The organism is Geobacillus sp. Y412MC52 (genome assembly GCF_000174795.2).
GTDB classification, from domain to species: Bacteria; Bacillota; Bacilli; order Bacillales; family Anoxybacillaceae; genus Geobacillus; species Geobacillus thermoleovorans.
Map to the genome: position 1 here is coordinate 3418010 of NC_014915.1, position 210874 is coordinate 3628883.

Here is a 210874-nt window from a genome sequence, read left to right on the forward strand (position 1 = left end):
ATGTTCCAATTCGCTTCTGACCTCTTCCAACACGGCGCAAACGACAGTTCGATGATTCGTTCCATAACGGCGGTCCAGCCAATCGGCCCACTCAAGCAGCATATCGAGCGCTCGGCTCACCACTTCCCATGGAAACGAACTCCATCTTGACGGGATTTGCTCGACGATGCATTGTTTCCAGTCTTCTTCTCCTACGTCCTCCCACGATGAAAACAGCCGCCCGGTCATATATTCACACACGAGCAAAACCACGGCCCAAAACGCCTCTTTGGCTTCTTTTTCTCCGCTCACGATGACCTCGTTATAAAACGCCAATGCGTCATCGGTGAAATACATCCCTTCCCATTCCGCGCGGATCAACAATGTCTCGGTTCTTTCCGGCCCCATCCATTTTATTTTCCATAAGTCCGAAAGACGATGTGATGAGCTAAACGGAGATGGGGGCAATCCATAACGGGAGCGAATGGGATTCACTCCGATGAGCACCGGCAAATTGGCTCGTTCTTGCATGTTAAACAAATGGAATTCATACTCTTTCAGCCACTCATCCACTTCCTGAACACGCCCCTCGCGCGCCATTTCGTGAGGGGTTTTTCCATTCCATTTCTCAAGCGGGGTGTGAAGGGCTTTTTCCATTTGAACATCCAATCCGGCCAGCGTTGCCACCCAAGGGGGAGAGTCTGGGTCTGAATCAATATGAAGCGAAACGTTTTCGATCCATTTTCGGCGCAAAACGACTTCTGTCCGCCGTTTTCGTTCTTTTGGGGAATACCCGAACGCCTGCAGCAACGACACGAGCTGTTCGGCCGTCCCTTCCTCCTCGGTAGACAACACGAGACGCGACCGATGAGCCGATAATGACCCGCCTAATTCAAATACACGAATCAGCTTGGGGGAAATCATCCCGACATAATGGTACACATTGGTGCACCATGAACCTTCCACCTTCTCCCCATCATCATGATCAATGTGAGCGCGTCCAATCGAAGCAAGCTTCCTCATCGCCTCAGCGGCTTCTTGGCATTCGTATTCATACGTCCAACGCGTGCGCTCCTCTTGCACATCGTCCGCCTTCGGAGGATAGCCTGCATCGACGATATCGAGAAAATGTTCAACGGCTACCTTGTCATACGGCCAATCGGTTTGCGTCAACAAGACGCGAATGTTCTCTTCCGCCCGTTCCACACCCTTCGGATCCACAATCGATGATACACCGCAAACGTAATAGCCGCCGTCAAATGGCTCCAAAAAGGCAAACATGCCGCCCCAAGGGCGCACAACCTCCAATGTCTCGCAATACGGCATGAGAAGTTTCTCGCCCGTCAACCGGTCGACCGCCACTCCTCCTTCATCATGCAAATCGACAAATTGCACAAGGCGCGGCACAAGCCGAACCCAGCGGTCCAACATTTCTTTAAGCTCTGGAGAAAGACGGCGCCCTTTTTCCTGTTGAAACCATTCAACGCCGCGCAATCCATTCGGATAACGATGGAGGAAAAAACGCCAAAGCGTCTCAAACACCTTCAACTCTTCACGATGATCCTTTTGTTCGATCATTTGGCGAAATGTACGGTTGACCGCTTCGCGTTCATCATAAGACAGCGCTTCATCCAAAAACCGCTGCACCATTTGCGACAGCTCATATTTTTGGTCAAAAAAGCGACGCTGCCGCACCCGCTTGATTTCATGCTTTTGCTGTTTGTTCATGCAGCACTTCTTATACTTTTTCCCGCTTCCGCACGGGCATGGGTCATTCCGGCCGATTGCCATGCAAAATCCTCCCTTCTAATCTTTCCTTTCCAAAACGGCGACCAAGATGTTAAAAACTGTCGGAATCGCGCACAAAGCCATTTTTCCCAATCCATCATGGATTCGGTCAAAACCGATCGTTCCCCGCCGCCTTTTTCGGAGTTTCACGAATGGAACGCATTCCATTCCCTGTTTCTGCTTATAGAGGGCTTGGGTTGAGCCCAATGATGTTTGAATGAGAGAGCCCTTGTGGAACCGGCTTTCCTTTCTGACGAAATGCCGCTGACTTGGGCGCAGCGCCCGTTTTTCCGCCAGCCTTTTAGATGAATCCCCGATCGGTGAAGATCTCCCACGCTACATCGCGGAGTTCTTTACGCAATTCTTTTTCATTCACTTCCTCAAGCAGGCCTTCATTCCTCCACGAACGGATGGCGCGGTCAATATGACGGTTGACTCGCTTCTCGTCCCATCCTTCACGCATCAACATAAGATCCATGTCATCGATCCATTCATTGATGCGCGCATCAAGCTCATCCCCTTCCTCTTCGAACCAGTCTTCCTCCCAGTCATCGAGCCATTCCTCGTCGTCTTCATCATCAACAGCCATCAGGAAAAAATCCAACGCCGCCGATCGCACATCTTCTGGCATCACGTCATACCGATCGGCGATGTCTTCCACCTCCGATCCTTCCGCCTTCATCAAATGTCCAGCCACATAGCGGAGCGCCGCCGCGTAGACGGGAACCGAATAAGGGAGACGGGATGTTTTTCCGCAATAGATCGCCCATATGGCGAACGCTTGATTGAGCAGCGCCGCTGGCGCCTCCGGCTCGTTTTCATCGAGCTCGCGAATGACGGCCGCTTGTTTCGGATCATCCCATTTGAACTGTTTGGCGAACTGCCAAAGCCACTCCAAAACCACGTCGGAAAGCACAGCGACGAACCGATCGCGCATCCATGAAGCTGCTGGCTGACCGCTCCACTCCCCTTCTTGTTGAATCGCCCGAAGCAATCGCTCTTTCCCTGACGCGGGGAGCGGAAACACCGCCGTGAAACACGTGAACACGTCCTGGTACGGCACAAGGAAGCCGAACACCACATCTCCTGTTTCGATCACGCTCGGCCATTGATAGGGAGCCAATAAATGGACGATCTTTTCCTCTCCCGTCAACAAATCCCGGACAACGGGGCGATTGTCGTCATCATAGCTGATGAACTCGCCAAGCGACGGAACGGCTCCTTCCCACCTCTCGATGTGAGCCTGAACGGACGGGCGCCACCGCTCCCAATGACGGCTTTTCCGGTAAGCGGAAAAGATCGTTTGTCCTGTTTCATCAAGCGGCCAACAAAACAACATCCAGTTCACCGCCATGATCTGCACGCCAAGCTCGAGTTCCTCCGGCATCTCATCAAGCGGGAACTGGTCTAAAAGCTCCTCCGCCTCCCTCTCATACCGCTGCAAGACAAACTGACGCATATCATTCATGCATTCGATCAACTCGCGGTCAATCAATGACGAAATCGAAACCGCCTCTTTTTTTCCGCAACAATGCTTGTACTTTTTCCCGCTTCCGCACGGGCATAACGCGTTCCGCGGCGTTTCTGCCATATTCGATGCACCTGCTTTCTTTTCCATTTGGACTTTTCTTATTACTATTATACCATCATCGATAGACGTTCAACCATCACCAGCTTTCTTTCTATCAAAACGCGTACACGTTCAAAAGCTCGCAATGTCCTTTCATGCCGGCTCGAGAACAGACGCGTTTTGTCACATTGCCCCTCTTTTTTCGACACGCTATCACATGCTATAATAGGATGATAAGGAATGGATCGGAAAGGACGGACCGACATGTTGCAGACCACGATCTCCAAACCGCTTTTGCGGCAAGCGGCAGAAGAATTGGTGAAAGAATTGCCGTATCCCATTTTCCGCAATCTCATTCAAAAAGGACGCGATTTGTCCAGATACGGGTTCGTCTATAACGTGATGGTCATCAACAGCCATGAAGTGGAAGGGGTCGTGTCCGACAAAACTCCTCATGACGTCATGGTTGATTTGTCCAACGTCACCCGCCGCCATCGCTGCCCGTGCGGGACGGAAGGGCTGTGTCCACACGTTTTGGCGCTGTTCTTTTATATATACGGCAACGTGTTCGACGTTGGCGAGCTGTTCCGCCTTTGGAAAAAAGGGCAAATCGAAGCGTTGTGGAAAGAGACAACCGCTCCCCATGAACGGGAGCCGCTCGCTCAAAAAAGGCTGGGGAAACCGACCGCCCTTTCCATCACTCAAAATGAAACCGTCGAAGATTGGTGGGACCAATTTGAGAAACAGTATCAAGACTTTTTCTCCCGCCATCAAAACGGCCAAAACTGGCCGTATCGTTTAGCCTTCCAACTCCTCCCGAAGCTGGGCAAAAACGAAGGAAAGCAAGCCGGCGCCCGCCCGCTGCGGGAGCTTCATGCCGCTCTATTTTTATTGGAGAAGCTTCGGCAGTACGGGGAGGCGCAAGGGTGGAATGACGTCGTATTCGCCTCTTACGGACAGTTTTCCTGGCAGCAGGACGTCAACTATGTCGCCGACCGCGCCTTTGACGCCTTGGAAAAATTGTCTGATAAATCGCTGCCGCGGTCGCTCAACGCGTTGATTGAACAGACGATTCCGTATGTTCGTGATGTATTGTTTTTGGACGGGGCGCTGTCATCATTCGGCTATGACTTTTACACAACCGCGTGGGAATCGCTGTTCACCAAGCCAACATGGCGGCAAGAGGAACGGGCCGAACTCCTTCGGCTCGCCAAAGACCGAGACGACATCCGCGCCGCTATGGCGGCGGCTCATCTTTCCTTTTTGCTTGGCGAAGACGACGAAGCGATGGCGCTTTACCGCGCTTTCCCCGATCAGGCAGGCTTGTTTTTGGTGGAATGGATCGGGCGATTCATTCAAAACGGCCTCTTGAAACGGTTTGAAGCCGTTTGGGAAAAAGCAAAAGACGATTGGCCGCTTTATCTTTCGCATATACCCTCTCCCATCCGAAGCAGTTTTTTGGACGAAACGGCGCACTGGTTTGAAATGTACGCCCGCCAACGAAACCGCTCGGACGCATGGGAAGATTTTTTGCAGCGAAGCCTCCCGTACAGCGTCAACGAGTACACCAACTTTTTGTATCGACAAGGGCGCTACCGGGAAGTCGTGGATCTATTCTTATGGGCGAACATCACCGCCGATGAATTGCATCCACAGCTGCTTAAAACATTGCAAGCGCGCAATCCAGAACTCGTGATGCCGTTATATCACCGGGCCGTGATGAGGCGGCTGGAAGAAAAAAACAGGGCGAGCTACCAAAGGGCGGTCCGCCATTTGAAAACGCTGCGGACCCACTACCGTTCGATGAAGCGGCTCGACCAATGGGAAGCCTATCTCGAACAACTGCTCGCCAAAACGGCGCGCATGCGCGCGTTTCATGAAGAATTGAAGAAAGGAAAATTGCTCTCATGAACGTGTTGCAGACGATTCGGCTTTCGTGCAAGTGGGACGAAGAAGATCAATGCTTCGAACTCTCAAGCTCCACGCCTGTCTCGTCATGGGCATCGACTTTGTTCGCTTGGCACGAAGAGACGTTTTACGGCACCTTGCTCGATATCGACCATGACGGTGAAAACGGGACCGTGCGGCTGTCGCCGTGGCAGACGCTCACCCTGTTCGCGTTGCGTCCGCACTCGCGCTTTTCCGCCATTGAATGGGCAGACGAGTTCACCGCCCGATTGGAAGAGTGGGCGAAGCACATTTGGAACGGTTTGCGCGAACGCCGCTTCCTTCCAGATGCTTCCTTATGGAAAAACACAGGCGGTGCATGGAGCGAAGCGAAGCGCACCCGCTGGCGCGGCGCGGATGACGATCCCGATCCGTTCGTCGCCACATGGCGGTCGCTGGCGATTGCCGACTGGCTCTCCCGCGATCCGGAGCTTCGCGGCATTTGGGGCGAAATCGTTCGCGCTTATCCATTGATCGCCTCCCCCAGCGGCCAATGGACCGGAACGGAAGACGATTGGCTTGAACAAATCGGCTGGCTCGGCGACCGGCCGCCGTTTACGGTCGGGCTTCGCCTCGTCGAGCCGCCCGAGGAAGGCGACGTATGGACGCTTGAAGCGGTGTTAATCGCCATCGACGACAGTGTCATCACACCTGCGAGCGACATTCCGCGCGCCTGGCGCCCGTATGAATCATCGATCCAGCGCGCCATTCGCCGCATTTGCGCGATCGTGCCATGGCTTGGCAATGGAAGCGAGTCGTTGCTTCATGAACTGTCCGACGAACAAGCGTGGCGCTTTTTGTCCGAAGAAAGCTTAAAGCTGACGGAAGCGGGTGTGCGCCTCTTGCTTCCCGACTGGTGGCACGACATCCGCCAGGCGCAGCTGTCGATCAAAGCGAAACTATCGCCTTTCGTCAACGCGGAATCATTATTCGGCCTTGAGCGCCTCGCTGATTTCGATTGGCGCGTCGCGACCAACGGGATTGAGCTGACGGAAGAGGAGTTTGCCGCTTTGGCGGAACAAAAGCGGCGCCTCATTCGCCTGCGCGGCCAATGGCTCATCCTTGATCCCGCCCTTGTCCGCCGCGCGCAGGCGCTCATGGAAAAGGCGAAAAAGGAAGGAGTGCCGATCCACGACATCGTGGCGCAAACGCTGCTTTCAGAAGCAGAGGAGCGCGAAGAGGCAACGGACGAATCGATCCCGATCCACATTGACGTCCACGACCAATTCCGGGCGTTCATCCGCCAGCTCCAGCAGCTTGATGGATTGCCGAAAGCGAATGTGCCGCCGTCTTTTCACGGCACGCTCCGCCCGTATCAGCAGCGCGGCGTCGACTGGCTCGTCTTTTTGCGCCGATTCGGCTTTGGCGCCTGCTTGGCCGATGACATGGGGCTTGGCAAAACGGTGCAGCTGCTCGCCTATTTGACCTATGTAAAAGAAATGGAACGGCCGGACACGCCGGCCTTGCTCATCTGCCCGACCAGCGTGATCGGCAACTGGCAAAAAGAATGCGCCCGCTTCACCCCAGACTTGCGCGTCTACGTGCACCATGGACCGAACCGGGCGAAAAACGATGCGTTCGTGCAAACGGCAGGCGAGGCCGATCTCGTCATTACGTCTTACAACCTTGCTCATTTGGACCAAGACGATTTAAAACAGATGCACTGGCACGTCATTTGCTTGGATGAAGCGCAAAACATTAAAAACGCGCAAACGAAACAAGCGCGCGCCATCCGCCGCTTGAGCGGAAAACATAAAATCGCCTTATCCGGCACGCCGGTTGAAAACCGTCTCGGCGAACTTTGGAGCATCTTCCACTTCCTCAACCCGGGCTACCTCGGCAGTGCGGCCGAGTTTGAACGCCGATTTGCCGGACCGATCGAAAAAGAAGGAGATGCCCGCAAAAAAGCGGCGCTGCAGGCGCTCATCCGCCCATTTCTCTTGCGGCGGACGAAAACGGATGAAGCGGTTGCGCTCAACTTGCCGGATAAGCTTGAACAAAAAGAATATTGCCCGCTCACGGCCGAACAGGCTGCCTTGTACGAGCAGCTCGTCAACGACACACTCGAACGGGCAAAGGAAGCCAGTCCGTTTGCGCGGCGCGGCTTGATTTTGCAAATGCTAAACGGTGTGAAGCAAATTTGCGACCATCCGGCGCTGTATTTGAAAGAACGCCGCCCCCGCCAGCTCGTTGAACGGTCGCACAAGCTCGAAAAGCTCATCGAACTGATCGAGCAAATTCGCACCAACGACGAATCGTGCCTCATCTTCACGCAATACGTGCGAATGGGCGAGATGATCCAAGAGCTGCTTTCCGACTTGTTTGATGAGCCGGTGTTGTTTTTGCACGGAGGCGTCCCAAAACAAACGCGCGACCGGATGGTGGATGAGTTCCAAGCGAAAAAAGCGCCGATTTTCCTTTTGTCGCTCAAAGCGGGCGGCACCGGGCTCAACTTAACAGCGGCCAACCACGTCATCCATTTCGATCGCTGGTGGAACCCGGCTGTGGAAAACCAAGCGACCGACCGCGCCTACCGCATCGGACAGACGAAATTCGTCCACGTCCATAAATTGATCACCATCGGGACAATCGAAGAAAAAATCGACGAGATGCTCGAACAAAAACAAGCGCTCGCCGACCTCATCACCGAAGGCGAGGCGTGGATCACCGAACTGTCCGATGACGAACTGCGAGACTTGCTCGCCTTATCGGCCGCGGCGAAAGGAGGCGCTTAAGCATGGCGGGAGAAAAACCGAAGCGCAAGAAAAAAACGACAGAAAACCCGTGGGAAAAGCTGCTGAAGCGGATGGAAGAAAAGTTGAAAGAGCGGGAAAAGCGGCAAAAGCAACCGTAAAGGGACATCACGCAGGCGATGAACATCCTGTTGGACACAGAAAAACTCCATAAGCAAGTGTTGCTCTTTGTCCAGCCCTGAAAAGGGCCAATCCAGACGCACGTGTGTTCATCGAAAAATCTCATGGGCAACGTTTTGCCCTTCACCCGGGCATGAAAATGCCCCATCAAGACGCGTGCATTTTCACGGAAACAGCGTGGGATTGATCCCACGCTGTTCGCTTTCAAGCAGTCCTCTCGGCATCTTGTCAACGGAACAATTCGGCCATGTCGATTGCAAGCCCCGAAAAATAAACAGACCATCAAGAGAAGGTCTATCGCACCGATCCTTTCGCTAAACGGAAGCATACATCCGATCGCGCTCTTGCGCTTCGTATTTCGCAAACGGGTCGATGAGCGAAATTTTTTGCGCTTCGGCATCGCCAACGCCGGCGTACAGCTCAGCCGTGCCGTCGCCTTTGCGGATGAGTCCGCCGCTGAAAACGACGTTCGCCAAATCCGGCCGTTTCGCCGGCCCGTCTAAAAAGTGGGAGCGAAGCGCAAGCAATTCCAGCTCCGAACGCTCCATCGTCTCGGGATTCAACACGAACACCATCGGGTAGTAATGGCGGTTGCCTTGCTCATCAAAGCAAGCGATATGGCCGAGCGCCCCAACAAGCCCGTTTGCAAGCAAATGCGCCTCGTTCACGCCGCCCCATTCTTCATCCGTAAATTGGGCATCCAAAATCGGCGCGGCCTCGATCACGTCCGGCGTCAACTCATCGAGCGAGAAAATGCGGGTGAAACCGATTTTCCCGCGGCCTCCTTTTTCCCCTTGCGGTCGGGTAAACACGCCGATCGAGCCATCTTTCAGCTCGACGAGGCGAATGTCTTTCATCCCATCCGGCCCTTCGGCAAACTTTTCTAAGCGGCGAATGTTCGGTCCGCGGTAAAAGACCGTCCGCCAGCTATGCTCGCCAACAAACACCGGATGCGGAAACGTCTCCACGCCGCCAAACACAAGCTGACCGTGAATCCGCGACACGAACGGGTCTTGCAAGGCGAACACCGGCGCCCCTTCACGAGGAACCCAAACACCGTCGCGCTCGACGAAAAAGTACACTTCCGACTGCTCGCTGTCGCGCGCCTCGACGCGCCCAGCGATCACCCATTCTCCTTCATCCACAAACGGTGCGGAAATATTATAAACGTCCCGGTCCCCCACACCCGCAAAGCGGAGCTTTTCCGGCTCAAACGGCTGTGGGGCCAGGCGGAATTCATCGACTAATACTTGACATGTCTTTAATGTTGGCGATTGGAATAACATAATCATCCCTCCGGATGGCGCCCAAAACGCTTGCATAAGCGTTTTGGGCGTTTTTCCTGGTCGCGGTTCGAACAGGAAACCCCACTCCCTTTTCACACCGGCTTCGTCATTCGGACACCAACGATGATGCCACCCCCCGTCGCCGGATCAGGAAGCCAATGAAACTCATTCATTCGTGTGTTCCTATTATAATATGATATGAGAAAGAAGGAAACACGTTATTCATTGCCAAAAAAAGAAGGACCAAGACGAAGTCAAGGCCCTTTTTCTCCCTTTATTGGCGCTGTTGGACAAAATCGATAAACGCTTGATCAATATCCACCACCACAAACTCCACATCCTCGACCGGACCAAGCACCTTGACAAACAACTGCGCCACTTTTTCTTTGTCAAGCCTTCCCACGCCTGTCCCCAACGCCGGCAGCGCCACCTTCTTGATCCCGTGCTCCCGACAGTGCGCGACAAGCCGCTCAAGACACGACCGGACGATGTCATACGACGTCGCCCCTGCAGGTTGCTTCATCGTCACTAAGTGAATCACCCGGCGAAACGGCAGCGAGCCTGCCCCTGTCACGTACAAATCGCCGGGCTTAGGGTCTTGCGCTTGACAGACGCGGATCGCTTCCTCTTCAATTACGCGCCCGCCTGCCCGACGGATCGCCGCTGCCACCCCACCGCCCATCGGTCCGATGCCATTGGCGGCATTGCAAATGTACTCGACCCCTTCAACCTTCGTCAAATCGCCGACGATCGCACGAATCATCCAAACCCCTCCTTAGCGGTTTTGCGCAAAAACTCCCTAAGAACGACGGCATGGTTATGCTGCTCGTCTTTGGCGGCATAAAGCAACGTCACCGTCCCGGAAAGCGAAAGCAGCTCGCCGACAAGCGCCTGCTTCGTCTCGTCCGTCACCAGTTCCCATTCATATTTTCTCGCAAACTCGGCAAACCGCTCCGACCGATGGCCAAACCACTGCCGCAGCGCCGGACTCGGGGCAATCTCTTTCATCCAGCGGTCGATGCGCGACCCGGCCTTTGACACCCCGCGCGGCCAAAGGCGGTCGACGAGAATGCGGATGCCGTCATCCTGTCCGATTGGGGTATGAATCCGTTTTAGCCTGTAATGACCCATACCGGTCGCCTCTTTCCTGCCCTATACGTTTACCTCGTCCCACTTGGCTTTTACCACTAATGTCCCACCCGTTCTCCTCAACATTTTTTCCAGCTTCATCAAATAAGTCGATTTCAAAGCAGGCGTTCTCACACGGGTAGTCACGATTCTCCCTTCGAATCGATATCCAGGCAACCATTTCCCTAACTGTTCGATTGTTCGGGCGATCTGGTGTACAGCTTCCTCAAGGTCAGACCCTTTTAGTTCGATGAAAAATGCCCGCCCCCCTTCGATCACTAAAAATAAAAAGTCGCATTTTACCCCCTCTTTAATCAAACAACCGTCTACACGGTACAAAGCCACCCTCTTTTCCCTCTTATTGACGAAACGAACCCCTCTCCCGTTTTCCTCAACAACTGCTAATTTTCGACGGTCGCAATAGTGTAAACAACTTTCCCAACCTACAACCGCCATGTTTACTCCCCCGCTTCCTCCGCCTCCATGAGTTCATCAAGTACGCGGTTGATGGCAGACGATGCTTCATCGATCGCTTCGGCCTGTATGAACTGTAATTCATTATCAATAATGCTTCGATAGCGGAATCTCCCTCCTTCACTCTCCAGCATGTAGGCCTTTACCCGCTCTGGAGAAAGGCGCAGCTTTCGGTCCACAATTGGATGCGCACGTTGATCCAGTTTGTTTCCGATTTTGGCAGCGTACAAATAAATATTAAAAGCAGACAAAATGTACGGGCTATGAGTCGTAATCACTAGCGTACTATTCGTCACATTTAGCAACAACGCAAATAAGGCAACCATTTCTTTTTGTGCGTTCGGATATAAGTGTGCCTCGGGTTCTTCAATCACCATAAACACTCGCTGCCGTTCCAGAATGATTGTAAAGATCAGCAGCAAAATCCAAACGACTTCCTGTTGTCCAGAAGATGAAAATTTCAGTTTTGTATACTCTCTTTCATTAAAAAAAATCCTTTCCCCATAATCAGAGAACATGTATTTCCCTTTCATCACGCCTTCGATCATCTTGATGGCCAGTCGGATTGCCTCAAAGTCAATTTTTTCTGTCGAGAATTTTTTTCGATCTTCGATGATTTCCTCAAACGAATGCGAAAACATCTTCTTTAGCAGATTAATTCGCTCGATAAACTGTTCTGTCAACACATCGAGTTGCTGCGGGTTAATATCCTGAAGCTGATCCGACAATGTGGCAACTAAACTCCTCCCTGCAGGGATAAAAATGGGTGTTTTGGAATCGCCGAATACCTCAGCGATCGCTGCTTTGACCTTTTCCAACACATTTTGTTGACGCACTTTCCACGAGGAGACATTCCAAAAATCATCCAACTGTTGTTCTTCGTATTGCATTTCCTTTTTCATCTGCACAACATGTTTAAAATTTTCCTGAATCTCCCGTTTTAGCGGATCGCTGAAATGGATTTGTACATAACCGTCCTTTAAATCAAGACGGACAAACTTTTCAACATCATACTCATAACGAATATGAAACGGTTTCATATGTTTGGTTGTGCCAAAGTACCCAACAAATTTTCTCCGAAGACGTTTATTGAACTCAAAAAATGGGTTGTTTTCTTCCGTTTGACGTACTGAAAGCAAATAGTTTACCCATTCATCAGGAATCGATTGAAAGAAAAAAATCAATTTGCTGATCGTACTTTTTCCGCTCGCTTGGGGGCCAATCAAAACGGTAACATCCGTGATCTCCTCATCAAACAGCTTCACAGGACCAAAATGTTCAATCCGTATGCGCGCCACATCCTACCCTCCTTTTTTGTCTCCATCCTCTGAAAAACGACTAACAGTCATTAAGAGCATTTCAACACGAACGACTTATTTTTGATTAGCTGCTCTTCGATCCCTTCGCCTCTGCCACCACCCGCTCCAAAAACGAAAGCAAGTCATCCCGCAGCTCCTCGTTTTGCAGGGCAAACTCAATCGTCGTTTCGATAAAGCCGAGCTTTTCGCCGACATCGTACCGCTTTCCTTCAAATTCATAGGCAAACACGCGCTGAATTTCATTCAACCGCCCGATTGCATCGGTGAGCTGAATCTCCCCGCCTGCGCCGGCTTCCTGTTTCTCTAAAAACAAGAAAATTTCCGGCGTCAACACGTAGCGGCCGACGATCGCCAAGTTCGACGGCGCTGTGCCCGGAGCTGGTTTTTCCACGAAGCGGCGCACTTGGTAGCGCCGGCCTTGCTGCTCGAGCGGGTCGATGATCCCGTAGCGATGCGTTTCTTCCTCCGGCACGCGCTTGACGCCGATCACCGAGCTGAACGTTTGTTCATACTGCTCAATGAGCTGTTTTAAACAAGGCTTTTCCGCCTGGACGATATCATCGCCCAACAACACCGCAAACGGCTCGTCTCCAATGAAATTGCGCGCGCACCAAACCGCATGCCCCAGCCCTTTCGGCTCTTTTTGGCGAATGTAGTGGATGTCAACCTTCGACGGCTCTTTCACTTTCTCAAGCAGATCCAGCTTCCCTTTTTGCTTGAGCATCTGTTCCAGCTCAAACGCGTAGTCAAAATGATCCTCAATCGCCCGCTTCCCTTTCCCGGTGACGATGATGATGTCCTCAATGCCTGAGGCGATGGCTTCTTCGACAATATATTGAATCGTCGGCTTATCAACGATCGGAAGCATCTCCTTCGGCATTGCCTTCGTCGCCGGCAAAAACCGCGTCCCAAGCCCGGCCGCCGGAATGATCGCTTTGCGTACTTTTTTCATCTCCGATGGTTCCTCCTCTATCCGATGATCATCTGTTCTTTCGAGTCATGGCCAGTGTCTTTCATTGCCCAGCCGCAAACCGCTCTGCCGACCTGACCGATGAATCGGCGTTGTTTTTATTATACCAAATCCTGTTGAACGGAAAAGAAACGAAACGACGCAATGAACGTTGAACGCTCTCCCACCTGCGCTCACGGTATGTTCGCGGCAAACCAAAAAAGAAACGCCCGGCCATCCAGGCGTTTCCGTTCTTACACCGCAACGTGCGGGCAACTTCGCTTTCATACTTTCACAAGCGAATCCAAAATCTCGTCCAGCTTCAGCTCGACGCACGCCATCGACGTATCGGCGGCGCCGTAATACATTTTCACAATATCACCGTCAACAAGCGCCCCGCATGAGAACACGACGCGGCCGAAAAAGCCGTTCACCTCATAGTCCGCTTCCGGCTCAACAAGCGGCCGCTCCGAGCGGGCGATGACTTTTGCCGGATCGTTCAAATCGAGCAGCACCGCCCCCATGCAATAGCGGTGGTCATCCGACGCGCCGTGGTACAACTCAAGCCAGCCGTATTCCGTTTTGATCGGCACCGCTCCGCCGCCGATGCGGGCGCTGTCCCACTTCCCTTCGCGCAGACCGAACAAAAAGCGGTGATTCCCCCAATGAAGCAGATTCTCCGACTCCGCGATCCACACCTCGGGGCGGCCGTTGCTTCGCGGCACTGGGCGATGGAGAGCGTAATATTTGCCGTTGATCTTCTCCGGAAAAATGAGCACATCTTTGTTTTCCGGAGCGAAAATCATGCCGTGGTGCGTCACCATCCGGAAATCCGTTGTTGACACCATCGCCTCGCCGACTCCTTTTGGTGAGACGGCGCTGAAATAAATGTAATACGTGCCGTCAATGTACGTAATGCGCGGGTCTTCAATACCGAATGTCTCGAGCTCATTCGATGGATAGACGAACGGGCGGTCGTCGATCACAAACCGCCGCCCGTCTTGACTCCGGGCGAGGCGCAAATACGAAAGCGACGTCAAATAGGCGAATCGCTCCGCCCCCGCCTCTCTGATCACCCGCGGGTCGGAAAAATCATAGCGCGGATCATCTTTGCGAAATTCGTAAACATCGACCTTCCCCGTCTCTGGATTCCATACCGGCGCTTTCACGATGTTCGGGTCATCCGACACGGGCCGCTCCGCCACCCGAAGAAGCAGCAGCACTTCCCCTTGAAACCTCGCCACCCCAGCGTTAAACGCCCCGATGACTTCAAACCCGTCGTGGTGCGGCGGCACATCTTCCGGCGTAATGAGCGGGTTTTCTTCGTAGCGGTAAATGTGCATCGTCACCCCTGCCTTTCGTATTTCGTAAATGGATCAACGATTGTCAGTTTTTGCGCTTCTGCGTCACTTGTTCCAGCGTAAAAATCGGCCGTGCCGTCCCCTTTGCGAATCAGTCCGCCGCTAAACACGACATCCGCCAAATCCGGACGCTTCGCCGGGCCATCGAGGAAATGGGCTCTTGTGGCGATCAACTCCATGTCCGACGCTTCCCCCGTATCCGGATTGAACGCAAACACCATCGGATAATAATGACGGTTCCGTTCCTGATCGAAACAAGCGATATGGCCCAAGACGCCGACGAGCCCATTGCCAAGCAAATGCACTTCGTTGGCGCCGCCCCATTCTTCATCGGCAAATTGGCCGTCAATCAATGGGGCATTCTCAATCGCCTCCACCGTCAACTCATCGAGCGCACCGATGCGGGTGAAGCCGATTTTTCCGCGTCCGCCTTTTTCCCCTTGCGGACGGGTGAAGACCCCAACCGACCCATCCCGCAGCTCAACAAGACGAATGTCTTTCATCCCGTCGGGACCGGTGAAAAAATGCGCCAATTCATTGATCGTTTTTCCGCGGTAAAACACCGTCCGCCAATACAACTTCCCGTGAAGCACGGGATGCGGAAACGTCTCCACGCCGCCAAACACGAGATGCCCGTGCACCCGCGAAACAAACGGATCCTGCAAAGCAAACACCGGCGCCCCTTCCCGCGGCACCCATGTCCCTTCACGCTCGACGAAAAAGTATACTTCTGATTGCTCGCTGTCTCTTGCCTCCACCCGTCCGGCAATGACCCACTCGCCATCGTCTTCAAACGGCGCGGAAATGTTGTACACGTCCCGCCCCCCAACGCCGGCAAACACGAGCTTCTCCACCCGAAGCGGCTGAGGAGCACGCTGAAATTCCTCAAGCAGTGTCTGGCATGTTTTCATCGTCGGCGTCCTTGTCTGCATAACGTCTCTCCCTGCTCCCTCTTCCATCATGATGTTTTTATTATTTTAATATGAACTGCATGCCTTCTTTAAAATTCTTGCTAAACAAAAGGAACAAAATCAAAATCGGCAGCGTGAGAAGCACTGAGGCTGCGTACATCGGCCCCGGATATCCGCCGTACGGTCCAAACATTTGCGCCAACAACACGTTTAACGTCAACATCTTTTCGTTATTCACCACAAGCATATCCCAAAGCAGTTCCACCCATCGTTCCATAAAAAGGAACAAGAAAATGATCGTCGTAATCGAGCGCGACATCGGCCAGACAATGCGGCGAATGATGGTGAAATGGCCCGCTCCATCCATCTTTGCCGCTTCGATCAATTCATCGGGAATGCTGCGGAAAAAGTTCGTGTACATAAAGATGGCCCACAAGTTGACCGCTTTGGGCACGATCATCGCCCAATACGTGTTGTACCAGCCGAAATACCGTACGATCAGAAACAGCGGAATCAACAAAATGATCGATGGATAAAACATTTGAAACAAAATCGCGTTGTTGACCCATTGTCTCCCTTTAAATTTCACTTTCGACAGCGCATATCCAACCATCACGGCCGTCACAAGCATGAGCAGCGTTGACGCCGACGTGACGAGCAAACTGTTGAAAAACGCCCGAAGCCACGGCCGCGGCACGACATCTTCGCCGCCTTGAAACAGCCATTCATACGAGCGAAACGTCAACGACGACGGGATAAGCTTTCGGTCGACCTCATTCCATGGGGCAAGAGAGCCTAACACCATATACAAATACGGAAACACCATGACGAACAAAACGGCAAACGCCAAAACATAAAGCAATCCGACCTTCCACGTTTTACTCCCAGCCATGTTTGCCACCCCATTTTTCTAACAGCTTGCGAAAGACGAAAATCGACGCAAAGGTGACGATCGAATTAATGATCGCGACCGCGGTTCCGTAACCCGCATTCAATTTTTCAAACGCTTGGTTGTAAATCTCGAGCTGCCACGTATGGGTCGCATACTCTGGCCCGCCGCCCGTCAGCACATACGGTTCAGTGAAAATGCCAAACATCAAGCCGACCGCCAAAATCGTCACCGTATAAAACGAAGGGTATAGCATCGGAATCGTCACGTGCCAAATCCGCTTCCAGCCGACCGCCCCGTCAATTTCCGCCGCTTCATACACTTCTTTCGGGATGCTTTCCAAGCCGGACAAAAACAGCAGCGCATAATATCCGACAAACTTCCACGCCATCATGAGCGCAATGACGAGCGGGGCTAAGATGGGCGAGCCGAGCCAATCCACATCCAAGCCAAACGCATCCCGCAAAAATTGATTCAGAGGGCTGTTGTAGGAAATGACCCCTTTGACGACAATCGACGACGCCACTCCCGATGCCAAATACGGCAGAAAATATCCGACGGCAAACAATCCTTTCCACCGAGGCAGATGGTGAAGAATCAGCGCCAAAAACAGCGAGCCGGCGATGACGATCGGCACAAACATCAACATAAACTTGTACGTCACCCAAAACGCTGCCCGCACGCTCGGGCTGAAGAAAGCGTCAAGGAAGTTTTGCATTCCCACCGTCTCATATTCGGGAGAAATTAAATTCCAGTTCGTAAAAGCGAGATATAACGCCCAAAACAGAGGGATCAAAAAGAAAATAGCCGAATAGATAAGGTATGGGCTGGCGAGCAGCCAACCCACTTTTGCCGCATGTTTATTCATGTTATTTTAACACCCCATGGATCGCCTTTTCCATGTCCTCCCACGCTTTTTCTGGGGTTTTCTCGCCTTTGACGACCGGATTCAACGCCTCTTTGCCGATCAGCTCTTGAAGCTCAACCATTTTGGCGTTATCCATAGGCGGTATGGCGTTCGGAATGTTTTCCGCATACAGTTTCAGCTGCGGATTTTGTTCAAAATAGGAGACAAACGCCTCGTTCGTCGACAAGTCGTCCCGCGCCGGCGGCAAGTTCGTTTCTTTCAGCCATTCCAAATCGTTTTGCGGATCGGAATACACCCATTTGACGAAATCGAACGCGGCTTGTTGCTGCTCTTTCGTCGCCGAAGCGTAAATAACCAGCCCTTTTGTATCGGCGAACGTTTTCGCCTGCGACGGATCCATGCCATCAGGCACAGGCGGCATCGACAACACGTATTTCTCGTTAAACTTCATTTCCGGAAACTTTTCAGCCCAATACGGGAACGTCCACGGCCCTAAATCAGACATCACGGATGTACCGCTTTCAAACGGGTCTTTCGTCTCTTTCGTCAACACGAGCTGATTTTTGCTTAAATCAGCGAAGAACTGGAGCGTCTTCACACCCGCGTCACGATCCGCACTCAACTTGTTCCCATCGATGAAATGCGTCCCATTCGACGCCGCATTGTAAATCATGAAGAAGTCAAACCATCTCGCCCACCACGTCGGTTTAACCAAATCGGCTCTCGCCCATAGAAACTTGTTCGGATATTTTTCTTTCAGCTTTTTGCCGACTTCCATGACTTCGCTGTACGTCTTCGGCGGAGCGTTATACCCCAACTCTTTCAGAATATCGATTCGCCAACCGAACAGCATGGCGTTGGAGTAAATCGGCAGCACATATTGATGGCCGTCGGCAAATTTCCATGTTGAAATCGTGCTTTTCATCTGCCGCTTGGCGATTAAGTCGTCAAACCCTTCAAATTGATCCAGCGGCACAATCGCCCGGCTGTCCGCCAGCTGTGCGGCAAACCCGCGGGAGATGTTTTCGGAAATGACCGGCGCATTTCCCGCGGCAATCGCCGACTGAATGCCCGCCTCCGAAGAAGGGCTTTCCGGCATCGGCGATACTTTGATTTTCACGTTTTGATGCTCTTCCATATAGCGATCCGCCATCTTCTTCCAGAATGCCTGCTGCGTCGGATTCGGCGCCGCCCAAAACTCAATTTGTACGGTTGATCCTTCCTTCTTCTGCCCTTGTTCATTCCCGGTCTGTCCTTGACAGCCTGTTCCCGCCACCGCAGCGGCAAGCAACAACGAAGCCAGTTTGAACCACTTGCGCTTTTTCATCGTCCATTCCCCCCTTGTATTGATGAGCAGGTGATTAAAACGCTTACATAAACAACCGCTTCAGATAACCCCTCTCCTTCCCGTGACAAATCATGGAGACGAACAATCTTGTTAGCTAAAAACAAATTTATGTAACGGTATTTTATAACATTACAATGACATTATTTCATGATTCCACGAAATAGTCAACTTCTTTTTGCGGAAAAGACAAGAAAAAACCGTGAGTTTAGACGCAATCCATCAACTTGACAAATAACAATTGTAACGTTACAATATCATTCCGTATATATTTGTTCCGAGGTATTGAATGTCTTTCGTTTTCACAAGGGATATACTTGAACTAGAGAAAGCAAGCAAACGCTGCGAAAGCGGAGCCAACCTTCAAGATTTCGATGTATACTTGAATGATGGAAAGCGAAAAACCACAACGGCCGTCCTTGTCGGCGCCTCAAATCACCGAAAGGCAAAAATAGCGAACAAGTGGAGGTAGCGAATGAAAAAACGCGTCACCATGCAAGACATCGCCGATCGACTGAACATTTCCAAAAACTCGGTCTCTCAAGCGCTGCGCGGCAAAGAAGGGGTCAGCGAAGAAACGAGGGATCTTGTGAAGCGTGTAGCCAAAGAAATGGGGTATGAATATCCCGCCTCTCGCGCAAAGTCGCGCGGCAAACCGCCGAAGCAAATCGCCCTCATCGCCTCCGACCGCACGTTTTCGCTGAAATTTTTTGGCGAAATCTACTTAAGCATCGAGCAGGAAGCGCTGTCACACGGCATGAAGCTGCACATCCAATCGGTGAACAAAGAACAAAAAGAACGGCTTCTTTTGCCTTCGTTCATCGAGGAAAAACAAGTCGACGGCGTGATCGTCCTTTCCCACATCAGCACCGAGTACATCCAACAAATCGTCGCCACCGGCATCCCGACCGTCCTGGTCGACCATCACCATCCGAACATTCCAGCCGATGCGGTGCTGACAAACAATCGGTTCGGGGCGTATGTGGCCGTCCAGCATTTGTTGGAGCTCAACCATACTGACATCGCGTTTGTCGGCGACGTCAACTATTCGCCGAGCTATCAAGAGCGGTATGAAGGGTACTTATTGGCGCTGAAAGACTATGGGGTGAAGCCGAACGAGGAGTGGATGTTCTGCCAGGCGCAAGAGGACGAAACGGTCATCGCCAGCTACATCCGTGAGCTGAAGCGGCAGCCGACCGCCTGGTTTTGCGTCAATGACGGGCTTGGCTTTTTCGTCAGCACCGGCCTGCAGCAGTACGGGCTAAAAGTGCCCGATGACGTTTCCGTCTGCAGCTTTGACAACGGGCAGCTGTCGCAAATCGCGACGCCGAAAATCACGACCGTCGACATCGACCTGAAGCGCTACGGCAAACGAGCAGTGGAATTGTTGCGATGGCGGTGGGACAACCCGAACGAACCTTTTCAGGAAGTGCTATTGTCTACGAAACTGATCAAACGGGAATCCACAGCAGCAAAACCAACGCGCTAGGGCGGGGCTGGCCTTTTGCCCCGCCTGTTTGATTTCCATTCACTTGAAGCCGCTTTGTTTCATTTCCTCAATCTCCGTCACAGGCAATCCGGTCAGTTCGTGAATCGTCTGCGCATCAAACCCTTTCATCAACATCCGTTTCGCAATGTGCCGTTTTTCTTGTTCCGCTCCCTCTTTGCGCCCTTCCTCCCGTCCTTCCTTTCGGCCTTGAATTTTTCCCTTTTGCTCGTACGAAATGATCAATTCCAGCACGCGTTCTTTTTCTTTCGTCTCCATTTGTTCCACCTCGCTTCGAAGCTGTTGTTCTTCTTCATCGGACAGCTTCACATACGTTTCAAAAAAGCCCATCAACAAACGCTGTCTTGCCTCGTCTAGCTCAAGACGCACCAACATGCGCAAAAATTGCTTTTTCAGTTCCACTCGTTCACTTTCAGTATACCCCATTTTGCTAAGCAGCGCAGCCGCCACCGGGTTGTCGGTGCGGATGAATTGGCGCCAGTTTTGCTTGCGCAACTCCACATGGAAAAAGCGAAAGTCAAGCACATCGCCAAACGGAAAGGAGAGCGTGAACGAAGAGGGTTCATCTCGGATGGCATCATAGCTGAAGACGGCAATCGGAATGATCGGAGTGCGGTATTTTTCAAACAAGCGGCTGAAGTAAAGAAACATTCTTTCTGGAAATGACGATTGAACGTACGCTTGGTTTTCTACGTGAACAATGATCAATCCGTCTTTTCCTTTGAACTTCGTCTCGACGAGCAGGTCAACGCGGTACTTCTCCCCAGCCGTTACGTCCGTAAACAGCTCTTCGGACAAAAACGACAAATGGTTGAAATCAATATGCTCGTGCATATCCGGAAAGAAGAGAAGCACAAATTCCTCAAAAAACGTCTGCAACAACTCCTTGAACAACCGGTCGTGATCAATCGCCATACATTCACCTCACACGAATACGTTTCGTAATTCTCTTTTTCGACATCATCAAGCAAAATCCTGCCGATGGCACAAAAATGGCTGTCCCTTTTCGAGAAGAGACAGCCAAGACGCCGACCGCAATGTGAAGCCCCCTCCATTCCTGGATATGAATGTTTCGCCACTTGCACGCAAGGCCTAGAAGTGGGGGATTCCAAGGCTACTACATCCCCGCCTTCCTTCCGCCCTCCACCGCCTTCGCCCGGCGGAAACGGGCGATCACGTCATCCATCCCCCCGCTGCCGAACATCACGCCCGCGACGATGAAGAGAAAACCAGCCAACTGCATCCATGAAATCGGCTCACCAAGCAGCCAGTGCGCCCCAAGCAACGAAAAGAGCGGATTCAAATTAATGAACACCGCTGACTCGGCGGGGCCGAGGTGCTGCACAGCTTGGTTGTAAAACATATGGCCAAGCGCTGTGGCCACGACCGCCGAAGCAAGGAAAATCATCCAAAGCGGAAGCGTGCCCTCTTTCAAACTCGATAGGCCGCTCGGCTCGAGCACGAGGCTTAAGACAAACAGCCAAAGCGACCCGAAGACGAGCATCCACCCGGTCATCACCCGCGCCTCGACCGTCGCCTTTTTGATCATAATGAAGCTGATCCCTTGCGCCAAGACGGCCAAAAAGATGTACACATCCCCGATTGACAAATGGCCGAGGCCGCCGTCGCCGTTCGCGACGACAAACACGACGCCAAAAAACCCGAGCGCGATGCCAAGCAAACGAAACAACGTCGGCCGCTGCCCCAAAAACACGATCGCCAACAGCGCCGTCACAAGCGGCACCATCCCTAAAACAAGGCCCGCGTTCACCGCCGTTGTCCTCGCGAGCCCCAAAGCTAAAAAGAAGTGATGGGCCACCACGCTGAACAATGCGGCCAAGCCAATCTGTTTCGCCTCATTCCAACTGACTTTTTGAAGCTTGCCGATCCCCCATAAAAACAAAAGCACGACCAACCCGGCCGTTAGAATGCGCAGCGCCGTCAACGCGACGGGCGAAAAATGCTCCACAAGAATTTTCAACGCCGTCACGTTCAAGCCCCAAGCAACCATGATGGCGATCAGCAGCGCATAAATAAATGATTTCCGCATCGCTCTCTACCTCTCCTGCATCTCTGTTTTCAGCGGAACGGCAAAGGAAAAACGGAGCCCTAAACGCTCCGCCTTTCCATCCGCCTCCAAATAGGACAAACCGCCGTTTCTCACGCTAGTGCATCATTTCCAACAACCCCTGCCATCCATTTTACTACACTCTGATGAATTTTTTGACTAAAAAATGCAGCCGTATGTCTATCCTGTGACACATGCCACGGCGCTTCCGCCCTTTCCCTGCCCATATCCGCCGCCCATCGTGCATATGGTATAACAGAGAGGAGAGGAGACCCCATGTTCCCACGCTACCGCCAAAAGACGATCCGAGCCAGGACTGGGGTGGCGGTTCTCACTGCCGTCGCCGTGCTGGTGGCGATCTTGTCTCTGTTTCTTTCGAACGAACGGAACGAGGCAAAGGAAATCGTTGACACGTTTTACCGCTACGAGCAGGCAGGGGATTTTGGCAGCTCTTGGGAGCTGTTTCACCCGCTTATGAAAAAGAAATTCCCAAAAGACGTCTACATCCAGCGCCGCGCCCACGTCTTTATGCAAGACTTCGGCGTCGAGACGTTCGACTACCGCATCGATGAGGTGGAAAAACTGTCGTCATGGTCGATGTCTGATGAGGACAAACCGCTTCACGACGTGTATCGCGTCCGCGTCATTCAGACGTTCCATAGCGCTTTTGGCGTGTTCGAAATCCATCAAGACGTCTTCGTCGCCAAAGAAAAAGGGGAAAAGAACATTTTGTTCCCTTACCGCCCGTAACCCCCAACATCGATGCGGCCCCGATATCGACCGGGCGCCGCTTTCACCGCTCCTTCCATTCCTCGATGATCTCAAGCGTTCGATTAATGCCGACATTGTATATCAACAGCTTAAGCAAGTTTTCCCGCTCCTCTTTCGTAAAAAAGAGATCGCCGTCCATGATCTCAAGCGGGACAGGGGAGAGCTCGGCATACAGCTCATAATCAACCTTCTGTCCTTCCGGTTTTAGGACAAACGTTCTCATTCGCGCCATCCTCCTTTTTCACCTACACGTTTTGACCCGTTAGGCAACGCTCCCTGTCAAGTACAGACTAACGCACAGCGCGTTCATGCGACTGGCAGCCGCACCGTATTCACATGCCATGCGCATGAGACTCTCTTCCTATTTGAGCAACCTTATTCGAATCTTCTCATACACTAATGTATCATCAATCGGAGCTGTTTTCTCCATCCAGCGAAAAAAAGGAGCGAAATGCCATGTACAAACATATCGTCAAACGCGGGGAAACGATCGCCTCCATCGCCCGCGACTACCGCACATCTGTTGAGGCGCTCCTTCGCGCCAATGGTTTGACCGCCGCGTCCGTCATCTTTCCCGGGCAGGAGATCGTCATCCCCCACCTTCCGCCGAAAGGATCGATTCCCTACACGATCCACATCTCGATCAGCCGCCGCCAGCTGACGTTAAAACACCGGGGACGAACGATCCGCACGTATCCGATCGGCGTCGGCAAAATGGTCACCGCCACCCCCGTCGGCGACTTTGTCATCGTCAACCGCCAGCCGAACCCAGGCGGGCCGTTCGGCGCGATGTGGCTAAGCTTATCCAAACTCCACTACGGCATCCACGGCACAAACGACCCATCCTCCATCGGCAAATACGTATCCAAAGGCTGCATCCGCATGCATAACAAAGACGTGCTCGAACTCGCCTCCATCGTCCCGAACGGAACAGAGGTGTTCATCCGGCCGTGAGGGCAAAACAGCGCCATTCATCCATCTGTTCCGGGTCGCAACCCGTTTGATTTTTCAGGAAGATGTCATTCACTCCCATCGAACGAACACCGTGTTTCCGCTCACGATGGCAGCTGACAACCGATCGGGCAAGTAGTATAATTGAGATAAAAAGCGAATGGAGTGGAGACGATGCCAGGCGGGATCTCGCATCACGCCAAAGACATTTTGTTCAAGTCGCTGAGCGCATTGTACCAAAACCAAGCCCTCGATGTATACGGACTTCACGGACTCCCGCGGATCAAAGCACTGCTTCCAACCGAATTTCCGTCTGTACGGGCGGATGAACGGCGCGCCGACACTGTGTTTCTTCTCGAAGACGATTCCATTTTGCTTCTGGAGTACGAAAGCAATGAACGATTTCTCGACAACCATTTAAAGTATCTTGATTATGCCTGCCGCATCCTTCACACATACTATCAACAGGAAAAACGAATACGCCCGATTCGCATCGTTGTGATCTACACAAGCGATGTCACGAGCGCCCGCGAACAACTTGACGCCGGCGATGTGTTTCTTTCATCCAAAGCGGTGCTGCTTGGCGAATTCAACGGCGACGCGATTTTCCATGCCATTGAAGAAAAAGTCCACAACGGCGAACCGCTCACTCCGGAAGAAACGATGAAACTCATCCTCGTGCCGCTCATGCACACCCGCTTTGACCGGCAAACGATGATCGAAAAAACGATCGAGCTGGCGAAAGCGATCGGCGACGAACCGAAACAGCTGCACATCATCGCTGGCGTTCTGACCGCCACAGACAAATTCATCGACCGGTCATACGCCGAAAAAGTAAAGGAGTGGATCAAAATGAACAAAGTGTTTCGCCTGTTAGTCGAAGAACTTGAACAAGAAAGAGAAGAAATGTTGAAGAAAGTGATGCAGGAAAAAGAGCAAGCGGTTAAGCAAGCCGAAAAACAGAAAGCCATTGAAATCGCCAAAAACTTCCTTGATGTCTTGCCCATCCACGAAGTGGCGAAACGGACCGGCCTGACCGTCGCCGAAGTCGCCGACCTTGCAAAGGAAATGGACAAATAGGCAGCACAAAAGAGCCGCAACCGCGCGGCTCTTTTCATCTTCCCTTTGCTGCTTGGCAAGATCTCAATTTCTTTTGTTTCCTTTTTTTCTTTTGTTTCTCCAGCCAAAATAGTATAATGGATATAAACATCAAGGAGGGAAAGAAAAATGAGTACTTTGTCCCGCAAAACAGAAACCCGAAAGACAGCCCCCCCACCTCTTCACGAAACTGTACTAAGCGACAACGTTCGACGTTATGTAGAATTGGTCCAACAGTCGCTTGAACTTGAGAAGCGAAAAAAAGAAATCTATTCCAACCTAAGCGACCAGGAAAAACAGAGCGTACGGCATATTCTTACCGAAATGGCGGAACAAACAATTCCAGATGATCTCCATGTCCGCGATGTGGCTCTTCTGCTTGATGTCACGCCGCAAATGGTGCGCCGTTATTGCGCAGAAGGAAAAATCGAGGCTTACCAACGGCTTGGAGACAGTGGAAAATGGATCATCCCGGCCGCACAGTTTTTTCACCACCCAAACTGGCCTTCATTTCTCCAAATGAGAGAACAGCTGAAAAGCCAGTCGATTCGTATCGCGGAAAAAATGGAAAAAGAGTTTGGAGAATAGGAGAAAGTTCTTCATGAGCGGAAACGGCACGGAAACAAAAGCATATTTGCTGGATACAAACGTATTCCGATACAAGTCAAGCCCATCTGCCCACACGAACCACAAAAAAGCCGCCAAGCGTTTTTGGAAAGATGTTTTGCAGGAAGTTCGCCATGAAGAGGCTGTGCTCTATATCCCTAAAGAAGTCATCCGAGAGCTTGAATTGCAATCCTACACACTTGGCGAAAAGGAAAGGCAACGGATCTCGGAATTGTTGGAAAATATAACGATAACGATTCCCGATTGGACAACTCCCGATATGGAACATCAAGTAAGGAAAATGGCGGCTTATATTCGCTCTGAATACCAGAGGAAAATCAATGCCATGAGAGACATGGAATACGGCAGCGTGTCTGATGCCCGTATCCTGCTAACCGCTTGGCAATACGACTGCATTCTCGTCACAGCCAATATAAAAGATTTTGCGCTTTATCCTCTTCTGTTTCCTCAACACGAACATAGACTGCTGAATCTTTTATCAAATGATTATATCACCATTTCCCCGAGCATATATGACACCATTCATCATGACCCAATATTCACGGGCATGCTCCAAGAATTGAATGACTTAATCAACAGATGATTTAGACCGCATCGTCTTCCTAAAAGCACAACAAAGTCATTTCTCTATTTTGCCGGTCGCCAATAACAAACCGCAGAGCCGATCAAAACGAAACAAGCATTCCTTGTTATCACTTCCTCCCAAAATGATGTTCCTGATGCCGGAAACAACAAAGCGAATCGGGCTGACCGTCGCCGAAGTCGCCGACCTCGCGAAGGAAATGGACAACCATCAGCCGCCGTCCTCATAACGCCAAAAAGCCGCGACCGTGCGGCTTTTTGACCGTTCCTTTGCTGCTTGGCAAGGTTCGAACTTCTGTTGTTTCTCCAATCAAAATCGATAAATGACTATCATGCTCTCCCGGAACAATCCCCATCTTCGCGGCCTGATCCGCACAGACGATCGTCCCTGTTGATCCAGTATCAACCAACGCCCTGCGGAACTCTATCGTCTTCCCTTGATGTGTGAGCCGCAATGCCGTGAGCAACAACCCGTCCTCTACTTGGAGCGGCATCATCCCCTCGCCCCCCCGTCCATTTCCGTTCGGAAATATTGATTTCCTTCCGGTTCGTGTGCAGAACGTACAATTCCCGATAAGGAACTTCTTTAAGGATCATCCAACACACAATCATTTTTTACTATTTACCCAACGTATAGTCGTTACTTTTTAAAAAATTTAGAATTTATGGTTGACAAAAGTGAACAAAAAATAATAAAATTTTGTTACAAATTAACAACAATATGAAAAAATCAAACAAACTAACTGAGGGATGAAACATATGTTACCAAAGGAACGACGTGAATGGATTGAAAGGCAGCTAATGACTCAAGGCAAGGTCGATATTGAAAAACTGTCGCAACAATTAAACGTATCCACTATGACAATCAGAAGGGATTTGGCTTTCCTGGAAAGGGAAGGGAAGGTTGTACGCACCCATGGAGGAGCCATTCATCCGCAATCACTGATTCAAGAGACGCCTTACTCCGCGAAAAAAGAGAAAAATATAGGGCAGAAACAGGCCATTGCTCGCAAGGCAGTTGAGTTCATACCTGAAAACGCGAGCATTATCTTGGATTCTGGAACAACTACTTTTGAGGTCGCAAAACTGATCAAACATCGAGAAGATCTAACTGTAGTCACCAATGATATCAAAATTGCGGCCGAGCTAATGGAAAGTTCATTAAAGGTGATCGTCACTGGAGGAGAATTGCAAAACCAAATTGGCACATTGTATGGTTGGCCAACTCAAGAACTACTAAAAAATATTCGCGCCGATCTCTTCTTTTTAGGTGCTCATGCAGTCGATATCGCCTCAGGAGTCACAGCTCCAACATTTGAAAAATCGTTGATTAAAAAGCTGATGATGCAAGCCGCCGAGTCAACTTGGCTGCTTGTTGACTCCAGCAAGTTCAATCAGAAATCATTTTCTCTCGTCTGCCCACTCTCAGAACTGGAAGGAATTATCACTGATACAGGGCTGCACCAAGAAGACCAATGCCAATACAGTGAACATACCTATATCATTGCCGTCAACCCGGAGCCATTTCAATGACCCTTCCTAGAGGGCTGGTGATTTAGTACAAAATACTGCTATTCCCATTTGTTTCTCAACTAGAAAAACCTTGCGAAATCAGCCTTCTTTTTTAGCCAAATACCGCTGATTTGCTCGTGACAACTGTTTTTCACCGGCCTCCTAGACTGAAGCCATTGCTCAACTAGAGAAGCGTGAGGAGGTGATATAACCAATCTTGGCACTACACAGACGGGGGGGGGGGGGAGGGACAATCGTTATGAAAATCGGAGTCATCGCTGATGACCTGACCGGCGCTAACGCGACAGGCGTCCGATTGGCCAAGCAAGGATTCAAAACAGCAACCTTTGTGGGAAATGCCTCGTTAACCGATATCGAAAAGTACGATGCCATCTGCATTGACACGGACAGCCGCTATTCTCCAAAAGAAATAGCGGAGAATCGGGTCCGTCAGGCTGTCAACTATTTTAAACAGCGGAACGTTAAGATCATTTGCAAGCGAATTGATAGCACCGTCCGTGGAAATATTGGGCTCGAAATCGACACGGTTTTGCACGAACTCGGCGATCGTTCTGTCGCTGTCGTCGTTCCTTCATTCCCTGATTCAGGGAGGATGACCACGGGAGGATATTTGCTCGTTGACGGCATCCCTGTTCAAGAGACAGACGTGGCCAAAGATCCGCTGACACCTGTTGATCAGTCATTCGTTCCGGCTCTTATTCAGCAGCAAAGCATCCATCCCGTCGCACTGATCGGACTGGATGTCGTCCTTTCCGGCGCAGAACGCATCTTCTGCCGTCTGAAGGAAGAAATCGAACGGGGAAACCGGATCATTGTCATCGATGCCGTCAACGATGAACATATCGAAACCATTGCCCTGGCGATGGTGAAGATCAGAGATCACATCATCGTTCCGGTTGATCCTGGCCCTTTAACAGCGTATTATGCAAGATTTTACTTCCACCAACAGCTTGAAACTAAAAAAATACTAATGGTTATCGGAAGCGTAACTTCCTTAACAGGCCACCAGCTTCACTACTGTAGATGAGCATTTTTCATTACAATAATTTCCATGTATTAAGAGACAAACAGGGTACCCCTTAGGCGACATGGAGCTGTTTTTTGACAACATCAATGGGAATATCTTGCTTCGCCGCGTCGTAAATGAACTCAATCAGGCTGTGTCCTTTCCGAGTCCGAAGAAGGTTCAGCCCGGCAGAGATGTCTTGTTGGGATTCCGCTATGCTGTACACGCAAGCCAACAAAACGGTCACCCAATACCGTTTGACCGCCCGAATGTGACGAACACGGTACCCATCGAGCTTCAGCTGGTCTTTTACCTGCCGGAAAAAGCATTCGATCGACCAGCGTTGGGCATAGTAACGCAAGATGTCTTCGTCACTCAGCTCCCGATCGGTGCTCAAGACGCCATGAAGATGTTCGGGTGTCATCGGCTGATCAGCCTTCCAAGTAAGCAGCACCACCGCATCATCGAGACCATTGAGCGCGCCTTCGTAGCGATAGACACGATAGCGCTCGTTCCCCACCGTGACGAGGCGGGTGTCTCGCGGTTCGAGATAGCGGGCGAACTGCTTCGCTTGGACGGCGATGCCTTTCGGGTAGAGAATTCGGTTCGTCTTGAGCATCGCGATGACATGGAATCCCTTTTTCAGGCAGGCTTCGATGAGCTCTTTGGACGGATACCATGAATCCATGAGCACATACACCGGATGATCCGGCTTCACCTTGAGCGAAGAAAGCATCTCCATCGCTAGGTCGACTTTGCTTGTTCCCGCCGTCTTATCATAAAGACGAAACGCGAACGGGAATGCCTGAGTCATGGTGTGCACCATCAGCCAAACGAGCGAATGCCCCCAGACCGATTGATGATCTTTGTGAGAGAAATGCCAATCACACCCTTGAATGGCGTGTGCAGCCCGTGACGAAGGCTTCGTTTTTTGGCAAATGGTATCATCAATCGAAACAAAAAGGGGTTGATTCTCCCGTTTGGCGATTCGCTCGATGCGATGAAGGATCCATTGCTGGAGTTTGCGAAGCAACGTCTCTTCATCCCAAGGGCTTTTCGTGAAAAAATGGCTGAGCGTTGTTCGATGGTTGGGATGAAAACTCCAGTGATGGACATCGGTCAACGTTCCCGAAAATCCCTTGGTAGTCAAGGCATCCACCATATGAACGAGATGCTTGATGACCGGTTTCGAGAAATAAAGCGCCAACCCCAACGCCATGAAAAACTTGTGGATTCCTTGATGATGTGCTAATCTATTCATGAGACATGAACCTCCTTGTGAATGGTTGGTTAGCACATCTATTTTAACCAAGGAGTCGGGTTCATGTCTCCTTTTTTGTTTGGATGTAAATTTATGTTAGTGAATTTGCTCATCTACAGTTCAATAGTTGTTTTGATGAATCCGAGCTTCTCGCCGACGTCGTAGCGTTTGCCTTCGAATTCGTAGGCGAAGACGCGCTGGATTTGGTTGAGTTTTTGGATCGCGTCGGTGAGCTGGATTTCCCCGCCAGCACCAGCTTCTTGTTTTTCAAGGAAGAGGAAGATTTCCGGCGTGAGTATGTATCTTCCCATAATCGCTAAGTTCGATGGCGCGGTGCCTGGCGCTGGTTTTTCAACGAATTGGCGCACTTGGTAGCGGCGGCCGTGCTGTTCGAGTGGGTCGATGATGCCGTAGCGGTGTGTTTCGTTGTCGGGCACTTGTTTGACGCCGATGACCGAGCTCAATGTTTGTTCGTATTGATCGATGAGCTGCTTCAAGCACGGCGGGTCAGCTTGGACGATGTCGTCGCCAAGCAGCACGGCGAACGGTTCGTCGCCGATGAAGTTGCGCGCGCACCAGACGGCGTGGCCCAGCCCTTTCGGCTCTTTTTGCCGGATGTAGTGGATGTCGACTTTCGACGGTTCTTTCACTTTTTCGAGCAGGTCGTATTTGCCTTTTTCGATAAGGTTTTGCTCGAGTTCGAAGGCGATGTCGAAATGGTCTTCGATGGCGCGTTTTCCTTTGCCGGTGACGATGATGTCTTCGATCCCTGAGGCGATGGCTTCTTCGACGATGTATTGGATCGTCGGCTTGTCGACAATCGGCAGCATCTCCTTCGGCATCGCCTTCGTCGCCGGGAGGAAGCGCGTCCCTAAGCCCGCCGCCGAGACCATCGCTTTGCGCACTTTTTTCAATTGATGGAACCCCTATGTATTTTGGCTCATATGCCCCCCGCGCATCGGTGCAACCGCAGCTGCGCCGATGCGCCGATGCGCCGATGCATATGGGCATAAAAAACAGCCCCTTTTTGGGACTTAGTTTGGCATTTTTGATTTCAGGTTTAAAATTTCTTTTTCATGATCGATCAGTTTGTCGAACATCACATCGGATCGGCGCTGCAAGTGCGAGACGGTGACATCGACGGATTTTCTGATGCTGGTGACATCGTTTAAAATGAGGGCTTGATTATGTTTGGAAATGCGCAGCTCTTCGAGGATTCGTTCTTGCATCTGCTTCATGCCGGCCATCTCGTTTTCTAATTTTTGTTGGCCTTGTTGCAGCTGGGTGATGTCTTTTTGGATTTGAGAGACCGTCGTTTCCAATGTCCGTTGACCTTCTTGGAGCTGGACGATCTCACGCTGCAATGCATTCTGGCCTTCTTGCAACTGGATAATGTCTTTTTGAATTTCGGAAACCGTCGTTTCCAATGTCCGTTGGCCTTCTTGCAGTTGGGCGACATCACGCTGCAATGCATTCTGGCCTTCTTGGAGCTGAATGACATCACGCTGCAACGCCTTCTGCCCTTCTTGGAGCTGGGCAACATCCTTTTGAATTTGGGAAACCGTGGTTTCTAATGTCCGTTGACCTTCTTGCAGTTGGGTGACTTCCTTCTGAAGCTGGGATACGTCTTGGCGAATGTGTCCGACTGTGCCTTCCAACCGCTCGAGCCTGTCGTGGACTGGTTTCAGTTCTTCTTGCAAGACGGAACGAAGCAATTCTTTCAGCTCTTGGCTCATGGTTTCACCTCCTTGACGCTATTATAGCATGGCGCGGCAGGGAAACGTTACAACGTGTATTCTCCTTGTCCGGAGTCATTCAGTGGAATGCATTGATGAGGAACTTCATGCCCCAAAATGCCAAGGCTTGGATCATCCCAGTCCGCATACGGCGGCTTCTTCACGGGTTTGCCCACCGGCTGCCGAAACAAAGCTGGATCTGGCGAGTTTTTCGATAAATGTTCATCCCGGTAGGCCATGTATACACATATTTTTGAAAAAGGCGGAAGATCCAAAAGCCCTCTTAACATATAGGCATGAAGCATGCCTCCTGCAAACTGCTGTTTCGCCTTTTCCCAACTCTTCACTTTTACTGTTTTTTTACATTCAAAAATGTGCAGTTCCCAACGTTGTTCCTCTCTTTTGACAAAGACGATGCCATCGGGGGTGTTTTTTGTTCGAAGATAAGGGAACCCTCTGTTGGGTTTGATCGAAAACACGACTGCTTCGTTGGAACAGTGGAGCGTTAATTGTGCTTCTCCTGATTTTTCCTGCTCTATCACATATAACGTTCCGCCTGTTTCCCCCGTTTTCTCATAAAAGCTTCGCTCAAGCTGTTCGAGGTTATTCATCCTCTCCATCCTCTTCCCCGATCTGGAATGCATACGTCTCTTCATTCAACTGCAAAATGACTTCATTGAACGTTTCCGCCGGAAAGCCGTTTTCGGTCGGAATGAGCGGCGTAATGATCGTGTCTTGGCCTTGCAGGCGGAACTGGTACGCCCTCACCTTTTTCGGATCCATGGCGTCCTCATCGACATAACCATACGTTTTCATCAACTGTTCTCTCTTTGGATGCTGGTAAAGTTTGATCAAATTGTTCACCTGTTGGAACAAAATGTCGCTATGAGTGGTCAGCCATACCGGCATGCCTCGGTTGACCAACTTGACAAGCGCTGTCGCTAATATGCGCTGGACGCGTGGATGCAGATGCGCTTCTGCCTCTTCAAAAAAGAGCGAACGGTACGTTGCTTTTGATTTTAAAAACAAAATGAGCGGCGACAGTTCGGTCACAAGCGACGATGTGACGTATAACGGCAAGCGCTCTTGTTTGCCTTGCGGGCAATAGTAGAACGATGGAATCGGTCCTTTTTCTTGGTCCATGGTTCCGTTGGCAATCTCGGTTTCAATAAATCGTCCGATGTCCGCATATTTCGACTGTCCGCTTTCCTCCAAACGCAACAACGCTTGCAAGAATCGATAGACAGGCAACGTGAAATCAAGGGATGGTTCCTCATGTTCTTCGTTGATCATCCGTTCCATCATCTCTTGCACCAGCGCCTTGTAAGACAACATGAACCCTGTTCTCGAAGCGGGCAAATACAGCGCTTCGCCAATGGCCCGCCCTTGGATGCCGCCTTGTCTGGATGGCGGGTAAAACGGCGATGTAAGTCCATCCATAAGCAAATTCCACGTAATGTATTGAGCCATGCGATACCGCTCTGTCGCTTGTCCCTTGCTTCGATCCGTATACGGGATGCGAATATAGTGTTTCCCCGTCGAAAAACGAGTGCCTTGGAGCGAATCTTTCTTTTCAAAGATGATTCGCAGCGGTTCAGAACGGCGGTACCGCTCGATGCTTAACGAACCGATCGGGATTTTGCGCCGAAAAATCGTTCTAACCAACTCGCTTTTTTTGTTTCTGAGAACATCATTAAACCATTGGACAAACAGCTGCGTCTCACGGTCTTGGATGAGGCAGTCATCGCCGATAGACGATTCAAGAAAGCGATCGATTTCCTTATACGTGGACGTGTTCGGAGGGTCTTTCGGAAACAGTTTGCGTCCCTCGGACAATACCCCCCAAAGAAGCGACATCATATAGCTTTTGCCGCTGTTGTTGTCGCCGACAAACAACATCAACGGGGCGATATCGATTTCCCCCTGTTTGATCTTTCCAAATCGCTCGACCTTTAACGCCCAAGTTTGTTCCATGCGCGTATCGCCTCTCTTTACAGATTGCAAATCTTCTATCTTTCTACTATTATAAACGATACGCCTGATTCATAATCACTGATTGAGTCAAAACGATTGAAAAATCGGGCATCTAACCCGCCCTCACGCCACACCCTCGACGACGGGCGTCTAAGGTGCCAGGACCGTCATCGTCCCCACCCACGGCATGGCCGAGTGCCTCCATTGATAACGGTAAGGAGACATCACCGAACGAAACGGCATCAACGAAGAAAACGGCCTGTCTTTAAGACAAAGAAGCCGCCGCTATGAATCTCTTGCCGCGCGAGCCAAACTGTCTTAAAGAAAGGGCCGCCGCTATTGGATGCCGTTCGACATCATCCTGAATCGTTCTACAAGAAACAAGCCATGTTTCGACAACGAACGGGCAAAAGAAAAGAAGTATTTCTAAATTATTTTATATCATACTGCCAACTATTTCTAAAAGAGGCCAAGGAACTTTTTCTTTTTCACCCGCTGTGGTTCGTCGCGGAACACGGCTTGGCCGCGAACGAGCAGCTCGGCGTTCTCTTGGAAGTAGTACACCATGTCTGTCCCGTATTCTTTCCGGATCACCTCGTACGCCTCGCGGAGGCGAAACGGCCGCGTTTTCGTGTTGTGGGCGTCCGAGGCGATGAAATGGGCCAAGTTCGCTTCGATCAGCTGAAACGAGAACGTTTTGATTTTCTTGCCGAAATGGCCCGTAATGCTTGATGCCGTCAGCTGGGCCAAGGCACCGCGTTTGACGAGCTGGTAAAGCCGCTCGGGGGTTTCGATGATCTCGGCGTTTCGCTCCGGATGGGCGATGATCGGGATAAACCCTTTTACTTGGGCATCAAAGAGGAGTTGCTCCGCATACTTCGGCACATGATCGGGCGGAAATTCGATCAACATGTATGATGTATCGGCAAGCGTCATCACCTCGCCTCGGGCAAGGCCGTCAAGCAAGTCGCCGTGGATGCGCACTTCTTGACCTGGAAACACGTTCAAGGCGATGCCGCGCCGTTTCAATTCGTCATTTAGTTCCGCCGCCAAGGAAAGGACGGCTGGTCTTGGGTTGTCATACGTTCCATTTTGATGATGGGGAGTGGCGATGATCGTTGTAATCCCCTCCTTGGCTGCGGCTTGCGCCATGGCGATGGCGTTCTCCATCGCAGCCGCTCCGTCGTCAACGCCAGGCAAAATATGGCTGTGAATGTCGATCATCGTCCACTCCTCCTTTTTTCGCTCTATTAAACATCTATTATGGTAACAAACATAGGAAAAACCTATTAAACATCTATTATGGTAACATAGGAAAAACAGGCTATCAATGGATGAGATTTGTCGAACATTGTCGAAATGGAAGACAAATTCCACCGATTAGGGGGCAAGCTGGAACGCCAGCCAATGCGGCTGTCAGTTGTCTTCTTTTCGAAAACGGTCTATAATCGAAATGGTATGCACGAAAATTTCTGAATGGAAAAGGAAGAGTGCCCATGAGAGCAGAACGTCGAAAAAAGAAGAAAACATGGCTCCGCTGGGTGACGGGATTGCTCGTCGTGTTATTCGCTGGAGCAGGAATATTCGCCTATTCCATTTATCATCATGTGAAACAGACGGCGAACCAAATACATGAGAACGTCAACTGGAAGTCGGAGAAGCGGAAAGAAAACGTTTCGTTTGAACGGAAGACGCCGATTTCCATTTTGCTGATCGGCGTTGATGAACGCAAAGGGGATCGCGGGCGCGCGGATACGCTCATTGTGATGACGGTGAATCCGAACAAGCAGTCGATTGACATGGTGAGCGTGCCGCGCGACACGAGGACCGAGATCGTCGGAAAAGGGACGAAAGATAAAATCAACCACTCGTACGCCTTTGGCGGCGTGGAGATGACAATGGCGACGGTCGAGCATTTCTTGGATATTCCGATTGACTATTACATTAAAGTCAACATGGAAAGCTTCCGCGACATTGTCGATGCCGTCGGCGGTGTGACGGTGAACAACCCGTTCGCGTTTACGTATGAAGGAACGCACTTTCCGAAAGGCGAGATTACGTTGAACGGGGACGAAGCGCTGAAATACTCCCGCATGCGGAAAGAGGACCCGCGCGGCGATTTCGGGCGCCAGGACCGGCAAAAGCAGATCATTCAGGCGATTATTGAGAAAGGCGCCAGCTTCTCGTCGCTCACGAATTACAGCGATGTGCTCGCAGCGATCGGGAAAAACGTGAAAACGAACTTGACATTTGAGGAAATGAAAGAAATTCAAGCGAATTACAAAGACGCCCGCAAGCACATTAAGCAGCTGCATATTACGGGACAAGGGACGAAAATCAATGGCATTTATTACTTGATCGTGCCAGAGAGCGAACGGCTGGCGATTTCGAATGAGTTGAAAGAGCATCTGGAGCTGAAAACGACGGCGGCGAAGTAAATGAGACGCGCACCTTAAGAGGTGCGCGTTTTCATTGGGCGATGAAGCGCTTGGCGAGCGCATCGGCCCAAAGCGCGGCTCCTTCCTCGGTCGGCAAGTCGGTTTGCGGGTCGACGTAGCGGTTCAGTTCCTCGCTGTTTGCATCCGGCCAGGCGGGCCAATGGTTGATATAAGGATAACCGTTCTCTTTCGCGAACGCTTCAAGCTGCTCGACTTGCCGCGGATAGTAGGTCGCGTTGTAAATCGGGTTCGGCGGCTGCAAGATCACGACTGCATTCGGGGCCGCCGATTTGAGCTCGTCGACGATCGATTTGATATGGGCAAGAGTGTCGTCGATCGTCACGACGCCGTTGTCGTTTAACAAAAACGGCTCAAGCAGGACAAGATCCGGCTTGTCCTTGACCCAGTCGGCGGCGATGCGCTGTCGGTCGGCGTCGGCGGTGGTCAAGCCGTCGTATTCGTGGACGGTGATATGGAACACGCCTTTCCCGTATGCGTCATCGAGCGCTTGTTTCAACAGCTCAGGCCAGCCACCGTTCTCTGGCGTCGATTCGGAGCCAGCGATGACGAGGCGGATCGGACGGTGTTCCTCCACCGCCCGCTTGATGGCAGCTTGCGCGGCCGCTGGCAGCTGCCTAGCGCGGGCGAGGATCACTTTCGTTTGGCTCGTCTCCGTTTCCTGCTTGGCGGATGTTTCGACTTTCGCCCGCGCCGCTTGCACCGTGGCTTCGATTTTTCGCTCCCAGTACAAGTGGCCAGTGATGAGAAAGGCAAGGCAAGCGGCGGTGACCAAAAGGATGAGGACGAAGTTTCTCAACGGTTCTCCCCCTTTTCTCTATCAGAACGGCTTCCCGCGGTCGGGAAGCCGTTTGTGGTTACTTGTATTGATAGTAGTAATAGTACCCGCCGTCACGGTGCTTCCGCTTGTTCAAGACAACGCCGAGCAGTTTGGCGTTGGCCGCTTCGAGCAGTTCTTTCGCCTTGACCGCCGCTTCGATTTCGGTGCCGCCGCTTTCGATGACCAGCACCGTGCCGTCGCATTGGTTGGCTAAAATTTGTGCGTCCGTCACGGCGAGGACGGGCGGGGTGTCGAAGATGACAAGGTCAAACGTCTCATACAGCTGTTCGAGGCATTGCGCCATCGCGTTCGAGCTGAGGAGCTCGGCCGGGTTCGGCGGAATCGGGCCCGACGTTAAGATGGATAAGTGGTCGATTTCGGTCGCTTGGCACGTCGGCAAAAGCGGCGCCGAACCCGTTAAGACGTTGGTCAGTCCTTTGTAGTTGTTTAAGCGGAACGTGTAATGGACGGTCGGTTTGCGCAAGTCGGCATCAATGAGCAATGTCTTTTCCCTTGCTGGGCGAAGACGACCGCTAAGTTCGCCGCGGTGGTCGATTTCCCTTCGCCAGGTCCGGTTGACGTGACAATTAGGGAGCGGAGCGGCGCATCAATGAATGAAAATTGGATATTCGTTCGGATCGTTCGGTATTGCTCCGCGATGGGCGATTTTGGGTTGTCGACCGTGATCAGTCTCCGCTCCGCTTTGCGGATCGATGCTGCTGGTTTACGAGCCAATGGTTTCACCTCTTGTTTGTGGAATGGCGGATTCGCGTCTCGCTTTTTGGCCGCCTTCAGCCGTGATTAAACTGACCGCGCCGAGCACCGGCAGGCCAAGATGTTTTTCGACATCTTCTTCCGTTTTGATCGTGTTATCCAAATATTCAAGCAGAAAAGCAAGTCCCACACCCGTCATAAGGCCGACGACAAAGGCGATGGCCATGTTGAGAAGCGGCTTCGGCTTGACCGGAGCTTGATGCTCTTTCACTTCCGCTTTCGAGAGAATGGTGACGTTGTCGATGTTCATGATTTTGACGATTTCGTTTTTGAACACTTCCGCCGTTTTGTTGGCGATCTTGGCCGCCATGGCTGGATCTGGGTCTTGGACGGTGACAGAGAACACTTGTGAGTCTTTTTCGCTTGAGACTTGGATTTGTTCGTTCAGTTCGTCAAGCGTCCGGTCGAGGTGGAGCTCGTCTTTCACTTTTTCTAAAATCGTCGGGCTTTTAATGATGACGCTGTACGTGTTGATGAGCTGCACGTTCGTTTGGATTTCATTGAAGTTGTAGAGCTGCTGCTCGGATTTCGCCTGGTTGACGAGAATTTGCGTCGACGCCTCGTAAATCGGCGTCAATATAAAGTAGCTGACCACACCGCTTACAACGGTGGCAAGCGCGGTGATCAGGACGATGAGCCAAAGCCGTTTGCGCAATGTATCGAACAGCTCGCGCAGGCTGATTGTTTCTTCCATCCGTGTTCCCCCTCTCTTGTTTGCCTCCGTCTTGCTTGACGTTCGCTGAATGTACGCCCCTTCTGATGTAGAATGGGTGGGCTGTGCGGGTGTTTTCCCCGCAAGGACATCGCGGTGTTCGACCTCTGTCCCGATCTTTCGAACATGAATCGACATTCCCATTATAGCGAATAGAAAGGGACATAGCTAGCCGAAATGAGTACTAATTTTGGCCAAATGAAAAGGCCGCCCGACAGGCAGCCTTTGTTTGCGCTATTCGTCTTTATTGTCTTTGTCATTCGCATCCCGCGGATCTTCAATCGGGTCTTCGCGGTCCGGAACCGTATCGCGCTCATCGTCGCCCGGTCCGTTGTTCGTGTCGTCTCCTGGCGGGAGTTGATTGTTTTGGTTGTCGTTCAAATCGGTATCGCGGGTGTCCGGGATGCCGTCGTTGTCTTTGTCGTTGTCGACGTTATCGTTTTGGTTGATGTCATCAGCCGGGTTCATGTCTTGGTCGTTGACATCGTTTTGGTTGTTTGGCGGCGGCGGATTGTTGTTGTCGCGGTTCATATTGCATCCAGCCGCTAAAAAGAGGGCGACAAGGGCGCTGAACAGCCGGATCAGCAACGCTTTTTTCTTCATCCTATCTGCTCCTTTCCATTGGTTGTGGTGACCTTATGTAAGGCCGGTCCTTGTTTATCTTTCCCAGAAAGAAACGTTTCATTCGTTCGCTATATAGCGCAGCCGACAAAAAAACGCGCTCCCCGAAGGAACGCGTTTTGTTCAGTCAGCTCGTTTGTCGCCAAGAGCGAACATCAACTCCGTTTCGCAGACAAGCTCGCCGTCGACGGCGGCGATGCCTTTGCCTTTGCCGATGGCGCCGCGGGCGCGGAGAATTTCGACTTCCAAGCGGAGCTGGTCGCCCGGCTTGACTTGCTTTTTAAAACGGCAGTTGTCAATGCCGGCGAAAAAGGCGAGGCGGCCCCGGTTTTCCTCGCTCTGCAGGAGGACGACGGCGCCGACTTGGGCGAGCGCTTCGACGATCAACACGCCAGGCATGACCGGGTATTCAGGGAAGTGGCCGGCGAAAAATGATTCGTTGGCGCTCACGTTTTTGATGCCGACGGCGCGCTTGCCTTCTTCGATTTCAACGATGCGGTCAACAAGCAAAAACGGATAGCGGTGCGGGATGATGGACTGGATTTGCTGGATGTCAAGCATGGGCAAACTCCTTTCTCTCGTTTGGCGGCTTCATCAGCCGCGGTCCGTTCCTTTCTCGACGATATCGATGATGTGCTTCCACGTGGACGGGCGGAATACATCGAGCGGCTTCCCATCGCCGATGGCGCTGTAGCCGACGACCGCGCCGGCGGCGAGGCTTGCGGCCATCAAGACGATCACGATGATCAGCCGAAGCCAGATCGGGATGAGCCGGGTGCGGACGAACCGGCGCGGCGCGGCCGCCTCCCCCTCCGGCGGAAGAGCTTTGGCTTCCGGTTCGGCGGGGGCCGGCGGGCTCTTTCTTACTCGGCCTTTCCGCCTCGCCATCCGGGAAGACGGCGAGCTCATAGGTTCTTGATGCCTCTCGTCACTCATCGCGATCCTCCTTATGAGGAGCGCATGCCGTTAATCAGCCCAAGCATTTGTTCGGAGATGGAAATGGCGCGGGCGTTCAGCTGATACGCTCGGCTTGTCGCCATCAGGCCGACCATTTCCTCGCCAAGGTCGACGTTCGACTGTTCCAAGGCGCCTTGCTTGACGCTGATTTGGCCGCGCAAGTTGCCGTTCAGTTCTTCGGCCGCGCCTGGGACGTTGGGAAGCGCATAGACATTGCCGCCGCGGGCTTCCAGAAGCTGCGGACGGCGGATCACGGTGACGCCCAAATTGACGCGGGCGACGACGCGGCCGTCGGCATTGGTTGCCGTCAACGTCCCAGTCGGGGACACCTGCACGTCATGCGCATCGGCGGGAAGCACAATCGGCGCGTTCCTTTCATCAAGCACAAACAGGCCGTCGCTTGTCGTCAAAGCAAGCTCGCCGTTCATGGGCGCAAGCGAAAAGTTGCCGGCGCGGGTGTAGCCGATCGTTTCCGCGCCGCTTTGATCAGCCAGACGGACGCGGAACCATTGGTTTTCGGCCGTCAAGGCAAAATCCAAGCGGCGGCCGGTTTCCACCAGCGCGCCTTGCTTGGTGATGAGCATCGTCGAAGCGAGACGCGCCCCGTTGCCGTAGCGCACGCCCGCCGGCGTCTCGCGGGGCGCTTCGTCGTTCGGCAGGCGGTCGATTTGTTGGGTCAAGAGCTCGGCAAAGCTCGCTTCGCGCCGTTTAAAGCCGACGGTGTTGCTGTTGGCGATGTTATGGCTGATCGTATCGAGCCGCTCTTGCAAAGCGTTCATCGTGTTGGCGGCGGTGAGCATCGAACGAAGCACGGGCTTGTCCCCCTTTTGTCATCATTTCAGGCGGCCGACTTCGTTGACGGCCTTGTCCAAGCTGCGGTCGTACGCTTGGACGATTTTTTGGTTCGCTTCAAACGTGCGGTAGGCAGCGAGCAAATCGGTCATCGTCCGCTCAATGTCGACGTTCGACCGCTCGAGAAAACGCTGTTTCACCGTATACGTCACATTGCCGGGCGCCTGCGGCAACGGCCCTGTCGTGCTGCGGAATAAGCCGTTTCCTTCCTTGACCAACGTTTGCGGATTGGCGGCGAATGCAACGCCGAGACGGGTGGCCGTCCCATTCTCATCGATGATCGTCCCATCGTCGCGGACCGAGAACCGCTCGCTTGAGAGCGGAATGCGCTCGCCATTGGCATCAAGCACATACCAGCCCTCTTGCGTCGTCAAGTAGCCGTCCGGGCTCAAGGTGAAATGACCGTTTCTTGTGTAGCGGACCTCCCCTTGACCGTTGGCGACGGCAAAAAACAGCGCGCCTCGCTGGCCGCTCGCCCGGTCGACGGGGACTTGTCCGTCCACAAGGGCGATATCGGTCGCCAAGCCGGTTTCTTTCACATCCCCTTGGCGGAAGTTCGGGATGAGTTCTTGCATATAGACGCCCGTGACGAGCGGCCCAATGACGGTTTGCGTCGGGATGGCGCGCCTTGAGGCGGTCGGGATCGGTTGATCCTCGAGGCGGCTCATCAACAGTTCCGGAAACGCTCTCATCGCGGCCGCATCGGCTTTGTATCCCGGCGTTTCGGCGTTCGCCAAATTGTTCGTCAACCAATCCACGCGCCGCTCTTGCGCCAACATGCCGCTCGCGGCGGTGTACAACCCTCTCAACATGACCAGCACCTCGCTTGTCCGATCGATCAGAAAAAGCCGCGGCCGCTCTTTGGGCAGCGGCGGATGGGGTGTTCCCTATGGTCAAGCGGGCGGCGCGTTGCCCTGCCGCTCCGCTCCTTTCCATTCCATACTTTCATTATAAGCGGGCAAGGGCTGCCGCGGCATCCCCCGCCATTCCTTTTTTGCCCGCCTCGCTTGTCTCGGCGGCGGTTGTATCCATTTTGATCACGCCATGAGAAAAACGTCCTTCCAAAGCGGTCTTCGCCTGAATGACGCAAAAGGTTGACTCTATAAGGTTGATCCAGATGAACCATCTCTTGGCCAAAGGGCATGACGGCTTTTTAAATCAATTGCGATTTCGGCGCCCGATCGATGTTTTCCAGCATAATCCCGGTGCCAAGAGCGACGCAGTCCATCGGATTCTCCGCGACGAACACCGGAAGCTTCAGCTCTTCTGACAGCAATAAATCGATGCCATGAAGCAATGCGCCGCCGCCCGTTAAAATGACGCCGCGGTCGATAATATCCGCCGACAATTCCGGCGGGGTGCGCTCGAGCACGCTTTTGGCAGCTTGTACAATCAACGACACCGGCTCGCGAAGCGCCCGTTCGATTTCTTCTGAACGAATGGTGATCGTGCGCGGCAGTCCGGTGACGAGATCGCGGCCGCGGACGTCGATTTCTTCGGACCGTGCGCCTGGGAATACCGTTGCGACTTTAATTTTGATTTCCTCGGCCGTTCGCTCCCCGATGAGCAGCTTATATTCGCGCTTGATGTAGTTTAAAATCTCCATATCAAACTTGTCCCCGGCCATTTTAATGGAAGAGGCGGTGACGATGTCTCCCATCGAGAGAACGGCGACGTCAGTCGTGCCACCGCCAATATCAACGACCATGTTTCCGCACGGCTGAAAAATGTCCATTCCGGCGCCAATGGCTGCGACTTTCGGCTCTTCCTCCAAGTACACTTTTTTGCCGCCGCTTTTTTCCGCTGCCTCTTTGATCGCTTTCCGTTCCACGGATGTTGTGTTCGTCGGGCAACAAATCAAAATGCGCGGTTTGGCGAAAAAGCCTTTTAGGTCGAGCTTGCTTAAGAAATGCTTCAGCATCGCTTCGGTAATGTCAAAATCCGCGATGACGCCGTCTTTGAGCGGCCGAATGGCAACAATATTCCCAGGAGTACGTCCGACCATTCGTCGTGCTTCTTCGCCGACTGCCAGCACTTTGTTCGTGTGTTTATCGATCGCCACGACGGACGGCTCATTGAGCACGATGCCTTTGCCTTTGACGAAAATGAGGACGTTCGCCGTGCCTAGGTCAATGCCGATGTCTCGTGAAAACATATGACTTGCTCCTCCTTGCCTCTGCCCTAAAATCATTCCTAATTGTTTATTCTACCATATTTGCCTCCCGGAATGATACTGCAAACGGCAGATGGCAAGGAAAAAGTCAGTTGTTTTTCACCGTCTGCTTTTTATACTTTTTCTTCGTTGCTTCCCCGCCGCGCAAATGGCGGATCGATTTATGGTAATCGAGAATTTGTTTGACTTCTTGGGCCAGTTCCGGGTTGATTTCCGGCAGCCGCTCGGTCAAGTCTTTATGCACGGTGCTTTTGGATACGCCAAATTCTTTCGCAATGACGCGAACGGTTTTCCTTGTCTCCACGATATACTTGCCAATCTTGATCGTACGCTCTTTGATGTAATCGTGCACACCACTCGCCCTCCCTAAGTTGGATGTGAGAAGTGAGAAGTGTGAAATGAGACTCGTCTTGCCAATGATGGGCGCCGCTTTCGTTGGATGTCTTAGAAGCGTCTTCATCGCGTCGCTTGCCGGTTGTGAACGATCCCCACCTCAACCACTCTCATTGCTGTTCAATTTGTAACATTTTATTAGACAAATCGGGCATATATACCAGAAATATCAAGGCGGACAACGGTTTTTTCACAATTTTTTTTGCGGTTTGTAACGAGAGCGAAATGGGAAACGACTATAATAGAAAAGTCAAAGGAGGAGCGAGAATGGGAAACGGAAAGACGATCGGCATCATTGCGGCGCTCGTGGGAGCAGCAGCGGCGAGTGCGTTGTTCATGTACACAAACGGCAGTGATCAACCGCAGGCGAAAGACGATTTGCTTGGCCCTGCTCCGACCGGCAAACCAGCGCCCGCGGGCGGAAAAGGCATCATCGCCGGGACGCTTGAGCCATCGCTGACATATGAAAAACAAAACGGGGCATACGTGTTTACCTTCACAGTGAAAAACCAAACCGAACGCGTGCAAACGGTGACGTTTACGAGCTCGAAAAAGTATGACTACGTTTTATACCGCGATGGACAAAAGGTGAAGCAGTTCAGCGAAGGGAAGATGTTTGCGCAAATTTATGAGGAACGGCCGTTAAAACAGGGGGAAGAGCTGTCGTTTCAGGAAACGTTCCGCGACCTAGAGCCGGGGACGTATACGCTTGAGTGGTGGCTCGCTGATCCAAACTGGCCGAACGCGCGGGCGAAGGCGACATTTACGGTCGAGTGAAGGCGCTGCCGATTTCGCCTTCGCGGCTGTTGCCGCGCTCGCCATCCGGCGTCTAAATTAGGAAAACGCTCCTGTCCCGAGCGCTTTTTGCGGCCTTTTCCAACAGGAATTTCTGCATTGATGTTCTTTCTTGCCCGCACTGCCACAAAAAGAGGGATGCTCACCCATGGATGAAGCATCCCGTTGCAGCGCCGAAAGGATTTTCCCTGCATTAAGACAAAAAGAAAGCCCCGTACACAAGCGACAAGGCGATGACATACGCCGGGTGCAGGCGCCATTTGCCAAACATCAAAAAGGCGCTGGCGGCGATTTCAGCGAATTCTTCATCCGCCATCCAGCGGTATTTCGCCACCACTTCAGCACGCACAAGCGGGATCGAAGACGGGCCGCCCCCATATCCAAGCATGCCGACGCGGAAAAAAAGCGAGAAACAAATGCCATTGGTTCATCGAAGTCATCCCTTTATCGTGAGTCTCACCAAGCGGCCACCGCACCGTCCGTGCGCGGCTCCGTCCCGGCGGCGAGCACGCCGGTGTCAGGATCGCGCCAAATGATTTGCCCGCGGCCGAACAGTCCGCTGTCCAACACCAAGCGGATGTCATGCCCTTTGCGGGCGAGCGCTTCAGCGATATGGCGCGGGAAGTGCGGCTCCACCAATATCGTTTTCCCTTCCATCCACTGCCAACGTGGCGCATCGAGCGCCGCTTGCGGGTTTAAGTCAAAATCGACCGTGTTCATGATCACTTGCAGATGCCCTTGCGGCTGCATAAATCCGCCCATGACGCCAAACGGGCCGACCGGCGCACCCCCTTTGGTCAAAAAGCCGGGGATGATTGTATGGTACGGCTTTTTCCTTGGCGCCAGCCCGTTCGGATGACTCTCATCAAAAGCGAAGTTATGGCCGCGGTTGTGCAGGGCGATGCCCGTGCCTGGGACGACGAGGCCGGAGCCGAAGCCCATGTAGTTGCTTTGAATGAACGACACCATGTTCCCTTCGCCGTCCGCGGCGGCCAAATAGACCGTTCCCCCTTTTGGCGGCGTCCCCGGCTCCGGCGTCAGCGCCTCCTCGCCGATTTGCGCCCGGCGCATCGCGGCAAACGATTCCGACAACAGCTCGTCTGGGCTGCAGTTCATATAGCGGCGGTCGGCGATGTACGCTTTCCCATCGGCAAAGGCAAGCTTCATCGCCTCGATTTGCCGGTGGTGCGTCTCGACATCCGGCACGCTTGGCACGTCAAACCCGTTCATGATGTTGAGCGCCATCAACGCGACAATCCCTTGGCCGTTCGGCGGAATTTCCCACACCTCATAGCCGCGGTAGGAGACGGAGATCGGCTCGACCCATTCCGGTTCATACTCGGCGAGGTCGTCCGCCGCCAAAAAGCCGCCGTATTGCTTCGAGAAGGCGGCGATTTTTTCCGCCAGCTCGCCGCGGTAAAAGCTTTCCGCTTCCGTTTCGGCAATGGAGCGCAGCGTCGCCGCATGGTCCGGCGAGGCCCACACTTCGCCGATCTTCGGCGCGCGGCCGCCCGGCGCAAACGTCGCAAACCAGGCGGCAAACTCCGGCCCGCGAAGCGCTTCTTTGTATGTACGAAACGCCGCAGCCCAATACTTTCCGAGCACTGGCGAAACCGGATAGCCGTTTTCCGCATAGGCGATCGCCGGTGCGAGCGTTTCCACAAGCGGCAGGCGGCCGAAGCGCTTTGACAGCGCCGCCCACGCCGCCGGCGCCCCCGGAACGGTCACCGGAGCGAAGCCGTACTTCGGCATCTCGGTATAGCCGAGCTCTTTGAGCGCTTCAATCGAGATCGATTTCGGCGCATAGCCGCTCGCGTTTAATCCGTACAGCTTCCCGTCCGTCCAAACAAGGGCGAACGCATCGCCGCCGATGCCGTTCGATGTCGGTTCGACAACCGTCAAGCAGGCGGCCGCGGCGATCGCCGCATCGATGGCATTGCCGCCTTTTTTCAACACATCAAGCCCCGCCTGCGCCGCGAGCGGCTGCGATGTCGCCACAACGCCGTTTTTGGCGAACACCGTCATCCGCTGCGATGGGTAGGGGTGGTATAGGTAGTCCATGGCCATGATCCCCTTTCTTTCGTTAAGTGAAGAATAAAACGTTTCACAAACGAAACTGTTTCCGTTTTCATTTATTTTAAAGGAAAGAGGGGGTTATTTCCATCCTTGTTCCTAAAAAATGAAAGAATATTCAAATCATAATTTTTGGCGGTTCATCACCGAAAGATGTACTTGACTTTTAGACACAAACATAACATCGTCCCTCCCGATCGAACAAAAAATAGCCATGACTTTTTGGGGCACCTATCATGAAAAACGTTTTTTATCTTATGGTGAAGAGCTTTTTTGGCTACCGTTTTTCCCACGTCTGACTTTAGAAGCGGCAAAGCAAAAAGACCCGCCCGCTTGTCTTGGCAAACGGACAGGCCTTTTCGTCGCGTTTTTCGTTTCCTCTTGCTCGACGCCTTGTCGATTACGCTCTTGCCATGCCGATCGAGGCGTCTGGCGTTTTGTAGGATGAAGCATCGTTGTTTTCGTCTTGATGGTTGTCGCTTGGCGTCGTCGAATGGTCGTCAGCCGATGGTTGTTCATTCGCTGGGTTTTCGTCTGTCGGCGCTGTTTCGTCACTTGGAATCAATTCTTTTTCTTTGCTCGTGGCGGCGCGATCGGTTCCCGTTTTGTCTTCCGCTTTGTCAGTCAAAGCCGTCAACGGTTTGTCGACATAGTCGATCGGGTTGACCGCCCGGCCGTCTTTGCGAATTTCAAAATGGACGTGGATGCCGGCTTCTTTGTTGAATTCGCTTTGCCCTGCCTTGCCGATCACTTCACCTTGTTTCACCGTGTCGCCGGCTTCGACTTTCACATCAGCGAGCGATTGATAGACGGTCGTGACCCCTTGTTCATGATTGATTTCGACAACATAGCCCAAAATCGGGTCTTTTTCCGCTTTCGTCACCGTGCCGCTTAAGGAAGCGGTGACATCAAACGTTTTGCCGTCTTGGCGCACAAGATCGATGCCTTGGTTCGGGTGGTACGTATGATCATAAAAGACGAGGGCTGCTTCCTGTTCTGCTTCGGATGCTTTGTCATCGTAGAATGGCGTTTTCACTTGCACCGCATTTGGATCAAGCACCGGCATCGCAATCGTTTCGACCGTTTCATTGACCGGAACAGCCGGATTTTCTTGCTGGGCGGTGCCGTTTTTCGCCACGTTGTCTCTGCCCGTATTCTCCTCTTTGCCCAATTGGAACCAAAGCGCACCAGCGACGATCAATGCGGCAGACGATAAATAGATCGCCGGAAATACCCAACGTTTGCGGAACAGACGCTTCAGCGACGATTGTTTTTGTTCCTCTCTCATGTTCATCACCTCAGCAACCATTTTGAACAGAAAGAGGAAAAGATATACACATAGAAAACAATTTTTTCACTTATTTTTTGACATTCGGCTAGATTTTATACAAAAAAATGAGGGGCGTCTCCCTGCCGTTTGCCCCGAACATTTGACAGAAAAACCGGGGCGCAGAACCCCGGTTCATCCATTTTTCGCGGTCAATTTGTTTAAAAACGCCGTCGCCGATGAAATATGAACGCCGCGGTAATAATATTTAACGATGTCAGCGTACGTTTTCCCTTCTTTGGCCATAAAGTTGGCTCCGTATTGGCTCATGCCGACGCCATGGCCGTAGCCTTTCGTCGTAATGATGATGTCATCTCCGTTGCGCACCCAGGTGAAATCACTTGACGGCAATCCGAGCCGTTCGCGCACATCGCGGCCCGTAAACGTCTTGCCGCCAATCTTCACTTCGCCGACGCGGCGGCCGGGAGTGCGCGATACAATGACGCCGACTGAGCCGTCAGCGGGCAGTTGGACCCCCAGTCTTCTCTCGAATTCCACCACCGACATCGTTTTTCTCTGGTAAAACTTCGGGGATTGTTTGTCCCATGGGCTGGCGACGCTTTTTAAATAGGGAAAATCGCTTTGCCAATAGGCTTCCGAATTTTCCGTATAGCCGTTGCTTGTCGAAAAAAACAGCGCCTCGATCGGCTCGTTGTGGTATGTCAAAATTTGTCCTTGCGTTTCCAACACGGCTTTTGTCACTTTTTTGATTTTCCAATCATAATCGCTGCCCCACAGCTTTCGCAATTCGTCATCACTGTAATAGACTTGATGAGCCACCGTGTCGGTCACATTCGCTCCTTTTGGCAGGCGAAACGGCTGGTTGGCGAGCAATTGCTTCACGATGTACGTTCTTGCCGTCAACGCTTGCGCCTTTAATGCCTCAAGTTCAAATTCGGCCGGCATTTCCGCCGCCACGACGCCGATGACGTATTGCTCGAGGGGAATATGTTCGACGCGTTGTTCTTTGCTTCGGTAGACCGCCACCTCGACAGACGGCCCTTCGGCTGCCTGCGACCGCTGAATTTGTTCTTGCTTGTGCAGTTGTTCGGCCAATTTCGCCACCTTCCCGTCATAAAATGGAAGAACGAGCGCCGTCGGAATGACGAGGATGGCGACAAACAGCAAGAAAGCGAGCACCATTACGGGTTTCAATCGTTTCACCATAGCCGAGCCCCCAATATGCGTTTTCCAAGCACAAGCGGACATCGCGAATGAATGCCTGCGTTGGCTTCGGTTCGTTACTATAGTTATGGGCTCGGACAAGTATGTATGACAGTTTTCTCTCGAGCCAAAACGCCTTGAGCGCGTTTCGCACCCCGTCTAAAGGGCTGGTGATTGAGTACAAAATACTGCTAGTCCCAGCTGTTTCTCAATTAGAAAAACCTTGCGAAATCAGCCTTCTTTTTTGGCGAAATGCCGCTGATTTGCTCGTGACAGCCGTTTTTCACCAGCCTTCTAAACATGAAGCCGTTGAAAAAAGTCGGTGACGGAATAGGGGGCGATGGAACAAGGGGGTTTTCGAAAGCACATGTTTCACCACCGTCGCGACTTGCCGCGCGCGATGCGATCAAGCTTATGGAGAAACTTCATACAGACGGTCTTTCTCTGAGCTTCAAAACAGACCGTTAGGAATGAACGGTTGTTTTTTACCGTCCTTCGACGGTCGCCCGTGTTCCAAGAAAAAACGACCATTCCCTGCTGAAAGGCAGTTCACGGTCGTTTTTCGCTCTTTATCCGTTCCATTGGATCGTTTGAATTTGGTCGAATTGTTCCGTTTCTTGGCGGACACGTTCAATGTCGGCCCCAAGCGCAGCCAACTTTTCGTGGAAGCGGACATACCCGCGGTCGAGATGACGAAGCTCGGTCACGCGCGTGTAGCCGTCCGCCGCGAGTCCAGCCAAAATCAACGCCGCCGCTGCGCGCAAATCGGTGGCCGCCACTTCGGCGCCTTGCAGCTGGCACGGGCCATTGATAATGACGGAACGCCCCTCAATTTTAATATCGGCATTCATGCGCCGGAATTCCTCCACATGCATAAAGCGATTTTCAAACACCGTCTCGGTGATCATGCTCGTGCCTTCCGCTTTCAACAAGAGAGCCATCATTTGCGACTGCATGTCGGTTGGAAAGCCCGGATATGGCATCGTTTTAATGTCGACGGCTTTCAGCTTTTCCGGACCGATGACACGCAAGCCGCTTTCCTCTTCCATGACGGTCACGCCCATTTCTTCGAGTTTGGCGATCAGCGAGCCTAAATGTTCCGGAACGGCTCCTTGCACGAGGACATTGCCGCCGGTGATCGCCGCCGCCACCATAAACGTGCCGGCTTCGATGCGGTCTGGAATGACCGTATGCGTTGTGCCGACGAGCTCGTCAACTCCCTCGATTCGAATCGTTCCGGTGCCGGCGCCGCGCACTTTGGCGCCCATCGCGTTCAAAAAGTTCGCCAAATCGACGATTTCCGGCTCTTTGGCGCAGTTTTCGATCACAGTCGTGCCTTCCGCGAGCACGGCGGCCATCATAATGTTTTCCGTCGCCCCGACGCTTGGAAAGTCCAAATAAATTTTGGCGCCGCGGAGCCGTCCGTTCACTTCCGCATCGATAAAGCCATTGCCGACTTTCACAGACGCGCCCATCGCTTCAAATCCTTTTAAATGTTGATCGATCGGGCGCGAGCCAATGGCACAGCCGCCCGGCAGCGCCACGCGGGCTCGGCCGTTGCGCGCCAACAGCGGCCCCATGACAAGCACCGACGCGCGCATTTTTCGCACATATTCAAACGGCGCTTCCACCGTCAACGGACCGGTGGCATCGACGGTGACCGTCTCGCCGGCAATGTGCACATCGGCGCCTAAATAGCGGAGCACTTCACTGATTGTATATACATCGGAAAGAGCAGGCACATCATGAATCGTACTTGTTCCTTTCGTAGCCAATAAAGTGGCAGCGATGACAGGCAAAACGGCATTTTTTGCGCCTTCCACTTTGACGGTGCCGCTCAACCGGTTTCCGCCACGGACGATGATCTTTTCCAAGGTATTCCCCTCCGCGTCCAATTTCTCTATATTAGTATTCAATGGTAATGATTGGGGTTCCAGCAACGACGCGCGTCTTGCCGCCCAATCTTTCTCTCAAGGCGAGTTGCAGGTTGATCGACTGATGATGGGCGGTTGGGAGAACGTTCTTCCACTGCCCAGTATATGCAGACAGGGAAACGAGTGACTCTTCCCGCAGCCACTCGACAGGCGTCGCTTGAAAATCGCGAAGCAATTGAGAAGCTTGATCGAACAAACCACCTTCCATATTACCACTGAACTCGCCTTCAATACAAGCAAAAAATGTAGAGTGATTCACAAATAGTCCGTTCGTCGTTTTTTGAATGTGCTGTGCTGCTTCTTTCCACCCAGCTTGGCTCCACGTTGGGCCGGTCGCTTCATAGAGGATATACGTTTGCGGCGTTCCATTTGTGACGGTCATCACGAGCTGGATTTGTTCACGAAAAAAGGAATGTTCATTCGTGCCGATCACTTTTTGCCAATGGCTAGTTTGGTGGAACGTCCAGTGAAAGGAGCGGTATGTTTGTTTGAACTCCGCCATTTTTTTGAAAAAGTCCGCATCATTTTGAATATCGTGGGCATACTCTCTTGTGTACACGACCCAGCGGCCGAGCGAGGCACCGTGCTGCGCCAATGTGTGCGCCATCATTTCCAACGGTTCGGACCATTCGTTCCCCCGCGCGCCTTCCGTCCGGTATTGCCCTGCGGCCAACAACAAGACCGCGGCGGCCAGCGCCATCAGCCAACAGATTGGATTTTTTCTCATCTTCGTTCCCTTCCTCTCCTTACTTGTTATTGTTGCCACCGGGCAAGGGAACATACGTCAAAAAAATCGACAACCGGCGATTTTTGAAATCGCTTTCATAAATAAACATCAAAGCGGAGGGCAAACAGCCGAGAATCCATGGAAGAAGGGGACGGGACGGGGAGCAAAGAGGCGGCGGCAAGAACGGATCGGCCGGACAGAGGGCGGGGCAAGCGGGCAGTTGGAGGGGAAGCCGAAGCACCACGGCGCCCCGGGCCTCCCTATTCGCGGAACAAATACGGCAAATCGGTTGACCAAGCCCAATAGTCAAGGAAAAAGTTCGCCACCGTCGAGCCGATGGCAATCGTCAATAAAATGTACAGCAGCCGCCCTTGGACGACGCGGTTCGGCCGAAGCAGCACCTCGAGCCGCACCGCCTGCAGCGTCCACCACGTCACCGCTAGAAACGCCAAATGAACGATAATCGAAATCAACGCTTGTTGGCCGATGACCGGCATCATCAAGTTTCACCTCTTTCTCAAGCATATATGAAACGAAGCATACGAAGCATTTCCTCTTTTTCGGAACGCGGCGAGCAGCCAAAGCACTTCATGCGTTTCGAAAACAGATTAAGCGGCGCATGATAAGCTCTTCTCCCCCGAAACAGAGCCGGCCGCACATCCAAGGTGCTCCTCGTCCCGAAACAAAGCCAGCGGGATGAGCATTCCCCTCTTTCTATGAAAATGCGCAGGCCTTGAAACTTTCATGCTAGGTGGAAAGCAAACATTGCTCGATGGAGCTTTCCTGCGCAAAGCACGCAGCGCATCCCCTCCTTTCCAAACGAAGCCGGCGGCGCAAAAAAAGAGGAGAGGCATTCTCCCTCTCCCTTTATTCTACCGTTACGGCAAAAAATCGCCAAAATGCCCAAACTGGGCGAGCATATCGTAAGCAAGCCCCGGCGCCCAGCCGATCGCCAACGTTCCAAGCGCGCAAAGAACGACGGCGGTCGACAGCCCGGCCGGCAGCCGGCCAAGCGGCGCGGTGAACGTCGGGCGGAAAAAGAGCTGGACGATCAAATTGAAATAATACACGTACGAGATGACGGTCGTGATCGCCATCACGGCGGCGAGCACATAATGGCCCGGCTCTGTGACGACAAGGCCGATGAAAATATGCAGCTTGGCGATAAAGCCAGCTGTTCCTGGGATGCCGGCGAGCGAGAGCAAAAACAGCCCGAGCGCCGCAGCCAGCAGTGGGCGGTGCCGATATAAGCCGGCCAGTCCATCCAAATCATCGGATCCGGTTTCATTGACAATATGGGCAATAATGGCAAACGTCCCGATGTTCATCAACGTATAGACGAGCAAATACATCCAGAGCGAATCGATCATCGCCCATGACATCGCGGCAAACCCCGCGAGCAAGTAGCCGGCGTGGGCGATGCTCGAGTAGGCGAGCAGCCGCTTTAAACTCCTCTGCCGAAGCGCCACGACGCTGCCGATGATCATCGTCAATCCGGCTAACACGGTGATGATCGGCTGCATCGACAAAAGAAGCGATGATGGGTCACGCCCTTCTGCCGGCGCCGCGGCAAAGATCGTCACCAGCAAACGGAGAAGAAGGGCAAAGCCGGCCGTTTTCGACACGACGGCAAAAAACGCGGTCGCTGGAACGGGCGCTCCTTCGTACACGTCCGGCGCCCACATATGAAACGGAACAGTCGCCAGCTTAAACGAAACGCCGATGAGCAAAAGCAGAAACGCCAAAGCAAGCATGTACGGCTCGTTCGTCTCCTGCAAGCGGCGCGCGATGCCGCCGAGATTCGTCGTTCCGGTCAAGCCGAACACATAACTCATGCCAAACAGCATGATGGCGGTGGCGATGCCGCCGTTAATGACATATTTGAGCGCCGCCTCGTTCGATGCCGGCGCCGTTTTGCGCAAACCGGCCAAAATGTAGGACGACACCGAAAGCAGCTCAAGGCTGACAAATAATGTAAGCAAATCGCCGCTAGACGCCATCATCATCGCCCCAAGCAGCGCAAACAACATCATATAGACAAATTCGCCGCGGTGCGGACTGCCTTCTTTCGGCGCCCATTCGGCCACTAAAAGCAGAGCGAGCGCTCCGCCAGCCAGCAAAATGAGCTTGAACGCTTTGGCGAACGCATCGAGCCGGAACGTATCATGCAAAATCGATGCCGACCCGACCGGGATCATCGCCGCTGTCGCGATCATGGCGAGCGCCGCCGCCGCCGCGGCGCCCCAAGCAAGCGGACGGCGGCTTCGATCACTCGGCAGCGCCAAGTCCATCACCAACAGCGCTATGGCGGCCGCGAGGACGATCCATTCGGGCGCCATCATGCTCCAATCGGATTGCCATACATCGTTCATGTGATCAACCCCCTAGCCCGTTCATCATCGTCTTGACGACGGCCGTAAGCGGCGCGGCCAATAGCTGCGGATAGACGCCGACGGCCACGATCAACGCGACGAGGATGAACGCCGGCACAGCTTCTTTTCCTTGCAAGTCAACGACGCCCCCTTGCGGTTCACCTAGGCTTGCCGCAGATGCTTGCGGCTCACGCCAGCCCATGACCGCTTCCCGCTGGTCGCGGGGGCGGCCGAACGTGATATCAAGGACGGCTTTCAGCGAGTAGACAGCGGCGAAGATCAAGCCAAGCGCCCCCACGGCGGCAAGGGCCGGCTTCGTTTGAAACAGCCCGAGAAACGACGTGAATTCACCGACAAATCCCGCCAGCCCCGGCAGACCGAGCAAGGCGAGCGCCGCTGTGAGCAAATACCCGGAAAAGAGCGGCATCGCTTTCGTCAGTCCACCAAACCGGTTGATGTCCGTTGTTCCCATTCGATGAGCGAGCACGCCGACAAGCAAAAACGACAAGGCCGAGATGAGTCCGTGAGCCACCGATTGAAAGACCGCTCCTTGAATGCCGGCCTCATTCAACGCACCGAGTCCGATGAGCACGACCCCCATATGCGACACGCTCGAGTAGGCGAGCACGCGCTTCAATTCGCGCTGGCGAAGCGCCAACAGCGCGCCGTACAGCACGTTGATGACGCCAAATAGAGCGAGAACGCCGGCAAACGAGCGGAACTCATCCGGAAACAAGCCGACCCCGAAGCGAATCATCCCATACGCTGCGATTTTCAGCAACACCCCGGCATGAAGCATCACCACCGGCGGCGGCGCTTCGACGTGGACGCGGATGAGCCAGCGGTGGAACGGAACAGCCGGCAGCTTGACGGCAAATGCCAACAGCAGCCCGCCGAGCAGCCAGCGACGCCCTTCCGCCGTCAGCGGCGCAATCAGTTGCCCTTCCGCCGCTGGATTATGTAACATTTCATGAAGCAAGGCAAAGTTCGCTGTTCCAGTTCGGGCAAGCAGCACCGCGATCACGACAAGCAGCAAAGCCGAGCCGAGCCCGTTGTACAACAAGTAGCTGTACGCCGCCCGCTCGCGCTCAAACCCGCCCCACTTGCCGACAAGCAAAAACATGGCGACCAACGTCACTTCTAAGAAGAGGAAAAACCAAACGAAATTGGCGGCGGAAAATACGCCGAGCATGCCAATCTCAAGCGCCAGCAGCCAGAGAAAATACCCTTTTTTCTCCGTTTTGACAAGCATCGACGCCAAAGCGGCCAACGTCGCCAACACCGCGGTCAGAACGATAAAGACAAGCGACAGCCCATCGATGCCGAGCTCATAGCGGATCACATACGCCGCGTCCGTCAAAAATGGCAGGTCCGTAAGCCGCACCCAGTCCCGCGCTTCGTCGAGCCGCTCGAGGCGAAACCCGCGCCCGGACTGAATGAAAGCAAACAACGCCAAAATGAGCGGCGGTACGGTGGCGGCCGTTCCGAGCCATTGAATCATTCGTTCATCCGTTTTGCGGACAAACATCAGCAACATGATGCCTAACAGCGGCGAAAAGACGAGCAGCGATAAAAACATCATAGCCAGTACCCCCCTGTTAAGGCGAAAATGACGACCAAAATCGCCAATCCGGCCACCGTCACCGCCCCATACGTCTGCGCCTGCCCGTTTTGCCCGCGCGACCCAGCCGAGGCGGCCGCGCCGACAATGCCGGCGGCAAGCCGGGCGAGCCCTTCAACAAGGAAGCGGTCGACATACGCCAACAGGCGGCTGATCCATGACACAAGCGACACGACCGTCAAACGGTAAATGTCATCGATGTAGTAATGACGGCGCAGCAGCTCATCAACATACGGAACACGCGCGGACAGCCAATCGCGCGGCATTTTCTGCGCCCCGTACATCAGCCAAGCGAGAAAAATCCCTGCAAACGACACGATCGTCGCCAAAACAGCGATCCATCCCGGCGCCGCTTCATGACGATACGCTCCATCCGTCAACCATTCGCCAAGGAACGAGCCAAACCACGGCGTTTGCATGTATCCGGATGCAATCGACAGCACGCCGAGCACAAGCATTGGCGCCACCATCGAGGCCGGCACTTCATGAGCATCCTCATGATGCCGCGCTTTGCCGGCAAAGACGAGGAAAAAGAGCCGGAACATATAAAACGACGTCAACAGCGCGGCAGCGACCGCGAGCCAAAAGAGGAGGCGCGGCCCGTTCGTCCAGGCGGCGGCCAAAATTTCGTCCTTGCTGAAAAAGCCGGCGAATAGCGGAACCCCGCTGATCGACAGCGCCCCAATGAGGAATAGCGGCGCGGTCCATGGCAGCCGCCGCCAAAGCCCGCCCATTTCCTCGATGTTTTGCGTACGGACGGCATGAATGACGCTCCCGGCGGCCAAAAAGAGGAGCGCTTTAAAGAACGCATGCGTCGTCAAATGGAAGATGGCCGCGACATAGCTGCCCGCGCCAAGCGCCAATATCATATAGCCGAGCTGGCTGACCGTCGAATAGGCGAGGACGCGCTTGATGTCCGTCTGCACCAAGCCGATCGTCGCGGCGAAAATGGCCGTCACCCCGCCGATCGTCGCCACGGTCATCATGGCTGCATGGCTTGCCTCATACAGCGGAAACAATGCCGCCACAAGGTACACACCGGCCGCCACCATCGTCGCAGCGTGGATGAGCGCCGACACCGGCGTCGGGCCTTCCATCGCGTCTGGAAGCCATGTATGGAGCGGAAATTGCCCCGATTTGCCGATGGCGCCGATAAAAATCAAGATCGCCGCGAGCGTCGTCATCCCCGGCGACAGCGTGCCGTCGCCGACGGCGCGGAAAATGTCATCGTAATCAAAGCTGTGCGTTTGCCAAAAGAGCAACATCATGCCGATAAAAAAGCCAACGTCGCCGATGCGCGTCATGATGAACGCTTTTTTCGCCGCCGCTTTTGCTTCTTCCTTATAGAAGTAAAAACCGATCAGCAAAAACGATCCAAGTCCGACGAGCTCCCAAAAGATGTACGCCTGCAGCAAATTCGGCGACAGCACAAGACCGAGCATCGCAAACGTAAACAGGCCCAAATACGCGTAAAAGGTGGAAAACCGTTCATCGCCAGCCATGTACCCTTGCGAATACACATGGACGAGCCAGCTGACGAGTGCGACGACGACGAGCATCCAAGCGTTTAGGGCGGTGGCGGAAATCCCGACCGTCAACGTCACGCCGCCGATCGTCATCCATGTCCAGTTTGCCTCATACGTCGACCCGCCGAGGCGGTCCACAAGCACCGCGAGCGCCAAAAGCAGCGACAAGAACGTCGCGGCGATGCCGACATAGGCGCTTCGCTGTTTCCATCTCCGTCCGAACAGCAGCAACAGAATGAACGAACCAAGCGGGAACAGCGGCACGACCCAAACTAGGTTCATCATCGTTCCCATCCCCTTCTCTAATGTTTCAACGAATTGGCTTCATCGACTTGAACCGTCTTCCGGCTGCGGTAAAAAGCGATGAGCGCAGCTAAGCCGACGGCTGCTTCCGCCGCCGCCACGGCGATCGCAAACAGCGCGAACACGTGCCCGTGAACGCTGGGATGGGCGCCGTATTTGGCAAAAGCGACGAAATTGATGTTAACCGCATTTAACATCAGCTCAATGCAGATGAGCACAATGACCGTATTCCTCTTCGTGAGCGCCCCGTACAGCCCAATGCAAAACAAGATCAGCGCCAACGCTAAATAGGCCGATAATGTCATTCGTCTTCCGCCCCCTTGCCGTCTTTTTTCGCCAACACGATCGCGCCAATTAAGGCGACAAGCAAAATGACGGACACGATTTCAAACGGAATCGTATAATACGAGTAAAGCGACTTGCCGATCGCCTTAGCGTTGTCGCCCGAAAGCGCGCTGCCGTCAGCGCCGAAGTCGAGCTGGCGGATGCCGAAGTAGACGGCAAGGCCGAAGGCGATGACGGAGAGGGCGGCAACCGCTTTATGCCAGACGCCGCCGGTGGTTTGGCGCTCCCTTTCGTCTGTGTGATGGCGCGTCAGCATGATCGCAAACAGCATGATGATCGTGATGGCTCCGGAATAGATGAGCACTTGCACAACAGCGACAAATTCGGCGGACAACAGCACGTACAGCCCGGCAATGCCTACAAATGTCATGACGAGGGCGATGACCATATGGACGACGTTCGTCAGCTGGAGCATCGTCACTCCCCCGGCAATCGCCGCGAGGGCGAGCAAGAAAAAGGCGATGTCCGTTCCGCTCACGGCTTATTCTCCCTTCTGATGTTCGTATCGTTTTCATCGAGCCAGGCCAAATCTTTATACAGAGCGTCGCGGCTGTATTCCGCGAGCTCAAAGTTGTTCGTCATGACAATCGCTTCCGTTGGGCATACTTCCGTGCACAAATCACATAAAATGCAAATTTCAAAGTTGATGTTGTACGTCTCAATCACTTTCCCTTTTTTCGTCGGATCGGGATGTTTTTTCCCGGTCAGCTGGATGCATTCGGTCGGGCAAATGTTGACACACTGGTTGCACACGATGCATTTTTCGGGATAAAATTTCTGGATGCCGCGAAACCGATCCGGGAGCGGGAGCGGTTCGTGCGGGTAATCGTACGTCACTTTTTCGCGCGTCAACTCTTTTAACGTATACGCCAATCCTTTCATCAACCCTATCATCCGTCTACCCCTCTCATGGGAAAAGTGGCGTTCCGACACGACCTCTGCCCGAAGGAGGAGGCCATGCTCATGGGCGGCTGCCCCCTTCCTGGCAAGACAAGTTGCTTTGTTCCTTTAGAGGACTGGTGAAAAACGACCGATTTCGCCGAATCCGTTGCTTTTGGGTGAAAGAGAGGCGTTGATTTTACAGGACTTCTCAATTTGAGAAGAGTCCGTTTTTCGCGACTTTTCACTAAATCACCGGCCTTTTAGAAAAACCACGCTTTCACGACCGCCGTCAGCACAATGTTGACGAGCGAAAGCGGAAGCAGCACTTTCCAGGCGAACTCCATCAGCTGGTCGGCGCGCACGCGCGGAAATGTGGCGCGAAACCAAATGAGGACGAAAACGATCGCACAAAACTTCAGCGCAAACCAGACCGCGCCAGGAATCCAGCCGAGAAACGCGACCGGATGCCAGCCGCCGAGAAACAAAATTGTCACAAGCGCCGCCATGGCGAACAAATACACATACTCGGCGAGCATAAAGAACGCCCAACGGAATCCGGAATATTCGACATGAAAGCCGGCGACAAGCTCGGACTCCGCCTCCGGCAAGTCAAACGGCGTCCGGTTCAACTCGGCTACCGCGGCAATGAGGAAAATCAAAAACGCCAACGGCTGGGCGAAAATGAACCAGACGTCTTTTTGCGCCGCAACGATGTCGACTAAATTCATGCTTCCCGCCAAAAGCACGACGCCAAGCGCCGACATGACGAGCGGAATCTCATAGGAAATCATTTGCGCGGCTGCCCGCATGCCGCCAAGCAGAGCGTATTTGTTGTTGGACGCCCAGCCGCCGGCGACAACGCCGACGGTCGTCAAGCCGGAGACAGCGATATAATACAGAAGGCCGACGCCAATATCGGCGAACCGGAACGCATCGGTAAACGGCAATACCGCCAACACCATAAACGACGGCACAAAGGCGATGATCGGCGCCAGCACGTAGAGCGGACGGTCGGCCGCTTTCGGGATCGTATCCTCTTTCAAAAGCAGCTTCAACACATCGGCAACGGTTTGCAGCAGTCCGAAGCGGCCGCCGACTTGGTTCGGCCCGATGCGCCCTTGCATAAACCCCATCACTTTCCGCTCAGCCAAAATGCCGTATGTGACAAAGGCGAGCACGACCGCCAAAAGCAGCGCCCCAAGCCCGAAAAACAGGGCGATGTTCGACCAGCTTGGCGTGGATTCAAGCCATTGTTCCATCATCCGTCGACCTCCCCAAGCACAATGTCAATCGACCCAAGAATGGCGATGACATTGGCCAAGTTTTCCCCTTTGAGCAGCTTCGGGAGTATTTGCAAGTTGTAAAACGATGGGCGCCGGAATTTGAGGCGGTACGGCTCCTTTTTGCCGTCGCTCGCAATATAGCAGCCGATCTCGCCGCGCGGCGCCTCGATGCGGACGAACGTCTCGCCGGGCGGCGCTTTAATGATGCGGGGCACTTTTCCCATGATCGGCCCCTCAGGCGGAAATTGCTCGCACGCCTGCTCGATGATGCAAAGCGACTGTTCGATTTCCGCCATCCGGCATTCATAGCGGGCAAGGCAGTCGCCGCTGTCGCGCACCGGCACGTCAAAATCAAAGCGGTCATAGATCGAATACGGTTCATCTTTGCGCAAATCCCATTTGACGCCGGTCGACCGCAAGTTGACGCCGCTGAGCGAATAGCTGATCGCCTCTTCTTTCGTATACCGCCCGACGCCGGTGACGCGCTGGCGGAAAATTTCATTGCCGGTGACAAGCTCATGATAGCCGTGAAGTTTCTCCCGCATGTACGGAACGAACTGCTTCACTTTGTCAATCCAACCGTCCGGCGCATCCCATTTGACGCCGCCGATGCGCATATAGTTGAACGTCAGCCGCGCTCCAGACAGCTCATTTAATAGATTAATAATCATTTCGCGTTCGCGGAACGCGTACAAAAACGGGCTCGTCGCGCCAAGGTCAAGCAAGTACGTCCCCCACCAGACGAGGTGGCTGGCGATCCGCCCAAGCTCCATGGCGAGAACGCGCAAATATTCGGCCCGCTCCGGCACTTCAATGCCCATCATCGTTTCGACCGCATGGCAAAGCACATAGTTGTTCGTCATCGCGGACAAATAGTCCATCCGGTCGGTGTACGGGATGATTTGCGTATATTGCAGCCCTTCGGCGATCTTTTCCGTTCCGCGATGCAAATAGCCGATGACCGGTGTCGCTTCTTGAATGATCTCGCCGTCAATTTTTAAAATGAGGCGGAACACCCCGTGCGTGCTCGGGTGTTGAGGGCCGACGTTTAAAATCATTTCTTCTGTGCGCAGCATCATCTACACCTCCGCATCATACGGCTCGTAATCTTTGCGCAGCGGATGCCCGACCCATTGTTCGCCGAGGAAGATGCGGATTAAGTTCGGGTGGCCGCGGAAACGGATGCCAAGCAAATCGTACGCTTCGCACTCCGGCCAGTTCGCCCCCGGCCAAAGCGGAACGAGCGAATCGACTTCCGGGTTGTCGCGCTCGATTTTGACTTTCAGCGCCACCGGCTGCCGGTTTGGATAGGAATACAAATGGACGTACACTTCCATATGCGTCTGAAAATCGGTGCCGTGCAGCTCGGATAAATAATCAAACCGAAGCTGTTCATGGCCTTTCAACAACTCGGCGACTTTGTAGTACGCCTCTTTTTTCACGACAAGCGTCGGCACATCTTTCGCCAGCCGGTTGATGTATGCATCCTCGAGCACGTCCGAACCGAGATGCTCATGAATGATGCGGACATATTTCTCAAGCAGCGGATCGTTCGGCGACGGAGCGGCAGACCGTCCGGTTCCTCCGTCAGTTTCTTCGGCCTTCGCCCGGGCGGCCGCTGCCGCTTTTTGTTTCGCCCCCTCATCGCCAGCGCCGCCTTGTTGCTTCGCCAAGGCCGCCGCACGCGCTTTTGCCGCGGCCGCGGCTTTCGCTTTCGCCGCGGCGGCCGCTTTTTGCTTGGCCAGCTCGTCATCGTCGCCCGACGCTTCAGCGGCTTTTTGTTTGGCTAATGCAGCAGCTCTCGCCTTCGCGGCCGCAACTGCCTTTTTCTTCGCCAACTCAAGATCATCCTCCGCACCGCTTTCCGCCGCCTCGCGCTGACGCCGCAGTTCGGCGGCCCTCGCACGCGCTTCCTCGGCTGCCTTCCGCTTCGCCGCCTCAAGGTCGTCCCCTGTCGCCGCACCAGGCGCAGCGGCCTCGCGCTGTCTCCGCAGTTGGGCCGCCTTCGCACGCGCTTCCTCGGCTGCTCGTTTTTTCGCCAATGCAAGATCGTCGGCCGATGCCGGTTCCGTTGCCTCTCCCTTCGTTGTTTCGGTCTGGCTGCCATTCGAATTCGGGGGCGTTTTCAAACTGCCCGTTTCGGCGGCTGACCTGGCCTGTTCATCTGCCTGCCTAGCCGCGAGCCGTTCGCGCGCCAGCTGTTTTGCCCGCTCAGCGGCTTCTTTTTTTCTCTGGGCCAAATCTTTTTCTTCATCCATCGGTTACAGCACCTTCTTCCCCGTTTTGGCTTCCAGTCGGATTTTTTCTTTTAATTTATGAATGCCGTAGATGAGCGCTGCCGGGTTCGGCGGACAGCCTGGTATGTACACGTCCACCGGGACAATTTGGTCGACGCCTTTGACGACGCTGTACGATTTGACGTACGGGCCGCCGGCTGTCGCACACGAACCCATGGCGATGACCCATTTCGGTTCGGGCATTTGGTCATACAACCGGCGCAAGAGCGGCGCCATTTTTTTCGTCACCGTGCCCGAGACAATCATGACGTCCGCCTGCCGCGGCGAGGCGCGGAAAAACGAACCGAACCGGTCGAGGTCGTAATGGGCGCCGCCGACCGCCATCATCTCGATGGCGCAACAGGCAAGGCCGAACGTCAACGGCCAAAGCGAACTGCTTCGGGCCCATCCTTTCAACTGTTCCAACGTCGTCAAAAAGACGTTTCGCTTCACTTCTTCCATTTCGACGCCAGAAAAACCCTCCCATTTCACATCCATCGTAACACCTTCTTTTTCCAAGCATAGATAAGGCCAATGGCAAGCAAAACGATGAAAATGATCATTTCCACCAACGCGAACAAGCCGAGTTGGTCATAGACAACAGCCCACGGGTACAAAAACACCGTCTCGATATCGAAAATGACAAACAGCAAGGCAAATAGGTAGTACCGAACTTGGAACTGAACGCGCGAGTCGTGAAAGGGATTGTTACCGCTTTCATAAGTTGTCGCCTTTGCATCACTCGGCACGTGCGGCCGCAGCCACCGCCCGGCCGTGAGCGCCCCGATCGGCAGCAACACACCGAGGCAAAGGAAGACGAAGATGATCAAATAACTGTTTGCATAGATGTTGCTCAACCAGCTCGCCCCCTTCCGGTTTACTACATACGTATGGTGTTAATGATGAAATTTTTCAATAATTCCTTCGATTTCATTATAACATTTATATCCAGCCGTGTCAGCAAAACTTCAAGTTAACACTGTCAACACTGTATCCATTCATGTAAGCGCTTCATCTTTGTTGAAACGACGGAATGCGAGGAACGAAAAAAGAGAGAGCGTTTGCCTCTCTCCTTGACGGACGATTCTTCCGTTTTCATCAAAAAAAGCAGGGGAAAAACTCCCCTGCTTTTTACTTCATTTCCGCAACGCTCAAACGGTTCATGGCGCGTTTTAACGCCAGTTCGGCCCGTTTGAAGTCGATGTCATCCTGCTGGCTTTGCAGGCGGCGCTCCGCCCGCTCTTTCGCCGCTTTGGCGCGGAGGACGTCAATGTCCTCCGCCCGTTCAGCAGCTTGAGCCAAAATCGTCACTTTGTCCGGGCGGACTTCCAAAAAGCCGCCGCTGACGGCAATGTATTGCGTTTTGCCGCCTTTTTTCAGCCGGGCCGCGCTGATCTCGAGCGGTGCGACAAGCGGAATGTGCCCCGGCAAAATGCCGAGCTCGCCGCTTTTCGCTTTGACGCTGACCATCTCAACATCGTCTTCGTACACCGGGCCATCAGGAGTAACGACGCTCACGTGGATCGTTTTCATTGTCCAATCCCCCTATCCCGGGTCACACTTCGACACCCATCGCTTTCGCTTTTTCAACGACTTCTTCAATGCGGCCGACTAAGCGGAACGCATCTTCCGGAAGATGGTCGTATTTGCCTTCCAAAATTTCTTTAAAGCCGCGCACCGTTTCTTTGACCGGCACGTAGGAGCCCGGTTGGCCCGTGAACTGCTCCGCCACGTGGAAGTTTTGCGACAAGAAGAACTGGATGCGGCGGGCGCGGTGAACGACGAGTTTGTCTTCGTCCGACAGTTCGTCCATCCCCAAGATGGCGATGATGTCTTGCAATTCTTTATAACGTTGCAGCGTTTGCTGCACTTTGCGGGCGACTTGATAATGCTCCTCGCCGACGATTTCCGGCGCCAACGCACGCGATGTCGAAGCGAGCGGGTCAACGGCCGGATAAATCCCCATCTCCGCGAGCTTCCGCTCCAGGTTCGTCGTCGCATCCAAGTGCGAGAACGTCGTGGCCGGAGCCGGGTCCGTATAGTCGTCGGCCGGGACGTAAATCGCTTGAATCGAGGTGATCGAGCCTTTCGCCGTCGACGTGATCCGCTCTTGCAATTGACCCATCTCCGTCGCCAATGTCGGTTGGTAACCAACGGCCGACGGCATGCGGCCTAACAGCGCCGACACTTCCGAACCGGCCTGCGTGAAACGGAAGATGTTATCGATAAAGAGCAACACGTCTTGGCCTTGTTCATCACGGAAGTATTCGGCCATCGTCAAGCCGGTCAAGGCGACGCGCATCCGCGCCCCCGGCGGCTCATTCATTTGTCCGAACACCATGGCCGTTTTGCTGATGACGCCGGAATCTTTCATCTCATGGTACAAGTCGTTTCCTTCGCGCGTCCGTTCGCCGACGCCAGCAAAGACGGAAATCCCGCCGTGCTCTTGGGCGATGTTGTGAATCAGCTCTTGGATCAAGACCGTTTTTCCTACGCCAGCGCCGCCGAACAAACCGATTTTTCCGCCTTTAATATACGGGGCAAGCAAGTCAACGACTTTAATCCCCGTTTCCAAAATTTCGACTTCCGTCGCCAATTCCTCGAATTTTGGCGCCGGACGGTGAATCGGGTCGCGGCGGGCGTCAGCCGGAATGTCGCCTTCCAAGTCGATCGGCTCGCCCAAGACGTTGAACACGCGGCCAAGCGTGACTTCGCCGACCGGCACCGAAATCGGTGCACCGGTATCGATGACTTCCATGCCGCGGATGAGGCCGTCTGTGGACGCCATCGCGATCGTCCGTACTGTATCATCGCCAAGGTGCAAGGCGACTTCCAATGTCAAGTCGATGTCGACTTCGTTTTCGTTGCGCGCTTTATGTTGAATTTTCAGGGCGTTGTAGATCGCCGGCAAGTGGCCGTTCTCAAACTTGACGTCTACAACCGGACCCATGACTTGGATAACGCGTCCTCTTGTCATCGTTTTCCCTCCTAACTTGCTAGTCCCCTATTGCAAGGCGTTTGCTCCGGCGACAATTTCCGTAATTTCTTGCGTAATCGCCGCTTGGCGAGCGCGGTTGTAGGAAAGCGTCAATGTGCGAATGAGCTCGTTCGCATTGTCCGTTGCGTTCTTCATCGCCGTCATGCGGGCGGCGTGTTCGCTTGCTTTTGCATCGAGCAATGCGCCGTAAATGAGGCTTTCCGCATACTGCGGCAATAAGACGTCCAAAATTTCTTCTTGCGACGGTTCAAATTCGTACACCGTGCGCTGCTTATTCTCCGCCAAGTCAGTGAGCGGCAGAAGCTTCCGTTCCGTCACCTCTTGCTGGATCGCGCTCACGTAATGGTTGTAATACATATACAGCTCGTCAAACGTACCGTCGGCGAATAACCCAACCGTTTTGCGGGCGATTTCTTTAATATCGGCAAACGACGGCTGGTCCGGCAAGCGGGTGATGTCGAGAATGACCGGCATGTTCCGCTTGCGGAAAAAGCTCAACCCGACGCGGCCGATGACGATGATCGCATATTCGTCCGGAGAAGCATGGCGTTTTTGGATCGTTTGGTACACGAGGCGCAGCACGTTGCTGTTGTACGCGCCAGCCAGACCGCGATCCGACGTGATCACGAGATAACCGGTTTTTTTCACCGGGCGCGAAACGAGCATCGGATGTGAAGCGCCGCCGGCGCCAAGCGCCACATTAGCCACGACTTCTTGAATTTTCTCCATATATGGAACGAACGATTTCGCGTTTTGCTCCGCGCGGTTCAGCTTCGACGTCGAGACCATTTCCATCGCTTTTGTAATTTGGCTTGTCTTCTTCGTCGCATTGATGCGCGTTTTAATATCGCGTAACGATGCCAAAGGTTTCACCACCTTTTTGCTGCACGGGTTCTAACAGGCGTGAGGGGGCGATATGCCCCCGCCGGCCTTATTGTGAAACGACAAACGTTTTCTTGAACGCTTCGATCGCTTTATTGAGATCGTCTTCGTTCGGAAGATCTTTCGTCGTGCGGATGTGCTCAAGCAAGTGTTGGCCGTTTTGGTCGAGCCACAAGTAAAACTCTTTCTCGAAACGGCGCACATCTTCAACCGGAATGTCGTCCAAAAAGCCGCGCGTCAATGCATAGATGATCAACACTTGTTTTTCGACCGGAATCGGCTGATGCAAATCTTGCTTCAGCACTTCGACCGTGCGCGCCCCGCGGGCGAGCTTCGCTTGCGTCGCCTTGTCGAGGTCGGAGCCGAATTGGGCGAATGCCTCCAGCTCACGGTAAGCGGCCAAGTCCAAACGAAGCGTCCCGGCTACTTTTTTCATCGCTTTGATTTGCGCTGCCCCACCCACGCGCGAAACGGACAACCCTGCGTTGATCGCTGGGCGGACGCCGGAGAAGAACAAGTCCGATTGCAAGAAAATTTGCCCGTCCGTAATCGAGATGACGTTCGTCGGAATGTACGCGGAAATATCGCCCGCTTGCGTTTCGACGAACGGAAGCGCGGTCAAGGAACCGCCGCCTTTGGCATCGCTCAATTTCGCTGCGCGCTCAAGCAGGCGGGAGTGCAAGTAGAAAATATCCCCCGGATACGCTTCACGGCCCGGCGGACGGCGAAGCAAGAGCGACAACTCACGGTATGCCGCGGCTTGTTTCGATAAATCGTCATAGACCACTAACACGTGTTGGCCTTTATACATGAAATACTCGCCCATCGCCACACCGGCATACGGCGCCAAGAACAAAAGCGGAGCCGGCTGCGACGCCGAAGCGGTGACGACGATCGTATAGTCGAGCGCGCCGTGTTTGCGGAGCGTTTCGACAACGGTGCGGACCGTCGATTCTTTTTGCCCGATGGCGACATAAATACAAATCATGTTTTGGTCTTTTTGGTTGATGATCGTGTCAATGGCGACGGACGTTTTCCCCGTTTGCCGGTCGCCGATGATGAGCTCGCGCTGGCCGCGGCCGATCGGCACGAGCGCGTCGATCGCTTTAATCCCGGTTTGCAGCGGCTCATGCACCGATCTCCGGTCCATAACGCCCGGCGCCGGGCTCTCGATCGGGCGCGTTTCCGTCGTTTCCACCGGCCCTAATCCGTCAACAGGCTGACCGAGTGGGTTGACGACGCGGCCGATGAGCGCTTCCCCAACGGGCACTTCCATGATCCGGCCCGTACGGCGCACTTCGTCCCCTTCTTTAATGCCGGTGTACGGTCCTAAAATAACGATACCGACGTTGTTTTCTTCCAAGTTCAACGCCATGCCCATCACGCCGTTGGCAAACTCGACGAGCTCGCCGGACATGACGTTATCGAGCCCATGAGCGCGCGCGATCCCGTCGCCGACTTGGATGACGGTGCCGACGTCGCTCACTTGGATTTGCGATTCATAGTTTTCAATCTGCTGCTTAATGAGCGCGCTGATTTCTTCCGCTCGAATGCTCATGCCTTTCACCCCTGTCTTCAAATGTTAGCCGATCAGCTGCCGCCGAATCCGTTCAAGCTGCCCGCTGACGCTGCCGTCGTAAATGCGGTTGCCGATGCGCAGCTTCACGCCGCCGATGAGTTCCGGATCAATGATATTTTCAATCTCAAGCGTCTGTTTGCCGACTTTTTGGGCAAAGACGTCAGAAAGCTCCCGCAGTTCTTCGTCCGTCAACGGCCGCGCCGAATAGGCGACCGCCTTGGCGATGCCGCGCGCATCGTCGACGAGGGCGAGAAACTGTTCCGCCAGCTCGGGCACAAGGCCGAAGCGATGGCGCTCCAGAAGAAGGAGAAGCGTGTTTTGCACCGGAGTGGACACACCGGCGAACGCTTCGCGGATGAGCGCTTTTTTCTGATCCAAGGAAAGTTTCGGATACGAAAGAAGCGATAAAAACTCGCCGTTTTCCGCCAACGCCTGGCGCACGGCGCGAACATCTTCTTCGATTCGATCAAGCTGTCCTTGTTCGAGCGCGATTTGGAACAAAGCGGACGCGTACCGTTTGGCGATCACTTCTTGGTTCATCGCGCTCCTCCTACCTCTTGAACGTCTTTGATGTACGCTTCGATCAGCTTGCGTTGATCTTGCTCGGTCAGCTCTTTTTCAATCACTTTTGAGGCGATCAAGACAGACAACGAGGCCACTTGTTCGCGGAGCGCGGCCATCGCCTGTTCTTTTTCACGCTCGATTTCTTTTTTCGCCGCTTCTTTCACCCGTTCCGCTTCCGCACGGGCCGAGGCGACAATTTGTTCTTTCTGCTCTTCAGCCAGCTTGCGCGCGTTTTCAATGAGCGCTTGCGCTTCTTGGCGCGACTGCTTCATCAGTTCGCGCTGTTCTTCAAGAAGTTTTTCTGCTTCTTGACGGCGTTTTTCCGCCTGGCCGATTTCGTTCGCGATATGTTCTTCACGTTGTTTCATGATATTCATTAACGGCTGCCAAGCGAATTTGCGCAGCAAGGCCAGCAAAATGATGAACATCAGCAATTGGTAAATAATCGTGCCGCCGCTGATGCCATGCGCCGCTTCGCCGAGCACCCATACGTTTGCCTTCCACAACACCGCGTTTCACTCCTTTCGACAGCTATCGCACCGACGCGGTCTCGCAAAACCGCACATAAAGGAATGGCGAAGGTGGTCGTTGACACGAACTTCGCCATCACTTTCCATATCGATTTCTTATCGACCTAAGTAAATGAACGAGAAGACGACACCGATGATCGGAAGCGCCTCAACCAACGCGACCCCGATGAACATCGTCGTTTGCAAAACCGGACGCAATTCTGGTTGACGAGCAATCCCTTCGATGGTACGGCTGACGATCAACCCGTTGCCGATGCCGGCGCCCAACGCCCCCAAACCTACCGCAATCGCAGCTGCAAGTACACCCAAACTCATGTTGATAGATCCTCCTTCGCAATGTTAAAGTAATGTTTCATTCAAGTCTTGCTCTAATGAAAAGGAATGCTCAATGGTCATGACTGACCTTATGAGCCATATAAACCATGGTTAACATCGTAAAAATGAACGCCTGAATCGTTCCAACAAAAATACTGAACGCTTGCCACACCATCATCGGGATGGCTGCGCCAACAGCGCCAAGCACACCGTAATGCGTGCCAAGGCTGGCGAGCAAGCCAAGCAAAATTTCCCCGGCGTAAATGTTCCCGAAAAGACGCAAACCGAGCGTCAGCGTGTTGGCAAACTCTTCGATGATTTTAAGCGGGAACAACCAGGCGACTGGACGGGTGTAATCGCGCAAATAGTCGGACGCCCCTTTCATTTTGACGCCATAGTAGTGGGTGAGGCCGACGACCATCACCGCCAGCGTCAACGTAACGGTCGCATCCGCGGTCGGCGATTTCCACCAAAGTTCACCGTTGACATGGACGGAAAACGGCAGTCCAAGCATATTGGCCACAAACACATACATGATGAGCGTGACGCCCAGCGTCAAAAAGCGGCCGCCCGTTTGCCAATCCATCGTGCTGTTAATGATGCCTCTGACAAAGTCAAAGACCCACTCCATAAAGTTTTGCATCCCCGTCGGGCGCAGCTGAAGCGAGCGAGTAGCCGCAACAGCAATGATGAAAACGATCAAGCTCGTGATCGTAATCATCAACATATCAGATAAATTAAAAGTAAGGCCTAAAAATTCGACAAGCGGCGCTTTATGCTCCATCCTCTCTCACCTCGCTTTCATACCTGCAGCTTGTCGTTTTTCCATTTGTGAAAGAAGAAATCTATTATAATGACAATGTAGGATGTCATTAATCCCAAAACGGTTGGCACGATATGAAAATATTGCGGATACGTCAGAACAATGACAGCAGCCAACGCGGCAAGCGCCAAACGCGATAAGGTGCCTAATGTGCGCACTTTTTTGCGCGCCGCCACCGCTTGTCCGAATTTTTCGATTTTCCAGGTTAAGTTCCAAACCATGAGGAGGCTGATCGATGTGCCGAGAATCAAGCTGAGAAAAACGGTTTTATACGGCGTAAATCCAAAGCCGAGCGTATAGATGGCGAGCAAATACAATATGTATCGAACTTGCCGCCAAAACATCGCTTGAAGACTTCCCATTTTATTACTCCTCAGAGAAATATTGGCGGATCAAGCGCAACATGGCATACACGCCGGCCGCCAGTCCGAGCAAAAGGCCGACGATCAAAAAGATCGGCTCGGTGCCAAATCGATCATCGATCCATCTCCCGCCGAAAACGCCGACCAAAATCGAACCAACAAGTTGGGAGACGATGGCGGACATCAACGCCATGGCTTGAAACGGGTGGCGCTGTTTTGGGGACATGCCAACACACCCTTTAACATAATGAAAACCTTCTCAATCTACCCCTTGTAAAGGATACAATACGGCCTGGTCAATGTCAATGTGTTTCCACGTAAAACCTCATTCACATAGGGCAAATATTAATAATTTGTGACAATTTCTCATTTTCTTCTCACAATGATGATGTATAATGATATATTTTATTTTTAGCCTATTTTCCTTTTCATGATTCTATATAGATGCAATTTGAAGCTTTACCATTTGCAGCTTTTACCGAGTATTTGATCGACTGTCGGGCGACCGAACAACGCCGCTTCCAGACCCATATATGGGTCTGTGAAGCAGGCGGTTGTTCGGTCCTCCGTCACGCCAAGGCGTGACGGAGAAGCCTGTGGCTTTCCTCCGACAGTCGAAAAGGGGCAAACCGCTTTTCCGTCAAGGATATGTTAAACTTCTTCGTTGCATCTATATATATACTTGGCTTTGCAAACGGAGCGGTTTCTCAGCGCCATCTTTCTGCCGCGGCCTATTCGATGCAAGCGCTTAACTGACGCATGGGCAAGGCACCCTCTCCGCCGCTCGATGGAATGCGAACCCCGCGCGGCGCGGGGCGCCTTGCAACTGTTATTTTGTGCCAAACAGCCGGTCGCCGGCGTCGCCGAGACCAGGGACAATATAGCCGTGGTCGTTCAACCGCTCATCAAGGGCAGCGATGTAAATGTCCACATCCGGGTGGGCCGTTTCCACCGCTTTGACTCCTTCCGGCGCCGCGATCAGGCACATAAATTTAATGCTTTTCGCTCCCCGCTTTTTCAGCGCATCGATCGCCGCCACCGCTGATCCGCCGGTTGCGAGCATCGGGTCGACGATGATAAAATCGCGCTCTTCGACATCGCTCGGCAGCTTGACGTAATATTCGACCGGCTTTAATGTTTGGGGATCGCGGTACAAGCCGATATGGCCGACTTTCGCCGCCGGGATGAGCTTCAGGATGCCGTCAACCATGCCGATGCCGGCGCGCAAAATCGGAATGACGCCCAGTTTTTTGCCGGCGATCACTTTCGCTCTGGCTTTACTGACGGGGGTTTCGATCTCGACTTCCTCAAGCGGCAGATCACGTGTAATTTCAAACGCCATCAACGTCGCCACTTCGTCGACAAGCTCGCGAAATTCTTTCGTGCCCGTATTCTTGTCGCGAATGTAGGTCAATTTATGCTGGATGAGCGGGTGATCAAAGACGTACACTTTTCCCATGGGTCAACTCTCCTCTTCCGTATGTATGCGCTGCACTTCTATACATTCTACTGGAAAACGAGCGCCTATTCAACTGCCGAACGAACGGAAAAAGGCGCACCGCCAAATCCGGAGGCGGTGCACCGTACGGTTTCAGACGAAGCGGCGGCGCTTAGTCTTGATAGAGCGGAAACTTTTCCGTCAAAGCGGCGACGCGTTGGCGCGCTTCCTCAAGCGCTTGTTCGCTGCCGACGTTTTTCAGCACAAGGCCGATGATGGCGGCGATTTCGTCCATCTCTTCCAATCCGAAGCCGCGCGTCGTGACGGCGGCCGTGCCGATGCGGATGCCGCTTGTGACAAACGGGCTTTCCGGATCATACGGAATCGTGTTTTTGTTGACCGTAATCCCGACCTCATCGAGCACTTTCTCCGCCGTTTTCCCGGTCAGCTGCTGCGGGCGCAAATCGACAAGCAGCAAATGGTTGTCCGTGCCGCCGGAAATGAGAGTGAATCCTTCGTTTTGCAAGGCGGCTGCGAGCCGTTTGGCATTCTCCACGACGCGCTTCGCGTAGACTTTAAAGTCGTCTTGCAACGCTTCGCCGAGCGCGACGGCTTTGGCGGCAATGACATGCATAAGCGGGCCGCCTTGAATGCCAGGGAAAATGGCTTTGTCGATCTGTTTGGCGAACTGCTCCTGGCATAAAATCATCCCGCCGCGCGGACCGCGCAGCGTTTTGTGCGTCGTCGTCGTAACGAAATGGGCGTACGGCACTGGATTCGGATGAACACCTGCCGCAACAAGACCGGCAATATGGGCCATGTCAACCATTAAATAGGCGCCGACTTCATCGGCAATCTCACGGAACTTGGCGAAGTCGATGATGCGCGGATAGGCGCTCGCGCCGGCGACGATCAACTTCGGCCGATGAAGGCGCGCTTTTTCGCGCACGTCGTCATAGTCAATGACATGCGTTTTTGGATCGACGCCGTATTCGACAAAATTGTACTGAATGCCGCTGAAATTGACCGGGCTGCCGTGCGTCAAATGGCCGCCGTGCGACAAGTTCATGCCAAGCACCGTGTCGCCGTGCTCAAGAACGGTGAAATAAACGGCCATGTTCGCCTGCGCCCCGGAGTGCGGCTGGACGTTCACATGCTCCGCTCCAAACAACTGCTTCGCTCGCTCGCGCGCCAAATCTTCGACGATGTCGACATATTCACAACCGCCGTAGTAGCGGCGTCCCGGATAGCCTTCCGCATATTTGTTCGTCAGCACCGACCCTTGCGCTTCCATGACCGCGCGGCTTACAAAATTTTCCGACGCAATCAACTCAATTTTTGCATGCTGCCGTTTCCGCTCTTGTTCAATGGCGGCGAACACTTGCGGATCTTGTTGTGGCAAGTAATTCATCAATAGCTCCCCCTTATGCGAAATCAGTGAATATTCGTTTTTATTTTATCAGCTTCAGCTAGGCAAATTCAAAGAAAAAAATGAATGAAACCGCTAGAAAGAACAGGAATCATTCGGATTTTCCAACGAGTAGACCGCTCGGGCGCCGCCGATCAGCTTCGGCCGCGTTTTCGCCAGCGTCACGCACGCCGATCCAATGTGCTTCACCGAAACGCGCACGGGAACGGCAACCGGCTTCAAATGCATGCCGATGAGCGTATGGCCGATGTCAATGCCGGCATCGGCGCGAATCGCCTCGACAACGACCGGGTCAGCGAACTTTCGATAGGCGTAGGCGGCCATCGCCCCACCCGCTTTCGGCACCGGAACGACCGAAACGATCTCCAGCCCGTGAGTTTTGGCGGTTTCCCGTTCGACAACAAGCGCCCGGTTTAAATGTTCACAACATTGAAAAGCGAGCGCAATGCCGGTTTCGCGCCGCCACGCGTCAAGCTCGGCAAACAGCATGGCGGCAACGTCCATCGATCCAGCCGTGCCGATCCGCTCGCCAAGCACCTCGCTCGTACTGCAGCCGATCACAACGACATCGCCGCGGCCAAGCGGCGCCTGTTTGCGAAACTCATGCAAGATGGCTTGCCATTGCTGCCGCCATTCGGTCAATCGTGCGTCCATTCCCTTCCCTCCTTCGCACGGTGTGCCCCACACTATCCTTGACGAACACTAGAAGTCTGGTGATGTAACGGAAAATGCGGCTCCATCACGTTGCTTTTCAAATTGAGAAACCTTATACATGCTGCTCTTCCTTCACTTTAGAATCATCCATTTCAAAAAAACGGCTGTTTTTCAATGGCCTTCTAGTATTTTCACCAATGATTCGCTAAAGATGAACGGCGTTTGTTGTGAACATCGCCGGATTCCCAGCCTTTGCGCTACTGCCCTCATGAAGCTAGACGCCCACACCTTTCGCTTATGGCCCACAGGCCGCATCCGCTCCGATGCGGCCCTGGTTCCGCCTACAAATGCTTGTTTTCATAGTCGGCGATTTTGCCGATTCGCCGCGCATGGCGTCCGCCTTCAAATTCGGTCTCAAGCCATGCCTTGGCGATTTCGCGCGCCAGGCCGGGGCCGATGACGCGCTCCCCCATCGCGAGAATGTTGCTGTCATTATGCATGCGCGTCAGCTTGGCGCTGTAGACGTCGTGGCAAAGGGCGCAGCGCACCCCTTTCACTTTGTTGGCGGCAATCGTCATGCCGATGCCGGTGCCGCAGATCAAAATGCCGCGATCAAATTCGCCGCGCGCCACTTTTTCAGCGACGGGAAGCGCGTAATCCGGGTAATCGACCGATGTTTCACAATCGCAGCCAAAATCGGTGTACTCGATTCCCATTTCATCCAACAGTGCTTTAATTTCCTCACGAATGCGAATTCCACCATGGTCAGAAGCAATAGCGACTTTCATCATGTTCGGGCGAGGAGCCCTAGGCTTCGCAGTGATAGCGAAAGCCAGGGAGGAATCGCCCTTCCTCCTTTCGATGAATCATATTTGCATGTGCATCAACGGGTGCGGAACCGGGCGACAGCCGCCTGCAATTGTTCGGCCTGTTCAACCAACTCGCCAGCCAGTTTATGCACATCGTTGATCGATGCGGCCTGCTCCTCGGTCGCCGCCGCAACTTCGAGCGCGCCGGCGGACGTCTGCTCAGCAATCGCCGCCACTTCTTGCGTCTGCGCCGCGGCCCGCTTCATATGCCCCATTTGACGCTTCGCCAATTCAGCGATGTCATGGACGGCGCGGATCACTTCATCAGCTGAGGCCGCCATGGCCGCAATGGCCTCATTCGTGCGCTCCCCTTTGGCCGCCTCAGCGTTTGCGGCGGCCACCTGCTTGTCCATTTGCGCCACCACACGGGCGACTTCATTTTGAATGTTGCCGACCAGTTCGGCGATTTTCTTGACCGCCTTGGCGCTCTCATCAGCCAGCTTGCGCACTTCCTCGGCGACGACGGCAAACCCCCGGCCGTGCTCGCCGGCGCGGGCTGCCTCAATGGAAGCATTGAGCGCAAGCAAGTTCGTCTGTTCAGCGATGTCCGCGACAAGCAACGTAATGTTGCCGATTTGATTGGCGTGTGCTTCGAGCTGCTTGACAGCCGCCCGCGACAGTTCTTGATCGTCAGCCAGCTGATCGATGCCGCTGACAAGCGAATGGGTGATATCGCGGCTTGCCTTCAGCGTTTCGGCCATCCCATATACCGACTGTTCCGCACGCTCGGCTGTTTCTTTTACTTGTACTGCGATAGCGAGCACATCCTCGGCCGCCGCAGCCGCCTCTTGAATCGCCTCGGCCGAAGACGCCGCCCCTTTGGAAATGTCGTCAATGGTCGCTGCAATATCGCGTGCACGGTTTGACGCTGTTTCGGACGCCTGCCTCATTTCCGCCGTCTTTTCAGTCGTGCGCGCTGCGCTCTCTTCCACATTGGCGACGACTGCGCGCAAATGGCCGAGCATCCGGTTGAACGCGACAGCCAGCGAGCGAATTTCGTCATGGGAAGAGGGCAGCGGAACATCCTCATCGATATGCCCTTCCGTCGCCTTTGCCGCCGCTTCCTCGAGCCGTTGCAGCGGCCTTGTAATCCAGCCAGCGGCCAAATAGGCAAGCACTCCGGACCAAAAGATGCCAAGGAGCAACACGATCATCGTGAACACGCTTTTGTTCCATGAGGCGAACCACTGATCATACAAAACGTACAAGAAAAAGGCGCTCGTTGAATACGTGATCAGCGCCAACGCTGTCGTAAAGACGACGAGCTTCAGGCGCAAACCGAACCGATGACTTGTCCCCCCCATTTGTGTTCCCCCTCACTTCTCAACCTCATTGTTCTGTTTGCAACTTTTCCGCCAAGCGGTCAATGAGCTTCTCCAGCTCATCGCGCGCCGCCCGGTACACTTCAATCGGCCCGCCGAACGGATCGGCGATGTCGCCGTCTGTTCCCGAGACGAACTGCTTCAACGTAAACGTTTTGTCCTTCGCTTCTGGGAAACGCTCGACGATCATTTCTTTATGGCCGGATGTCATCGCCAGCACGTGCGTCGCCCAGTCGATATGCTCTTTTTTCAGCTGCGAGGAGCGGTGGGCCGCTTCGATTCCTTTTTCCTTCAACACCGTCTTGGCGTGAACCGACGCCTCGCTCCCTTCCGCCGCAAACACGCCGGCCGATTTCACCTCGACGCCTGGCAGCTGCTTATTCTCCAACAATGCAGCGGCCATCGGGCTTCGGCACGTATTGCCCGTGCAGACGAACAAAATGCGGTATGGCATACAACCACCTCTTCACATCAATGACTTACCATCAATATACCATAGGGAAAAGAGCAAAAAAAGGCTCTTCACCACAACATGTACTTGACAAACAATGCGGTTTCCTGCGTAAGGATAGGCAAAAAGTGCTGATTTTCCCTCACAAGCGTAAATAGGGTATGTTCAGAAAAAATCAAGTACAACTTTTGGTGAAGAGCCGCAAAAAAAGCAGGCAGTCCGCTTTTTTCCACTGAAGGAAAACCGCCTGCCTCCGTTTATAGAAAAAGCAGCTTGAGCCCGAACGCCAGCAAAATGCTGCCGCCGAGCGCTTCGCTGTACGAACCGAGCCATTGCTGAAAATGGCGGCCGACAAAAAGCCCAACCCATGTCAGCACCATGCTGAACAGACCAAACAGCAAAATCGTCACCATCGTCCGCGCTCCGAAAATGCCGAGGCTCAGCCCGACGGAAAAGCTGTCTAGGCTGACGCTGAACGCAAAAAAAAGCAACCCCACCCCACGCGGAAACAGCGGTGAGCCATCGTCCCTCCGGAACGAGGCGATGATCATTTGCCCGCCAAGCCATAACAGCAGCGCCCCGCCCGCGTATGTCGCGACACTTCCGAACTCGCGCGACAGCAGGCGGCCGACCGCCATGCCAGCAAGCGGCATGAGAATATGAAACAAGCCGATCGTCAACCCGATATAAAACATTTGCCGCAGCCGGAGGCGCAACAGCCCCATTCCTAAAGCGACTGAAAACGCGTCCATGCCCAGCGCCAGCGCCATCATTGACAGCGCGATGATTTCGCCGATGAATGCGCCCATGTTTCTTCCCTCCCGGACCGGCCTTATTGCTAAACATATGCACGTCCAGGGCAGTTTAGAAGCAGAGCGGGCAGCCAATGGGCGCCGCCTGATTGACGGGCGGACGGAAAAGAAAAAACCGGTCCACAACAGACCGGTTTAGCGCTTGGAAACGGCATCCCCCAAATCCTCTAGTTGCAATTTGAACCTTACCGTTTGCAGAGCCGTTTTCTCGACTATCGCACGACCGAACAATGCCGCTTCCAACCCCATACAATGGATCTGTGAAGCGCGTTTCCGTTCGGTCTTCCGTCACGCCAAGGCGCGACGAAGAAGCCTGCGGCTTGCCTCCGACCGTCAAAAAATAGACAAGCTGCTTTTTCGACCAGGATATGTGAAACTTGTTCACTGCATCTATACAGACGGCCGTCCTTTCATTTCCGCTGTTCGCTGATGGCGCGTCCGCCGGCTGCTTTGCGGAGCCGGTTCATGATCGCCGCGCCGATTCCTTCTTCCGGAAACGCCTCGCTGTAAATGAGATCGACGTTCGTTTCATCAAATCGGCGCAGCGTGTCGTACAGCCGGCTCGCGACCGTCTCAAGCGCCTGGCGCGTTCCGCACGGCAGCACGACATCGGCCGCATACTGATCCCGGTTCTCCTCGGTCGTCAACACGCCGACCGTTTTCCCTTCCGCCCGGCTTTCATCGACAAGCCGCTGCAAAAACGCGGGCGGGCCGGCGACGATCCAAAGCGGCGCTTTCGGCGCATAATGCGTATATTTCATCCCCGGCGCTTTCGGCGCCGCCTCGTCATCCACAGCAGCGGCCTCTTCAACGCGGCCGATCGCTTCAATAAGCGCCTCTTTCGTCACTCCTCCCGGGCGCAAAATCGTCGGCACGCTCCCACTGCAATCGAGCACCGTCGATTCAACGCCCACGCCGGTCGGCCCGCCGTCGATCACCCCGGCGATCCGCCCGTCTAAATCGGCAAGCACGTGCGCCGCCGTCGTCGGACTCGGCCTTCCTGACCGATTCGCGCTCGGGGCGGCCAACGCCAAGCCGCTCGCCTCGATCAACGCCAGCGCCAGCGGGTGATCCGGCATGCGCACCGCCACCGTCGGCAGCCCGGCCGTCACCCGTTCAGACACCGCTTTGGCCCGTTTTGGCAATACTAACGTGAGCGGCCCCGGCCAAAACCGCTCCATCAACGTTTTCGCCATCGGTGGGATCGAGGCGGCTACCGCCTCCGCTTGGGCCATGCTGGCGACATGAACGATGAGCGGATTGTCGCTCGGCCGCCCTTTGGCGGCGAAAATTTTTTCCACCGCGGCTGTATTGGCCGCATCGGCCCCCAACCCGTACACCGTTTCCGTCGGGAATGCGATAACTTCCCCGGCCCGCAGCCATTCAACCGCCTCTCGTATTTGTGGATAAACTTGCTGTTTATCAACAATATTATCCACAATCCAAACACGCGTTTTCAATCGTTTCACCTTCTCCATCGCCGTGATTCGCCTTGAAAATGGCGGCTTTTTTTACAAGCGTCAGATCGCCGCCCGATGCCTTTCCACAGTTATACACAAATTGTGAATAAACTTGTTATTTTTGTGGATAACTTTGTGGATAGATGCTTATGGAATGAGATGGCTGAGCCACTCTTTGAAGAAAAATTTTACTTCCACCGGCTGTTCCGGCTCGGCCATGACGACGAAGGACGATTCTTGATCATCAGTGTGCCCTTTGTCCTTCTCGCCATCCGCATGGATGGACGAAGCGGCGCGATCTTCGGTTTCCGCCATCGCCCCCCTCTCCTCTTTCGGTTCGTCCCGCTCGATGGCCTGCTCGCCGCTTCGCATCGCCTCAGCTTCCGCTTCGGCCGACTCGCTGTTCTGCTTCGACCCGGCTTCCATTGACCGGACGCTCTCAGCCGACACCGGTTCATTCGTTCCTGCAGGCGATCGGTTCGCCGCCATCATGACGGCATCGCTGTTGGAAAAATCGAGAAAACAAAGCGGCGGGAACAGAACGCACCACCAGTTTGCTCCTTTTCCTTCCCCAAGCGTGATCAGCACGGCATCATAGATGCCAGCCGGATATACGTAGTTGCCGTACACTTTCGTCGGAAAATGAACCGGGCCAAACTCCACTTTGTACGTTTGATCGCTTTGTTCATCGCGCAACACGCGGGCGACCGTCCGCTCGATGTCCGGCAGGTGAGAGCGGATGACGCGCTTTGCTTCCTCAAACGAAGTGAGTTCGGCCACCCAGCCGTTGATTTGCGCATTGACCGCATCACGCACTTTTCGCTTCAATTGTTGGTCTTCATCGGCGTCGCTGTTGGCTAAAATGCGCAGGCGGATTGCCTCATCAGGGATGGCGACCGCCGCGTTCGCCCCGGCGTCCGTCTTGTGGCCGTACAGCTCGACGAGTACGCCTGTCGTTAATAGAATGATATATAAACATATGGCAATGGCATTTCCTTTGATGGTCATCATCGGCACCGTCCTTTCACCTTTCATTGTGGACGGCGCCGCTCGTTTTTAAACCTATCAATCTAACACTTTTTCCCGTTTTTCGGCCGCGTCATGTACACCATCCGGTCTTTGCCGTTGAGGTCAAAATCGACTTCCACTTCGGCTTCTGGAAACGCTGCGTCCAAGAGCGCCGCCACTGCTTCCCCTTGCCCGGCGCCGACTTCAAAAGCGGCAAGCGCCGGCGCGCCGAGCACAAGCGGCAGCTCGCGGGCGAAGCGGCGGTAAAAATCGAGCCCATCGCGGCCGCCAAAGAGCGCCGTGTGCGGCTCATAATTTTTGACGACCGGGGAAAGCATAGCGGCGTCCGTCTCTGGAATGTACGGCGGATTGGAAACGACGACATCGACCGTCCACCCCATGGCCATGATCGGCTGCAGCAAGTCGCCGCACAAAAATGAAACATTCGCCCCGAGCCGCCGGGCGTTTTCACGGGCGACCGCGAGCGCCGCTTCGGAAATATCGGTTGCGGTCACCGACAACGCTTTGTTCTCCAGCGCCAATGTCACGGCGATCGCCCCGCTGCCAGTGCCGACGTCAACGACATCGATCCGCTTCCGACCAGCAAATAGGCGCGGCACCCGTTTTAGGACGCCAAGCACCAGTTCTTCCGTTTCCGGGCGCGGGATCAACACATGGCGGTTGACAAGAAACGGCCGGCCGTAAAACGATTCATAGCCGATCAAATATTGAATCGGCACATGATCCACCGCATGGCGGCGCACATCGGCCGCAAACCGTTCATATACCGCTTCGTCGACCGGCTCGCGCCAACGGGCGAACAGCCCGGCCCGGTCCACGCCTAAATGGTGGCACAATAGCCACTCCGCCGCCCGCTCCTCTTTTCCGTGGGCGCGCAAAAAAGAAGAAGCCCAGGCGAGGACTTCATGTACGTTACGACGCATCGTTCGCTTGCTCCAATTTTTTCGCTTGATCGTCCAAAATGAGCGCCTCGATGATTTCATCCAAATGCCCATCGAGCACTTGATCGAGCTTTTGGATCGTCAGTCCGATGCGGTGGTCGGTGACGCGGTTTTGCGGGAAGTTGTACGTGCGAATGCGTTCAGAACGATCGCCGGTGCCGACAGCTTGCTTGCGCGTTTGGTCGTATTCAGCGCGCGCTTCTTGCTGGTATTTGTCGTAAATGCGGGCGCGCAATACTTTCATCGCTTTTTCTTTGTTTTTGATTTGCGATTTTTCGTCTTGGCACGTGACGACAATGCCGGTCGGAATATGGGTGAGGCGCACGGCCGACATCGTCGTGTTGACGCTTTGCCCACCCGGTCCGCTTGAGGCGAACGTGTCGACGCGAATGTCTTTTTCATTGATTTCGACTTCGATTTCTTCCATCTCCGGCAGGCAGGCGACCGTCGCCGTCGACGTATGGATGCGCCCGCCTGACTCCGTTTCCGGGACGCGCTGGACGCGGTGCGCGCCGTTTTCAAACTTCAGCTTTGAATACGCCCCTTTGCCGTTGATCATAAAAATGATTTCTTTATAGCCGCCGAGGCCGGTCGGGCTCGCTTCGATCACTTCCGTCTTCCACCCTTGCGATTCCGCATAGCGCGTATACATCCGGTACAAGTCGCCGGCAAACAGCGCCGCCTCTTCGCCGCCGGCGGCCGCGCGGATTTCCATAATGACGTTTTTCTCATCGTTCGGATCTTTCGGCAAAAGCAACACTTTCAGCTTTTCAACGAGCGCCTCTTCCCGTTCTTCCAGTTCGCCGATTTCCTCTTTCACCATCTCGCGCAGCTCCGGCTCCAGCTTTTCTTCGAGCATCGCTTTCGCTTCGGCCAGCTGCTCGCGAACCGATTTGTATTCACGGTACGTTTGCACCGTTTCTTCCAAATCCGCCTGCTCTTTGGAATAATCGCGCAGCTTTTTCGGATCGTTGATGACGTCGGGGTCCATCAACAGTTCATTGAGCTTTTCATACCGTTGCTCCACAGCTTCCAACCGATCAAACACATCATTCACCTCTGTTTTTCCCACACAGTCTATTTTTAGATTATAGCATGAAATGAAATGAAGCCAAACAAAAACCCCCGCTTTTGGCAAGCGGGAGCTCTCAGTTGACGCGCACGATGATCTCGTATGTCGGGATCGCTTTTGTCAGCAGCTTGTCAATGCGTTGCGCCTCGCGCTGCCGCTCCTCGTCAGACAGCTCTTCCGGTGCATCAACTGTCACATACATATTGCCGCCGTGAAACCAGATGGAGTCGGCGTGGTAATCGGTGTACCGCTCAATGAGTTGTGCTGCCTTGCGCGTATCGGCGTGCTGGTTTTCGCTTCCTTCGGTCAAGCTGATAAAATTCGGGTTTTGCCGCACGTTTTCTGGATCGTCGAAGTTGTTGTACAAGTCTCTGTCAGCGTCGATCTTCGGCCGCCCGTCCGTCATCAGCCGCGCGCCGTTTTTGTCCTCGCTTTGCTGGCGGTAGGACGGATGATCCGGAGCGAGCGAACAGGCCGAAAGCAGGAAGATCATTCCTAACAGCCAGATGCGTCTCATCCTTTTTCGCCTCCTTAGCTGTTAGGATGTCCATGATCGCACGTCAATGATACACGGCAAGCCATAAATCTTTCTGCCATCATTCGTCTATTTTGCGGCGAACGAACAAAAGGGGCAGCCTAGTCAAGCGAACGACCAATGATGAACGAGCCGCATGCCAAACGCTTTTTCCTCCCATAGCGAATGGACGCACGAGACAGGCGAGGATGATGGCGCCGCTTCCGCCCTTCTCGGTCGGCGAAACATACGAATATGCGCCGTTTCCATCAACTATGGCTGCGCTTCGCCACTTGGCCGATGAAAGCGGCCAAACAACATCCGTGACCGCCTCACCATCACTCACCCGTATGTCCAGCAAGCGGGCGGTTGTATCGCTTTTTCGGTTTGCCAGGCACTTCATGGTGATGGCGGCAGCGAGGCTCGTACGCCTCGCTGGCGCCGACGAGAATCACCGGATCGTCATAAGAGGCGGGCGCACCGTTAATGAGCCGCTGCGTCCGGCTGGCCGGGGAACCGCATACCGTGCAAACCGCCTGCAGCTTCGTCACCGACTCAGCGATCGCCATCAGCGCCGGCACGGGGCCAAACGGTTCGCCGCGAAAATCTTGGTCGAGCCCCGCGGCGATGACGCGGCAGCCTCCATCAGCGAGCGTTTGCACCACATCGATGATGTCGTCGGAAAAAAACTGTACTTCATCGATGGCGACGACGTCGGTGGCGGCGGAAATGTAGCGGAACATTTCCGCCGGCGTCGCGACCGGAATGGCGATCACCGAATTGCCGTTGTGCGACACGACTGCGTCTTCGCTATAACGATTGTCGATCGTCGGTTTGAACACTTTCACTTCCTGCTTGGCAAACTGAGCGCGGCGGACGCGGCGAATCAATTCTTCTGATTTGCCGGAAAACATGCATCCACAAATGACCTCAAGCCAGCCGGACTGCGTCATCACGTACATCGGGGCCTCTCCTTTCACACAACACTGTCCTCAAACCATCGGCCGCTCCTTGCCGTCTGCCATCGCGACGATCAGCGGGATCAGCTTGATAAGCAACCGGCCTTCCATCTGCTCTCACGAAAAAGCAGGCAAGTTTCGCTTGCCTGCTTTCGTCACGTCCTTGTTACTTAAGGCCGTATTTTTTATTGAATTTATCCACGCGGCCCGCTGCCGTAACAAATTTTTGTTTGCCCGTGAAGAACGGATGGCATTCCGAGCAAATCTCCACGCGCAGCTCGTCTTTGACCGAACCGCTTTCGAATTCGTTGCCGCATGCACAACGGACGATGACTTTTTTGTACTCTGGATGGATGCCTTGTTTCATCGTTTTCATCTCCTTCCGCCCTGTATCTTATCGAAACAGAGTGATTCGTAGCATGGAACCCTTCATGCTTATGCGCGCCCGCCCGTTTGGCAAGGCGCAGCGCATGGAACAGCCGGGACTCCACCGAAGCGAACCCGGCCGGTGCAAATCACGGATCGCACAAACCAAAAGGCGATAGCCAAAACACACATGTTAAGATTATAACAGCTTTTCTGTCAGTTTGCAACGGGCGATTCGCGACAAATTCCGCCAACGGCCTACAGACGGAGCGGGCCGCCCTGTTTCCACTCCTGATCGAGCAAGGCGAAAAACTCTTCGTTTGACTTCGTCCGGCGCAATTTGTTCAAAAACCGCTCGATAAAGTCGGGCGAATCGGCCATCGTTTTGCGGATCGCCCACAGCTTTTCCAAATGTTCTTTCGGGATGAGCAGCTCCTCTTTGCGCGTTCCCGAGCGGCGAATGTCAATCGCCGGAAAAATGCGGCGCTCGGCGAGCGAGCGGTCAAGATGGAGCTCCATGTTGCCGGTGCCTTTAAATTCCTCGTAAATGACGTCATCCATGCGCGACCCGGTGTCAATGAGGGCGGTCGCCAAAATCGTCAAGCTGCCGCCTTCTTCGATGTTGCGCGCCGCGCCGAAAAACCGCTTCGGGCGATGAAACGCCGCTGGGTCGATCCCGCCCGAGAGCGTGCGTCCGCTCGGCGGAATGACTAAGTTGTACGCCCGGGCGAGGCGGGTGATGCTGTCCATTAAAATGACGACGTCACGCTTATGCTCAACTAATCGCATCGCCCGTTCTAAGACAAGCTCGGCCACTTTAATATGGTTTTCCGGCACCTCATCAAACGTCGAGCTGACGACATCGCCTTGCACCGACCGCTCGATGTCGGTCACTTCTTCCGGCCGTTCGTCAATGAGCAAGACGATCAACTCGACATCCGGGTGGTTTGTGGTGATGCTGTTGGCAATTTCCTTCAGCAACATCGTCTTGCCAGCTTTCGGCGGCGCGACGATCAACCCGCGCTGGCCAAAGCCGACGGGAGCGATCAAGTCGATGATGCGGGTCGACAGCTTGTCCGGCGTTGTCTCCAGCTTCATTTGCCGATTCGGGTAAAGCGGCGTCAACGCTGGAAAGTGAACGCGCTCCTTGGCGACTTCCGGGTCTTCGCCGTTGACCGCTTCGACATGAAGCAAGCCGAAATAGCGTTCATTTTCTTTCGGCGGCCGCACTTTGCCGGATACTTTATCCCCGTTGCGCAAATCAAAACGGCGGATTTGGGAAGCGGAAATGTAAATGTCTTCCGAGCTCGGGGAATAGTTGATCGGGCGCAAAAAGCCGAATCCTTCCGACGGAATGATTTCGAGGATGCCTTCCATGAAAAAGAGGCCGTCTTGTTCGGCACGCGCTTTCAAAATCGCAAAAATAAGCTCCTTTTTCGTCAACTTGCTGTAGTATGAAATTTTGTATTGCCTGGCGAGCTCATACAGCTCCTTCAATTTCATGTTTTCTAATGCTGCTAACGTTAATTCCATCTTGACACCACACTTTGCAAATTTTCCTATTCTCCCATCGTTCGTGTTCGGACGTATTGGTCATCAATTCGACAGGCGAAGGGATTCATTTCGAAGATGATGAAGGCTGAAATGAAATAAAGAAGTAGAATGGCAGAGCTTATTTTTGCACAAGTAACACGACTATTTTACCCTTTTTTCTTCTTTTTAATCAATATTTTTTTGTTTTTCCGAGCCAGGCGCGGCTCCGGCGCCCGGCCGGATGGTAGGATATCATTTGATGACTAAGTTCGGTTTTTTCTTCAAACTGTGCCGCCCTTCGATGAAGCGGACCGTGCCGGACTTGGCCCGCATGACGACGGAGTGGGTGAGGCCGTACGCCCCTTTCAGCCGCACGCCGCGCAGCAGCTCGCCGTCGGTGACGCCGGTGGCGGCAAAAATCGCGTCGTCTCCTTTCACCAAATCGTCCATGCGCAGCACTTTGTTGACGTCAATGCCCATTTGTTTGCACCGCTCGACTTCATCGTCGTTTTGCGGCAGCAGCTTCCCTTGCAGTTCGCCGCCAAGGCATTTCAACGCGACCGCCGCGAGCACTCCTTCCGGCGCGCCGCCCGAGCCGAACAAAATGTCAACGCCGGTATGGTCGAACGCCGTGTTAATGGCGGCGGCGACATCGCCGTCATTGATGAGCTTAATGCGGGCGCCGGCTTCACGCAGCTCATGAATGAGACGCTCATGGCGCGGACGGTTGAGGACAACCGCGACGACGTCTTCAATATCTTTGTTTTTTGCTCGCGCCACCGCCTTTAAATTGTCGATGATCGGCGCCTCAATGTCAATCATCCCGACCGCTTCCGGCCCGACGGCGATTTTCTCCATGTACATGTCCGGCGCATGAAGCAGATGGCCGTGGTCAGCAACAGCGACGACAGCCAAGGCGTTCCATCCCCCGGAAGCGACGATGTTCGTCCCTTCAAGCGGGTCGACAGCGACATCGACGCGCGGGCCATAACCGTTGCCGAGCTTTTCCCCGATATACAGCATCGGCGCTTCGTCCATTTCCCCTTCGCCGATGACGACGGTGCCTTTCATCGGCACGGTGTCAAACACGTCGCGCATCGCCGACGTCGCGGCGTCATCAGCCTCATTCTTTTTCCCGCGCCCCATCCAGCGGGCGGCGGCAAGCGCCGCCGCTTCGGTGACGCGCACGAGTTCCATCGATAAGCTTCGTTCCATCGTCGTTCTCCCCTTCCCCTTCGTCGACTGGACGTTACGCGTTTTTCACTTGCTCGATTTCTTCATCGGTCATTTTTTCGCGCCAAATGGTGGCGCCGATGTCAGACAGTTTTTCGACGAGGTTGCTGTAGCCGCGGTCGATATGCTCGACGCCGGTGATCTCCGTCACTCCTTCGGCCATCAGCCCGGCAATGACAAGCGCCGCCCCGGCGCGCAAATCGCTTGCCTTCACTTTCGCCCCTTGCAGTTTGACGGGGCCGGTGACGATGGCTGAGCGGCCTTCGACTTTTACATTGGCGTTCATGCGCCGCAATTCATCGACATGCTTGAAGCGGGCGCTGTAAATCGTGTCGGTGACGACGCTTGTGCCGTTGGCTTTTGTCAGCAGCGCGGTAAACGGCTGCTGCAGATCAGTTGGGAAGCCCGGATAGACGAGCGTCTTGACGTCAACCGCTTTCAAAACGTCGGTGCCGCAGACGAGAATTTGATCTTCCCCCGTCTCCACGCGCACCCCCATTTCGCGCAATTTGGCCGTCAGCGATTCAACGTGCTGCGGGATGACGTTGTCGACGACGACTTCGCCATTGGTGGCCGCGGCGGCAATCATGTACGTCCCGGCTTCGATCCGATCCGGGATGATGGCATGGCGGCAACCCGATAATGTTTCGACGCCGTCAATGCGGATCACATCGGTGCCGGCTCCTTTGATTTTCGCGCCCATATTCGAAAGCAATGTCGCTACATCGATGATTTCCGGCTCTTTCGCCGCATTTTCGATAATCGTCCGCCCTTTGGCGCGCACCGCCGCCAGCATGATGTTGATCGTCGCGCCGACGCTGACGACGTCCAAAAAAATGCGGGCTCCGCGCAGTTCTTCCGCGCGCAAATAAATGGCGCCCTGCTCGTTCGTTACGGTGGCGCCCAGCGCCTCAAACCCTTTGATATGCTGGTCAATCGGGCGCGGACCGAGATGACATCCGCCCGGCAAGCCGACAACCGCTTTTTTGAATCGGCCAAGCATCGCCCCCATCAAATAGTAGGAGGCGCGCAGCTTTTTCACCTTCCCATTCGGAAGCGGCATGGACACCATATTCGTTGGGTCGATGACCGCCTCTTTGCCGTCAAACGAAAACGAGCCGCCGATTTCTTCGATCAAGCTTCCTAAAATGTGCACGTCGGAAATGTCCGGCAACCCCTCGATCGTCACCGGCGAATCGGCCAAAATCGCTGCAGGAATCAAAGCGACCGCGCTGTTTTTCGCACCGCTCACTTTGATCGTTCCCCGCAGCCGATCTCCGCCGATAATTTTCATTTTATCCATCGTCGTCTCCCTTCTTTGCTCGGAAGTTGGCTTCACCCCTGGGACGAAAAAGCAAAGCCGGGCGGGCTCATCACTTCCGCCCTGAACGCGGCAGAGCGAGCCCGCTTCACCCAAGAGGCAAACGGCTTACTTTCATTTTTGCCGATTCCAGTCGGCGAGAAACTTCTCAATTCCTTGATCGGTCAGCGGATGGTTAAACAATTGCATAAGCACCTTGTACGGAACCGTGGCAATATGCGCCCCGCGCAACGCCGCTTCCGTCACATGGTGCGGATGGCGGATCGAAGCGGCGATGATTTCCGTTTCAATGCCATGAATGTTGAAAATCTCAGCGATGGTGGAAATGAGCTCTAAACCGTTATGGCCGATGTCATCGAGGCGGCCGAGGAACGGAGAGACGTACGTCGCGCCGGCGCGTGCGGCCAAGAGCGCCTGGTTGGCGGTGAACACAAGCGTCACGTTCGTTTGAATCCCTTTTTCGCTGAACGCCTTGACTGCTTTTAAGCCTTCCGGCGTCATCGGAACTTTGATCGTAATGTTCGGGGCGATTTTCGCCAGCTCTTCTCCTTCCGCGATCATGCCAGCGGCGTCGGTCGAAATGACTTCAGCACTCACCGAACCAGAAACGATCGATGTAATTTCACGCAACCGATCATGGAACGATACGTTTTCCTTCGCCACGAGGCTCGGATTGGTCGTGACGCCGGCCAAAATGCCGAGTTCATGGGCGTGTTTGATTTCTTCCAAGTTGGCAGTGTCGATAAAAAATTTCATGCTGAACCCTCCTTGTTATTCGCTGCACATGCAAAGGCAGCCGCGCGGCGGCCAAACGCCGCCCGCGAAGCCGATTCATCGCGCTGCTTTTCCGGACGAGCCAAACTCGCGCATTTTGCCGATGACCGTCGCTTTGATGGCATCGCGGCCCGGGCCGATGATTTTGCGCGGATCATAGACGTTCGGGTCTTTCGCGAGCAGTTCGCGGACGACTTTGGTAAACGCCATTTGGTTTTCGGTATTGACGTTGATTTTCGATGTGCCAAGGGAGATCGCGCGTTGAATTTGTTCGGTCGGAATGCCGGTGCCGCCGTGGAGCACAAGCGGAACGCCGGTTAAATCGCGGATTTGCTCCATTTCGGCAAATCCGAGCTTCGGCTCTCCTTTGTACGGGCCGTGCACAGAACCGAGCGCCGGGGCGAGACAGTCGACGCCTGTCCGTTTGACAAGCTCTTCGCACTCTTTCGGGTCGGCGTAAATGATCCCTTCTCCGACGACGTCGTCTTCCTGCCCGCCGACGATGCCGAGCTCCGCTTCGACCGAAACGCCGCGCGCATGAGCATATTCAACGACTTGCGAGGTGATGCGGACGTTTTCTTCAAATGGATGGTGGGAGGCGTCAATCATAACCGAGGTGAACCCGGCGTCAATCGCCGCTTTGCATTTTTCAAAGCTCGATCCATGGTCGAGATGGATGGCGACCGGAACGGTGATGTTCATGTCTTCCATTAACCCTTTGACCATATTGACGACCGTTTTGAATCCGCTCATATAGCGGGCCGCCCCTTCGGAGACGCCGAGAATGACCGGCGATTTTTCCTCTTCGGCCGCCGCTAAAATGGCTTGTGTCCATTCCAAGTTGTTAATGTTAAATTGACCGACCGCGTATTTGCCGCGCAGCGCCTCGTTGAGCATCTCTTTCATCGATACTAACGGCATGGTTACATCCTCCTTAGCTGATCGTCGTCTTTGTCGCCCTGGCGGTGACTGGGTCCACAGGCGCAAAATCCATCTACGTTATAAGCATACCAACTTGCCGGCAAAACGGCAACATTTCCACCCTTTATTCTCCTAAAGACGACAGCGTCATCAATGTCCATCGATGCGCTTTCTTTGCCAAAGGAAAGCCGCTCGTCGATGGCGCTGTCTAGGCGGTAATGTATTTTTTGACGGCAACGCGCAAATCGTCAATATCAAACGGCTTGGCAAAATGCATCAGCGCCCCGAGCTCTTTCGTTTCTTGAATCATATCGAGCTCCCCGTAGGCGGTCATGATGATCACCTTAATATCCGGATCAATCTCTTTCAACCGTTTTAAAATTTCAATGCCGTCCATGCCAGGAATTTTCATATCAAGAAGCACAAGATCGGGGTGATGTTTGCGGGCGATTTCGAGCGCCTGCATGCCGTTGGCGGCCTGATACGTTACATACCCCTCCCGCTGAAACACTTCATTGAGCAAAATGCGGATGCCATACTGGTCGTCGACAATCAAAATTTTGTTTCCCACAGTTATGCACCTCTATTCCCTGTTTTCTCCCTATTAATGTTTCGCATTTGGCAAACCCATTTCCTGCTTGCTTTTCTTGTTGTTTGCCGATTTTGTATAATAGCGGCGAAGGGAGGCCGAACCGTGAAAATTTTAACGACGCAAACGATCGGATTGTTGCAAAAAATCGCCGCGGACGAAGAGCTGGCGCTCGAAGACGGGGCGCGTCTGCTCGCTCAGGCCGCCATCGGTGATGGGCGCATTTGGCTGTATGGCATAGGTGAACTCGATGCGGTCGTCACCGCCGCGCTTCTTGGCCCCGATCCGCTGCCGAAAGCCAAACGGCTTGAGCCGACAGCAACCGATGAATGGCAGGAAACGGACCGAGCGCTTCTATTTGCCCGCTTTTCCGCCGATCCTGAGGCCATTCGCCTCGTCGAACAGCTGCAGGCGCACGGCGTCGATGCAGTGGCCGTCGCGGCGCTCGTCAAGGATGAACCCGGACTGGCCGATATGGCCACCGTCTTTATCGACAGCAAACTTTCCCGCCCGCTCGTGCCGACCGAAGACGGCCGCCGCATCGGCATGCCGACGATCATCACCGCTTCATTCATCTACTACGGACTGCGCGTTTTGCTCGATGAAATTTTGGCGGAATATGAATAACAGCCGCCATGAAAGCGAGCGCTCTCCCGCCGGCTGAAGGCAAAGAGGTATAGAAACCGTCCAAAAAACGGCGCCTGATCAATGGGCATCGTGCTTGACAAGATGAAAAATATCCAAAAAAGAAAGGGGGCTGAACCCAAAAGGCCGTTCTACGGCTTTTTTGGGACAGCCCCTTTTTCGTCACTCTTTCAGCGACGCTCTGACAAACTCGCGGAACAGCGGCTGCGGCCGCGTCGGGCGCGAGGTGAATTCCGGATGGAATTGCGCGGCGACGAACCACGGATGATCCTTGAGTTCGATCACTTCAACCAACCGTCCGTCCGGACTCGTGCCGGAAAAGACGAAGCCGTGCTCTTCCATGATCGACCGGTATTGGTTGTTGAATTCGTACCGATGGCGATGGCGCTCGTAAATGACTTCATCGCCGTAGGCGGCGTAGGCAAGCGTCCCTTCTTGCAGCTTGCACGGATACAAGCCGAGGCGGAGCGTGCCGCCTAAATCTTCGACATCCTTCTGCTCCGGAAGCAAGTCGATGATCGGATGCGGCGTGTTCGGGTCAAACTCGGACGAATGGGCGCCGGACAACCCGACAACATGGCGAGCAAATTCAATCGAGGCAAGCTGCATTCCTAAGCAAATGCCCAAAAACGGCACGCGCTGCTCGCGGGCATAGCGGATCGCCTCAATCTTCCCTTCGACCCCGCGGTCGCCGAACCCGCCCGGAACCAAAATGCCGTCCGCATCTTTCAACAGGTCGGCCACATTGTCACGCGTCACATGCTCCGCATTGATCCACTGAATATCAATGTCGGTGTCAAACGCATACCCCGCATGACGGAGCGCCTCAACAACAGAAATATAGGCGTCCGGAAGCTCGACGTATTTGCCAACCAAAGCGATTTTCGTCGTTTTCGATAAGTTGCGCACTTTCTCGACGAGCGCCTTCCATTCGGTCATATCCGCTTCGCGGCAGTTGAGGCGCAAATGTTCGCACACGATTTGGTCCAGTTTTTGTTCTTGAAGCATAAGCGGGACCGCATACAGCGTGTCGGCATCGCGCGCCTCGATGACCGCTTTCGGATCGATGTCGCAAAAGAGGGCGATTTTCTCTTTCATTTCCTGCGGCATCGGCATTTCCGTGCGCACGACGATGACGTTCGGCTGAATGCCGAGGCTGCGCAATTCTTTCACGCTGTGCTGCGTCGGCTTCGTTTTCATTTCCCCAGCCGCCTTGATGTACGGCACGAGCGTGCAGTGGATGTACATGACGTTTTCGCGTCCAACATCGCTTTTGATTTGGCGGATCGCTTCTAAAAACGGAAGCGATTCAATATCGCCGACCGTGCCGCCGATCTCCGTAATGACGACATCGGCGTTCGTCTCTCTTCCGGCCCGGAAGACGCGCTCTTTAATTTCGTTGGTAATGTGCGGAATGACTTGCACCGTGCCGCCTAGGTAATCGCCGCGGCGCTCTTTGCGGATGACGGCGGAATAAATTTTTCCTGTCGTCACGTTGCTGTATTTGTTTAAATTAATATCGATGAACCGTTCATAATGCCCTAAATCCAAATCCGTCTCTGCACCGTCGTCCGTGACGAACACCTCGCCGTGCTGATACGGGCTCATCGTCCCTGGGTCGACGTTAATGTACGGGTCAAACTTTTGGATCGTCACGTTCAACCCGCGGTTTTTCAACAAACGTCCAAGCGAAGCCGCCGTAATCCCTTTCCCGAGCGAGGAAACAACGCCGCCCGTCACAAAAATGTATTTCGTCATTTTGTCTTCCCCCTTGCCGAAATTGCGGTAACAGTTTCAGTGTTTGCGAAAGGCGCAAATAAAAAACGCTCCGCTTACCGTACGTAAGGGAGCGATCCATTTGTTCGTTTTCAAGAGCCCAACACACATTGTACCGGGTTCCCCTGGCAAAGTCAAGCGGTTATTCGTCTTCCTCCGGCTCTTCGAGATCAAGCTCTTCATCAAGCGGCGCATCGCCCAGCTCAAACTCTTCATCGCCGAGAATGTCATCGTCAAACGCGACATCTTCGTCCAGATCGAATTCTTCATCTTCCAAGAGCTCGTCTTCATCAAGCTCGAGCTCTTCCTCATCATATTCATCCAAATCGTCGTAATCGAGATCTTCATCTTCAAGCAACTCATCGTATTCATCGTATTCATCGTCAAGCGCTTTTTTCTTCTTCTTCGGCTTGACGATCGTCACCGTTTCGTCTTCTGTCTGGTCAAACGGATACCATGCGCGCAATCCCCAGACGTTTTCCCCAACGCAAATAAACCGGCCGTCGATGTTTAAATCGGTGTAATATTGGGCCAGCCGCGCCTCCATCTCTTCTTCCGATATGCCGGCCAGCGCTGCTGCTTCACGAACGAGTTGATCAAACGGCAGCGCCTCCCGCTTGTCAAGCAAAATGAGGTTCGCCAGCTCGACGAACGACATCTCCTGCAATTCCTCCGGCGAGTATTGCTGCTGCAGGCTCAAGTTCAGCACTCCCCTTCTATATTAATGAAACAAATGAATGCAAGTGGAATACATACCATTCATTATAAACAAATTGTCGGGGTTTATGCTACCCATTTGCCGAAAAAAGCAAAAGAGGGCAGCCCTGCGGCGAGGGCGGCCCTCCTTCCGATTCCGACATATCCGTTGTCACAATCACCTTTGTTCACACCGCTCCACTTTTTCCTTACGAAGCCCATTCGTCTTGATCTTTTGGCCCAATCCGCGTTCCGTTCGTTTCGCCTCCGGCGGGCCAGTACGCCAACAGCGGCTGCCGATCATTCTACCGATCTGCTAAAGTTCAACGGGCCGTTATCCATTGTGATCGAGGCCGTCCATCGAAAGCTGCGAACAACGGAACGCCCTTGAATTACATATTCCGCCGGTATTGTCCTCCGACTTCGTACAAGGCGCGGGTGATTTGTCCAAGGCTGGCGACTTTCACCGTTTCCATCAATTCTTCGAAAATGTTGCCGCCGCTTGTCGCCACTTGCTTCAGCCGTTCGAGCGCCGGGCCGGCTTTGTCTTTGTTCCGCTCTTGGAATTCGCGCAAGTTGCGGATTTGCGTCTCTTTTTCTTCATACGTCGCCCGGGCGAGCTGGATGTTGTTCAGTTCGTCCTCTGACGGCGGATTCGGGTTCAAGAACGTGTTGACGCCGATGATCGGCAGTTCACCGCTATGTTTCTTCGTTTCATAGTAAAGCGATTCGTCTTGAATTTTGCCGCGCTGGTATTGCATCTCCATCGCCCCGAGCACGCCGCCGCGGTCGTTAAGCCGTTCAAACTCTTGCAACACCGCTTCTTCAACCAAATCGGTCAGCTCTTCAATGATGAACGACCCTTGGAGCGGGTTTTCGTTTTTGGTCAGGCCAAACTCTTTCGTGATAATGAGTTGGATCGCCATCGCCCGACGGACCGACTCTTCGGTCGGTGTCGTGATCGCTTCGTCATAGGCATTCGTATGCAGCGAGTTGCAGTTGTCATAAATCGCCAACAACGCCTGCAGCGTCGTGCGGATGTCGTTGAAATCGATCTCCTGCGCGTGCAATGAACGGCCGGACGTTTGGATATGGTATTTCAGTTTCTGGCTCCGTTCGTTGGCGCCGTATTTTTCGCGCATGACGATCGCCCAAATGCGGCGGGCGACGCGGCCGATGACCGAATACTCCGGATCGAGGCCGTTGCTGAAGAAAAACGACAAGTTCGGCGCAAAATCGTCAATGTGCATGCCGCGGCTCAAGTAATACTCGACATACGTAAAGCCGTTCGCAAGCGTAAATGCCAGCTGCGTGATCGGGTTCGCCCCCGCCTCGGCGATATGGTAGCCGGAGATCGACACCGAGTAGTAGTTGCGGACGCGGTGCTTGATGAAATACTCTTGAATGTCGCCCATCATTTTCAAGGCGAAATCGGTCGAGAAAATGCACGTATTTTGCCCTTGGTCTTCCTTCAAAATATCGGCTTGCACCGTGCCGCGCACCGTTTGCAGCGTCCATTCCTTCACTTGTTCGTACTCTTCCGGCGTGAGCGGGCGGCCAAGCTCGGCTTCCTTTTTCTCGACTTGCTGGTCAATCGCCGTATTCATAAACATCGCCAGCAAAATCGGAGCCGGACCGTTGATCGTCATCGACACGGATGTGAGCGGGTCGCACAAGTCAAACCCTTTGTACAGCTTTTTCATATCATCAAGTGTACAAACGCTGACGCCGCTTTCCCCGACTTTGCCGAAAATGTCCGGCCGGTAGTCCGGGTCTTCGCCATAGAGCGTCACGGAGTCGAACGCGGTGCTGAGCCGCTTCGCCTTGTCTTCTTTGCACAAGTAATGGAAGCGGCGGTTCGTGCGCTCCGGCGTCCCTTCGCCGGCAAACTGCCGTTTCGGGTCTTCGCCTTGGCGCTTGAACGGGAAGACGCCGGCCGTATACGGGAACGAGCCAGGGACATTTTCTTTATACACCCAGCGCAAAATCTCTCCGTAGTCTTTGAATTTCGGCAAGACGACTTTCGGAATGTCCAAACCGGACAACGTTTTCGTCGTCAGTTCGGTAACGATTTCTTTATCGCGCACTTTCGTGACAAATTGTTTTGCCGCATATTTCGCTTTCGTTTCTTCCCATGTCGCCAAAATGCGCTTCGATTCCGGCGTCAATTTCGCCTCATAATCCGCTTTGAGCGTCTCGAGCGCGCGAATCACGTCTTCAGCTTCGCCCCGTTCCTTCGCCGCTTCGATGGCCCCTTTGATTTGGAAGAGGCGTCGGGCCACCTCGACTTGCTGCTCGGCGCGGCGGTGGTACGAACGAACCGTTTCCGCGATTTCGCGCAAATAGTAGCGGCGCTCGTTCGGAATGATGACATTATGCTTTTCGACATTGGCGACCGTTTTCAAGCTTGTTTTCCAATTCGTTCCTGCTTTTTGATTGATCGTATCCACAAGCGCGACAAAGAGCGTATTCGTGCCCGGGTCGTTAAACTGGCTGGCGATCGTGCCGTACACCGGCATTTCCGAAACATCGCGGTCAAACAGCTGATGGCTGCGCTGATATTGTTTTTGCACTTGTCGTTTTGCGTCTTCTGACCCTTTGCGCTCGAATTTATTAATGACAATCAAATCGGCATAATCGATCATGTCGATTTTCTCAAGCTGCGTCGGCGCGCCGAACTCGCTTGTCATGACGTACATCGACACGTCGCACACTTCGGTAATGGCGGCGTCGCCTTGGCCGATCCCGCTCGTTTCAATGATGACAAGATCAAATCCGGCCGCTTTGACAACCGAAATGGCGTCGCGAATCGCCGGCGACAGTTCCGTGCGGGAATGGCGCGTCGCCAAGCTTCTCATGTAAACGCGCGGCGAGTTGATCGAGTTCATCCGGATGCGGTCGCCCAACAGCGCCCCGCCCGTTTTTTGCTTCGTCGGGTCGACGGACAAGATCGCGATTTTGATATCAGGAATTTCGTTTAAAAAGCGGCGGACGAGCTCATCGGTGAGCGAGCTTTTCCCAGCCCCGCCTGTGCCGGTGATGCCGAGCACCGGCACGCGCTTCTCGAGCGCCTTCACTTGTTCAATGGCGGCTTCCGCCGCCGCGGCCGCCTCTTTGTTGTCCGCCTCAGCGCGATATTCGCACAGCGTGATGAGCCGGGCGATCGCCTGCACATCGCCGGACGGAAGCCGCTCCAGTTCATCGGTCACCGTCGTCACGGTCGGAAAATCGCACTCTTCAAGCATGACGTTGATCATCCCTTGCAAGCCGAGGCGTCGGCCGTCTTCCGGCGAGAAAATGCGGGCGATGCCATATTCGTGCAGCTCTTTGATTTCCCGCGGGATGATGACGCCGCCCCCGCCGCCGTAAATGCGGATATGGGACGCCCCCCGCTCTTTTAGAAGATCGTACATATATTTAAAAAATTCCATATGCCCGCCTTGATACGAGGAGACGGCAATGCCTTGCACATCTTCCTGAATGGCGGCATTGACGATTTCCTCCACCGAGCGGTTATGGCCTAAATGGATGACCTCGGCGCCGCTCGCCTGCAAAATGCGGCGCATAATGTTGATTGAGGCGTCATGGCCGTCAAACAAGCTCGATGCAGTCACAAAGCGGACGTGATGCTTCGGACGGTAAATGTGCGCCATCGTTTCTTCTCCCCCTTTTAGACTCGCTGTTTCTCCATAATCCCCTTTAATAAAAACTCGGTTTGCAGTTCGATATATTCATCGAGTGTATACATTTTCCGCAGCACCCAACGGCGGAACGCCCACATTTGCCCAAGAACGACGATGTTGTGGGCAAACAGGCGGATTTCGCTTTCAGAAAGCTGCAGCGCCCCGTTCTCAACGCATGCGCGCAAAATATGTTCGAAAATCGCCGCCATATCGAGTTCTTTATTCAACACATACGGCAGCGATTCTTTGCTTAGCGCTTTCACTTCTTGATACATGACGAGCACTTCATCATCGAGTTCATCAACAACGCGGAAATAGTGGGCAATGGCGCGCCTCAGCCCTTCGATCGTGCCATGGTGGGCACCGAGGTCTTGTTCCGTCCGCTCCCGCACTTCGTCGTAAATGCGGTCGCACACGAGATAGAGGACGTCTTCTTTCTTGCGGATGTACTCGTACAACGTGCCGATGCTGAAGCCGGACGCTTTGGCGATCTCCCTTGTCGTCGTTTGGTGGAAACCTTTTTGTTTAAACAAGGAAATCGCGCCTTTAATCATCTCATTGCGCCGTTTTTTCACGAGCTTTTCGTCTTTGACCGATGCAATCACTTCCCGTTTTTTCATGTTCGTTGTCTCTCCCCCATTCCCATTTGACGGCGGGGCGCCGCCCCGCCCCATGCCTATCCGTGCGCCCTTCCCCAAAGCGCCAAGCCGCCGTTCAGATCCAAAACCATTGAAATGACGCACAATGTTTCAATCGCGCGCTAACACGAATGAGTTGACGCGCAATGTTTAATTGCGTGTCAACACGAATGAGTGGACACGCAATGTTTAATTGCGTGTCAACACGAATGAGTGGACACGCAATGTTTAATTGCGTGTCAACACGAATGAGTGGACACGCAATGTTTAATTGCGTGTCAACATGCGCGAAATGACAAGGCGTTGGATTTCTTGCGTTCCTTCGTAAATTTGCGTAATCTTCGCGTCGCGCATAAACCGCTCGACCGGGTAGTCCTTCGTGTAGCCGTTGCCGCCGAAAATTTGCACCGCCTCGACCGTCACTTTCATCGCCGTGTCGCCGGCAAACAGTTTCGCCATGGCGGATGCTTTGCCGTACGGCAAGCCATTCGACTCCAACCATGCCGCTTGATAGGTCAAGAGCCGCGCCGCTTCAATGGCCGTCGCCATGTCAGCGAGCTTGAAAGCGACCCCTTGCTGCTCGATGATCGGTTTGCCGAACTGGACGCGCTGTTTCGCATAGTCCACCGCCGCATCCAGCGCGCCCTGGGCAATGCCGACCGCTTGGGCGGCGATGCCGTTGCGGCCGCCATCGAGCGTCATCATGGCGATTTTAAACCCTTCTCCTTCTTGACCGAGCAAGTTTTCTTTCGGAATGCGGCAGTCTTCAAAAATGAGCTCCGTCGTCGGCGACGAACGAATGCCGAGTTTCTTTTCCTTTTTGCCGAACGAAAAGCCCGGCGTTCCTTTTTCCACGATAAAGGCGCTGATCCCTTTATGCCGCTTTTCCGGATCGGTGACGGCAAATACGACGTAAATTTCCGCTTCGCCGCCGTTGGTGATCCATACTTTCGAGCCGTTTAAAATGTAGTGGTCCCCGTCTTTTACCGCACGCGTTTTCATCGAGGCGACATCCGACCCCGCCCCCGGCTCGGACAGAGCATATGCCCCTAGTTTTTCCCCAGTCGCTAAGGCGCGCAAATACTTCTGCTTTTGTTCTTCGTTGCCGAACTTGTAAATCGGCCAGCTGGCGAGCGATATATGCGCGGAAAGCGTCACCCCGGTCGAGGCGCAGACGCGCGACAGCTCCTCAACGGCAATGACATAGGCCAAATAATCGCTGCCAATGCCGCCGTATTCTTCCGGCCACGGAATGCCTGTTAAACCGAGTTCCGCCATTTTGTTGAAAATGCCGCGGTCAAACCGCTCTTCTTCGTCGCGCTCAGCGGCAGTCGGCGCTACCTCATTTTCGGCAAATTCGCGCACCATTTTTCGCAGCATTTCATGTTCTTCGCTCAATCGAAAGTTCATCGTTTCATTCCCCCGTTTTCCTATATATCCGAAATCCTCGTCCCCCGTGCCAGCGTGATCACCGTTTTCCAAAAACAGACAACGAATCGTTGTTGGGAAAAGAGAATAGGATCGCTCCGGCTGCACAACAAAACGCAGCAAATGACAGAGCCCCGTGTTTATGCCTCCATCCCTGAAAGCGGCGTTGTTCAGCCTTCCGAAGACCCGACGGCTTGCCGACTACGGCAGAAAAGCTAGGAACAGAGCCTTCTCATCTGGTTTGGATTGGTTCATCAACATGCCTGGCTACAAATGTTTGCTGATGACGATGCGCTGAATTTCGCTCGTTCCTTCGTAAATTTGCGTAATTTTCGCGTCACGGAACAGCCGCTCGACCGGGTAGTCTTTCGTGTAGCCGTTGCCGCCGAAAATTTGCACCGCCTCGATGGCATTGTCCATCGCTGTTTGTGAAGCGAAGAGCTTCGCCATCGACGCCTCTTTTCCGCACGGCAGCCCTTGCGCGCGCAGCCAAGCGGCGCGATAGACGAGCCATTTCGCCGCTTCCGCCGCCGTCGCCATATCGGCAAGCTTGAAAGCGACGCCTTGCTGCTCGATGATCGGTTTGCCAAACTGCACCCGCTCTTTCGCGTAGGCGACGGCATGTTCGACTGCCGCCTCCGCGATGCCGAGCGCTTGGGCGGCGATGCCGATCCGACCGACGTCAAGGTTGGCCATCGCGATTTTAAATCCTTCCCCTTCCTGACCGAGCAAGTTTTCCGCCGGCACTTCGGCGTCTTCAAACGTAATGGTCACCGTCCGCGACCCGTGCAGCCCCATCTTCTTCTCATCTTTGCCAATCGACATCCCTGGCGTCCCTTTTTCCACAATGAACGCGGAAATGCCGCGGCTTCCGGCTTCTTCCGGATTCGTGCGGGCGAAGACGATGTACGTATCTGCCTCCCCGCCGTTGGTGATGAATATTTTTGAGCCGTTTAGCACATAACGATCTCCACGGCGCACCGCTTTCGTCTTCAAGCTTTTCGCATCCGAGCCGGCGCTCGGTTCAGTAAGGCAAAACGCCCCCAAGTACTCACCTCGGGCGAGCTTTGTCACGTATTTTTGTTTCTGCTCTTCGGTGCCGAAATACAAGATCGGATTCGTGCCGACCGAGGTGTGCACTGATAAGATGACACCGACGGTCGGGCTCACTTTAGAAATTTCATGAATGGCGATGATGTACGACACAAAGTCCATACCCGCGCCGCCATATTGCTCCGGGACAGTGATGCCCATTAGGCCGAGTTCGGCCATTTTCGCTAAAATCGGGCGCGGAAACTCCCCTTGTTCCATGCGCTCGACAAATGGGGCGATCTCCGCCGCGGCGAACTCGCGCACCATTTGCCGCATCATTTCCTGCTCTTCGGTGAAGCGAAATTCCATGAAATGGCCTCCTTCCGATGTCGCTGACACAATGGTGTTTTCAGGCGCTCCTCCGCTCCATGGGGCAGCCAGCAGGCAGCTGAACGATTCTATAGATTTGCCTTATAGGCTGTAAAACAGCGTTCCCGCATGCACCTAACGTGCGGCGTTACGGTCGGCGGACAGCATAGCGGGCGCCGCCCCACGCACATTGCGGCGCGCTTCGGCGTTGTCCTGGAGCGACGCCAAGCGGTTTATTCATACGTGTAAAATCCGCGGCCCGTCTTGCGGCCGAGCCAGCCGGCTTTCACATATTTGCGCAAGAGCGGGCATGGGCGGTATTTGTCATCGCCGAACCCCTCATGAAGCGTTTCCATAATGTATAAGCACGTATCGAGCCCGATAAAATCAGCGAGCGTCAGCGGACCCATCGGATGGTTCATGCCGAGCTTCATCACTTCATCGATGGCTTCTTTGGTCGCCACCCCTTCGTACAAGGCGTAAATCGCTTCGTTGATCATCGGCATGAGGACGCGGTTCGAAATAAAGCCCGGAAAGTCGTTCACTTCGACCGGCACTTTGCCGAGCTTGCGGGCAACGGCTTCGATCGTTTCATACACGTCATCAGCCGTCGCCAATCCGCGGATAATTTCGACGAGCTTCATCACCGGCACCGGGTTCATAAAGTGCATGCCGATCACTTTCTCTGGCCGTTTCGTCGCGGCGGCGATTTCCGTAATCGGCAGCGACGACGTGTTCGACGCTAAAATCGTCTCCGGGCGGGCGAGCGCATCGAGCTCGGCGAACAGCTTTGTTTTCACGTCCATGTTTTCGACGACCGCTTCAATGACAAGATCCGCTTTGGCGGCGGCATGCAAGTCGGTCGAGCGGGCAAGCCGCGCGAGCGCTGCGTCTTTGTCCGCCGCTGTCATTTTCCCTTTTTCCACTTGGCGGGCGAGCCCTTTTTCGATGTTGGCGATTCCTTTGTCCAACTGCGCTTCGCTAATGTCGTACAAAAACACTTGATAGCCGGCGACGGCGCACACTTGAGCGATTCCTGACCCCATCTGTCCGGCGCCGACGACCATGATTGTTTTCACATCCATCTTCTGTTCCCCCTATCGTCCGCTTTGCGTTTCCTGTTCCGCGCTCAAACTCATATGCCTCACTGCCGCCAGCAGCCAACGGCAACCGGTCTTTGCATCGTCATCACAACAACCCCTGCTGTCAACCGTTGATGCCGCGGCTGTTGCGGCAATGAGCAACGTGCCGCGCGCTGCGACAGAGACAGCGGCGGCATGCCGCACCATGGCGCGATGCCTCATGACGCAACGCTTGAGGCAGACGGTCACACGCCGCATCCTATGCCTTGGCGCAACACTGGAAGGCGACGGCGGCATGCCGCTTGCCCGCCGCGCCCCGCTCGTTATACCTCGACCAAGATGGCGTCGCCTTGGCCGCCGCCGCTGCAGATGGCGGCGATGCCGAGTCCGCCGCCGCGGCGTTTCAGCTCATAAATGAGCGTGAGGATGATGCGTGCGCCGCTCGCGCCGATCGGGTGGCCGAGGGCGACAGCGCCGCCGTTGACGTTCACTTTTTCCGGGTCAAGGCCGGCGATTTGGATAGCAGCAAGAGCAACAGCGGCAAACGCTTCGTTTATTTCGAACAAGGCAATGTCGTCGACCGTTTTTCCCGTTTTGCGGAGCAGCTCGTTGATGACAAGTCCCGGCGTTTTTGGGAAATCTTTCGCCTCAACGGCGATGGCGGTGTGGGCGACAACAGTCGCGAGCGGCTCAAGCCCCTCGCGGGCGGCGCGCTCCTCGCTCATCAAGACGAGCGCCGCGGCGCCGTCGTTGACGCCCGGGGCGTTGCCGGCAGTGATCGTTCCTTCCGGGTCAAACACCGGCGGCAGTTTCGCCAACGCTTCAAGCGACGTGTCTTTGCGCGGCGCCTCGTCGTGTTCGACGACAAGCGGCTCTCCTTTGCGCTGCGGAATCGTCACCGGAACGATCTCTTCCGCGAGCCGACCGGCTTCGATGGCGGCAATGGCTCGCATATGGCTGCGGTACGCCCACTCATCCTGCGCCTCGCGTGTAATGCCAAGTTCACGCGCTGTATTCCCGCCATAAACGCCCATATGGACGCCGGTAAAACTGCATGTCAAGCCATCATACACCATTAAATCCTTCACCGTGCTGTCGCCCATTCGCAACCCCCAGCGCGCTTTCGGCAGCACGTACGGGGCGTTGCTCATCGATTCCATCCCGCCCGCGACAACGACATCGGCGTCGCCTAAGCGGATGAGCTGATCCGCGAGCGTCACGGCGCGCATGCCCGATGCGCATACTTTATTGACCGTCTCGGTGCGAACATGCCACGGAATGCCGGCATGGCGCATCGCCTGCCGCGATGGGAGCTGTCCTTGTCCGCCTTGCAAGACGGTGCCTAAAATGACATGATCGACTTGTTCCGCGCTCACGTCCGCGCGGGCAAGCGCTTCTTTCACGGCAATGCCGCCGAGTTCTGACGCTGACAGCGCTTGCAAAGAACCGCCGAATTTTCCAAACGGGGTGCGCGCCCCGCTGACAATCACTGTTTTTCCCATATTCCTCTCCCCTTTTCATCGGATAAGAAAGCGATTACAAAACACAGACTGAACGCTCGCTCGATCGCGGTGTGAAAGAGAAGGTGTACAACGGTACACCCCTCTTCTACTATATTCACTATTTTAAAAAATAGAAATTATCTATGCAACTATTTTTATGATGCCGCTTCTTCTTTTTCCTCGCCAAACACCGATTTCGCCAACAATTCAGCGACATCGTACGTAAAGACGCGGTCTTCCACTTCCTTGGCCTTCGTGCCGTCTGACAACATCGTCAAACAGTACGGACAGCCGGAGCTGATGACCGTCGGATTGACAGCGAGCGCTTGCTCAGTGCGGGCGACGTTGATCCGGTTGCCGGTCGTCTCCTCCATCCACATGAGGCCGCCGCCGGCGCCGCAACACATGGCGCGTTCGCGGTTGCGCTCCATTTCGACAAGCTCGACGCCCGGGATAGCGCGCAAAATTTTCCGCGGCGCGTCATAGACGTCATTGTAGCGTCCTAAATAGCACGAGTCATGGAACGTAATGCGTTCATTCACCGGATGTTTCGGCACGAGCCGCCCTTCTTCGATGAGCTTGGCGAGCAGCTCGGTATGATGATACACTTCGGCCTCGAACCCAAAATCCGGGTACTCATTTTTGAACGTATTGTAAGCGTGCGGGTCGATCGTCACGATTTTCTTGACGCCCGCTTTTTCAAATTCCGCGATGTTGTTCGTCGCTAATTCTTGGAACAAAAACTCATTTCCTAACCGGCGCGGCGTATCGCCCGAGTTTTTCTCCTTGTTGCCTAAAATCGCGAACTTGACGCCTGCTTCATTCAACAGCTTGGCAAACGCAAGGGCGATTTTTTGGCTCCGGCTGTCATACGACCCCATCGAGCCGACCCAGAACAAGTACTCGATTTCCTCTCCCGCTTTCGCCGCCTCTTTGACGGTCGGCACATGCACATCATCGCGCAGCTCGCGCCAGTTCTCCCGCTCTTTTCGGTTCAAGCCCCACGGATTGCCTTGGCGTTCGATGTTCGTCATCGCCCGCTGCGCGTCCGGGTTCATCCGTCCTTCCGTCAGGACAAGATAGCGGCGCAAGTCGATGATTTTATCGACATGCTCATTCATGACCGGGCATTGGTCCTCACAGTTGCGGCACGTCGTACAGGCCCAAATCTCTTCTTCGGTGATGACATCGCCGATTAAGCTTGGCATTTCGATCGTCGCCGCCTGCTCCGACGCCGCGGCGAACGCGAGCTGATTGCCCCTTGTATGTTTGAAAGCGAACGCGGGCACCCACGGCGCGCGCGACGTGACGACCGCCCCTTTTTCCGTCAAATGGTCGCGCAATTTTAAAATCAAATCCATCGGCGACAACATTTTCCCCGTGCCGGTCGCCGGACACATGCTTGTGCAGCGGCCGCACTCGACACAGGCGTACAAGTCGATCAACTGCTTTTGCGTGAAATCCTCAATTTTGCCGACGCCAAACGATTCTTGGCTTTCGTCTTCAAAATGGATCGGCGCAAGCTTCGGCCGCGTCAGCCGGCTGAAAAAGACGTTGATCGGCGCAGCGATCAAATGGGCGTGCTTTGATTGCGGCACGTACACGAGGAACGTGAGCAAAATCAACAGATGCACCCACCAGGCGATAAAGAAGAGCACCGCAGCCCCCGTTTCGCCGACCCAGGAAAACGCGGCAGCAATGAGCGAGGCGACCGGCTCGCTCCATGTCGCTTCTTCGCCGTGCCAAATGATGCTCATCCCGTTGCCGAACAACACCGACAGCATGAGCCCGGCGATGAAGATGAGGACAAGCCCAGCTTTCAAGTCGCGCTTTAAACGGACGAGCTTTTCAATGTAACGGCGGTAAAAGGCGGCGAGCACCGCGATCAAAATAAGCAAAGTGACGATTTCTTGGAAAAACGTAAATCCCGCATACAGCGGCCCAAGCGGCAAATGCGCCCCCGGCGCAAGCCCTTTGATGATGAAATCAATCGCGCCAAATTGGACGAGAATAAAGCCATAGAAAAAGACGACGTGGATCAGTCCGCTTTTTTTGTCCTTGAGCAGCTTTTTCTGGCCGAACACGTTGACCCAGATGTTTCGCAGCCGCTCTTTTACTTTGCGGTCAAACTCGACTTTTTTGCCGAGTTTGATGTACATCGCCCGCGTTTTTACGACATATGCAAACAAGTAAATTGCGTAAGCGGTTACAAGCAAAAACGCGAGCCAGTTCACCACCAACAAGGCATTCATCTTCTCTCCCCTTCCCCCGTTTTTCGAGCGAATGTGTTGCCATAACAAAAGAAATTTTCAGAATTCGCTTTATGTCTATTGTACAAATGAATGAGCATTCAGTCAATAGCCTTTTTTCATCCCAGCCGCGAAAACTTTCCCTTTGCAACGGAGCGATCGCGGGGGAATCATCGATTTGTTCAGCCCTCTATAGACTCCCATGACGAAAAAAATTCATCAATATGGAAATTTTATTCATTTGGAGTTTGGGTATGTTCACGGTAGATGCAATTTGAAACGTTTTGCGCGTTCTCGGGCACATTAATAAATACCGAATCGACATAGGAGGAGAAGATATGGTCGTCATTTCCGTCATTGCCATCGTATTGCTGCTCGTTTATCTTGATGACAAGCTTGGACAGTTCATCTTCCGCAATGGGCGCAAAACAGTCGTCTACCCGGAGCGGAGAAGCGATATTTCCCTCTATATCAACGGCAGGCATTTATTTTCTGATTACTTCGCTGAACTAGGCCGCGCCCGCGATCATATTCACGTCTTGTTTTACATTATCAAAAATGACGAAACGAGCGCGCCATTTTTCCAGATTTTAAAGGAAAAAGCAGCTGCCGGCGTGAAAGTGCGAGTGTTGACCGATTGGGTCGGCAGCTTTGGACTGCCGAAAGCGCTCATCCGTTCGCTCGAGGAAAGCGGGGTGGAGTTCGCCTATGCCCGAAAGCCGCGCTTTCCGTTTTTCATTTACCGCCTCAACCGCCGCAACCATCGGAAAATTACGGTCATCGACGGGCGGGTCGGCTACATCGGCGGCTTTAACATCGGCCGCGAATACAACGGAAAAGACGCCAACTTCGGCGAATGGCGCGATTACCACTTAAAAGTGAACGGCGAAGGGGTTCACGACTTGCAAGAACAGTTTTTGCACGACTGGGAAGAAGCAACGGGCCGGACGGTGCCTGACAAACATCGCTACTTCCCGCCGCTTCCGGCCGGCGCCATTCGCCATCAGCTCGTCGCCACCAACGGCGCTGCCCTTGAAGAACAGTTTATCGAGGTCATCCGCCAGGCGAAAAAAGAAATTATGATCGGCAGCCCATACTTCATCCCAAGCCGGCCGCTGTTTAACGAGCTGATGCAAGCGCTTCGGCGCGGGGTGCGTGTGACCGTCCTTGTGCCGCTGAAGGCGGACCATTTATTTGTCAAAGAGGCTGCCTATCCGTACTTTTATCGACTCTTGAAAGCCGGCGCGCGCATTTACCGCTTTTACCAAGGATTTTACCATGCCAAAACGCTCGTCATCGATGAGGAGTGGTGCGACGTCGGCACAGCCAATTTCGATCGGCGCAGCTTGTTTTTGAACGGCGAAATCAACTGCTATGTGTTTGACCGCGGGTTTACCCGCCTCGTCAAACGGGCGATCGAGCGCGATTTGTTGCGCGCCGAGCCGCTGACGGTCGACTTTTGGCAAAAACGTTCGCTTCTTGACCGCGGCAAACAGTCGATTTCCCAGCTCATCTCCGCCTGGCTTTGACCGGTCCGAAGTTCCATTTCCCTCCCAAACAACAGAAGAAGCAAAAAACCCGGCCGGCGCTTCCGGCGGCTTGATGCTGCCAAAATTGCGCCAACCGGGTTTTGTTCCCCGTTTGATCATGCAAGTGCTTACTTCCAAAACACCGTGAACCATTGAAACAACCGCATGCCGAGATACACCCCGACGATGCCGGCGATGCCGGCCAACGCCGGGGGAGCGGGAATCGGCAACCGAAGCAAGGTGAACAAAAAGCCGACAACGATGCCGGTGATGAGCGATAGTACAACTTCTTTCATTTGTTGATCCTCCACCACTGTTTTTCTTTAGAATGCCCAAACAAAAGAGGGAGCAGTCGCTCCCCCTCGTTCGTTTACATTTGTTCCGGCGCTGAAACGCCAATGAGCGCTAACGCATTTTGCAGCGTAATTTGCACCGCCTTGACAAGCGCGAGGCGGGCTTTTGTTTTTTCGATGTTGTCCAGATCAAGCACTTTTTCCGCGTTATAAAAGCTATGGAGCGCGGAAGCCAAATCGAATGCATAGGCGGTGACGCGATGCGGCATCCGCTTGAGCGCCGCCTCGGCGACGACATCGGGGAAATCGCCGAGCACTTTGAGCAGCTCGATTTCCTTTTCCGTTTCCACAAGATGGTGAAGCGCTAAGTCGCCGTCATAGGAAATGTGTTGTTCCTCCGCTTGGCGAAGAATGCTCGAAACGCGGGCGTGCGCGTATTGGACGTAGTAAACCGGGTTTTCATTCGACTGCGACACGGCCAAGTCCATGTCAAAATCCAAATGCGTATCGCCCGAGCGCATCGCAAAGAAATAGCGGACGGCATCGACGCCGACTTCTTCCATGAGCTCGCGCATCGTCACCGCCTTGCCGGTGCGCTTGCTCATTTTGACGCGCTCACCGTTTTGGTATAGGTTCACCATTTGAATGATTTCCACTTCAAGCGCCTCCGGATCATAACCGAGCGCAGCGATCGCCGCCTTCATGCGCGGAATGTAGCCGTGGTGGTCCGCTCCCCAAATGTTGATGAGCTTTTTGAACCCGCGCCGCAGCTTGTCTTGATGGTAGGCGATGTCCGGAAGCAAGTACGTATATGTGCCGTCCTGCTTAATTAAGACGCGGTCTTTGTCGTCCCCAAACGCCGTCGAACGGAACCATGTCGCCCCGTCCTGCTCGTAAATGTAGCCGCGCTCGCGCAAAGTGGAAAGCGCTTCGTCGATTTTTCCGCTTTCATAGAGCGATGTTTCCGAATACCAGACGTCAAACGGCACACGGAAGTCGGCCAAGTCTTTTTTGATTTTTTCAAGCTCATAGCGGAGCCCATAGTCGCGGAAAAAGGCAAGCCTCTCCTCTTCCTCCATTTCGACAAACCGGTCGCCGTACTCTTCGGCAAGCTTTTTGCCGATTTCGACGATATCGTCGCCGTAATAGCCGTCCTCCGGCAACGGCATATCGACACCGAGCGCCTGAAAATAACGGGCTTCGACCGATTTCGCTAAATTGTAAATTTGCTTGCCGGCGTCATTAATATAGTATTCACGCGTCACGTCAAACCCGGCTTTCGCCAAAATGTTGCAAAGCGAATCGCCGACCGCCGCGCCGCGGGCATGGCCTAAATGCAGGTCTCCGGTTGGATTGGCCGAGACGAACTCGACTTGCACTTTTTCCCCGTTGCCGACGTTCGATTCGCCATACGCTTGTCCCGCCTGCAAAATCGCCGGCACGACCGCCGTCAAATAGCGGTTGTCCATGTAAAAGTTAATAAACCCTGGCCCGGCGATCTCGATGCGGGCGACCGACATGCGTTCGCGGTCAAGCTGCCCGACGATGGCTTCGGCGATCGCCCGCGGCGGTTTTTTCGCGATGCGGGCGAGCTGCATGGCGATGTTCGTCGAGTAGTCGCCATGCGCCTTGTCGCGCGGCACCTCAAGCAACACATCCGGCAGCTCGTCGGCCGAAGCCAGCCCTGCTCTTACCGCCGCCTGGCGGATTTCTTCTTTCATCTTTTCCTTGATTTGTCCGACAATGTTCACCGCTTATACCCCCTTAAATGTCAACGTCAACGTATGGCGCCCGCTTCGCTCATCGCCTAGCATCAGTTCATAGGAAAGAAAGAGCCGCCCCTTTTTCCGCCGCTCATCATAGTGAAACTCCATGGAGCTCGTTTTGGCCGCCAGCGCCCATCGTCCAAACACCGTCCCATAATGGCCCGATGTTTCTTGGCGGCGGCGGAACGTTTGCCGCATCTCGACCGCTCCGGAACGAAGGACGGTCACCTCGTCAGGCGCGATTTTCACAATGTTGTTCACCCGCCCGAGTTCGTTTTCTTCGGCAAACTGCAAATAAACGGTTTCCCCTTTTATGTAATACATGCCATCCGCCTCAAGCACAACCGTCTCTTGGCGCGGACCGTCGCGAATGACAGCCACTTGGCGGAGGCGCGCCGGGATGCCGTTTGTTTCCTTCATATCGATGAACACACCTTTGCGAACAAACAGTCATAATTTATAGTATAATGAACTGTTCCGCTCCATTCAAGAGGGGACAAACCCGATGGCAGATTTCCGCTCCAGTGGGCAAAAAAGGGGCTGACCCAAAAGGTTGTTTTTCCTTAAACAAAACACAACATATCGTTATCTTAATGATTGTTTTATGCCTACATACGGTAATAAGAAAAGGTGTCCCGATCCTTTTGGGACACCCTCTTTGTTCCATCGGTATTTTATGATGACGCCCGAACATTTTTTAACACGTTAATAGAAAAAAGAATGACACCTATCACGACGAGCACCCCGCCAATCGCTGTCACCGGCACGAACGCTTCGTTGCCGTAAACGACGAAAACAAGACCGATCATCATGACCGGCAGGCCGATATTGTGCAGCCAGAAATGCACTTTCGCCCATTTCGTCGCCGCCGCTTGTGGAAATAAATGATAGATGATGCCAGCAAGCGTCAAGGCCGTCCAGCCAAGCAAGTTGATATGGACATGGACCGGGGTCAGCGCAAACGAATGGGTCATCGACATGCCAAGCCCAATACAGACGCCAATGACAAAGTACACAACGGAAATTTTGATCAGCTTCACGCCCATCTTCATTCCCCCTCTCCTTTTTCTGTAAATATATTACACATTATTACGCTCCGTACGCTCATATTCCTGCATCTTTTGTCCCACCAAAGAAAAAAGCGCCCTCGCAAACTTGCGATTTAGGCGCTTTTTCTCATTTTTCACTTCGCCACCCAGCCAAGCAGCATTTCTCTCACAAGCTTGCTCGCCGTATTGGCCGTTTGTTCGGAATGGTCGTAAATCGGTGCGACTTCCACCAAATCGGCGCCAACGACTCGCACGTTGGAGCGGGCGATCTCGTGAATGGCCGAAAGCAGCTCTTTTGACGTAATGCCGCCGGCATCGACCGTCCCAGTGCCTGGGGCATGAGCAGGATCAAGCACATCGATGTCAATCGTCACATACACCGGACGGCCAGCGAGCTTCGGCAACACGGAGCGGAGCGGTTCAAGCACCTCAAACTTGGCGATGTACATGCCGTTTTCTTTCGCCCATTCGAACTCTTCCTTCATGCCGGATCGGATGCCGAACGAAAAGACATTCGTCGGGCCGATCAGGTCAGCGACCTTGCGGATTGGCGTCGCGTGCGACAGCGGCTCGCCTTCGTAATGTTCGCGCAAGTCCGTGTGCGCATCCATATGAATGACGGCCAAATCCGGGTAGTATTCATACACCGCTTTCATGACCGGCCAGGAGACAAGATGCTCTCCGCCAAGGCCGAGCGGAAATTTGCCGGCGTCAAGCACCTTTTTCACGAACTGTTCAATCAGCTCCAAACTGCGGGCCGCATTGCCAAATGGCAGCGGAATGTCCCCAGCGTCAAAGTAGCGGATGTCTTTGAGTTCGCGGTCCAAATATGGGCTGTACTCCTCAAGCCCGATTGACACTTCGCGGATGCGGGCCGGGCCAAACCGCGAGCCAGGCCGGTAGCTGACCGTCCAGTCCATCGGCATCCCGTAAATGACGGCTTCGCTTTCTTCAAAATTCGGATGGCTGCCGATAAACACGTTGCCCGAATAGGCTTCATCAAATCGCATCGCCTGCGCCCCCTTACTTCGTTAAATCCGCGACAAATTTCGGCAAGACGAAACACGCTTTGTGCAATTCTTTCGTGTAATATTTCGTCTCAATGTCATGGAACCGGTCGTCGCTCACAGCGAGCGGGTCGTATTTTTTCGAGCCGAGCGTAAACGTCCAGAGCCCGCTCGGATATGTCGGAATGTTCGCCGTATACAAACGGGTGATCGGGAAAATTTCCTTCACGTCGCGATAAACCTTGCGGATCAAATCCGCTTTAAACCACGGATTGTCCGTTTGGGCGACGAAAATGCCGTCTTCCTTCAACGCGTTGGCGATGCCGGCGTAAAACCCTTTTGTGAACAAGTTGACCGCTGGGCCGACCGGTTCGGTTGAGTCAACCATAATGACGTCATACTCGTTTTCGCTTTTGGCGATATGCATAAACCCGTCATCGACTTTCACTTCGACGCGCGGATCATCGAGTTTGCCGGCAATCTCCGGCAAGTAGGTTTTCGAGCACTCGATCACTTTGCCGTCAATTTCGACAAGCGTCGCTTTTTTGACGCTTGGGTGCTTCAGCACTTCACGAATGACGCCGCCGTCGCCGCCGCCGACGACAAGCACGTTTTCCGGATTGGGGTGGGTGAACAACGGCACGTGGGCGACCATTTCATGATAGACGAACTCGTCTTTTTGCGTTGTCATGACCATGCCGTCGAGCAAAAGCATGTTGCCAAACTCCGCCGTTTCGACCATATCAAGTTTTTGGAACGGCGTCTGTTCTGTATGTAAAGTGCGGATGATGCGTGCGGTGATGCCAAAATGCTCCGTTTGCTTTTCGGTAAACCAAAGTTCCATCGGTAACATCCTTTCTCCGAGCGTTGCTTACTATACAAGTTTTCCTTAGCCAACGAAAAACTAAACATGAAAAAGTATAGAGCAATCTAGCAAAAATGCAAGAGGAACAAGTTTAAAATAAAAAATTTTTTTTCATACTGGTAAGAAAAAGCGGAAAACCTCGCTGGCGAAGCCTTGACAAAAGCAAGGCGGCGCATTCAGCCGGGCGTCCGCCCGCATGTCTAAAACAACGCCAAAACCGTTGAGGTGATGCGCAATGGAACCGATCCCGGGCAGCCGTTTTCGCGGCACGTGGAAATATGTGCGCGCCGCCGTCTTTATCGGCTTTTTTCTCGCCATCTTTGCCTTCGCCGCTCTCGGGAGCTTTGTGTTGTTCGCGAAAATCGAAGGCGCCCCGCCGGTCGCCGTGCCGCAGACGACGATTTTTTATGCCGCTGACGGCAGCAAAATCGGGGAAAGCGACCATGGGCAAAAACGCTATTGGGTTCGGCTCAAAGACATGTCCCCGCACGTCATCGAAGCGACGATCGCCGTTGAAGACCGGAAGTTTTACGAACATCACGGGTTTGATTTGAAGCGAATCGCCGCCGCCATCATTGCGAATGTAGAAGCGATGGCAAAAGTCGAAGGGGCGAGCACGATCACTCAGCAATATGCACGCAACTTGTTTTTGACGCATGAAAAAACGTGGTCGCGAAAAATCCAGGAAGCGTTGTACACCATCCGGCTTGAAGCCAACTACAGCAAAGATCAAATTTTGGAAGGCTATTTAAACACGATTTACTACGGCCATGGGGTCTACGGGATTGAGGCGGCAGCCCGCTACTATTTCGGCAAGCACGCGAGCGAGCTGACGCTCAGCGAGGCAGCGATGCTCGCCGGCATTCCGAAAGGGCCGTATTACTACTCGCCGTTTGTCAATGAACAGCGGGCGAAAGCGCGGCAAAAAATCGTGCTTACCTCCATGGTGGAAGCCGGCTACATCAGCCGCCAAGAAGCGGAGCAGGCGTACCGCGACAAGCTCGTCTACGTCCGCCACCACGAACAAGAGCAGCCGATCGCTCCGTATTTTCAAGATGTCGTCAAACAGCAGCTGCGCATCAAACTCGGCCTGGATGAGCGGACGATCGAGCTCGGGGGGCTGCGCGTCTATACGACGCTGGATCGGCGCCTGCAGCGGATTGCCGAAGAGCAAATCCGTCGCATCATCGATCCGCACTCCGCCATTCAAGCAGCGCTTGTGGCGATGGATCCACGCACCGGGGAAGTAAAGGCGCTCGTCGGCGGACGCAACTACGAAGAGAGCCCGTTCAACCGGGCCGTGCAGGCGGAACGCCAGCCAGGGTCGACATTTAAGCCGTTTTTGTATTACGCGGCGATCGAGCAAGGATTCACCCCATCGACCCAACTGCGCAGCGAGCTGACGACATTTACGTTTAACGGCGGCCGATCGTCGTACACCCCCCATAATTACAATGACTACTATGCCAATGGCCCGATCACGCTCGCTCAGGCGCTCGCTGTATCCGACAACGTCTTTGCGGTGAAAACGCTCCAGTTCATCGGCGCCGACAAACTCGTCGAAACAGCGAAAGCGCTTGGCATTACAAGCAGATTGAAAGCAGTGCCGTCATTGGCGCTCGGCACCTCGCCCGTGAAAGTGATCGACATGGTGGCCGCGTACAGCACGCTGGCCAACTACGGCAAACAAACCGAACCGGTGTTTATTCAAAAAGTCGTGGATGCAAACGGAAACGTGCTGTATGAACATAAGCCGGAGAGCCGGCAAGTGCTCGACCGCGACGCGGCGTTTGTGACGACCCATTTAATGACCGGGATGTTCGACCCGAAGTTAAACGGCTATACAACCGTCACCGGGCAGTCAATCATCGATGACATCACGCGTCCGTACGCCGGCAAGTCGGGAACGACGAAAACGGACAGTTGGATGATCGGGTTCGCCCCGCAACTTGTCGCCGGCGTCTGGACCGGCTACGACCGCGAGGAAACGATGGATCGTCCTGCGGAAAGGCAATATGCCAAACAAATATGGGTTCACTTTATGGAACAAAGCCTCGCCGGCGAACCGAAAAAATCGTTCAAACCGACCAAAGGCGTCATCGGCGTCTACATCGACCCGCAAAACGGCAAGCTGGCCACCGACTCCTGTCCGGTGAAACGAAAAACGTACTATCTCATCGGTACAGAACCGACCGACTATTGCACCGACCATTTGGAAAAGAAAAAGAAGAAAAAAGAAGACGGAAAAAGCTGGTTCGAGAAATGGTTCCCATGGTTTTAAACAAGAAAATCCCCTGCGTTTGCCCGCAGGGGATTTTCTTGTCCTAGTTTTCCTGTGTTATACATGTAGATTTAGTTTATCCTTTTTTCCAAACGAGAACAAGCCCTTGAGCAAACATGTTCACAAAACCGTCACAATTCGCCTTCGAGCCCTTTTTTCAGTTCATCGCTCGAACGGTTCCACATCCCGATGTCATGTCCTTTCAAAAAGTCGGCGAGCACCCGTTTTGATTTCGCGTCCATATGATCGACAATAATGTGCCGCTTTAGCGATTTATCGAGCCGGTTCACATGTTCCGGCAATAACTTATAGCCGCGGCGCGCCTCACGGTCGATCGTCATTTCGCACGCCGTCACCCCGGCGTAATACGGGCCGTCTTCACGGCGCTCGATCGTCACCCAGACGATCCAATACGGCTTGCCGTTTGGCACGGCGGAACGGTCCGGCAAAAACTTGATGCCGCGCTCAACGGCGCTGCGGGCATGCATCGCCCCCATATCGACGAACGCTTCGCCCGCTTCGACGTCAATGATGACCGGCGAAACGTTTTCTAGGCTCAACGCCCCGGCGCCAAAGCCGCGGTGCCCGTCGGTCGGATCGTCTTTGATGATATTAAAGCCGATGTTTTTTTTCTTTTTTTGCTCCATTCCGCTTGTTCCTCCTTCCTTACATAAACAAATTGGCGACCAACGACTGCAAATTTTCCAATACAAACGGCAGCGCCACTTGAAACACCGGCTCAATCGTATATCGGTCAAGCGGCGTGAGCACAAGGATAAGAAAAATGAGCGCCCCGTAGTTTTCCCATTGCGTCATTTTCGCCCGCAGCCCATCCGGGGCCAAGTCTTCAATAATACGATACCCATCAAGCGGCGGAAACGGCAATAAATTAAACACAAACAAGACAGCGTTCAAGCTGATAAAAATTTGGAAAAACAGATCAAACCCGGCCGCAAACCAATCCGGCAGCGCCCGCATGATGCCGAAATCGATCATCGCGTACCAAATGACAAATCCAAGCGCGGCAAGCACGAGGTTGCTCAGCGGTCCGGCAACCGACACGAGAATGCCGGCAAGGCGCGGATTTTTGAAATAAAAGCGATTGACTGGCACCGGGCGCGCCCAGCCAAACCCAGCGAGAAAAATAAGCAGGGTGCCAAGCAAATCCAAATGGGCAAACGGTGACAGAGTCAACCGCCCTTGGTTTTTCGCCGTCGGATCGCCGAACTTGTAGGCGACGTAGGCATGAGCGAACTCATGCACGGAAAACGCCAGCGCCAGCGTCAAGAGCACGTACGGAATTTCGCTTAACGAATACGGCAAAATGTGTTCCACTTGATTAACTCCTTTTCCCCTGTATTCACTATCCTTAGTATACATGATTTACCGCCAAAAGTGGACTGAACTTCACGGTTCCATGGTATAATAAGCGCGACAGCACTCGACAAGGAAATGGGGGAATGATGATGCCGTATGTCACGATCAAAATGCTCGCCGGCCGCACGGATGAGCAAAAGAAAGCGCTGGTGGAAAAAGTGACCGACGCCGTCGTCGAGACGACAGGGGCGAAACGGGAGAGCGTTGTCGTATTCATTGAAGAAATGACGAAAGACCATTATGCGATCGCCGGAAAACGGCTGAGCGATGCGGAGTAACAAACGGGGGGCGCCATCGGGCGTCCCCGTTGCTTTTTGGAATAAAAACGAATATTATTATAGTTGTCTTTCATATTGTTCGCCTTTAGGAGGTTGCCTATGATTCGTCTTCCGCACCATGCCAGCAATCGCAAAACAGAGTTTCTCGCTGGCCTGACGACTTTTTTCACCATGGTGTACATCATCATCGTCAATCCGGTCATCTTATCAGATGCCGGCGTCCCGTTCGAGCAGGCGTTTACGGCAACCGTCATCGCAACAGTCGTCGGCACGCTATGGATGGCCATCTTTGCCAACTATCCGATCGCCATTGCCCCCGGCATGGGGCTGAACGCATATTTTGCCTATTCCGTCGTCGGCTCGCACGGCGGCATTTCGTACGAAACCGCGTTTTCCGCTGTGTTTGTCGCGGGATTGCTGTTTTTGTTGCTGTCGCTCACCCCGCTCCGCAGCAAGCTGATCGAAGTGATCCCCGACAGCTTAAAACACGGCATCACCGCCGGCATCGGGCTGTTTATCGCCTTTATCGGCCTGCGGCTGACCGGAATCATCCAAGCCCATCCGCAAAATTTGGTCGCGCTTGGCAACTTGCATGCCCCGTCGGCCGTGTTGACGCTCATCGGCCTGGCGGTGACGCTCGTGCTCATGATGCGCGGCGTCAACGGCGCGCTCTTTTACGGCATGGTCGCGACCGGCGTCATCGCCTACGCGACCGGGCAACTTCACTTTGACAAAGGCATCGTCTCGCTGCCGTCGCTGCCGGAAGGGCTTGTCGCCGCCAATCCGTTGACGGCCGTTGGTGATGTCATCAACCACAGCTTGTACGCGGTCGTCTTCTCCTTTTTGCTTGTCACGCTGTTTGATACGACCGGCACAATGATCGGCGTTGCCCAGCAAGCCGGGCTGATGAAAGGAAACACGCTGCCGCGCGCCCGCGAGGCGCTCTTGGCCGACTCGGTCGCGACGACCATCGGCGCCATGTTTGGCACAAGCCCGACATCGGCGTACATCGAGTCGTCAACCGGTGTCGCCGCTGGCGGACGCACCGGCTGGACGGCGCTCACCGTCGCTGTACTGTTTGTCATCGCGGCCTTTTTCAGCCCGCTCGTCGGCGCCGTTGCTGGGCTTTCTTCCATCACCGCCCCGGCGCTCATTATCGTCGGAAGCTTGATGATCAGCACCATCGCCCATATCAATTGGCGCGAACTGGACGAAGCGTTCCCGGCCTTTTTAATCATCTTAAGCATGCCGCTCACCTCCAGCATCGCGACCGGCATCGCGCTCGGCTTCATCTCGTACCCGCTCTTAAAAATCGCCCGCGGCCGCTGGCGCGATGTGCCGTTGCTGCTGTACGTGCTTGCCGTGCTGTTCTTTTTGCAGCTGGCGTTTTTGCCGCATTAACCAAAAATAAAGAAGGTGTCCCAAAAGGATCGGGACACCCTCTTTCGTCTCTATATATACGCACTAACCGCTTCTTTCGCACTATATTTTGTGTCTATCCTGAAAACAGACGGCCTTTTGGGTCAGCCCCTTTTCGTCTATGGCCAACTGATGATACGTTGAAGCAGCTTTTTCCGCCCGCCTACACGCGGGCTTTGTTGTGGCATCGGCTGCGCAGCGCCTCAATGTACGCGTACGCCTCCTCGATTTCTTCTTCCGTATAGCGCTGCTTGCTTTTTAACACCGCAATTTTCTCTTTCACTTCGTCTTTCGGCAAATGTTCAAAATAAAGCACGGTGGACACAAGTTCCAAAAAACGGGCATTTTGTTCGTTCATCGCTTGCATGCACTCCGCCAAGCCCGGCATGTCCCAGTCGTAATGGCGCAAAAACTGTTCGCCCGCTTCGGTCAATGTATAGCGATATTGCATATAACCGCTCTTTTTCTCTTTCACTTCATGCAAAAAGCCGAGCGCGCACAGCTCTTCGATGCGGCATGTCAGCTCTTCCGAATACGGGCCGTAAAAGTGGAAATCGAATTTCTCGTAAAACGGAAAGTCGAGCTTTTTCGCGATGTAGATCATTTTTTGCAGCTTTTTGCGGCCGGCAATTTCCCCGGCGGCCGCCAACGCCTTCATTACTTTCGCATGCTCTGTGAGCACTCTCCGTCATCTCCTAACCCTTTAAAATTTCCATAATCTTTTTCTTCACTGTCCGCTTCGTCGACAAGTCTTCCAGGAAATCAGCTGGGAAATACAGCTTATGGTCGGTGCGCCGTTTCCCGGAAATGGCGTCAACGAGCACCGATTCGCGCGACAGCTCGCGAAGCTCCCCGTTTGGCATCAACAAATAAATCGGAAGGCGCTCGCCTTCCTCGCCCGGCCGGTAAAAGTCATACGGCAAATCCGAGGACGAATCGACGACCAAGTAGTAGTCCGGGTCGATGCCCGCTTTTTTAAACAAACCGGTCAGCTCAATGAGCTTCTCCATTTGCTCGTTCGTCGGATGGAACTCCGTATATTTGAACAGGCGGCGGCGGACAAACCGCTGGCACAGATCGCTTAAAATCGGATCCCGTTCGTATTGCCATTGCTGGAAGTAAAACAAGATGACTGCCTCATCCAGCGCCAAGTAATCGCCGAGCGACACATTGCCTGCAAAAAACGACAAAAAGTGGACCGGCTTCGTCTGAAAACGATACCCCTCTTCATACAGCTTTTTCGCCCGATGCAAAATTTTCGTCAAAATGACTTCCGCACTGCGCGTCACGGGATGAAAGTACACTTGCCAGTACATTTGGTAGCGGCTCATGATGTAATCCTCGACCGCATGCATGCCGCTTCGTTTGATGACGACTTGGTCTTCGCGCGGGCGCATGACGCGCAAAATGCGCTCCATGTCAAAATAGCCGTAGCTGACGCCGGTGTAGTAGGCATCGCGCAGCAAATAATCCATCCGGTCGGCGTCAATTTGGCTCGAAATGAGGCTCACAACAAGCTTGTTCGGGTACGTTTTGGCGATCACTTCCGCCACTTTTTGCGGAAAATCGTCGCCCACTTCGCGCAAGGCGGCGTTCACTTCTGTATCGCCTAAAATGATTGCCTGTGTAAAATCTTCGTGGTCGAGGCGAAACACCTTTTCAAATGAATGGGAAAACGGGCCGTGCCCTAAATCGTGCAAGAGCGCCGCGCATAGGCAAAGAAGGCGCTCGCTATGATCCCAATGATCGCGGCCGACAAACACGTCGTCAATGATGCGGCGGATGATTTCGTAAACGCCGAGCGAATGGTTAAACCGGCTGTGCTCGGCGCCGTGAAACGTCAAATATGTCGTGCCGAGCTGCTTGATGCGGCGCAGGCGCTGAAATTCTTTTGTGCCGATCAAATCCCAAATCACTTTGTCGCGAACATGTATGTATCGGTGCACCGGATCTTTAAACACTTTTTCTTCGTCAAGCTGCCCGCCGGAATACATCGCATCCTCCTCTTCCGTCTCCAACATACATCTATTATACGCCGTTTCTTTTGGCAAAGAAATAGTTGACTTTTTTCTCCGTCTTTCTCCATTATTGACGGAAAAAACAAAAAATCACCTTCTTTCGGCAAAGAAGGTGATCGGTTATCGCTTTTTCAACCTTTCGGCAATTTTATCAATCAGTTCGTCTTCCGTCAGCGCCGCCACCGGACGGTTGTTGACGAAAGCAAACGTCTTTTTCCGCCCTGGGCCGCAATACGACTGGCAGCCGATTTTGATGACCGCATCCGGATCCAGCTTTTTGAGGCGCGGAATCAATGTTTTTAAATTCGGCGCCTTGCAGTCGTCGCAAACGCGAAACTCATTCGCCATCACTCGTCATCCCTTTCCGCAGCGTTTGCTTTGTGTATTCTACCGCTTTTGCCGGAAAATTGCAAGTTGGCATGCTTTCACCCTTGTAATTTGCCAATCCCATAAACTTGCAACGTATAATTTTTTTCCTTTTGGTCCACCCTTTTACTAGCATGGGAAAAAGGAGTGGAGAACAATGAAACAACGGCAAGACGCTTGGACGGAAGAAGACGATTTATTGTTGGCAGAGACCGTATTGCGCCATGTGCGTGAAGGGAGCACCCAGCTGAACGCGTTTGAAGAAGTCGGCGACAAGCTGAATCGGACATCGGCCGCCTGTGGCTTTCGCTGGAATGCAGTCGTCCGCCATCAGTACGAAGAAGCGCTGCAGCTGGCGAAAAAGCAGCGAAAAGAGCGGCTGCGGCTGCTGGCCAAACAAGGCGGCGCGAAAAAGCGGCGCCTGTATGAACCACCGATGCCGTCATTAGAGGAGTTGGGCGATGTGATGCAGCTGCCAGCCGTCGTCCCATCCTCTCCGCCGCAACAAGTGACGCTGGATCAAGTGATCGCTTTTTTAAAAACGTTCCAATCCCATGAGCGGAAACGGGAGGCGCTGATCAAAGAAAACGAGCGGCTGCGCCGCGAAATTGAAGAATTAAAGCAAAAAAATAAAGAACTTGAAGAAAAGGTTGCGAAATTAGAAGAAAATTCGTCGACCGTCCAAGAAGATTTTGAGACGCTCGTGAAAATCATCAACCGAGCGCGCAAAATGGTGTTAAAAGAGGAAGAAGAGCGGGGGCTGACCTTCCGTATGGACCCGAACGGCAACTTGGAAAAAATCGCGGAGTAAATAAAATAAGGATGCCCTGTCCATGGCTGCGCCTTGATCGCACTCTCTCCGGTGCGGCCGAGACACGGAGCATCCTTTTTGCCTGCCGGCGGCGTCAGGCGATAAACGCGGGCTCTTGCCGCCGGGCGGACCGCCCCCTTATTCTCCTGCTAGGAGCTCGCCCTTGAGCGCCGTTTCATTCCGCTCGACGATGCGCGCCCAATACTGCTCATACCAATTCCATTCGCCGTTCTCGAGGGCAGACGAATATAGCTCGCCGCCAAACGACTGCAGCGTGCGCCAAAGGGCGACAAGCAGCTCATCGATCGACAACTCGCAGCCGAGAAGCTCAGACAGCGACGCCATGACAGCTGGGACAACATCGGGGTAGGCGAATTTCGTTTTCTCTCCTTGGCGGCCGAGCTCATAAAAGCGGCGAATAAGCTCAGCCCGCGCGGCTCCACTCCCGTTGACGCAAAGGTAGATTTGCACGGCAACGCCGCCGCGCACGCGCCGCTGCGAAATGCCGGCAAATTTTTTGCCGCCAATGCTCAAGTCATAGCTCCCCGGGCAATACGAACCGACGATTTCCCCCGCCTCAACGCGGGCGCCGTATGAGGCAAGCATGGCGGCCATGAGCGCGTACATCGCCTCATACCCTTGCTCGATGGCAATCGTGTTTTTCGTTTCCGGAAAAATGAGCGAAATATTCAACACCCCGCTGTCAAGGACAACGGCCAACCCGCCGGAATTGCGGACGACGACGCGATACCCTTCCTGGCGCAAAAACGAAATGGCCTCATCGATGTACGGAAGCTTCGTATCAGCGGCGCCTAAGACGACGGTATTCTCATGCACCCACGTGCGGACGACCGCATCCGACTGTCCCGCACCAACCGCGGTGCATAATGCATCATCGATGGCAAACGATTGTTTCGCATCAAATAGCGGACCGAAATGCGACTGGTCGATGACCCGCCATTTCGGCTGCCGCAGCAATTCATGGCCCATCGCGAGCAACCCCTTGCATAGATCATTCCAACTCTATTCATTATAACATAATCGCCATTAGCAAATGGCGCAAAAAGGACAAGGGGCGCATGCCTCCCTCGTTTTTATCGAGCGGCAGCCCCGTCACTCCCCAAGCGACTGGGCAGCGGTGATGAGCGCGAGCTTGTAGGCGTCTTCGGCGCTGCAGCCGCGCGATAGGTCGTTCACCGGCTTGTTCAGCCCTTGCAAAATCGGGCCGACCGCTTCAAAGCCGCCAAGGCGCTGGGCGATTTTGTAGCCGATGTTGCCCGCCTCAAGGCTCGGGAAAATAAAGACATTTGCGTCCCCTTGAATGACCGAGTCCGGCGCTTTCTTTTTCGCCACCTCTGGCACAAACGCGGCGTCAAATTGAAACTCACCGTCAAGGATCAGATCCGGCGCCATTTCTTTCGCCAACCGCACCGCCTCAACGACTTTTTCCGTCTCCGGCGACGAGGCCGACCCTTTCGTGGAAAAGCTTAACAGCGCCACGCGCGGCTTAAGGCCGAACATTTTTGCCGTCCGGGCGCTCTCGACCGCGATTTCAGCCAAATCTTGGCTGTTAGGAGCAATGTTGATGGCGCAATCGGCAAACACATATTTTTCGTCGCCGCGCACCATGATGAACACGCCGGACGTTTTGCGAACGCCTGGCTTCGTTTTAATGATTTGCAAGGCTGGTCGGACCGTATCCGCCGTCGAATGTGCCGCCCCGCTGACGAGGCCGTCGGCCGCTCCCGTATAAACGAGCATCGTACCGAAATAGTTTTCATCGAAAAGCAACTCGCGCGCCGTTTCTTCTGTCACTTTCCCTTTGCGCCGCTCCACAAACGCCGAAACCAGCTCATCAAACCCGCCATAGCGGCGCGGGTTGACAATCTCCACCCCTTCAAGCGGCAAGCCAAGCGCCGCCGCTTTCACCCGCACAGCTTGCTCATCGCCAAGGACGATCGGCTGAAGCACTTGCTCCGTCGCCAAACGGCTCGCCGCCGTTAAGATGCGGTCATCGGTTCCCTCGGGAAACACGATTTTTCGACCCGTATCGGTTACTTTCGCTTTTAATGCCGTAAATAAATCGGTTGTCACGATCCAATCCTCCTTATGCTAGGCCAGCCCGCCCTGGTTAAGGCACGCCCGGCTCATTTCGGCATCCACAAGCCATTTCCACTATTAAGCATACCGCTTCTCGCCAGAAACGCAACGCAGGTAAGCCTTTACAACAAATAATTCACCTTTTGCCACAATTCAGTCTACTTCCACTTTGATACGCTGATAGCCGCTTTTTTGGGCAAACTGTGATATAGTGATACTGTACAATTTGTTGATAAGGAGTGACGATGATGAGCGAAGCGGCCCAAACGTTGGACGGTTGGTATTGTTTGCACGATTTCCGCACGATCGACTGGAGCGCGTGGAAAACACTGCCGAACGAAGAGCGCGAGGCAGCGATCAGTGAGTTTTTAGCGCTTGTCGATCAATGGGAGACGACTGAAAGCGAGAAGCAAGGAAGCCATGCCGTCTACACGATCGTCGGGCAAAAAGCCGATATTTTGTTCATGATTTTGCGGCCGACGCTGGATGAGCTGCATGAAATCGAAACAGCGCTTAACAAAACGAAACTCGCCGACTATTTATTACCTGCGTATTCGTACGTTTCGGTCGTGGAGTTGAGCAACTACTTGGCGTCCGGCAGCGAAGATCCGTACCAAATTCCAGAGGTGCGCCGCCGTTTGTATCCGATTTTGCCGAAAACGAACTACATTTGCTTCTATCCGATGGACAAGCGGCGCCAAGGCAACGACAACTGGTACATGTTGTCGATGGAACAGCGGCGCGAACTCATGCGCGCCCACGGCATGACCGGCCGAAAATACGCCGGCAAAGTGACGCAAATCATCACCGGCTCCGTCGGCTTGGATGATTTTGAATGGGGCGTCACCTTGTTTTCGGATGATGCACTCCAGTTCAAAAAGCTCGTCTATGAAATGCGCTTTGACGAAGTGAGCGCCCGCTTTGGCGAATTTGGCTCATTTTTCGTCGGCATCCGGCTGCCGATGGAAAATGTTTCTTCGTTCTTCCATGTATAAAAAAGAGGGGCCCAAACGCGGCAGGGCCCCTTTGCTTATTTTCCTATTCTTCAAGCAACCGGCGAACTTCTTCCTCCGAAAGGTCAACCAAATGAGCGATTTCTTCCGCCGTCATTCCTTTGCATGCCATGTTACGGATCAGCCGTTTCATTCCTTGTTTGATCCCTTGTTGAATTCCACGTTCGATCCCTTCTTCCAATCGCTTTTTCCTTCCCTTTCGCTCATAGGAAATGATCAGCTCCAACACTTTCTCTTTTTCTTTTGTTTCCATCTCTTCCACCTCTCTTTGCAGTTGTTGCTCTTCTTCCTCCGATAGCTTCACATACGTTTCAAAAAAGCCCAACAAGAGCCGCTGCCTCGCTTCGTCCAATTCCAGACGCACAAACTCCAAAGGATAAAAAATATTTCGTAATCTGATTCCCCTTTTTGGCCAACCGCCCCTGTTTCTGTCATATACAGCCCAACCGCCCCATACATATAAATCAGAAATTCCGTTTAAACCGTTTGTCCGCCTGTCACCATTTTCTCGCTCCATCAATAGCCTATTACTGTCGACATTGATGACAACCGAGGTGACGATATGGCTGTTGTAGCTCACACAGAAGAGGATGTGAAACTGCTTGCCCGGTTGATGCGGGCGGAAGCAGAGGGAGACGGAAGGCTTGGGATGCTCATGGTCGGCAACGTCGGCGTCAACCGCGTCATCGCCGACTGCCTTGACTTCCGCGGCATCCGCTCTATCCGGCAAATGGTGTTTCAAAGCCCGGGCGGCTTTGAGGCGGTGCAAAAAGGGTACTTTTACCAACGGGCGCGCGAAGTGGACATCGGCCTAGCGCGTCAAGTGCTTCGCGGTTGGCGCTACCACCCAGCGACAAACGCCCTTTGGTTTTTCAAGCCGCCTGAAGGCCAAGAATGTCCGCCGCAATGGTTCAACCAATGGAACGTCGGCCGCTACAAATCACACTGCTTCTTCGCGCCGACTCCATCCGATTGTCCGCGCGTTTACTAACTTTTCATATGAGGAGGTTTTTTTATGTCCAACTATACAGAAAACAACTTTTATCCATTGGATGAAGAACAACGTCAACAACCGTATGCATCGCATCCATACGGCTACCCGTACCCGCAGCCGTACTATCCGGCGGCGTACCCGTATTATTACTATCCGCAAGCGGCTGCCGCCCCGACGATGACGCCGGCAACAACCGCCCCAACGTTCGGTTTGCAGGCGCCGACGTTCACGGCCCCGACACCAACCACCGCCGCCGGACCGGCCACCACCGGCCCATCGATTCCAGGGATGCTGCCGATGGAAGAATCGTACATTGAAAACATTTTGCGGTTAAACAAAGGAAAAATCGCGACGGTCTATGCAACGTTTGAAAACAACCGTGAGTGGAATGCCAAGGTGTTTCGCGGCGTCATTGAAGCGGCCGGACGCGATCATGTTATCCTGAGCGACCCACAAACAGGAACGCGCTATTTAATTCCGATGATTTATGTCGATTATGTCACCTTTGAAGGAGAAATCGCCTACGAATATCCGTTTGCCGGTGCCTCCGCCACGCCGCTCGCCTCCTATTCGCCGCGCTGAGTGCAAGCGCAAAACCGATGTTCGATGAGCAGGCTGCCCTAAGGGTAGCCTGCTTTTTTTCATCCGATGCGACGGCCATCACAAGTTGCTGACGCCCAGTTGTCTATCATGGTGGCAAACGAAACAAAAAAGGCGCCTTCTATGATTGGGACGGCGCGTGATTTCCTGTTCGGGGTACACCTTGCCCGCGCTTCGCTTACAGCCATTTCAACGCCGCATAGCCGATCATCACCCAGGCGACCAAAAAAGCGACGCCGCCAAACGGAGTGATCGCGCCAAGCGGCTTAATCTGCGTTACACTTAATACGTACAAGCTCCCGGAAAACAACACGATGCCGGCGAACATCACCCAGCCCGCCGCACCGATCAGCCCGACATTTGGCGCCTTGCCAGCGAGCAATCCGACAACAAGCAGCCCTAATGCGTGGAACATCTGGTATTGGACCGCCGTTTTCCAAATCTCCAAATAACGATCCGGAATCTTCCCTTCAAGCCCGTGCGCGCCAAACGCTCCCAATGCGACGGCTAAAAACGCATTGAGCGCGCCGAGAATGATAAACGGTTTCATCACTCATCCGCCTTTCTTGTCGAAGTTTCCTTTTTCATTATAAACGAGGAACCCTTTGATCACAATTAACAGCGGAAAGGGGAGTGAGTGAAGGATTTGTGAAGGATTTGTGAATCACTCCTCAAATTTTGTTTTTGATTTCTCTTAATAGCTCAATGATGACATCATTCTGATCTTTTATCACTTTTAGTGTTCTTTCAATCATATTGGTTGAAAAGAAGACAATGATGACAAGTGCGATGCCAACAATCCAATCCATTAAATTCTCTTCTTCCAGTCATTGGTATTGTCAAAAGTTTATCCTCCACACTCACGGTTTTCCCTTGAGTTTCAACCCCGAGTTCGACAGTTTTGAGGCCATTTTAGGCAAATGAAAATGGCCAAAATGCTGTTATATCAAGGATTTCGCCATACGGATCCTAGAAAAAAGAGCTGGATTTCATAGGCACACGACTTGACAATTTATCCTTATAAAAAAAGCCTAATATCGTTTATCATATAGGCATGTCCATACGACGAGTCACACGCAAAAACAAAGACGGAACGACCGTGGCGTATCTCCAACTTGCTCACAACGAATGGGATCCGAAGGCCAAATATGCGAAAGCGAAGGTGATTTATTCGTTTGGGCGCGAAGACGAGGTGGATCGCGCCGTCTTGGAGCGTCTGGCCAAAAGCATTTCGCGATTCCTTTCTCCTAATTCATGAATCGTGGCCGAAAGTCAGAGACGAATGCGAACGTCTCATGCTTGGACATTTTTCTTCCCAAAACGATGACCTTTATCAACGAACCGAACTGACGGCCAAACAAGCCCTATTCCTTGGGGCTCTAGGGCTGGAGCCTCCTCCGAAGATTCTAGGCATCCGCCCTCGCGCCTAGATACACGCCCAAAGTGTGTCCGAATGCCTCCGATCCTTTTTTGGATCAAGAGGCGAGAGGCATTTTGTTGGTCTAGTGACTGTCGAACTCCGGCCTCCCTAACGAACAGTATTCGCTAGAAAGGATACCATAATTTTTCACAATGCACAAAGGTCCAAATTCTTAACTTGATGGCTATGGGGTCCTTCCTGGATTTCACCCACAAATATTTTACTCACACGCGATAAGAGATAAACCATTTGTCGCATCATACAACAAAAACCCATTGACAAACTTGTGCAAATCGTCAATTCTTCTAAATAAGGATAATGGACATGCGTTTCATCCGGCAAGCATCCAAATGTGGAGGGCAGGGGGGCATATGAAAATTGCCAAAGTCATTAACAATAATGTCATCAGTGTCATCGAAAACGGCCGCGAACTCGTCATCATGGGCAGGGGAATCGCCTTTCAAAAGCGGCCTGGCGATGACGTTGATGAAGAAAAGATCGAGAAAATATTCAAATTGGAAAGCAAAGATATGATCAGCAAGTTTAAAGAACTGTTGTATGAAGTGCCACCTGAGTACGTTCATGTGACAGAGGAGATCATTCAATCTGCCAAAGAACAGCTGGACAAAAAGTTGAACGATATTATTTACATCTCACTGACCGACCATATTCATTTTGCCATTGAACGCCACCGCCAAGGCATACAAATTGTCAATCCTTTGCTTTGGGAGATTAAACGCATTTACAAACCAGAGTTTCAAATTGGCCAGCAAGCGCTGCGGATCATCCGCGACCGGCTTGGCATCGAGCTGCCAGAAGATGAAGCCGGGTTTATTACCATGCATATCGTCAACGCCGAGCTGAATGAACAAATGGGCGATATCGTCACCATGACGAAAATCATTCAAGACATTTTGACGATTGTCAAGTACCATTTCAAAATCGAACTTGACGAAGAATCACTCAACTATTTCCGCTTTCTCACCCATTTGAAATTTTTCGCCCAGCGGCTGTTAGGGAACACGCTGCTCAATCATGAAGAACATGACTTGTATCAGCTAGTGAAGCAAAAATACCGTGAAGCATACGAATGCACGAAAAAAATTAACGATTATATTCAAAAGACGCACGCTCGGACGTTGACAGCGGAAGAGGAGCTGTATTTAACGATTCATATCGACCGCGTCATCCGCCGCCATTAATTCTATGTTGACAGCCATGAAAGCGCATGCTAAACTGGAGTCAGAAAATGAATATGAGTCAGACAATTAGGATTGTTACTGGTCATGCAGGCAAAACCTAAATTGTCTCGCCATCTTTTCGCAGGCCTACTGCGCTTTTGGCGGGCAATTTAGGTTTTTTATTTTCATTCAACAAAAACAAAGGAGGAGCCGCTAATGAAGTATACTCAATTAAAACCGTTTCCAACGGGGTTTTTATGGGGCGGTTCGACGTCTGCTTACCAAGTCGAAGGCGCATGGAACGAAGACGGAAAAGGGCCGTCGGTCATCGATATGGCCAAACATCCGGAAGGAACGACCGATTTCAAAGTCGCCAGCGACCATTATCACCGGTATCAAGAAGATATCGCTTTGCTCGCAGAAATGGGGTTTAAAGCGTATCGCTTTTCCATCGCTTGGACGCGCATTTATCCGAACGGCGAAGGGGAAGTGAACCCAAAAGGATTGGAATTTTACAACAACTTGATTAATGAGATTGTCCGCCATGGCATCGAACCGATCGTGACGATCTATCATTTCGATTTGCCGTACGCCTTGCAAACGAAAGGCGGATGGTCGAACCGTGCGACTATCGATGCGTTTGTCAACTACTGCCGGACGCTGTTTGAACATTTTGGCGACCGTGTAAAGTATTGGTTGACCATTAATGAGCAAAATATGATGATCCTTCACGGGGAAGCCATTGGCATTGTCGATCCCGACAGCGAAAACCCGAAAAAAGAGCTATACCAGCAAAACCACCATATGTTTGTCGCCCAAGCCAAAGCGATGGCGCTTTGCCACGAAATGCTTCCTGATGCAAAAATCGGGCCGGCGCCGAATATTGCGACGATTTATCCGGCGAGCTCCAAGCCGGAAGATGTGCTCGCCGCCAACACGTATTCAGCGATTCGCAACTGGTTGTACTTAGATATGGCCGTCTACGGCCGCTACAATCCGACAGCGTGGGCGTATTTAGAAGAAAAAGGCTATACCCCAACGATTGCAGACGGAGATATGGACATCTTGCAAAACGCGAAACCGGATTTCATCGCTTTTAACTACTATACGTCACAAACAGTAGCCGCCAGCGTGGGGAATGAGAGCGATATCGGCCATACGGGAGACCAACATATTACAATTGGCGAACCGGGCGTATACAAAGGCGCATCCAACCCGAACTTGCCGAAAAACGACTTCGGCTGGGAAATTGACCCGATCGGCTTCCGAACAACGCTTCGGGAAATTTATGAGCGCTACCGGTTGCCGCTCATCGTAACCGAAAACGGGTTAGGAGCTTACGATCGATTAGAAGAAGGGGATATCGTGAACGACACATACCGGATCGACTTTTTGCGCAACCATATTGAACAAATGCGCCTCGCCATCACGGACGGCGTCGACGTGTTCGGCTACTGCCCGTGGTCGGCGATCGACTTAGTCAGCACCCACCAAGGCATCAGCAAACGATACGGGTTCATTTACGTCAACCGCGACGAATTTGATTTGAAAGATTTGCGCCGTATCCGCAAACAAAGCTTTTATTGGTACCAACGGGTCATCTCCTCGAACGGCGAACAGCTCGACTAATCCGGATCGGTTAGATTTTGGACAAGCTGGTCAGGGATCGCACAACATCGTCTTGTTGTGCGTCTCCTCTCACGAATTACTACTTTAAGGAGGGAAACGGCATGAAATACGAACAACTGGCAAAAACGATTGTCGATCTTGTCGGCGGGAAAGAAAATGTCATGAGCGTCGTTCATTGTGTTACTCGCCTGCGCTTCAAATTAAAAGATGAAACAAAAGCGGATACAGAAGCGCTGAAAAACTTGGATGGCGTCGTCACCGTCATGAAAAGCGGCGGCCAATACCAAGTCGTAATTGGAAACCATGTTCCAGAAGTATACAAAGCGGTTGTCGCGGTTGGCGGATTCCAGTCATCCGCGCCCATGCCTGCTCAAGAAGAAAAGAAACAAAATCTTTTTAACCGCTTTATCGATATCGTTTCTGGCATTTTTGCCCCAACGCTTGGCGTCTTGGCCGCAACCGGGATGATTAAAGGGCTTATCGCGTTATTCGTCTCGCTCGGTTGGCTCGATCCGTCATCGGGAACGTATCATATTTTATACGCGATTGGTGATGCGCTGTTTTATTTCTTCCCCATTTTTCTTGGTTATACAGCGAGCCAAAAGTTTGGCGGCACACCGTTTATCGGGATGGCGATCGGCGCCGCACTCGTCTATCCGGCATTAAGTGGGTTAACAAGCGGCAAAGCGTTATATACATTGTTTGCTGGAACAATGTTTGAGTCGCCCATTTATATTACATTTTTAGGGATTCCGGTCATTTTAATGACGTACTCATCATCAGTGATTCCCATTATCTTAGCTTCGTATTTTGCGGCCAAAGTTGAAAACGGATTGAAGAAAGTGACTCCGGATGTCGTCAAAACGTTTTTAGTCCCATTTTTCACGTTGTTGATCGTCGTACCATTAACCTTTTTAGTGATCGGGCCGGTGGCGACATGGGCTGGGAAGCTGCTGGGCCAGGCGACGCTCGCGGCCTATCATCTGTCACCTATTGTCGCCGGTTTGTTCCTAGGAGGCCTTTGGCAAGTACTTGTCATCTTCGGGCTTCATTGGGGACTTGTCCCGATTGGCATTAACAATTTGAGCACACTTGGCCAAGACCCAATTTTAGCAGTGGCGTCCGTTCCATCATTTGCCCAAATCGGTGCGGTATTGGCTGTTATGCTAATGACGAAACAACAAAAATTGAAAACGCTTAGCATCCCAGCGTTTATTTCCGGCGTCTTCGGCGTTACCGAACCGGCCATTTACGGTGTGACGCTGCCACTGAAAAAGCCGTTTATCATCAGCTGCATCGCCGCTGCTATCGGCGGAGCAATCGTTGGAGTCTTTAATTCTAAAATATATATGCTCGGTGGACTCGGCATTTTCGTCATCCCGTCCTTTATCGATCCGAAACAAGGCATGACGCTCGGTTTTTGGGGCTTCATCATTGCCATTATAGTCGCATTCGCCCTCGGCTTTATCTTAACGTTATTGTTCGGGAGACAAAAAACAACGGAGCACACGCCTTCCCAACCGTTGGATGGCCGGACAGCAAAATCCGAACGGGTTCAATCCGGCGGGGAAGTGATCGCCAGCCCGCTGACAGGGGAAGTCAAACCATTATCCATCATTGAAGACGCTGCGTTTTCATCCGGCGCGCTCGGCCAAGGAGTCGCCATCGAACCGGCGGAAGGCCGGTTATTCGCACCTGTATCCGGCACGGTCACCGCGCTGTTTCCGACAAACCATGCGATCGGCATCACGTCTGATGAGGGAACTGAAATTTTAATCCACGTCGGCATGAACACTGTTCAACTGGAAGGGAAATGGTTTACCGCCTATGTTGAGAAAGGAACGCGTGTGGAAAAAGGGCAATTGCTCATTGAGTTTAACATGGAAAAAATTCATGAAGCCGGATTGAAAACCGTTACTCCTATTGTCATAACGAACTTGACAGAACATACGGATTGGAGCGCCACCGACAAGACCCGCATCCAAGCCGGAGAACCGCTTCTTGTTCTTTGGCGCAAACAAGGACAAGCGGTTTAAAGGAGTTCTGTTGATCAAGAATCCCCGTGGAGAAGGCCGTTCCGCGGGGATTCGCTGTCCCACTCTCAGAAATCCAGCAACGACTCCCCGTTCGCCTCATCGTCAATGTCAGGGGAGCGTCCCCCGACAGAAACGGCTCCAAGCGAAAGCCCGCCAGCAACCGAAATCGGCCCGCCGACGACAAGCGGCCCGGCTGCGGCAGACGAAGCGGACGGCTGCGGATGGCTTGTTGCTTCCAACATCAAATCGCATAAAACGTGAATGGCGGCGACGTGTTCACGCACCCGCTGCAGGTCGTTCGTGGACCTCGCTTTCCGCAGCTCATCTTCCATCTTGGCGATAACGGCCGCAAACGAGATGGACATCATTCTCCCCTCCTTATTCAGCGCGGACGCCGATGTTTTCGATTTGCCAGTCGATCGGTTCGCGTCCGCATTTCATCAAAAACGCGTTCGTCCGCGAAAACGGGCGATGGCCGAAAAAGCCGCGCGCGGCGGAAAACGGGCTCGGGTGCGGCGCTTCAATAATCAGATGGCGCGGATTCGTAATCCGTTCTTTTTTCTCCTGAGCGTTCCGGCCCCAAAGCAAAAAGACGACCGGATCGTCTTTTTCATTGACGAGTTCAATGACGCGGTCGGTGAATTGTTCCCACCCTTTGCCGCGGTGGGAGTTCGCCTGGCCGCGGCGGACGGTCAGCACCGTGTTTAACAATAACACCCCTTGCTCGGCCCATTTCACGAGATAGCCGTTATCTGGTATATAGCAGCCAAGGTCATCATGCAGCTCTTTAAAAATGTTCACCAAAGACGGCGGCACCGGCACGCCCGGCTTGACGGAAAAACTAAGCCCGTGCGCCTGTCCCGGGCCGTGGTACGGATCTTGCCCGAGCAGCACGACTTTGACGTTTGCATACGGTGTATAATGAAGGGCGTTGAAAATATCGTGCATATCGGGATAGATCGTCCGCGTTCGGTACTCTACTTTCAAAAATTCGCGCAGCTTCAAGTAGTATGGTTTTTGAAACTCCTCTTCAAGCAGCGGAGCCCAGTCGTTTTTGAGAATCGGCATTGCGAGCAACTCCTTTGCCATCGGCTTTTTCCCTTTTATCATTGTAGCCAAAAAGACACCAGCGTCAAAGCGAAGTGAATGTTCAGATTGAGGCAACCATAGCGAAACCTGTTTCCCCAACAGGAAATGCGCCAATCCCCTGCCGCAGCCATCAAAATATTGAAGAGAAAATCAAAATGTCCACGAAATCAACCAGCGGAGCAGCCAAGCGCCAAGCAGCACGTATAAAAAAATGATCAGCACCCCAGCGGCCCAATTCGTCGGTTTGCCGTGCTTGGCAAGCTCTTCCGCCCGCGCCCGATGTTCGGCGACAATGTCCTTAGGCAGCCATTTCAGCGCCAAGTAAATACCGAGTGGCACCAGCAGCAAATCATCGATATACCCAAGAACCGGAACGAAATCGGGAATCAAATCGATCGGACTGAACGCATACGCCACAACGACCAGCATAAACAGCCGCAGCCAGATGGAAACGCGCCGGTCGCGAACCGCAGAATACAAGACGAATATGTCTCGTTTCAGCACCCTTGCCCATTCTTTCCACTTTGTGAACATCGCGTTCCCCTGCCCTTTCCTGTTTCATATAGTATAAAATATGGGTATAGTAGTGTAAACATTGCAAGGTGGACAACCTTCCCGTACCATCATCCAGCTAACTCATTGATTATGTGAGGTGAACGGCTATGGACAGGAAACGATTTCATATCGTGCATGATGAACAGCCGGATCGGCATGTTGTATACATAAAAGGGGAGCTTGATCTAGCGACGGCCGAACAGTTTCAACGCGCCGTCGAACCGCTTGCTCATGACGCATCAAAACCGCTTGTCATCCGCCTTGAAGAATTGTCGTATATCGACAGCACCGGCATCGGGATGTTTGTCGCACTGCTGAAAACACGCAAAAAACAAGAAGCGCCGTTTATGATTGAAAATGTGCCGCCAAAAGTGAAACGTTTGTTCGATTTAACAGGTGTATCTTACTTCTTTTCGGAAATGGATCAGACGACAGAAAGGATCGGGGGCCAATCATGAAAGAGCATGAAACCGTCGTACAGCTGTCGATTCCAGCTCATGCGCAGTTTATCGATGTCGCGCGTTTGACGCTATACGGGCTGGCCGCCAAGATGGGGTTTTCCTATGAAGAGATTGAAGATATGAAAGTGGCCGTCTCAGAAGCGTGCAACAACGCTGTTTTGCATGCGTACAACGGAAGGGGTGGCGTCATTCATCTTCTCTTTGAGATGCGCGCCGATGCGCTTTCGATCATCATTAAAGACGAGGGCAAAGGGTTTGATTACAAACGGGTGGCCAAACAAGCAGCGCCCCTGTCCGCAAAGCCGCTTGAAGACGTCAAAGCTGGCGGCCTCGGCCTGTTTTTGATGGAAGCGCTCATGGACGATGTCACCGTCACCACAAAGGGCGGAACGGAAGTCCGCCTGACGAAATTCCGCCATCGCGGCGAAGGAGAGCATGCCCATGACTGTATATCCCCCTCCTCTGTCCAAGAGCAAGCTTGACGCCCTCATTTCCGCCTATCAACAAACAAAAACGGAAGAAGCGGCGACCGCCTTGCTCGTGCGCTTCGAGCCGCTCATTGCGGCCGCAGCGAAAAAAATGGCGCGCAGCCGCCCTGACTTTTACGAAGACTTGTTTCAAATCGGACGGCTGTCGTTTTTGCGTCTCCTTGACCATTACGACCCTAAACAAGGAACAAGCTTTGAGTCATACGCCATGAAAAGCTTGATCGGCTATATGAAAAACTATTTGCGCGACAAAGCATGGTACATCCAAGTGCCGCGCAAGGTGAAAGAAAAAGGAAGCAAAGTGCAGCAGGCGATCGATGAGCTGACGGTCAAGCTCGAGCGTTCGCCGACGATCGATGAGATCGCCGGCCACTTAGGCTTATCGGTCGAAGAAACGATCGAAATTTTGGCCGGACGGGACCATTACCAAGCCGTTTCGCTCGATGCCCCGGTGCAAGACGGGGAAAAGGATGCGACGACGATCGGTGAATTCGTCGCTGATGAAGCGAACGAAATCGAGTCACTGATCGAGCGAATGGATTTAGAGCAGGCGATTGGCAAACTGAGCGAGCAAGAACAAATCGTCATCGACGCCATCTTCCGGCGCGGGGAAACGCAGCGCTCGTTAGCCGAGAGGCTCGGCGTCTCGCAAATGACAATCAGCCGCATTCAAAAGCGGGCCATCGCGAAATTGAAGCGGCAGCTCGCCGCCTATTCGCCATAACGGTCAAACATCGCGCCGCCGGACGCATCAAGCGGTCGAACTGCCCATGCTAGCGGCGGCGCAGCAGCAACAACGTCTGGTCATCTTTTTGTTCGTATTGATGATACGCTTGAATATGCTCGTACAACTCGCGCACGATCTCCGGCGCCGGCTGATCAAGGTTGACGCGGGCGACCATCGCGGCGAGAACGGAAAAGTCATCGTCCGCCTCTTCAGTACGCTTTTCCGTCACCCCGTCGGTGTACAGCAGCACAAAATCGCCTGGTTCGAGCACAACCGATTTGGTCTCAAATGAAAATTGCGGAAACAAGCCGAGCGCGCAGCCTTTGGCGCCTAGCGGCACGCATTGCTTCGTTTTCGCCCGATACCAAAGCGCCGGTTCGTGTCCAGCGCACGCGTACGAGAACGTATGCGTTTTTTCGTTGTAATTGCCGACAAACATCGTGACAAACATCGACGGCTCGGTGTAGTCGCAGGCGAATCGGTTCAGCAGGTCAAGATACACGTGCGGCTGCGTTCCGTAATGGACGGTCCGGTCCAGAATAAATTTCATCAGCGTCATGAGCATCGCCGCTGGAATGCCTTTTCCCGATACATCAGCAATGCCGACGGACACCGATGTTTGATGGACAGCAAAGTGATAAAAATCGCCGCTCAACACTCGGGCAGGGACGCTGAGGACACCGATGTCGATGTACGAAGGCAAGTTCACTTTCGAAGATGTCTGCAAAAGCGACCGCTGCATATTTGCGGCAAGCGACAGTTCAAAGTCGAGTTGTTCGCGTTCACGCTCAAGCCGCTCTTTCTCTTTTTTCTCCGTCATGTCGCGCAAGACGGCGACAAGCCCCGCCAGCGCACCGTTTTCCAACACCGGCGCCAGCGTATAACCGACTGGCAGGCAGACGCCGTCGCGGCGGCGAAACGGCTCCTCCTCGACGCGAATCACCTCGCCGCTTTTCAGCCGTTTGACGACGCGGCGCAGCTGCTTCCAATCCCACTTGTCGCCGTCTGGCCCCGCGAGCGAGACAAACGAAAACAGCGGCTTGCCTTTCGCTTTCTCCGGATCAAGGCCAAGCAAACGGCCGGCTTCCGGGTTCATCCAAACAATCCGGCCGTCTCGGTTTAACATCATCAATCCCTCGCCAAGGGCGTTCGCCATCATTTCCAGTTGCTGTTCGTGCTGTTTCAGCTCCACGTACGGTTTTTCGACCGTCTCGACGTACATCGCACGCACGATATACAAAAATCCAGCCATTTCATACAGCTGCCCCCACAACACATGGCCGCCGCCAAGCATGAGCAGCCATTGGCCGAGGGCAAACAACCATAACGCCAGGAGCCAGTACAGGAAGGATCGGGAACTCCCTTGCCGCCAACGGCGCCATACAAGCAAAGCGGCGCCCGCATCGAGCAACCCGATCATTCCCTCGCCGGCCTTCCACCAGAACGGCCATCGGCTTGTCCCGTCTCCCGGCCAAAGCGGCGCTACCCAATGGATGAATAGCCCAACGACCGCCGCATAGGCAAAAGCGGCGAAAAACGCTTGCCACCGTTGCCCGCTCCTCCGCTCCATCACCTCATCGCGGCGCGAAAACAGAAAAAGAAGCCCCCAGGCGAGCGTCAATCGGGCCGCGAGCGAAAAGAGCGGCGCCTCCGCGCCGTCAGACGCAAAAGACAGGACAACGTGCAACGAAAACAACAAGCCTGAGGAGAAAAACAGCGCTCCCATCATAAGCCGCTCCAGCGACAACGTATGCGGAAACACGGCCCACCCTTGCACGGCGACGAGCCAGCAAACGACCATCACGGCGAGCCCTAAAGAAAGATGAATAGAATGATAGAATTCGAGCGAAACAGGCAGCCGGCCGGCCGCAAACAGAAGCAAGACAAACATTCCGGCCGCCAGCACGGCCATCGCGCTGTGCAGACGCACTAGGCCATATCGTTCGTATTCATTCACCAACGGGGAACCTCCACTCTTCATTCTATATGGCTTATTATACCATACGGCCCCCCGCCAGCGTATATGAACGTCACGACCGTTTGGTTGTCCAATAAAAAAAGAGCCTCTCCGAATGAAGAGGCTCCCAAACCAAGTTTGCGGCCATTTCCCGCGCAATACTCGGCCTCCTGTTAAAACGTGTGCGCCAAGTCTTTCGCTCGGGCGATGGCGTTCGCTTTTATTTCTTCCGCCTTTTCCGGCATCGCCGCATGCCCTTCGACAAATACCATTCTATTGGTGGTGGGAGATATCCTGCAACGACAAAATAATGGGAATGTATAGCGCAAAAAAATATTGCAGCGTGGCCGAACTTTAAGGACAAGATGTGATACAATCATGAGCGTGGCGGTATAAAACGAAGGGAAAGGGGGGAATAAAATGGAATCAGATGCTATTCAACGCGAACGATTACGTTTAAAAAAAGTGGACAAAAAGGTAAAACTAGATGAATGGCATCCAAAGAAGATTGCTTTAGCAAACGAATGGATTGAGAATGAGCAAACGCAGATGAAGCGCCCGATCATACGAGGAGCTATTTTCACTTGTGAACTCGGGGAAAATATCGGCACAGAACAAAACGGAGAGCGGCCGGTGCTTGTTCTTTCCAACGACTGGATTAACCGCACATCCGGAAACGTTAAGGTAGCTCCTTTATCTACAAAATTAAAAACCAAAACCGTTACAGATCGGAAAGGGAAAACCAAAGTAGTGCCTCGTTTAAAGACACATTACTTTCTTCGAAAGGAAGTTTATCCTTTTTTAGCTCAGACTTCCGCGGTAAAGGTAGAAGAATTAACGACCGTAAACAAAGTACGATTAAAGCAACATATCGGCAATATAAACGAGGATGACTTAAATAAGATTATGAACCGTGTAAAATGGGTATTTGACCTATAACGTATTTACAATGTATTGACGACGTATTTATGACGTATTGACATTTCCCTAGGTTTTTTCTATACTTAGAGTACAAAATAAGTTGTCTGTCTCGTCACAGACCATTTCACACGTGAAAAAACGTGGATCCGTTTGTTTTTACAACGGAGAGGAGCCTAAATGGTTCCTCTCTTTGCATATTATCGCCAAGAGAATCATAACCTAATGATAAGTTGCCTGCCGCGTCGCAGGCCATTTCACCCCGTCAGCGGGGAATTCATGGTTTTTGCCCCAGTACTTCGGTGCTGGGGTTTTATGTATTTATCGAGGAAAATTTCTCACGAAGAAATAGGGACTTTATTGATCAGGCTATACCATACGGCCCCCCGCCAGCGTATATGAACGTCACGACCGTTTGGTTGTCCAACAAAAAAAGAGCCTCTCCGAATGAAGAGGCTCCCAAGCCAAGTTTGCGGCCATTTCCCGCGCAATACTCGGCCTCCTGTTAAAACGTGTGCGCCAAGTCTTTCGCCCGGGCTATGGCGTTCGCTTTGATTTCTTCCGCCTTTTCCGGCATCGCCGCATGCCCTTCGACAAACAGTCCTTCAAACGACGGAACACCGAAAAATTGCATAATGACGCTTAAGTACCGATGCCCCATCTCCATCTCCGCCGCCGGGCCCTCAGAATAAAAACCGCCGCGCGCCTGGATGTGGAGCGCCTTTTTATCGGTCAGCAATCCGACCGGCCCTTGTTCCGTATATTTAAACGTCTTGCCGGCGACCGCCACGGCGTCAATATACGCCTTTAACACCGGCGGGAACGAAAAGTTCCACATCGGCGTGACGAATACATATTTGTCGGCGGAAATAAACTGCTCGCACAGCTCGTTCATCCGCCCGACTTTCGCTTTTTCTTCGTCAGACAGCTCTTCAAACGATTTCCCGGAGCGAAGTTTGCCCCAGCCGCTGAACACGTCGACGTCGATTTCCGGAATGTATTCTTTATATAAATCGAGATGGATCACCTCATGGTCCGGATGCACTTGTTTGTACGTCTCAATGAACGCCTTTCCGACCGCCATGCTGTAAGACTGCGTGTCGTCATGAGGATGGGCGGTGATGTACAATACTTTCGTCATCATGCATACTCCCTTTCGTGATGATCTTAGCAATTAGTGTTTGCGCTTTGTCCAAGCGGCATACAATTGTTTTGAATTCAAATATCTCCAACAAAAGATAATTATATAAAGGTCCGAAACGCTTGGCAAACAATTTGACCGCAAAAAAAATTGCCTTTCTCCAAGGCAATTTTACTCGCTTTGTTCCACGACAAACGGGTTGCCGCTGATTTGTTTTCGTATCTCATCGGTGAGTGTAAACGGTTCGCTTTTGACAGCGTTTTCATCACTGCCAGGCAGATGGCCGCTTCCATCGTAGTAGATCGGTTTTCCTTCCATCATGGTTGACCCCCTTGACCCATGCAGGATGCAGGAACTAGTCTACACTCCTATTTTACCATTATATACAGAGAACATTCAGCTATTTTTTGAAATTTTCCCTAAAAAAGCGATTCCGTTTCCATACATGTTCTTAAAAAACGCCGGAGGTCGTCAATGCCCCGGCGTTCACTTCATCAAAACGTGATCTTTTCCTCTAAAAAGGCTTTAAGCTCCCCTATCGGCAGCCGCACTTGTTCCATCGTGTCGCGGTCGCGCACGGTCACTTGGCCGTCTTGTTCAGACTCGAAATCGTACGTGATGCAAAACGGCGTGCCGATTTCATCTTGGCGGCGATACCGCTTGCCGATCGAGCCGGTTTCGTCATAGTCGACCATGAAATGTTTCGCCAGCTCTTCATAAATGCGGCGCGCTCCGTCAGCGAGCTTTTTCGACAACGGCAAGACAGCCGCTTTGTACGGCGCAAGCGCCGGATGCAAATGCATCACCGTCCGGGTCGTGCCGTCTTCCAGCTCTTCTTCGTCATAGGCGTCGATCATAAACGCAAGCGTGACGCGGTCGGCGCCAAGCGACGGCTCAATGCAATACGGGATGTAGCGTTCGTTCGTTTCTTGGTCGAGATAATGGAAGTCCTCGCCCGAGTATTCCATATGCCGCTTTAAGTCGTAATCAGTGCGCGACGCGATGCCCCACAGCTCGCCCCAGCCGAACGGGAAATGGTACTCGATGTCAGTCGTGGCGTTGCTGTAGTGGGACAATTCTTCCTTCGCATGGTCGCGCAGGCGGATGTTGTCCTCCTTCATGCCAAGCGACAGCAGCCACTCCTTGCAAAACTGCTTCCAATACTCAAGCCATTGCAGCTCTTCGCCCGGTTTGCAGAAAAACTCGAGCTCCATCTGTTCAAATTCGCGCGTGCGGAACGTAAAGTTGCCCGGCGTAATTTCATTGCGAAAACTTTTGCCGATTTGCGCGATGCCAAACGGCAGCTTTTTCCGCATCGTGCGCTGGACGTTTTTGAAGTTGACGAAAATGCCTTGCGCTGTCTCTGGGCGCAAATAAATTTCGTTGGCGCTCGACTCGGTGACGCCTTGGTACGTTTTAAACATTAAGTTGAACTGGCGCACGTTCGTGAAATCGCGGCTGCCGCATTCCGGGCAGGCGATGTCGTATTCCTTGATGAGTTCATCCATTTTGGCAAGCGGCAAACCGTCGACGATCATCTCGATCCCTTTTTCCTCGAGCGCCTTCTCAATCAACTTATCGGCGCGATGACGCGCTTTGCACTGTTTGCAGTCGACCATCGGATCGTTGAAGTTGCCTAAGTGGCCGGACGCTTCCCACGTTCTCGGGTTCATTAAAATGGCGGCGTCGAGCCCGACGTTGTACGGCGACTCTTGGACGAATTTTTTCCACCACGCCCGTTTAATGTTGTTTTTCAGCTCAACGCCAAGCGGGCCGTAATCCCACGTGTTCGCCAGCCCGCCGTAAATTTCCGACCCCGGAAAAACGAAGCCGCGATGCTTGGCATGTGCGACGATTTCTTCCATTGTGACAGCCATCGTGTTCATCCTCCTTCAATGTGATGTCCACCAATCAAAAACGCCCTCGCCCCTAGGCCTGACGCCTAGGGACGAGAGCGTAGCTCCCGCGGTTCCACCCTAGTTGATGCGCAAATCACGCATCCCCTTTTTGCCATTTCCGCTCCGGACTGCCGTTTCATTAACCATCTTCGCCGGGCTTCCACCGTCCCCGGCTCGCTTGGGAAGAGAGGGTTAACTACTATTGATCCGTCATCGCGATCCATATATGATTTTGTCCATTATCATAGCAAACCCCAAAACCTTTTGTCAACGCCATCCTGCCTTTTTTTGCATCCAAAACCGCGACACGATCGGCTGACCGTTCCAAATGACTTCGCTTTTCGCCCGGCGCTTCGCGACTTCCGGCTCGTCAAGCAAGAGCCAAAAGTTTTTCACCGGCAAGTCGCCGAGCCCATGCTTCTCGCAAAGCCGCCGCAAGTAATGCCGCCGCTTGTCGCTCATATGTCGCGACACGTTGTCGCCGTCCGGGCTGAACGCATACAAGACCGTCGCCGCCGCGACACGCGTGACGCGACAAACAGAGGCGGCGCGCAAAAAGAAGTCCCAATCCCAATAATGGTGGACAGTCGGGTCAAAGCAGCCGATCTCGTCATGGAGCGATTTTCGATACACGCTTCCAGACGGGACGTACGTCGAAAACGTCCGCATCGCTTCCAAATCATACTCATAGGCAAATAAAAAACGGGCGGATGGGACGCGCTGATCGTTTTCCACCCGATACTGGACAATTTCCGCATCGGCATAGGCGAAGTCCGCATGCTCGAGCGCCGCGGCCATCCGCTCGAGATGGCACGGCAACACTAAGTCATCGTCGTCGCAAAGCATGATGAGTTCGCCACGCGCCGCCTTGACGCCTACGTTGCGGACCGCGACATGTCCTTCGTTGTCGCGGCGGTCGATGAGACGGATGTCAAGCTCCGGGTACAAGGCGACGACATCATGAACCGGGACGCCGCCATCATTGACGATAATGACCTCAAACGGCTTGTACGTCTGCCGGCTTAACGACTCGAGCAGCTCGGCAAGCGGATACGGGCGATTGTACGTCGGAATAACCACGGACACGGACGGACGCAAGATTGATTCACCGCCTCTCGCACTGGCTTTCCCCTTGGCGTCCGCGGGCGTCGATGCGCACACCCACCAAAAGCTTGGCCAATCAAAAAAGGGGCTTACCCTTAAGGTACCGCCCCTGCCGTTTGTTTGTCAATTTCGTCCTGCCTCCCCTAACGAGCACCACGAACCAAAGTCCGCAACTCTCATTAGAGATCTGCCTTAGAATGTCCCTTACAACGATTTTACTCATGCAAGCTCCTGCTGCTTCGTCTCGCTGCCCAACACCGCGACCGCCAAAACGGCGACAAGGACCGATAGACAAAACAGCGTGAAAATGGCCGTCACCGACACCCCTTGGGCGACAAGCGAGCCGACCAACAGTGGGCCAAAAATGCCGCCGATGCGGCCAAACGCCGCCGCCATGCCGGCGCCGGTCGCACGAATCGACGTCGGATACTGCTCCGGCGTATACGCATACAACGCTCCCCAAGCGCCGAGGTTGAAAAACGACAAGAAAATACCGGATGCCATCAGCCCGACGAGCGACTCGGCCGTGCCGAAAAAGTAAGCGCTCAATGCTGTGCCAAGCAAGTACGTGACCAAGACAAATTTCCGCCCCGCCCGCTCGATCAGCCATGCGGCGCTGAAATAGCCGGGCAATTGCGCCAGCGTCATGATGAGCACATATTCAAAGCTTTTAATTAAACTAAACCCTTTCATCACCATGACGCTCGGCAGCCATAAAAACATGCCGTAATACGAAAAGACGACGCAAAACCAAAGCAACCAAAGCATGACCGTCTCTTTCCGATGGGGAGCGGACCATACTTTGACGATATTGCTCCACACCGTCTCCTCTTTTTGCGCGGCCGCAAACCGCGGCGAATCGGGCAGGCGGAGGCGCAAATAGATCGCATACAGCGCTGGAATCGCCGCCAGCCATAACGCCGTCCGCCAGCCGTAAGCTGGAATGACAAAATAGGAAATGAGCGCCGCCATCAGCCACCCGCCGGCCCAAAAGCTCTCAAGCAGCACGACAACCCGGCCGCGGTCGGCAGCCGGCACCGCCTCCGAAACGAGCGTTGACGCGACCGGCAGCTCGCCGCCAAGCCCCATGCCGATCAAAAAGCGGAGCGCCAAAAACGCCGCCAACGTCGTCGTCAGCGCCGACAGCCCGCTGCCGATCGAGAATAATAACAATGTGACAATGAAAACATTTTTCCGGCCGATCCGGTCGGCGAGCAGCCCGAACACGAGCGCTCCGACCGCCATGCCGATCGAGTTGACGCTGCCGATCCAGCCGACTTGGCTGGCCGTCAAATTCCAGTCTTTTTGCAAGGCCGCCATCAAAAACGACAACATGCCGACATCCATCGCGTCAAACAGCCAACCGAGACCGGCAATGCCTAACAGCTTGCGCTGGGAAATCGTCGGTTCGTTCATGTGTATCCTCCTGTCATTATTAGTGTCAAGACATATTCATTATAAAAGAAAATCATTGGCCTGTGCACTATACGGTTGATAATTTTTGCGAAAAATCAGCTCGAAGCCTTGAGATAATCAGGATCAGACACCAACATCGGGTTCCATCCATCGTTCCATTATTGACGTTAGCAGACATGCTGGAATCGCAAGCCATTAAAAAATTGCTCGACTTTGTTGAGGACTACGGCAGTAAAAAGGTAGCAGATACTATCAGGGAATATGCCGATAATATTGCTGATACCTTGCGGACCATAGCTTCTTGGAAAGACCTTTCTATCCAAATCATTCAAGATCAAGTTATCGGGGCGTTATATGTTATATGATCTGGGAGTACCACTGAGTACAGCGAGACAGGTTGGTGTGTGAGTAAAATATTTGTGGGGGGCATTCCGGAATGATTCCCCGACGAGGGTTGCGAACTTTTGTTCGCGACGCTCGTCGGGGCCACCAAGCGAAGCGCGGTAGAACAAGCAAATGTCATGCAAAAAGGACTCTCTCCCTGCTATGATGGTGATTGGCAAACCAACCGAAAACAGGAGGGAGAGAGTCCATGAAACATCTTACCACAGAATGGCCTTTATTAAAAGAGCTGGAGGAGCAATTAGTCAGAACTCTTCAAAAGGTGTTCGCTGTCTTGTTGGCGGCCCTTTTGGAGGAGATCGATCAACAACTGGCGGAAGCGCGGGACAAGCGCCGGCATCAGCTGAAAGACAAACGGCCGACTACGATCCAAACGCTGTTTGGGGAAGTGACGTTCCGACGGAACTACTACTATGACCGGCAAACGGGGAACTATACCTTCTTGCTGGATGCCGAACTGGGCTTTGATGGAGCCCAATCGATCAGCCCTTGCCTCGAGGAAACGGCGGTCGAGTTGGCCGTCGAGTGCTCTTCCTACCGCAAAGCAGCTCGCACACTCGAGTCAATCGTGGGGTATGCGGTTCTCAGCCACGAGGCGATTCGCCAGTTGGTGCTCGAGGCCCCTGTCTCGCTGCACCGCCCTGTTTCCAAACGGCATGGCCGAGTGCTGTTTGTGGAGGCCGATGGACTGTTCATTTCCCGCCAGGGGAAAGGAAAACGGGCGAAAGAAGAGAAAATCCTGGCGGTTCACGAGGGATGGAGACGAAACGGGTCGCAGCTCAAGCTGGTGAACCGACGCCACTACCTCCATGAAGGGACAGGGGACGTGTGGGAACGGTTCGAGGAGTGGCTGATGAAGGAATATGCCTATGATCCGTGCCGGGACTTGTTGATCATCAACGGCGACGCGGCGTCGTGGATCACGGCCTGCCGGGAGTATTTTGGGAAGCGGGCGTGCTTTCAGCTGGATCGATTTCATGTGGCGCGGGAGCTGCGTCAGTGTCTGTCCGGCCATCCGCGTTGGCGGGAAGTGCGGAAGAAGCTGGCGAAACAAGACGAAGAAGGGCTTCTCGTGGAGCTGAACAGCGCCATCGGCACGTTGGAGGACGAAGCGAAAGAGAAGCAGATGGCTGCCATGATCCGCCGGATCGAGTCGATGCCGGGATGCATCCGGGACTACCGGGAGTGGCTGTCGGAGCAAGGGGTGGAGACGACCGGCATGCGTCCGATGGGCCACGCCGAGAGCGTGATGAGCCGATTTGCGCATCGGGTGAAATCCCGCCGCAGCTGGAAAGACCAAGGGCTTCGAGCGTTTTTAAAAGCGATGGTGGCCCGAATCGACGGGATCCGGTGGAGAAAGGGGCCGTTGGAGGCAGAAGAGCCCCAGTCGGCCGTCTCGGCCTCAACAAAGTCCAAGCGGATCGAACAGGCCAAACGGAAGGCAGGACGGTTGTGGGCGGATGTGGTGCGTCAGAATCTACCGTGTCTGCAACAGTCATCTGGGACGCCGATCCATCAAGCGTTGTCGGCGCTCCGGGATGGTGGTTGGGTGTAAAAAAATGGAATATCGTATCATCGCCTCAAGATGAGGGATGAGAGTCCGAAAGCGCTTACGATATTAATTCCTGAAAATGGTTCGCTAACTAGTGATTGACAACGCCCGTAGTGAACCGAAAAAATGTTCTCCACAAAGTCTTGACTGACTCCAGGTTGGTTGGGTCATTTCAAAATTCGTAGACTGGGTATTACTATAATACAAGGAGGGTGCTATGAACGAGGAAAGAATCAAGGATCTTGAAGCAAAATTGAGTCTAGCCACCGACGCAATTACGTTACTCTTAGATATGGTGAACAAGGAGCACAAAAGCTTTGCGATTCTGGCCTTAACCACTGGCTTTACTGCCGACGAGTTGGAACGCCTGGAAAAGCTGTTTTATCACGCTGGCCAATCACAGTGGGACAAGGACACATTTGTGGCAGAGTTCGAGAAGCAGCTTCCCAAAAGAAGTGCAATGTTGAGAAGCATTTTGGAAGGGCTAAAGTCAGATGGAAAGTTCGTATCGTTATGCGAGAAGTATTTGGATTGACAGAAAAAACCCGCCCATGTCGAGGCGGGTTTATTTTTCTTCAAAACATCCAAATCTTCACCAAACGATTCTGTCAATGTCAAGAGAGTATGGAGATCGCGAAACTCAAAAAGCTGTCGCTACTGGCCAGCATGACCGGCGACGTTGAGTGGCAGCATGAGTTGTGCGCGAGGCTGGAGAAGTTGTCCGGATGAAAAAGGAGCCCTTCTCGCTTGATATTATCCCTCTAGTGTAGACAGTTGGGAAAATGCCCATACTGTCAGTAAAAACACTGGAGGGATTTGTTTATGTTCGAGACCAAGCAAACACCGAAAGGGAAGACCACCTATTCCCTGGAGTTTAAATGGAGGGCTGTCCAGATGTACATCGAAGAAGGATGGGAATATAAGCGGATATGACAAGAGTTATAGGGATTCCCTGCACGAAAACGATCAGACTTTGGGTAAAACGTTACCATGAACATGGTCGAAAAGGGCTCGAAGAACGGCGCGGGACATTCAAGTCTCCATTCAAGGAAAGACCCCGAAAAAAAGAGTGCAGTTTAAGAGGAAGAGAATCGAAGACTGGAAGCAGAGGCGGAGGCGCAAATAAATCGCATACAGCGCTGGAATCGCCGCCAGCCATAACGCCGTCCGCCAGCCGTAAGCCGGGATGACGAAATACGAGATGAGCGCTGCCAACAGCCAGCCGCCAGCCCAAAAGCTTTCAAGCAACACAACAACCCGGCCGCGGTCGGCAAGCAACCCGAACACGAGCGCTCCGACCGCCATGCCGATCGAGTTGACGCTGCCGATCCAGCCGACTTGGCTGGCTGTCAAATTCCAGTCTTTTTGCAAGGCCGCCATCAAAAACGACAACATGCCGACATCCATCGCGTCAAACAGCCAACCGAGACCGGCAATGCCTAACAGCTTGCGCTGGGAAATCGCGGTTTGGTTCATGTGCATCCTCCTATCATTATTAGTGTCAAGACATATTTTATATAAAGAAGATCGGCTGCCTCTGAACCCGTATGCTCTTCTGATTTCTTTCCCAGCACTTTTCGCCAATAGTTCTTTTCTACTATGGATGAACAGGAGAATTTCAAGCGGCTCAAATAGTTTACCCGATCATGCCTTGATCATTATGACTGGCATACGGCAAATAAAAAATTTACTCTTATTATACATAATATTAATATATTTTCAATAAATAAAAACAGTATGTTCATATTTCTCAAATATAATGGGTGATGCTGAAAGAAAAAAATGCTTATGTAGAAAGGGGGACCACTACTATTGCTTACGCCCTTTCCTTTTTCAAAAGGAAATGAAAGGAGGTTCATAATGAAGAAAATCATCGCTGGGGCGGTCATGGCGTCTGCTCTGCTTGCAGGATCGCCTTTGCCGGGGACAAGCCTCGATGGACATGTTTATGCAGCAACTTCAGCCAAAAGCGTCATGTCCCGTTACCCCGTGAATGTCAATGGGAAATTGGCGACAATTCGTTCGCTCCACCATTCGGGAGTTGCCTTGTTTGCGGCGAGTGATCTAGCCAAGCTGTTTTCCGCGAATTGTACGTATGACAAGGTGCATCAAAGATACGAAATCCGTCGGACATCCCCGGCAATACGCATCGTTTTGCAAGCCGGGCAAAACAAAGCGTTTGTCAATGGAAAACATTTCTCGTTATCCATCGCACCCCAACGGTCAGGAAAAGAGTTGTACATTGATGCAAAGCCGATCGCTGAACTTTTAGGCGGCCAATGGCAAGCGGAGAACGGGATCGCCGTCGTCTCGACGTCTGGCAGCTTCCGTTCATTCAGTGAAACGTGGGAGTTTGACGGCTCTCCGTCCATCATTCATGGCGTCGCCTTTCAACACGTATCTTTTTATTCAGTGTACGATATTGCCGCCGCTTTCGGCGCCGCCGTTCACGTCGACAAAAAAACGAGCATGGTCAAAGTGACAAAGGGCAAACGGACGGTTCTCTTCCACCCATTTAGCTATACCTTGAACGCCAACGGCAAAAAAATGACCATGCCTATTGCACCATTCATCCAAAAAGGGGTGCCGTACGCCGATCTGCCATCAATCGTCCGCGCATTAGGAGGAGACATCGATGGACGGTTCATCGCCATCGCCGGGCTGATCAAAGGAATGAGCACCCATCCGCAATGGGTGGATCAAAACACGTTGCTTATCAGCCGACCGGATGATTCCACTTCATTGCTTTTGGACATTCGTTCGAGAGCCGCCATTCGATCCATTAGCCAAATGGATCTCACTCTGTCACCTGACGGAAAACAAGCGGCGTATGTCGATGAAAATGGCCATTTGTTTGTCATCGATTTGGCTTCCAACGCAGTCAAACAAATCGGTGACGACGATGAAGTGAAAACGGATCTCGTTTGGTCCAACGACGGCCGTTCACTGTATTGCATTTACGGAAACAACAATGACGCAGTTGCTGTCGTGTCCCTAGATACAGGTAACATCAACAAATTGGTCGACGACAAAGTCAAATATAAAACCGACCTTCGTCTATCCCCGGATGGAACGAAGCTGTTGTACACGGTTGCCAATGAAGGAAAAACAAACTACACTGACGATCAAAAAACGGATGTTGATTCAATTGATACAAGCGGGACAGATCCGCAGCTGTTTCTCGTGGATCTTTCCTCTCCGAACAAACAGCCGACGCCATTAACATCGTCGCCGGACAATAAAATCGATAGTGCATTTCTTTCTAACAATGAAATCGTGTATGTAAGTGCGATCGACGATGAAGCGACTCGGCCATCATTAAAATTGACTAGAAATGGAGCAGAGCAAACACTGCTTGCCGATCAGAACATCATTGACGCGGTCGTTGTCAAAAACCGGATCTATGTCGCTGTTGAAACGAACGGCATCTACACAATCCGCATCTTCGACCCGTCCACAAAATCGTGGACAACCGCAGGAAATACGAAAAACGAAATCACCTCGATCGCGCCGTCACCATATGACAATCAAATCGCCGTGACGATCGCGACCGAGAACGGGGAAAAAGTATCGATCCTCCGCAACGGACGCTGGATCGATATGACGAAATGATCATGGAAAAACAAGGGTCTCCCAGGCCGCTAAAATTGATCACGGAGGGATATGCCATGAAACGAACCACACTATGGAAACGGATGGCTGCTGCTGTTCTTTCATCAGCTTTGCTGATTGGCGCTGCCTTTACGACTCAACACCGCGCTGACGCCGCAGAAGTATCCGGAAAAATCGTTATCGCCGGCTCCACCGCTTTGCTGCCGTTAACCCAACAGGCGGCAAAAGAATTTAAAAAGAGTCATCCGAAAGTGAAGATCGTCGTTTCCGGATCTTCGTCCATCGCCGGTCCGCAATCCGTCGCCAAAGGCGTCGCGACCATCGGCGCATGCGATTGGGACGCGACCCGAGCAGTCGGAGGATTCCCTGCTTACAAAGGATTAAAAGCATACAAAATCGCAAAAATTCCGTTCGCTGTCATCGTCAACAAAAACAATTCCGTGGACAATCTATCAGTCCAACAAATTCAAGACATTTATGAAGGCAAAATCACCAACTGGAAGCAAGTCGGCGGGAAAGACGAAGAGATCGTCGTCATCAACCGCGCAAAAGGTTCCGGGACGCGTGTCAATTTTGAAGACAAAATCATGGACGGGCATGCCATCAAAACATCCGGAGACAACTACAAAGAAGTGCAAAAATCAGGGGATATGGTCAATGCTGTTTCTTCCAATCCAAACGCCATCGGATTTGTCGACTTGGCCTATGTCAAAGGCGGAATTAAAGCAGTCAGCATTAACGGCGTAAAAGCGACAACCTCCAACGCAGCCAGCGGAAAATACGTGTTCTATGGCTATGGCTACTTGCTTACAAAAGGTGAAGCGAAAGGAGCCAACAAAGCTTTTATCAATTATATCTTAAGCAAAAAGTTTCAAAACGGCTCTTTGAAAAAACTGAAATTTATCCCTGTGAAGTAACGAAACACAAATCAGCCTCTCCTTCCTGGCGGAGAGGCTGATTTTTCCGCCAACAGGGGAAGGAGGATGTGCAAATGGAGAAACTTTCGCCGGATTGGACTGACGCAACAAACTTATTGACAGCCCGCCGTCAAAGCGGATGGAGCGCCAAATACGCCGCCGACCGCTTTTTTCGCTTTCTATGCCTTGGAAGCATCATATTCCTTGTGGGCGTACTAAGCGCTATTGTTTTATTCGTGAGTGAAACCGGTTTTCTCGTATTTCGGGATGTATCACTTTGGGAATTCTTCTTCTCTTCCCGTTGGGACCCGGAACACGGCAAATATGGAGCTGCCGTTTTTATCGCCGGTACATTGTATTTAACCTTGGTGACCCTGCTGATCGCAACGCCGATTTCGATTTGTGTGGCGGTGTTTATCGCGGAAATCGCCCCGCCATGGCTGCGGCAATGGCTTCGCACACTGCTTGATTTATTGGTCGGCATCCCATCGATCGTCTACGGCTATTTAGGGGCCACCTTGCTCATTCCGTGGATCCGCGAACACACGGGGGCCCCGGTCGGCGACGGATTTCTCGCCGCCGCTATCGTTTTATCCATCATGATTTTGCCGACCATCACCCGCATTACTGATGACGCCCTCTGCGCCGTTCCAAACGAATGGCGGGAAGCAAACTATGCTCTAGGGGGAACAACGTTCCAAATGATCGTCCGAGTGGTGCTCCCAGCTGCGAAATCAGGCATTGCCGCCGCCGTCATCCTCGGCATGGCGCGCGCCATCGGTGAAACGATGGCCGTAGTGATGGTAATCGGCAACGTGGCCCAATTCGGCTTTGACTTGGTCACTCCGACCAGCGTGTTGACCAGTCATATCGTGATGCAAATTTTAAACGTCGATTTTCAATCGACCACCAACCACGCTCTTTACATGATGGCGTTTTTGTTGCTTTTGATTTCGATTTCGCTCATTATGGCCATTCGCCGTTTGCGGCTGAAAGGAGGGCAATAAATGAATGAGCTGGTTTCTGTTCCAAGCAAAAAAACGAGGCGTTTCCGCACCCGCCGCACGATCAACAAACTTATGCTTGTGTTGATCAGTGTCATTTCCCTATTCATTTTTTTCCTGATTTTGGCTCTTCTTTATACAATTGTCCGAAAAGGATTGCCCAACATCGATGTTCATTTCCTTGTCGGATTGCCTGAAGAAATCGATGCAGGTGGCGGAGTCGGCCCATTCTTATGGAATTCGCTCTATATTCTCTTTTTGTCCCTTGCCCTATCGCTTCCAATTGGAATAGGCGCCGGCATCTTTTTGGCTGAATACGCACCACGCACTCGATTTATGGAATGGGTCCGCGGCGCCATCGAAAGCTTAGCATCAGTTCCGTCGATTGTGTTTGGGCTATTCGGCTACGCTCTATTCGTAGAATATTTCCAAATTGGCGTCACCATTCTGGGGGCAGCTGTCACGCTGGCTTTATTGAATTTGCCCGTTTTGGCCCGCGTCACGGAGGAAGCCGTTACAGCCGTGCCATCAACATGGCGGGAAGCCTCTTTCGCTTTAGGCGCCACCAAAACGCAGACGATCTTAAAAACCGTTCTCCCTGCCGCTGCCAAAGGTATTATAACCGGCATCAGCCTTGTCGCTTGCCGCGCATTCGGCGAATCCGCGATTATTTTACTGGTCGGCGGAACATCGACATCCGGGGAGATGTGGGATTTTCATCTTCTATCAGAAGGGGCAACACTTCCTGTCCACTTATGGTACATCCAGTCCGAAGCGCTCGTCGCTGACGCGCAGGAAATTGCTCAAAAAACATCTGCCCTCCTGGTGGTGATCGTCTTGTTACTTAGCTTTGCTGTTCGAGTTCCCCTATGGCTGACACGACGCAAAAAGCCGCATTGATTCGTTCTTTATGGCAAAACAACTGTTTAAAGGGATGGGATGATCTATTCTTCGACCCTCTTTCTATAAAAAAGCGGATCTCTAAAGGCTGATTTTCTTGCAACAGCAGGGCATTATCGGGTTTCTGCTATTTTATAAGTATGCACTCTAATCAAAAAAGGGCTGACCCAGAAGGGGGATTTTCTCTCAACAAAACTCGACATATTGTTGTTTGTTCATTGTTTTATGCCTATATACGGTAATAAGAAAGGGTGTCCTGTCCTTTTCGGACACCCTCTCCTATTCTACAAATTCAATTCCCGTATTGCTCATTTTCTCACAAAATGAACCGCAACAGTAATAAAAAAGCCGCCGAAAAGCGATTGCTCTCGGCAGCTTTGCTCGTGCCAACCCGTCTTATAATTCCCATTTCTCGATGTCCATATGAAGATGTCCATGAGTTCCAAATAAAATCGTTCGGTCGTCCAGATGCGGAAAAAACCGCGCAGTGAACGTCTCTTCGCCATTATTGACGAAGAGTTCGATCGATGACGTATCAAGGAAAACATGGAGCGAACGAAGACGTGGCAATCGACATTGCCGCTTCTCCGTCAGCCCGTTCACAAAGCTTTTCCGTTCAAGCGTCAATACCCCTTCGTCACTATTGTAAACAAGGCGAGCCGCATGGCGAAAGTAAATTTCCATCATGCTTCCGAACAGTTCGATATTGTCGAGGCGAAGTTCGATCGCATCTCCCTCGAGTCCCGGCCATGACCTCAGCTCATTCACCACAGTGGCGCTTGGATATGCTACTTTTTGTTTGCGCAACTGTTTCAGCTCTTCCACTGGCGTCTGTCTCAGCTTGCCGCCAGTGAGGCGAAGTTCGCGCGGCAAGGTGAGCGCGTGCACCCAGCGGTGGCTCACTGTCGGCTGACGGTCTTCATCCTGGTCCGGCACGCCCATCCAACCGATTAAAATTCTTCGTCCGCGTCGGTCAAGCATCGTTTGCGGAGCGTAAAATTCAAAGCCGCGGTCAAGCTCCTCAAACGTCCCGTGAAGGAATTCGGCCCGTTCGTAGTCGAAGCGGCCGACAAAATAACCTGACTGGTAGACGTTTTGGTAGCGCATGCCGTCCGGTTTTAATCCTTGCGGGCAGACAATGAGCACGTCTTGTCCATCTAATGGAAACAAGTCTGGGCATTCCCACATATAGCCAAACGGACCAAGCCCGTTCATGTTGCCGCCAGCAATTGGGCCAAGATGCTCCCAATGACAAAGATCAGCGGAACGAAACAGCACCGCTTTTCCATCGCCGCTTTCGCTTTGCGCCCCCAAGATCATATACCAATGGCCCTGATACCGCCATACTTTCGGGTCGCGGAAATGGGCCGTATATCCGTCCGGAAGTGTAATGACGACGCCTTTTTTTGTAAAATGAATGCCATCTTCCGATACGGCCATGCATTGGTACGTTTGGCGGTTTCCTTGTTCATCTTTCACATTGCCAGTGTAAAACAGCACGAGCTTTCCATCGCAATTAATCGCACTGCCGGAATAGCAGCCATCTTTGTCATACCATTCGCTTGGCGCTAACGCAATCGGCGCTGCTTGCCAATGAACCAAGTCTGGGGATGTATAATGCCCCCAGAACTTGGCGCCATGGCCGGTGCGAAACGGCATCCATTGGTAGAAGACGTGATACGTTCCGTTCCAGTCGATCAGCCCGTTTGGGTCGTTCATCAACCCGACAGGAGGCATGAGATGGTAGCGAAGCCGATACCGGTCGCGATTGACAAGAGTCTCATATTTTTCGACTTCAGCGTATGCTTGTTCAATAAGTTTCTGTTCGCGTTCGGATTTCATCCACACGCCCCTCACTCTTCCTCTTCGCGAAACTTCAAGAGCCATGTCGCCACAAACGCCGAAACGACGGCAATGGCAAAACCGATTAAGTAGTGCATTAAGTTCGTGAGCCCTTCCGGCGCAACGATGGCGATCATCGGGATGCCGGTCAACCCGTAGGCATTAGCCACTACATTCGTAAATACGACGTACGCTCCGCCGAGCGCGCCGCCAATGGCCGCAGCGATAAACGGCTTCCGGTATTTTAAGTTCACCCCGAAAATGACTGGCTCGGTAATGCCTAAAAAAGCTGACAAGGCCGCCGGCAACGCAATCTCTTTTGTTTTTGTCCGCTTCGATTTGACAAATACAGCCAAACCGGCGCCGCCTTGGGCGACGTTGGCCATCGACCAAATTGGCAGTAAATAGTTGACCCCAAGTTTCGCCAACAAGTTCGCTTCAATGGCATGAAAGCTATGATGCACACCGGTAATGACGATCATCGAGTACAATCCGCCGAAGATAAGGCCGGCTAACGCACCGCCATAATGGTAAACAAAGTTCAACACCGTCGTAATCCCATCGCCAAGCAAATTGCCGAGCGGACCAATGGCCAAAATCGTAATAAATCCCGTCAAAATGACGGTCACAAAAGGAACAACAAGCAAACTGACCGCATGGGGAACAACTCTGCGCAATCCACGCTCCACTTTGCTCATCACATACGTCGCCAGCAAAATCGGCACGACCGTCCCTTGATACCCGACCATAGCGATATCAAAGCCAAGAAAATGCATATAGTTTGGCTTGGCCTCGGCCAATCCCCACGGGTTTAATAGCGCCGGGTGAGTCATAATACCGCCGATGACCGCCCCTAAAAACGGCGTGCCGCCAAATTCTTTCGCCGCGCTAAAGCCGATTAAAATCGGCAAAATAATAAACGCCGCACTCGAAAACATATCAAGCAAAATATACAGCGGGCTGTCTGCCGCCACCCATTTGAACGCCTTCATCATCCCAAGCAAACCCATTAACAAACCGCTCGCGACAATGGCTGGGATGATTGGGACAAAAATGTTTGACAACGTCTTCGCAAAGCGGGCGAGCGGATTCATTTTTTGCTTGATGGCTTCTTGATGGGCATCAGCATCACCTTGCTGTACCCCTGCTTCCCGGGCAAACGCTTCATACACTTTATTCACCACGCCGGTGCCAAAAATAATTTGAAACTGTCCGGAGCTGGAAAACGCCCCTTTAACCCCTTCAATGTTTTCAATGGCTTTCGCCTCGGCCTTTTTGTCATCTTTTAAGACGAGGCGAAGCCGTGTCGCGCAATGAGTTGCGCTAATGATGTTTTCTTTCCCGCCAAGGAGCGGGATGAGTTGTTTAGCAATGTGTTCATAATTCATCGGTGAACTCCTCTCCTTCTGAATGATGGTGAGATGAAAAACAAAAAAGACCTAAAACATACAAAGGGTGATCTAGCGGCATGACTCACTTGCCGTTCCCTTCATACGTTTTAGGTCTTGCCTGCTCGAAGCAGTTACAATCCCGCAATATTTCGTTGTCTGTTTTGCATTATACGGCAACTTGCTGTTTTTGTCAACGCTTTCGCAACCGTTGGATATGGAGGACGATATAGGCGAGTTCCTCCTCCGGAAAACGGATGCCATATTCCTTCTCTGCATAGGTTGCCGCTTTTTGTGTACACGCCCATTCCCTTGCATATTTTGTCTGAATGAGCGCAAGCATCTCCTCATCCATCGAATGAATCGGCTCCCCGTTTTCGATGCGGCTTAAGGCAAAGCGCAAATGAGTGAGCAGCCGCTGGTACGAAATGCTTTCCTTATCGATCAATATGCCGAGCTCCGTTTGGATAAGGTCAACGAGTTCATGAATGAGCGTCGTCTCACGCATCGTTTTGTTCATGCTGGCAGCATCGAGTTTCGCCGTATGAATATGAAGGGCGATATGAGCCGCCTCGTCATCGGGAATTTCGATGCCAAGCCGCTCTTTGATCAACTGTTTCGCCCATAGCCCAATTTCATACTCCGCCTTATATAGCACTTTAATTTCATTGAGCAATTTGTTTTGAATGCGGTAGCCTTGCTTCAACCGCTCGATGGCAAACGACAAATGGTCGGTCAGCGCAATATGAATATGGTCGCTGAGCGGCGCTTGCAGTTTGCCTTCCGCATAGCTGATAATTTCTTCGGCAATATCGATATGTTCTTCTGGCAGCGTGCGAAGCAATTGCTGGAACTTCTCATTTTCTTCTTCCATGACGAAAATTTTCTCAATGCGGCCCGGGGGGATGAGATCGTTTTTCCGCTTTTGAAACGCAATCCCCGGGCCCATGACAATTTTCTCTTTGCCTTCGTCGAGCACGACAACGGCGTTGTTGTTTAAAATCTTATGGATGCGAAACGCCATATGTCCTCCCTGCCGCCCTTATTTCATTTTGACATGAAATAAGACCGTCTCGCCTTTTTTGGCTGATGCCTCGGCCTCTCTCTCGAGGCTTTCGAGGGCGTCGCCGTTCGTGATGATGATCGGCGTCACCGCGCTTTTCGCTTTCTCGCGCACAAGCGGCAAGTCGACAGAAAGAAGCCGATCGCCCCGTTTCACTCGGTCGCCGGCTTTGACATAGGCGGTGAATCCTTCCCCGTTCATCGACACGGTGTCGATGCCGACATGGATGAGCAGCTCCACACCCGCTTCCGAACGCAAGCCGATGGCGTGTTTCGTCGGAAAGAGCTGGATGATTTCACCATCGACCGGAGCGACGACATCCCCATCCGCCGGATCGATGGCGATGCCATCGCCCATCATTTTTTGCGCAAACACCGGATCCGGCACGTCTTCAAGCCGCATGATCGTCCCGTCAAGCGGCGCGGTGATCGTCTCTTCCTTCGGCTGTTGCTTGCCAAACCATTTTTTGAACAAAGCGTGTCATCCTTTCTTTTGCAGTTCATCTGAAAACAGTATACCGAAACGGAAGAAAACCGCAAGCCGTGCCGCCAAGATTCGGCGTTTTGATGCCATCGGCGGTAACATCTCCAATCGTTTTTAGCAACAAGGCGCCGAGCTCTTCTTCAACGAAATGGTCAGACATCAACTTCGCCGTCTAAATTTGCCCGATCGGATTGGCGATACCTTTGCCGTAAATATCCGGCGCCGAACCGTGCACCGGTTCAAACATCGACGGATATTTGCCGTTGACGTTCGTGTTCGCCACGGGAACGGCTTTCTTGCCAATTCCGTCGCTGGGAATGACGGCAATGTCCCATTTTTTCATTCTTGGGAGAATTCCTTCTTTCCTTCCTTGGACAGAAAGCGCAGCCATTCCTTTCTTTCATCATACAATAACGGTGGTGGATTCACATTTATGATAAAATGAAACTACAAATCATATGGACGATGCGAGGGAGTCAATATGTCTTATGATACCGACCCGTTCCGCGGCGAATTTGACAGCCTTGAAGAGTTTGCCGACCGCGTCAGCGACGTGCTGAAATGCCCGGTGACGATCGAAGACGCGAACCATCGGCTCATCGCCTACAGCGCCCATGATGATTACACCGACCCGGCGCGGACGGCGACGATCATCAGCCGGCGCGTTCCGGAAAAAGTGATCAACAGCTTATGGAAACAAGGCGCCATCCCGGCGCTGCTCAAAAGCCGCGAACCGGTGCGCGTGCCGCCAATTCATGATGTCGGCCTCGGCAGCCGCGTCGCTGTCTCGATCTGGAAAAACGATGAGGTGATCGGCTTCATCTGGGTGCTCGAAACAAACCGGACGCTTTCACCCGAGGAGATGGAATGGCTGAAGCTGGCGGCGAAAGCGGCGAAAAACAAAGTGCTGCAACTGTATATGCGCAAAAACAAAAAAGAAGAGCGGGTGCAAGAGCTGTTTTGGAAGCTGCTCACCGGCCACATCGCTCGTGAAGACGACATCCGCGCTCATCTCGCCGCGATGCAAATCCCGACCGCACCGCAGTTTGCCGTTGTCGTCTTCCGCTTTGCCGCCGATTTGACCGCCGAAATGGAGCGGCAAATTTCCTACTTATTGCAAACAACCCAGCAACTCCCGCTCCTTCTTTATACGACCGACGGCCGCGATGTGATTTTGCTGGCGGCGCCCAAAACCGACCAGCCGCTCAAAGAGCTGAATGCATTCATCGAGTCGTTCGCCGCCAAAATGAAAGAACGATTTCACATCCACGATGTACAATGCGGGTTTGGCGGTGTGTATGGTATTTATCGCCTCATTGAAAAAAGCTACCGCGAAGCGCTCGCCGTCCTGGCGCTGAAAGAAAAGCTCGGCGATGAAATCAAGTCGGTTTACGGCTATGCCCAGCTTGGCATTTACCAATTTTTTGATCTTTTGCTTGAACAAAAGCGGCAAGGGGAATGGACCAACCCAGCGTTAACGAAGCTGCAATCGTACGACCAGAAACACCACAGCGACTTGGTCAAAACGTTTGAAACGTTTTTTGACCATAACGAAAACGCGCAAGAAACCGCCGACGTCCTCAACGTTCACCCGAACACGCTTGCTTATCGGCTCAAGCGGATTGCCGACATTGCCGAGCTTGATCTCAATGACATGAATCAAAAAATCAAATTATACATTGATATTAAATTAGCGAAATACGAAGCGCGCGGTTGAATTTGTGGAAATCCACAAAAACCGGGCGCTTCTTTCTCTTTTTTGAACAATGCCCGGCCCGTTCCGTCTCTTTTATACTATAAGTAAGGCCACTTCTGACGAGGAGGAACGATATCCATGATTATTGGAGTGCCAAAGGAAATCAAAAATAACGAAAACCGTGTCGCCATTACGCCGGCTGGCGTTTTGTCATTCGTTCAGGCTGGACATACGGTTCTGATTGAGAAAGAGGCAGGGGTTGGAAGCGGTTTCAGCGACAGCGATTACGCCCGTGCCGGAGCACAAATCATCGAGCGGGCGGAAGATGTTTGGGCGCAAGCCGATATGGTGATGAAAGTGAAAGAGCCGCTGCCAAGCGAATACGGCTATTTCCGCCCAGGTCTCATTTTGTTCACCTATTTGCATTTGGCCGCCGACCCGGAGTTGACACGCGCCTTAAAAGAAAGCGGCGTCATCGCCATTGCCTATGAGACGGTGCAAGTCGGCCGCACACTGCCGCTGTTGACACCAATGAGCGAAGTCGCCGGACGGATGGCCGCGCAAATTGGAGCGCAATTTTTAGAAAAACCGTACGGCGGCAAAGGCATCTTGCTTGGCGGCGTCCCAGGCGTTGCCCGCGGCAAAGTGACGATCATCGGCGGCGGAGTCGTCGGCACGAACGCAGCGAAAGTCGCGGTCGGCCTCGGGGCAGATGTCACGATTATCGACTTGAACGCGGATCGCCTGCGCGAGCTTGACGACATTTTCGGCAACCAAATTACGACGCTCATGTCCAACCCAATGAACATCGCCGAGGCGGTCGCAGAGGCCGACCTTGTCATCGGCGCCGTCCTCATCCCGGGAGCGCGGGCGCCGAAGCTCGTCACCGAGGACATGGTGAAAGCGATGAAACCGGGTTCGGTCATCGTCGATGTCGCCATCGACCAAGGGGGCATCGTCGAGACGAGCGACCACGTCACGACACATGACGACCCGACGTACGTCAAACACGGCGTCGTCCATTATGCGGTCGCCAACATGCCTGGCGCCGTCCCGCGCACCTCAACGATCGCCTTGACGAACGTCACCATGCCATACGCCTTGCAAATCGCCAACAAAGGCGTCATCCAAGCCATTACAGACAACCCGGCGCTTGAGCTTGGCGTCAACGTCGCCAACGGTGAAATCACGTACGAAGCGGTCGCCCGCGACCTCGGTTACCGCTACGTCCCGGCCCGCGAAGCGCTCGGGAAAACGTTGGCCGCCAACTAACCGTGATGGACACGGCCGGCAACACGCGCTGCCGGCCGCCTGTTCATCATTGTCCATTCCCATGATCGCCCGCTCATAGCGGGCGGCTTTTTTTTTATCGTCCTAAACCGACAAAGCCGCCATTTCTACAAGTGAGCGTAGGCGGCGGGAGTATGTCACCCGTTGCGTTATGCCAAATCATTTTCGTTCGGCAAAGCGGCCAGTGTATAATGAAAATAGAAAGCTGGAAAGAAGGTGATTTCGTGAACGTTCCGGGAAAACAGGCGGTATCGCTTGAAGAATTTTATCGCATGCGGGAAACAACCGATCGTATTTTAGAATATATTGATGGCGCTGTGTTGATGTCTCCCTCCCCTTCGACCCAGCACCAACGCATATCGGGGCGATTGTACGTCAAACTGTTCCACTTTTTAGAAAAAAAGCCGTGCGAAGTGTTTCATGCCCCTTTTGACATCGAACTAAAGAACGAACGGATCGAAGGCAAGAAAATCGTCGTTCCTGATTTAACCGTGATCTGCGATCGAAGCGGATTAACGGACAGCAAATTTGTCGGCGTCCCAACGTTGATCATTGAAATTTTAAGTCCTTCCAACCAGGCGTATGATCTCGTGTTCAAATTGAACTTGTATATGCAATACGGAGTCGGTGAATATTGGATCGTGAACCCTATGCACTCTGTTGTGCAAATCTACTCGCTCAATGACGACGGACAATATGAACAAGCCGGCGTCTGGAAAGAAACCGGCATGGCATGTTCGCGCGCGCTTGACGGTTTTTCTGTTGATGTAGAACAACTATTTCGTCCTTGAGGGCGGCTTCATGATATAATCTTGTAGAACAAAGGAGTGATCACGATGACGATGCCAAAAGCGTTAACGATCGCCGGGTCAGACAGCAGCGGCGGCGCCGGGCTGCAGGCGGACTTGAAAACGTTCCAAGAGCTTGGCGTATACGGAATGACGGCGATCACGACGATCGTCGCCATGGATCCGCACAACCGTTGGGCGCATCAAGTGTTTCCGGTGGACTTGGCGACGATCGAAGCTCAGCTTGAGACGATCATCGTCGGCGTTGGCGTCGACGCCTTCAAAACGGGGATGCTGCCGACGACGGACATCATTGAACTGACCGCGCGGACGATTGAAAAGCATGGTTTGAAACATGCCGTCGTCGATCCGGTTATGGTGTGCAAAGGGGCGGATGAGCCGCTCCACCCGGAAAATACGGTGTGCTACCGGGAAACGCTCGTACCAAAAGCAACGGTCGTGACGCCGAACTTGTTTGAGGCGGCGCAGCTAGCCGGCCTGCCGCGCATTGACACGGTTGAAGACATGAAGGAAGCGGCCGGGCGCATTCATGAGCTTGGAGCCCAATACGTGATCGTCAAAGGCGGGCGGAAAATTCCGCACGACTATGCGGTCGACGTCCTTTACGACGGTAAAACGTTTGAGCTGCTTGAGTCGGAACGGATTGACACGACGTATACGCATGGCGCCGGCTGCACGTTCTCGGCCGCCATTGCCGCCGAACTGGCGAAAGGCCGGCCGGTGAAAGACGCCATTGCGACGGCCAAAGCGTTCATCACCGCCGCCATCCGCCACTCGTTCCCACTCAACGAATACGTCGGGCCGACGCATCACGGCGCGTACCGCCGCTACGGCGAACAATAGACAAGGCCTCGTCCTTGTCTTTCTCCGCAACTCCCCTCCTTGGAATTAGGAAGGGAGCGAGGCCTGCGCATACCGAAAAAGCAAATGCCTCCAAACGATTTGCATGGCGCTAAAATAGATGCCATATGGAAATAGAAAGGAAGGTTCCGCCATTGCGCGTCTCGGCTGTCCAATATCATCTTCATACCATCCGTTCGTTTGATGAATTTGCCGCGCAAGTGACGCATTACGTCAAAACGGCGCAAGAGTTTGACGCTGAGTTTGTGTTGTTCCCGGAATTTTTCACCACCCAGCTGCTCTCGATTCCGCTTGACGACGGACGGCAAGCGACGATTGATGACTTGCCGAATTATACCGAAAAATACACCGAGCTGTTTGTGTCGCTCGCTAAAGACACCGGCATGTATTTGATCGGCGGCACGCATGTCATCCGCCAAAACGGCAAGCTGTACAATGTCGCTCATTTATTCACGCCGGATGGGCACATCCATCAGCAGGCGAAATTGCACATCACCCCGACGGAAGTGAACGAGTGGAATATCGCTCCAGGCGACGGCGTGCATGTGTTTGAAACGGACAAAGCGACGATCGCCATTTTGACGTGCTATGACATCGAGTTTCCGGAAATCGTTCGCATGGCGCGCGCCAAAGGGGCAGATGTCATCTTCTGTCCGTCGTGCACCGATGACCGGCACGGGTTTTACCGCGTACGGTATTGCTGCCACGCGCGGGCCATCGAAAACGAAGTGTATGTCGTCACGACCGGCACGGTCGGGTCGCTTCCGACGGTCGACTTTATGCGCGCCAATTTCGGCCAAGCGGCCGTCATCACGCCCAACGACATCCCGTTCCCACCCGGCGGCGTGCTTGCGGCCGGCGAGATCAACGACGACATGGTCATTACGGCTGACCTCGACTTATCGCTTCTTCGCAAAGTGCGGGAAAAAGGATCGGTCGCGACATGGCGCGACCGGCGCATCGACTTGTACCCGGATTGGAATCAAGTGAAATAGTCCTAAACGACAAAAAGGGTGCCCCTGCGCAAGGGGACACCCTTTTTCCTATTTTTAGGACAGCAACTGCTTGAATCGATCAAATTGTTCAGCTACTTTCCCTTCTGGCTCCTTCGTCAGCAAGCTGACGATCACAATCGCTGCCAAGCTGGCGGCAAAACCGGGGATCATTTCATACAACAGCCCTTTTAAGTAGGCGGATTGCGTCCAAAGAATGACCGTCAATGCCCCAGCGACCATGCCGGCGAGCGCCCCCCATTTCGTCATCCGCCGCCAGCATAAGCTCAACAGAATAACTGGGCCAAACGATGCGCCAAATCCAGCCCACGCATAGCCGACCAAGTTTAAAATCGTGTCGTTTTTCGTGTACGCCAGCGCCGTTGCGACAATGGCGACAATGAGCACCGACAAACGCCCGACGAAGACAAGCTCCTTATCCGAAGCCGCGCGGCGGAACACGACTTTATACAAGTCTTCGGTCAGCGAGCTCGACGTGACGAGCAACTGTGACGAGATCGTGCTCATAATCGCCGCTAAAATCGCCGCCAGCAAAAACCCGGTAATAATTGGATGGAACAAAATGTGCCCGAGCTTAATAAATACCGTTTCCGGATCATCAAGTTTCATGCCGCGCTGCGAAAAGTAAGCGATTCCAAAAAGACCGGTCAACATCGCCCCGACAACGGAGAAAATCATCCAGCCCATGCCGATGCGGCGGGCGCTTTTCATTTCTTTCACCGACTTAATGGCCATAAAGCGGACGATAATGTGCGGCTGGCCGAAATACCCAAGCCCCCAGGCGAATAACGAAATGATGCCAAGAACACTCGTTCCTTTCCATAAGTTCAACAAGTTGGGATCGATGTCGCGGATCGTCTCAATCGTATCCACCGGCCCGCCTGTATGGAACAGCGTCACCACCGGCACCAGAATCAACGCAATGAACATAATCGTCCCTTGCACAAAGTCCGTCCAGCTGACGGCCAAAAAGCCGCCAAACAGCGTGTAAGCGACCACAACGCCGCCGACGATCCACAAGCCCGTATGATAGCTGACGCCAAATGAGTTTTCAAACAGAACGCCCCCTGAAACAAGGCCGGACGATACATAAAACGTGAAAAAGACCATAATGACAATGCCGGATGCCATGCGCAACAATTTTGTGGCATCACCGAATCGGTTTTCTAAAAACTCTGGAATCGTAATCGAATCGTTCGCCACTTCTGTATAGACGCGCAAGCGCGGCGCAACGAACAGCCAGTTTGCATAAGCGCCAAGCGTCAAGCCGATGACGATCCATGCGGCGCTCACTCCATCGATATACATCGCCCCCGGCAGCCCCATGAGCAACCAGCCGCTCATGTCCGAAGCCCCGGCGCTAAGCGCGGTCACCGCCGGCCCGAGCGTCCGGCCGCCAAGCATATAATCGGACAAATTCGACGTCCGTTTATACGCCCAATAGCCGATCCACAGCATGCCAACTAAGTAGACAATGACTGAAAATAAGACCATGTCCTGCTCCCCTTCCTTTGTTGTCTTGTCACCTACACTCTTATCATAATGGAACAAATAATATTTATACAATAGTATTTATTTTTTTCCAAATCCGATAAAATAAAAGAAATTTAAAAAAAGATGTACAACACTATCTCTTTCTGATATAATATTTAGTAAATTCAGAATCATCCATAACCGCAACTCCCTTTCATGAACATTATTTCATAAAAATTCAATCCGTTTTTATTTATCAGGATAAAACCATTGATAAAATACATATTTTCCTATTAAGGAGTGGATACCAAAATGTTCAAACAATTATTTTTATAAAACCTATTGCATAACCAAAAAAATATTGATAGTATGATAATCGTTCATCGACAATGATTTCAAAGGGGGATTTTCACATGCTTAAAATGAAGAAAGGTTTATTCGTGGCTGTTGTTGCCGCGTTGCTGATGGCGCTCGCTGCCTGCGGCGGCAAGTCAACGGAAACAAGCTCGTCATCGGGCGGCGATGGAGGAGCAACAAAGAAGAAAGTTGTTGTAGGAACAGATGCAGCGTTTGCGCCGTTTGAATATATGCAAAAAGGGAAAATCGTTGGGTTTGACGTCGATCTTTTGGATGCCGTCATGAAAGCAGCCGGCTTAGATTATGAACTGAAAAACATCGGCTGGGATCCGCTGTTCGCTTCGCTGCAAAGCAAAGAGGTCGACATGGGGATTTCCGGCATTACGATTACAGATGAACGGAAGCAATCGTATGACTTTTCTGATCCATATTTTGAAGCAACGCAAGTCATCTTAGTCAAACAAGGCAGCCCGGTGAAAAACGCTCTTGACTTAAAAGGGAAAACGATCGGCGTGCAAAATGCGACAACTGGTCAAGAAGCAGCAGAAAAGCTTTTTGGGAAAGGCCCTCATATTAAAAAATTCGAAACAACAGTCGTTGCCATTATGGAGCTGTTAAACGGCGGCGTCGATGCTGTTATCACCGACAATGCAGTGGCGAACGAATATGTAAAAAACAATCCCAATAAAAAGCTGCAAGTCATTGAGGACCCGAAAAACTTCGCTTCAGAATATTATGGTATGATCTTCCCAAAAAACAGCGAATTGAAAGCAAAAGTGGACGAAGCATTAAAAAACGTCATCAACAGCGGCAAATACACCGAAATCTATAAAAAATGGTTTGGAAAAGAACCGAAGCTTGATCGATTAAAACAATAATAAGCGTGCGAACAAAGAAAATGCGTAACTACCCGCAAGTTACGCATTTTTCGTAGAGAAAGGTGAGAACGATGGATTTTCGTTTTGATATTATTGTCGAATACGCCCCTTACTTTTTCCAAGGTTTGCTGGCAACAATTGGCGTTTCATTGGCTGGCATCATTTTCGGCCTCATTCTCGGCTTGTTTATCGGTCTCGGCAAAATGTCAACCAACCTCCTCGTACGGTTGCCCTTCTCATGGTACATTAACTTTTTTCGCGGCACGCCGCTTGTCGTGCAAATTTTGCTCGTTCACTTCGGTGTCATGCCGCTCTTTTTCGCCCAACCAAATGGCATCGTGTCTCTAGCTGTCTCCCTTTCGCTCAATTCAGCTGCGTATGTAGCAGAAATTTTCCGCGCCGGCATCCAGTCCATCGACAAAGGGCAAATGGAAGCAGCCCGTTCGCTTGGCATGACGCACGCGCAGGCCATGCGCTACATTATTTTGCCGCAGGCGCTGAAACGGATGATTCCGCCGTTTGCCAACGAATTTATCGTCTTGATCAAAGACTCGTCGCTTGGGATGGTCATCGCCGCCCCGGAAATCATGTATTGGGGCAAAGCGGCCGCTGGTGAGTATTACCGCGTCTGGGAGCCATATTTAACAGTCGCGTTCATCTATTTAATCTTAACGCTTTCCTTAAGCAAATTGTCACATTATCTTGAAAGGAAGTATTCAACCCAATGATCGACGTACACCAGTTGAAAAAATCGTTTGGATCGCTTGAAGTGCTGAAAGGGATCAATGTCCATATTCGCGAAGGGGAAGTGGTCGTTGTCATCGGGCCGTCCGGCTCGGGGAAATCGACGTTTTTGCGCTGCTTAAACTTGCTTGAAGATTTCGATGAAGGTGAAATTATCATTGATGGCATCAACTTAAAAGCGAAAGATACAAACTTAAACAAAGTGCGTGAAGAAGTGGGCATGGTGTTCCAGCGCTTTAACTTGTTTCCGCATATGACGGTGCTGAACAATATCACGCTGGCACCGATGAAAGTGCGCAAATGGCCGCGTGAAAAAGCGGAAGCGAAGGCGATGGAGCTGCTTGACAAAGTCGGGCTGAAAGACAAAGCGCATGCCTACCCGGACTCCCTCTCCGGCGGACAGGCGCAACGCGTTGCCATCGCCCGGGCGCTCGCCATGGAACCAAAAATCATGCTGTTTGACGAGCCGACATCAGCGCTCGACCCGGAAATGGTCGGGGAAGTGCTCTCGGTCATGAAGCAGCTGGCCAATGAAGGGATGACGATGGTTGTCGTCACCCATGAAATGGGCTTTGCCCGCGAAGTTGGCGACCGCGTCCTGTTTATGGACGGCGGCTACATTATCGAAGAAGGCAAGCCGGAAGATTTGTTCGACCGCCCGCAGCACGAGCGGACAAAAGCGTTTTTGTCAAAAGTATTGTAAAACGCGTCTTGCCGTGAATCGGCAAGGCGCTTTTTGTAGTTAGCGCAAAGCCGCGCTCTCATCTATGGCCATCGGCCAGCATTCGCTGATTAAAGCAAAGGCAAACCCGGCTGGCCAAAAACAAAAAAACGCGCCAGTCAGCCTTCAAACGGGCCCAGCCAAAGCGTTGCAGTCCATCCGTCCCCAAACACCGACGCTCTCTCATTATGAAAAAAGCCGGCCGAATCCCCGGCCAGCCTCGCTTTACAACACAAACTGCATCACCCAAATCGAACCGGCGACAACGACAATGGCGATAAAGAAGCTGTACGCCATGTTGAATGTTTGAATGCGGCCGCTGTCGCTTTCGTTGACATGCATGAACATAAACAGCTGCAAGCTTGCTTGAATCACCGCAAACACAACAATGATGACAATGACCGCTTTGAGCGGCAGTCCGGATGAGAGCGCCACCCAAAGGGCGGCAAACGTCAAGACGAGCGACAACAAAAACCCAATGATATGTTTCCACGGAAATGATTCGTGATGGCCGTTCGTGCCCATGGTTAGATCACCATCCCTAACAAATAGACGAGCGTGAAGATGAAAATCCAAACGACGTCCAAAAAGTGCCAGTACAAGCTGACAATAAACACTTTCCGCGCTGTTTTCGGCGTAAAGCCGCGCTGGAGGAGCTGGATGATGATCAAAATCATCCAGCCAATTCCTAAACTGACGTGGGCGCCGTGCGTGCCGACGAGCACGAAAAAGCTTGATAAAAATGCGCTCGTCTGCATCGTCGCTCCTTCATGGACGTAATGGATGAACTCGCGAATTTCAAACGTAATAAACCCGGCACCGAGCAAAAGCGTCACAAGCAACCAAGCGATGAGCCCGCTTATGCGGCCGCGGCGCATTTCAAAAATGGCCAACCCGCACGTAAAACTGCTCGTTAAAAGCAACAGCGTTTCAATCAGAACGTCTTTTACCTCAAACAGCTCCCCTGCCGTCGGCCCCGAGCCGGTCCGTTGGAACAAGACGAGATACGTCGCAAACAGCGTCGCAAACAACGCGACTTCCGCCCCGAGGAAAATCCAAAAGCCCAATATGTTCAACCGACTCTCTTGCGTCCGATACTCCAACGGCAGCGTTTCATCATAGCGATGTGCAGCTTCTCCCATTCGTTACGCCCCCTTTCGCGCCGCCTGCTCCATTCGTTTAATCTCATCAACCGGAATATAGTAGCCATCATCGTCTTCAAATGAGCGGAGAATCAATCCAAGCACAATGAACAACGCGCCAACAATGGCCAACGCAAACCATTTGAACACGAGGCCGAACCCGGCGACGAAAAACGCCACCGACATCCAAAACGGGCGTCCTGAGTTGCTTGGCATATGGATCGGCTTCAAGTCTTCTTCTTTCACTTGGAAGCCGCCATATTTTTTCTTCATCACCCAATATGCATCCACATCTTCGACAACCGGCGTCACCGGGAAGTTGTAATGCACCGGCGGCGACGCGGTCGCCCACTCGAGCGTCCGCCCGTTCCACGGGTCGCCGGTCATGTCGCGCTCGCCGTAGCGCGCGCTGTAATAAATGTTATAGCAAAGCACAATGAACCCGATGCCCATCAAAACCGCCCCAACCGTCGCGACGACGTTGAGCGGCGTCCAGCCGAGACCAGCCGAGTACGTGTACATGCGGCGCGTCATCCCCATCAACCCGAGGAAATACATCGGGAAGAAGCAGACGTTAAACCCGATCATAAACAGCCAAAACGTCCATTTGCCGAGCCGCTCGTTTAAAATATGGCCAAACATTTTCGGATACCAGTAATGCAAGCCAGCAAAGCAGGCGAACACCGTACCCGCGATCAACACGTAATGGAAGTGGGCGATGAGAAAATAGCTGTTATGGTATTGATAATCGGCCGCGGCCATTGCCAGCATCACACCTGTCACGCCGCCGATGACAAAGTTCGGAATAAACGCCAGCGACCAAAGCATCGCTGTTGTAAAACGAATTTTCCCTTTTCGGATCGTAAACAGCCAGTTGAAAATTTTCACCCCGGTCGGGATCGCGATCGCCATCGTCGTGATCGAGAAGGCAGAGTTCACTGCCGGCCCTGCGCCCATCGTAAAGAAGTGGTGCACCCAAACGATAAAGCTCAGGAACGCAATGCCGACGATCGAACCGACCATGGCCTTATAACCAAACAAGCGTTTTTGGGCAAACGTGCTGACGACCTCCGAGAAAATGCCGAACGAAGGCAAAATGACGATATACACTTCCGGGTGACCCCAAATCCAGAACAAGTTCGCCCACAACATCGACATGCCGCCATTGGCCATCGTGAAAAATTGCGTGCCAAATACGCGGTCGAACGTCATTAATGCCAAGGCGACGGTCAATACCGGGAAGGCGAAAATAATAAGCACGCACGTAATGAGAATCGTCCACGTAAACATCGGCATGCGCATCAACGTCATGCCTGGCGCGCGCATTTTTAAAATCGTGACAAGGAAGTTGATCCCGGTCATCAATGTTCCGATCCCGGAAATTTGTAAAGCGACGGCGTAATAGTTGTTGCCGACGCCATGGCTGAATTCGTTGCCGGCAAGCGGGAAGTACGCCGTCCAACCGGCATCCGGCGATCCGCCGATGACGAACGAAATGTTAAACAGCAACGCACCGAAGAAAAAGAGCCAAAAGCTTAACGCATTCAAATATGGAAACGCGACGTCGCGCGCCCCGATTTGCAGCGGAACGACAATGTTCATCAAACCGATGATGAACGGCATCGCCATAAACAAGATCATAATCGTCCCGTGCGTCGTAAATATTTCATTGTAATGCTGCGCGTCAAGAAACTTCATGTTCGGCGCGGTCAGCTGCGCCCGCATCAAAAGCGCATCGACGCCGCCGCGGAAGAGCATCAAAACTGCGCAAATAATGTACATGACGCCAATCTTTTTATGATCCACCGTCGTGAGCCATTCGTTCCACAGCCATTTCCATTTTTTAAAATATGTCAACACAAACACAATGCCGACCATCGTCAAGACGATGGCGACATCGGCGGCATAAATGAGCGGCTCACCCGTGACAAAAAACTCGCTCCATTTCATCTTTCGCTCCTCCTTTCCTACTCCCCATGATGATGACTGTTTGTCATCGCTTCATCGCTTTGATCGTCGTTTTTCATTGGCTTTCCATCTGCATGATGGCTGTTTTGTTTCGCATGGTCAATCCATTGTAAGTGGGTGTTCGAAAACGTCATTCGCCCAACAAGCCCCGGTTTTAAAATTTGTGTATATTTTTTCTCATCGAGCTTCGGGGCGGTTTGTTTCACTTCATTTACCCATTTGCGGAAGTCCGTTCCCGTTTGTGCGACGACCTCAAACTCCATATGGGCGAACTTTTCCCCGGAAAAGTTGGCGCTCCGCCCCATGTAGGAACCGGGCTTATCGGCTTGCAAGATCAGCTCTGTCTCCATGCCGTCCATCGCATATTTTTGCCCACCTAATTCCGGCACCCAAAACGAGTTCATCGGTCCGACCGAAGTCAGCTTAAACTTGACCGGCACACCGGCCGGAATATGGACGTAGTTGACCGTTTCAATGTTTTCTTCCGGATAGCTGAAAATCCATTTCCAGTTCGCCGCCGTCACATGAATCGTGATCGGTTTCACTTTCTCGGTCGGCGGCTTTTCCAACGCAAACGTCGCCTTCACTGTTGGAACAGCGAGCGCAGCGACAATCAAAATCGGAATGGCCGTCCAGACGACTTCAAGCAACGTGTTCCCTTCCTCATCCGGCGGCTCATAGCCGGCATTTTCCGGCTTCTCGCGATAACGAATGAGAAAAACGGCAAATAACGTAAATACAACAACAATAATGAACAACATAAAGCCGACAGACCACATGATCAAATCATACTGCATGCGCGCCACCGGCCCTTGTGGATTGAGCACGGCCGTGCGCTCCACGCAGCCCCCAAGCAAAAACAAAAACGGCAAAACCAGCACCGCGCGCCATCTCGCCCGTTTCATCGCTATCGGTCCTCCCTCTTCCGCCCCAACCATTTCGGGGCCTTCCATGCATTTTCTTTTGTCTCTACCATATCAAAATTGAAAATGTTTGAAACGAATGAGCGAAAAAGTTCATAAATCAGCAAAACATTTGTCACAAACTGTTCAATCATTGTTCAACAAATCGCCACTTGTTTTCCTCGTTTAGGGAAATATTGATGAGAAAGGAGAGTTGCGGAAAAGCCCGCCATAAAACAAGACAGCTGAATTCTTTATGAAAAAGAACCCAGCTGTCCTTCGTTCGTTTGAATGGCATATCCTTGTTGCTGCAACTGTTTACGAATGCGTGGGTTTAACGTTTGCCACATCCATTGTTCATACAACGCCTTTTTCTCTCCAGGCAATAAATAGTAGTGTCGGCCGGCCTGGCGGCGCGCCCGCTCGGTGACATCATAGAGCGCTAACGCAGCGGCGACGGAAATGTTAAAGCTTTGCACAAAGCCGTACATCGGAATGACAAACGTTCCGTCCGCCAAGCGGAGCGCCTCTTCCGACACGCCGCTATGCTCGTTGCCAAACAACAGCGCTGTCGGTTGGGACAGATCGATGTCGGAAACCGGAATCGTCCCCTCACCAAGATAGCTTGCATACACTTGATACCCTTGACTTTTCAAATCGGCAATGGCCGTTTTGATATCTGGCTTATGGTGGAGCGTCAGCCACTGATCGGCATAGCGCGTCACAAGCCGGTTCGGCGAAAACGGCGCCTTTCCCGTCACGATATGAACGTCTTGAACGCCAAACGCTTCAGCCGTCCGCAGCACCGCCGCTTGGTTATGCGGGTCATCGACCGCTTCGATCAAGACGGTAATATAGCGGGTGCGCTCATTCAAAACCTCATACATCCGCCGAAGCCGCCTTGGCAAAATCATTTCCCAAACCGGACGCGTCGATTCGGTGATCAGCCCTTCTTGCCGCAGCTGTTCCAAAAATGATGTCGCTTCCCGTTCTTCCACAACGCATCCCCCTTTCCAAGCCTAGCGTATTCTGTGTTTCCCATTGTACAAAATGACAGGATGCCAAGGCAATTCATGTATTTTTAAATACTATTCAGATTATTAAATATATAATAACTTGAAAACATTGCTCATTTACAACCTCTTTATCTATCGGTTAGTATTATAATGTAAGCGCTTCAAAAATACTTTTTCAAAAAATATTATTTATTATCAAAAGGAGGAGAAACAATGGAGCAAAAACAGCCGCAATTGCATCGAGGCTTAGAAGAACGGCATATCTCGCTCATGTCGCTCGGTGCGGCGATCGGCGTCGGCTTATTCCTCGGTTCGGCGTCCGCGATTGAAATGGCCGGGCCGGCGATTTTGCTCGGCTATGCAGTCAGCGGCGCCATTATGTTTTTCATCATGCGCGCGCTGGGGGAAATGGCCGTCGAACACCCGGTCGCTGGTTCGTTCAGCCGCTATGCTTATCAATATTTAGGTCCGCTCGCTGGCTACTTGACCGGCTGGAATTACTGGTTTTTATGGGTGGTCACATGCATCGCCGAAATTACAGCTGTCGGCATTTACATGCAGTTTTGGTTCCCGGACACGCCGCGCTGGGCGTGGGCGCTTGCCGCGCTGGTGCTCATGACGTTCATCAACTTTCTCGCGGTGAAAGCGTACGGGGAGTTTGAATTTTGGTTTGCGTTAATCAAAATCGTGACAATCGTCGCCATGATCATCATCGGCCTTGGCATGATCCTCTTTGGCATCGGCAACGGCGGCGTCGCCACCGGCATCAGCAATCTTTGGAAGCACGGCGGCTTCTTCCCGCACGGGATCAGCGGCGTTTTGATGTCGCTGCAAATGGTCATGTTTGCGTATTTAGGCATCGAAATGATTGGCGTAACAGCTGGGGAAGTGAAAAACCCGCAAAAATCGTTGACAAAAGCGATTAACAGCGTCTTTTGGCGCATTTTGATCTTCTACGTCGGCGCACTGTTTGTCATCATGTCCATTTATCCGTGGAACGAAATTGGCGAAAAGGGAAGCCCGTTCGTGCTGACGTTTGAAAAAATCGGGATTCACGCCGCGGCTGGCATCATCAACTTTGTCGTCTTGACCGCCGCCTTGTCGTCATGCAACAGCGGCATTTTCAGCACCAGCCGGATGCTGTTTAACCTCGCCGAACAGCAAGAAGCGCCGAGCGCATTCGGCCGGCTGACAAAGCGCGGCATTCCGGGCGCGGCCTTGATCGCCACTGCGCTTGTCATGCTTGTCGGCGTATATTTGAACTACGTATCGGAAAAAGTGTTCCAATGGGTGACAAGCATCGCCACATTCGGCGCCATTTGGACGTGGGCGGTAATTTTGCTGTCCCAGCTGAAATTCCGCAAACAGTTGAGCGCGGAACAAGCACAACGTCTCACGTTCAAACTTCCGCTTTATCCGTACAGCTCATACGTGTCGCTTGCCTTTTTGATCGGCGTTGCCGCCCTAATGGCGTATTTCCCGGATACGCGCATCGCTTTGATCATCGGCCCAGCCTGGCTGCTGCTTTTGACGGCAGTATACTTCGCCAAAGGAATGCATCGTCGCCAGCATGGCCAAGCCGAAGAAAAGCAAGCTGGATGACAAGTCCGATCAAAAGAGAGGGTGTCCCCATCCTTGCGGGACACCCTCTTTATAAAACAAAAAGCAGGAAATATGCAATCGCAGACGCCATCCTTCCGATCGGTGTATTTCCGTTTGGATCATGACTCGCTTTCATCCTTTCATTCATCAACCGCTATGTAGGCTTGGCGCGGATGATTGGGCTGATCCGGGTATTTTAAGCGGATTTTCCCTTCCTCCAACAGCTTTCCTAAATAATTGTTGCGCAATCCATCCGGCGTTCGTTCGAGCAGCTCAGCCAGCTCTTTCAGGCGCAGCGGCCGCTCGCGGCATAACCGAACGATCAATTGTTCCATGACCGCTGGAGCCAACCGTTTTTTTCGCCGTGCCAATTCTGCCATCTTCCATAGCCGTTCGTCGATCGTTTCCCCTTTTTCGTTGCTGTCATGCATACTGATGTCGTTGTTTACGGAGCTAAGCAAGCTATTTACGAACTCCAGCCCCTTATTTATAGAGTTCGACGTTCTATTTACGTAGTCAGACTCGTTTTTTATGGAGTTCGACCCGATGTTTACGGGGTTTTTGGTTATATTTCCGGAGTTTTCTTCGTTGTTAACGGAGTTGGTGTCTATACTTACGAAGTTTAGTTCGTTAGTTATGAAGCTCTCGGTTTCCTGTCCGCTGTCCGGATCCAGCCATTCGGGTTCCGGCTGTTCCAGCTGTCCAGCCGGTTCTGTTTCCATTGTTGCGCTCATTTCAGCTGGAAATTGCAGCGGACACAACACAACGATTGTACGGTCTGGATTCGTTTGCTGCGAGATATCGATCGGGCAAGCAAGCGCCTGTTCCTGCATATCGCACATTCGCTTGAGGCCCGATCCCGCGCGTTTGCATACGTCGATCAGCAAAAACATTTTAAAAATATTCGGGTTGCGCAAATTGCTCGTATGCCCCGCCATTGCCGCTTCAATCGGGATGCGGAACCGTCCCGGGTTGGCAAAGCGAAATGAACGATCCTCTTTTTCGACGGTGATGCCGCCTTCCTCCCCATAATCGGCATGAACGATGGCATTCGCAAGCGCCTCGCCAAGCAGAGCGCGCCCTTCATCCGCCCAAACGTGACGCTCCAGCTCAGCCAACACGCGAAAATAAAAATCGTAAATGTTGCCCGACCATGTGCCGTCTTGTGATGTGAACCGCTTCGTCCATCCTGCCGCTTCACCGTCAGCGTGCTCTCGATATTCCAAAAAGTATTGCGGCAGCACCTCGGTGATGATCCGCTCCTCACTGAACATCAACAATCCCGCGAGCGTCAGCCCTTCTTTGCTGCTGTCGCGCAGCTTGCCCCACGCGCCGATTTTGTATAAAAATTCTTTTGTCTCGAGCCCGTTCCACGGATGGCCCGGTTTCACCCGAGCAAACCGCTCGCGGTAATGGCTGACGGTCTCGAAATTGAGCTCACTTAAGCTGTAATGCTCTAAAATCAGGCTGTCTGCCAGCGCATGGGGGCGTTCATGAAACGAATTTGTATATTTATTCACTCCCGATCTTCCTTTGACGTTATTTTTGCAAAACAGTTTGATTCTCTTTTTCTATTGTACCATCTTTCCTTCTCCTTGCGGATAGTTGCCAAAAAAAGAAAACGGTTGTGGATATGTGGAATAGTTCGCCCGATAAAAGGAAAACTACAGAAGACAACATTGACATGCAAGGAGGAGGTAATCATGTCGTCCCTTCCTTCCACCGTAGAGCCTTACTGGCGCGACTCCGTTTCGCTTCCGTCGTTTCCGAAACTCGATGCGGACATTTCCGTCGACGTCGCAGTCATCGGCGGCGGCATTTCCGGGATTACAACAGCGTATTTGCTGTCGGCGCAAGGGGCGCGCGTCGCCCTTCTGGAAGCCGACCGGCTCCTGAACGGCACGACCGGCCATACGACAGCGAAAATCACCGCCCAGCACGATCTCGTCTATGATGAATTTCTTAACCATTTCGGTGCAGAAAAGGCGCGGCTCTATTATGACGCCTGCATGGACGCACTCCAGTTTATCCGCCGCACGATCGAAGAACAACAAATAGACTGCGACTTTTGCGAGCAAGATGCCTATATTTATACGACGTCTTCCTCTTCTTTCCAAAAACTAGTGAAAGAATGGGAAGCGTACGAACGGCTCGGCATTGACGGCGCCTTCGTTGAGTCGATCCCGCTCCCGCTGCCGGTGGCGGCAGCGGTCGTGATGAAGAGGCAGGCGCAATTTCATCCGCTCAAATATTTGGCCAAGCTCGTCGATTCGATCACACAGGCTGGCAGCGCCATTTACGAACACACACCAGCGGCGGATATTGAACAAGGAAAAAGGATGACAGTCATTACGCGAGACAAAAAACGGGTTGAGTGCGACCATGTCGCCGTCTGTTCTCACTTTCCGTTTTACGACGGCGGGTTTTACTTTTCGCGCATGTACGCTGAACGGTCGTACGTATTGGGAGTGACGATCACTGAACCGTACCCGGGCGGCATGTATTTAAGCGCCGATGAACCGAAACGCTCGATCCGCTCCGCAGCGGCAGGCAGCGAGACGCTTATCCTGATTGGCGGCGAAAACCATAAAACCGGCCAAGGCGTGCCGACGATGCGTCATTACGAGGCGCTGTCCTCGTTCGCTTCGCAGCTGTTTACGGTGAACGACATCCGTTACCGTTGGTCCGCCCAAGATTTGACGACGCTGGACAACGTGCCGTACATCGGCCCGATGACGGCAGGGACGCCAAACATTTATGTCGCGACAGGGTACCGGAAGTGGGGGATGACGAACGGGACGGTCGCCGGGATGCTTTTGTCTGACCTCATCCTCAACCGCGACAACCGATACCGCGACTTGTACTCCCCGTCGCGCTTTTACGCTGATCCAAGCATGAAGCAGTTTTTCACGACAAACCTTGACGTCGCCAAACATTTGCTGGAGGGAAAGATCGAACCGGTTGTCCGCCGGCCGCAAGATTTGGCGCATGGCGAAGGGGCGGTTGTCTCGGTCAACGGAAAGCGGGCTGGCGCCTATAAGGACGAAGCCGGGGTGCTCCATGTCGTCGACACGACGTGCACCCATATGGGTTGCGAGCTGGAGTGGAACAGCGGCGACCGGACATGGGACTGCCCATGTCATGGCTCGCGCTTCTCGATCGATGGCGATGTTATCGAAGGACCGGCGAAACAGCCGCTCGCGCGCATTGAACTTGATGACGCGAAGTGACGCGCTGACGCAGGACGGCGGCGCGTGCAGAACATCGTCGCAGTCGGCATGTCGACCTTGAGTTCCAATGGGGGTTGGGAGCGTATGTTCCTAACCCCCCTTATCGTTTTCATTTGCCGATGGCGCATTTCGTGATAAGATGAAAATTAGAGTGGACTGCATGTTGTATGATGTTTTCGGGAGGGATGACGCATGGACCTTGAACCGATTTTTCTCACCCCTGTCTTCCAAGAACGGATTTGGGGCGGCACGAAGCTCGCCGAACGATTCGGCTACGACATTCCGTCTTCGCAAACCGGGGAATGCTGGGCGGTGTCCGCCCATCCGCACGGGCAGACGGTCGTCGCCCGCGGACCGTTTGCCGGGATGAAGCTCGGACAATTATGGGAGGAACGCCGCGATTTGTTCGGCCACTTCCCGTCTGACCGCTTCCCACTGTTGACCAAAATTTTGGACGCCAACGCCGACTTGTCAGTCCAAGTCCATCCGGACGATGAATACGCCAAAACGCATGAAGGCGGAGAACTCGGCAAAACGGAGTGTTGGTACATCATCGACTGCAAGCCGGGCGCTAAGCTCATTTACGGCCATTATGCAGAAACGAAAGGAGAGCTGCGCGCGATGATGGAAGCGGGGGAATGGGATCGTTTACTTCGGAAAGTGCCGATCCGCCCCGGCGACTTCTTCTATGTCCCGAGCGGCACGATCCACGCCCTTTGCGAAGGGACGCTCGTCCTTGAGACGCAGCAAAGCTCAGATACAACCTACCGCGTCTACGATTACGATCGCGTCGACAGCCAAGGGCGGAAGCGCGAGCTTCATCTCGAGAAAGCGATTGACGTCACGACCGTCCCGCATCGCGACATCGATGTCCACCCCCATGTCGCCGAATTTCCCGGCGCGACGGTGACGACCTTCGTGGAAGGAGACTACTTCGGCGTCCAAAAATGGGACGTCCATGACGCGTTCGCGTCAGAACAGACGAAACCGTTTCTCATCGTCAGCATCCTAAAAGGCGAAGGTGAGCTCGTTCATCATGAGCGGATATACGCGATCCGCCAAGGCGACCACTTTATTTTGCCGCACCAATTTGGCCGGTTCACGATCCGTGGGATGCTTGAGGCGATCGCCTCATGGCCGCGGGCAGGCAAATAAACGACTGACTGCCTCAACCAATGGGTTGCAACATACAAAAAAGGTGTCCTCTTGCCTTTGGGACACCTTTTTCTATTGTCCACCCGAGAAGAGGACAGCTGAACAAAACATGCCGTTCAACAGTAGGATTTCACCCATGAAGAAATCCCATCATCTTCCCCGCTTAGGAGGAAAATGTCCCTTTCATTTGACCGAGACGATACACAGAGGCAATATGCCGCGCCGTTTGTGTCACATAATGTTCTGCCTGCTCCAACGCTTTTTCAAGCGGCACGACGCCGGGCACGATCGTAAACAGCGCGTCGATGCCATGATCCAACACAACGGCGCTGTCGTCGCCCAACGACCCGGCGATGCCGATGACGGGGACGCCGAACTGTTTCGCTGTCTTGGCGACGCCGATCGGCGTTTTGCCGAACACCGTCTGTCCGTCAATCCGCCCTTCGCCGGTGATGACCAAGTCAGCGTCTTTGACGCGCTCCGCGAGCTGAACCGTCTCGATCACAATCTCCACGCCGCGCTTTAGCTCGGCCGGGAGAAACGCGAGCAGTCCCGCCCCCAACCCGCCGGCCGCACCCGCTCCCGGGATGTCGCCGACTTGTTTGCCGAGATCGCGTCGGATGACATCTGCGTAATGCGCCAAATTCCGGTCGAGAACGGCGACCATGTCCGGTGTCGCCCCCTTTTGCGGACCGAAAATGGCCGACGCTCCGTTCGGACCGGTAAGCGGGTTGTCGACGTCGCACGCCACGTCAATGCGGACTCCCCCAAGACGCGGGTCGAGACCGGACAGGTCAATCGCATGCAAATCGGCCAGCGCGCCGCCGCCCGGACCGATGTCGCAGCCGTCTTCGTCCAAAAGCCTTCCCCCGAGCGCCTGCACCATGCCGGCCCCACCGTCGTTCGTCGCGCTGCCGCCAATGCCGATGATGAGGTGGGTGGCGCCGGCATCCAGCGCTGCAAGGATCAACTCCCCTGTCCCTCGCGTCGTCGTCACCAATGGGTTGCGCCGGTCGCGCGGGACAAGGTGCAGCCCTGAGGCGGCGGCCATTTCAATCACCGCCGTCTTCCCATCGCCAAGCAAACCAAAAAACGACCGCACCGGCTCGCCGAGCGGCCCGGTCACTTCCGTTTCGACGATGCGGCCGCCGGTCGCATCAACGAGCGACCGCACCGTCCCTTCCCCGCCGTCGGCCATCGGCACCTTAACGTATTCCGCCTCCGGAAACACCGTGCGAAACCCACGCTCGACCGCCTCGGCGACTTCGAGCGCAGAAAGGCTTTCTTTAAATGAATCAGGGGCAATGACGATTTTCATTCTTTTTCCCTCCTCTTTTGTCTCCATCCAAACCTTGGAAACGAAAAGTCATCGGAAACGGCTGTCTTGGCACAAACGATGACAATAGCCTCCACTATAAGTTGTTCGCCAACCGAAGCGCTGCTTCCTTTGAGCGCAAACAAATCGCCAACATACTTGCGCCACGAACAAGCCATGGCTGCTCGTAGCCGTCATAAGCGGGAAAAGAGAAGCGCCAAACACCTCAGCCGCCGCAATCGTATTCGGATTCGGCGATATGATATTTCCGGCCTTTCCGTCGCCGACAACACCGCAATGACGCTAGCTGTACTGGAAGAATCACCCATGCTTTATCTGCTTCCCTTTTCATTCAGCGAAACAAGCACGATCCAGCTGTATTGTTCACGAAAGAATCGGCATCGATTGGAACCAACCTTCACTCAATATGTGTCAAATTTTGTGGAAAAAAAGCGAAAAACAATGCCATTTCGTCTATTTTCACAATTATGTATATAGTACTATAATAGATGTAACCATATATTCGTTTGTTCCAATTGGGAACATGTTGATTCTATAAAAAAGACGGTTTCCAAATTCACCGTTCTCCATCGTCTGCTATAATCCGTATTTTTGCTGAAAGCCACTGGCATGTGAGAGGTCTTCCTCTTTTTGGAATCACTTCATCAACGACGAAGTTGTCAGAGGTCAGATTTATAGGAGAGAGAGCCGAGATGTTACTCCGAGCACGACCGATTATTTTTGCTGTTTTTTCCGCGTCCATTGCTGTTGTGTTTGTGTCAAAGCCGCCTTCCTTCGATCGCACCTATGTCATCGCTTTGCTGTTTTACTGGCTGTTTTCCAGCTTGTATTCACACTTGCGCGTCATAGACAAAACGAAAAACAATATTCCCGTTGATTACGGCATTAACTACAGTTTATCCTTCTCCTTATTTGCCGGCCCGTTCGGGCTGTTTATCTTTGAAGCATTGTTTCGCTTGACTGAACATATAGCAAAAAAATATTTGAAAACAGCGGAACCCGATGAATGGCTGCACACATTGTACAACATTGGTTCATTTGTGACGTTCAATTCGCTCGCGTTTGCCTTATACGATCTCCTTGGTTCGCTGTTTCAGTCTATTCCGTTCATTGGCTTCTGGCTGCTTTTATTCCTGCTCGTCATCGTCGTTTCCTTTTTGACTGACTGTTGCCTGATCATCATTTTTTATATAACCGGCGACATTCAGACACAGCGCGAGGCGTTGGATTTTATTAAGACGAGAAGCTGGATGGACATGGGAAAAACGGCGCTGACAAACGGTCTGTTATTTCTCTTTTTGCAAGAACAGCGGTGGGATATGCTTTTGAGCTTATTTTTACTCAATTACTTCGTCAGCCGCTCGTTTTTTTCCAAATCGCAAAGCATCCAGCATAAACTAGAACGCGACCACTTCGAAAAAATGGCCTACACCGACTTTTTGACCGGCGTCCACAACCGCGCCTACATGGACCAAACAATCGCCAAGCTAAACGGATCCGGTGAATGGATTGGCGTCGTCGTCGCCGATATCGACAATTTTAAAACGATCAACGACACGTATAACCATGCCGTCGGCGACGAGGTGATCCGCCATTTCGCCTCAACCTTGAAACAGTTTCTCAAAGAGGGCGATTTTTTGTTCCGCAGCGGCGGTGAAGAATTTACGATGTTTTTGCGTAATCGCACGTTTGAAGAGAGCGTCCGGCTTGTCGAGGAGATTCGAGAAGCAGTGCGCCGCAGCACCGTGTTGGTCGATTATATGGCGGCGAAACGTCCCATTGCCTATACGTCGTCGTTCGGTCTTTACTTTTGTCAAGCAGAAGGAACGATGTCAATTGAAAAAGCGTACATTTATGCCGACCATTTATTGCTCCGTTCGAAAGAAAGCGGCAAAAATAAAGTATCAGCCCAATGCGGGGGAGTTGCATAAATTAGGCGGCTCTCCCTTGACTTTTCCTTAGCGCAACCTAAGGTGAAGCAGTTCAATTAGTAAATAAACGGAAATTTCCCTTACTTATGATACGGTTCCCCGCGGTTAATGCGAAACGCACGATAAATCTGCTCGAGCAAAATGAGGCGCATCAGCTGGTGTGGAAACGTCATTTTCGAAAACGACAGCGTCTCATCGGCGCGCGCCATCACTTGTTTGCTTAAGCCAAGCGAGCCGCCGATGACGAACACCACTTTGCTTTTGCCGTAGGTGGCGAGCTCATCGAGACGGGCGGCGAATTGCTCGGACGATTTCATCTTCCCTTCAATCGCGAGCGCGATGACGTGGGCGTCATGCGGAATTTTCGCCAGCAGCCGTCCTCCCTCGCGCTCTTTGATTTGTTCCTCCTCAAGTTCGCTCGCCCGCTCCGGCGTTTTTTCATCAGCGACTTCGATGATGTCGATTTTGGCGTATGCGGACAGACGCTTTGTATATTCATTAATTCCAGCGATTAAATATTTTTCCTTCAATTTACCCACAGCGACAATGGAAATATGCACAAACAACCCCTGCCTTATAAACAGCTTATCAACAAGATTTATCCACATATACACAACACATATCCACATGTTGTGAAAAAACTGTTATCCTCCTACGACATATACAGCTTGTTTCGAGCAAAAATAGCACTGTTTTTCGCTGTTGTCCACAGGCAGGAGATCCGGCGCCTGTTCCGTTTCATCTACATATTGATCAATGGCGATGTCGACATGTTCTTCACATGTGAATATCATCATTCTCGCCCCTTTCCTTGTGGAAAAAAGAAGGAGCGTTTCCGCTCCCTCCATCCGTTTTCGTTTAATACGACTCGCGCGCCAGCTTCATCGTGACCGTGCGTTTTTTCCCATCACGATAAAACGTAACTTCCATCCGGTCACCGATCGATTTTTTCGTATATAAATATTTGCGCAAATCAAGCACGTTGCGGATTTTTTCGCCGTCAAGCGCCACGATGACATCAAACTGTTTTAAGCCCGCCTGTGCGGCCGGCGACATCGGCACGACTTGAATGACCGCCGCTCCTTCCGTTACGTTCGGCGGCAAATGGAGCGTCGCCTGCAAATGGTACGATGGGATGTCGCTCAGCGAGCGAAGTTCAACGCCCATATACGGACGGCGCACTTGTCCGTATTTTTCCAAGTCCGAAATGATCGGAATGGCCGTGTTGATCGGGATCGCGAACCCGATGCCTTCAACCGCCTCTTGGGCGATTTTCATCGAGTTGATGCCGATGACTTGCCCTTTGATATTGACGAGAGCGCCGCCGCTGTTGCCCGGGTTGATCGCCGCATCTGTCTGCAATACTTCTGCATTCCAGTCTGGAGCGCCGTCTTGGTCCAAATCGACTTCGACCGTCCGGTTCGTTCCGGAAATAATGCCTTGTGTCACCGAGCCGGCAAACTGCAAGCCGAGCGGGTTGCCGATGGCAATGACCGGCTCCCCTGGCTTCACCGTATCGGAGTTGCCGAACTGGGCGACTTTTTTCACATGCTTCGCGTCAATTTCCAAGACGGCTAAATCCATAAGCACATCGCTGCCCAGCAACTTCGCCGGCACTCTCGTCCCATCTTTGAGGCTCACTTCCAGCTGACTGGCGTTTTCAACAACATGATGGTTCGTGACGATAAACGCCCGGCCTCCCGCTTTCTTGTAAATGACGCCCGATCCGACGCCAGCCTCGCCTCCTTGCGACCAGAAGCTGGCTTCTTGAATGTTGACAACGCCGACAACCGCATCCGACACTTGGTCGATCGCCTTTGTCACCGCCGTCGTCACATCAACGGAAACACTCTGCCGAATCGGTGGAGTTCCATTTTCCTCTGTTTTTGGCTCTTCCTCTGCTCTTTGATTCGGCACAACATCATACGGGAGGATATCCCAACGGGAAAGCGCCGGAATGGACATGAGGACGAGCAACCCTCCTAACACGGCGCCGACAAGCGCGGAAACAAACGATCCGCTGCGCCGCTTCCTCCTCGTTTGTTCGTACGGCTCATAATGGTCGTCGTAGTATCCCATGCTCACCATCCTTTCCACATTCGTCTCCATCCCTCATTATAATCATGAACAGGAGAAAAAATCCAACAAATGCGTCTCCCTCAGTTTCGGCAAAACGGGCTTTATACATACGCCAGCGCTGTCGCCCGACGCGGATCGGTATCATACAAACGAAAGCGGGCGCCGACCGCTAAGCCTTTCTGTTCCAACACTTGCGTCACGGTCATGCGCGCCAGCTCTTTCATATTGTTATCTTGGCTCAAATGGGCCAAATAAATTTGCTTTGTCCGGTCGCCGATCACGTCAGCAAGCGCCAAACCCGCTTCCTCATTCGAAATATGGCCGACATCGCTTAAAATGCGGCGCTTGACGCTCCATGGATATCTCCCCATCCGCAGCATGCCGACGTCATGATTGCTTTCAAACACGAACACATCCGCGTTTTCAATCGTCTTTTTGATCCGCTCGCTCACGTAGCCGGTATCGGTGAGCAACGCAAGCTTTTTCCCTTCATAGTGGAAAACGTAAAACATCGGCTCGGCGGCGTCGTGAGAGACGCCGAACGATTCGACGTCAACATCGCCGAACGTCCTTACCGCGCCGAGCGGAAAGACAAATTTTTGCTCGGGCGGAATGTCGCCGACCGCTTGTTCCATCGCCCGCCACGTTTTTTCATTGGCATACACCGGCAGCCGATACTTGCGGGCAAGCACCCCGAGCCCTTTAATATGGTCGCTATGTTCATGGGTGACAAGCAGCGCATCAAGCTGCTTTGGATGGCGGCCGATCTCAGCAAACAACTCCTCAAGCTGCTTGCCGCTCAAACCGGCGTCAACAAGCAGGCGCTGGCGGTCTGTCTCAATGTAAAAGGCGTTGCCGGTGCTGCCGCTGGCCAGCACACTAAATCGCATCGTCATGTTCTTTCACTCCAGCACATTTCCTTGATCATTGATCACTTGCCCTTCAAACGCATTGACGAAATAGTCTTCCTTCCGATTGACAACGATATGCCAAGTTGGAGTCAACACTTGGGATGCAGTAAATTGAACAAGCCCGTAATAGCCAAGCTCCACTTTTGTGACGCGGTCGCCCGGCTGCAAATGCCCTTTTCGGTACAACGTCTCAATGGCTTTAATCGCCGGGACGATATCTTGCTTCCGCTCGTACTTTTCCAAGTCGCTGAGCATCGTCTGTTCATACGACAGCGCTTCCCGTCTCCCGTTGACATGGATGACGAGCTTGCTGTTTTCATTGCCGTAAATCATCTTGCCGTCATACACTTGGTAGCAGGTCAAGATTCCTTGTTTTTCATCAAACGACCAAAAGGCATATTGCCCGCCGCCGATGATGTAGCGCTGCAAAAACTCACGCAGCTGGTATGGATCGTCAATCGGCAGAGCAACCGGATCGATGAACGTCCCTTTGACTTTCGTTTCTCCTTCGATTTTCACTTTTTGCCCGGGCAGCTTTTTTACATCCGCCATGGTGAATGAGCGGCTTTTGCCGCTGACATACGCCGCTTTCGTCACTTCTTTAGGCAGATCCACATACGTAATGCCGTTCGCCTCAAGCTGCTCTTCAATCGTCGTTTCCAAAATGACATCGAGCTGGCTGCTGTTTCGTTTTTCCATAAACTGATAGCCTAAAAAGCAGTCGAGGATGAGGAACACGATAATAAAAATCGTCTTCGTTTTACTCCAGTCCATTTGTTCCCCCTCCTCCCGCCTCATCGCCCATGTTTACCTTTTTCCACGTTTGTCCGTACAAGTAGAACCATGCCGGTTCAAGGCGGATGACTTTTTCCCGCTCCGGATCTTTGATGAGCTCATAGCCGATGGCGATATCTTTGATGAGCGATTTGCGAACGCCTTTCGTCTGTTCGAACCAGTTGACGACCTCATGGCCGGACGGCAGCGTTTTTGGTGTGCGGTTGCGATCCGCGATTTCAAGGCGGAAGAGCGGACGCTGGTATTTCATCAAATCGGACGCTCCCCACGTCTCCACGATTTCTGACATGCCGTATTCATTAAAGACTGGATAGCCGTTGACGACAAGCCGGAACGTGACTTTTCGATCCTCCTCGCTCCAGCGGGCGAAATGATACAGATCCGTCCAACCGCCATGCTCATTGACGAAATCAATGCTTTTTTGGATGATATGGGTTTCTTGCTCTGTTTGTCCCATATTCGAGACGCGCGCCGCTGGATTCACATACAGCAGCATCCGTTGAAGAAAATCGACGTCCATCAGCCGCGAACCGTCTGTATATTCTTCGCCAAACGGAATCAAATCTTTTTTGACAAAGCTTGGATCGCTAAAGAGCGCTTCTTTAAACTTGTCTGCGTCCAGCTCGTCGGTATAATATTGCAGACTGCTGAGCACCACTTCTTTTTCCGGCAAATACAGCTGATTCGTTTCGCTGACCGGATAAGCGAAATAACGCGGAAAATGGCTCGCTTCTTTCGCCAGCCGGCCGATCGCCGATAAGGAGGCATCGCTGGCAACCGCTTTGTAAATTTTGCGCTTGTCGGTCGCGATGAAGTAGATGGGGAACTCGTCCTTCCCGCCGAGCGGGACGAGCAGGCGGTCAAACGCCAAGCCGTCGAGCCCCCTGTCATCGATCGTGAAAATCAATCGGTATATGTCGATCGGCACCTCATCGGGGTAAATGATCTCAAGCCGCTCTTTGCCATTTAAAAACGATAAAAACTTCCCTTGCGGAACAGAAGACGAAACATCTTCGAAATCGTCAAGCGTCCATCTTCTCATTTCTTTCAGCACTTCATTTTTCTCTTCGTCTTTCGTCACAGCATAGGGGACGCCGTTTTTATGAATGAGAATCTGCTTTGGCTGCACGACCATCGCTGTATCCACTTGCGTATTGCTCACGGAGACGTGTTGAATGTATTCGTCGTTTTGCAACACGTCGTATTTCGGATGATATGTCCATAAGGCAAACGTTAAGGTAATGCTGATGAGCACAAGCAACGTCAACACGATGGTTTTGATCGTTTCATACATCGCACCAGTCATCCTTTTGCTCGCGTTCTAGCGGCAGCGTAAAATAAATCGTCGTTCCTTTATGCTCCTTGCTTTCCGCCCAAATGGTCCCACCATGGGCGACGACGACTTCTTTGGCAATAGCCAGCCCAAGCCCCGTGCCGCCCAATTTGCGCGATCGCGCCTTATCGACCCGGTAAAACCGTTCGAAAATTTTTGCCAAGTCGGCTTTCGGGATGCCGACTCCTTCGTCGCTGACGCTGACGATAATTTCATCAGCCAATTCACGGACGCGAAACGTAATCGTCCCGCCTTGAGGGGAGTATTTCAACGCATTAGAAATAATGTTGTCCAACACTTGCGTAATTTTGTCTTCATCCACCTCAATAAAAATCGCCTCGCGCGGAATTTTGCGGACAAATCGGATGTTGTCGCTTTTCGTTAACTCAAATCGGTCAATGACTTTATGGAAATAAGCTGAAAAGTTGATCCACGTTTTCTTCAGTTTGTAGTCTTTGCTGTCAAGTTTGGACAAATGGAGCAAGTCGTTGACGAGCCGAATCATTCGCTCGGTTTCATTTTGCACAACTTGAATGAACCTAGGGGCGATGTCTTTATCTTGCCAAGCGCCGTCACCGAGCGCTTCCAAGTAGCTTTTCATCGTCGTCAGCGGCGTGCGCAATTCATGCGAAACATTGGCGACGAACTGCCGCCGCTCGCGGTCGATTTTTTCCTGTTCGGTAATGTCGTGCAAAACGACGATCAACCCGTTGACAAATCCGCCCTCTTTTTGAATCACCGACAACGACGCGCGCAAAATATATAGTTCCTCATCCGTGCTGAAATCTAAAATGAGCGAATCGCGCTCCTCAAGCAGCGTTTCAAACGTATACTGGTCGGCAATGCCAAGCACGTCGACGATCGAACTCGACAGCACTGTTTCACGTGAAACATTCAAAATGTTTAACGCTGCATCGTTAATGAGAATGACGCGCCCGCGACGGTCGGTCGCAATGACGCCATCAGTCATATGCGTCAAGACGGACTCGAGCTTGCGCCGTTCCCCTTCCGTCGTCGCCTGCGCTTCCTGCAGTTTTTTGGTCAGGTTATTGAACGTCATCGCCAATTGGCCAATTTCATCATAGCCGTACACTTTGACCTTGCGTGAGAAATCTCCCCTCGTCATCGCCAGCGCTTGCCGGCGCATATCGGAAATCGGCCGGGTGATCGTGCGCGACAAAAAAATGCCGAGCACGGCGGTAATGGCGAGAGCGATCCCCGTCCCGGTCGCCAAAATCATATTGATTTGCCGCATTTGCGAAAAGACGTTTTCCATCGAGGCGATGACGTAAATGACACCTTTGATTTCGCCGCTCGTTTTGATCGGAGTCGACGAAATGTACATGCGATGGCCTGTTTTCGAATCGAGCAGCATCCGGTCGACGATTTCGCCGGTGACGAGGGAACGTTTTACATAAATCTCGGTCGTCCGCTTTCCGACGATGTTTTGCATATACGGATTGGATGTCGCAAGCACTTTCCCTTTCTCATCGATGACGCGCACTTCGGAAATGTCTTGGGAAACGAAATCATGAAGAAGCGAACGGATGTCTTCTTCCAATGTCGGGCTTTTTTCATCGCGCTCCCGATTCATCGCCTGCTCGACGTTATAGGCGAGCAAGGTCACCCGTTCGTTTAATGAGTTTTTAAAGTTCTGCACAAGCTCCGTTTCCAGCTTGCGAACGAAGTACACGCCGATGATTTGCATGGCGACGAGAATCAGTAATACATAAATGATGACAAACTTAAAATGAATCGAACGGAATGGACCTACTTTTTTCATGCTGACTCATGACTCCTGTTCTGGATTGCGCAAGTAATAGCCGACGCCTCGCCTTGTGACGATCCAATTCGGGTGGGAAGGGTTGTCCTCAATTTTTTCACGCAGACGCCTTACCGTCACGTCAACGGTGCGCACATCTCCATAATAGTCGTAGCCCCAAACGGTTTGCAGCAAATGCTCGCGCGTCATCACTTGGCCAATGTGCTTCGCCAAATAATGAAGCAGCTCAAATTCGCGGTGGGTCAGTTCAATCGTTTCGCCGCGCTTTTGCACAATATACGCGTCCGGACGGATGACGAGCGGGCCAATGACAATTTCATTTGTTTCGTTTTCTCCTTCTTCTTGGTTGGCCGTTTGCGCATGGCGGCGCAAGTTTGCCTTCACCCGCGCCAGGAGCTCGCGCGTGCTGAACGGCTTTGTCACATAATCGTCCGCACCAAGCTCCAACCCAAGCACTTTATCAATCTCGGAATCTTTCGCTGTCAGCATAATGATCGGCATATCATACTTTTTCCGCACTTCACGGCATACTTCCATGCCATCTTTTAACGGCAACATAATATCCAATAAAATCAAGTCCGGCATCGTTTCTTCAACTTTTTGCAGCGCTTCTTCGCCGTCGTAGGCGCAAATGACTTCATATCCTTCTTTTTGCAAATTAAATTGCAAAATATCGGCAATCGGTTTTTCATCATCAACGACTAAAATGCGTTTTTCCATCTCGCTCACATCCTTCCTTTTGCGATGGAATCCTATCATTACTAATTTACCATGTTATGAACATGAAATCATCCTTTGCCGATTGCCATTTTGAGGAGCCGATCAAAGAAAAAAGCATAGACGCGCGCGCATCTATGCCTGTCGTTTGCATTGTTTATACGCTGCCTGCCACCGTCCACTGTTGCCGCTTACGCGTAGACGCTGCGGACGACGTTCGTTTGCGAACGGTCCGGTCCGACGGAGAAAATCGAAAGAGGGATGCCGGTGAGCTGGGAAATGCGCTCGACGTAATGGCGGGCGTTCGCCGGCAGCTCGTCTAGACTTTTCACCCCGGTGATATCTTCCGTCCAGCCAGGAAGTTCTTCATAGATCGGCTCGCATTCGGCCAACACTTTCAAGCTGGCTGGAAATTCTTCGAGCACTTGGCCGCGGTAGCGATAGGCGACGCAAATTTTCAACGTTTCAATGCCGGTCAACACGTCGATCGAGTTAAGCGACAAGTCCGTAATGCCGCTCACCCGGCGGGCATGACGGACAACAACACTGTCAAACCAACCGACGCGGCGCGGACGGCCAGTCGTCGTCCCATACTCGCGGCCGACTTCGCGAATGCGGTCGCCGATTTCATCGTGCAGCTCTGTCGGGAACGGCCCGTCGCCGACGCGCGTCGTATAGGCTTTCGCCACCCCGACGACATGCTTGATTTTCGTCGGCCCGACACCGGCGCCGATCGTTACCCCGCCAGCGACTGGATTCGACGACGTGACAAACGGATACGTTCCTTGGTCAATGTCAAGCATGACGCCTTGCGCTCCTTCGAACAAGACGCGGCGCCCTTCATCGAGCGCATTGTTCAATACGACCGATGTGTCGCAGACGTATCTGGCGATTTGCTGGCCGTACTCGTAATACTCCTCAAAAATGTCCTCCAACCGGAAGCCTTCGACCCCGTACACTTTTTCAAGCAACGTATTTTTCTCCCTCAAGTTGCGCTCCAGCTTTTCGGCAAACACGTCGCGGTCAAGCAAATCAACAATGCGGATGCCGATGCGCGCCGCCTTGTCCATGTACGCCGGCCCAATTCCTTTTTTCGTCGTGCCGATTTTGTTTGCCCCTTTCCGCTCTTCCTCAAGCTCGTCCAATTTCAAATGATACGGCAAAATGACATGAGCGCGGTTGCTGATGCGCAAATTATCAGTCGAAATGCCGCGCTCGTGCAAATACGAAAGCTCCGCAACGAGCGCCTTCGGATCGACGACCATCCCATTGCCGATGACGCAAATTTTATCTTTATAAAAAATGCCCGATGGGATCAAGTGCAGCTTATACTTTTCTCCGTTGAACACGATCGTGTGTCCAGCGTTGTTTCCTCCTTGATACCGGGCAATCACTTCCGCATTTTCCGATAAAAAATCCGTAATTTTCCCTTTCCCTTCATCGCCCCATTGCGTGCCGACAACAACGACTGACGACATGGCGAGCACCTCCAGTTTCCTCGGTCTAAACATTGTCAGTGTACCAGTTTTCCGGCACAAAGTCAACGAAACACGAACATTTTAAACAAATACAAACCTTTTCATTCGCTTATCAAGCAAAAGGAAGACGCCCGCTGACGCCAGCGCGAGCCATTTTACGCTCCCGGCGGAATTTGCGCCTCATCGAAACGGCGCTCTAAGTTGACGAATTTATTGTACTCTTTAATAAAGGCGAGCTGCACCGTCCCGACCGGGCCGTTCCGCTGTTTGGCGATAATGATTTCGATGATGTTTTTGTTCTCGGAATCTTTGTTGTAGTAGTCGTCGCGATACAAAAAGGCGACGATATCAGCGTCTTGCTCAATGCTCCCCGATTCGCGAAGATCGGACATCATCGGCCGCTTGTCCTGGCGTTGCTCAACGCTGCGCGACAGCTGTGACAAAGCGATGACCGGCACTTCGAGCTCGCGGGCGAGCGCCTTTAACGAACGGGAGATTTCCGACACTTCCTGCTGGCGGTTTTCCCGGTTGCGCCCACTTCCTTGAATGAGCTGCAAATAATCGATCACCACCATGCCGAGGCCGCTTTCCTGTTTCAAGCGGCGGCATTTGGCGCGAATGTCGCTGACGCGGATGCTCGGCGTATCGTCAATATAAATGCCGGCGTTTGATAAACTGCCCATCGCCATCGTCAGCTTGCCCCAATCTTCCGGCGTCAGCTTGCCAGTGCGCAAGTTTTGGGCGTTGATGTTGCCTTCGGCGCAAAGCATCCGCATCACAAGCTGCTGGGCGCTCATTTCCAAGCTGAAAATCGCGACATTTTCGTTCGTCTTCGTCGCCACATTTTGGGCGATGTTTAATGCGAATGCCGTCTTCCCGACCGATGGCCGGGCGGCGACGATAATCAAGTCGCTGCGCTGAAATCCGGACGTCATCCGGTCGAGTTCAGTGAATCCGGTCGGGATGCCGGTGATGTCCCCGTTCCGGTTATGGAGCATTTCAATGTTGTCATACGTCTGTACGAGAACATCTTTAATATTTTTAAAGGCGCCTGAATGTTTCCGTTGGGAAACCTCCATAATTTTCCGTTCCGCTTCATCGAGCAAAACGTCAATTTCATCTTCCCTTGTATAGCCATCTTGGGCAATCGATGTCGCCGTGCGAATGAGGCGGCGAAGCAATGATTTTTCTTCAACAATGCGGGCGTAGTATTCGACGTTGGCCGCTGTCGGCACAGAATCAGCAAGCTCGCTTAAGTAGGAGACACCGCCCACTTCCTCCAGCTGCTCCAAAGCGGCCAGTTCCGCCGTCACCGTCACTAAATCGACCGGCTCGCCTTTATCAGCGACGCGAAGCATGGCGTGGAAAATTTTTTGATGGGCCGCGCGGTAGAAGTCTTCGGGAATTAATCGTTCCGAGGCGAGCGTCAGCGCAGTGGGATCCAAAAACACAGCGCCAAGCACGGCCTGCTCGGCTTCAATGCTTTGCGGAGGAATTCGTTCTGAAAAAAGTTCGCTCATCGTCTCACCGCCTTTTCCCCCGTTTCATTTCCGTCGATAATGCCCCCGCCATAGCGGGCGGGGGCATCGTCGCTACCGTTATTTTTGTTCCTTGACGTGCACTTTTAAGGTCGCTGTCACTTCCGGATGGAGCTTCACCGGCACATTCGTATATCCGAGGGAGCGAATGGCATCAGCAAGCTCGATTTTCCGTTTGTCAAGCTTCAAGCCGTGCTGGGCCTGAAGCGCCTCAGCGATTTGCTTGCTCGTGATCGAGCCAAACAAACGGCCTCCCTCGCCCGCTTTCGCCGGAATTTCCACCGTCAGCTTCTCGAGCTCTTCTTTCAGTTTTTTCGCATTGGCCAATTCTTCCGCCGCTTGGCGCTGCTCTTTTTGTTTTTGCGCCTCGAGCGCTTTGATGTTCGCCGGCGTCGCTTCAATGGCGAGCCCTTGTTTGAACAAAAAGTTGTTTGCGTAACCGTCGGCGACGTCTTTGATTTCCCCTTTTTTCCCTTTTCCTTTCACATCTTTTAAAAAAATGACTTTCATGATGGCTTCCCCCCCTCGAAATAGTCATGAATGGCTTCACGCAGCTGCCGCTCCGCCTCTTCCACCGTCACTTCGGACAATTGGGCGGCGGCGTTTGTCAAATGTCCGCCTCCACCAAGCCGTTCCATAATGACTTGCACGTTGACATCGCCGAGCGAGCGGGCGCTGATGCCGACCGTCCCGTCGGACCGCTTGGAAATGACGAACGAAGCAACGACGCTGCTTAAAGTGAGAAGCGTATCGGCCGTTTGCGCAATCAACACTTGGTCGTGCACCTCGTTCTCGCCGCCTTTGGCGATGGCGATGCCATGCTCATCGATCACCGCCCGTTCGATCAATTTCGCCCGTTTGACGTAGTTGGCGATGCTTTCCCGCAGCAATTTTTGCACAAGCACCGTATCCGCTCCTTGGGCGCGCAAGTATGACGCGGCGTCGAACGTCCGCGAGCCGGTGCGGAGCGTAAAGCTTTTCGTGTCGACGACGATGCCGGCAAGCAGGGCGGTCGCTTCGAGCATCGTCAGCTTCATCCGTTTCGGTTGGTACTCTAACAGCTCGGTGACGAGTTCCGATGTCGAAGAAGCATAAGGCTCCATATAGACGAGAATCGGCGCCTCAATGAACTCTTCGCCGCGGCGATGGTGATCAATGACGACGATATGGTCGGTGCGATACAATAGCCGCTCTTCAATGACGAGCGACGGACGATGCGTATCGACGACGATCAAAAGCGTATCCTCGGTGACGAGCTCAAGCGCCTGCTCCGGTTTTAGGCATCTTGACCATAATTCAGCATGTTTTTTCATTTCCTCAAGCAACCGTTGCGCCCCGGCATCCGTTTTGGCCGGATCGACGACGATAAACCCTTCCTTTTGGTTCGATTGGACGACTTTTAAAACGCCGATCGCCGCTCCCATGGCGTCCATATCGGGATATTTATGGCCCATGATGAGCACTTTGTCGCTTCCTGCAATCAGTTCGCGAAGCGCATGGGAAATAACGCGGGCGCGGACGCGCGTCCGCTTTTCCATCGGGTTCGTTTTGCCGCCGTAAAACTTCACTTTTCCATTTCCTTGCTTAATCGCGACTTGATCGCCCCCGCGCCCCAACGCTAAGTCCAAGCTTGATTGGGCGAGCGCCCCGAGCTCCGGGAGCTGGGACACGCCGGCGCCGATGCCGATGCTCAGCGTCAGCTGGGCATGATGTTTTGCCGTCTGCTCTCGCACTTCGTCGAGAATGGAAAATTTGCTTTTCTCGAGCCGCCCAAGAATATGTTCGTTCAATACGGCAATAAATCGGTCGGATGACGTCCGCTTTAAAAAAATGCCATAGTCGTTCGCCCACCGGTTCAACACGGAAGTGACGAGGCTGTTTAGTTGGCTTTTTGCCTGATCGTCCATCCCTTGCGTAATTTCATCATAATTGTCAAGAAAAATAATGGCGAGCACCAGCCGTTCCGCTTCATACTGCCGCTTCAATTCCAAATGCTCAGTAACATCAAAAAAGTAAAGAAGCCGTTCAGGGCGGCGAATGACCACTTTCAGCTGCTTTCCGTTCAATTCGACGATCTCTTCGTCCGTTTTTCCCCTTTTCACAAAAGCGGCCAACGATTCGGAAAGCTCGGCGAGAGAGCGGCCGACAAGCGTCTGTTCCTTAAAGCAGGCGGCCAAAAAACGGTTCGACCACTCGATTTCTCCCCCTTCATCGATGAGCATAATGCCGATCGGCATTTGCATCAACGCTTCCTCGCCTACTTTTTTCACCCGGTGCGACAAATTGGAAATATAGTGCTCCAACTCTTTATGCAAGGAGCGTTGCGCCCCAATGACATAATAAAGCACAAACCCGACGCCAAGAAGGGCGACGAGGCCAAGCAGCCATTGGAAGTAAAACAAGCCGATCGCCATAAGCACCGCCAAGGCGGCTAACGCATATAACGGATAGCGATACGCTTTCCTTTCATAAAAATGGGACATTCAAGTCAGCTCCTACACTGAAGAAATGACTCGCCTGATCCAATTATCATATGCGGCGGCGCAAATCAAATCCTAAATCAATTATACCGAATATCGCCACAAGATAAAGTAGAAAAGGCAGGAATAAGCAAACAACCGTCCCTGCCGCCACCACACCTTTGCCAACCCCTTTTTTGTAAGCGGCGTAGTAAAGAAACGAAAATCCTTGCACGATCATCGCCAGCTGCAACACATACGATAAGTTCAACACGGCGATATAGGCAAACGATCCTTCTTTGAACGGGAACAAGGAGAGAAGGAGCACGAAGACATACAACCACAATACAGTTTTCGGCCACATAAGCTCGCGAAACGGCGGCCATGAACCGACCGGCAGCTTCAGCCTCTTCATCACCGGCAGCGAGACGATGATCGTCGCGTACGCCAGCGCAAACGAAGCGATGACAAACAGCGTCGGAACCATATAGCCGATCAGCTTCAGCCCTTGTTCGAACTGCCTTTGCATCTCCAAAGGCGGCGCTTGTCCCATTCCCTTCATTAGATTCATTGCCGTGTCAAACGATTCTCGCACGAGCGCAAGCGTATCTTTGATCATATCGACGTGCAAAAATTGAATCGAGATGATGTAATCAAGCACGATATTCGCCAAAAATACAAGCGCGCCGACAAGAAGAACAAGATAACGGTTTTTCTGTTTCGAAAGCATCGCGCCGACTGCCATGCCGACGGTGCCGAACATAAGCGCCATCGGCAGCGACAAAAGCGAGCCGATCAAACCGGAGATGACAAGGGCCGCCGCCAGCAGCAACATAGCTGGAATCCACCCATGGCGCATCGTAAACACCATAAACGGAAGCGCTAAAAACAAAGCGGCGACAATCCCAATGACCGGCGCGTACAGCGCAAGCAAAAACAAAACAGCAAACAGCGCGAGCTCAATCGCCGCTTCGGTGAGGGCGTGCGTTTTTCGCAATGGACGTTCCCCTTTCTTTGTTTTTTTGGTGATTTGACCTCCTTCCCCACTTTCACTCTGCTTGGGAGTCGGAGTCCGCTCAGTCAGAGGAGATAAAAAAAGCAGTAAGGATCCCCCCTTACTGCTTGCTTTCGGCTCACTCGTCCGCAACGTACGGCAGAAGCGCCATTTGGCGCGCGCGTTTGATCGCGACCGTTAATTTGCGCTGATATTTCGCGCTCGTTCCCGTTACACGGCGCGGCAAAATTTTGCCGCGTTCAGAAATGAACTTTTTCAGCAAATCGACATCTTTGTAGTCGATATGCGTAATGTTGTTCGCCGTGAAGTAACATACTTTGCGGCGTTTGCCGCGGCCGCCTTTCCGTCCTGCCATGCTGTTTCCTCCTTTCCGTTGCCATCGTTTCCTCATCGGTGGAATGGCCCGCTGCCTGCGCGTTGTTTAGAGACAGGGGCTTCAAGCGACTTGTTTATTAAAACGGCAAATCATCATCAGAAATATCGATCGGCTGGCCGTCATTGGCGAAAGGATCGTCATCGATGCGGCCAAACCCTTTTTCGTTCGGATATTGGTGGTTCTGATCTTGCCCGAATGGGAATGGATCCCCATAGTAGCCGCCTGCTGTTGCCCCTCGCTGCTCGCTCGTTCCTTTCGGCTCAAGAAATTGGACGCTATCAGCCACCACTTCCGTCACGTACACGCGCCGACCTTCTTGATTTTCATAGCTGCGGGTTTGCAGTCGGCCATCGACACCAGCCAAGCTCCCCTTTTTCAAAAAGTTGGCGACGTTTTCCGCCTGGCGGCGCCAAACGACACATTGAATAAAATCCGTTTCCCGCTCGCCCTGCTGATTTGTAAACGGACGGTTGACCGCGAGCGTAAACGTGGCAACAGCCACTCCGCTTGGAGTGTAACGCAACTCCGGATCTCTCGTTAACCTGCCGACCAAAATGACGCGGTTAATCATCAGAACCACCTCTTAATCATGTCGAAAAGATTATTCTTCTTCTTTGACGACGATATGACGGATGATGTCTTCGCTGATGCGCGCTAAGCGGTCGAATTCTTGCACCGCTTTCGGCTCCGATACGACATTGACGATCATGTAATAGCCGTCGCGGTATTTTTGAATTTCATAGGCTAAGCGGCGCTTGCCCCAATCCGTCACGTTCGTAATCTCCGCGCCGTTTTCTTTCAACACGTTGTTGAACCGTTCCACGAGAGCTTGTCTCGCTTCATCGTCCATGTTCGGGCGGATGATGTACATGATTTCGTACTTTCTCACGCTCGTCACCTCCTTTTGGTCTAAGCGGCCCTTCCATTCGAAGAGCAAGGAGCAATCACCATTACTCACATTTGTTGATTATACCATGACCGACAACGATAAGCAAGGCAGTTTGCCGCATTCCGTCGGCGCAAACATCTTCCATCCGTATGACCAAGCCAAAAACGGCCCCACGCCGTGACCTGCTGCATCCGCCCTGCCCTCGAACCAATGGTTACACGTTGAACCGGAAATGCATAATGTCGCCGTCTTGCACTTCGTAGTCTTTTCCCTCCAAGCGCACTTTTCCGGCTTCGCGCGCCGCCGCCATCGATCCAGCCGCGACAAGGTCATCGTACGACACCGTTTCCGCGCGAATAAACCCTCGCTCAAAGTCGGAATGGATGATGCCGGCGCATTGCGGCGCTTTCATCCCTTTGCGGAACGTCCACGCCCGCACCTCCTGCTCGCCGGCGGTGAAAAACGTCGCCAATCCGAGCAAGCTGTAAGCGGCGCGGATAAGCTGGTCAAGGCCGGACTGCTCGATGCCGAGCTCCTGTAAAAATTGCCGTTTTTCCTCATCGCTGAACTCAGCGATTTCCTCTTCGATTTTGGCGCAGACAACAATGACTTCAGCGTTGTCGCGCTTGGCAAACTCGCGCACGTCCTTGACAAACGGATTGCCGCTAGAGTCAGCGATATCTTCCTCGCCGACATTGGCGACGTAAAGCATCGGCTTTATCGTCAACAAATGCAGCTGCTTGACGACTTTCATCTCTTCATCAGTGAACTCGAGTGTGCGCGCCGGCTTGCCGGCTTCGAGCGTCTCCTTCAACCGCCGCAAAATGTCGTATTCAAACGCCGCCTCTTTATCCTTTTGCTTGGCGATTTTGCCGACCCGTTCGATTCGTTTGTCAATCGTTTCTAAATCAGCCAACACGAGCTCCAAATTGATCGTTTCGATATCGGCAAGCGGGTCGACTTTGCCCGCCACGTGGGTGATGTTTTCATCACTGAAGCAGCGGACGACTTGGCAAATTGCATCGACTTGGCGGATGTGAGACAAAAACTTGTTGCCAAGCCCCTCTCCTTTGCTCGCCCCTTTGACGATGCCCGCGATATCGGTAAATTCAAAAACAGTCGGCACCGTCCGCTTCGGCCGAAACATTTCCGTCAATACATCGAGCCGCTCATCGGGCACTTCGACGACACCGACGTTCGGCTCAATTGTGCAAAACGGATAGTTGGCTGACTCAGCACCTGCTTTTGTAATGGCGTTAAACAGCGTCGATTTGCCGACGTTCGGCAATCCGACGATTCCTGCTGTCAATCCCATTCGTTCCACTCCTCTTTCCCGTTCACATCTTTCCTCATTATATGGGCTGGCGCAGAAAATGACAAGCGCGCCGCAAGCGGGGAATGTTTCCTCTCCCACCCGCTTCAAAAAAGCGGAAGTTTGCGCCCTTTTCCCAACACTTGGATGACAAAATCATCTTTTCGGATCAACAGCCTCAAACCGCATTTTGTCGTCGACAATATCTTTTTTCTACTGATCCGAAGCAACTGTGAACCGCTTACTTTGCTTCCGACGTGACTTTTTCAATATTGACCAAACAGTCATACAGCGTGCTGCCGCAGCCGTTATCCGACTCCAAATCGGACGTGAGGACGTTGACCGGCCCGCCGAACACTCCCCATTGTCCTTCGTCAATGTTGATCGTGCCTGGGTAGGCGCCATCAAGCATCTTGACCGTTCCCACGAGCGATCCACGGTCGTTGTAAACAAGCGCCCGGTCGCCATCGGCAAGACCTTTTGCCGCAGCAACATCAGCCGCTACCTCAATGCGGACTGTCTGAAGCGCTGGGATGAGCGGATAATGTTGCGAATGATTCGAACGGAGCGGATGGATCGTCAACAGCCGATACGGATATTTGGCGGCTAGTGCCGGATTGGACTCCTCCGATTCGGCCGGATACATGATTTGCAGCCGGCCGTCCATCCCTTTTTGCTTGGCGATGGTTGACGTAAATTCGTATTTTCCGCTTGGCGTTTGAAACCGGCGGTCGCGCCATGGCACCGGTTCGACAGGCAAAAGGACGCGGTGTTCTGTTTTCAATCGCTTCAGCGTAATGCCGTGATGCTCCAACGGCCGGAGCGCCATCGCAAGAAACTGCTCACGCGTATAGGCAAAATCATCCCCAAACCCGAGCCTTTTTGCCAGCTCCGTCCAAATCCACAAGTCCGGCTTCGCCTCACCCGGCGGGTCGACAAGCTTCGGCCCGTAGTTCAAATACGCATGGTACATCGATGAACAATAGACGTCTTCCTCTTCAAACGAAGCCGCTACTGGCAAAACATAATCAGCCATTGCAGCCGTATCGGTCATGAACTGCTCAAACACAACCACCGTTTCAACGGAAGCGAACGCTTTTTTCATCAAGTTCGTGTTCGGCACTTGAGCGAGCGGGTTGCCGCACGTGACGATCACCATGCCGATCGGTGGATCATTCGCCCGCAATATCTCTTCTCCCTGCTTCATCATCGTCCATGTGCGCGATGCCGTTTTCCGCTCTGGGAGCGTCAATGCGGCTTTATCAAAACACTCGCCCACCTGCAAGTTGCCAAAATTCGCCCCTCCACCCGGAATGCCAACGTTGCCGCTTGCGGCGACAAGGGCATCGATCCATCGGATTGTATTGCCGCCGTTCGCATAGCGTTGCATGCCAAGGCCAAGATACGTTGCGGTCGGCCGGTCCCCGTAAAGCCGGGCCAGCTCCGTCATTTGATCGCGGCTAACACCGGTATGCCGCTCAATCTCCGCCAACGAAATTGTCTGCAATAGTTGTTTGACATCATCAAACCCAATTGTGTGTTGCTTGATAAAGGCCCGGTCCTCCAACCCGAGTCGAAGCAGCTCTTTCATAATGCCCATCGCCAAAAAAGCGTCCATTCCCGGCTTGATGCATACGTACTGATCGGCGATGCGCGCCGTCGGGCCAAACAGCGGATCGATGACCACAATGGTCGCCCCGCGTTTTTTCGCGGCAAGCAACCGCTCGAATAAATGCATGTTCGTGCGGGCGACGTTTCGCCCCCAAATGACGATGTGGCGGCTGTTGTCGATATCTTCTGGCGCATGGCTGTAGGCGTTGCCAAAATCCCATGTCTGCGCCTCAATGCCCGCGCCCCAGCAAAGGCTGCCGATAAGCTCTGTTGCCCCACCATAACAATTAAAAAAACGGCGGTCCAGGTTTTTCAGCAGCCCGTTGTTGGCGTAATCATGGCTGTGAAGCACGGCTGTCGGCCCAAATTGTTCTTTCAACTTCCGCATTTTCCCGGCGATGTCATCAAGCGCCTCTTCCCAAGAAATGCGAACGAACTGCCCGTTTACTTTTTTCAACGGATAGAGAAGGCGTTCTTTGGCGTTTACCCGCTCTTTCAACATCCGCCCGCGTCCGCAAATGTTCCCTTTCGTGATGGGATGGTGTTCGTCGCCGTCAACCCGTACGACTTTCCCCTCGTTCACCGTCACCTTCAGCCCGCATACGTCCCAGCAGTTGAGCGGACATGATGTTACATGCGTCGTTCCCGTCATTTTCTCCCTCCCCTTCGCAACAAAAGAGCATGGCCTCGCCACCATGCTTCATTTGCTTATTCTTCATGCTTGACGAGCACTTTTTTCATTTTGCGGATAAACTCTTTGCGCGGCAACAAAACGCTATGGGCGCACCCTTCGCATTTAATGCGGATGTCAGCGCCCAAGCGGATCACTTTCCAACGATTCGTTCCACATGGGTGCGGCTTTTTCATTTCGACGATATCGTATAGGCCGAACTGTTTCTCTTCCATCAATCCACCTCCCTATGACAACGATTGCTCCCGTTGCGGCTTTGCCTCCGGCTGCTCTTGTCCGTCGCGGCGATGCAGCACAAGCCGCGGGTATGGGGTTTCGATTCCACGTTCGTCCAACAGCAACTTCACTTCCTTGCGGATCGCCCGAGCGACCGCCAGATGGCGCATCGGCTTCGTTTCGCACGTGATGCGCAATACGACTTCTGAGCTGGCTAAATTTTGCACGCCAAGCAATTCCGGCGGGGCGACCATGTCTTCATACTTCGCCGGCAGCTGCGGAAGAAGCTCGCGGATGGCTTTCTCCGCCTCTTCAATGTCTTCTTCATAGGCGATGCTGACGTCAACGACAGCGAGGCTGTTGTGCAGTGAATAGTTCGTCACTTGAGTGATGCTGCCGTTTGGCAAAATGTGCACTTCCCCGGTCCAACTTTTAATTTTCGTCACCCGAAGCCCAATCGTTTCAACATACCCTTCAAAATTGCCGATGCGCACATAATCGCCGACCGCAAACTGGTCTTCAAAAATGATGAAAAATCCAGTGATGATGTCTTTCACTAAGCTTTGTGCGCCAAAACCCACGGCCAGCCCGACGACCCCAGCCCCGGCGAGCAGCGCTTTGACGGGAACGCCAAACGTATCTAAAATCATCAAGAGCGCAATAAAATATAGTACGTACGTAATGACGTTGTCGAGCAGCCGAACGAGCGTCGCCTCCCGCCGTTCGGAAATGCGGATCGGCGCCTTCTGTCGCACTTTGAACATGTTATGAACGGCAATTTTCAACACTTTCACCGCAATGGCGCATATGAGTAGGATAAGAACAATCTTCAGCGTCCCTTTTCCGATCTGGAGCCACAATTTCTCATCTATCAAAAATGCGAACAATCGGCTCATCGTTTTTTCCATCGTGTTCAACGTTGGCGACACCTCAATCTTTTTTCTTGTTCTGCGCTTTTATTTTAACAAGACCGGCCGCTGATTTGTAGCCCGATATCCCGTTATCGCGAAGAAAAGGCAAGAAAACGAACAATGAAATGTATATCATTCTTTTATTTTCCGTATACTGTTAATACTTTTGAAACGAAAGTAGGAGTGAAACGAATGAGCATACCATCGATATTTTTCTCGTCCAAGGAGGAAAGGGACCGCGTGTTTTACGATGAGCAAGGGGCGGTGTCGTCGATCGCTTGGCGGGTCGCCTCACTGCTTCCCGACCCGCTCGTTCAGCCGATCGCTATCGTTTGCATCGGCACAGACCGCTCGACCGGCGATTCGCTTGGACCGCTCGTCGGCACGATGCTCAAAGAGAAGCCGTTGGCTCGCTTCCACGTGTACGGAACACTCGAAGAACCAATCCATGCCGTTAATTTGGAAGAAAAGGTAGAAGCCATTCGACTAATTCATAACGATCCGTTCATGATCGCGGTCGATGCCTGCCTCGGGCGGCTGAAAAGCGTCGGCGCCATCACGATTGCCAAAGGACCGGTCCGCCCTGGGGCTGGGGTCAACAAACAGCTCCTTCCCGTCGGCGACGCCCATATTACTGGGGTTGTCAATGTCAGCGGGTTTATGGAGTTTTTCGTCCTGCAAAATACGCGCCTCCATCTTGTCATGAATATGGCGAAAACGATCGCCAATGGCATTTACGAAGCAGAGCGGTTCATCCTCCGAAAAGAGCGGCTCGCTGCCCCTCCGCTCTCAACAGACCGGCATTCATTATGGTAGGCAGCAAATCCCCCTCTTGGTCAGCTGTTCAAGGAGGGGATTTCTTTTCTGTCCGGCCAAAACAACCGGTCGTTAAACGAGTGAAAGAATGAAAACGGCGGCTGCCGTAATGAGAATGCTCGGCAGCAAATTGGCCACGCGAATGTTCGTCAACATGATGTCCAACCCTCTCTTGCAAAAAAATAAACCGGCCTTGATCAAAGGGCCGACTTACTCGTCGAACCGCACATCGAGCAGTTCTAATATTCTCTCTAAATCTTCCGGAGAAAAAAACTCAATTTCAATTTTTCCTCTTTTCCTCGTTTGTTTAATCGTGACGTTCGTCCCGAATTTTTCGCGCAGCAACGATTCGCTTTCCCGAATAAACACGCTTTTTTCCGGCGGTTTCCGCTTCGATGTTTCACGTGAAACATTTTCGTTCGCTTGTTGGATCAGTTTTTCAAGCTGGCGGACGTTCAACCCTTCGCGAATCGTCCGTTCCACGATCGATTTCATTTTGCTTTTTTGTTTCAGCCCTAAAAGCGCGCGGCCATGTCCCATCGAAAGTGTGCCGTCAATGAGCAGCTTTTGCACATCTGAAGGGAGGGACAACAAACGCAAATGATTAGCGATGTGCGGACGGCTCTTCCCAACACGGCTCGCGACTTCCTCCTGGGTTAAGTGCAGCTTGTCCATCAACATTTTGTACGCCATCGCTTCCTCGATCGGGTTCAAATCCTCGCGCTGCAAGTTTTCAAGAAGGGCGAACTCCATCATTTGCTCATCAGTCAACTCGCGCACCACGACCGGCACTGACGGCAAATTCGCCTCTTTGGCCGCCCGGTAGCGGCGTTCGCCAACGACGATTTCAAATCCGTTCGGTACACGGCGGACGATGAGCGGCTGCAAAATGCCGTGCTGCAAAATCGATTGCTTCAACTCCTCAATCGCCTCAGGCTGAAACGTTTTCCGCGGCTGGTACGGGTTTGGATGAAGGTCGTGAATGCTTACTTCCCGCACCGTTTCCTCTTTCCCATTAAGTTCATTGAGAGAAAGGTTGTCAAACAGCGCACTGATGCCTTTGCCGAGACCTTTAGCCACGTTCAAGCACCTCCTTCGCCAGTTCCAAATACACTTCCGCCCCCCGCGATTTCACGTCGTACAAAATGATCGGCTTGCCATGGCTTGGCGCCTCACTCAGCCGCACGTTTCGCGGGATGATCGTCTGGTACACCTTTTCGCGGAAATACTTTTTGACTTCTTGAATGACCTGCAAGCCTAGATTCGTCCTTGCATCAAGCATCGTCAACAGAACGCCTTCGAGGCGCAAATCATAGTTTAAGTGCCGCTGCACAAGCCGGATCGTGTTAAGCAGCTGGCTGAGCCCTTCTAACGCATAATATTCGCATTGGACAGGGATGAGCACAGAATTGGCCGCTGTCAACGCGTTGAGCGTCAGCAAGCCGAGCGAAGGAGGACAGTCGATAATAATGAAGTCGTATTTGTCTTTCAGCGGCTCGATCGCGTTTCTCAGCCGGATTTCGCGGGAAATGACCGAGACGAGCTCAATTTCTGCGCCGGCGAGCTGGATCGTCGCTGGAATGACGTATAAATTTTCGATGTCCGTCGGTCGAATGACATCTTTTGCTTTCATGTCGCCAATGATGACATTGTAGATGCATTCGTCGACATCGCCTCGCTCAATGCCGATGCCGCTCGTCGCATTTCCTTGCGGATCGGCGTCAACAAGCAGCACTTTTTTTCCAAGATGCGCCAAACAGGCCGATAAATTGACCGCCGTCGTCGTTTTTCCAACTCCGCCTTTTTGGTTTGCAATAGCAATGACTTTTCCCACGATGCCACCTACCTCTATCTCTTCCTCAATCCATTTTATTTTAGCACGAAAACAGGAAAATGACTTTGTTTTCTGAAAGAAAAAACCCCATCAGCAGTGCTTGATGAGGCAAAAGGTGACTTTCGTTATTTTTTCGCGATTCGAATCGTAATTTGATAGTAGTCATCGAATTCTTCTTCTTCAGATTGGACGGACACCCCGCTGCTTTCGACCATGGAAAGCGACTGGCGGATCGTGTTGACGGCGATGCGCATATCGCGGCTGAACGCCTTTCGCTTCGGTTTTGGCTTCCGTTCCCCCGCCTCGAGCAGCTTTAACACCCGATCTTCCGTCTGCTTGACATTCAACTGTTTGTCGATGATTTCTTGCAGCAGTTTCAGCTGTTTTTCTTTATCTTTCAAGGCAATCAACGCGCGCGCATGACGTTCCGTAATCGCCCGTTGCAAGAGCGCCTCTTGCACCTCTTGCGGGAGTTTCAGCAGACGCAGCTTATTGGCGATCGTCGACTGTCCTTTGCCGAGCCGCTGAGCGAGCGCTTCTTGCGTCAAATCATGGAGCTCGATCAATTTGGCGTACGCCATCGCCTCTTCAATCGGCGTCAACTCTTCGCGCTGTAAGTTTTCAATGAGGGCGACGGAGGCGGTTTCTTTGTCATTTAAGTTTTTGATGATCGCGGGGATTTCCGTCCAGCCAAGCTTTTGCACCGCTCTCCATCTCCGCTCGCCGGCGATGATTTCAAACCGTCCGTTCCCGCATTCGCGGACGACGATCGGCTGGATGATGCCGTGCGTGCGGATCGTCAGCGCCAACTCGTCGATCTTCTCTTCATCAAACATCGTGCGCGGCTGAAAGCGGTTCGGAATAATGCTTTTGACTGGAATGTGGCGAACTTCCTCCCGCTCTTGCTTTTCCTCCATTTCTTCCTGTTCTTTTTCTCCAAAGCTGAACAAGCGCGAAAATGGATGTTTCATCCCCCTACACCACCTTTGGACATACTTGGCCAAAATGTCTCTGTCTCGCCCGGCATACGCCGCCTTACGGTCGGTTTTTTGGCGCGGGACGAAGGCGGGGAGCGAAACAGCTTGTTTCTCTCTTTCAGTCGGCAAAGCCCTCCCCCGCCCGCAAAGACGCTACTGAATCGGTTGTTTGTTCGGCGTTCCCGGTTTGCGCGGGTATTGGTTCGGCGTTTTTCTCATTTTTTGGATGAAAATGATCGTTCGTTCGCCTTCGTCAAACGGCAACGTGAACGTTTCCGTCGCCGTCACTTCTCCGCCAAGCACAGAAATCGCCTTGTTTCCCTCTTTCAGCTCCTCGGGCGCCGAAGCAGCTTTCATCGCAATGAATGTCCCGCCCATTTTCACGAGCGGAAGGCAAAGTTCGACAAGCACTGGCATGCGCGCCACCGCTCTGGCCGTGACGACGTCAAATGATTCGCGCATCCCCTTTTGACGGGCGAACGTCTCAGCGCGTTCGTGGTAAAGCGCCACGTCCGCAAGCCCGAGCTCGGTGATCAGATGCTCTAAAAAACGGATGCGTTTTTGCAGCGAATCAACGATGGAAACGCGCAAATGCGGAAAACAAATTTTGAGCGGAAGGCTCGGAAATCCCGCCCCGGATCCGACGTCGCAAAGCGCAAGCGGCGCTGAAAAGTCGTAGTAAAAAGCCGGGGACACCGAGTCGAAAAAGTGCTTGACATAGACGCCGAGCTTGTCCGTAATAGCGGTCAAATTCATTTTCTCGTTCCACTCAACGAGCAGTTCGTAATAGCGCTCAAACTGCGCAAGCGCCCGGGAAGAGAGGAGAATTCCCCTCTCTTCGAGCATGGTTTGAAATTGTGTCGCCTCCATAAGCCAATCCTTTCCCTCATTGTTTATTCATTCGACACGCGCGCGATTCTTCCTTGTTCCAAATACACTAATAATATCGAAATATCGGCCGGATTGACGCCGGAAATGCGCGACGCCTGGGCGATCGAAAGCGGGCGCACTTGTTTGAGCTTTTGCCGCGCCTCGGTTGCAAGCCCTTGGATGCCGTCGTAATCGATATCTTCCGGGATTTTTTTGTTTTCCATTTTTTTGAGCCGTTCGACTTCTTGCAACGATTTTTGGATGTAGCCCTCGTACTTGATTTGAATTTCGACTTGCTCAGCCACTTCCGGAGCGATCTCCTCGTCAGCCGGCGCCAGTTTTCGGATGTGCTCGTACGTCATCTCCGGGCGTCGGAGCAAATCGGCAGCGCGAATGCCGTCTTTCAGCTCGCTTCCACCCGCTTCACGGATGACTTCCTGCACTTTTGGCGTCGGTTTGATGATCACCGTTTGCAGCCGCTTTTTCTCCCGTTCGATCGCCTCTTTTTTCGCCAAAAATTTTTGATACCGCTCTTCGGAAATGAGACCGATCCGATAGCCGAGCTCGGTCAGGCGCAAATCGGCGTTGTCATGGCGAAGCAAAAGCCGGTACTCGGCACGCGACGTCAGCAGGCGGTACGGCTCATTCGTCCCTTTCGTCACCAAGTCGTCGATTAAAACGCCGATATAGGCATCCGAACGGCTTAAAATGATTTCTTCGCGGCCGAGCGCACGGTGGGCGGCGTTAATGCCGGCCATAATGCCTTGGCCCGCCGCTTCTTCATAGCCGGACGTGCCGTTGATTTGCCCTGCGGTATACAAGTTTTTCACAAGCTTCGTCTCGAGCGTCGGCCATAGTTGCGTCGGCACGATGGCATCATACTCGATCGCATAGCCAGCCCGCATGAGCTGCGCCTTCTCAAGTCCCGGGATCGTCTCGAGCAGCTTGCGCTGGATATGTTCCGGCAAACTTGTTGACAACCCTTGCACGTATACTTCTTCCGTTTCCCGCCCTTCCGGCTCGAGGAAAATTTGATGGCGCGGCTTATCGTGGAACCGGACGACTTTATCCTCGATCGATGGGCAATAGCGCGGCCCGGTTCCTTTGATCATGCCGGAGTACATCGGCGACAAGTGCAAGTTTTCATCGATGATGCGGTGTGTTTCCTCCGTCGTGTACGTCAGCCAGCACGGCAGCTGATCAGTGATGTATTTTGTCGTCTCGTACGAAAACGCCCGCGGCTCCTTGTCCCCCGGCTGAATTTCCGTTTTGCTGTAGTCGATCGTCCGGCTGTTGACGCGCGGCGGCGTGCCCGTTTTGAAGCGAACAAGCTCAAACCCAAGCTCTTCTAAATGCTCGGACAGCTTAATCGACGGTTGCTGGTTGTTCGGGCCGCTCGAATATTTAATGTCTCCGATGATGATTTCCCCGCGCAAAAACGTCCCGGTCGTAATGACGACCGCCTTGGCGTAATAATGCGCCCCCGTGTGAGTGATGACACCTTTGCAAACGCCGTCTTCGACGATCAGCCGCTCGACTTTTCCTTGCAGAAGCGTCAAATTTTCTTGATTTTCGAGTGTTTTTTTCATTTCCCGCTGGTACAGCACTTTATCGGCTTGCGCCCGAAGCGCGCGGACGGCTGGCCCTTTGCCGGTGTTTAGCATCCGCATTTGAATGTATGTTTTGTCAATGTTTTTTGCCATTTCCCCGCCGAGAGCGTCGATTTCGCGCACGACGATTCCTTTCGCCGGGCCGCCGATCGACGGGTTGCACGGCATGAACGCGATCATATCGAGGTTGAGCGTAATGACAAGCGTCTTCGCCCCGATGCGCGCCGAAGCTAATGCCGCTTCGCAGCCGGCATGGCCAGCGCCAACGACAATGACGTCATACGTTCCTCCATGGTAATCCATATGGCATTTCCTCCTCGCTTATTTTCCTAAACAAAACTGAGCAAACAGCTGATCAATCAAGCTTTCATGGACCGTATCACCAATGATTTCGCCAAGCAACTCCCACGCCCGGCGCAAATCGATTTGGACGAGATCAACCGGCATGCCGGCGTCAATGCCGGCCAAGGCATCCTCGATCGCTGTTTTCGCCTGCTCGAGCAAGGCGATATGGCGAGAGTTTGAAACGTACGTCAAATCGCCGGCTTCCAGCTCACCCCCAAAAAACAGGTCAGCAATCGCCTTCTCCAGTTCATCAATTCCTTGTTCATGCAACAGGGATGTCCCCACGACCGGCCGGCCGGCCGCCAGCTCCTTGACCCGCTCCATATCGATCCGCCGGGGCAAATCGGTTTTATTCACAATGACGATGGCGTCCATTCCCTCGATCATGGCAAACAGCCGCTCGTCCTCTTCCGTCAGCGGTTCATGATAATTCAAAACGAGCAAAATTAAGTCGGCCCGCTTCAACATTTGCTGCGAGCGCTCGACGCCGATCCGTTCGACGACATCTTCGGTTTCGCGGATGCCAGCCGTATCGATCAAGCGAAGCGGTACGCCGCGGACGTTGACATATTCCTCGATGACGTCGCGCGTCGTCCCCGGAATATCGGTGACGATCGCCCGATTTTCATGGGCGAGCGCATTCAAAAGCGACGATTTGCCGACGTTCGGCCGCCCGATGATGACCGTTGCCAGCCCTTCGCGCAATATTTTTCCTTGCGCGGCGGTCGACAGCAGCTTTTCAATTTGCCCGCGCACATATTCCGCCTTTTCCCGCAAAAGGCGCGGCGTCATTTCTTCGACATCATCGTATTCCGGATAATCGATATTGACTTCAACATGTGCCAGCGTCTCCAAAATCGTCTGCCGCAACTCGCGAATCAATTTTGACAGGCGCCCTTCCATTTGCTGTAGGGCGACGTTCATCGCTCGGTCGGTTTTGGCGCGGATCAGGTCGATGACTGCCTCAGCTTGAGATAAATCGATGCGCCCATTTAAAAACGCCCGCTTCGTAAACTCCCCCGGCTCGGCGAGCCGCGCCCCGTTTGCCAGCACGAGCTGCAGCACCCGATTGACGGAAACAAACCCGCCATGGCAGTTGATCTCGACCACGTCCTCGCGCGTAAACGTCTTCGGTGCGCGCATAACTGATACCATTACTTCTTCAACGACCCGTCCGCTTTTCGGATCGATGATATGCCCGTAGTGGATCGTGTGCGATGGAACGTCTTTGAGCCGCTTTCCGCTCGGGCTGCGGAAAAGCCGGTCAGCGATCTCAACCGCTTGATCTCCGCTCAACCGAACGATGGCAATCGCCCCTTCGCCCATCGGCGTCGAAATGGCGGCGATCGTATCAAATTCCGTCAAAGCTGTTCACCTCTCTTTGCTCCGCTTTCTCTATATCCACAGCCCGTTTTGGCCGCTTTTTTTCCTTGTGCATATTCACTTAGTTCAATTTTAACTTATCCACATGTGAATAACAATACGGCGCGCTCAACGCGGTTGTTGAAAAATATAAGCGGCGGCCGTCAAAAAAGTTGGTGGAAACTAGTGATTGCTTCACAATCATCTGGACGGATAGGCAAAAAAGACCGTTGCTGCGCTGTTTCCCCATTTGAAGAAGCTCTTGCTGGAGCGTTTCCCCCATTTCCATCGCCAATCTTCCAGGCGGCGCCAATACCGTAAAAAAAGAGGCCGCCTCTCTACAGTTTAGCGAGGCGCCTCTTTTTTCGGCGACATTTTGCCTGTTTTCGGAGCGACGACAATCGAACGGTGCGGATCAACGCCAACGGAATAGGTCAAGACGTGCTTGTTGTCAGCCAGCGCTGCATGGATGATCTTCCGTTCATGCGCCGGCAACGGCTCCAACCTTACTTCTTTTCCCGTCTTCACCGCCCGGGCGGCCAGCTTGTGCGCCAGTTCGATCAGCGCCTTTTCCCTTCGTTCGCGGTAATTTTCGACATCGACGGCAATCGACACGTATTCGTCAGCATGGCGGTTGGCGACGAGCTGCGCCAAAAACTGAAGAGCGTTTAACGTTTGCCCGTGCTTGCCGATCAATAGACCGACCGGCCCCCCGTGCACATGAAGCGTCACCTGCTTGCCGCGGCGGACGGCTTCGATGCTTGCCCCTTCCGCCCCCATTTGCGCGATGACTTGCTGCAAAAAGCGAACCGTCTCCTCAACCGGGTCGATTTTCAGCACGGCTTTCACAACCGCCGGCCGGCCGCCAAACAAGCCAAACCAACCTCTTTTCCCTTCATCGAGCACAACAATAACCGCACGCTCTCGAGGCACGCCAAGCTGCGCGAGCGCCAACTGCACCGCCTCTTCGACTGTCCGGGCAGTCGCGGTCACTTCTTTCACTTTTTCGCTCCTCCTGAATGGGCGGCAATCTCCGGCCCTTTAATGAGATACGTTTGCACAATGGAGAAAATATTTCCGACGACCCAGTAAAGCGACAAAGCAGCTGGGAAGTTGATCGCGAAAATGACGATCATAATCGGCATCATCCAAAGCATCATCGCCATTTGCGGGTTTTGCTGAGCGGAGCCGGCCATCATGATTTTCTGCTGGATGAACGTCGTCACGCCGGCAATGACCGGCAAAATGTAGTACGGGTCTTTTTCGCCAAGGTCAAACCATAAAAAATTATGTTGGGCAATTTCTCTCGTCCGCATGATGGCATGGTAAAATCCAATTAAAATCGGCATCTGGATCAAAATCGGGAAGCAGCCGGCCATTGGGTTGACGCCGTGCTTTTGGAATAAGAGCATCATCTCTTGCTGGAGCTTTTGTTGAGTTTGCGCGTCTTTTGAGCTGTATTTTTTGCGGAGCGCTTCAATTTCCGGCTGAAGCGCTTGCATCGCCTTCGCGTTGCGCGTCTGTTGGATCATCAGCGGCAAAATCAATAAGCGGATCAAAATGGTGACGACAATGATTGACAACCCAAAGCTTCCGCCGAGCAGCCCGGCGACATATTTGATCAGCCAAGAAAGCGGATAAACGATATACTCGTTCCAAAACCCCTTGCTTTCCGGGGTGATCGGTTTGTGAATTTCCGTGCATCCGGCCAGCACAGCCGCTAACGCACCGAACAAAATGATGAATCTGATTCGCCTTTTCACCTTCTTTTTCCTCCCACATATACAAGTTCACGTATGTATTTTACCATCTTTTTTTGCCGCATGGAGCATTTTTTCAAGCCGAATGCGACGGTTGGCCTCCTTTTTTCAGCCCTCCGGATTTCCGGAGCACATGGATTAAACTTTTTTTTACTTCCGCATAATTCATCTCCGCCACCGGCTGCCTAGCGATCACGACATAGTCTTTGCCAGGGGCAATCTCCTCTTTCAATTCGAGGAAGCATTGGCGGATGTAGCGCTTGATTCGATTTCGGACGACAGCCTTGCCAAGTTTTTTGCTGACAGACAGCCCGATGCGAAAATAAGGCTGCTCCGGGCGGTCAAGCGTGTAGATGACAAACTGGCGGTTGGCCGTTGAAGCGCCCCTCTGAAACACTTCCTGGAACTCTTCGTTTTTCTTGATCCGATACTTTTTTTTCATTCTCCCCAAACACTCCATTTGCCTAATTTCCCGGCGGCAAAATATTGAGAAAAAAGACCACTGAAACTTCAGTGGCCTATTATGCAGACAAAACTTTTCTTCCTTTGCGGCGGCGGCGCGCCAACACTTTTCTGCCGTTTCTCGTGCTCATGCGCGCGCGGAATCCGTGCACTTTGCTTCGTTTCCGTCTATTCGGTTGATACGTCCGTTTCATCTATGACACCTCCCTAGGGAATAACAGTTACGGGCAGTCTTTCTCATTATATTGAACAATCTTAGCAAATGTCAACCGCCTCTTCGTTTTTCCAACTTTGATCAGCGCTGTGGATAAATTTTTTCTCCCTATCAACAATCCACAACATTTATCGACATTTTTTTCACATGTTCAATGGTGTGGATAATGATTTTTTTACACCCTGTCCATTTTGTGGATAATCAAAAAAATCCCGTTGCAACAAGCCGTTTTATTTGCTATTATTATTGTGTTTTCACTATGGATAATTATGTGGATAAGATGAGTCTATCCACATTTTGTGGATAGATTGTGGATAGTTTTTTCACAACGCGTTAATAATGTTACCCACAGATGGTGGATTTTGTCGAAAAGCTTCTTTATTTCCTTAATATGCTTTTTCCACAAACTT

205 protein-coding genes and 7 pseudogenes (1 of these 212 only partly in view) are annotated in these 210874 nt (G+C 52.8%); 51 read left to right on the plus strand and 161 right to left on the minus strand.

Going from position 1 to position 210874, the window contains the following annotated elements:
* Both GYMC52_RS16890 and GYMC52_RS16895 read right to left on the minus strand, forming a co-directional pair.
* Positions 1-1770, minus strand: the 5' portion of a protein-coding gene (locus GYMC52_RS16890; protein WP_013524756.1) for a YecA family protein. The gene continues 426 nt to the left of window position 1, outside the view; the window shows 1770 of its 2196 coding nt (coding positions 1-1770); its start codon is at positions 1768-1770; the stop codon falls past the left edge of the window.
* Positions 1771-2068: 298 nt separating this feature from the next.
* Entirely contained in the window at positions 2069-3385 is a 1317-nt protein-coding gene (locus GYMC52_RS16895; protein WP_049777098.1) for an SEC-C domain-containing protein, read from the minus strand.
* 216 nt (positions 3386-3601) lie between these two features.
* Between GYMC52_RS16895 and GYMC52_RS16900 the strand changes: the two genes are divergently transcribed.
* Together GYMC52_RS16900 and GYMC52_RS16905 are read left to right on the plus strand one after the other, a co-directional pair.
* Positions 3602-5248, plus strand: coding sequence for a hypothetical protein (locus tag GYMC52_RS16900; protein ID WP_013524758.1), 1647 nt, complete (start codon positions 3602-3604; stop codon positions 5246-5248).
* Positions 5245-8019, plus strand: coding sequence for a DEAD/DEAH box helicase (locus tag GYMC52_RS16905; RefSeq protein WP_013524759.1), 2775 nt, complete (start codon positions 5245-5247; stop codon positions 8017-8019). The genes GYMC52_RS16900 and GYMC52_RS16905 overlap by 4 nt, the downstream gene beginning before the upstream one ends.
* A 452-nt stretch (positions 8020-8471) precedes the next feature.
* Here GYMC52_RS16905 and GYMC52_RS16910 read toward each other — a convergent pair whose 3' ends face one another.
* The 11 genes from GYMC52_RS16910 to GYMC52_RS16960 form a co-directional block, all read right to left on the minus strand.
* Positions 8472-9443 (minus strand): MTP-1 family protein, encoded by a 972-nt coding sequence (locus GYMC52_RS16910; protein ID WP_013524761.1) that lies wholly within the window; start codon positions 9441-9443, stop codon positions 8472-8474.
* Between the two features lie 274 nt (positions 9444-9717).
* Positions 9718-10206, minus strand: coding sequence for a macro domain-containing protein (locus GYMC52_RS16915; RefSeq protein ID WP_013524762.1), 489 nt, complete (start codon positions 10204-10206; stop codon positions 9718-9720).
* A complete protein-coding gene (locus GYMC52_RS16920) occupies positions 10203-10574 on the minus strand; it encodes a DUF488 domain-containing protein (protein ID WP_013524763.1) in 372 nt (123 codons plus the stop codon). The genes GYMC52_RS16915 and GYMC52_RS16920 overlap by 4 nt, the downstream gene beginning before the upstream one ends.
* 21 nt (positions 10575-10595) lie before the next feature.
* On the minus strand, positions 10596-11027 hold the full coding sequence (locus GYMC52_RS16925; RefSeq protein WP_013524764.1) for a hypothetical protein: 432 nt from the start codon (positions 11025-11027) through the stop codon (positions 10596-10598).
* 2 nt (positions 11028-11029) lie between these two features.
* Entirely contained in the window at positions 11030-12343 is a 1314-nt protein-coding gene (locus GYMC52_RS16930) for an AAA family ATPase (protein WP_013524765.1), read from the minus strand.
* A gap of 85 nt (positions 12344-12428) precedes the next feature.
* Entirely contained in the window at positions 12429-13316 is an 888-nt protein-coding gene (gene galU / locus GYMC52_RS16935; RefSeq protein ID WP_013524766.1) for a UTP--glucose-1-phosphate uridylyltransferase GalU, read from the minus strand.
* 281 nt (positions 13317-13597) lie between these two features.
* Positions 13598-14656, minus strand: coding sequence for a glycoside hydrolase family 130 protein (locus GYMC52_RS16940; RefSeq protein ID WP_013524767.1), 1059 nt, complete (start codon positions 14654-14656; stop codon positions 13598-13600).
* Positions 14657-14658: 2 nt separating this feature from the next.
* Positions 14659-15606, minus strand: coding sequence for an MTP-1 family protein (locus tag GYMC52_RS16945; protein WP_013146551.1), 948 nt, complete (start codon positions 15604-15606; stop codon positions 14659-14661).
* Between the two features lie 40 nt (positions 15607-15646).
* Positions 15647-16477, minus strand: coding sequence for a carbohydrate ABC transporter permease (locus GYMC52_RS16950; protein WP_013524768.1), 831 nt, complete (start codon positions 16475-16477; stop codon positions 15647-15649).
* Entirely contained in the window at positions 16464-17342 is an 879-nt protein-coding gene (locus GYMC52_RS16955) for a carbohydrate ABC transporter permease (protein WP_013524769.1), read from the minus strand. Before GYMC52_RS16955 ends, GYMC52_RS16950 begins: the two co-directional genes overlap by 14 nt.
* 1 nt (position 17343) lies before the next feature.
* Positions 17344-18669 carry an extracellular solute-binding protein gene (locus GYMC52_RS16960; protein WP_013524770.1) on the minus strand — a complete coding sequence of 442 codons (1326 nt, stop codon included), beginning with the start codon at positions 18667-18669 and terminating at the stop codon, positions 17344-17346.
* 493 nt (positions 18670-19162) lie between these two features.
* On the opposite strand from GYMC52_RS16960, the gene GYMC52_RS16965 reads away from it, so the two are divergent.
* The gene (locus GYMC52_RS16965) at positions 19163-20176 is read left to right on the plus strand and encodes a substrate-binding domain-containing protein (protein WP_013524771.1); all 1014 of its coding nucleotides are present in this window, start codon (positions 19163-19165) and stop codon (positions 20174-20176) included.
* Positions 20177-20215: 39 nt separating this feature from the next.
* Here GYMC52_RS16965 and GYMC52_RS16970 read toward each other — a convergent pair whose 3' ends face one another.
* Together GYMC52_RS16970 and GYMC52_RS16975 are read right to left on the minus strand one after the other, a co-directional pair.
* Complete coding sequence (locus GYMC52_RS16970) at positions 20216-21109, minus strand: Rpn family recombination-promoting nuclease/putative transposase (RefSeq protein ID WP_013524772.1); 894 nt, start codon at positions 21107-21109, stop codon at positions 20216-20218.
* Between the two features lie 202 nt (positions 21110-21311).
* Positions 21312-22244, minus strand: coding sequence for a DMT family transporter (locus tag GYMC52_RS16975; protein WP_013524773.1), 933 nt, complete (start codon positions 22242-22244; stop codon positions 21312-21314).
* Between the two features lie 294 nt (positions 22245-22538).
* Between GYMC52_RS16975 and GYMC52_RS16980 the strand changes: the two genes are divergently transcribed.
* Positions 22539-23012 (plus strand): hypothetical protein, encoded by a 474-nt coding sequence (locus GYMC52_RS16980; protein ID WP_013524774.1) that lies wholly within the window; start codon positions 22539-22541, stop codon positions 23010-23012.
* Between the two features lie 43 nt (positions 23013-23055).
* On the opposite strand, the gene GYMC52_RS16985 is transcribed toward GYMC52_RS16980, so the two are convergent.
* Positions 23056-23256 carry a hypothetical protein gene (locus GYMC52_RS16985; protein WP_013524775.1) on the minus strand — a complete coding sequence of 67 codons (201 nt, stop codon included), beginning with the start codon at positions 23254-23256 and terminating at the stop codon, positions 23056-23058.
* 233 nt (positions 23257-23489) lie between these two features.
* Here GYMC52_RS16985 and GYMC52_RS16990 point away from each other — a divergent pair, with 233 nt between their 5' ends.
* The 4 genes from GYMC52_RS16990 to GYMC52_RS17005 all read left to right on the plus strand — a co-directional run bounded on the left by GYMC52_RS16990 (position 23490) and on the right by GYMC52_RS17005 (position 26292).
* Positions 23490-23987 (plus strand): L,D-transpeptidase family protein, encoded by a 498-nt coding sequence (locus tag GYMC52_RS16990; protein WP_013524776.1) that lies wholly within the window; start codon positions 23490-23492, stop codon positions 23985-23987.
* Between the two features lie 171 nt (positions 23988-24158).
* Positions 24159-25064: a hypothetical protein gene (locus GYMC52_RS16995; RefSeq protein WP_013524777.1), complete on the plus strand. Its 906-nt coding sequence runs from the start codon at positions 24159-24161 to the stop codon at positions 25062-25064.
* Positions 25065-25211: 147 nt separating this feature from the next.
* Positions 25212-25670: a helix-turn-helix domain-containing protein gene (locus GYMC52_RS17000; protein ID WP_013524778.1), complete on the plus strand. Its 459-nt coding sequence runs from the start codon at positions 25212-25214 to the stop codon at positions 25668-25670.
* 13 nt (positions 25671-25683) lie between these two features.
* On the plus strand, positions 25684-26292 hold the full coding sequence (locus GYMC52_RS17005) for a DUF4411 family protein (RefSeq protein ID WP_013524779.1): 609 nt from the start codon (positions 25684-25686) through the stop codon (positions 26290-26292).
* A gap of 223 nt (positions 26293-26515) precedes the next feature.
* Here GYMC52_RS17005 and GYMC52_RS17010 read toward each other — a convergent pair whose 3' ends face one another.
* On the minus strand, positions 26516-26788 hold the full coding sequence (locus tag GYMC52_RS17010) for a hypothetical protein (RefSeq protein ID WP_230982721.1): 273 nt from the start codon (positions 26786-26788) through the stop codon (positions 26516-26518).
* A gap of 262 nt (positions 26789-27050) precedes the next feature.
* Here GYMC52_RS17010 and GYMC52_RS17015 point away from each other — a divergent pair, with 262 nt between their 5' ends.
* On the plus strand, positions 27051-27824 hold the full coding sequence (locus GYMC52_RS17015; RefSeq protein WP_013524781.1) for a DeoR/GlpR family DNA-binding transcription regulator: 774 nt from the start codon (positions 27051-27053) through the stop codon (positions 27822-27824).
* Between the two features lie 238 nt (positions 27825-28062).
* Positions 28063-28851, plus strand: a complete 789-nt coding sequence (locus GYMC52_RS17020) for a four-carbon acid sugar kinase family protein (RefSeq protein WP_013524782.1) — start codon at positions 28063-28065, stop codon at positions 28849-28851.
* A gap of 52 nt (positions 28852-28903) precedes the next feature.
* Here GYMC52_RS17020 and GYMC52_RS17025 read toward each other — a convergent pair whose 3' ends face one another.
* The 6 genes from GYMC52_RS17025 to GYMC52_RS17050 all read right to left on the minus strand — a co-directional run bounded on the left by GYMC52_RS17025 (position 28904) and on the right by GYMC52_RS17050 (position 35025).
* Entirely contained in the window at positions 28904-30091 is a 1188-nt protein-coding gene (locus GYMC52_RS17025; protein WP_013524701.1) for an IS701 family transposase, read from the minus strand.
* 113 nt (positions 30092-30204) lie between these two features.
* Positions 30205-31005 carry a UTP--glucose-1-phosphate uridylyltransferase GalU gene (gene galU / locus GYMC52_RS17030; RefSeq protein ID WP_013524783.1) on the minus strand — a complete coding sequence of 267 codons (801 nt, stop codon included), beginning with the start codon at positions 31003-31005 and terminating at the stop codon, positions 30205-30207.
* Between the two features lie 120 nt (positions 31006-31125).
* Entirely contained in the window at positions 31126-31827 is a 702-nt protein-coding gene (locus tag GYMC52_RS17035) for a hypothetical protein (protein ID WP_013524784.1), read from the minus strand.
* A 47-nt stretch (positions 31828-31874) separates the two neighbouring features.
* Positions 31875-32438, minus strand: a complete 564-nt coding sequence (locus GYMC52_RS17040; RefSeq protein ID WP_013524785.1) for a hypothetical protein — start codon at positions 32436-32438, stop codon at positions 31875-31877.
* Positions 32431-33801: an AAA family ATPase gene (locus GYMC52_RS17045; protein ID WP_013524786.1), complete on the minus strand. Its 1371-nt coding sequence runs from the start codon at positions 33799-33801 to the stop codon at positions 32431-32433. The genes GYMC52_RS17040 and GYMC52_RS17045 overlap by 8 nt, the downstream gene beginning before the upstream one ends.
* A gap of 459 nt (positions 33802-34260) precedes the next feature.
* The gene (locus GYMC52_RS17050) at positions 34261-35025 is read right to left on the minus strand and encodes a tyrosine-protein phosphatase (protein WP_013524787.1); all 765 of its coding nucleotides are present in this window, start codon (positions 35023-35025) and stop codon (positions 34261-34263) included.
* Positions 35026-35297: 272 nt separating this feature from the next.
* Between GYMC52_RS17050 and GYMC52_RS17055 the strand changes: the two genes are divergently transcribed.
* Positions 35298-36239 (plus strand): LytR family transcriptional regulator, encoded by a 942-nt coding sequence (locus GYMC52_RS17055; RefSeq protein WP_013524788.1) that lies wholly within the window; start codon positions 35298-35300, stop codon positions 36237-36239.
* 31 nt (positions 36240-36270) lie between these two features.
* Here the strand turns inward: GYMC52_RS17055 and GYMC52_RS17060 are convergent, their stop codons facing one another.
* The 10 genes and pseudogenes from GYMC52_RS17060 to spoIIID all read right to left on the minus strand — a co-directional run bounded on the left by GYMC52_RS17060 (position 36271) and on the right by spoIIID (position 43518).
* A complete protein-coding gene (locus GYMC52_RS17060) occupies positions 36271-37056 on the minus strand; it encodes an SGNH/GDSL hydrolase family protein (RefSeq protein ID WP_013524789.1) in 786 nt (261 codons plus the stop codon).
* 58 nt (positions 37057-37114) lie between these two features.
* A pseudogene (locus GYMC52_RS17065) lies at positions 37115-37812 on the minus strand (CpsD/CapB family tyrosine-protein kinase).
* A complete protein-coding gene (locus GYMC52_RS17070) occupies positions 37802-38545 on the minus strand; it encodes a YveK family protein (protein ID WP_013146583.1) in 744 nt (247 codons plus the stop codon). The pseudogene GYMC52_RS17065 and the gene GYMC52_RS17070 overlap by 11 nt, the downstream one beginning before the upstream one ends.
* A 252-nt stretch (positions 38546-38797) precedes the next feature.
* Positions 38798-39166, minus strand: a complete 369-nt coding sequence (locus tag GYMC52_RS17075; RefSeq protein ID WP_013524790.1) for a hypothetical protein — start codon at positions 39164-39166, stop codon at positions 38798-38800.
* A gap of 141 nt (positions 39167-39307) precedes the next feature.
* A complete protein-coding gene (gene fabZ / locus GYMC52_RS17080) occupies positions 39308-39745 on the minus strand; it encodes a 3-hydroxyacyl-ACP dehydratase FabZ (protein WP_013524791.1) in 438 nt (145 codons plus the stop codon).
* 33 nt (positions 39746-39778) lie between these two features.
* Positions 39779-40120 (minus strand): DNA-directed RNA polymerase subunit beta, encoded by a 342-nt coding sequence (locus GYMC52_RS17085; protein WP_013524792.1) that lies wholly within the window; start codon positions 40118-40120, stop codon positions 39779-39781.
* A gap of 11 nt (positions 40121-40131) precedes the next feature.
* Positions 40132-40953 carry a flagellar hook-basal body protein gene (locus GYMC52_RS17090; RefSeq protein ID WP_013524793.1) on the minus strand — a complete coding sequence of 274 codons (822 nt, stop codon included), beginning with the start codon at positions 40951-40953 and terminating at the stop codon, positions 40132-40134.
* Between the two features lie 21 nt (positions 40954-40974).
* On the minus strand, positions 40975-41805 hold the full coding sequence (locus tag GYMC52_RS17095) for a flagellar hook-basal body protein (protein WP_013524794.1): 831 nt from the start codon (positions 41803-41805) through the stop codon (positions 40975-40977).
* Between the two features lie 341 nt (positions 41806-42146).
* The gene (locus GYMC52_RS17105) at positions 42147-43148 is read right to left on the minus strand and encodes a rod shape-determining protein (protein WP_013146588.1); all 1002 of its coding nucleotides are present in this window, start codon (positions 43146-43148) and stop codon (positions 42147-42149) included.
* 106 nt (positions 43149-43254) lie between these two features.
* On the minus strand, positions 43255-43518 hold the full coding sequence (gene spoIIID, locus GYMC52_RS17110; RefSeq protein ID WP_011232801.1) for a sporulation transcriptional regulator SpoIIID: 264 nt from the start codon (positions 43516-43518) through the stop codon (positions 43255-43257).
* A 308-nt stretch (positions 43519-43826) separates the two neighbouring features.
* Between spoIIID and GYMC52_RS17115 the strand changes: the two genes are divergently transcribed.
* Positions 43827-44336 (plus strand): BsuPI-related putative proteinase inhibitor, encoded by a 510-nt coding sequence (locus GYMC52_RS17115; protein ID WP_013524795.1) that lies wholly within the window; start codon positions 43827-43829, stop codon positions 44334-44336.
* Positions 44337-44631: 295 nt separating this feature from the next.
* On the opposite strand, the pseudogene GYMC52_RS20105 reads toward GYMC52_RS17115, so the two are convergent.
* From GYMC52_RS20105 to GYMC52_RS17360, 48 genes and pseudogenes are all read right to left on the minus strand, one after another.
* A pseudogene (locus tag GYMC52_RS20105) lies at positions 44632-44785 on the minus strand (chromate transporter); the annotation flags it as partial.
* Positions 44786-44810: 25 nt separating this feature from the next.
* The gene (locus tag GYMC52_RS17125; RefSeq protein ID WP_013524796.1) at positions 44811-46415 is read right to left on the minus strand and encodes a gamma-glutamyltransferase family protein; all 1605 of its coding nucleotides are present in this window, start codon (positions 46413-46415) and stop codon (positions 44811-44813) included.
* Positions 46416-46827: 412 nt separating this feature from the next.
* Entirely contained in the window at positions 46828-47715 is an 888-nt protein-coding gene (locus GYMC52_RS17130) for a M23 family metallopeptidase (RefSeq protein ID WP_013524797.1), read from the minus strand.
* A 174-nt stretch (positions 47716-47889) separates the two neighbouring features.
* On the minus strand, positions 47890-48921 hold the full coding sequence (gene spoIID, locus GYMC52_RS17135; RefSeq protein WP_013524798.1) for a stage II sporulation protein D: 1032 nt from the start codon (positions 48919-48921) through the stop codon (positions 47890-47892).
* A 566-nt stretch (positions 48922-49487) separates the two neighbouring features.
* A complete protein-coding gene (murA, locus tag GYMC52_RS17140; protein WP_013524799.1) occupies positions 49488-50792 on the minus strand; it encodes a UDP-N-acetylglucosamine 1-carboxyvinyltransferase in 1305 nt (434 codons plus the stop codon).
* 31 nt (positions 50793-50823) lie between these two features.
* Complete coding sequence (locus tag GYMC52_RS17145) at positions 50824-51579, minus strand: YwmB family TATA-box binding protein (protein ID WP_013524800.1); 756 nt, start codon at positions 51577-51579, stop codon at positions 50824-50826.
* 260 nt (positions 51580-51839) lie between these two features.
* Positions 51840-52079 (minus strand): DUF1146 family protein, encoded by a 240-nt coding sequence (locus tag GYMC52_RS17150; protein WP_011232810.1) that lies wholly within the window; start codon positions 52077-52079, stop codon positions 51840-51842.
* Between the two features lie 378 nt (positions 52080-52457).
* Positions 52458-53951, minus strand: a complete 1494-nt coding sequence (nuoN, locus tag GYMC52_RS17160; RefSeq protein ID WP_013524801.1) for an NADH-quinone oxidoreductase subunit NuoN — start codon at positions 53949-53951, stop codon at positions 52458-52460.
* A gap of 4 nt (positions 53952-53955) precedes the next feature.
* Positions 53956-55533, minus strand: coding sequence for an NADH-quinone oxidoreductase subunit M (locus GYMC52_RS17165; protein WP_013524802.1), 1578 nt, complete (start codon positions 55531-55533; stop codon positions 53956-53958).
* A complete protein-coding gene (gene nuoL / locus GYMC52_RS17170) occupies positions 55530-57383 on the minus strand; it encodes an NADH-quinone oxidoreductase subunit L (RefSeq protein WP_013524803.1) in 1854 nt (617 codons plus the stop codon). The genes GYMC52_RS17165 and nuoL overlap by 4 nt, the downstream gene beginning before the upstream one ends.
* 17 nt (positions 57384-57400) lie before the next feature.
* On the minus strand, positions 57401-57706 hold the full coding sequence (nuoK, locus tag GYMC52_RS17175; protein ID WP_011232815.1) for an NADH-quinone oxidoreductase subunit NuoK: 306 nt from the start codon (positions 57704-57706) through the stop codon (positions 57401-57403).
* Positions 57703-58224 carry an NADH-quinone oxidoreductase subunit J gene (locus GYMC52_RS17180; RefSeq protein ID WP_013524804.1) on the minus strand — a complete coding sequence of 174 codons (522 nt, stop codon included), beginning with the start codon at positions 58222-58224 and terminating at the stop codon, positions 57703-57705. Before GYMC52_RS17180 ends, nuoK begins: the two co-directional genes overlap by 4 nt.
* Positions 58221-58640 (minus strand): NADH-quinone oxidoreductase subunit NuoI, encoded by a 420-nt coding sequence (gene nuoI / locus GYMC52_RS17185; protein ID WP_013146600.1) that lies wholly within the window; start codon positions 58638-58640, stop codon positions 58221-58223. Before nuoI ends, GYMC52_RS17180 begins: the two co-directional genes overlap by 4 nt.
* Before the next feature lie 248 nt (positions 58641-58888).
* Positions 58889-59890: an NADH-quinone oxidoreductase subunit NuoH gene (gene nuoH / locus GYMC52_RS17190; protein WP_013524805.1), complete on the minus strand. Its 1002-nt coding sequence runs from the start codon at positions 59888-59890 to the stop codon at positions 58889-58891.
* A complete protein-coding gene (locus tag GYMC52_RS17195) occupies positions 59887-60987 on the minus strand; it encodes an NADH-quinone oxidoreductase subunit D (protein ID WP_041469614.1) in 1101 nt (366 codons plus the stop codon). The genes nuoH and GYMC52_RS17195 overlap by 4 nt, the downstream gene beginning before the upstream one ends.
* A gap of 3 nt (positions 60988-60990) precedes the next feature.
* Positions 60991-62169, minus strand: coding sequence for an NADH-quinone oxidoreductase subunit C (locus GYMC52_RS17200; protein WP_013524807.1), 1179 nt, complete (start codon positions 62167-62169; stop codon positions 60991-60993).
* Between the two features lie 3 nt (positions 62170-62172).
* A complete protein-coding gene (locus GYMC52_RS17205; protein ID WP_011232822.1) occupies positions 62173-62685 on the minus strand; it encodes a NuoB/complex I 20 kDa subunit family protein in 513 nt (170 codons plus the stop codon).
* Positions 62676-63044: an NADH-quinone oxidoreductase subunit A gene (locus GYMC52_RS17210; protein WP_011232823.1), complete on the minus strand. Its 369-nt coding sequence runs from the start codon at positions 63042-63044 to the stop codon at positions 62676-62678. Before GYMC52_RS17210 ends, GYMC52_RS17205 begins: the two co-directional genes overlap by 10 nt.
* Positions 63045-63318: 274 nt before the next feature.
* Positions 63319-63720, minus strand: coding sequence for a F0F1 ATP synthase subunit epsilon (locus GYMC52_RS17215; protein WP_011232824.1), 402 nt, complete (start codon positions 63718-63720; stop codon positions 63319-63321).
* Positions 63721-63742: 22 nt separating this feature from the next.
* Positions 63743-65164 carry a F0F1 ATP synthase subunit beta gene (gene atpD, locus GYMC52_RS17220; RefSeq protein WP_011232825.1) on the minus strand — a complete coding sequence of 474 codons (1422 nt, stop codon included), beginning with the start codon at positions 65162-65164 and terminating at the stop codon, positions 63743-63745.
* Positions 65165-65191: 27 nt separating this feature from the next.
* Positions 65192-66049 (minus strand): ATP synthase F1 subunit gamma, encoded by an 858-nt coding sequence (gene atpG / locus GYMC52_RS17225; RefSeq protein ID WP_011232826.1) that lies wholly within the window; start codon positions 66047-66049, stop codon positions 65192-65194.
* 67 nt (positions 66050-66116) lie between these two features.
* Positions 66117-67625 (minus strand): F0F1 ATP synthase subunit alpha, encoded by a 1509-nt coding sequence (gene atpA / locus GYMC52_RS17230; protein ID WP_011232827.1) that lies wholly within the window; start codon positions 67623-67625, stop codon positions 66117-66119.
* Between the two features lie 24 nt (positions 67626-67649).
* Positions 67650-68186: a F0F1 ATP synthase subunit delta gene (locus GYMC52_RS17235; RefSeq protein ID WP_013524808.1), complete on the minus strand. Its 537-nt coding sequence runs from the start codon at positions 68184-68186 to the stop codon at positions 67650-67652.
* Positions 68183-68716 (minus strand): F0F1 ATP synthase subunit B, encoded by a 534-nt coding sequence (gene atpF / locus GYMC52_RS17240; protein WP_173346453.1) that lies wholly within the window; start codon positions 68714-68716, stop codon positions 68183-68185. The genes GYMC52_RS17235 and atpF overlap by 4 nt, the downstream gene beginning before the upstream one ends.
* Before the next feature lie 120 nt (positions 68717-68836).
* Positions 68837-69055: a F0F1 ATP synthase subunit C gene (gene atpE, locus GYMC52_RS17245; RefSeq protein ID WP_011232830.1), complete on the minus strand. Its 219-nt coding sequence runs from the start codon at positions 69053-69055 to the stop codon at positions 68837-68839.
* Positions 69056-69125: 70 nt separating this feature from the next.
* Complete coding sequence (atpB, locus tag GYMC52_RS17250; protein WP_011232831.1) at positions 69126-69839, minus strand: F0F1 ATP synthase subunit A; 714 nt, start codon at positions 69837-69839, stop codon at positions 69126-69128.
* 17 nt (positions 69840-69856) lie between these two features.
* On the minus strand, positions 69857-70240 hold the full coding sequence (locus GYMC52_RS17255; protein ID WP_013146606.1) for an ATP synthase subunit I: 384 nt from the start codon (positions 70238-70240) through the stop codon (positions 69857-69859).
* A 4-nt stretch (positions 70241-70244) separates the two neighbouring features.
* Complete coding sequence (locus GYMC52_RS17260; RefSeq protein ID WP_011232833.1) at positions 70245-70466, minus strand: AtpZ/AtpI family protein; 222 nt, start codon at positions 70464-70466, stop codon at positions 70245-70247.
* Between the two features lie 603 nt (positions 70467-71069).
* Positions 71070-71699 (minus strand): uracil phosphoribosyltransferase, encoded by a 630-nt coding sequence (gene upp, locus GYMC52_RS17265; protein ID WP_011232835.1) that lies wholly within the window; start codon positions 71697-71699, stop codon positions 71070-71072.
* Positions 71700-71850: 151 nt separating this feature from the next.
* Positions 71851-73089, minus strand: a complete 1239-nt coding sequence (glyA, locus tag GYMC52_RS17270; RefSeq protein WP_013146608.1) for a serine hydroxymethyltransferase — start codon at positions 73087-73089, stop codon at positions 71851-71853.
* 93 nt (positions 73090-73182) lie between these two features.
* Complete coding sequence (locus tag GYMC52_RS17275) at positions 73183-73761, minus strand: TIGR01440 family protein (protein WP_013524809.1); 579 nt, start codon at positions 73759-73761, stop codon at positions 73183-73185.
* Between the two features lie 341 nt (positions 73762-74102).
* Positions 74103-74549, minus strand: a complete 447-nt coding sequence (rpiB, locus tag GYMC52_RS17280) for a ribose 5-phosphate isomerase B (protein ID WP_023633289.1) — start codon at positions 74547-74549, stop codon at positions 74103-74105.
* A 95-nt stretch (positions 74550-74644) separates the two neighbouring features.
* A complete protein-coding gene (locus GYMC52_RS17285; RefSeq protein ID WP_011232839.1) occupies positions 74645-75934 on the minus strand; it encodes a methyl-accepting chemotaxis protein in 1290 nt (429 codons plus the stop codon).
* A gap of 25 nt (positions 75935-75959) precedes the next feature.
* Positions 75960-76406: a low molecular weight protein arginine phosphatase gene (locus tag GYMC52_RS17290; RefSeq protein ID WP_013146612.1), complete on the minus strand. Its 447-nt coding sequence runs from the start codon at positions 76404-76406 to the stop codon at positions 75960-75962.
* A 254-nt stretch (positions 76407-76660) separates the two neighbouring features.
* Positions 76661-77212: a manganese efflux pump MntP family protein gene (locus GYMC52_RS17295; RefSeq protein ID WP_011232841.1), complete on the minus strand. Its 552-nt coding sequence runs from the start codon at positions 77210-77212 to the stop codon at positions 76661-76663.
* Positions 77213-77625: 413 nt separating this feature from the next.
* A complete protein-coding gene (locus tag GYMC52_RS17300) occupies positions 77626-78693 on the minus strand; it encodes an L-threonylcarbamoyladenylate synthase (RefSeq protein ID WP_013524812.1) in 1068 nt (355 codons plus the stop codon).
* A 129-nt stretch (positions 78694-78822) separates the two neighbouring features.
* Positions 78823-79686 carry a stage II sporulation protein R gene (gene spoIIR, locus GYMC52_RS17305; protein WP_013146616.1) on the minus strand — a complete coding sequence of 288 codons (864 nt, stop codon included), beginning with the start codon at positions 79684-79686 and terminating at the stop codon, positions 78823-78825.
* Between the two features lie 59 nt (positions 79687-79745).
* Positions 79746-80627, minus strand: a complete 882-nt coding sequence (prmC, locus tag GYMC52_RS17310; protein WP_013524813.1) for a peptide chain release factor N(5)-glutamine methyltransferase — start codon at positions 80625-80627, stop codon at positions 79746-79748.
* Complete coding sequence (gene prfA / locus GYMC52_RS17315) at positions 80617-81693, minus strand: peptide chain release factor 1 (RefSeq protein WP_011232845.1); 1077 nt, start codon at positions 81691-81693, stop codon at positions 80617-80619. The genes prmC and prfA overlap by 11 nt, the downstream gene beginning before the upstream one ends.
* 100 nt (positions 81694-81793) lie before the next feature.
* The gene (locus tag GYMC52_RS17320) at positions 81794-82234 is read right to left on the minus strand and encodes a hypothetical protein (RefSeq protein ID WP_013524814.1); all 441 of its coding nucleotides are present in this window, start codon (positions 82232-82234) and stop codon (positions 81794-81796) included.
* A 335-nt stretch (positions 82235-82569) separates the two neighbouring features.
* On the minus strand, positions 82570-83193 hold the full coding sequence (locus tag GYMC52_RS17325; protein ID WP_013146619.1) for a thymidine kinase: 624 nt from the start codon (positions 83191-83193) through the stop codon (positions 82570-82572).
* Between the two features lie 163 nt (positions 83194-83356).
* Positions 83357-83557, minus strand: coding sequence for a 50S ribosomal protein L31 (gene rpmE / locus GYMC52_RS17330; protein ID WP_011232848.1), 201 nt, complete (start codon positions 83555-83557; stop codon positions 83357-83359).
* Positions 83558-83814: 257 nt separating this feature from the next.
* Positions 83815-85089: a transcription termination factor Rho gene (rho, locus tag GYMC52_RS17335; RefSeq protein ID WP_013146620.1), complete on the minus strand. Its 1275-nt coding sequence runs from the start codon at positions 85087-85089 to the stop codon at positions 83815-83817.
* Positions 85090-85341: 252 nt separating this feature from the next.
* The gene (gene glpX, locus GYMC52_RS17340; RefSeq protein ID WP_013146621.1) at positions 85342-86304 is read right to left on the minus strand and encodes a class II fructose-bisphosphatase; all 963 of its coding nucleotides are present in this window, start codon (positions 86302-86304) and stop codon (positions 85342-85344) included.
* A gap of 34 nt (positions 86305-86338) precedes the next feature.
* A complete protein-coding gene (locus tag GYMC52_RS17345; protein WP_013524815.1) occupies positions 86339-87625 on the minus strand; it encodes a UDP-N-acetylglucosamine 1-carboxyvinyltransferase in 1287 nt (428 codons plus the stop codon).
* 132 nt (positions 87626-87757) lie between these two features.
* Positions 87758-88399: a fructose-6-phosphate aldolase gene (fsa, locus tag GYMC52_RS17350; RefSeq protein WP_011232852.1), complete on the minus strand. Its 642-nt coding sequence runs from the start codon at positions 88397-88399 to the stop codon at positions 87758-87760.
* A gap of 75 nt (positions 88400-88474) precedes the next feature.
* The gene (locus GYMC52_RS17355) at positions 88475-89338 is read right to left on the minus strand and encodes a class II fructose-bisphosphate aldolase (RefSeq protein ID WP_011232853.1); all 864 of its coding nucleotides are present in this window, start codon (positions 89336-89338) and stop codon (positions 88475-88477) included.
* A 208-nt stretch (positions 89339-89546) separates the two neighbouring features.
* Complete coding sequence (locus GYMC52_RS17360; protein ID WP_013146624.1) at positions 89547-89909, minus strand: response regulator; 363 nt, start codon at positions 89907-89909, stop codon at positions 89547-89549.
* Positions 89910-90032: 123 nt separating this feature from the next.
* Here GYMC52_RS17360 and GYMC52_RS17365 point away from each other — a divergent pair, with 123 nt between their 5' ends.
* Positions 90033-90554 carry a DUF2529 domain-containing protein gene (locus GYMC52_RS17365; protein WP_013146625.1) on the plus strand — a complete coding sequence of 174 codons (522 nt, stop codon included), beginning with the start codon at positions 90033-90035 and terminating at the stop codon, positions 90552-90554.
* Between the two features lie 180 nt (positions 90555-90734).
* Here the strand turns inward: GYMC52_RS17365 and GYMC52_RS17370 are convergent, their stop codons facing one another.
* The 10 genes from GYMC52_RS17370 to GYMC52_RS17410 form a co-directional block, all read right to left on the minus strand.
* A complete protein-coding gene (locus GYMC52_RS17370) occupies positions 90735-92330 on the minus strand; it encodes a CTP synthase (protein ID WP_013524816.1) in 1596 nt (531 codons plus the stop codon).
* A 160-nt stretch (positions 92331-92490) separates the two neighbouring features.
* Positions 92491-93048: a DNA-directed RNA polymerase subunit delta gene (gene rpoE / locus GYMC52_RS17375; protein WP_013524817.1), complete on the minus strand. Its 558-nt coding sequence runs from the start codon at positions 93046-93048 to the stop codon at positions 92491-92493.
* A 388-nt stretch (positions 93049-93436) separates the two neighbouring features.
* Entirely contained in the window at positions 93437-96697 is a 3261-nt protein-coding gene (gene icmF / locus GYMC52_RS17380) for a fused isobutyryl-CoA mutase/GTPase IcmF (RefSeq protein ID WP_013524818.1), read from the minus strand.
* 17 nt (positions 96698-96714) lie between these two features.
* A complete protein-coding gene (locus tag GYMC52_RS17385) occupies positions 96715-97347 on the minus strand; it encodes a TetR/AcrR family transcriptional regulator (protein ID WP_013146628.1) in 633 nt (210 codons plus the stop codon).
* A 285-nt stretch (positions 97348-97632) separates the two neighbouring features.
* Positions 97633-98775 carry an acyl-CoA dehydrogenase gene (locus tag GYMC52_RS17390; RefSeq protein WP_011232860.1) on the minus strand — a complete coding sequence of 381 codons (1143 nt, stop codon included), beginning with the start codon at positions 98773-98775 and terminating at the stop codon, positions 97633-97635.
* Between the two features lie 285 nt (positions 98776-99060).
* Positions 99061-100194 carry an acyl-CoA dehydrogenase gene (locus tag GYMC52_RS17395; protein ID WP_011232861.1) on the minus strand — a complete coding sequence of 378 codons (1134 nt, stop codon included), beginning with the start codon at positions 100192-100194 and terminating at the stop codon, positions 99061-99063.
* A gap of 233 nt (positions 100195-100427) precedes the next feature.
* Positions 100428-101279: a 3-hydroxybutyryl-CoA dehydrogenase gene (locus GYMC52_RS17400; RefSeq protein ID WP_013146630.1), complete on the minus strand. Its 852-nt coding sequence runs from the start codon at positions 101277-101279 to the stop codon at positions 100428-100430.
* Positions 101280-101291: 12 nt separating this feature from the next.
* Complete coding sequence (locus GYMC52_RS19045; protein ID WP_080997802.1) at positions 101292-101483, minus strand: hypothetical protein; 192 nt, start codon at positions 101481-101483, stop codon at positions 101292-101294.
* A gap of 116 nt (positions 101484-101599) precedes the next feature.
* The gene (locus GYMC52_RS17405; RefSeq protein WP_013524819.1) at positions 101600-102778 is read right to left on the minus strand and encodes an acetyl-CoA C-acetyltransferase; all 1179 of its coding nucleotides are present in this window, start codon (positions 102776-102778) and stop codon (positions 101600-101602) included.
* A 155-nt stretch (positions 102779-102933) separates the two neighbouring features.
* Positions 102934-105030, minus strand: coding sequence for a heterodisulfide reductase-related iron-sulfur binding cluster (locus GYMC52_RS17410; RefSeq protein ID WP_013524820.1), 2097 nt, complete (start codon positions 105028-105030; stop codon positions 102934-102936).
* A 335-nt stretch (positions 105031-105365) separates the two neighbouring features.
* Between GYMC52_RS17410 and cls the strand changes: the two genes are divergently transcribed.
* Complete coding sequence (gene cls / locus GYMC52_RS17415; protein ID WP_013524821.1) at positions 105366-106556, plus strand: cardiolipin synthase; 1191 nt, start codon at positions 105366-105368, stop codon at positions 106554-106556.
* Positions 106557-106684: 128 nt separating this feature from the next.
* Here the strand turns inward: cls and GYMC52_RS17420 are convergent, their stop codons facing one another.
* The 6 genes from GYMC52_RS17420 to speE form a co-directional block, all read right to left on the minus strand.
* Positions 106685-106852, minus strand: coding sequence for a XapX domain-containing protein (locus GYMC52_RS17420; RefSeq protein ID WP_013146634.1), 168 nt, complete (start codon positions 106850-106852; stop codon positions 106685-106687).
* A gap of 74 nt (positions 106853-106926) precedes the next feature.
* Positions 106927-108600, minus strand: coding sequence for an arginine--tRNA ligase (argS, locus tag GYMC52_RS17425; protein ID WP_011232868.1), 1674 nt, complete (start codon positions 108598-108600; stop codon positions 106927-106929).
* A 3-nt stretch (positions 108601-108603) separates the two neighbouring features.
* The gene (locus GYMC52_RS17430) at positions 108604-109035 is read right to left on the minus strand and encodes a DUF1934 domain-containing protein (protein ID WP_013146635.1); all 432 of its coding nucleotides are present in this window, start codon (positions 109033-109035) and stop codon (positions 108604-108606) included.
* 254 nt (positions 109036-109289) lie between these two features.
* Positions 109290-109667, minus strand: coding sequence for a hypothetical protein (locus tag GYMC52_RS17435; RefSeq protein ID WP_013524822.1), 378 nt, complete (start codon positions 109665-109667; stop codon positions 109290-109292).
* Between the two features lie 131 nt (positions 109668-109798).
* Entirely contained in the window at positions 109799-110674 is an 876-nt protein-coding gene (gene speB / locus GYMC52_RS17440) for an agmatinase (protein ID WP_013524823.1), read from the minus strand.
* Between the two features lie 13 nt (positions 110675-110687).
* On the minus strand, positions 110688-111515 hold the full coding sequence (gene speE, locus GYMC52_RS17445) for a polyamine aminopropyltransferase (RefSeq protein WP_041468616.1): 828 nt from the start codon (positions 111513-111515) through the stop codon (positions 110688-110690).
* A gap of 256 nt (positions 111516-111771) precedes the next feature.
* Between speE and GYMC52_RS17450 the strand changes: the two genes are divergently transcribed.
* Positions 111772-113817 carry a transglycosylase domain-containing protein gene (locus tag GYMC52_RS17450; RefSeq protein ID WP_013524824.1) on the plus strand — a complete coding sequence of 682 codons (2046 nt, stop codon included), beginning with the start codon at positions 111772-111774 and terminating at the stop codon, positions 113815-113817.
* Between the two features lie 131 nt (positions 113818-113948).
* Here the strand turns inward: GYMC52_RS17450 and GYMC52_RS17455 are convergent, their stop codons facing one another.
* Positions 113949-114464, minus strand: coding sequence for a YwhD family protein (locus GYMC52_RS17455; protein ID WP_013524825.1), 516 nt, complete (start codon positions 114462-114464; stop codon positions 113949-113951).
* Positions 114465-114483: 19 nt separating this feature from the next.
* Complete coding sequence (locus GYMC52_RS17460) at positions 114484-115152, minus strand: site-2 protease family protein (protein WP_013524826.1); 669 nt, start codon at positions 115150-115152, stop codon at positions 114484-114486.
* 131 nt (positions 115153-115283) lie between these two features.
* On the opposite strand from GYMC52_RS17460, the gene GYMC52_RS17465 reads away from it, so the two are divergent.
* Positions 115284-115472, plus strand: a complete 189-nt coding sequence (locus GYMC52_RS17465; protein WP_011232876.1) for a 2-hydroxymuconate tautomerase — start codon at positions 115284-115286, stop codon at positions 115470-115472.
* 99 nt (positions 115473-115571) lie between these two features.
* Positions 115572-116873, plus strand: a complete 1302-nt coding sequence (locus GYMC52_RS17470) for an NCS2 family permease (RefSeq protein WP_013524828.1) — start codon at positions 115572-115574, stop codon at positions 116871-116873.
* Positions 116874-117054: 181 nt separating this feature from the next.
* On the opposite strand, the gene GYMC52_RS17475 is transcribed toward GYMC52_RS17470, so the two are convergent.
* The 3 genes from GYMC52_RS17475 to GYMC52_RS17485 all read right to left on the minus strand — a co-directional run bounded on the left by GYMC52_RS17475 (position 117055) and on the right by GYMC52_RS17485 (position 119257).
* Positions 117055-117573 carry a YwgA family protein gene (locus tag GYMC52_RS17475; protein ID WP_013146644.1) on the minus strand — a complete coding sequence of 173 codons (519 nt, stop codon included), beginning with the start codon at positions 117571-117573 and terminating at the stop codon, positions 117055-117057.
* A gap of 13 nt (positions 117574-117586) precedes the next feature.
* Complete coding sequence (locus tag GYMC52_RS17480) at positions 117587-118885, minus strand: HD domain-containing protein (RefSeq protein ID WP_013524829.1); 1299 nt, start codon at positions 118883-118885, stop codon at positions 117587-117589.
* Positions 118886-119029: 144 nt separating this feature from the next.
* The gene (locus GYMC52_RS17485; RefSeq protein WP_011232879.1) at positions 119030-119257 is read right to left on the minus strand and encodes a DUF1450 domain-containing protein; all 228 of its coding nucleotides are present in this window, start codon (positions 119255-119257) and stop codon (positions 119030-119032) included.
* 175 nt (positions 119258-119432) lie between these two features.
* Between GYMC52_RS17485 and GYMC52_RS17490 the strand changes: the two genes are divergently transcribed.
* On the plus strand, positions 119433-120086 hold the full coding sequence (locus tag GYMC52_RS17490; RefSeq protein ID WP_013524830.1) for an RsfA family transcriptional regulator: 654 nt from the start codon (positions 119433-119435) through the stop codon (positions 120084-120086).
* Positions 120087-120224: 138 nt separating this feature from the next.
* Here the strand turns inward: GYMC52_RS17490 and GYMC52_RS17495 are convergent, their stop codons facing one another.
* Together GYMC52_RS17495 and pta are read right to left on the minus strand one after the other, a co-directional pair.
* Positions 120225-121076, minus strand: a complete 852-nt coding sequence (locus GYMC52_RS17495) for a lipoate--protein ligase family protein (RefSeq protein ID WP_013146647.1) — start codon at positions 121074-121076, stop codon at positions 120225-120227.
* A 123-nt stretch (positions 121077-121199) separates the two neighbouring features.
* On the minus strand, positions 121200-122180 hold the full coding sequence (gene pta / locus GYMC52_RS17500) for a phosphate acetyltransferase (RefSeq protein ID WP_013524831.1): 981 nt from the start codon (positions 122178-122180) through the stop codon (positions 121200-121202).
* Between the two features lie 254 nt (positions 122181-122434).
* Between pta and hemQ the strand changes: the two genes are divergently transcribed.
* Positions 122435-123181 (plus strand): hydrogen peroxide-dependent heme synthase, encoded by a 747-nt coding sequence (hemQ, locus tag GYMC52_RS17505; RefSeq protein ID WP_013524832.1) that lies wholly within the window; start codon positions 122435-122437, stop codon positions 123179-123181.
* A 43-nt stretch (positions 123182-123224) separates the two neighbouring features.
* Here the strand turns inward: hemQ and GYMC52_RS17510 are convergent.
* Positions 123225-123563, minus strand: a pseudogene (locus tag GYMC52_RS17510) (DUF4351 domain-containing protein); the annotation flags it as partial.
* A 198-nt stretch (positions 123564-123761) separates the two neighbouring features.
* On the opposite strand from GYMC52_RS17510, the gene GYMC52_RS17515 reads away from it, so the two are divergent.
* Complete coding sequence (locus tag GYMC52_RS17515) at positions 123762-124190, plus strand: cell wall hydrolase (protein WP_013524834.1); 429 nt, start codon at positions 123762-123764, stop codon at positions 124188-124190.
* A 24-nt stretch (positions 124191-124214) separates the two neighbouring features.
* Positions 124215-124775 (plus strand): spore coat protein GerQ, encoded by a 561-nt coding sequence (gene gerQ, locus GYMC52_RS17520; RefSeq protein WP_013524835.1) that lies wholly within the window; start codon positions 124215-124217, stop codon positions 124773-124775.
* 196 nt (positions 124776-124971) lie between these two features.
* Here gerQ and GYMC52_RS17525 read toward each other — a convergent pair whose 3' ends face one another.
* Both GYMC52_RS17525 and GYMC52_RS19855 read right to left on the minus strand, forming a co-directional pair.
* Positions 124972-125343: a DUF423 domain-containing protein gene (locus GYMC52_RS17525; protein WP_013524836.1), complete on the minus strand. Its 372-nt coding sequence runs from the start codon at positions 125341-125343 to the stop codon at positions 124972-124974.
* A gap of 121 nt (positions 125344-125464) precedes the next feature.
* Positions 125465-125602, minus strand: coding sequence for a hypothetical protein (locus GYMC52_RS19855; RefSeq protein WP_013524837.1), 138 nt, complete (start codon positions 125600-125602; stop codon positions 125465-125467).
* 245 nt (positions 125603-125847) lie between these two features.
* Between GYMC52_RS19855 and GYMC52_RS19525 the strand changes: the two are divergent.
* The 4 genes and pseudogenes from GYMC52_RS19525 to GYMC52_RS17540 all read left to right on the plus strand — a co-directional run.
* A pseudogene (locus GYMC52_RS19525) lies at positions 125848-126042 on the plus strand (IS1634 family transposase); the annotation flags it as partial.
* A 542-nt stretch (positions 126043-126584) separates the two neighbouring features.
* Positions 126585-127415 (plus strand): BglG family transcription antiterminator LicT, encoded by an 831-nt coding sequence (licT, locus tag GYMC52_RS17530; protein ID WP_013524838.1) that lies wholly within the window; start codon positions 126585-126587, stop codon positions 127413-127415.
* 195 nt (positions 127416-127610) lie between these two features.
* The gene (locus GYMC52_RS17535) at positions 127611-129023 is read left to right on the plus strand and encodes a glycoside hydrolase family 1 protein (RefSeq protein WP_013524839.1); all 1413 of its coding nucleotides are present in this window, start codon (positions 127611-127613) and stop codon (positions 129021-129023) included.
* A gap of 101 nt (positions 129024-129124) precedes the next feature.
* Positions 129125-131059, plus strand: coding sequence for a beta-glucoside-specific PTS transporter subunit IIABC (locus tag GYMC52_RS17540; protein ID WP_013524840.1), 1935 nt, complete (start codon positions 129125-129127; stop codon positions 131057-131059).
* Between the two features lie 65 nt (positions 131060-131124).
* On the opposite strand, the gene GYMC52_RS17545 is transcribed toward GYMC52_RS17540, so the two are convergent.
* The 3 genes from GYMC52_RS17545 to GYMC52_RS17555 form a co-directional block, all read right to left on the minus strand.
* A complete protein-coding gene (locus GYMC52_RS17545; RefSeq protein WP_013524841.1) occupies positions 131125-131424 on the minus strand; it encodes a YwdI family protein in 300 nt (99 codons plus the stop codon).
* A gap of 13 nt (positions 131425-131437) precedes the next feature.
* A complete protein-coding gene (locus tag GYMC52_RS17550) occupies positions 131438-132127 on the minus strand; it encodes a uracil-DNA glycosylase (RefSeq protein ID WP_013524842.1) in 690 nt (229 codons plus the stop codon).
* Between the two features lie 171 nt (positions 132128-132298).
* Complete coding sequence (locus tag GYMC52_RS17555; RefSeq protein WP_013524843.1) at positions 132299-132682, minus strand: YkvA family protein; 384 nt, start codon at positions 132680-132682, stop codon at positions 132299-132301.
* Positions 132683-132810: 128 nt separating this feature from the next.
* Here GYMC52_RS17555 and GYMC52_RS17560 point away from each other — a divergent pair, with 128 nt between their 5' ends.
* Genes GYMC52_RS17560 through GYMC52_RS17570 form a run of 3 tightly spaced genes read left to right on the plus strand, consistent with a single transcriptional unit; the run spans position 132811 to position 134376 of the window.
* On the plus strand, positions 132811-133161 hold the full coding sequence (locus tag GYMC52_RS17560) for an STAS domain-containing protein (protein WP_013146655.1): 351 nt from the start codon (positions 132811-132813) through the stop codon (positions 133159-133161).
* Positions 133158-133646, plus strand: a complete 489-nt coding sequence (gene rsbW, locus GYMC52_RS17565; RefSeq protein ID WP_013524844.1) for an anti-sigma B factor RsbW — start codon at positions 133158-133160, stop codon at positions 133644-133646. Before GYMC52_RS17560 ends, rsbW begins: the two co-directional genes overlap by 4 nt.
* Positions 133606-134376 carry a sigma-70 family RNA polymerase sigma factor gene (locus tag GYMC52_RS17570; RefSeq protein ID WP_013524845.1) on the plus strand — a complete coding sequence of 257 codons (771 nt, stop codon included), beginning with the start codon at positions 133606-133608 and terminating at the stop codon, positions 134374-134376. Before rsbW ends, GYMC52_RS17570 begins: the two co-directional genes overlap by 41 nt.
* 49 nt (positions 134377-134425) lie before the next feature.
* On the opposite strand, the gene GYMC52_RS17575 is transcribed toward GYMC52_RS17570, so the two are convergent.
* Positions 134426-136336, minus strand: coding sequence for a SpoIIE family protein phosphatase (locus GYMC52_RS17575; protein ID WP_013524846.1), 1911 nt, complete (start codon positions 136334-136336; stop codon positions 134426-134428).
* A gap of 173 nt (positions 136337-136509) precedes the next feature.
* A pseudogene (locus GYMC52_RS20110) lies at positions 136510-136605 on the minus strand (FMN-dependent NADH-azoreductase); the annotation flags it as partial.
* A gap of 151 nt (positions 136606-136756) precedes the next feature.
* Between GYMC52_RS20110 and GYMC52_RS17580 the strand changes: the two are divergent.
* Complete coding sequence (locus GYMC52_RS17580) at positions 136757-137275, plus strand: type II toxin-antitoxin system PemK/MazF family toxin (RefSeq protein WP_013146659.1); 519 nt, start codon at positions 136757-136759, stop codon at positions 137273-137275.
* A gap of 484 nt (positions 137276-137759) precedes the next feature.
* Here the strand turns inward: GYMC52_RS17580 and GYMC52_RS17585 are convergent, their stop codons facing one another.
* The 5 genes from GYMC52_RS17585 to GYMC52_RS17600 all read right to left on the minus strand — a co-directional run bounded on the left by GYMC52_RS17585 (position 137760) and on the right by GYMC52_RS17600 (position 142813).
* Positions 137760-138395 carry an FMN-dependent NADH-azoreductase gene (locus GYMC52_RS17585; RefSeq protein ID WP_013524847.1) on the minus strand — a complete coding sequence of 212 codons (636 nt, stop codon included), beginning with the start codon at positions 138393-138395 and terminating at the stop codon, positions 137760-137762.
* Between the two features lie 171 nt (positions 138396-138566).
* On the minus strand, positions 138567-138716 hold the full coding sequence (locus tag GYMC52_RS19860; RefSeq protein ID WP_013146662.1) for a hypothetical protein: 150 nt from the start codon (positions 138714-138716) through the stop codon (positions 138567-138569).
* A 173-nt stretch (positions 138717-138889) separates the two neighbouring features.
* Positions 138890-140272 (minus strand): glycine--tRNA ligase, encoded by a 1383-nt coding sequence (locus GYMC52_RS17590; RefSeq protein ID WP_013524848.1) that lies wholly within the window; start codon positions 140270-140272, stop codon positions 138890-138892.
* Between the two features lie 288 nt (positions 140273-140560).
* Complete coding sequence (locus GYMC52_RS17595; protein ID WP_013146664.1) at positions 140561-141391, minus strand: glycosyltransferase family 2 protein; 831 nt, start codon at positions 141389-141391, stop codon at positions 140561-140563.
* Between the two features lie 225 nt (positions 141392-141616).
* The gene (locus GYMC52_RS17600; RefSeq protein ID WP_013524850.1) at positions 141617-142813 is read right to left on the minus strand and encodes an MFS transporter; all 1197 of its coding nucleotides are present in this window, start codon (positions 142811-142813) and stop codon (positions 141617-141619) included.
* Positions 142814-142989: 176 nt separating this feature from the next.
* Here GYMC52_RS17600 and GYMC52_RS19530 point away from each other — a divergent pair, with 176 nt between their 5' ends.
* From GYMC52_RS19530 to GYMC52_RS20435, 4 genes are all read left to right on the plus strand, one after another.
* Complete coding sequence (locus GYMC52_RS19530) at positions 142990-143178, plus strand: hypothetical protein (protein ID WP_144319753.1); 189 nt, start codon at positions 142990-142992, stop codon at positions 143176-143178.
* 227 nt (positions 143179-143405) lie between these two features.
* The gene (locus tag GYMC52_RS17610; RefSeq protein WP_013524851.1) at positions 143406-144770 is read left to right on the plus strand and encodes an ISLre2-like element ISGsp5 family transposase; all 1365 of its coding nucleotides are present in this window, start codon (positions 143406-143408) and stop codon (positions 144768-144770) included.
* Between the two features lie 214 nt (positions 144771-144984).
* Positions 144985-145302: a hypothetical protein gene (locus tag GYMC52_RS17615; protein ID WP_013524852.1), complete on the plus strand. Its 318-nt coding sequence runs from the start codon at positions 144985-144987 to the stop codon at positions 145300-145302.
* Between the two features lie 131 nt (positions 145303-145433).
* Positions 145434-145496 (plus strand): DUF7667 family protein, encoded by a 63-nt coding sequence (locus GYMC52_RS20435; RefSeq protein WP_420867691.1) that lies wholly within the window; start codon positions 145434-145436, stop codon positions 145494-145496.
* Positions 145497-145874: 378 nt separating this feature from the next.
* Here the strand turns inward: GYMC52_RS20435 and GYMC52_RS19065 are convergent.
* A pseudogene (locus tag GYMC52_RS19065) lies at positions 145875-146243 on the minus strand (MFS transporter); the annotation flags it as partial.
* Positions 146244-146627: 384 nt separating this feature from the next.
* On the opposite strand from GYMC52_RS19065, the gene GYMC52_RS17630 reads away from it, so the two are divergent.
* The 4 genes from GYMC52_RS17630 (at position 146628) to pstA (ending at position 151200) form a co-directional block, all read left to right on the plus strand.
* Positions 146628-148379 (plus strand): stalk domain-containing protein, encoded by a 1752-nt coding sequence (locus tag GYMC52_RS17630; RefSeq protein WP_013524855.1) that lies wholly within the window; start codon positions 146628-146630, stop codon positions 148377-148379.
* Between the two features lie 56 nt (positions 148380-148435).
* Positions 148436-149296, plus strand: coding sequence for a phosphate ABC transporter substrate-binding protein (locus GYMC52_RS17635; RefSeq protein WP_013524856.1), 861 nt, complete (start codon positions 148436-148438; stop codon positions 149294-149296).
* A gap of 74 nt (positions 149297-149370) precedes the next feature.
* A complete protein-coding gene (gene pstC, locus GYMC52_RS17640; protein WP_013524857.1) occupies positions 149371-150303 on the plus strand; it encodes a phosphate ABC transporter permease subunit PstC in 933 nt (310 codons plus the stop codon).
* Positions 150304-151200, plus strand: a complete 897-nt coding sequence (gene pstA / locus GYMC52_RS17645; RefSeq protein ID WP_013524858.1) for a phosphate ABC transporter permease PstA — start codon at positions 150304-150306, stop codon at positions 151198-151200.
* Between the two features lie 396 nt (positions 151201-151596).
* Here pstA and GYMC52_RS17650 read toward each other — a convergent pair whose 3' ends face one another.
* The 5 genes and pseudogenes from GYMC52_RS17650 to GYMC52_RS20120 form a co-directional block, all read right to left on the minus strand.
* Entirely contained in the window at positions 151597-153042 is a 1446-nt protein-coding gene (locus GYMC52_RS17650; RefSeq protein WP_013524859.1) for a glycoside hydrolase family 32 protein, read from the minus strand.
* 11 nt (positions 153043-153053) lie between these two features.
* The gene (locus tag GYMC52_RS17655) at positions 153054-154430 is read right to left on the minus strand and encodes a sucrose-specific PTS transporter subunit IIBC (protein ID WP_013524860.1); all 1377 of its coding nucleotides are present in this window, start codon (positions 154428-154430) and stop codon (positions 153054-153056) included.
* A 193-nt stretch (positions 154431-154623) separates the two neighbouring features.
* Positions 154624-155454 carry a PRD domain-containing protein gene (locus GYMC52_RS17660; RefSeq protein ID WP_013524861.1) on the minus strand — a complete coding sequence of 277 codons (831 nt, stop codon included), beginning with the start codon at positions 155452-155454 and terminating at the stop codon, positions 154624-154626.
* Between the two features lie 18 nt (positions 155455-155472).
* The gene (locus GYMC52_RS17665; protein ID WP_013146670.1) at positions 155473-155967 is read right to left on the minus strand and encodes a PTS sugar transporter subunit IIA; all 495 of its coding nucleotides are present in this window, start codon (positions 155965-155967) and stop codon (positions 155473-155475) included.
* A 25-nt stretch (positions 155968-155992) separates the two neighbouring features.
* Positions 155993-156262, minus strand: a pseudogene (locus GYMC52_RS20120) (isocitrate/isopropylmalate family dehydrogenase); the annotation flags it as partial.
* Positions 156263-156457: 195 nt separating this feature from the next.
* Between GYMC52_RS20120 and GYMC52_RS17675 the strand changes: the two are divergent.
* The 5 genes from GYMC52_RS17675 (at position 156458) to GYMC52_RS17695 (ending at position 161627) form a co-directional block, all read left to right on the plus strand.
* A complete protein-coding gene (locus GYMC52_RS17675) occupies positions 156458-157693 on the plus strand; it encodes a PucR family transcriptional regulator (protein WP_013524862.1) in 1236 nt (411 codons plus the stop codon).
* A 117-nt stretch (positions 157694-157810) separates the two neighbouring features.
* Positions 157811-158944: an alanine dehydrogenase gene (gene ald, locus GYMC52_RS17680; protein WP_013146672.1), complete on the plus strand. Its 1134-nt coding sequence runs from the start codon at positions 157811-157813 to the stop codon at positions 158942-158944.
* A 209-nt stretch (positions 158945-159153) separates the two neighbouring features.
* Positions 159154-159753: a Uma2 family endonuclease gene (locus GYMC52_RS17685; RefSeq protein WP_049775767.1), complete on the plus strand. Its 600-nt coding sequence runs from the start codon at positions 159154-159156 to the stop codon at positions 159751-159753.
* A 45-nt stretch (positions 159754-159798) separates the two neighbouring features.
* Positions 159799-160614, plus strand: coding sequence for a pyridoxine/pyridoxal/pyridoxamine kinase (pdxK, locus tag GYMC52_RS17690; protein ID WP_013524863.1), 816 nt, complete (start codon positions 159799-159801; stop codon positions 160612-160614).
* Between the two features lie 152 nt (positions 160615-160766).
* Positions 160767-161627 (plus strand): carbon-nitrogen hydrolase family protein, encoded by an 861-nt coding sequence (locus GYMC52_RS17695; RefSeq protein ID WP_013524864.1) that lies wholly within the window; start codon positions 160767-160769, stop codon positions 161625-161627.
* 54 nt (positions 161628-161681) lie between these two features.
* Here the strand turns inward: GYMC52_RS17695 and putP are convergent, their stop codons facing one another.
* Positions 161682-163139 carry a sodium/proline symporter PutP gene (gene putP, locus GYMC52_RS17700; RefSeq protein WP_013524865.1) on the minus strand — a complete coding sequence of 486 codons (1458 nt, stop codon included), beginning with the start codon at positions 163137-163139 and terminating at the stop codon, positions 161682-161684.
* A 392-nt stretch (positions 163140-163531) separates the two neighbouring features.
* Here putP and GYMC52_RS17705 point away from each other — a divergent pair, with 392 nt between their 5' ends.
* The 3 genes from GYMC52_RS17705 (at position 163532) to GYMC52_RS17715 (ending at position 165800) form a co-directional block, all read left to right on the plus strand.
* Complete coding sequence (locus GYMC52_RS17705; protein WP_013524866.1) at positions 163532-164353, plus strand: basic amino acid ABC transporter substrate-binding protein; 822 nt, start codon at positions 163532-163534, stop codon at positions 164351-164353.
* Between the two features lie 71 nt (positions 164354-164424).
* Positions 164425-165081 carry an amino acid ABC transporter permease gene (locus tag GYMC52_RS17710; protein ID WP_013524867.1) on the plus strand — a complete coding sequence of 219 codons (657 nt, stop codon included), beginning with the start codon at positions 164425-164427 and terminating at the stop codon, positions 165079-165081.
* Positions 165078-165800: an amino acid ABC transporter ATP-binding protein gene (locus tag GYMC52_RS17715; RefSeq protein WP_013524868.1), complete on the plus strand. Its 723-nt coding sequence runs from the start codon at positions 165078-165080 to the stop codon at positions 165798-165800. The genes GYMC52_RS17710 and GYMC52_RS17715 overlap by 4 nt, the downstream gene beginning before the upstream one ends.
* A 243-nt stretch (positions 165801-166043) precedes the next feature.
* Here GYMC52_RS17715 and qoxD read toward each other — a convergent pair whose 3' ends face one another.
* The 5 genes from qoxD to GYMC52_RS17740 all read right to left on the minus strand — a co-directional run bounded on the left by qoxD (position 166044) and on the right by GYMC52_RS17740 (position 170828).
* Positions 166044-166343, minus strand: a complete 300-nt coding sequence (gene qoxD / locus GYMC52_RS17720; RefSeq protein ID WP_013146682.1) for a cytochrome aa3 quinol oxidase subunit IV — start codon at positions 166341-166343, stop codon at positions 166044-166046.
* A 2-nt stretch (positions 166344-166345) separates the two neighbouring features.
* The gene (qoxC, locus tag GYMC52_RS17725) at positions 166346-166960 is read right to left on the minus strand and encodes a cytochrome aa3 quinol oxidase subunit III (protein WP_013146683.1); all 615 of its coding nucleotides are present in this window, start codon (positions 166958-166960) and stop codon (positions 166346-166348) included.
* A 3-nt stretch (positions 166961-166963) separates the two neighbouring features.
* Complete coding sequence (qoxB, locus tag GYMC52_RS17730) at positions 166964-168910, minus strand: cytochrome aa3 quinol oxidase subunit I (protein WP_013146684.1); 1947 nt, start codon at positions 168908-168910, stop codon at positions 166964-166966.
* Between the two features lie 17 nt (positions 168911-168927).
* Positions 168928-169833, minus strand: coding sequence for a cytochrome aa3 quinol oxidase subunit II (qoxA, locus tag GYMC52_RS17735; RefSeq protein WP_013146685.1), 906 nt, complete (start codon positions 169831-169833; stop codon positions 168928-168930).
* A gap of 251 nt (positions 169834-170084) precedes the next feature.
* Positions 170085-170828 (minus strand): TrmH family RNA methyltransferase, encoded by a 744-nt coding sequence (locus GYMC52_RS17740; RefSeq protein WP_013524869.1) that lies wholly within the window; start codon positions 170826-170828, stop codon positions 170085-170087.
* A gap of 231 nt (positions 170829-171059) precedes the next feature.
* Here GYMC52_RS17740 and GYMC52_RS17745 point away from each other — a divergent pair, with 231 nt between their 5' ends.
* On the plus strand, positions 171060-172448 hold the full coding sequence (locus tag GYMC52_RS17745; protein ID WP_011232925.1) for an amino acid permease: 1389 nt from the start codon (positions 171060-171062) through the stop codon (positions 172446-172448).
* A gap of 140 nt (positions 172449-172588) precedes the next feature.
* Here the strand turns inward: GYMC52_RS17745 and GYMC52_RS17750 are convergent, their stop codons facing one another.
* Positions 172589-173968, minus strand: coding sequence for an ATP-binding protein (locus tag GYMC52_RS17750; RefSeq protein WP_013524870.1), 1380 nt, complete (start codon positions 173966-173968; stop codon positions 172589-172591).
* Between the two features lie 183 nt (positions 173969-174151).
* Between GYMC52_RS17750 and GYMC52_RS17760 the strand changes: the two genes are divergently transcribed.
* A complete protein-coding gene (locus GYMC52_RS17760; protein ID WP_013524871.1) occupies positions 174152-175678 on the plus strand; it encodes an FAD-dependent oxidoreductase in 1527 nt (508 codons plus the stop codon).
* A gap of 192 nt (positions 175679-175870) precedes the next feature.
* Positions 175871-176833 (plus strand): mannose-6-phosphate isomerase, class I, encoded by a 963-nt coding sequence (manA, locus tag GYMC52_RS17765; protein ID WP_013524872.1) that lies wholly within the window; start codon positions 175871-175873, stop codon positions 176831-176833.
* Between the two features lie 163 nt (positions 176834-176996).
* On the opposite strand, the gene GYMC52_RS17770 is transcribed toward manA, so the two are convergent.
* Positions 176997-178151: a glycerate kinase gene (locus GYMC52_RS17770; protein WP_013524873.1), complete on the minus strand. Its 1155-nt coding sequence runs from the start codon at positions 178149-178151 to the stop codon at positions 176997-176999.
* Positions 178152-178217: 66 nt separating this feature from the next.
* Here GYMC52_RS17770 and GYMC52_RS19535 point away from each other — a divergent pair, with 66 nt between their 5' ends.
* Both GYMC52_RS19535 and GYMC52_RS17775 read left to right on the plus strand, forming a co-directional pair.
* Complete coding sequence (locus GYMC52_RS19535; protein ID WP_144319754.1) at positions 178218-178646, plus strand: hypothetical protein; 429 nt, start codon at positions 178218-178220, stop codon at positions 178644-178646.
* Positions 178647-178861: 215 nt separating this feature from the next.
* Entirely contained in the window at positions 178862-180100 is a 1239-nt protein-coding gene (locus GYMC52_RS17775; RefSeq protein ID WP_013524874.1) for a GGDEF domain-containing protein, read from the plus strand.
* Between the two features lie 80 nt (positions 180101-180180).
* Here GYMC52_RS17775 and rlmH read toward each other — a convergent pair whose 3' ends face one another.
* The 20 genes from rlmH to GYMC52_RS17870 form a co-directional block, all read right to left on the minus strand.
* Positions 180181-180660 carry a 23S rRNA (pseudouridine(1915)-N(3))-methyltransferase RlmH gene (rlmH, locus tag GYMC52_RS17780; RefSeq protein ID WP_041468625.1) on the minus strand — a complete coding sequence of 160 codons (480 nt, stop codon included), beginning with the start codon at positions 180658-180660 and terminating at the stop codon, positions 180181-180183.
* A gap of 84 nt (positions 180661-180744) precedes the next feature.
* Positions 180745-180897 (minus strand): CxxH/CxxC protein, encoded by a 153-nt coding sequence (locus GYMC52_RS18245; RefSeq protein ID WP_011232932.1) that lies wholly within the window; start codon positions 180895-180897, stop codon positions 180745-180747.
* A 61-nt stretch (positions 180898-180958) separates the two neighbouring features.
* Positions 180959-182179, minus strand: coding sequence for a S1C family serine protease (locus GYMC52_RS17785; protein WP_011232933.1), 1221 nt, complete (start codon positions 182177-182179; stop codon positions 180959-180961).
* A 101-nt stretch (positions 182180-182280) separates the two neighbouring features.
* Positions 182281-183075, minus strand: coding sequence for an MBL fold metallo-hydrolase (locus GYMC52_RS17790; RefSeq protein WP_013146695.1), 795 nt, complete (start codon positions 183073-183075; stop codon positions 182281-182283).
* 6 nt (positions 183076-183081) lie between these two features.
* Entirely contained in the window at positions 183082-183864 is a 783-nt protein-coding gene (locus GYMC52_RS17795) for a two-component system regulatory protein YycI (RefSeq protein ID WP_013146696.1), read from the minus strand.
* Positions 183851-185179 carry a YycH family regulatory protein gene (locus tag GYMC52_RS17800; RefSeq protein ID WP_013524876.1) on the minus strand — a complete coding sequence of 443 codons (1329 nt, stop codon included), beginning with the start codon at positions 185177-185179 and terminating at the stop codon, positions 183851-183853. The genes GYMC52_RS17795 and GYMC52_RS17800 overlap by 14 nt, the downstream gene beginning before the upstream one ends.
* Positions 185172-187001: a cell wall metabolism sensor histidine kinase WalK gene (walK, locus tag GYMC52_RS17805; RefSeq protein WP_013524877.1), complete on the minus strand. Its 1830-nt coding sequence runs from the start codon at positions 186999-187001 to the stop codon at positions 185172-185174. The genes GYMC52_RS17800 and walK overlap by 8 nt, the downstream gene beginning before the upstream one ends.
* 6 nt (positions 187002-187007) lie before the next feature.
* A complete protein-coding gene (gene yycF / locus GYMC52_RS17810; RefSeq protein ID WP_013524878.1) occupies positions 187008-187721 on the minus strand; it encodes a response regulator YycF in 714 nt (237 codons plus the stop codon).
* A 188-nt stretch (positions 187722-187909) separates the two neighbouring features.
* Positions 187910-189196 carry an adenylosuccinate synthase gene (locus GYMC52_RS17815; protein WP_013524879.1) on the minus strand — a complete coding sequence of 429 codons (1287 nt, stop codon included), beginning with the start codon at positions 189194-189196 and terminating at the stop codon, positions 187910-187912.
* A gap of 155 nt (positions 189197-189351) precedes the next feature.
* Entirely contained in the window at positions 189352-190716 is a 1365-nt protein-coding gene (dnaB, locus tag GYMC52_RS17820) for a replicative DNA helicase (RefSeq protein ID WP_011232940.1), read from the minus strand.
* A 78-nt stretch (positions 190717-190794) separates the two neighbouring features.
* Positions 190795-191244, minus strand: a complete 450-nt coding sequence (gene rplI, locus GYMC52_RS17825; protein ID WP_011232941.1) for a 50S ribosomal protein L9 — start codon at positions 191242-191244, stop codon at positions 190795-190797.
* Positions 191241-193217 (minus strand): DHH family phosphoesterase, encoded by a 1977-nt coding sequence (locus GYMC52_RS17830; RefSeq protein WP_013146700.1) that lies wholly within the window; start codon positions 193215-193217, stop codon positions 191241-191243. The genes rplI and GYMC52_RS17830 overlap by 4 nt, the downstream gene beginning before the upstream one ends.
* A gap of 46 nt (positions 193218-193263) precedes the next feature.
* Positions 193264-194190 carry a YybS family protein gene (locus GYMC52_RS17835; RefSeq protein WP_013524880.1) on the minus strand — a complete coding sequence of 309 codons (927 nt, stop codon included), beginning with the start codon at positions 194188-194190 and terminating at the stop codon, positions 193264-193266.
* A gap of 136 nt (positions 194191-194326) precedes the next feature.
* The gene (gene rpsR / locus GYMC52_RS17840) at positions 194327-194563 is read right to left on the minus strand and encodes a 30S ribosomal protein S18 (RefSeq protein WP_008880812.1); all 237 of its coding nucleotides are present in this window, start codon (positions 194561-194563) and stop codon (positions 194327-194329) included.
* A 97-nt stretch (positions 194564-194660) separates the two neighbouring features.
* The gene (gene ssb / locus GYMC52_RS17845) at positions 194661-195155 is read right to left on the minus strand and encodes a single-stranded DNA-binding protein (RefSeq protein WP_011232944.1); all 495 of its coding nucleotides are present in this window, start codon (positions 195153-195155) and stop codon (positions 194661-194663) included.
* A 30-nt stretch (positions 195156-195185) separates the two neighbouring features.
* Positions 195186-195473 (minus strand): 30S ribosomal protein S6, encoded by a 288-nt coding sequence (gene rpsF / locus GYMC52_RS17850; protein WP_011232945.1) that lies wholly within the window; start codon positions 195471-195473, stop codon positions 195186-195188.
* A 214-nt stretch (positions 195474-195687) separates the two neighbouring features.
* Positions 195688-196788, minus strand: a complete 1101-nt coding sequence (gene ychF, locus GYMC52_RS17855; protein ID WP_013524881.1) for a redox-regulated ATPase YchF — start codon at positions 196786-196788, stop codon at positions 195688-195690.
* Positions 196789-197026: 238 nt separating this feature from the next.
* Positions 197027-199048: a molybdopterin-dependent oxidoreductase gene (locus GYMC52_RS17860; protein ID WP_013524882.1), complete on the minus strand. Its 2022-nt coding sequence runs from the start codon at positions 199046-199048 to the stop codon at positions 197027-197029.
* A gap of 56 nt (positions 199049-199104) precedes the next feature.
* Entirely contained in the window at positions 199105-199302 is a 198-nt protein-coding gene (locus GYMC52_RS17865) for a DUF951 domain-containing protein (protein ID WP_011232948.1), read from the minus strand.
* Between the two features lie 12 nt (positions 199303-199314).
* Entirely contained in the window at positions 199315-200220 is a 906-nt protein-coding gene (locus GYMC52_RS17870) for a mechanosensitive ion channel family protein (protein WP_013524883.1), read from the minus strand.
* A 186-nt stretch (positions 200221-200406) separates the two neighbouring features.
* Between GYMC52_RS17870 and yyaC the strand changes: the two genes are divergently transcribed.
* Positions 200407-201030 carry a spore protease YyaC gene (yyaC, locus tag GYMC52_RS17875; RefSeq protein WP_013524884.1) on the plus strand — a complete coding sequence of 208 codons (624 nt, stop codon included), beginning with the start codon at positions 200407-200409 and terminating at the stop codon, positions 201028-201030.
* Positions 201031-201240: 210 nt separating this feature from the next.
* Here the strand turns inward: yyaC and GYMC52_RS17880 are convergent, their stop codons facing one another.
* The 10 genes from GYMC52_RS17880 to rpmH all read right to left on the minus strand — a co-directional run bounded on the left by GYMC52_RS17880 (position 201241) and on the right by rpmH (position 210444).
* Positions 201241-202110, minus strand: a complete 870-nt coding sequence (locus tag GYMC52_RS17880) for a ParB/RepB/Spo0J family partition protein (RefSeq protein WP_011232952.1) — start codon at positions 202108-202110, stop codon at positions 201241-201243.
* Positions 202103-202864: a ParA family protein gene (locus tag GYMC52_RS17885; protein ID WP_011232953.1), complete on the minus strand. Its 762-nt coding sequence runs from the start codon at positions 202862-202864 to the stop codon at positions 202103-202105. The genes GYMC52_RS17880 and GYMC52_RS17885 overlap by 8 nt, the downstream gene beginning before the upstream one ends.
* Before the next feature lie 125 nt (positions 202865-202989).
* Complete coding sequence (noc, locus tag GYMC52_RS17890; RefSeq protein ID WP_011232954.1) at positions 202990-203835, minus strand: nucleoid occlusion protein; 846 nt, start codon at positions 203833-203835, stop codon at positions 202990-202992.
* 159 nt (positions 203836-203994) lie between these two features.
* Positions 203995-204711 carry a 16S rRNA (guanine(527)-N(7))-methyltransferase RsmG gene (gene rsmG, locus GYMC52_RS17895; protein ID WP_013524885.1) on the minus strand — a complete coding sequence of 239 codons (717 nt, stop codon included), beginning with the start codon at positions 204709-204711 and terminating at the stop codon, positions 203995-203997.
* 23 nt (positions 204712-204734) lie between these two features.
* Positions 204735-206624 carry a tRNA uridine-5-carboxymethylaminomethyl(34) synthesis enzyme MnmG gene (gene mnmG / locus GYMC52_RS17900; RefSeq protein WP_013524886.1) on the minus strand — a complete coding sequence of 630 codons (1890 nt, stop codon included), beginning with the start codon at positions 206622-206624 and terminating at the stop codon, positions 204735-204737.
* 18 nt (positions 206625-206642) lie between these two features.
* Complete coding sequence (gene mnmE / locus GYMC52_RS17905; protein ID WP_011232957.1) at positions 206643-208031, minus strand: tRNA uridine-5-carboxymethylaminomethyl(34) synthesis GTPase MnmE; 1389 nt, start codon at positions 208029-208031, stop codon at positions 206643-206645.
* Positions 208032-208373: 342 nt separating this feature from the next.
* Positions 208374-209030, minus strand: coding sequence for an RNA-binding cell elongation regulator Jag/EloR (gene jag, locus GYMC52_RS17915; RefSeq protein ID WP_011232958.1), 657 nt, complete (start codon positions 209028-209030; stop codon positions 208374-208376).
* Positions 209027-209791: a YidC family membrane integrase SpoIIIJ gene (spoIIIJ, locus tag GYMC52_RS17920; RefSeq protein ID WP_011232959.1), complete on the minus strand. Its 765-nt coding sequence runs from the start codon at positions 209789-209791 to the stop codon at positions 209027-209029. Before spoIIIJ ends, jag begins: the two co-directional genes overlap by 4 nt.
* Before the next feature lie 73 nt (positions 209792-209864).
* On the minus strand, positions 209865-210230 hold the full coding sequence (rnpA, locus tag GYMC52_RS17925) for a ribonuclease P protein component (RefSeq protein WP_011232960.1): 366 nt from the start codon (positions 210228-210230) through the stop codon (positions 209865-209867).
* Between the two features lie 79 nt (positions 210231-210309).
* Positions 210310-210444, minus strand: coding sequence for a 50S ribosomal protein L34 (gene rpmH, locus GYMC52_RS17930; protein WP_003253900.1), 135 nt, complete (start codon positions 210442-210444; stop codon positions 210310-210312).
* Positions 210445-210874: the final 430 nt, after the last annotated feature.

Coding starts and splice junctions, on each gene's coding strand:
- GYMC52_RS17455 (WP_013524825.1), bottom strand. CDS start 114,464: ATGGAGCAAAAAAAGAAAAAAAACATCGGCTTTAATATCATCAAAGAC.
- GYMC52_RS16915 (WP_013524762.1), bottom strand. CDS start 10,206: ATGATTCGTGCGATCGTCGGCGATTTGACGAAGGTTGAAGGGGTCGAG.
- atpB (WP_011232831.1), bottom strand. CDS start 69,839: ATGGAGCATAAAGCGCCGCTTGTCGAATTTTTAGGCCTTACTTTTAAT.
- GYMC52_RS17045 (WP_013524786.1), bottom strand. CDS start 33,801: ATGGAACAAACTTGGGCGTTAAAGGTCGAGCGATTTGGAAAGATCAAA.
- GYMC52_RS16995 (WP_013524777.1), top strand. CDS start 24,159: ATGCCAGGCGGGATCTCGCATCACGCCAAAGACATTTTGTTCAAGTCG.
- icmF (WP_013524818.1), bottom strand. CDS start 96,697: ATGGCGCACATTTACCGTCCGAAGCATCACGTCCGCTTTGTGACTGCA.
- GYMC52_RS17215 (WP_011232824.1), bottom strand. CDS start 63,720: ATGAAAACGATCCACGTGAGCGTCGTTACTCCTGATGGCCCGGTGTAC.
- upp (WP_011232835.1), bottom strand. CDS start 71,699: ATGGGAAAAGTGTACGTCTTTGATCACCCGCTCATCCAGCATAAATTG.
- GYMC52_RS17235 (WP_013524808.1), bottom strand. CDS start 68,186: ATGAACCAAGAAGTGATCGCCAAACGGTACGCGTCCGCTTTGTTCCAA.
- qoxB (WP_013146684.1), bottom strand. CDS start 168,910: ATGAAATGGAGCGAGTTTTTTGTCACGGGTGAGCCGCTCATTTATGCC.
- qoxA (WP_013146685.1), bottom strand. CDS start 169,833: ATGAAACGGGCGAGATGGCGCGCGGTGCTGGTTTTGCCGTTTTTGTTT.
- GYMC52_RS16980 (WP_013524774.1), top strand. CDS start 22,539: ATGTTCCCACGCTACCGCCAAAAGACGATCCGAGCCAGGACTGGGGTG.
- pdxK (WP_013524863.1), top strand. CDS start 159,799: ATGACGATGCCAAAAGCGTTAACGATCGCCGGGTCAGACAGCAGCGGC.
- GYMC52_RS17815 (WP_013524879.1), bottom strand. CDS start 189,196: ATGTCGTCAGTCGTTGTTGTCGGCACGCAATGGGGCGATGAAGGGAAA.
- noc (WP_011232954.1), bottom strand. CDS start 203,835: ATGAAACATCCATTTTCGCGCTTGTTCAGCTTTGGAGAAAAAGAACAG.
- putP (WP_013524865.1), bottom strand. CDS start 163,139: ATGGTCTTATTTTCAGTCATTGTCTACTTAGTTGGCATGCTGTGGATC.
- GYMC52_RS17790 (WP_013146695.1), bottom strand. CDS start 183,075: ATGACGATGCGATTTAGTGTGCTGGCCAGCGGCAGCACCGGCAACGCC.
- rplI (WP_011232941.1), bottom strand. CDS start 191,244: ATGAAAGTCATTTTTTTAAAAGATGTGAAAGGAAAAGGGAAAAAAGGG.
- GYMC52_RS17775 (WP_013524874.1), top strand. CDS start 178,862: ATGTTACTCCGAGCACGACCGATTATTTTTGCTGTTTTTTCCGCGTCC.
- GYMC52_RS17410 (WP_013524820.1), bottom strand. CDS start 105,030: ATGAATGCCTTGTTGGTGGTGAACTGGCTCGCGTTTTTGCTTGTAACC.
- GYMC52_RS17255 (WP_013146606.1), bottom strand. CDS start 70,240: ATGGGAAGTCTTCAAGCGATGTTTTGGCGGCAAGTTCGATACATATTG.
- GYMC52_RS17325 (WP_013146619.1), bottom strand. CDS start 83,193: ATGTACGTGATGACGCAGTCCGGCTGGCTTGAGGTCATTTGTGGATGC.
- nuoH (WP_013524805.1), bottom strand. CDS start 59,890: ATGATGGAACAATGGCTTGAATCCACGCCAAGCTGGTCGAACATCGCC.
- spoIIR (WP_013146616.1), bottom strand. CDS start 79,686: ATGATGACCATCAAAGGAAATGCCATTGCCATATGTTTATATATCATT.
- GYMC52_RS17115 (WP_013524795.1), top strand. CDS start 43,827: ATGGGAAACGGAAAGACGATCGGCATCATTGCGGCGCTCGTGGGAGCA.
- gerQ (WP_013524835.1), top strand. CDS start 124,215: ATGTCCAACTATACAGAAAACAACTTTTATCCATTGGATGAAGAACAA.
- GYMC52_RS17395 (WP_011232861.1), bottom strand. CDS start 100,194: ATGGAATTTCGCTTCACCGAAGAGCAGGAAATGATGCGGCAAATGGTG.
- pstC (WP_013524857.1), top strand. CDS start 149,371: ATGGAGAAACTTTCGCCGGATTGGACTGACGCAACAAACTTATTGACA.
- mnmG (WP_013524886.1), bottom strand. CDS start 206,624: ATGGATTACCATGGAGGAACGTATGACGTCATTGTCGTTGGCGCTGGC.
- GYMC52_RS17010 (WP_230982721.1), bottom strand. CDS start 26,788: ATGATGCCGCTCCAAGTAGAGGACGGGTTGTTGCTCACGGCATTGCGG.
- GYMC52_RS17290 (WP_013146612.1), bottom strand. CDS start 76,406: ATGCCATACCGCATTTTGTTCGTCTGCACGGGCAATACGTGCCGAAGC.
- fabZ (WP_013524791.1), bottom strand. CDS start 39,745: ATGCTTGACATCCAGCAAATCCAGTCCATCATCCCGCACCGCTATCCG.
- yyaC (WP_013524884.1), top strand. CDS start 200,407: ATGAGCATACCATCGATATTTTTCTCGTCCAAGGAGGAAAGGGACCGC.
- GYMC52_RS17130 (WP_013524797.1), bottom strand. CDS start 47,715: ATGAGAGAGGAACAAAAACAATCGTCGCTGAAGCGTCTGTTCCGCAAA.
- prmC (WP_013524813.1), bottom strand. CDS start 80,627: ATGCGTCGTAACGTACATGAAGTCCTCGCCTGGGCTTCTTCTTTTTTG.
- GYMC52_RS17745 (WP_011232925.1), top strand. CDS start 171,060: ATGGAGCAAAAACAGCCGCAATTGCATCGAGGCTTAGAAGAACGGCAT.
- GYMC52_RS17795 (WP_013146696.1), bottom strand. CDS start 183,864: ATGGACTGGAGTAAAACGAAGACGATTTTTATTATCGTGTTCCTCATC.
- GYMC52_RS17400 (WP_013146630.1), bottom strand. CDS start 101,279: ATGGATGTGAAAACAATCATGGTCGTCGGCGCCGGACAGATGGGGTCA.
- GYMC52_RS17145 (WP_013524800.1), bottom strand. CDS start 51,579: ATGAGAAAAAATCCAATCTGTTGGCTGATGGCGCTGGCCGCCGCGGTC.
- GYMC52_RS19855 (WP_013524837.1), bottom strand. CDS start 125,602: ATGGATTGGATTGTTGGCATCGCACTTGTCATCATTGTCTTCTTTTCA.
- GYMC52_RS17040 (WP_013524785.1), bottom strand. CDS start 32,438: ATGAATAACCTCGAACAGCTTGAGCGAAGCTTTTATGAGAAAACGGGG.
- yycF (WP_013524878.1), bottom strand. CDS start 187,721: ATGGAAAAACGCATTTTAGTCGTTGATGATGAAAAACCGATTGCCGAT.
- GYMC52_RS17585 (WP_013524847.1), bottom strand. CDS start 138,395: ATGACGAAAGTATTGTACATCACCGCCCATCCTCATGACGACACGCAG.
- GYMC52_RS17800 (WP_013524876.1), bottom strand. CDS start 185,179: ATGTATGAAACGATCAAAACCATCGTGTTGACGTTGCTTGTGCTCATC.
- glyA (WP_013146608.1), bottom strand. CDS start 73,089: ATGAATTACTTGCCACAACAAGATCCGCAAGTGTTCGCCGCCATTGAA.
- nuoL (WP_013524803.1), bottom strand. CDS start 57,383: ATGATGAACCTAGTTTGGGTCGTGCCGCTGTTCCCGCTTGGTTCGTTC.
- ssb (WP_011232944.1), bottom strand. CDS start 195,155: ATGATTAACCGCGTCATTTTGGTCGGCAGGTTAACGAGAGATCCGGAG.
- nuoK (WP_011232815.1), bottom strand. CDS start 57,706: ATGACATTATCGGCCTATTTAGCGTTGGCGCTGATCTTGTTTTGCATT.
- GYMC52_RS17615 (WP_013524852.1), top strand. CDS start 144,985: ATGAACGAGGAAAGAATCAAGGATCTTGAAGCAAAATTGAGTCTAGCC.
- ald (WP_013146672.1), top strand. CDS start 157,811: ATGATTATTGGAGTGCCAAAGGAAATCAAAAATAACGAAAACCGTGTC.
- GYMC52_RS17865 (WP_011232948.1), bottom strand. CDS start 199,302: ATGGAAGAGAAACAGTTCGGCCTATACGATATCGTCGAAATGAAAAAG.
- GYMC52_RS17555 (WP_013524843.1), bottom strand. CDS start 132,682: ATGTTCACAAAGTGGAAAGAATGGGCAAGGGTGCTGAAACGAGACATA.
- GYMC52_RS17570 (WP_013524845.1), top strand. CDS start 133,606: ATGACTGTATATCCCCCTCCTCTGTCCAAGAGCAAGCTTGACGCCCTC.
- GYMC52_RS17710 (WP_013524867.1), top strand. CDS start 164,425: ATGGATTTTCGTTTTGATATTATTGTCGAATACGCCCCTTACTTTTTC.
- GYMC52_RS17125 (WP_013524796.1), bottom strand. CDS start 46,415: ATGGACTACCTATACCACCCCTACCCATCGCAGCGGATGACGGTGTTC.
- GYMC52_RS19860 (WP_013146662.1), bottom strand. CDS start 138,716: ATGATGGAAGGAAAACCGATCTACTACGATGGAAGCGGCCATCTGCCT.
- GYMC52_RS17560 (WP_013146655.1), top strand. CDS start 132,811: ATGGACAGGAAACGATTTCATATCGTGCATGATGAACAGCCGGATCGG.
- GYMC52_RS17020 (WP_013524782.1), top strand. CDS start 28,063: ATGAAAATCGGAGTCATCGCTGATGACCTGACCGGCGCTAACGCGACA.
- GYMC52_RS17000 (WP_013524778.1), top strand. CDS start 25,212: ATGAGTACTTTGTCCCGCAAAACAGAAACCCGAAAGACAGCCCCCCCA.
- GYMC52_RS17525 (WP_013524836.1), bottom strand. CDS start 125,343: ATGAAACCGTTTATCATTCTCGGCGCGCTCAATGCGTTTTTAGCCGTC.
- GYMC52_RS17470 (WP_013524828.1), top strand. CDS start 115,572: ATGATTCGTCTTCCGCACCATGCCAGCAATCGCAAAACAGAGTTTCTC.
- GYMC52_RS17070 (WP_013146583.1), bottom strand. CDS start 38,545: ATGGAAGAAACAATCAGCCTGCGCGAGCTGTTCGATACATTGCGCAAA.
- dnaB (WP_011232940.1), bottom strand. CDS start 190,716: ATGAGCGAACTTTTTTCAGAACGAATTCCTCCGCAAAGCATTGAAGCC.
- GYMC52_RS16940 (WP_013524767.1), bottom strand. CDS start 14,656: ATGCACATTTACCGCTACGAAGAAAACCCGCTCATTACGCCGGAAGAT.
- GYMC52_RS17405 (WP_013524819.1), bottom strand. CDS start 102,778: ATGGGAAAAACAGTGATTGTCAGCGGGGCGCGCACCCCGTTTGGAAAA.
- GYMC52_RS17535 (WP_013524839.1), top strand. CDS start 127,611: ATGAAGTATACTCAATTAAAACCGTTTCCAACGGGGTTTTTATGGGGC.
- GYMC52_RS19530 (WP_144319753.1), top strand. CDS start 142,990: ATGCTGGAATCGCAAGCCATTAAAAAATTGCTCGACTTTGTTGAGGAC.
- GYMC52_RS17150 (WP_011232810.1), bottom strand. CDS start 52,079: ATGATGCCGGTCATCGGCCAACAAGCGTTGATTTCGATTATCGTTCAT.
- rpmE (WP_011232848.1), bottom strand. CDS start 83,557: ATGAAACAAGGCATCCATCCAGAGTACAAAAAAGTCATCGTCCGTTGT.
- GYMC52_RS17420 (WP_013146634.1), bottom strand. CDS start 106,852: ATGAAAGAAGTTGTACTATCGCTCATCACCGGCATCGTTGTCGGCTTT.
- GYMC52_RS17860 (WP_013524882.1), bottom strand. CDS start 199,048: ATGACGGGAACGACGCATGTAACATCATGTCCGCTCAACTGCTGGGAC.
- GYMC52_RS17600 (WP_013524850.1), bottom strand. CDS start 142,813: ATGAACGAACCGACGATTTCCCAGCGCAAGCTGTTAGGCATTGCCGGT.
- GYMC52_RS17430 (WP_013146635.1), bottom strand. CDS start 109,035: ATGAAGGAAACAAACGGCATCCCGGCGCGCCTCCGCCAAGTGGCTGTC.
- GYMC52_RS17635 (WP_013524856.1), top strand. CDS start 148,436: ATGAAACGAACCACACTATGGAAACGGATGGCTGCTGCTGTTCTTTCA.
- GYMC52_RS17025 (WP_013524701.1), bottom strand. CDS start 30,091: ATGAATAGATTAGCACATCATCAAGGAATCCACAAGTTTTTCATGGCG.
- rpsR (WP_008880812.1), bottom strand. CDS start 194,563: ATGGCAGGACGGAAAGGCGGCCGCGGCAAACGCCGCAAAGTATGTTAC.
- nuoN (WP_013524801.1), bottom strand. CDS start 53,951: ATGAACGATGTATGGCAATCCGATTGGAGCATGATGGCGCCCGAATGG.
- GYMC52_RS17540 (WP_013524840.1), top strand. CDS start 129,125: ATGAAATACGAACAACTGGCAAAAACGATTGTCGATCTTGTCGGCGGG.
- GYMC52_RS17660 (WP_013524861.1), bottom strand. CDS start 155,454: ATGGCGTTTCGCATCCATAAGATTTTAAACAACAACGCCGTTGTCGTG.
- GYMC52_RS17165 (WP_013524802.1), bottom strand. CDS start 55,533: ATGATGTTTTTATCGCTGCTCGTCTTTTCGCCGCTGTTAGGCATCATG.
- rho (WP_013146620.1), bottom strand. CDS start 85,089: ATGGAATTAACGTTAGCAGCATTAGAAAACATGAAATTGAAGGAGCTG.
- GYMC52_RS17480 (WP_013524829.1), bottom strand. CDS start 118,885: ATGTATTCCGGCGGGCAGCTTGACGAAGAAAAAGTGTTTAAAGATCCG.
- GYMC52_RS17295 (WP_011232841.1), bottom strand. CDS start 77,212: ATGGGCGCATTCATCGGCGAAATCATCGCGCTGTCAATGATGGCGCTG.
- atpA (WP_011232827.1), bottom strand. CDS start 67,625: ATGAGCATTCGAGCGGAAGAAATCAGCGCGCTCATTAAGCAGCAGATT.
- GYMC52_RS17590 (WP_013524848.1), bottom strand. CDS start 140,272: ATGGCTGTCACAATGGAAGAAATCGTCGCACATGCCAAGCATCGCGGC.
- GYMC52_RS16975 (WP_013524773.1), bottom strand. CDS start 22,244: ATGCGGAAATCATTTATTTATGCGCTGCTGATCGCCATCATGGTTGCT.
- GYMC52_RS17580 (WP_013146659.1), top strand. CDS start 136,757: ATGGAATCAGATGCTATTCAACGCGAACGATTACGTTTAAAAAAAGTG.
- speB (WP_013524823.1), bottom strand. CDS start 110,674: ATGCGATTTGATGAAGCCTATTCGGGCAACGTGTTTATCGGCAGCCAT.
- GYMC52_RS17450 (WP_013524824.1), top strand. CDS start 111,772: ATGGAACCGATCCCGGGCAGCCGTTTTCGCGGCACGTGGAAATATGTG.
- GYMC52_RS17320 (WP_013524814.1), bottom strand. CDS start 82,234: ATGAGACGCATCTGGCTGTTAGGAATGATCTTCCTGCTTTCGGCCTGT.
- GYMC52_RS17485 (WP_011232879.1), bottom strand. CDS start 119,257: ATGGCGAATGAGTTTCGCGTTTGCGACGACTGCAAGGCGCCGAATTTA.
- GYMC52_RS16905 (WP_013524759.1), top strand. CDS start 5,245: ATGAACGTGTTGCAGACGATTCGGCTTTCGTGCAAGTGGGACGAAGAA.
- GYMC52_RS16945 (WP_013146551.1), bottom strand. CDS start 15,606: ATGCAGACAAGGACGCCGACGATGAAAACATGCCAGACACTGCTTGAG.
- qoxC (WP_013146683.1), bottom strand. CDS start 166,960: ATGGGAGAAGCTGCACATCGCTATGATGAAACGCTGCCGTTGGAGTAT.
- GYMC52_RS17830 (WP_013146700.1), bottom strand. CDS start 193,217: ATGTCCCATTTTTATGAAAGGAAAGCGTATCGCTATCCGTTATATGCG.
- GYMC52_RS17075 (WP_013524790.1), bottom strand. CDS start 39,166: ATGAAGAAAAAAGCGTTGCTGATCCGGCTGTTCAGCGCCCTTGTCGCC.
- GYMC52_RS17300 (WP_013524812.1), bottom strand. CDS start 78,693: ATGGAGAAGGTGAAACGATTGAAAACGCGTGTTTGGATTGTGGATAAT.
- cls (WP_013524821.1), top strand. CDS start 105,366: ATGGTCGTCATTTCCGTCATTGCCATCGTATTGCTGCTCGTTTATCTT.
- GYMC52_RS16910 (WP_013524761.1), bottom strand. CDS start 9,443: ATGTTATTCCAATCGCCAACATTAAAGACATGTCAAGTATTAGTCGAT.
- GYMC52_RS17195 (WP_041469614.1), bottom strand. CDS start 60,987: ATGCTGCGCACAGAAGAAATGATTTTAAACGTCGGCCCTCAACACCCG.
- spoIID (WP_013524798.1), bottom strand. CDS start 48,921: ATGGTGAAACGATTGAAACCCGTAATGGTGCTCGCTTTCTTGCTGTTT.
- GYMC52_RS17275 (WP_013524809.1), bottom strand. CDS start 73,761: ATGGACGCACGATTGACCGAATGGCGGCAGCAATGGCAAGCCATCTTG.
- GYMC52_RS17550 (WP_013524842.1), bottom strand. CDS start 132,127: ATGCCGATTCTCAAAAACGACTGGGCTCCGCTGCTTGAAGAGGAGTTT.
- rpmH (WP_003253900.1), bottom strand. CDS start 210,444: ATGAAACGGACGTATCAACCGAATAGACGGAAACGAAGCAAAGTGCAC.
- rsmG (WP_013524885.1), bottom strand. CDS start 204,711: ATGGAGGCGACACAATTTCAAACCATGCTCGAAGAGAGGGGAATTCTC.
- GYMC52_RS18245 (WP_011232932.1), bottom strand. CDS start 180,897: ATGATGATATTCACATGTGAAGAACATGTCGACATCGCCATTGATCAA.
- GYMC52_RS17705 (WP_013524866.1), top strand. CDS start 163,532: ATGCTTAAAATGAAGAAAGGTTTATTCGTGGCTGTTGTTGCCGCGTTG.
- GYMC52_RS17545 (WP_013524841.1), bottom strand. CDS start 131,424: ATGTCCATCTCGTTTGCGGCCGTTATCGCCAAGATGGAAGATGAGCTG.
- GYMC52_RS16900 (WP_013524758.1), top strand. CDS start 3,602: ATGTTGCAGACCACGATCTCCAAACCGCTTTTGCGGCAAGCGGCAGAA.
- GYMC52_RS16965 (WP_013524771.1), top strand. CDS start 19,163: ATGAAAAAACGCGTCACCATGCAAGACATCGCCGATCGACTGAACATT.
- hemQ (WP_013524832.1), top strand. CDS start 122,435: ATGAGCGAAGCGGCCCAAACGTTGGACGGTTGGTATTGTTTGCACGAT.
- GYMC52_RS16920 (WP_013524763.1), bottom strand. CDS start 10,574: ATGGGTCATTACAGGCTAAAACGGATTCATACCCCAATCGGACAGGAT.
- GYMC52_RS17355 (WP_011232853.1), bottom strand. CDS start 89,338: ATGCCGTTAGTATCGATGAAAGAGATGCTCAACGAGGCGCTGCGCGGC.
- atpD (WP_011232825.1), bottom strand. CDS start 65,164: ATGACAAGAGGACGCGTTATCCAAGTCATGGGTCCGGTTGTAGACGTC.
- GYMC52_RS17490 (WP_013524830.1), top strand. CDS start 119,433: ATGAAACAACGGCAAGACGCTTGGACGGAAGAAGACGATTTATTGTTG.
- GYMC52_RS16955 (WP_013524769.1), bottom strand. CDS start 17,342: ATGAATAAACATGCGGCAAAAGTGGGTTGGCTGCTCGCCAGCCCATAC.
- GYMC52_RS17515 (WP_013524834.1), top strand. CDS start 123,762: ATGGCTGTTGTAGCTCACACAGAAGAGGATGTGAAACTGCTTGCCCGG.
- GYMC52_RS17770 (WP_013524873.1), bottom strand. CDS start 178,151: ATGAAAATCGTCATTGCCCCTGATTCATTTAAAGAAAGCCTTTCTGCG.
- GYMC52_RS17495 (WP_013146647.1), bottom strand. CDS start 121,076: ATGGGCCATGAATTGCTGCGGCAGCCGAAATGGCGGGTCATCGACCAG.
- pstA (WP_013524858.1), top strand. CDS start 150,304: ATGAATGAGCTGGTTTCTGTTCCAAGCAAAAAAACGAGGCGTTTCCGC.
- GYMC52_RS17760 (WP_013524871.1), top strand. CDS start 174,152: ATGTCGTCCCTTCCTTCCACCGTAGAGCCTTACTGGCGCGACTCCGTT.
- GYMC52_RS16925 (WP_013524764.1), bottom strand. CDS start 11,027: ATGGCGGTTGTAGGTTGGGAAAGTTGTTTACACTATTGCGACCGTCGA.
- licT (WP_013524838.1), top strand. CDS start 126,585: ATGAAAATTGCCAAAGTCATTAACAATAATGTCATCAGTGTCATCGAA.
- rsbW (WP_013524844.1), top strand. CDS start 133,158: ATGAAAGAGCATGAAACCGTCGTACAGCTGTCGATTCCAGCTCATGCG.
- GYMC52_RS16970 (WP_013524772.1), bottom strand. CDS start 21,109: ATGGCGATTGATCACGACCGGTTGTTCAAGGAGTTGTTGCAGACGTTT.
- galU (WP_013524766.1), bottom strand. CDS start 13,316: ATGAAAAAAGTACGCAAAGCGATCATTCCGGCGGCCGGGCTTGGGACG.
- manA (WP_013524872.1), top strand. CDS start 175,871: ATGGACCTTGAACCGATTTTTCTCACCCCTGTCTTCCAAGAACGGATT.
- GYMC52_RS17655 (WP_013524860.1), bottom strand. CDS start 154,430: ATGAATTATGAACACATTGCTAAACAACTCATCCCGCTCCTTGGCGGG.
- walK (WP_013524877.1), bottom strand. CDS start 187,001: ATGAAAAAAGTAGGTCCATTCCGTTCGATTCATTTTAAGTTTGTCATC.
- GYMC52_RS17435 (WP_013524822.1), bottom strand. CDS start 109,667: ATGAAGATGGGCGTGAAGCTGATCAAAATTTCCGTTGTGTACTTTGTC.
- GYMC52_RS17285 (WP_011232839.1), bottom strand. CDS start 75,934: ATGGGGGGGACAAGTCATCGGTTCGGTTTGCGCCTGAAGCTCGTCGTC.
- GYMC52_RS17035 (WP_013524784.1), bottom strand. CDS start 31,827: ATGAGCCAAGAGCTGAAAGAATTGCTTCGTTCCGTCTTGCAAGAAGAA.
- GYMC52_RS17685 (WP_049775767.1), top strand. CDS start 159,154: ATGAAAATAGAAAGCTGGAAAGAAGGTGATTTCGTGAACGTTCCGGGA.
- GYMC52_RS16960 (WP_013524770.1), bottom strand. CDS start 18,669: ATGAAAAAGCGCAAGTGGTTCAAACTGGCTTCGTTGTTGCTTGCCGCT.
- GYMC52_RS17055 (WP_013524788.1), top strand. CDS start 35,298: ATGAGAGCAGAACGTCGAAAAAAGAAGAAAACATGGCTCCGCTGGGTG.
- atpE (WP_011232830.1), bottom strand. CDS start 69,055: ATGAGTTTGGGTGTACTTGCAGCTGCGATTGCGGTAGGTTTGGGGGCG.
- GYMC52_RS17715 (WP_013524868.1), top strand. CDS start 165,078: ATGATCGACGTACACCAGTTGAAAAAATCGTTTGGATCGCTTGAAGTG.
- qoxD (WP_013146682.1), bottom strand. CDS start 166,343: ATGGGCACGAACGGCCATCACGAATCATTTCCGTGGAAACATATCATT.
- GYMC52_RS17260 (WP_011232833.1), bottom strand. CDS start 70,466: ATGTCCCCAAAACAGCGCCACCCGTTTCAAGCCATGGCGTTGATGTCC.
- GYMC52_RS17105 (WP_013146588.1), bottom strand. CDS start 43,148: ATGTTTTCACGAGACATCGGCATTGACCTAGGCACGGCGAACGTCCTC.
- GYMC52_RS17200 (WP_013524807.1), bottom strand. CDS start 62,169: ATGGATGAAGAAAAAGATTTGGCCCAGAGAAAAAAAGAAGCCGCTGAG.
- GYMC52_RS17370 (WP_013524816.1), bottom strand. CDS start 92,330: ATGACGAAATACATTTTTGTGACGGGCGGCGTTGTTTCCTCGCTCGGG.
- GYMC52_RS17785 (WP_011232933.1), bottom strand. CDS start 182,179: ATGGGATACTACGACGACCATTATGAGCCGTACGAACAAACGAGGAGG.
- GYMC52_RS17675 (WP_013524862.1), top strand. CDS start 156,458: ATGTCTTATGATACCGACCCGTTCCGCGGCGAATTTGACAGCCTTGAA.
- GYMC52_RS19045 (WP_080997802.1), bottom strand. CDS start 101,483: ATGGTGCGGCATGCCGCCGCTGTCTCTGTCGCAGCGCGCGGCACGTTG.
- rpiB (WP_023633289.1), bottom strand. CDS start 74,549: ATGAAAGTCGCTATTGCTTCTGACCATGGTGGAATTCGCATTCGTGAG.
- GYMC52_RS17015 (WP_013524781.1), top strand. CDS start 27,051: ATGTTACCAAAGGAACGACGTGAATGGATTGAAAGGCAGCTAATGACT.
- ychF (WP_013524881.1), bottom strand. CDS start 196,788: ATGGGATTGACAGCAGGAATCGTCGGATTGCCGAACGTCGGCAAATCG.
- nuoI (WP_013146600.1), bottom strand. CDS start 58,640: ATGATAGGGTTGATGAAAGGATTGGCGTATACGTTAAAAGAGTTGACG.
- GYMC52_RS17095 (WP_013524794.1), bottom strand. CDS start 41,805: ATGTTGAGAGGGTTGTACACCGCCGCGAGCGGCATGTTGGCGCAAGAG.
- fsa (WP_011232852.1), bottom strand. CDS start 88,399: ATGAAATTTTTTATCGACACTGCCAACTTGGAAGAAATCAAACACGCC.
- GYMC52_RS17205 (WP_011232822.1), bottom strand. CDS start 62,685: ATGGATGTGAAATGGGAGGGTTTTTCTGGCGTCGAAATGGAAGAAGTG.
- rnpA (WP_011232960.1), bottom strand. CDS start 210,230: ATGAAAAAAAAGTATCGGATCAAGAAAAACGAAGAGTTCCAGGAAGTG.
- GYMC52_RS17385 (WP_013146628.1), bottom strand. CDS start 97,347: ATGAAAAAACGGGAAGTGATTGCATCGGTCAAAGACGAAAAGCTCGTG.
- GYMC52_RS16895 (WP_049777098.1), bottom strand. CDS start 3,385: ATGGAAAAGAAAGCAGGTGCATCGAATATGGCAGAAACGCCGCGGAAC.
- GYMC52_RS17085 (WP_013524792.1), bottom strand. CDS start 40,120: ATGAGTGACGAGAGGCATCAAGAACCTATGAGCTCGCCGTCTTCCCGG.
- GYMC52_RS17005 (WP_013524779.1), top strand. CDS start 25,684: ATGAGCGGAAACGGCACGGAAACAAAAGCATATTTGCTGGATACAAAC.
- GYMC52_RS17465 (WP_011232876.1), top strand. CDS start 115,284: ATGCCGTATGTCACGATCAAAATGCTCGCCGGCCGCACGGATGAGCAA.
- GYMC52_RS17345 (WP_013524815.1), bottom strand. CDS start 87,625: ATGGATAAAATGAAAATTATCGGCGGAGATCGGCTGCGGGGAACGATC.
- glpX (WP_013146621.1), bottom strand. CDS start 86,304: ATGGAACGAAGCTTATCGATGGAACTCGTGCGCGTCACCGAAGCGGCG.
- speE (WP_041468616.1), bottom strand. CDS start 111,515: ATGGAACTTTGGTTTACCGAAAAGCAAACGGAGCATTTTGGCATCACC.
- GYMC52_RS17610 (WP_013524851.1), top strand. CDS start 143,406: ATGAAACATCTTACCACAGAATGGCCTTTATTAAAAGAGCTGGAGGAG.
- GYMC52_RS16985 (WP_013524775.1), bottom strand. CDS start 23,256: ATGAGAACGTTTGTCCTAAAACCGGAAGGACAGAAGGTTGATTATGAG.
- GYMC52_RS17630 (WP_013524855.1), top strand. CDS start 146,628: ATGAAGAAAATCATCGCTGGGGCGGTCATGGCGTCTGCTCTGCTTGCA.
- GYMC52_RS17050 (WP_013524787.1), bottom strand. CDS start 35,025: ATGATCGACATTCACAGCCATATTTTGCCTGGCGTTGACGACGGAGCG.
- GYMC52_RS16990 (WP_013524776.1), top strand. CDS start 23,490: ATGTACAAACATATCGTCAAACGCGGGGAAACGATCGCCTCCATCGCC.
- GYMC52_RS16950 (WP_013524768.1), bottom strand. CDS start 16,477: ATGGCTGGGAGTAAAACGTGGAAGGTCGGATTGCTTTATGTTTTGGCG.
- GYMC52_RS17390 (WP_011232860.1), bottom strand. CDS start 98,775: ATGAACTTTCGATTGAGCGAAGAACATGAAATGCTGCGAAAAATGGTG.
- GYMC52_RS17650 (WP_013524859.1), bottom strand. CDS start 153,042: ATGAAATCCGAACGCGAACAGAAACTTATTGAACAAGCATACGCTGAA.